The 228738-nt window shown below is 59.5% G+C and carries 209 protein-coding genes, 7 tRNA genes, 3 pseudogenes and 1 other annotated feature (2 of these 220 running past the window's edge); of the genes and pseudogenes, 110 read left to right on the top strand and 109 right to left on the bottom strand.

Annotated features, from left to right (window positions below):
• From ACR3XE_RS11620 to ACR3XE_RS11610, 3 genes are all read left to right on the top strand, one after another.
• Nucleotides 1-702, top strand: the 3' portion of a protein-coding gene (locus tag ACR3XE_RS11620; protein WP_473700033.1) for an efflux RND transporter periplasmic adaptor subunit. It extends 522 nt beyond the left edge of the window; only the last 702 of its 1224 coding nucleotides appear in the window; its start codon lies beyond the left edge, outside the window; its stop codon occupies nt 700-702.
• 34 nt (nt 703-736) lie between these two features.
• Entirely contained in the window at nt 737-4156 is a 3420-nt protein-coding gene (locus ACR3XE_RS11615) for an efflux RND transporter permease subunit (RefSeq protein ID WP_473700034.1), read from the top strand.
• Nucleotides 4157-4274: 118 nt separating this feature from the next.
• The gene (locus ACR3XE_RS11610) at nt 4275-5513 is read left to right on the top strand and encodes a DUF445 domain-containing protein (RefSeq protein ID WP_473700298.1); all 1239 of its coding nucleotides are present in this window, start codon (nt 4275-4277) and stop codon (nt 5511-5513) included.
• Nucleotides 5514-5624: 111 nt separating this feature from the next.
• Here ACR3XE_RS11610 and ACR3XE_RS11605 read toward each other — a convergent pair whose 3' ends face one another.
• Complete coding sequence (locus ACR3XE_RS11605; RefSeq protein ID WP_473700035.1) at nt 5625-6425, bottom strand: Rossmann-fold NAD(P)-binding domain-containing protein; 801 nt, start codon at nt 6423-6425, stop codon at nt 5625-5627.
• Between the two features lie 47 nt (nt 6426-6472).
• On the opposite strand from ACR3XE_RS11605, the gene pepN reads away from it, so the two are divergent.
• Nucleotides 6473-9067: an aminopeptidase N gene (pepN, locus tag ACR3XE_RS11600; protein ID WP_486185758.1), complete on the top strand. Its 2595-nt coding sequence runs from the start codon at nt 6473-6475 to the stop codon at nt 9065-9067.
• Between the two features lie 31 nt (nt 9068-9098).
• Here pepN and ACR3XE_RS11595 read toward each other — a convergent pair whose 3' ends face one another.
• The 4 genes from ACR3XE_RS11595 to ACR3XE_RS11580 are packed head-to-tail and all read right to left on the bottom strand — an operon-like array spanning nt 9099 to nt 12591.
• Complete coding sequence (locus ACR3XE_RS11595) at nt 9099-9701, bottom strand: ABC-type transport auxiliary lipoprotein family protein (protein WP_473700036.1); 603 nt, start codon at nt 9699-9701, stop codon at nt 9099-9101.
• 11 nt (nt 9702-9712) lie between these two features.
• Nucleotides 9713-10654 carry an MlaD family protein gene (locus tag ACR3XE_RS11590; RefSeq protein ID WP_473700037.1) on the bottom strand — a complete coding sequence of 314 codons (942 nt, stop codon included), beginning with the start codon at nt 10652-10654 and terminating at the stop codon, nt 9713-9715.
• Nucleotides 10655-10669: 15 nt separating this feature from the next.
• Nucleotides 10670-11485, bottom strand: coding sequence for an ABC transporter ATP-binding protein (locus ACR3XE_RS11585; protein ID WP_473700038.1), 816 nt, complete (start codon nt 11483-11485; stop codon nt 10670-10672).
• Nucleotides 11485-12591, bottom strand: coding sequence for an ABC transporter permease (locus ACR3XE_RS11580; RefSeq protein WP_473700039.1), 1107 nt, complete (start codon nt 12589-12591; stop codon nt 11485-11487). The genes ACR3XE_RS11585 and ACR3XE_RS11580 overlap by 1 nt, the downstream gene beginning before the upstream one ends.
• Before the next feature lie 110 nt (nt 12592-12701).
• Between ACR3XE_RS11580 and ACR3XE_RS11575 the strand changes: the two genes are divergently transcribed.
• The gene (locus ACR3XE_RS11575) at nt 12702-13418 is read left to right on the top strand and encodes an HAD family hydrolase (protein WP_473700040.1); all 717 of its coding nucleotides are present in this window, start codon (nt 12702-12704) and stop codon (nt 13416-13418) included.
• A gap of 33 nt (nt 13419-13451) precedes the next feature.
• Here ACR3XE_RS11575 and ACR3XE_RS11570 read toward each other — a convergent pair whose 3' ends face one another.
• From ACR3XE_RS11570 to lgt, 6 genes are read right to left on the bottom strand one after another with little or no spacing between them, the layout of a single operon-like run.
• Entirely contained in the window at nt 13452-14777 is a 1326-nt protein-coding gene (locus ACR3XE_RS11570) for a cystathionine gamma-synthase family protein (protein WP_473700041.1), read from the bottom strand.
• A gap of 60 nt (nt 14778-14837) precedes the next feature.
• Nucleotides 14838-16244 (bottom strand): SLC13 family permease, encoded by a 1407-nt coding sequence (locus tag ACR3XE_RS11565; protein WP_473700042.1) that lies wholly within the window; start codon nt 16242-16244, stop codon nt 14838-14840.
• The gene (gene pgeF, locus ACR3XE_RS11560; RefSeq protein WP_486185757.1) at nt 16241-17011 is read right to left on the bottom strand and encodes a peptidoglycan editing factor PgeF; all 771 of its coding nucleotides are present in this window, start codon (nt 17009-17011) and stop codon (nt 16241-16243) included. The genes ACR3XE_RS11565 and pgeF overlap by 4 nt, the downstream gene beginning before the upstream one ends.
• On the bottom strand, nt 17008-17526 hold the full coding sequence (locus tag ACR3XE_RS11555) for a GNAT family N-acetyltransferase (RefSeq protein WP_473700044.1): 519 nt from the start codon (nt 17524-17526) through the stop codon (nt 17008-17010). The genes pgeF and ACR3XE_RS11555 overlap by 4 nt, the downstream gene beginning before the upstream one ends.
• Nucleotides 17523-18593: a class I SAM-dependent methyltransferase gene (locus tag ACR3XE_RS11550; RefSeq protein ID WP_486185756.1), complete on the bottom strand. Its 1071-nt coding sequence runs from the start codon at nt 18591-18593 to the stop codon at nt 17523-17525. The genes ACR3XE_RS11555 and ACR3XE_RS11550 overlap by 4 nt, the downstream gene beginning before the upstream one ends.
• Nucleotides 18586-19461, bottom strand: a complete 876-nt coding sequence (gene lgt / locus ACR3XE_RS11545) for a prolipoprotein diacylglyceryl transferase (protein WP_473700046.1) — start codon at nt 19459-19461, stop codon at nt 18586-18588. Before lgt ends, ACR3XE_RS11550 begins: the two co-directional genes overlap by 8 nt.
• 76 nt (nt 19462-19537) lie before the next feature.
• Here lgt and ACR3XE_RS11540 point away from each other — a divergent pair, with 76 nt between their 5' ends.
• From ACR3XE_RS11540 to ACR3XE_RS11525, 4 genes are all read left to right on the top strand, one after another.
• Nucleotides 19538-21250, top strand: a complete 1713-nt coding sequence (locus ACR3XE_RS11540; protein ID WP_473700047.1) for a class I adenylate-forming enzyme family protein — start codon at nt 19538-19540, stop codon at nt 21248-21250.
• 110 nt (nt 21251-21360) lie between these two features.
• Entirely contained in the window at nt 21361-22185 is an 825-nt protein-coding gene (locus ACR3XE_RS11535; RefSeq protein ID WP_473700048.1) for a cytochrome b/b6 domain-containing protein, read from the top strand.
• Nucleotides 22182-22961, top strand: coding sequence for a molybdopterin-binding protein (locus tag ACR3XE_RS11530; protein ID WP_473700049.1), 780 nt, complete (start codon nt 22182-22184; stop codon nt 22959-22961). Before ACR3XE_RS11535 ends, ACR3XE_RS11530 begins: the two co-directional genes overlap by 4 nt.
• Nucleotides 22962-23001: 40 nt before the next feature.
• Nucleotides 23002-24240 (top strand): class I SAM-dependent methyltransferase, encoded by a 1239-nt coding sequence (locus ACR3XE_RS11525; RefSeq protein ID WP_473700050.1) that lies wholly within the window; start codon nt 23002-23004, stop codon nt 24238-24240.
• Here ACR3XE_RS11525 and ACR3XE_RS11520 read toward each other — a convergent pair.
• Complete coding sequence (locus ACR3XE_RS11520) at nt 24228-24671, bottom strand: DUF1801 domain-containing protein (RefSeq protein ID WP_473700051.1); 444 nt, start codon at nt 24669-24671, stop codon at nt 24228-24230. The two genes, ACR3XE_RS11525 and ACR3XE_RS11520, sit on opposite strands and share 13 nt — an antisense overlap.
• A gap of 115 nt (nt 24672-24786) precedes the next feature.
• Between ACR3XE_RS11520 and ACR3XE_RS11515 the strand changes: the two genes are divergently transcribed.
• The 5 genes from ACR3XE_RS11515 to trhO all read left to right on the top strand — a co-directional run bounded on the left by ACR3XE_RS11515 (nt 24787) and on the right by trhO (nt 30154).
• Nucleotides 24787-26064, top strand: coding sequence for an APC family permease (locus ACR3XE_RS11515; protein WP_486185755.1), 1278 nt, complete (start codon nt 24787-24789; stop codon nt 26062-26064).
• A 94-nt stretch (nt 26065-26158) separates the two neighbouring features.
• Nucleotides 26159-27376, top strand: coding sequence for an argininosuccinate synthase (locus ACR3XE_RS11510; protein ID WP_473700299.1), 1218 nt, complete (start codon nt 26159-26161; stop codon nt 27374-27376).
• Nucleotides 27377-27461: 85 nt separating this feature from the next.
• Entirely contained in the window at nt 27462-28472 is a 1011-nt protein-coding gene (locus ACR3XE_RS11505; RefSeq protein WP_473700052.1) for a threonine aldolase family protein, read from the top strand.
• Nucleotides 28469-29419 (top strand): DMT family transporter, encoded by a 951-nt coding sequence (locus ACR3XE_RS11500; RefSeq protein WP_473700053.1) that lies wholly within the window; start codon nt 28469-28471, stop codon nt 29417-29419. The genes ACR3XE_RS11505 and ACR3XE_RS11500 overlap by 4 nt, the downstream gene beginning before the upstream one ends.
• A gap of 3 nt (nt 29420-29422) precedes the next feature.
• Nucleotides 29423-30154, top strand: coding sequence for an oxygen-dependent tRNA uridine(34) hydroxylase TrhO (gene trhO, locus ACR3XE_RS11495; protein WP_473700054.1), 732 nt, complete (start codon nt 29423-29425; stop codon nt 30152-30154).
• On the opposite strand, the gene ACR3XE_RS11490 is transcribed toward trhO, so the two are convergent.
• Nucleotides 30151-30777 (bottom strand): class I SAM-dependent methyltransferase, encoded by a 627-nt coding sequence (locus ACR3XE_RS11490; RefSeq protein WP_486185754.1) that lies wholly within the window; start codon nt 30775-30777, stop codon nt 30151-30153. The two genes, trhO and ACR3XE_RS11490, sit on opposite strands and share 4 nt — an antisense overlap.
• A gap of 86 nt (nt 30778-30863) precedes the next feature.
• On the opposite strand from ACR3XE_RS11490, the gene trxB reads away from it, so the two are divergent.
• Nucleotides 30864-31829 carry a thioredoxin-disulfide reductase gene (gene trxB / locus ACR3XE_RS11485; protein WP_473700056.1) on the top strand — a complete coding sequence of 322 codons (966 nt, stop codon included), beginning with the start codon at nt 30864-30866 and terminating at the stop codon, nt 31827-31829.
• Between the two features lie 176 nt (nt 31830-32005).
• Here trxB and ACR3XE_RS11480 read toward each other — a convergent pair whose 3' ends face one another.
• The 4 genes from ACR3XE_RS11480 to ACR3XE_RS11465 are packed head-to-tail and all read right to left on the bottom strand — an operon-like array spanning nt 32006 to nt 34750.
• Nucleotides 32006-32818, bottom strand: a complete 813-nt coding sequence (locus ACR3XE_RS11480; RefSeq protein WP_473700057.1) for a hydrolase 1, exosortase A system-associated — start codon at nt 32816-32818, stop codon at nt 32006-32008.
• Entirely contained in the window at nt 32803-33483 is a 681-nt protein-coding gene (locus ACR3XE_RS11475) for an alpha/beta hydrolase family protein (protein WP_486185753.1), read from the bottom strand. Before ACR3XE_RS11475 ends, ACR3XE_RS11480 begins: the two co-directional genes overlap by 16 nt.
• 17 nt (nt 33484-33500) lie before the next feature.
• Entirely contained in the window at nt 33501-33770 is a 270-nt protein-coding gene (locus tag ACR3XE_RS11470) for a phosphopantetheine-binding protein (RefSeq protein ID WP_473700059.1), read from the bottom strand.
• Between the two features lie 2 nt (nt 33771-33772).
• Nucleotides 33773-34750: a GNAT family N-acetyltransferase gene (locus tag ACR3XE_RS11465; RefSeq protein ID WP_473700060.1), complete on the bottom strand. Its 978-nt coding sequence runs from the start codon at nt 34748-34750 to the stop codon at nt 33773-33775.
• 86 nt (nt 34751-34836) lie between these two features.
• Between ACR3XE_RS11465 and ACR3XE_RS11460 the strand changes: the two genes are divergently transcribed.
• The 12 genes from ACR3XE_RS11460 (at nt 34837) to ACR3XE_RS11405 (ending at nt 50762) form a co-directional block, all read left to right on the top strand.
• Nucleotides 34837-36372 carry an acyl-CoA ligase (AMP-forming), exosortase A system-associated gene (locus ACR3XE_RS11460; RefSeq protein ID WP_473700061.1) on the top strand — a complete coding sequence of 512 codons (1536 nt, stop codon included), beginning with the start codon at nt 34837-34839 and terminating at the stop codon, nt 36370-36372.
• The gene (locus tag ACR3XE_RS11455; protein ID WP_473700062.1) at nt 36369-37598 is read left to right on the top strand and encodes a pyridoxal-dependent decarboxylase, exosortase A system-associated; all 1230 of its coding nucleotides are present in this window, start codon (nt 36369-36371) and stop codon (nt 37596-37598) included. The genes ACR3XE_RS11460 and ACR3XE_RS11455 overlap by 4 nt, the downstream gene beginning before the upstream one ends.
• A gap of 240 nt (nt 37599-37838) precedes the next feature.
• On the top strand, nt 37839-38429 hold the full coding sequence (locus ACR3XE_RS11450) for an XrtA/PEP-CTERM system exopolysaccharide export protein (RefSeq protein WP_473700300.1): 591 nt from the start codon (nt 37839-37841) through the stop codon (nt 38427-38429).
• Between the two features lie 49 nt (nt 38430-38478).
• Entirely contained in the window at nt 38479-40023 is a 1545-nt protein-coding gene (locus tag ACR3XE_RS11445; RefSeq protein WP_473700063.1) for an XrtA system polysaccharide chain length determinant, read from the top strand.
• A gap of 11 nt (nt 40024-40034) precedes the next feature.
• Nucleotides 40035-41039, top strand: a complete 1005-nt coding sequence (locus ACR3XE_RS11440) for a P-loop NTPase family protein (protein ID WP_473700064.1) — start codon at nt 40035-40037, stop codon at nt 41037-41039.
• Nucleotides 41036-42772, top strand: coding sequence for a hypothetical protein (locus tag ACR3XE_RS11435; protein ID WP_473700065.1), 1737 nt, complete (start codon nt 41036-41038; stop codon nt 42770-42772). The genes ACR3XE_RS11440 and ACR3XE_RS11435 overlap by 4 nt, the downstream gene beginning before the upstream one ends.
• A 20-nt stretch (nt 42773-42792) precedes the next feature.
• Nucleotides 42793-44151: an XrtA/PEP-CTERM system-associated ATPase gene (locus tag ACR3XE_RS11430; RefSeq protein ID WP_473700066.1), complete on the top strand. Its 1359-nt coding sequence runs from the start codon at nt 42793-42795 to the stop codon at nt 44149-44151.
• Nucleotides 44152-44197: 46 nt separating this feature from the next.
• A complete protein-coding gene (locus tag ACR3XE_RS11425; protein WP_473700067.1) occupies nt 44198-45058 on the top strand; it encodes an XrtA system polysaccharide deacetylase in 861 nt (286 codons plus the stop codon).
• Nucleotides 45055-46131, top strand: coding sequence for a FemAB family XrtA/PEP-CTERM system-associated protein (locus tag ACR3XE_RS11420; RefSeq protein WP_473700068.1), 1077 nt, complete (start codon nt 45055-45057; stop codon nt 46129-46131). Before ACR3XE_RS11425 ends, ACR3XE_RS11420 begins: the two co-directional genes overlap by 4 nt.
• Nucleotides 46131-47342 (top strand): TIGR03087 family PEP-CTERM/XrtA system glycosyltransferase, encoded by a 1212-nt coding sequence (locus ACR3XE_RS11415; protein WP_473700069.1) that lies wholly within the window; start codon nt 46131-46133, stop codon nt 47340-47342. Before ACR3XE_RS11420 ends, ACR3XE_RS11415 begins: the two co-directional genes overlap by 1 nt.
• The gene (gene xrtA / locus ACR3XE_RS11410; protein WP_473700070.1) at nt 47339-48856 is read left to right on the top strand and encodes an exosortase A; all 1518 of its coding nucleotides are present in this window, start codon (nt 47339-47341) and stop codon (nt 48854-48856) included. Before ACR3XE_RS11415 ends, xrtA begins: the two co-directional genes overlap by 4 nt.
• Before the next feature lie 10 nt (nt 48857-48866).
• Nucleotides 48867-50762 carry an XrtA/PEP-CTERM system amidotransferase gene (locus tag ACR3XE_RS11405; RefSeq protein ID WP_473700071.1) on the top strand — a complete coding sequence of 632 codons (1896 nt, stop codon included), beginning with the start codon at nt 48867-48869 and terminating at the stop codon, nt 50760-50762.
• 14 nt (nt 50763-50776) lie between these two features.
• Here ACR3XE_RS11405 and ACR3XE_RS11400 read toward each other — a convergent pair whose 3' ends face one another.
• From ACR3XE_RS11400 to ACR3XE_RS11380, 5 genes are read right to left on the bottom strand one after another with little or no spacing between them, the layout of a single operon-like run.
• A complete protein-coding gene (locus ACR3XE_RS11400) occupies nt 50777-52003 on the bottom strand; it encodes a dihydroorotase (RefSeq protein ID WP_473700072.1) in 1227 nt (408 codons plus the stop codon).
• Complete coding sequence (locus tag ACR3XE_RS11395; protein WP_473700073.1) at nt 51994-52989, bottom strand: aspartate carbamoyltransferase catalytic subunit; 996 nt, start codon at nt 52987-52989, stop codon at nt 51994-51996. Before ACR3XE_RS11395 ends, ACR3XE_RS11400 begins: the two co-directional genes overlap by 10 nt.
• Before the next feature lie 13 nt (nt 52990-53002).
• Nucleotides 53003-53329 (bottom strand): DUF1294 domain-containing protein, encoded by a 327-nt coding sequence (locus tag ACR3XE_RS11390; RefSeq protein ID WP_473700074.1) that lies wholly within the window; start codon nt 53327-53329, stop codon nt 53003-53005.
• A complete protein-coding gene (ruvX, locus tag ACR3XE_RS11385) occupies nt 53326-53787 on the bottom strand; it encodes a Holliday junction resolvase RuvX (RefSeq protein ID WP_473700075.1) in 462 nt (153 codons plus the stop codon). Before ruvX ends, ACR3XE_RS11390 begins: the two co-directional genes overlap by 4 nt.
• Before the next feature lie 15 nt (nt 53788-53802).
• Nucleotides 53803-55014, bottom strand: coding sequence for a DUF3089 domain-containing protein (locus ACR3XE_RS11380; protein ID WP_473700076.1), 1212 nt, complete (start codon nt 55012-55014; stop codon nt 53803-53805).
• Nucleotides 55015-55202: 188 nt separating this feature from the next.
• Between ACR3XE_RS11380 and gatC the strand changes: the two genes are divergently transcribed.
• From gatC to gatB, 4 genes are all read left to right on the top strand, one after another.
• A complete protein-coding gene (gatC, locus tag ACR3XE_RS11375; RefSeq protein ID WP_473700077.1) occupies nt 55203-55505 on the top strand; it encodes an Asp-tRNA(Asn)/Glu-tRNA(Gln) amidotransferase subunit GatC in 303 nt (100 codons plus the stop codon).
• Nucleotides 55505-56986: an Asp-tRNA(Asn)/Glu-tRNA(Gln) amidotransferase subunit GatA gene (gatA, locus tag ACR3XE_RS11370; protein ID WP_473700301.1), complete on the top strand. Its 1482-nt coding sequence runs from the start codon at nt 55505-55507 to the stop codon at nt 56984-56986. The genes gatC and gatA overlap by 1 nt, the downstream gene beginning before the upstream one ends.
• The gene (locus tag ACR3XE_RS11365; protein WP_473700078.1) at nt 56983-57321 is read left to right on the top strand and encodes a hypothetical protein; all 339 of its coding nucleotides are present in this window, start codon (nt 56983-56985) and stop codon (nt 57319-57321) included. The genes gatA and ACR3XE_RS11365 overlap by 4 nt, the downstream gene beginning before the upstream one ends.
• Before the next feature lie 106 nt (nt 57322-57427).
• Nucleotides 57428-58906, top strand: coding sequence for an Asp-tRNA(Asn)/Glu-tRNA(Gln) amidotransferase subunit GatB (gene gatB, locus ACR3XE_RS11360; protein WP_486185752.1), 1479 nt, complete (start codon nt 57428-57430; stop codon nt 58904-58906).
• A 199-nt stretch (nt 58907-59105) separates the two neighbouring features.
• On the opposite strand, the gene ACR3XE_RS11355 is transcribed toward gatB, so the two are convergent.
• A complete protein-coding gene (locus tag ACR3XE_RS11355; protein WP_486185751.1) occupies nt 59106-60803 on the bottom strand; it encodes an amidohydrolase in 1698 nt (565 codons plus the stop codon).
• A gap of 58 nt (nt 60804-60861) precedes the next feature.
• Nucleotides 60862-61071, bottom strand: a complete 210-nt coding sequence (locus tag ACR3XE_RS11350) for a hypothetical protein (protein WP_473700080.1) — start codon at nt 61069-61071, stop codon at nt 60862-60864.
• A gap of 146 nt (nt 61072-61217) precedes the next feature.
• Here ACR3XE_RS11350 and ACR3XE_RS11345 point away from each other — a divergent pair.
• Nucleotides 61218-61302: transfer RNA gene (locus tag ACR3XE_RS11345), tRNA-Leu, on the top strand.
• A gap of 85 nt (nt 61303-61387) precedes the next feature.
• Nucleotides 61388-62944 (top strand): trigger factor, encoded by a 1557-nt coding sequence (gene tig, locus ACR3XE_RS11340; protein ID WP_473700081.1) that lies wholly within the window; start codon nt 61388-61390, stop codon nt 62942-62944.
• A gap of 75 nt (nt 62945-63019) precedes the next feature.
• Here tig and ACR3XE_RS11335 read toward each other — a convergent pair whose 3' ends face one another.
• On the bottom strand, nt 63020-63637 hold the full coding sequence (locus tag ACR3XE_RS11335) for a DNA-3-methyladenine glycosylase family protein (protein WP_473700082.1): 618 nt from the start codon (nt 63635-63637) through the stop codon (nt 63020-63022).
• A 112-nt stretch (nt 63638-63749) separates the two neighbouring features.
• Between ACR3XE_RS11335 and ACR3XE_RS11330 the strand changes: the two genes are divergently transcribed.
• The gene (locus ACR3XE_RS11330) at nt 63750-64067 is read left to right on the top strand and encodes a 2Fe-2S iron-sulfur cluster-binding protein (RefSeq protein WP_473700083.1); all 318 of its coding nucleotides are present in this window, start codon (nt 63750-63752) and stop codon (nt 64065-64067) included.
• A gap of 56 nt (nt 64068-64123) precedes the next feature.
• Here the strand turns inward: ACR3XE_RS11330 and ACR3XE_RS11325 are convergent, their stop codons facing one another.
• Both ACR3XE_RS11325 and rlmB read right to left on the bottom strand, forming a co-directional pair.
• Complete coding sequence (locus ACR3XE_RS11325; RefSeq protein WP_473700084.1) at nt 64124-64876, bottom strand: hypothetical protein; 753 nt, start codon at nt 64874-64876, stop codon at nt 64124-64126.
• Between the two features lie 30 nt (nt 64877-64906).
• Entirely contained in the window at nt 64907-65677 is a 771-nt protein-coding gene (rlmB, locus tag ACR3XE_RS11320; RefSeq protein ID WP_473700085.1) for a 23S rRNA (guanosine(2251)-2'-O)-methyltransferase RlmB, read from the bottom strand.
• Nucleotides 65678-65756: 79 nt separating this feature from the next.
• Between rlmB and ACR3XE_RS11315 the strand changes: the two genes are divergently transcribed.
• A tRNA-Tyr gene (locus ACR3XE_RS11315) sits at nt 65757-65842 on the top strand.
• Between the two features lie 200 nt (nt 65843-66042).
• Here ACR3XE_RS11315 and ACR3XE_RS11310 read toward each other — a convergent pair.
• Both ACR3XE_RS11310 and ACR3XE_RS11305 read right to left on the bottom strand, forming a co-directional pair.
• A complete protein-coding gene (locus ACR3XE_RS11310) occupies nt 66043-68019 on the bottom strand; it encodes a tetratricopeptide repeat-containing sulfotransferase family protein (RefSeq protein ID WP_486185750.1) in 1977 nt (658 codons plus the stop codon).
• Nucleotides 68020-68119: 100 nt separating this feature from the next.
• Nucleotides 68120-70774: a TonB-dependent receptor gene (locus tag ACR3XE_RS11305; protein WP_486185749.1), complete on the bottom strand. Its 2655-nt coding sequence runs from the start codon at nt 70772-70774 to the stop codon at nt 68120-68122.
• Between the two features lie 368 nt (nt 70775-71142).
• On the opposite strand from ACR3XE_RS11305, the gene ACR3XE_RS11300 reads away from it, so the two are divergent.
• Entirely contained in the window at nt 71143-72684 is a 1542-nt protein-coding gene (locus ACR3XE_RS11300) for a BCCT family transporter (RefSeq protein ID WP_473700088.1), read from the top strand.
• Nucleotides 72685-72859: 175 nt separating this feature from the next.
• On the opposite strand, the gene ACR3XE_RS11295 is transcribed toward ACR3XE_RS11300, so the two are convergent.
• The gene (locus ACR3XE_RS11295; RefSeq protein WP_473700089.1) at nt 72860-73591 is read right to left on the bottom strand and encodes a GGDEF domain-containing protein; all 732 of its coding nucleotides are present in this window, start codon (nt 73589-73591) and stop codon (nt 72860-72862) included.
• A gap of 284 nt (nt 73592-73875) precedes the next feature.
• A tRNA-Ser gene (locus ACR3XE_RS11290) sits at nt 73876-73966 on the bottom strand.
• 74 nt (nt 73967-74040) lie between these two features.
• Between ACR3XE_RS11290 and ACR3XE_RS11285 the strand changes: the two genes are divergently transcribed.
• Together ACR3XE_RS11285 and ACR3XE_RS11280 are read left to right on the top strand one after the other, a co-directional pair.
• The gene (locus ACR3XE_RS11285) at nt 74041-75024 is read left to right on the top strand and encodes a peptidylprolyl isomerase (protein WP_486185748.1); all 984 of its coding nucleotides are present in this window, start codon (nt 74041-74043) and stop codon (nt 75022-75024) included.
• Nucleotides 75017-75346, top strand: coding sequence for a DUF1905 domain-containing protein (locus ACR3XE_RS11280; protein ID WP_486185747.1), 330 nt, complete (start codon nt 75017-75019; stop codon nt 75344-75346). The genes ACR3XE_RS11285 and ACR3XE_RS11280 overlap by 8 nt, the downstream gene beginning before the upstream one ends.
• On the opposite strand, the gene ACR3XE_RS11275 is transcribed toward ACR3XE_RS11280, so the two are convergent.
• A complete protein-coding gene (locus tag ACR3XE_RS11275; RefSeq protein ID WP_473700092.1) occupies nt 75343-75477 on the bottom strand; it encodes a hypothetical protein in 135 nt (44 codons plus the stop codon). The genes ACR3XE_RS11280 and ACR3XE_RS11275 overlap by 4 nt on opposite strands.
• A gap of 116 nt (nt 75478-75593) precedes the next feature.
• Here ACR3XE_RS11275 and ACR3XE_RS11270 point away from each other — a divergent pair.
• Nucleotides 75594-75668, top strand: a tRNA-Thr gene (locus tag ACR3XE_RS11270).
• Between the two features lie 51 nt (nt 75669-75719).
• Here the strand turns inward: ACR3XE_RS11270 and ACR3XE_RS11265 are convergent.
• A complete protein-coding gene (locus ACR3XE_RS11265) occupies nt 75720-76034 on the bottom strand; it encodes an HPF/RaiA family ribosome-associated protein (protein WP_473700093.1) in 315 nt (104 codons plus the stop codon).
• 164 nt (nt 76035-76198) lie between these two features.
• On the bottom strand, nt 76199-77077 hold the full coding sequence (locus ACR3XE_RS11260; RefSeq protein ID WP_473700094.1) for a LysR substrate-binding domain-containing protein: 879 nt from the start codon (nt 77075-77077) through the stop codon (nt 76199-76201).
• Nucleotides 77078-77223: 146 nt separating this feature from the next.
• On the opposite strand from ACR3XE_RS11260, the gene ACR3XE_RS11255 reads away from it, so the two are divergent.
• Nucleotides 77224-79548, top strand: coding sequence for a CDC48 family AAA ATPase (locus ACR3XE_RS11255; protein WP_473700095.1), 2325 nt, complete (start codon nt 77224-77226; stop codon nt 79546-79548).
• Here the strand turns inward: ACR3XE_RS11255 and ACR3XE_RS11250 are convergent.
• Nucleotides 79545-80855 carry an MFS transporter gene (locus ACR3XE_RS11250; RefSeq protein ID WP_473700096.1) on the bottom strand — a complete coding sequence of 437 codons (1311 nt, stop codon included), beginning with the start codon at nt 80853-80855 and terminating at the stop codon, nt 79545-79547. The genes ACR3XE_RS11255 and ACR3XE_RS11250 overlap by 4 nt on opposite strands.
• A gap of 177 nt (nt 80856-81032) precedes the next feature.
• Between ACR3XE_RS11250 and ACR3XE_RS11245 the strand changes: the two genes are divergently transcribed.
• Entirely contained in the window at nt 81033-81671 is a 639-nt protein-coding gene (locus tag ACR3XE_RS11245) for a class I SAM-dependent methyltransferase (protein WP_473700097.1), read from the top strand.
• A gap of 12 nt (nt 81672-81683) precedes the next feature.
• On the opposite strand, the gene ACR3XE_RS11240 is transcribed toward ACR3XE_RS11245, so the two are convergent.
• Nucleotides 81684-82865 carry a phospholipase D-like domain-containing protein gene (locus ACR3XE_RS11240; RefSeq protein ID WP_486185746.1) on the bottom strand — a complete coding sequence of 394 codons (1182 nt, stop codon included), beginning with the start codon at nt 82863-82865 and terminating at the stop codon, nt 81684-81686.
• A gap of 141 nt (nt 82866-83006) precedes the next feature.
• Here ACR3XE_RS11240 and rpoZ point away from each other — a divergent pair, with 141 nt between their 5' ends.
• Nucleotides 83007-83351, top strand: a complete 345-nt coding sequence (gene rpoZ / locus ACR3XE_RS11235; RefSeq protein WP_473700100.1) for a DNA-directed RNA polymerase subunit omega — start codon at nt 83007-83009, stop codon at nt 83349-83351.
• Nucleotides 83352-83412: 61 nt separating this feature from the next.
• On the opposite strand, the gene ACR3XE_RS11230 is transcribed toward rpoZ, so the two are convergent.
• The 8 genes from ACR3XE_RS11230 to hslV all read right to left on the bottom strand — a co-directional run bounded on the left by ACR3XE_RS11230 (nt 83413) and on the right by hslV (nt 91533).
• Complete coding sequence (locus ACR3XE_RS11230; RefSeq protein WP_473700101.1) at nt 83413-84021, bottom strand: DUF3800 domain-containing protein; 609 nt, start codon at nt 84019-84021, stop codon at nt 83413-83415.
• A 28-nt stretch (nt 84022-84049) separates the two neighbouring features.
• Entirely contained in the window at nt 84050-84541 is a 492-nt protein-coding gene (locus ACR3XE_RS11225) for a hypothetical protein (RefSeq protein WP_473700102.1), read from the bottom strand.
• A 108-nt stretch (nt 84542-84649) separates the two neighbouring features.
• Nucleotides 84650-86596 (bottom strand): ATP-dependent zinc metalloprotease FtsH, encoded by a 1947-nt coding sequence (gene ftsH / locus ACR3XE_RS11220; protein ID WP_486185745.1) that lies wholly within the window; start codon nt 86594-86596, stop codon nt 84650-84652.
• An 82-nt stretch (nt 86597-86678) separates the two neighbouring features.
• Entirely contained in the window at nt 86679-87680 is a 1002-nt protein-coding gene (gene tilS / locus ACR3XE_RS11215) for a tRNA lysidine(34) synthetase TilS (protein ID WP_486185744.1), read from the bottom strand.
• On the bottom strand, nt 87634-88569 hold the full coding sequence (locus ACR3XE_RS11210) for a tetratricopeptide repeat protein (protein ID WP_473700105.1): 936 nt from the start codon (nt 88567-88569) through the stop codon (nt 87634-87636). The genes tilS and ACR3XE_RS11210 overlap by 47 nt, the downstream gene beginning before the upstream one ends.
• A gap of 103 nt (nt 88570-88672) precedes the next feature.
• A complete protein-coding gene (locus tag ACR3XE_RS11205) occupies nt 88673-89506 on the bottom strand; it encodes a helix-turn-helix domain-containing protein (protein WP_486185743.1) in 834 nt (277 codons plus the stop codon).
• A 153-nt stretch (nt 89507-89659) separates the two neighbouring features.
• A complete protein-coding gene (gene hslU, locus ACR3XE_RS11200; protein ID WP_486185742.1) occupies nt 89660-90961 on the bottom strand; it encodes an ATP-dependent protease ATPase subunit HslU in 1302 nt (433 codons plus the stop codon).
• A 5-nt stretch (nt 90962-90966) separates the two neighbouring features.
• Nucleotides 90967-91533 (bottom strand): ATP-dependent protease subunit HslV, encoded by a 567-nt coding sequence (hslV, locus tag ACR3XE_RS11195; protein ID WP_473700108.1) that lies wholly within the window; start codon nt 91531-91533, stop codon nt 90967-90969.
• Nucleotides 91534-91678: 145 nt separating this feature from the next.
• On the opposite strand from hslV, the gene ygfZ reads away from it, so the two are divergent.
• From ygfZ to ACR3XE_RS11180, 3 genes are read left to right on the top strand one after another with little or no spacing between them, the layout of a single operon-like run.
• Complete coding sequence (gene ygfZ, locus ACR3XE_RS11190; protein ID WP_486185741.1) at nt 91679-92407, top strand: CAF17-like 4Fe-4S cluster assembly/insertion protein YgfZ; 729 nt, start codon at nt 91679-91681, stop codon at nt 92405-92407.
• Nucleotides 92408-92441: 34 nt separating this feature from the next.
• A complete protein-coding gene (locus ACR3XE_RS11185) occupies nt 92442-93056 on the top strand; it encodes a hypothetical protein (RefSeq protein ID WP_473700109.1) in 615 nt (204 codons plus the stop codon).
• Nucleotides 93057-93091: 35 nt separating this feature from the next.
• A complete protein-coding gene (locus tag ACR3XE_RS11180) occupies nt 93092-93643 on the top strand; it encodes a retropepsin-like aspartic protease family protein (protein ID WP_473700110.1) in 552 nt (183 codons plus the stop codon).
• 50 nt (nt 93644-93693) lie between these two features.
• Here the strand turns inward: ACR3XE_RS11180 and ACR3XE_RS11175 are convergent, their stop codons facing one another.
• Nucleotides 93694-94995, bottom strand: a complete 1302-nt coding sequence (locus ACR3XE_RS11175; RefSeq protein ID WP_486185740.1) for an APC family permease — start codon at nt 94993-94995, stop codon at nt 93694-93696.
• A 217-nt stretch (nt 94996-95212) separates the two neighbouring features.
• Here ACR3XE_RS11175 and ACR3XE_RS11170 point away from each other — a divergent pair, with 217 nt between their 5' ends.
• Nucleotides 95213-95755: an amino acid permease gene (locus tag ACR3XE_RS11170; protein ID WP_473700113.1), complete on the top strand. Its 543-nt coding sequence runs from the start codon at nt 95213-95215 to the stop codon at nt 95753-95755.
• Nucleotides 95752-96423, top strand: a complete 672-nt coding sequence (locus ACR3XE_RS11165) for an MBL fold metallo-hydrolase (RefSeq protein ID WP_473700114.1) — start codon at nt 95752-95754, stop codon at nt 96421-96423. Before ACR3XE_RS11170 ends, ACR3XE_RS11165 begins: the two co-directional genes overlap by 4 nt.
• A 43-nt stretch (nt 96424-96466) precedes the next feature.
• On the opposite strand, the gene ACR3XE_RS11160 is transcribed toward ACR3XE_RS11165, so the two are convergent.
• Complete coding sequence (locus tag ACR3XE_RS11160; protein ID WP_473700115.1) at nt 96467-96904, bottom strand: MAPEG family protein; 438 nt, start codon at nt 96902-96904, stop codon at nt 96467-96469.
• 314 nt (nt 96905-97218) lie between these two features.
• Here ACR3XE_RS11160 and rpmF point away from each other — a divergent pair, with 314 nt between their 5' ends.
• From rpmF to ACR3XE_RS11135, 5 genes are all read left to right on the top strand, one after another.
• The gene (rpmF, locus tag ACR3XE_RS11155; RefSeq protein ID WP_473700116.1) at nt 97219-97398 is read left to right on the top strand and encodes a 50S ribosomal protein L32; all 180 of its coding nucleotides are present in this window, start codon (nt 97219-97221) and stop codon (nt 97396-97398) included.
• 22 nt (nt 97399-97420) lie between these two features.
• A complete protein-coding gene (plsX, locus tag ACR3XE_RS11150) occupies nt 97421-98455 on the top strand; it encodes a phosphate acyltransferase PlsX (protein WP_486185739.1) in 1035 nt (344 codons plus the stop codon).
• Complete coding sequence (locus ACR3XE_RS11145) at nt 98452-99414, top strand: beta-ketoacyl-ACP synthase III (RefSeq protein WP_473700117.1); 963 nt, start codon at nt 98452-98454, stop codon at nt 99412-99414. The genes plsX and ACR3XE_RS11145 overlap by 4 nt, the downstream gene beginning before the upstream one ends.
• 150 nt (nt 99415-99564) lie before the next feature.
• On the top strand, nt 99565-99855 hold the full coding sequence (locus ACR3XE_RS11140; RefSeq protein WP_473700118.1) for an integration host factor subunit alpha: 291 nt from the start codon (nt 99565-99567) through the stop codon (nt 99853-99855).
• An 18-nt stretch (nt 99856-99873) separates the two neighbouring features.
• Complete coding sequence (locus tag ACR3XE_RS11135; protein WP_473700119.1) at nt 99874-100293, top strand: MerR family transcriptional regulator; 420 nt, start codon at nt 99874-99876, stop codon at nt 100291-100293.
• A gap of 22 nt (nt 100294-100315) precedes the next feature.
• Here the strand turns inward: ACR3XE_RS11135 and ACR3XE_RS11130 are convergent, their stop codons facing one another.
• The 3 genes from ACR3XE_RS11130 to ACR3XE_RS11120 form a co-directional block, all read right to left on the bottom strand.
• Nucleotides 100316-100861: a SixA phosphatase family protein gene (locus ACR3XE_RS11130; RefSeq protein ID WP_473700120.1), complete on the bottom strand. Its 546-nt coding sequence runs from the start codon at nt 100859-100861 to the stop codon at nt 100316-100318.
• Nucleotides 100862-100945: 84 nt separating this feature from the next.
• Nucleotides 100946-103690: an ATP-dependent DNA helicase gene (locus ACR3XE_RS11125; RefSeq protein WP_486185738.1), complete on the bottom strand. Its 2745-nt coding sequence runs from the start codon at nt 103688-103690 to the stop codon at nt 100946-100948.
• 56 nt (nt 103691-103746) lie between these two features.
• On the bottom strand, nt 103747-104118 hold the full coding sequence (locus ACR3XE_RS11120) for a PilZ domain-containing protein (protein ID WP_473700121.1): 372 nt from the start codon (nt 104116-104118) through the stop codon (nt 103747-103749).
• A 105-nt stretch (nt 104119-104223) separates the two neighbouring features.
• Between ACR3XE_RS11120 and ACR3XE_RS11115 the strand changes: the two genes are divergently transcribed.
• From ACR3XE_RS11115 to ACR3XE_RS11095, 5 genes are all read left to right on the top strand, one after another.
• The gene (locus ACR3XE_RS11115) at nt 104224-105825 is read left to right on the top strand and encodes a lysine--tRNA ligase (protein WP_486185737.1); all 1602 of its coding nucleotides are present in this window, start codon (nt 104224-104226) and stop codon (nt 105823-105825) included.
• The gene (locus ACR3XE_RS11110) at nt 105822-106316 is read left to right on the top strand and encodes an asparaginase domain-containing protein (protein WP_473700122.1); all 495 of its coding nucleotides are present in this window, start codon (nt 105822-105824) and stop codon (nt 106314-106316) included. The genes ACR3XE_RS11115 and ACR3XE_RS11110 overlap by 4 nt, the downstream gene beginning before the upstream one ends.
• Nucleotides 106317-106443: 127 nt before the next feature.
• On the top strand, nt 106444-106728 hold the full coding sequence (gene bufA2 / locus ACR3XE_RS11105) for a BufA2 family periplasmic bufferin-type metallophore (RefSeq protein ID WP_473700302.1): 285 nt from the start codon (nt 106444-106446) through the stop codon (nt 106726-106728).
• Nucleotides 106729-106814: 86 nt separating this feature from the next.
• Nucleotides 106815-107678, top strand: coding sequence for an MNIO family bufferin maturase (bufB, locus tag ACR3XE_RS11100; RefSeq protein WP_473700123.1), 864 nt, complete (start codon nt 106815-106817; stop codon nt 107676-107678).
• Nucleotides 107671-108441 carry an HvfC/BufC family peptide modification chaperone gene (locus ACR3XE_RS11095; RefSeq protein ID WP_473700124.1) on the top strand — a complete coding sequence of 257 codons (771 nt, stop codon included), beginning with the start codon at nt 107671-107673 and terminating at the stop codon, nt 108439-108441. The genes bufB and ACR3XE_RS11095 overlap by 8 nt, the downstream gene beginning before the upstream one ends.
• Nucleotides 108442-108444: 3 nt before the next feature.
• Here the strand turns inward: ACR3XE_RS11095 and ACR3XE_RS11090 are convergent, their stop codons facing one another.
• Entirely contained in the window at nt 108445-109473 is a 1029-nt protein-coding gene (locus ACR3XE_RS11090; RefSeq protein WP_473700125.1) for a fatty acid desaturase family protein, read from the bottom strand.
• A gap of 175 nt (nt 109474-109648) precedes the next feature.
• On the opposite strand from ACR3XE_RS11090, the gene ACR3XE_RS11085 reads away from it, so the two are divergent.
• Entirely contained in the window at nt 109649-112270 is a 2622-nt protein-coding gene (locus ACR3XE_RS11085; protein WP_473700126.1) for an EAL domain-containing protein, read from the top strand.
• Between the two features lie 92 nt (nt 112271-112362).
• On the opposite strand, the gene ACR3XE_RS11080 is transcribed toward ACR3XE_RS11085, so the two are convergent.
• The 3 genes from ACR3XE_RS11080 to ACR3XE_RS11070 all read right to left on the bottom strand — a co-directional run bounded on the left by ACR3XE_RS11080 (nt 112363) and on the right by ACR3XE_RS11070 (nt 114775).
• Nucleotides 112363-113304, bottom strand: a complete 942-nt coding sequence (locus ACR3XE_RS11080) for an RcnB family protein (protein WP_473700127.1) — start codon at nt 113302-113304, stop codon at nt 112363-112365.
• Between the two features lie 128 nt (nt 113305-113432).
• Nucleotides 113433-113969, bottom strand: a complete 537-nt coding sequence (locus ACR3XE_RS11075) for a (2Fe-2S)-binding protein (RefSeq protein WP_473700128.1) — start codon at nt 113967-113969, stop codon at nt 113433-113435.
• A 41-nt stretch (nt 113970-114010) separates the two neighbouring features.
• The gene (locus ACR3XE_RS11070; RefSeq protein WP_473700129.1) at nt 114011-114775 is read right to left on the bottom strand and encodes a class II aldolase/adducin family protein; all 765 of its coding nucleotides are present in this window, start codon (nt 114773-114775) and stop codon (nt 114011-114013) included.
• Nucleotides 114776-115001: 226 nt separating this feature from the next.
• Here ACR3XE_RS11070 and rpsU point away from each other — a divergent pair, with 226 nt between their 5' ends.
• Both rpsU and ACR3XE_RS11060 read left to right on the top strand, forming a co-directional pair.
• Nucleotides 115002-115208 carry a 30S ribosomal protein S21 gene (gene rpsU / locus ACR3XE_RS11065; RefSeq protein WP_037510267.1) on the top strand — a complete coding sequence of 69 codons (207 nt, stop codon included), beginning with the start codon at nt 115002-115004 and terminating at the stop codon, nt 115206-115208.
• A gap of 191 nt (nt 115209-115399) precedes the next feature.
• Nucleotides 115400-115909 (top strand): FKBP-type peptidyl-prolyl cis-trans isomerase, encoded by a 510-nt coding sequence (locus ACR3XE_RS11060; RefSeq protein WP_473700130.1) that lies wholly within the window; start codon nt 115400-115402, stop codon nt 115907-115909.
• A 7-nt stretch (nt 115910-115916) separates the two neighbouring features.
• On the opposite strand, the gene ACR3XE_RS11055 is transcribed toward ACR3XE_RS11060, so the two are convergent.
• Genes ACR3XE_RS11055 through pyrE form a run of 5 tightly spaced genes read right to left on the bottom strand, consistent with a single transcriptional unit; the run spans nt 115917 to nt 119599 of the window.
• On the bottom strand, nt 115917-117002 hold the full coding sequence (locus tag ACR3XE_RS11055) for an AI-2E family transporter (RefSeq protein ID WP_473700131.1): 1086 nt from the start codon (nt 117000-117002) through the stop codon (nt 115917-115919).
• Between the two features lie 16 nt (nt 117003-117018).
• On the bottom strand, nt 117019-117867 hold the full coding sequence (gene lepB, locus ACR3XE_RS11050; RefSeq protein WP_486185736.1) for a signal peptidase I: 849 nt from the start codon (nt 117865-117867) through the stop codon (nt 117019-117021).
• A gap of 6 nt (nt 117868-117873) precedes the next feature.
• Complete coding sequence (gene acpS, locus ACR3XE_RS11045; RefSeq protein WP_473700132.1) at nt 117874-118275, bottom strand: holo-ACP synthase; 402 nt, start codon at nt 118273-118275, stop codon at nt 117874-117876.
• Nucleotides 118272-119015, bottom strand: a complete 744-nt coding sequence (locus tag ACR3XE_RS11040; protein ID WP_473700133.1) for a pyridoxine 5'-phosphate synthase — start codon at nt 119013-119015, stop codon at nt 118272-118274. The genes acpS and ACR3XE_RS11040 overlap by 4 nt, the downstream gene beginning before the upstream one ends.
• Nucleotides 119012-119599 (bottom strand): orotate phosphoribosyltransferase, encoded by a 588-nt coding sequence (gene pyrE / locus ACR3XE_RS11035; protein WP_473700134.1) that lies wholly within the window; start codon nt 119597-119599, stop codon nt 119012-119014. Before pyrE ends, ACR3XE_RS11040 begins: the two co-directional genes overlap by 4 nt.
• Before the next feature lie 229 nt (nt 119600-119828).
• On the opposite strand from pyrE, the gene coxB reads away from it, so the two are divergent.
• The 14 genes from coxB (at nt 119829) to ACR3XE_RS10965 (ending at nt 132879) form a co-directional block, all read left to right on the top strand.
• A complete protein-coding gene (coxB, locus tag ACR3XE_RS11030) occupies nt 119829-120881 on the top strand; it encodes a cytochrome c oxidase subunit II (RefSeq protein WP_473700135.1) in 1053 nt (350 codons plus the stop codon).
• A gap of 13 nt (nt 120882-120894) precedes the next feature.
• Nucleotides 120895-122559, top strand: coding sequence for a cytochrome c oxidase subunit I (gene ctaD, locus ACR3XE_RS11025; RefSeq protein WP_473700136.1), 1665 nt, complete (start codon nt 120895-120897; stop codon nt 122557-122559).
• Nucleotides 122560-122619: 60 nt separating this feature from the next.
• Entirely contained in the window at nt 122620-123531 is a 912-nt protein-coding gene (locus ACR3XE_RS11020; RefSeq protein WP_473700137.1) for a heme o synthase, read from the top strand.
• The gene (locus tag ACR3XE_RS11015; RefSeq protein ID WP_473700138.1) at nt 123528-123662 is read left to right on the top strand and encodes a hypothetical protein; all 135 of its coding nucleotides are present in this window, start codon (nt 123528-123530) and stop codon (nt 123660-123662) included. Before ACR3XE_RS11020 ends, ACR3XE_RS11015 begins: the two co-directional genes overlap by 4 nt.
• Nucleotides 123659-124207, top strand: coding sequence for a cytochrome c oxidase assembly protein (locus ACR3XE_RS11010; protein WP_473700139.1), 549 nt, complete (start codon nt 123659-123661; stop codon nt 124205-124207). The genes ACR3XE_RS11015 and ACR3XE_RS11010 overlap by 4 nt, the downstream gene beginning before the upstream one ends.
• Before the next feature lie 78 nt (nt 124208-124285).
• Nucleotides 124286-125161 carry a cytochrome c oxidase subunit 3 gene (locus ACR3XE_RS11005; protein WP_473700140.1) on the top strand — a complete coding sequence of 292 codons (876 nt, stop codon included), beginning with the start codon at nt 124286-124288 and terminating at the stop codon, nt 125159-125161.
• A 2-nt stretch (nt 125162-125163) separates the two neighbouring features.
• Nucleotides 125164-125559: a DUF983 domain-containing protein gene (locus ACR3XE_RS11000; RefSeq protein ID WP_486186025.1), complete on the top strand. Its 396-nt coding sequence runs from the start codon at nt 125164-125166 to the stop codon at nt 125557-125559.
• The gene (locus ACR3XE_RS10995; protein WP_473700142.1) at nt 125552-126193 is read left to right on the top strand and encodes an SURF1 family protein; all 642 of its coding nucleotides are present in this window, start codon (nt 125552-125554) and stop codon (nt 126191-126193) included. The genes ACR3XE_RS11000 and ACR3XE_RS10995 overlap by 8 nt, the downstream gene beginning before the upstream one ends.
• Before the next feature lie 27 nt (nt 126194-126220).
• Complete coding sequence (thrC, locus tag ACR3XE_RS10990) at nt 126221-127618, top strand: threonine synthase (RefSeq protein ID WP_473700143.1); 1398 nt, start codon at nt 126221-126223, stop codon at nt 127616-127618.
• A complete protein-coding gene (locus tag ACR3XE_RS10985; protein WP_486185735.1) occupies nt 127611-128501 on the top strand; it encodes a class I SAM-dependent methyltransferase in 891 nt (296 codons plus the stop codon). Before thrC ends, ACR3XE_RS10985 begins: the two co-directional genes overlap by 8 nt.
• A 168-nt stretch (nt 128502-128669) precedes the next feature.
• Nucleotides 128670-129566 (top strand): sulfate adenylyltransferase subunit CysD, encoded by an 897-nt coding sequence (gene cysD / locus ACR3XE_RS10980; RefSeq protein WP_486185734.1) that lies wholly within the window; start codon nt 128670-128672, stop codon nt 129564-129566.
• Nucleotides 129566-131494, top strand: a complete 1929-nt coding sequence (cysN, locus tag ACR3XE_RS10975) for a sulfate adenylyltransferase subunit CysN (RefSeq protein ID WP_486185733.1) — start codon at nt 129566-129568, stop codon at nt 131492-131494. Before cysD ends, cysN begins: the two co-directional genes overlap by 1 nt.
• Entirely contained in the window at nt 131482-132225 is a 744-nt protein-coding gene (locus ACR3XE_RS10970; protein ID WP_473700144.1) for a 3'(2'),5'-bisphosphate nucleotidase CysQ, read from the top strand. Before cysN ends, ACR3XE_RS10970 begins: the two co-directional genes overlap by 13 nt.
• A 135-nt stretch (nt 132226-132360) precedes the next feature.
• A complete protein-coding gene (locus tag ACR3XE_RS10965) occupies nt 132361-132879 on the top strand; it encodes a DUF305 domain-containing protein (protein WP_473700145.1) in 519 nt (172 codons plus the stop codon).
• 17 nt (nt 132880-132896) lie between these two features.
• Here ACR3XE_RS10965 and ACR3XE_RS10960 read toward each other — a convergent pair whose 3' ends face one another.
• Genes ACR3XE_RS10960 through ACR3XE_RS10940 form a run of 5 tightly spaced genes read right to left on the bottom strand, consistent with a single transcriptional unit; the run spans nt 132897 to nt 136961 of the window.
• Entirely contained in the window at nt 132897-133883 is a 987-nt protein-coding gene (locus ACR3XE_RS10960; RefSeq protein ID WP_473700146.1) for a copper resistance protein B, read from the bottom strand.
• Nucleotides 133880-135649, bottom strand: coding sequence for a copper resistance system multicopper oxidase (locus tag ACR3XE_RS10955; protein ID WP_486185732.1), 1770 nt, complete (start codon nt 135647-135649; stop codon nt 133880-133882). Before ACR3XE_RS10955 ends, ACR3XE_RS10960 begins: the two co-directional genes overlap by 4 nt.
• Nucleotides 135650-135679: 30 nt before the next feature.
• Nucleotides 135680-136249: an RNA polymerase sigma factor gene (locus ACR3XE_RS10950; protein ID WP_473700148.1), complete on the bottom strand. Its 570-nt coding sequence runs from the start codon at nt 136247-136249 to the stop codon at nt 135680-135682.
• Nucleotides 136246-136686 carry a Spy/CpxP family protein refolding chaperone gene (locus tag ACR3XE_RS10945; protein WP_473700149.1) on the bottom strand — a complete coding sequence of 147 codons (441 nt, stop codon included), beginning with the start codon at nt 136684-136686 and terminating at the stop codon, nt 136246-136248. The genes ACR3XE_RS10950 and ACR3XE_RS10945 overlap by 4 nt, the downstream gene beginning before the upstream one ends.
• Nucleotides 136683-136961 carry a hypothetical protein gene (locus ACR3XE_RS10940; RefSeq protein WP_473700150.1) on the bottom strand — a complete coding sequence of 93 codons (279 nt, stop codon included), beginning with the start codon at nt 136959-136961 and terminating at the stop codon, nt 136683-136685. Before ACR3XE_RS10940 ends, ACR3XE_RS10945 begins: the two co-directional genes overlap by 4 nt.
• Before the next feature lie 140 nt (nt 136962-137101).
• Here ACR3XE_RS10940 and ACR3XE_RS10935 point away from each other — a divergent pair, with 140 nt between their 5' ends.
• From ACR3XE_RS10935 to cueR, 4 genes are all read left to right on the top strand, one after another.
• Entirely contained in the window at nt 137102-137482 is a 381-nt protein-coding gene (locus ACR3XE_RS10935) for a copper resistance protein CopC (protein ID WP_473700151.1), read from the top strand.
• A gap of 107 nt (nt 137483-137589) precedes the next feature.
• Complete coding sequence (locus ACR3XE_RS10930; protein WP_473700152.1) at nt 137590-138333, top strand: DUF2231 domain-containing protein; 744 nt, start codon at nt 137590-137592, stop codon at nt 138331-138333.
• Between the two features lie 124 nt (nt 138334-138457).
• Nucleotides 138458-140806, top strand: a complete 2349-nt coding sequence (locus ACR3XE_RS10925; protein WP_486185731.1) for a heavy metal translocating P-type ATPase — start codon at nt 138458-138460, stop codon at nt 140804-140806.
• Nucleotides 140803-141195 carry a Cu(I)-responsive transcriptional regulator gene (gene cueR / locus ACR3XE_RS10920; protein ID WP_473700153.1) on the top strand — a complete coding sequence of 131 codons (393 nt, stop codon included), beginning with the start codon at nt 140803-140805 and terminating at the stop codon, nt 141193-141195. Before ACR3XE_RS10925 ends, cueR begins: the two co-directional genes overlap by 4 nt.
• 125 nt (nt 141196-141320) lie before the next feature.
• Here the strand turns inward: cueR and ACR3XE_RS10915 are convergent, their stop codons facing one another.
• From ACR3XE_RS10915 to ACR3XE_RS10850, 14 genes are all read right to left on the bottom strand, one after another.
• Complete coding sequence (locus tag ACR3XE_RS10915) at nt 141321-142727, bottom strand: efflux transporter outer membrane subunit (RefSeq protein ID WP_486185730.1); 1407 nt, start codon at nt 142725-142727, stop codon at nt 141321-141323.
• On the bottom strand, nt 142724-145915 hold the full coding sequence (locus tag ACR3XE_RS10910; protein ID WP_473700155.1) for an efflux RND transporter permease subunit: 3192 nt from the start codon (nt 145913-145915) through the stop codon (nt 142724-142726). Before ACR3XE_RS10910 ends, ACR3XE_RS10915 begins: the two co-directional genes overlap by 4 nt.
• Before the next feature lie 6 nt (nt 145916-145921).
• Nucleotides 145922-147064, bottom strand: a complete 1143-nt coding sequence (locus ACR3XE_RS10905; protein WP_486186024.1) for an efflux RND transporter periplasmic adaptor subunit — start codon at nt 147062-147064, stop codon at nt 145922-145924.
• 424 nt (nt 147065-147488) lie between these two features.
• Entirely contained in the window at nt 147489-148397 is a 909-nt protein-coding gene (locus ACR3XE_RS10900) for a sugar kinase (protein WP_473700157.1), read from the bottom strand.
• Nucleotides 148398-148408: 11 nt separating this feature from the next.
• Complete coding sequence (locus ACR3XE_RS10895; protein ID WP_473700158.1) at nt 148409-149164, bottom strand: SDR family NAD(P)-dependent oxidoreductase; 756 nt, start codon at nt 149162-149164, stop codon at nt 148409-148411.
• 34 nt (nt 149165-149198) lie between these two features.
• Nucleotides 149199-150476, bottom strand: a complete 1278-nt coding sequence (locus ACR3XE_RS10890) for an MFS transporter (RefSeq protein WP_473700159.1) — start codon at nt 150474-150476, stop codon at nt 149199-149201.
• A complete protein-coding gene (locus ACR3XE_RS10885) occupies nt 150473-150838 on the bottom strand; it encodes a cupin domain-containing protein (protein ID WP_473700160.1) in 366 nt (121 codons plus the stop codon). Before ACR3XE_RS10885 ends, ACR3XE_RS10890 begins: the two co-directional genes overlap by 4 nt.
• Nucleotides 150835-152964, bottom strand: coding sequence for a heparinase II/III domain-containing protein (locus tag ACR3XE_RS10880; protein WP_486185729.1), 2130 nt, complete (start codon nt 152962-152964; stop codon nt 150835-150837). Before ACR3XE_RS10880 ends, ACR3XE_RS10885 begins: the two co-directional genes overlap by 4 nt.
• A 47-nt stretch (nt 152965-153011) precedes the next feature.
• Entirely contained in the window at nt 153012-155162 is a 2151-nt protein-coding gene (locus ACR3XE_RS10875; RefSeq protein ID WP_486185728.1) for a polysaccharide lyase 6 family protein, read from the bottom strand.
• A 120-nt stretch (nt 155163-155282) separates the two neighbouring features.
• Nucleotides 155283-156029, bottom strand: coding sequence for a FadR/GntR family transcriptional regulator (locus ACR3XE_RS10870; protein WP_473700164.1), 747 nt, complete (start codon nt 156027-156029; stop codon nt 155283-155285).
• Between the two features lie 154 nt (nt 156030-156183).
• Nucleotides 156184-159186: a TonB-dependent receptor gene (locus ACR3XE_RS10865; protein ID WP_486185727.1), complete on the bottom strand. Its 3003-nt coding sequence runs from the start codon at nt 159184-159186 to the stop codon at nt 156184-156186.
• A gap of 846 nt (nt 159187-160032) precedes the next feature.
• On the bottom strand, nt 160033-161196 hold the full coding sequence (locus tag ACR3XE_RS10860; protein ID WP_473700166.1) for an acetyl-CoA C-acetyltransferase: 1164 nt from the start codon (nt 161194-161196) through the stop codon (nt 160033-160035).
• Between the two features lie 17 nt (nt 161197-161213).
• On the bottom strand, nt 161214-162419 hold the full coding sequence (locus ACR3XE_RS10855; RefSeq protein WP_473700167.1) for an acyl-CoA dehydrogenase family protein: 1206 nt from the start codon (nt 162417-162419) through the stop codon (nt 161214-161216).
• On the bottom strand, nt 162416-163510 hold the full coding sequence (locus ACR3XE_RS10850) for an acyl-CoA dehydrogenase family protein (RefSeq protein ID WP_473700168.1): 1095 nt from the start codon (nt 163508-163510) through the stop codon (nt 162416-162418). The genes ACR3XE_RS10855 and ACR3XE_RS10850 overlap by 4 nt, the downstream gene beginning before the upstream one ends.
• 60 nt (nt 163511-163570) lie before the next feature.
• Between ACR3XE_RS10850 and ACR3XE_RS10845 the strand changes: the two genes are divergently transcribed.
• From ACR3XE_RS10845 to ACR3XE_RS10835, 3 genes are read left to right on the top strand one after another with little or no spacing between them, the layout of a single operon-like run.
• Complete coding sequence (locus tag ACR3XE_RS10845; protein WP_473700169.1) at nt 163571-163762, top strand: hypothetical protein; 192 nt, start codon at nt 163571-163573, stop codon at nt 163760-163762.
• Nucleotides 163759-164985: an alpha/beta fold hydrolase gene (locus ACR3XE_RS10840; protein ID WP_473700170.1), complete on the top strand. Its 1227-nt coding sequence runs from the start codon at nt 163759-163761 to the stop codon at nt 164983-164985. The genes ACR3XE_RS10845 and ACR3XE_RS10840 overlap by 4 nt, the downstream gene beginning before the upstream one ends.
• A gap of 60 nt (nt 164986-165045) precedes the next feature.
• Nucleotides 165046-165321, top strand: coding sequence for an AMP-binding enzyme (locus ACR3XE_RS10835; RefSeq protein WP_473700171.1), 276 nt, complete (start codon nt 165046-165048; stop codon nt 165319-165321).
• Between the two features lie 243 nt (nt 165322-165564).
• Here the strand turns inward: ACR3XE_RS10835 and ACR3XE_RS10830 are convergent.
• The 6 genes from ACR3XE_RS10830 to ACR3XE_RS10805 all read right to left on the bottom strand — a co-directional run bounded on the left by ACR3XE_RS10830 (nt 165565) and on the right by ACR3XE_RS10805 (nt 171253).
• Nucleotides 165565-165640 (bottom strand) — tRNA-Lys (locus ACR3XE_RS10830).
• Nucleotides 165641-165754: 114 nt separating this feature from the next.
• Nucleotides 165755-166861, bottom strand: coding sequence for a rod shape-determining protein RodA (gene rodA / locus ACR3XE_RS10825; RefSeq protein WP_473700172.1), 1107 nt, complete (start codon nt 166859-166861; stop codon nt 165755-165757).
• Complete coding sequence (gene mrdA, locus ACR3XE_RS10820; protein ID WP_473700173.1) at nt 166858-168771, bottom strand: penicillin-binding protein 2; 1914 nt, start codon at nt 168769-168771, stop codon at nt 166858-166860. The genes rodA and mrdA overlap by 4 nt, the downstream gene beginning before the upstream one ends.
• 7 nt (nt 168772-168778) lie before the next feature.
• Complete coding sequence (locus tag ACR3XE_RS10815; protein WP_473700174.1) at nt 168779-169303, bottom strand: rod shape-determining protein MreD; 525 nt, start codon at nt 169301-169303, stop codon at nt 168779-168781.
• Nucleotides 169300-170187 (bottom strand): rod shape-determining protein MreC, encoded by an 888-nt coding sequence (gene mreC, locus ACR3XE_RS10810; protein WP_473700175.1) that lies wholly within the window; start codon nt 170185-170187, stop codon nt 169300-169302. The genes ACR3XE_RS10815 and mreC overlap by 4 nt, the downstream gene beginning before the upstream one ends.
• A gap of 19 nt (nt 170188-170206) precedes the next feature.
• On the bottom strand, nt 170207-171253 hold the full coding sequence (locus ACR3XE_RS10805; RefSeq protein WP_486185726.1) for a rod shape-determining protein: 1047 nt from the start codon (nt 171251-171253) through the stop codon (nt 170207-170209).
• 195 nt (nt 171254-171448) lie between these two features.
• Between ACR3XE_RS10805 and mutL the strand changes: the two genes are divergently transcribed.
• Nucleotides 171449-173242, top strand: coding sequence for a DNA mismatch repair endonuclease MutL (gene mutL / locus ACR3XE_RS10800; RefSeq protein ID WP_473700177.1), 1794 nt, complete (start codon nt 171449-171451; stop codon nt 173240-173242).
• A gap of 194 nt (nt 173243-173436) precedes the next feature.
• On the opposite strand, the gene ACR3XE_RS10795 is transcribed toward mutL, so the two are convergent.
• The 8 genes from ACR3XE_RS10795 to ACR3XE_RS10760 form a co-directional block, all read right to left on the bottom strand.
• Nucleotides 173437-173892: a MaoC family dehydratase gene (locus ACR3XE_RS10795; RefSeq protein WP_473700178.1), complete on the bottom strand. Its 456-nt coding sequence runs from the start codon at nt 173890-173892 to the stop codon at nt 173437-173439.
• Nucleotides 173893-173902: 10 nt separating this feature from the next.
• Complete coding sequence (locus ACR3XE_RS10790; RefSeq protein WP_473700179.1) at nt 173903-175465, bottom strand: alkaline phosphatase D family protein; 1563 nt, start codon at nt 175463-175465, stop codon at nt 173903-173905.
• Between the two features lie 103 nt (nt 175466-175568).
• On the bottom strand, nt 175569-176666 hold the full coding sequence (gene ychF / locus ACR3XE_RS10785) for a redox-regulated ATPase YchF (RefSeq protein ID WP_473700180.1): 1098 nt from the start codon (nt 176664-176666) through the stop codon (nt 175569-175571).
• 19 nt (nt 176667-176685) lie between these two features.
• Nucleotides 176686-177255 (bottom strand): aminoacyl-tRNA hydrolase, encoded by a 570-nt coding sequence (pth, locus tag ACR3XE_RS10780; RefSeq protein WP_473700303.1) that lies wholly within the window; start codon nt 177253-177255, stop codon nt 176686-176688.
• 145 nt (nt 177256-177400) lie between these two features.
• Entirely contained in the window at nt 177401-178066 is a 666-nt protein-coding gene (locus ACR3XE_RS10775) for a 50S ribosomal protein L25/general stress protein Ctc (RefSeq protein WP_473700304.1), read from the bottom strand.
• Between the two features lie 109 nt (nt 178067-178175).
• On the bottom strand, nt 178176-179033 hold the full coding sequence (locus tag ACR3XE_RS10770) for a TraB/GumN family protein (RefSeq protein WP_473700181.1): 858 nt from the start codon (nt 179031-179033) through the stop codon (nt 178176-178178).
• A 41-nt stretch (nt 179034-179074) separates the two neighbouring features.
• Nucleotides 179075-180010 (bottom strand): TraB/GumN family protein, encoded by a 936-nt coding sequence (locus ACR3XE_RS10765; protein WP_486185725.1) that lies wholly within the window; start codon nt 180008-180010, stop codon nt 179075-179077.
• Nucleotides 180011-180022: 12 nt separating this feature from the next.
• Nucleotides 180023-180241 (bottom strand): hypothetical protein, encoded by a 219-nt coding sequence (locus ACR3XE_RS10760; protein WP_473700182.1) that lies wholly within the window; start codon nt 180239-180241, stop codon nt 180023-180025.
• Nucleotides 180242-180310: 69 nt separating this feature from the next.
• On the opposite strand from ACR3XE_RS10760, the gene ACR3XE_RS10755 reads away from it, so the two are divergent.
• The 8 genes from ACR3XE_RS10755 to ACR3XE_RS10720 all read left to right on the top strand — a co-directional run bounded on the left by ACR3XE_RS10755 (nt 180311) and on the right by ACR3XE_RS10720 (nt 190008).
• Nucleotides 180311-181192, top strand: coding sequence for a glycine--tRNA ligase subunit alpha (locus tag ACR3XE_RS10755; protein ID WP_473700305.1), 882 nt, complete (start codon nt 180311-180313; stop codon nt 181190-181192).
• Nucleotides 181189-183507: a glycine--tRNA ligase subunit beta gene (gene glyS / locus ACR3XE_RS10750; RefSeq protein WP_486185724.1), complete on the top strand. Its 2319-nt coding sequence runs from the start codon at nt 181189-181191 to the stop codon at nt 183505-183507. Before ACR3XE_RS10755 ends, glyS begins: the two co-directional genes overlap by 4 nt.
• Before the next feature lie 119 nt (nt 183508-183626).
• Nucleotides 183627-184007 carry a hypothetical protein gene (locus ACR3XE_RS10745; protein ID WP_486185723.1) on the top strand — a complete coding sequence of 127 codons (381 nt, stop codon included), beginning with the start codon at nt 183627-183629 and terminating at the stop codon, nt 184005-184007.
• 86 nt (nt 184008-184093) lie between these two features.
• Nucleotides 184094-186757, top strand: a complete 2664-nt coding sequence (gene ppdK / locus ACR3XE_RS10740) for a pyruvate, phosphate dikinase (RefSeq protein ID WP_473700185.1) — start codon at nt 184094-184096, stop codon at nt 186755-186757.
• A 55-nt stretch (nt 186758-186812) separates the two neighbouring features.
• Nucleotides 186813-186889, top strand: a tRNA-Arg gene (locus ACR3XE_RS10735).
• Nucleotides 186890-187290: 401 nt separating this feature from the next.
• On the top strand, nt 187291-187434 hold the full coding sequence (locus tag ACR3XE_RS10730) for a benenodin family lasso peptide (RefSeq protein WP_473700186.1): 144 nt from the start codon (nt 187291-187293) through the stop codon (nt 187432-187434).
• A 205-nt stretch (nt 187435-187639) separates the two neighbouring features.
• Nucleotides 187640-188278 (top strand): lasso peptide biosynthesis B2 protein, encoded by a 639-nt coding sequence (locus tag ACR3XE_RS10725; RefSeq protein ID WP_473700187.1) that lies wholly within the window; start codon nt 187640-187642, stop codon nt 188276-188278.
• A 122-nt stretch (nt 188279-188400) separates the two neighbouring features.
• On the top strand, nt 188401-190008 hold the full coding sequence (locus ACR3XE_RS10720; protein ID WP_486185722.1) for an asparagine synthase-related protein: 1608 nt from the start codon (nt 188401-188403) through the stop codon (nt 190006-190008).
• Here the strand turns inward: ACR3XE_RS10720 and ACR3XE_RS10715 are convergent.
• On the bottom strand, nt 190005-191009 hold the full coding sequence (locus tag ACR3XE_RS10715; protein WP_486186023.1) for a prolyl oligopeptidase family serine peptidase: 1005 nt from the start codon (nt 191007-191009) through the stop codon (nt 190005-190007). The two genes, ACR3XE_RS10720 and ACR3XE_RS10715, sit on opposite strands and share 4 nt — an antisense overlap.
• Nucleotides 191010-191206: 197 nt before the next feature.
• Between ACR3XE_RS10715 and ACR3XE_RS10710 the strand changes: the two genes are divergently transcribed.
• A protein-coding gene (locus ACR3XE_RS10710; RefSeq protein ID WP_473699677.1) for an IS3 family transposase occupies nt 191207-192435 on the top strand; the annotation gives its coding sequence in 2 pieces (ribosomal slippage) (nt 191207-191495 and nt 191495-192435; 1230 coding nt in all).
• Nucleotides 191488-191604: a sequence feature (AL1L pseudoknot), on the top strand. (Overlaps the previous gene by 117 nt.)
• A gap of 43 nt (nt 192436-192478) precedes the next feature.
• On the opposite strand, the pseudogene ACR3XE_RS10705 reads toward ACR3XE_RS10710, so the two are convergent.
• The 3 genes and pseudogenes from ACR3XE_RS10705 to ACR3XE_RS10695 form a co-directional block, all read right to left on the bottom strand.
• Nucleotides 192479-193190 (bottom strand): annotated as a pseudogene (locus ACR3XE_RS10705) (DDE-type integrase/transposase/recombinase); the annotation flags it as partial.
• Nucleotides 193187-193309 carry a hypothetical protein gene (locus ACR3XE_RS10700; protein WP_473700190.1) on the bottom strand — a complete coding sequence of 41 codons (123 nt, stop codon included), beginning with the start codon at nt 193307-193309 and terminating at the stop codon, nt 193187-193189. The pseudogene ACR3XE_RS10705 and the gene ACR3XE_RS10700, both read right to left, overlap by 4 nt.
• Before the next feature lie 183 nt (nt 193310-193492).
• The gene (locus tag ACR3XE_RS10695) at nt 193493-194305 is read right to left on the bottom strand and encodes an SDR family oxidoreductase (protein WP_473700191.1); all 813 of its coding nucleotides are present in this window, start codon (nt 194303-194305) and stop codon (nt 193493-193495) included.
• Between the two features lie 108 nt (nt 194306-194413).
• On the opposite strand from ACR3XE_RS10695, the gene ACR3XE_RS10690 reads away from it, so the two are divergent.
• Entirely contained in the window at nt 194414-195316 is a 903-nt protein-coding gene (locus tag ACR3XE_RS10690; protein ID WP_473700192.1) for a LysR family transcriptional regulator, read from the top strand.
• A gap of 14 nt (nt 195317-195330) precedes the next feature.
• On the opposite strand, the gene ACR3XE_RS10685 is transcribed toward ACR3XE_RS10690, so the two are convergent.
• Nucleotides 195331-196338, bottom strand: a complete 1008-nt coding sequence (locus ACR3XE_RS10685; protein ID WP_473700193.1) for a LysR family transcriptional regulator — start codon at nt 196336-196338, stop codon at nt 195331-195333.
• Nucleotides 196339-196487: 149 nt separating this feature from the next.
• Between ACR3XE_RS10685 and ACR3XE_RS10680 the strand changes: the two genes are divergently transcribed.
• From ACR3XE_RS10680 to ACR3XE_RS10645, 8 genes and pseudogenes are all read left to right on the top strand, one after another.
• Nucleotides 196488-198593: a hydantoinase/oxoprolinase family protein gene (locus ACR3XE_RS10680; protein WP_473700194.1), complete on the top strand. Its 2106-nt coding sequence runs from the start codon at nt 196488-196490 to the stop codon at nt 198591-198593.
• Nucleotides 198593-200803: a hydantoinase B/oxoprolinase family protein gene (locus tag ACR3XE_RS10675; RefSeq protein WP_486185721.1), complete on the top strand. Its 2211-nt coding sequence runs from the start codon at nt 198593-198595 to the stop codon at nt 200801-200803. The genes ACR3XE_RS10680 and ACR3XE_RS10675 overlap by 1 nt, the downstream gene beginning before the upstream one ends.
• Before the next feature lie 2 nt (nt 200804-200805).
• Complete coding sequence (locus ACR3XE_RS10670; RefSeq protein ID WP_473700196.1) at nt 200806-201552, top strand: SDR family NAD(P)-dependent oxidoreductase; 747 nt, start codon at nt 200806-200808, stop codon at nt 201550-201552.
• On the top strand, nt 201549-203045 hold the full coding sequence (locus ACR3XE_RS10665) for an aldehyde dehydrogenase family protein (protein ID WP_473700197.1): 1497 nt from the start codon (nt 201549-201551) through the stop codon (nt 203043-203045). The genes ACR3XE_RS10670 and ACR3XE_RS10665 overlap by 4 nt, the downstream gene beginning before the upstream one ends.
• A 90-nt stretch (nt 203046-203135) precedes the next feature.
• Nucleotides 203136-205601: a TonB-dependent receptor gene (locus ACR3XE_RS10660; RefSeq protein WP_486185720.1), complete on the top strand. Its 2466-nt coding sequence runs from the start codon at nt 203136-203138 to the stop codon at nt 205599-205601.
• 138 nt (nt 205602-205739) lie between these two features.
• Nucleotides 205740-206738, top strand: a complete 999-nt coding sequence (locus tag ACR3XE_RS10655) for an MBL fold metallo-hydrolase (RefSeq protein ID WP_486185719.1) — start codon at nt 205740-205742, stop codon at nt 206736-206738.
• A 19-nt stretch (nt 206739-206757) separates the two neighbouring features.
• Nucleotides 206758-207783 carry a Rieske 2Fe-2S domain-containing protein gene (locus ACR3XE_RS10650; RefSeq protein ID WP_473700200.1) on the top strand — a complete coding sequence of 342 codons (1026 nt, stop codon included), beginning with the start codon at nt 206758-206760 and terminating at the stop codon, nt 207781-207783.
• A 58-nt stretch (nt 207784-207841) separates the two neighbouring features.
• A pseudogene (locus ACR3XE_RS10645) lies at nt 207842-208428 on the top strand (transposase); the annotation flags it as partial.
• Here the strand turns inward: ACR3XE_RS10645 and ACR3XE_RS10640 are convergent.
• From ACR3XE_RS10640 to ACR3XE_RS10630, 3 genes and pseudogenes are all read right to left on the bottom strand, one after another.
• Nucleotides 208359-208628 (bottom strand): hypothetical protein, encoded by a 270-nt coding sequence (locus ACR3XE_RS10640; RefSeq protein ID WP_473700388.1) that lies wholly within the window; start codon nt 208626-208628, stop codon nt 208359-208361. The pseudogene ACR3XE_RS10645 and the gene ACR3XE_RS10640 sit on opposite strands and share 70 nt — an antisense overlap.
• A gap of 228 nt (nt 208629-208856) precedes the next feature.
• Nucleotides 208857-209095, bottom strand: a pseudogene (locus tag ACR3XE_RS10635) (transposase); the annotation flags it as partial.
• Nucleotides 209096-209226: 131 nt separating this feature from the next.
• A complete protein-coding gene (locus ACR3XE_RS10630; RefSeq protein ID WP_473700201.1) occupies nt 209227-210162 on the bottom strand; it encodes a LysR family transcriptional regulator in 936 nt (311 codons plus the stop codon).
• A gap of 95 nt (nt 210163-210257) precedes the next feature.
• Between ACR3XE_RS10630 and ACR3XE_RS10625 the strand changes: the two genes are divergently transcribed.
• The 5 genes from ACR3XE_RS10625 to hpaI are packed head-to-tail and all read left to right on the top strand — an operon-like array spanning nt 210258 to nt 214611.
• Nucleotides 210258-210818 (top strand): hypothetical protein, encoded by a 561-nt coding sequence (locus tag ACR3XE_RS10625; RefSeq protein WP_473700202.1) that lies wholly within the window; start codon nt 210258-210260, stop codon nt 210816-210818.
• Complete coding sequence (locus ACR3XE_RS10620; RefSeq protein WP_473700203.1) at nt 210815-211828, top strand: ornithine cyclodeaminase family protein; 1014 nt, start codon at nt 210815-210817, stop codon at nt 211826-211828. The genes ACR3XE_RS10625 and ACR3XE_RS10620 overlap by 4 nt, the downstream gene beginning before the upstream one ends.
• Nucleotides 211825-212919: a cupin domain-containing protein gene (locus ACR3XE_RS10615; protein ID WP_473700204.1), complete on the top strand. Its 1095-nt coding sequence runs from the start codon at nt 211825-211827 to the stop codon at nt 212917-212919. The genes ACR3XE_RS10620 and ACR3XE_RS10615 overlap by 4 nt, the downstream gene beginning before the upstream one ends.
• Nucleotides 212920-212923: 4 nt before the next feature.
• Nucleotides 212924-213772: an FAA hydrolase family protein gene (locus tag ACR3XE_RS10610; protein ID WP_473700205.1), complete on the top strand. Its 849-nt coding sequence runs from the start codon at nt 212924-212926 to the stop codon at nt 213770-213772.
• Complete coding sequence (gene hpaI / locus ACR3XE_RS10605) at nt 213769-214611, top strand: 4-hydroxy-2-oxoheptanedioate aldolase (protein ID WP_486185718.1); 843 nt, start codon at nt 213769-213771, stop codon at nt 214609-214611. The genes ACR3XE_RS10610 and hpaI overlap by 4 nt, the downstream gene beginning before the upstream one ends.
• 254 nt (nt 214612-214865) lie before the next feature.
• Here the strand turns inward: hpaI and ACR3XE_RS10600 are convergent, their stop codons facing one another.
• The gene (locus ACR3XE_RS10600; RefSeq protein ID WP_486185717.1) at nt 214866-216077 is read right to left on the bottom strand and encodes a tyrosine-type recombinase/integrase; all 1212 of its coding nucleotides are present in this window, start codon (nt 216075-216077) and stop codon (nt 214866-214868) included.
• A 112-nt stretch (nt 216078-216189) separates the two neighbouring features.
• Between ACR3XE_RS10600 and ACR3XE_RS10595 the strand changes: the two genes are divergently transcribed.
• From ACR3XE_RS10595 to ACR3XE_RS10580, 4 genes are all read left to right on the top strand, one after another.
• A tRNA-Arg gene (locus ACR3XE_RS10595) sits at nt 216190-216271 on the top strand.
• A 118-nt stretch (nt 216272-216389) separates the two neighbouring features.
• Nucleotides 216390-217130 carry a gamma-glutamyl-gamma-aminobutyrate hydrolase family protein gene (locus tag ACR3XE_RS10590; protein ID WP_486185716.1) on the top strand — a complete coding sequence of 247 codons (741 nt, stop codon included), beginning with the start codon at nt 216390-216392 and terminating at the stop codon, nt 217128-217130.
• Between the two features lie 76 nt (nt 217131-217206).
• Nucleotides 217207-218577 (top strand): aspartate aminotransferase family protein, encoded by a 1371-nt coding sequence (locus ACR3XE_RS10585; RefSeq protein ID WP_473700209.1) that lies wholly within the window; start codon nt 217207-217209, stop codon nt 218575-218577.
• Nucleotides 218578-218594: 17 nt separating this feature from the next.
• Nucleotides 218595-219536: a DUF808 domain-containing protein gene (locus tag ACR3XE_RS10580; RefSeq protein WP_473700210.1), complete on the top strand. Its 942-nt coding sequence runs from the start codon at nt 218595-218597 to the stop codon at nt 219534-219536.
• 84 nt (nt 219537-219620) lie between these two features.
• Here the strand turns inward: ACR3XE_RS10580 and ACR3XE_RS10575 are convergent, their stop codons facing one another.
• From ACR3XE_RS10575 to ACR3XE_RS10565, 3 genes are read right to left on the bottom strand one after another with little or no spacing between them, the layout of a single operon-like run.
• Complete coding sequence (locus ACR3XE_RS10575) at nt 219621-221027, bottom strand: glutamine synthetase family protein (RefSeq protein ID WP_473700211.1); 1407 nt, start codon at nt 221025-221027, stop codon at nt 219621-219623.
• Between the two features lie 13 nt (nt 221028-221040).
• The gene (locus ACR3XE_RS10570; RefSeq protein WP_473700212.1) at nt 221041-222300 is read right to left on the bottom strand and encodes an NAD(P)/FAD-dependent oxidoreductase; all 1260 of its coding nucleotides are present in this window, start codon (nt 222298-222300) and stop codon (nt 221041-221043) included.
• Nucleotides 222301-222313: 13 nt separating this feature from the next.
• Nucleotides 222314-223660, bottom strand: a complete 1347-nt coding sequence (locus ACR3XE_RS10565) for a glutamine synthetase family protein (RefSeq protein ID WP_473700213.1) — start codon at nt 223658-223660, stop codon at nt 222314-222316.
• A gap of 159 nt (nt 223661-223819) precedes the next feature.
• Between ACR3XE_RS10565 and aptA the strand changes: the two genes are divergently transcribed.
• Nucleotides 223820-225136 (top strand): omega-aminotransferase AptA, encoded by a 1317-nt coding sequence (gene aptA, locus ACR3XE_RS10560; protein WP_486185715.1) that lies wholly within the window; start codon nt 223820-223822, stop codon nt 225134-225136.
• On the opposite strand, the gene ACR3XE_RS10555 is transcribed toward aptA, so the two are convergent.
• The 6 genes from ACR3XE_RS10555 to ACR3XE_RS10530 form a co-directional block, all read right to left on the bottom strand.
• Complete coding sequence (locus ACR3XE_RS10555; RefSeq protein ID WP_473700215.1) at nt 225133-226125, bottom strand: HupE/UreJ family protein; 993 nt, start codon at nt 226123-226125, stop codon at nt 225133-225135. The genes aptA and ACR3XE_RS10555 overlap by 4 nt on opposite strands.
• Entirely contained in the window at nt 226125-226979 is an 855-nt protein-coding gene (locus ACR3XE_RS10550; protein ID WP_473700216.1) for a peptidyl-prolyl cis-trans isomerase, read from the bottom strand. Before ACR3XE_RS10550 ends, ACR3XE_RS10555 begins: the two co-directional genes overlap by 1 nt.
• Before the next feature lie 51 nt (nt 226980-227030).
• Entirely contained in the window at nt 227031-227300 is a 270-nt protein-coding gene (locus ACR3XE_RS10545; protein ID WP_473700217.1) for a hypothetical protein, read from the bottom strand.
• A 237-nt stretch (nt 227301-227537) separates the two neighbouring features.
• The gene (gene infA / locus ACR3XE_RS10540; protein ID WP_473700218.1) at nt 227538-227804 is read right to left on the bottom strand and encodes a translation initiation factor IF-1; all 267 of its coding nucleotides are present in this window, start codon (nt 227802-227804) and stop codon (nt 227538-227540) included.
• Between the two features lie 5 nt (nt 227805-227809).
• Entirely contained in the window at nt 227810-228016 is a 207-nt protein-coding gene (locus tag ACR3XE_RS10535) for a cold-shock protein (protein ID WP_473700219.1), read from the bottom strand.
• 168 nt (nt 228017-228184) lie between these two features.
• Nucleotides 228185-228738, bottom strand: partial view of an ATP-binding protein gene (locus ACR3XE_RS10530; RefSeq protein WP_473700220.1) — the 3' portion only. The gene runs 697 nt beyond the window's last position; 554 of the gene's 1251 nt are visible here — the last part of the coding sequence; its start codon lies beyond the right edge, outside the window; its stop codon occupies nt 228185-228187.

Genomic DNA, 228738 nt, shown 5'->3' with positions numbered 1-228738 from the left:
GTTTCGCGTGGCTTTATTTCAAAGGCGGACATGGACCGCAAACGCTCGACGCGTGATGCGGCCAATGCTCGCGTCCGCGTTGCGCAGGCCCAATATGCCGAGACGCAAGCGCGCAATGGTCGCTTGAATATCGTTGCTCCGGCGGCTGGCTTGGTGCTGACACGCCAGATCGAACCCGGTCAGGTGGTGAGCGCTGGTAGCGGCGTCTTGTTCCGTATGGCCCGGGGCGGCGAAATGGAAATGATGGCGCAAATGAGCGAAACTGATCTGCAGCGTCTTTCTGTCGGTACCAAGGCGACTGTCACGCCGGTCGGTTCCAACCTGAACATCGCGGGACAAGTCTGGCAGAAGTCGCCGGTCATCGACCCGCAGACGCGTCAGGGCAATGTCCGTATCGCCTTGCCCTATAGCGCTGCTCTGCGTCCGGGCGGATTTGCCGATGCAAAGCTTATTTCTGGGTCGGCAGATCTGCCGTTACTGCCGGAAAGCGCCGTTCTGAGCAACGCCGATGGCAATTATGTCTATGTTGTCGGCAAGGATAACAAAGTCGAACGGCGCAAGATCAAGGTTGGTTCGGTTAGCGACAATGGTGTTGCGATTGCCGATGGGCTGCAGGGAACCGAGCGCGTGGTCGTGCTGGCCGGTGCCTTCCTCAACCCCGGTGACACGGTCAAGCCGGTTCTTGAAAAGGCCGCGAACTAGTCCGGTGGATTGCTGCCAAGGAAGCTGTTGAGCCATGAATTTTCGTAATATCTCCGCCTGGTCCATCCGCAATCCGGTGCCGCCGATTGTGCTGTTCGTGCTGTTGCTGCTGGCGGGGCTTGTCAGTTTCAACCGCATGGATGTGAATGACAATCCGGATATTGTGTTTCCGGCCGTCCAGGTGATTGTGATCCAGCCGGGCGCGGCGCCGACGGAGCTGGAGACACAGGTCACGCAGCGTGTCGAGGCCGCCGTGCGGGCGGTCAATGGCGTCGAGGACATGTCCTCCTATGTCAGTGAAGGTAGCAGCCGGACATTCGTCCAGTTCGCCGTCGGGACGCCGATTGATCGTGCCTATAATGACGTCAATCAGGCGATTTCCCAGATTCGCGGCGAATTGCCCGATGGTATTTTGGAACCGCAGGTCAACCGCGTCGACATTGCCGGTGGCCCGATCACCTATTTCTCGGTCGAAGCCACCGACATGAGCCTGGAGCAGTTGTCATGGTTCGTCGACAATACGGTCGCCAAGGAATTGCTGTCGATCGAGGGCATGAGCCAGGTGCGCCGTTCGGGCGGCGTCGACCGCGAAATCCGCGTCATCCTCGATCCGGCGCGGATGCAAAGCTATGGTCTCACCGCCAGTCAGGTGAACCAGCAATTGCGGCAGGTGAATATCAATGCCGCGGGCGGGCGCACCGAAATTGCCGGATCGGAACAAGCGGTTCGCGTGCTCGGCAATGCCGGGTCAGCCTTTCAATTGGGTGAAACGCGCATTGCATTGGGCAATGGGCGCACGATCCGCCTCTCGGATGTCGCTTCTGTGTCCGACAGCTATGCCGAACAGCGCAATCTTGCCAAGATGAACGGCAAGCAGGTGCTGTCCTTCTCGATCGAAAAGGCCAAGGATGCGTCTGACGTGACTGTCCATGACGCTGCGGTCAAAAAGCTGGAAGAGATCAAGAAGAACAACCCCAAGGTCAATTTCCGGATCCTGTTCACGCGCACCATCTATACCAAAGAGCAGTATAAAAGCTCGATGGAAGCGATGATCGAGGGCGCGGTGTTGGCGGTTGTTGTGGTGTTCCTGTTCCTTCGCGATTGGCGTGCGACGCTGATTTCGGCACTGGCCATTCCGTTGTCGGCCATTCCCACTTTCTGGTTCATGGACCTGATGGGTTTTTCACTGAACAGCCTGTCATTGCTTGCGCTCAGCCTTGTCGCGGGGGTGCTGGTCGATGATGCCATCGTCGAGATTGAGAATATCGTCAGACATATGCGAATGGGCAAAACCGCCTATCAGGCGGCGATCGACGCGGCCGATGAAATCGGTCTGGCCGTTGTGGCGACCACCATGTCGATTGTCGCGGTGTTCCTGCCTGTCGCCCTGATGCCCGGTATTTCGGGTCAGTTCTTTATCCAGTTCGGCATGACCGTGGTCTTTGCGGTGCTGGTCAGTCTGGCGGTTGCGCGACTGATTACACCGATGATCGCGGCCTATTTCCTTGCCCCGCACGGGACTCAGGATCATGCCAGCGGGCCGTGGATCGACCGTTACGAACGTTTGCTTGCTTGGACGCTGGACCATGAAAAGGCGCAAAAGATTCGGGCGGGGTTCGAGGCCAGTGATACGCGATTGATCTATCTTGCCGGACCAGCCGTGGTGGCAGTGATCGCGGCGTTGGTGAGCGTGGCGATGCGGTGGTATCAGATTGGTGCGGGTAATGATGTGGCCAATACGGCGGTTTTCTACCTGCTCCAGATTCCGCTTTCGACCATCATCGTCTTTCTGGTCACATCCTTGTTGATGATTTTAATCGGCGCGGCGGTCAGCGTCTTTGCCCTGCGCGACAAAGCCTTTATCCAATGGACCAAATTCATGGTCCAGCGCGGCTATGCCCGCCTGTTCGACCATCGGTTCTGGATTGTGGGCATTGGCGCATTGGCCTTTGCGTCCAGTATCGTGCTGTTCGCGGTTTTGCCGCAGCAGTTCCAGCCGACAACCAACAGCGACTATAGCCAGATCAGCTATGAGCTGCCGCCGGGGTCGACCTTGGCGCAGAGCAGCAAAATCGCCGATCAGGTCACGACAATATTGGACAAGGAACCGGCGGTCGAGGCGGCCTTCGCCGATGTAAACGTTGGCAGCGGCAATATTTTCATCACGTTGAAAAAAGAGCGTCCGACGTCAAGCGTCGAATGGGAACGCAAGTTGCAGCCCGTCATGGCGGCAATTCCGGACGCGCGTGTCCGGTTCCAAAGCCAGTCGGGCGGATTTTCAGGTCGTGATATCACGCTGGTCATCGGCAGCGACGACCCTGTGAAGTTGCAAGCGCAGGCGCGCAAGATTGTCGCCGAAATGGGCAAGCTCAAGGAAATTCGTGCGCCGCGTATCGAAGGGGACACGCCGCGTCCGGAAATCATCATCAATCCGCGCATGGACCTTGCCGCTGATCTGGGCGTGACCACGGCCGCGCTGAGCCAGACCATTCGCATCGCGACCCTGGGTGATATCGATCAGAATGTGGCCAAATTCTCGCTGTCGGATCGTCAGATCCCGATCCGCGTGCTGCTTGCCGAGGATTCACGCCGCAGTTTGGCGACGCTGGAAAATCTGCCGGTGCCGACATCGCGCGGCACGACGGTGCCACTGAAATCGGTCGCCGAGATCGGATTTGGGGCGGGGCCGACCGAATTGCGCCGTTACAATCAGGTGCGCCGTATCGTCATTGGCGCCGACCTTGCGCCGGGACTGGTGACGGGCGACGCGCAGGCCAAGATCGACAGTTTGCCCTCCTATGCCAACATGCCGCAGGGCGTGCGCAAAATTGTTCAGGGCGACCAGAAATGGCAGGCGGAATTGATCCTGAATTTCATGGTGGCCGTGGTGTCGGGTTTGTTGCTCGTCTTTTCGACGCTGGTCCTGCTTTATCGCCGGTTCCTGTCGCCGCTGGTCAATATGCTGTCGCTGCTGCTGGCCCCATTGGGCGGCCTCATCGGTCTGGCCATTACGGGTATGGAAATCTCTATGCCGGTCTTTATCGGCTTGCTGATGCTGCTTGGCATTGTGGCGAAAAACTCGATCCTGCTGATCGATTTTGCAATCGAGGAAATGGATCACGGGATCGAAAAAGTCGCGGCGTTGATGGATGCCGGGCGCAAGCGTGCCCAGCCGATTGTTATGACGACAGTCGCCATGGTCGCGGGTATGGTCCCGACCGCGCTGTCGCTGTCGGGTGACGGCGCATGGCGCGCGCCGATGGGCGTGGTCGTGATCGGCGGCCTGATCCTGTCGACGCTGTTGACGCTGTTGATCGTGCCGGCTGGTTTCAGCCTTGCCGATAGCGCCGAAAAGCGGATGGGACGCTTCTTCTCGCGCAATCTGTTGACGTACAAGCCGGGGGATGATGGCAAGGCGGTGTCCGATACGGCGCCGCCGCACCCGGCCGAGTGACGCGGGCGCGGCCTTTTGCGCCGCGCCGGTTGCAACCACTGGCGCGCTGCGTCATTGGGATGGCATGACTGATCCGGCCACAAGAACCGTGGAACCCAACTTCACCCCCAGGCCCGGCATGGGGGTCAGATTGCCGACTGGCGGGCTGAATATCCGGCTGGTCGCAACCGGTCTGCTAATGGTGATGGCGGCGGTCTTTATCACGGCCAAAAGCTGGCAGGACGTTCACCCCGCCATCGGATTCATCCGCGCCTTTGCCGAGGCCGCTATGGTGGGCGGGCTCGCCGACTGGTTTGCGGTGACTGCGCTGTTCCGCCACCCGATGGGTATTCCCATCCCGCACACCGCTATCGTTCCGCGTAACAAGAATCGCATCGGCGACACGCTGGCGCGCTTTTTACTCAACAATTTTCTGCTGCCCCGACTGATCGCGCGCAAGATGCGCGATGTCGATGTGGCGGGTGTCGTCGGAAACTTCCTGTCGCAGCCTGCGGCGGGCGGCGGACGGTTGAAACTGGGCGCGTCGCGGATGATTGCCGACGCGCTTGGCGCGCTCGACCAGCAACGACTGGGCGGCATCGTCAAATCGGCCATTGCCGACCGGCTGCGCGAACTGGATGTCGCTTCTTTGCTGGGGCAGGCGCTCAACGCCGCACTGGCCGAGGGGCGGCACCAGCCGCTGCTCGACGCGATGGTCAAATGGGGGTCCAAGACGCTCGACCTCAACGCGCACCTGATTCACCAGATGGTGCACGATAACAGCAATACATTGGTGCGCCTGACCGGACTTGATGAGAGCATCGCCAACCGCATTGTAGCGGGGCTGGGTAAGCTGCTGAGCGACATGGCGGTCGAGGAAACCCATCCGATCCGTCTGCGCGTCGAAGAAGGGCTGGAGCGGATGGCGCTCGACCTGCAACATGACCCTGAAGTGCGGGCCAAAGTCGACAAGGTGCGCGATGAGCTGCTCGCCAATGCAGCAGTCAAGCGCTGGCTCGACGGATTGTGGGAACAGGGCCGCGGCGCGCTGCTTCGTGCCGCGCGCGACCCCGACACAGTATTGGCGGGGCGGATTGGCGAGTTGATCACCCAGTTCGGTACTATGTTGGGCGAGGATCAGGGGATCAAACACACACTCAACCGCTACGCTCGCCGCGCAGTGGTGGGCGCGGTCGACAGCTATGGCGAAACGGCGCTGAAGCTGGTGTCGGACACCATCCGCGGCTGGGACGCCAAAACAATCACCGACCGGCTGGAAAATGCGGTCGGCGACGATCTGCAATATATCCGTATCAACGGGACGCTGGTTGGCGGGTTGGTCGGGCTGTTGATCCACAGCATCGACGTGTTTCTCTAACCGAAACTATCGTCATTGCGAGGAGCCGAAGGTGACGCGGCAATCCAGAGCGGTGTAAGGCAACCCTAGATTGCTTCGTTTCGCTCGCAATGACGAATATTTAGGGCAGTGCTATCGGGAAACCGCGCAAGCGGCGAGCCCTTCTCGATAGGATGGATAGCGGGGTTGCCAGCCAAGCAGGCGCGTGGCCTTGCCATTCGCAACGCGGCGGTTCTCGGCATAAAAGGCGCGGGCGGCGGGGGAGAGTCCGGCTTCGTCGAGAGTCTGGAGCGGGGGCAGGGGGACGCCCAGCAGGGCGCAGCCATAGTCGACCAGCCGGTTCTGATGACAGGGAAAATTATCGGCGAGATTATAGACGTCGGGTGGCTCCGCAAAGGAGGCGATGATGCCGCTGGCGATATCGTCGACATGGACGCGGCTGAACAGCTGGTCGGGCAGGTCGATGCGGTGCGCGCGCTCCTGTGCAATGCGGTCGAGGATGCTGCGCCCGGGGCCGTAAATGCCGGGGAGGCGAAAGACGCTCACATCGCTGCGCAGCGCCTGCCACGCGCGGTCGGCGGCGATGCGGTCGGGGCGGCGGCCATTGAGGGCGGCGCTTTCATCGACCCATGCGCCGCCGCTATCGCCATAGACGCCGGTCGAGGACAGATAGCCGATCCAGCGGGCGGGGGCACAGGCGATGGCTTCGCCATAGCGGGTGAGCACGGCGTCTGCGCCGTCTGTGGGGGGCACCGATGACAGAATATGTGTGGCTGAGCGAACTTCAGCCAGCACCGCCGCTTCGTCGGCGAAGGCGATGCTGCCATCGCGTCCGTCGCGCGTGGTGCCGACGACATCCCAGCCACAGGCGTTCAGCCGGTCGGCGAGGTGGCTGGCAGTATAGCCCAGTCCGAAAATCAGTATCTTGCTCATGGGGTGCTTATTGCGCGATGTGCGGCAGAGGGCTAGGGCCATGCGCTATGAATGACGCCTCCTCATCACCCGTCCCTCCCGTCACCATCCAGCGCGGCGACTATCGCGCACCCGACTGGCAAGTGCCCGACATTGCGCTGGATTTTGCTCTCGGCATTGATGAAACGCATGTGTCGGCGCAGCTATCGGTCGTGCGGAGCGCCGATAAAGCGGCACCTTTGTTGCTGCACGGCGAGGGACTGACCGCCGAAGCGGTGCGCGTCGATGGCGAAAGCTGGAACGACTGGCACATGGACGGGGCGGACCTGATCGTCGATCTGGGTGGGCGAACCTCTGCTCGTGTCGAGGTTGAAACGCGGATCAACCCAAAGGCGAACACCCAGTTGATGGGGCTTTATGCCTCGAACAACATGTTGTGCACCCAGTGCGAGGCAGAGGGGTTTCGCCGGATCATGTTCCACCCCGACCGTCCCGATGTGCTGAGCCGTTATCGCGTCCGGATGACTGGCGATAAAAGGCTCTTTCCGATCCTGTTGTCGAACGGCAATTGCATCGACAAGGGTGACGGAGAGGGCGGCAGCCATTGGGCGTTGTGGGAAGACCCGTGGCCCAAGCCGAGTTATTTGTTCGCGATGGTGGCGGGCGATCTGGTCGTCAATCGCGACCATTTCACGACGATGAGCGGACGCAAAGTCGAACTGGGCATCTGGGTGCGCGAGGGCGACCTCGACCGCACGAGCCACGCGATGAAGGCGCTCAAAGATTCGATGGCGTGGGACGAGCGCGTCTATGGCCGCGAATATGATCTCGATCTGTTCAACATCGTCGCGGTGAGCGATTTCAACATGGGGGCTATGGAGAATAAGGGCCTCAACATATTCAACACCCGTTACATATTGGCCGATTCCGACACCGCGACCGACCAGGATTATGATGGTGTTGAAGGTGTTGTTGCGCATGAATATTTCCACAATTGGTCGGGCAACCGCATCACCTGTCGCGACTGGTTCCAATTGTCGCTGAAAGAGGGATTCACGGTTTTTCGCGACCAGAGCTTTTCGGCCGATATGGGGTCGCCGGCTGTCAAACGGATCGAGGACGTCCGCGTGCTGCGCGCCGCCCAATTCCCTGAAGATGCCGGGCCGCTGGCGCATCCGATCCGCCCCGACAGCTATCAGGAAATCAGCAATTTTTACACCGCCACCGTCTATAACAAGGGTGCCGAAATCATCCGGATGATGGCGACGTTGCTGGGGCCGAAACGCTTTCGGCAGGGCACCGACCTTTATTTCGACCGCCACGATGGCGAGGCCGCGACCTGCGAGGATTTCGTCCGCGCGATTGAGCAAGGCGGCGATATCGACCTGACGCAATTCCGACGCTGGTACGAGCAGGCGGGCACGCCGCGATTGGCATTGTCGGTCGATGAGCAGGGCGGCGAATGGACGTTGCAGATCAACCAGATCGTGCCGCCGACACCGGGGCAGCCGGATAAGCAACCGATGGCGATGCCGCTGCGGATTGCCGCCTTTGACCGCGAGGGGAAGGGCGGCGGTCTGGCCGATACGATGCTGATCGTTGATGCTGCGCAGCAGAGTGTCGCGCTGGGTGCCTTTGCAACACGACCCGCGCTGTCGGTCAATCGCGGCTTTTCGGCGCCGGTCATCGTCGAGTTTCAGCGCGCACCGGGCGAACTGGCGTGGCTCGCCGCGCATGACGACGACCCCTTTGCGCGTTATGAGGCATTGCAACAGTTGATGCTCGATACGCTGGTGGCGAATGTCGCGGGGAAGGATGGCGACCCGCAAGCTGTCGTCGACGCGGTTCAGAAGACGCTGGACGGAGCGGCGGACGACGCGGCCTTTGTGGCCGAGGCGATCTTGCTGCCTAGTGAATCCTTTGTCGGCGACCAGATGGTTATCGTCGATCCCGACGCCATCCGCCGCGCACGCAGCTGCCTTCAGGGGGGTATCGGCAAAGCGTTGGATGGCGCGTTTCGTAATCTGTTGGCCAAGGCGGCACCGGTCGCGACCGACTTGTCGGCGGAGGCCAAAGGGCAGCGGCGTCTACGCGGGGTGGCCTTATCCTATCTGGCGGCGTCTGGGGCGTCCGACATTGCCGCGCTGGCGTTCGGCATATTCTCCGACGCCGATGGCATGACCGAGCGGCAGGCTGCGCTGGCGACGCTGGCGCATGGCGACAGCGACGAACGGGTCGCCGCGCTCGACATTTTCTATCAGCGCTATCGCGACAATTCGCTGGTGCTCGACAAATGGTTTCAGGTTCAGGCCTGGTCCTTGCGCGATGACACAGTTGCGGCGGTGGCAGAGCTGGCGCAGCACCCCGACTTCTCGCTGTCCAACCCCAATCGGGTGCGCTCGCTCTATGGCGCTTTTTCGGCCAATCAGGCGGCGTTCCACCAAAAGGATGGCGCAGGATATGCGCTGGTCGCCGACCTGATCATCGCGCTCGACGCCAAGAACCCGCAGACGGCGGCCCGCCTGATTCCGCCGTTCGGGCGCTGGAAGCGTTTTGATGACGGGCGAGCGACGCACATGAAGGCGGCGCTGGAGCGGATATTGGCGCAACCGGGCCTGTCGCGCGATTCGACCGAACAGGCGTCGAAGAGTTTGCTGGGGTAGCGTTTGCTTCCCGCAAGCGGGAGGAGAAGCGTTATTGTCCCAGCCACTCCGCAATTTCGTTCGCCACCTTGTTGGCAGCGCGGGTTAGGGCGGCACCTACGGGTTTGGCCTCGACCGGACCGCCGATGGGTTCGCGGGCTTCGAAGCGGCGCTGGGTGACCGATTTGCCCGCCGAGGACACGAGGATCGCCTGATACACGACGACCGCTTCGTTGGTGCGCGCATCGACGCCGAATTCGACAAGCTGGCTTGCAAGCTGTTCGCCCGGCGCGGTGAGATATTGGCCTTCGTCGAGCACCAGCCGGTTGGTTTTGGCCGCCACGGTTTCGGAGATCAGCCGCTGCATCAACCGCGCCGGCGCCTCGACCCATTGCGCGTCTTTGACATAGCTGATGCTGTCATTGTCCTGTTGCACGGGGATGCGGACGGTGCGCAGCTTTTGCGGTGCGGTGGGGACGAGGACCGTCAGCGTTTCGCCTTCGCTGGCGGTGCGGGCTGGGCCGGCGGCAGGGACAGCGTCGGCGTCGAGAGTGAGGAGGAAGGGCGGAACTTTGCCGCCGCCAAGGCTAACGCAGGCCGATAGCGTCAGCGCGGCGGCGGTCAGCAACAGGGGCGTGCGGGTGCGGCAGATCATGGGCGTCATCCTCATGGTTTATAGTCGGGGAGCTTGCTGCCGCCGATCACGGCACCCGCGCCTTGCTGGTCCAGCTTGTCGGTCAAGCTCGATAGGGTGGTTGAGGTCCGGCGCAGATCACGGATCAACGCATTGGCCTCTGGTATTGTTGTTTCGCTGAAAGTTTTGAGGCCGGGTCTGGCATCGGCAATCGCGCTGTTCAACGTATCCATCGATTCACTTGCGCTGCGCAGGGTTTTGCGCAGATCGGTCATTGCGGGGTCGACATTACGGTCGATGGTGCCCTGCGCCGATGCGGCGAGATTGCCGATCTGTTCAGCAGCCACACCGGTTTGCTGAATCGCGACGCGGGTGTCGTTGAGCGCTTTTTCGATCGCGGGACCATTGCGCGCGAGGATGGCGGTGCTTTGCTCGACATTTTTCAGGATGGCCGCAAAGCTCGCCTGATTTTTGTCATCGGCCAGTTCGGCCAGCCTTTCGGTGAGGGTAGAGAGGCGTTGGAGCAACTGCGGGGCGGTGTTGAGCAGTTCGCCCAGCCCGCCGATCCGGTTGGGAATGACGGGGCGGCCCGCTGGTCCCTTGTCGGTAATTGGCGGCGCACCTTTGACCGCGCCATCGAGCGCGATTTGCGATACCCCGGTGAAGCCGACGCCTTCGAGCGCGGCGGTGGTGCCCTGAAGAACCGGCACATCCTCGTTCACTTCGATGCGGACCAGCACGAATTGCGGATCATCTTTCCACAATTCGATCTTGCGGACCTGACCGACCGGGACGCCCGAAAATTGCACCTGTGCGCCCTTGTTCAACCCATCGACCGATTGTTTGAAAAAGATGTCATATTCGCGCTTGTCGCCGCCGCTGTCATTGGCCAGCCAGACCACAAACACCGCCAAGGCGACCGTCAGCAGCATGACAAAGCCACCCACCAGCACATTGTTTGATCGCGTTTCCATCAGTTCATCCTAACGTCATGCTGTGGCGGCGTGGGCATCATGCGCCCCGGCGGCGGCGCGTCCGCGCGGGCCGTTGAAATAATCCTGTATCCACGGATGCTCGGTAGCAAGCAATTCGGCGATTGTCCCGACCGCAATCACCCGTTTCTCCGCGATGACCGCGACTCGGTCACACGTCGCATGGAGCGAATCGAGGTCGTGGGTAATCAGAAAGACGGTGAGACCCATCGTGTCGGCGAGTTCGCGGATTAGCTCGTCAAACTTGGCCGCGCCAATCGGGTCCAAGCCCGCCGTCGGCTCGTCGAGAAAGAGTAGCGCGGGATCGAGCGCGAGCGCGCGGGCAAGGCCGGCGCGTTTGACCATGCCGCCCGACAGTTCCGCCGGAAATTTGGGACCAGCGTCGGGGGGCAGGCCGACCATCGCAACCTTGTAGGCCGCGATTTCGTCGAGCAGTTGCTGATCGATTTTGGGGTAAAATTCGCGGAGCGGCACCTGAATATTCTCGGCCACTGTCAGGGTCGAAAACAGCGCGCCACCCTGAAACATCACACCCCAACGTCGCCGCAAATCGCGCGATTCCTCTGCATCGGCGATGGTGTCGAGCGTCTTGCCATAGACTTCGATTTCGCCTGCCGTCGGGGTCTGCAGCCCGATAATCGAGCGCATCAGCACCGATTTTCCGGTGCCCGACCCGCCGACCACGCCCAAAATTTCCCCCGACCGGACATCGAGGTCAAGGCCATCATGAATGACAGCGTCGCCAAATTGATTGCGAAGCTCGCGAATATGGATCGCGGTCTTAAACTGTTCGGGGCGGATCATTTCATCCATCAGTTCCAACCCAGCGAGGAAAAGAACACCGCAAACATGGCGTCGAGGACGATAACAAGGAATATGGCCGCGACCACGGCGGAGGTCGTGCGCTTGCCGACTTCCTCGGCATTTTGGCGCACCTGCATTCCTTCGTAACAACCGGTAACGCCGATCAATATGCCGAACACCGGCGCCTTGATGATCATGATCCAGAAATCGGTCATGGGGATGATTTCACGCAGCCTCTGAATATAGGTGAGCGGTGGAATTTCGAGTCCGATCCAGCAATAAATGCCGCCGCCAATGATAGCGCAAATGCTGGCATAGAAGCCGAGCAGTGGCATCATCAGCGTCGATGCGGCGACACGTGGCAGGACGATGGCCTCCATCGGTGACACGCCAATCGTGCGCATCGCATCAACCTCTTCGGTCAGCTTCATCGTGCCGATTTGCGCGGCAAAGGCAGAGCCCGACCGGCCCGCGACCATGATTGCGGTCATCAACAGGCCAAGCTCGCGGATCGATGCGCGTCCGACAAGGTTGATGGTAAAGACTTCCAACCCGAACTGCTGCAACTGCACTGCGCCCTGCTGCGCCATGACAATGCCGATGAGAAAGGTCATCAGCCCTATGATGGGGAGGGAATCGACGCCCACCGATTGAAAGCGGTGGACCACCGAATGCCATCGCAAGCGCCGCCGCGCCCGCAACTGGGTGGCCAGCGCAATAATCATGGCGCCGAAAAAGCCGATGATCCCGATGAATTCATGCCAGACCGCCATGCTGGCGGTGCCGATTTGGCCACAGATGCGATCGAACACCGATTTTTGGCCGACTCGAATCTGGTACTCGCTTTGATCCTCAGCCAACGCGTCGAGAAGCCGCTGGGCGTCAGGACTGGCCCCGACCACTTTCGCGCCCTGTTCGCGCACGGTGCGGGTGATGATCCATGCGCCAACGGTGTCGATGCGCTCAATCGCCGACAGGTCGAGTGTCGTAATCGGGCTGACCTCTTCTAGCCGTTGCGGCAGATCGCCGAGCCGCGCCAGCGTCAACCGGCCGGAGAAGCGGACATCTGCGCCATCGGCGCCGTCGCTATGTTCGAAATCTGCCCAAGCCACCATCGCGCGCGACTTTGTATTATTTGCCTAAATACGGCAAGCGAATCCATGGCTGCGCGGCAAAGAGGCGGCTTTGCCTTGGCCGCGGACTGGCGGGCGGGTATGGGCAGGGCATGGACGCTTCATCCTCTCCGCATATTAGTCCGCCTGCGCATCGGGTGGCGATGTATGACATGGACCGCACGATCACTCGCGCGGGGACCTACAGCGGGTTTCTGATGCACGTCGTGCGCCGCCGCCAGCAATGGCGGATTTTGCTGCTGCCGCTGGTGGCGCTCGCCGGGCTGGTTTATTGGCTGCGGCTGATCGACCGGTCGCGGCTGAAGGCGATTAATTTGCGCCTGCTGGTCGGGCGGAGCTTTCGCCGTGACGAGATTGCGCCGCTGGCTGAAAGCTATGCCGATCAGGTTGTTGCGCGCGGGCTGCATCCCGCCGCGCTGGCGCAGATCAAGGAGGACCGGGCGGCGGGTTATCGCCTGATCCTCGCGACCGCCTCTTTTCACCTTTATGTCGATGCGATTGCGCGGAGGTTGGGGATGGATGATGTGCTCGCCACCCGCCTCGACGAGAGTGACGGTACCGACCATATTCACGCGCGGCTAAGCGGGGACAATTGTTATGGTGAGGCCAAATTCGCACGCATTTCGGACTGGATGACGTCCAACGCGATCACCCGCGACGACGCGCATATCCGTGCCTATTCGGACCATGTGTCCGACGGGCCGATGCTGAGTTTTGCCGATGAAGCCGTGGCGACGACGCCATCGCGCAAGCTGCGCCTGCTGGCCCCGAAAATGGGCTGGCGGGTGGTGGATTGGCGAGCGAAGTGAATCCCCCTCCCGCTTGCGGGAGGGGGATCCAAATTACACCGCGTCCAATGCCTGTGCGAAGTCGGCGATCAGGTCGTCGGCATTTTCAATGCCGATCGATACGCGCACCAGATTGTCGGTGATACCGAGCGCTTTTTTGCGGTCGTCAGCGACCGACAAATGGGTCATCGCGGCAGGGTGGCTGGCGAGCGTTTCGGTGCCGCCGAGGCTGACCGCCAGCTTGGCGATCTTGAGCGCGTCGAGAAAACGGAAGCTTTCGGCTTCGCCGCCCTTGATGAAGAGCGAGAAAGTCGACCCGGCCCCCGTGCAGTGGCGGTCAAAAATATCCTTTTGCGCGCCGGGTTTCAAAAAGCCGAGATAGCCCAGCCCGTCGACCTTGGGATGATCGCGCAGGAAAGCGCAGACTTTTTCGGCATTTTCGCCCGCGCGGCTCATCCGCAATTCGACGGTTTCGAGGCTACGCAGCAGCATCCATGCCGTGTGGGGGTCGCAGATGGTGCCGATGGTGTTGCGCATCATGCGGATGGGGGCGAGCCAATGCTTGGAGCCCAAGACGCCGCCCGCGACCAGATCGCTGTGGCCGCCGGCATATTTGGTCAGGCTGTAGAGCACGACATCGGCTCCGTGGGCGAGTGGTTTCGACCAGAGCGGGCCGAGGAAGGTATTGTCGATGGCGATGGGCGGGCGCGCATCTTCGGCGAAGGCGGTATTGACGGCGGCGCGCATCGCCTGAACATCGACGAGCGCGTTGGTGGGGTTGGCGGGGCTTTCGAGATAGACCATCGCGACCTTGCCGCCCTTTTCGTCGGCTATGGCTTTAGCGCGGGCCAGAATTGCGTCCATTTCTTCACGCGAAGCTTCGGCGGGGAAGTCGACATAGGAGGCACCAAAGCGCGACAGGATGCGCGCAATCAGCGTTTCGGTGGCGGCGTAAAGCGGGCCAGAATGGACGATGACATCATTCATGCTGACATGCGCCAGAAGCAGGGTGGCGATGGCCGACATGCCGCTGGAGAATACCAGCGCATCTTCGGCGGCTTCCCATACGCCAAGCCGCGCTTCCAATATTTCCTGATTCGGGCCGTTGAAACGCGAATAGACAAGGCCGTCGGCTCCGCCCGGACGCTTGCCGGTGATGCCTTCGAAATGATGCTTGCCCGCCGCCGCGCTTTCAAATGCAAAGGTCGAGGTGAGGAAGATCGGCGGCTTGAGCGAGCCTTCGGACAGCATCGGATCAAAGCCATAACCCATCATCAGCGTCGAGGGTGACAGGTCATGATCGCCAATCCGGGTGACGTCAGCCTTTGGCTTGCGGCGCGGGCTGGTTCCGGTGAGGTCGCTGTTGTCGATCGAGGTCATTGCGTATTCCTTGCGAGATGAGATAGTTTCAGTCGCAACTAGCGGCGTTTTGACCCTACGTCACCCCATCATTGCGATGAGCCAGATGGTGCCGATGAGGATCGGGACACCCAATATGTCGAGTGCGAGGCCCGCGGTCAGCATACGCGGCAGAGCAATATGATCGGTCGCCCAGGCGATGGCATTGGGTCCGGTTCCCGACGGCAACATAAAGCCCCAGCTTGCCGCCATCGCAACCGGCAGGGCGAGCAAGATGGGGTCGGCACCGGTCGCGGCAATCAGCGCCGCGAGTACCGGCATGATGCCGCTGGCGGTTGCGACATTGCTGGCAAATTCGGTGATGACGATGGTCAGCGCGACGATGATCATGGCGAGCGCGATGGTCGGGATGCTGCCCAGCGGAGCCAGAACACTACCCAGCCATGCGGCAAGACCGCTATCGGTAATCGAGGCTGCGAGTGCGAGGCCGCCGCCGAACAGCATGATGACGCCCCAAGGGGCGCGATTGGCTTCGTGCCAGTTGAGCAACGGGCGACCGGTGCCGTCGGGGAGGACAAAGAGCAACAGGCTGGCTGCGACCGCAATCGTGCCATCGGTGAGCGCGCCATCGGGAACATAGGGTTCAAGCAGGGGCTGCGCCATCCACGCCGTGACGACCAATATAACAATAGGGACAACGCGGCGTTCGGCCGTCGACCAAATCGCCTGATGCCCGAGCTCCTTTGCCGCCGCGACGCCGTCAAACGGGTGTGCGTTCAGTCTTTGCACGCGCGACAAGATGACCATGGCTATGGGGATCGAGATGATGACGACGGGGATGCCGAACATCGCCCAGTCGAGAAATCCGATGTGCAGGCCGAGCGATCGTTCGATCAGGCCAGCGGCGATGGCGTTGGTCGGGCTGCCCACCAATGTGCCGAGGCCGCCGAGAGACGCGGCAAAGGCGATGCCCATCATCACCGCACCCGCAAAGCCGCGCGTCTCGCCTTCGCCAACCCCGCCAGCACGCAGGATGGCGAGGGCGATTGGCACCATGATGAGCGTGGTCGAGGTGTTGGATATGAGCATCGACAAGAGCGCGGTCGCGGTCATGAAGGCGAACAACAGGCCTGTCGGGGTCGGCGATGCACGCTTGAGCAACGCGAGCGCCAGCCGCCGGTGCAGACCCACACGCTCGATTGCTAGCGCGATAAAGGCACCGCCGAGGATCAGGAACAGGATCGGCGAATAATATTCGCTGGCGATGGCATTGGCGTTCATCACCCCGAACATCGGAACGGTGAGAAAGGGCAGAAGGGCGGTGACGGTCAGCGGCATCGCCTCTGTCATCCACCAGATCGCCATGAGCATGGTCAGCGCGGCGACGCGCCATGCGGTCAGTTCCATGCCCGACGGGGCGGGGAGGAAAAGCATCAGCGTAAAGACGGCAAGCCCGCCGAACAGGCCGAACATTCGCGTTGTCGTCATACGGGGCTCACTCCGATTACCGATATTTGCCGACCATAGCCGTCTTCATCACGATGACAGGCGCGGCGATAGCTGAAATATTCCGTTTCCTCGGCATAGGTGTCCTGCCCGGTAATTGCGACACTGGTCACGCCAGCGGCGGCGAGGCGGGCGGCGACATAGGCCGCGATGTCGAACTGCGCGTGGCCGGGGCGTCCGGCGGCAAAGAAATGCTCATTGGCGGGATCGTCGCTGGCGAAACGCTGAACAAAGCTGTCATCGACTTCATAGGAGGCGCGGCCGATGCACGGGCCAACCGCTGCGACGATGTGGTCGCGGCGGGCGCCGAGCACTTCCATCGCGTCGAGGGTTGAGTCGGTGACACCCGCCAGCGCGCCTTTCCATCCGGCATGGGCGGCACCGACGACGCCCGCCTGATGGTCGGAAAACAGCACGGGGACGCAATCGGCGGTGAGGATGCCGAGAAGGAGGCCGGGGGTGCGAGTGACCATCGCGTCGGCTTCGGGTCGGTCGGCGGCTTCGGCGCAGTCGGTCAGGGTGATGCAGCGGTTGCCATGCACCTGATAGAGCCCCGCAAGGTCCGCGCCTGTAGCGATGGTGGCGGTAACGGTGGCGCGGTTGGCGGCGATCAGCGCGGGATCATCGCCCGACCCCAGCCCGCAGTTGAGCGAAGCGAGGTCGCCGGTCGAAACACCGCCCCTGCGTCCGAAAAAACCGTGCGGGACGGGGTGCAGATTTTGCGCGGTGATAAAGAGGGGAGGCGTCATAAATCGAGCCGCCAGATGCGGTCTTCGTCGATATGGTTGCCGACGCGAAACGGATTGCGACCGATATCAGTAAAGCCATAGCGGCGGTAAAAGGCCTGCGCGCGCGGGTTCTCGCTGAACACCGAGAGATAAAGGATTTTCGCGCGGCTTCGCGCTTCGGCGATACCCCAATCCATCAGCGCGGCGGCGACGCCGGTGCCCTTGGCGGCGCTGGTGACATAAAGCTGGTGCAGTTCGATCGCATTCTCTGCGGTGTGGCCTTCTGGCAGATCGAAATCGATCGGCCCCAGTTTGATATAGCCGATGATAGCACCGTCGGGATCGCGGTTCAGGGCAAATGACCAGCCGGGGTCTGCAAGTTGTGTTGCCAGCCGTTTGGGCGGATTCCAGCCGTCGAGGAAGATCGCGAGGTCGCCGGGCGCATAGATATGGCCGAATGTTTCGGTGAAAGCATGGTTGGCAAAGCGCGACAGCTCTGACGCCGCTTCGGGGCCGGGGTGTTCAATCTGGGTCATGCGGGCACGCTCTCTCCGAAAAAACCCTCGGGTATCGGCCAGTCGGGGGCGTGAATGGCGAGGACACGGAACAGATCGCCCATGCCATCTGGTGTGACAAGCCGGTCGCGCTGGCCAGTCAATTCTGCGGCGCGGGTGGGGCTTGCAGTGGCAAGGGCGGCGCAGCGGGCGTCTATGCCGAGACGATAGAGCCAGTCGCCTTGCCGCGCCGGACCGATGGCGCGAATGTCGGCGGCGTGCGCGGCGGTTGCGAGCGCGGTGAAATCGACATGGGCAGTTAGGTCGGCATCGCCGGGGTGGGCGAAGGGGTCGGTATAGCCGTGCGCCTTTACCGCCTGAAACGTATCGCCCGGGACGGGACCGATATAGCCATAGTCGATGACCAGCATCGCGCCATTCTGCCGCGCGATGCGGTCGGCGCAGGCGGCCATGACCGCGGCTGACGCGGGGGCGGTTTCGATGACGGTGCCGAGGGGTTGCCGCCTCAGCCGTTCGGGTATGGCATTATCACTCGCCGCCGGTCCGGCCATGGCGACCAATCGATCCTCCTCGCATCCCACCATAAGTTCGCGCCAACCGTCGTCGGCGGCCACATATTGATGGATGGGCAGGGCGTCGAAAAATTCATTGGCGATGATGATAAGTGGTTTGTCATCGGGCAAGCCGCGGGTGTCGAGATGATGGATGGCGGTGGGGTGGCGCTCTGTCTGCGCGGCGCTGAGGACCGGGCTGGTTTCGACCAGATGGATATCGACAGGCGTGCAGCCGAAGCTTGCCATGGTGCGCAGCGCATCGGCGGCGAGGGTGCCGCGACCGGGGCCGAGTTCGACATAGTCAAAGGCGGGACGGTTCGCGCGCATCCACAAATCGGCGATCCAGATGCCAACCATCTCTCCGAACATCTGGCTGATCTCGGGGGCGGTGGTAAAATCGCCCGCGACGCCCAAGGGATCGCGGGTGGCGTAATAATGGCCGTTGGCGGCGGCCATATAATCGGCAATCGTTATGGGGCCGCCCGCCTCTATCTGCTTGAGCAGCAGTGCCAGAAGGGGCGCTCCATCAGGCAACGCTATCCGATCCTGCTATTGGTTCGATGCGTTGACGACGACCCTTTGCTGTGGCGACCAGCCAGATCCCGCCCAGCAGCATCGGGATGGTTAGCGTTTGGCCCATGGTGAGTCCCCATGACAAAGTGCCCAATTGAACATCGGGTTCGCGGGCGAATTCGACGAGAAAGCGACTGATGCCATAAACAATGGCGGCAGCGCCGAACAACAGGCCGGGTTTGTAGCGCGCCTGGGTGCGCCAGAAGAGGAAGGCAAGAATCGCCATCATTACCAAGCCTTCGAGTCCTGCCTCGTAAAGCTGGCTCGGGTGGCGCGGGTCCATCGTGCCGCTTTCGGGGAAAATGATCGCCCATGGCACAGTCGTCGCACGACCCCACAGCTCTCCGTTGACGAAATTGGCGAGGCGGCCAAGGAACAGGCCAAAGGGAATGACGCAGGCGATATAATCGCAGAAACGCAGGAAACTCAGCTTTTCCTTGCGGGTCACATAATAGATGGCGGTGAGCACACCCAGCACCCCGCCGTGGAGCGACATGCCGCCGTCCCACAGCTTGAAGATGGTGACAGGATTGTGCCAATAGGCATCCAGATTATAGAAAAGCACATATCCAAGCCGCCCGCCGAGAATGATGCCGAGCATGGCATAGAAAATCATGTCATCGGCATGACGCCGCGCCATCGGCGCGCCGGGTTGGGCAATGAGTTTGAGCAAATACCAATAGCCGAGAAATATGCCGGAGAGATAGGCGAGCGCATACCAGCGGATCGGCCAGCCAAAGACCGAAAAGGCAATTTCGGAGTTCTGACCCATCAGGTCATTGAAGTTCACATATTGCGTTGCATCGGCTAGTAGCGCAAAAAACGTCATAAAGTCTTGGACCTTCCCCAGGAGAGGGCTTCCCCATAAGGGGTAAGTGCTACGAGACCAAGAGGAGAGATAGCCCATGCCATCCGCGCTCGATTTGCGCCTAGACGCTGCGTATCAACTGATTACGGGTCCAGGTGGCCCCATTGAAGTCGGCAGCATCGACCGCTTTGGTCTGTCATTACCCATCATCAGCAACGCCCCCACGAATCTGGCGGACTATGTCGGCCATTTTTGTATGCAACATGGCGATGCGACCTTTTTGGTCGAGGGTGACGAAAGGCTGTCCTTTGCCGAAGTCTATGCCGCCGCCCGTAAGGTCGCGGCGGGATTGATCGCCGGCCATGGTGTCCAGCGCGGCGATCGTGTCGCGATTGCCATGCGTAACGCCAATGCCTGGTGCGTTACCTATTTGGGTGTTTTGATTGCGGGTGGCTGTGCGACCTTGCTAAACGGCTGGTGGAACGGTGCCGAGTTGGCCGACGGGATTACCGATACCGAAACGTCGCTTGTGATTGCCGATCCGCAGCGTGCCGACCGACTTGCCGAGCCGGGCTTAAGCTACGGTGCGAAAGTCATCACGCTGGATATCAGCCTGCCGATCAATCAGGCGATTGCCCCGATTACGGACGCGGGCGGCAGTGCGGAAACAGAATTGCCGGTGCTGACCGGCGATGATCTGGCGACCATCTTGTTCACATCGGGTTCGACCGGCCAGTCAAAGGGGGCCTTTTCACGGCATCAGGCGGTGGTGCAGGCGACGTTCAACTATCTGACCCAGACGATGGGGATGGTCCATTTGCTGACCGAAGACGGTGAGATGTCGGACATTCAACCTGCGACTTTGGTTTGCACCCCGCTGTTCCATGTGACCGCCGAGATTCCCGTGTTCATGCAGAGCATCGCGCTGGGCCGAAAATTGGTGTTGATGCCGAAATGGAACGCTGAAGAGGCGATGCGCTTGATCGAAAAAGAGCAGGTCAATTATTTCGTCGGCGTTCCGCTGATGAGTTATGAGATCATGGTCCATCCGAACCGCAAAAATTACGACATTTCGGTTTGCAAAAGCTTTGCCGCAGGCGGCGCTCCGCGCCCGCCCGAACATGTCAAACGCCTTGCCGAAGAAATGGGCGGAGGAAAGCCGTTGTTGGGCTATGGCCTGACCGAAACCAATGCGGTGGGTTGCGGCAACCTCAACGAGAATTATCTGGCCAAACCGCTGTCGACCGGACCGGCATCCAAGCCGCTCGTCGATCTGGCCATATTGGACGACAATGGCGAACCGGTGCCACAGGGCGGGGTTGGCGAAGTCTGTATGCGGTCAGTGTGTAATTTCGAAGGCTATTGGGGGCGCCCTGACGCTACTCGTGAAGCCTATTTCGACAATGGCTATTTCCGCAGCGGTGACTTGGGCTATCTCGATGAGGACGGATATTTGTTCATCGTCGACCGCAAGAAGGACATCATCATTCGCGGCGGTGAGAATATCAGCTGTCCCGAAGTTGAAGCCGCGATTTACGAGCATCCCGATGCCAATGAATGTGCGGTGTTCGGACTGCCCGATGACCGGCTGGGCGAAGTTGTTGGTGCGGTGATCTGGATGAAGGCGGATAGCACAGCGGATGTCGATGCGCTGTGCGCGTTCCTGCGCGAGCGGCTGGCGGCCTATAAGGTGCCGGCGCAAATCTGGTTGTCGGCCGATGCCCTGCCCAAATTGGGTAGCGAAAAGATCGACAAGGTGAGTTTGCGGAAAGAATATCGCAAAATTTTCGCGAGCGAAGCCATAGTGTAACCAGACTGCAGGGAAGAGCGAACTCCTATCATGGCCCAAGCGGACGGTTCACTCTCCCCCCTGTTGACTGTTCGCCCTTGCCGCAGGACCCCATCCCCCCTGCGGAGCCGGTGCGCGTTTATCGTCACCGGCTGCCTACCCGTATCTGGCATTGGACCAATGCCGTCACCCTGTTGATTCTGCTGATGAGCGGGTTGATGATCTTCAACGCGCATCCCCGACTTTACTGGGGCGAGTCTGGCGCAAATTTTGACCCTGCATGGCTGGCAATCGGGTCTACACGCGACAGCGGATATTTGCGCGTCGGGACGTTGAAAATCGACACGACGGGCGTGCTGGGACGCTGGACCAACAGCGAGGGCGTCGAAAAAAGCTGGGCCTTTCCCGGCTGGGCGACGATTCCGACCAGTTACAGCCTTGCCGATGGACGCCGCTGGCATTTGACCTTTGCCTGGGTGCTGGTGATTACGCTGACGCTTTATATGCTGTGGACGGCCTTTGGCGGCCATTTGCGGCGAGACCTGCACGTCCGGCGGGGCGAATGGTCGCCCAAGCATATCTGGCACGACATCAAGGATCATGCTCGGTTGCGCTTTCCAACCGGCGAGGCGGCGGCGCATTATAATATCCTGCAAAAGCTCTCTTATATCGGCGTGATATTCCTGCTGCTGCCGTTGATGATCCTGACCGGGCTGACCATGTCGCCGGGGATCAATGCGTCGGCGCCATGGCTGCTCGACCTGTTTGGTGGGCGTCAGTCAGCGCGCTCGCTCCATTTTATCGCGGCCTGGTTGCTCGTCGGCTTTTTCCTTGTCCATATCGCGATGGTGTTGCTGGCGGGGCCGATCAACGAAGTGCGCTCAATGCTGACCGGCTGGTTCAAATTGCCGCCCGACAAGCCCGCGACCGAAACCCAAGCGGAGGAAGCGGCATGAGCGACCTGATCGTCCCGCGCCGTACCTTGCTCACCCGTGCTGGCGGGCTGATTGCGGCGGCGGGTGCTTTTCCGCTGTTGTCGGGCTGTGACGCGATCAATGAATCGCCGACAGTGCGCAAGATCTTGTCGATGGGCGAGGTGATGCACCAGCATAGTCAGCGGTTGCTGACCGATCGCAATGCGCTCGCCCGCGAATATAGCCGCGCTGACCTGTCCCCCGTTTTTCGTCCCAATGGAACCCGCATGCCGCCGGGTGCCGACTATGCCGCGCATGTTGCGAGCGGATTTTCTGATTGGCGCGTCACCGTGTCGGGGCTGGTTGGCAAACCGCTGTCCTTATCGCTTGCCGATATTCGCGCGATGACGCAACGGACCCAGATTACCCGTCATGACTGCGTTGAAGGCTGGAGCGCCATCGGGCAATGGACGGGGGTGCAACTGCGGCGCGTGCTGGAACTGGCAGGGCTGAAGGACAGCGCGCGCTATATTGTGTTCCGCTGCGCTGACCGGATAGGCGACGCCTATTATTATGAAAGCCACGACCTGATCGACGCGCTCCACCCGCAGACGATATTGGCGTGGGCGCTCAACGATGCGGTGCTGCCCATCGCCAATGGCGCGCCGCTGCGGCTGCGTGTCGAGCGGCAATTGGGGTACAAACATGCCAAATATGTTCAGGGTATCGAGGCTGTGGCCACTCTGGACGGATTGGGTTCAGGAAAAGGTGGCTATTGGGAAGATCGGGTGGGTTATGAATGGTATGCCGGCATCTGAACTCATGTAACCAAATTCCTTTTCCGAGCGTTATGGCCGAATGAGTATCTTACGCCCTTTTCTATCGCGCGTCGTCCGGCAAGGACGGCTGACCCTGTTGCTGCCCGATGGCGGGCGTGAGGTTTATGGCGCAGTCGCCGACGGCTTTCCCGACGTCACCATCCGCTTTACCGACGGTGCCGCGATGCGGCGCATCCTGCTCGACCCGCGCATAGGCGCTGGCGAGATGTTTATGGACGGGCGGCTGGTGATCGAGGACGGCGACATCATGCAATTGATTAGCCTGTTGCGGAGGAATGCGCCGTGGGAACGCGGCGGGACGCTGCGGCAAAAGACAATGCTTGGTAACCTGATAGCGCAGGTCAAGACGCGGTTGAACTCGATCAACGACCGCCGTCAATCCAAAGCCAATGTCGCGCATCATTATGACATCGGGAATGATCTCTACCGCCTCTTTCTGGATGCGGACATGCAATATAGCTGCGGCTATTGGCCGCGACCCGACATGACGCTGGAGGCGGCGCAAGCCGCCAAAAAGGCGCATATCGCCGCCAAACTGGCGCTTCGTCCGGGACAGAGAGTGCTCGATATCGGATGCGGCTGGGGCGGCATGGCGATCACATTGGCCAAGCTGTGCGATGTTGAGGTTTTGGGTATCACCTTGTCAGAGGAACAGCTGGCGCTGGCGAAGCAACGCGCCCACGAGGCGGGTGTCGCGGATCGAGTGAGCTTTGAACTGATCGATTATCGCGATCTTGCCCGTCGCGCGCCCGGACGTTTCGACCGTATCGTTTCCGTCGGAATGTTCGAACATGTCGGGGCGGCCAATTTCGAAACCTTTTTTCGCGCCTGCACCAATTTGATGACCGATGACGGGGTGATGCTGGTCCACACCATCGGGCGTTTTGGCAAGCCGGGTGCGACTGATGCCTTTACCCGCAAATATATTTTCCCCGGAGGCTATATTCCGGCGCTCAGCGAGACGGTTGCGGCGAGCGAAAAGAGCCGGTTGATCGTGACCGATGTGGAAACATGGCGGCTGCATTATGCCCTGACGCTGCGCGAATGGTATAAACGGACCGTCGCGCATGAGGCGGAGATTGTGGCGATGATGGACGCGCGCTTCTTCCGCATGTGGACATTTTATCTGGCTGGCGCGACGTCGGCTTTTGAAAATGGCGGGATGGGCAATTACCAGATCCAGTTCGCGCGTAATCGCCGTGCCCTGCCGCTGGCGCGTGATTATATGGCTGCGGACGAAGGGCGCTATTCGGGATAAAGCCGCGCCATCGCGTCCCAGCTGTCGCGGATCATTTCCTCCAGCACTGCCATATCGACCTGTTCGAGGCGATTGATGTACAGGCAGCTTTTGCCGCGTTTCCATTTGCCGAGACGTGTGAGCTGATCGGCCTGCTTAGCGCTGGTTTCGGTGTCGCAATATCCGCCCATCAAATAGATGGAGAGGTTCGCCTTGCGCGGGCTGAACCCCGTGCGCAGAAAATCACCTTCGCGCCCGCTGTCATATTTATAATGATAGCGGCCAAAGCCGATAATCGACGGCCCCCACATTTTGGGTGGCTCGCCGGTAATGCGGGTGAAAAGATCGACGAGGGTGCGCGCGTCCGCCTGTTTGCTTGCGGGTTCGACGGACGCAAGGAAATGACCAACCAGCGCGTCGGTTTCGACCGTTTTATTCGCCGCTTCGCTCATGCGCATGATCCCTTATGGAACAAGAGTTCAGTGGGAACTGTTCATCCTAAGTAACGCGTGCAAAAAGGCAATGCTGAGCATCCTGAATCAACGCACTGTGACCAAAAGGAGCCCTATGAAAAATCAGGATCATGAATCGCTGTCGATTGGCGCGGCCTGGGCGATGGCGGTGGGTGGGATGATCGGGGGCGGAATATTCTCTGTTCTTGGCGTTGTCATTGAACAGGCGGGGCGGCTCGCTTGGTTGAGCTTTGTCATCGGCGGGCTGATTGCGCTGGCAACGGGGTGGAGTTACAGCCGTTTGACCGTGCGCGGCGGACGCAGCGGCGGTGTCTATCATTTTCTGCGCAGTATCGACCAGCATGGCCCAGCCGCGGCTATCGCTTGGGTTTTGATCCTCGGTTATGTTCTGACTGTATCGGTTTATGCCCATACTTTTGGTGCTTATGTCGCGCATAGTTTTGGCGCGCCGACGATTGTCAGTCATTTGTTGGCGATTGCGGCGATTGTCTTTGTCACCGGCATCAACCTGCTGGGGGTCGGAGAGAGCGCGCTGACCGAGAAAATATTGGTTGGCGGCAAGTTGTTGGTTCTCGGCGCATTGGCTGTCGCGGGGATGTGGCAGTGGGCGCCTGAGCAATTGTCACCTGCCAGCGAAACCGTCGGAATTGGCGGAGCGATCGTCGGCGCGGCTCTGGTGTTTGTGGCCTATGAGGGTTTTCAACTGCTCGCCTATGACTATGAAGTGATGGAGCGCGCCGAACGCAGCCTTCCCATCGCCATGATGTCGGCGATTGCTGCCGTTATCGTTATTTATGTTTGCGTTGCGTTGGGTGCGGCGATGCTGGTCGGGGCCGACCGCATCATTGCCGACAAGGAAGTGGCGCTGGCGGCGGCGGGGAGCGCGGCTTTTGGTAAGCCCGGCCTGATCGTTGTGACGATTGCCGCCGCTTTCTCGACAGGTTCGGCGATTTTGGCGACGGTGTTCGGCACCGCGCGGCTGGCACAGCGGGTGCAAAGCGAGGGTGATTTGCCCAAAGTCTTTGGCCATACCAACAGCGAAGGCACGCCGGTTGGCGCGACCTTGCTGATCGCGGGTGCGGCGATGATGCTGGTGTGGATTGGCAGTCTGGGTGAACTGATCGAGGGCGCTAGCTTGGTGTTCCTGTTGACCTTTGCCGTGGTCAATTTCCTCGGCTGGCACGGCAAGGCGGTTCATCCGTTGATCGGCGCGGGCGGATTTGCTGGTGGTCTGGTGGCAGCAGCCTTGCTGAGCCATCGCCTGTTTCAGCAATCACCAGCCGAACTGGCGCTGATTATCGTGCTGTTGGCGCTGGCGATCGGTTTTGGTCTTTGGCGCGCGCGCGACAAGGGGGCTGCGGACGCAGGTTGAGCGGAATCGCGCATTTTGGCGCTCTACCCTTGTGGGCGCGGGGCCACCCTGTTACGCGCCGCGCCGATTGCCTTTGCCCTTGGGAGCCTTTGTCATGTCCGATTCTATCAAGCGCGTCGTTCTGGCCTATTCGGGAGGGCTGGATACCAGCGTCATCCTGAAATGGTTGCAGGTGACCTATGGCTGCGAAGTCGTGACCTTTACTGCCGATCTGGGACAGGGCGACGAGTTGGAACCGGCACGCGAAAAGGCCGTTCTGATGGGTGTAAAGCCCGAGCATATTTATATCGATGATCTGCGCGAGGAATTTGTCCGCGACTTCGTCTTTCCGATGATGCGTGCCAATGCCCGCTATGAAGGTGATTATCTGCTCGGCACCAGCATCGCGCGGCCGTTGATTTCCAAGCGTCTGGTCGAAATCGCCAAGGAAACGGGTGCAGATGCGGTGGCGCATGGCGCGACCGGCAAGGGCAATGATCAGGTGCGGTTCGAACTCAGCGCCTATGCGCTCAACCCCGATATCAAGGTGATCGCGCCGTGGCGCGACTGGGATTTGACCAGCCGCACCGCGCTGATCGCATGGGCCGAGGAGCATCAGATTCCGGTGCCCAAGGACAAGCGCGGCGAATCGCCGTTCAGCACCGACGCCAACATGCTCCACACGTCGAGCGAGGGCAAAGTTCTCGAAGATCCGTGGGAAGAAACGCCCGATTATGTCTATTCGCGCACCGTAAACCCCGAGGATGCGCCGGATAGCCCCGAATATATCACCATCGATTTTGAACGCGGTGACGGCGTGGCGCTGAACGGCGAAGCCATGTCGCCGGCGACTTTGCTGGAGGCCCTCAACGAGCTCGGTCGCAAACATGGCATCGGTCGTCTCGATCTGGTCGAGAACCGCTTCGTCGGGATGAAATCGCGCGGCATGTATGAAACGCCAGGCGGCGAAATCTATGCCCGCGCGCATCGCGGGATCGAACAAATCACCCTCGATCGCGGTGCGGCGCATCTTAAAGACGAATTGATGCCCAAATATGCTGAGCTGATTTACAACGGGTTCTGGTTCAGCCCCGAGCGCGAGATGTTGCAGGCGGCGATTGACCATAGTCAGGAAAAGGTCAGCGGGACGGTCCGGCTGAAGCTGTACAAAGGCAATGCCGATGTCGTCGGGCGCAAGTCGCCCAACAGCTTGTACAGCGAACGGCATGTGACGTTCGAGGATGACGCCGGTGCCTATGACCAAAAGGATGCGGCGGGCTTTATCAAGCTCAACGCCTTGCGGCTGAAGCTGCTGGCCAAGCGCGACCGCTGAACGCCGGAGGCCGGAACTGTGTCTATTCGCAAACTGGCATCCAAGTAACGTTGCATTTGCCCGTTGGCGCGGGCATTTGCAGCCTATGTCCACTCAGCGATTTTTCTCCGACAATGCCGCCGCCGTCCATCCCAAGCTTATGGAGGCTTTGGCGGCTGCGAATCATGTCGATACGGCCTATGATGGTGACGCGTTGAGCCAGTCGCTCGATGCAGCCTTTTCTGATCTGTTCGAAACGCCTTGTGAGGCGCTTTGGATCGGGACGGGAACCGCCGCCAACAGCATCGCGCTCGCCCATTTCGCGCGGCCTTGGCAAGGCGTGCTGTGTCACGAGGAAGCGCATATCGAAGTCGACGAGTGTGGCGCGCCCGGCTTTTATAGCGGCGGAGCCAAGCTGATGTTGTTGCCCGGTGCAGGCGCAAAGATGGACGTCGCGACGCTGGAGACGCGGCTCGCGTCGATTCGTAACGATGTGCATCAGATACAGCCCGCCGCGATCAGCATCACCAATGCGTCCGAATATGGATTGGCATGGACACCGGACGAGGTGCGCGCAGTGGGCGCCATCGCAAAGACCCATGGGTTGAAGCTGCATATGGACGGTGCGCGTTTTGCCAATGCTGTCGCGCATGTCGGCTGTGCGCCCGCCGATGTGACATGGCGCGCGGGCGTTGATGCGCTGTCGTTTGGCTTTACCAAAAATGGCGCGATGATGGCCGAGGCTTTGGTCTTTTTTGACGGCAGCGGCGGGGCTGGCGTGCGTGAGCTTAAAAAACGCGGTGGCCATTTGCTGAGTAAGGGGCGTTTTGTCGCGGCGCAGATATTGGCGATGCTCGACAATGATCTGTGGCTGGCCAATGCGCGCGCTGCCAATGCAGGCGCAGCGGCGCTGGCGGCGGCTTGTGGCGAGCGGTTGATGCATCCGGTTCAGGCGAATGAGTTGTTCGTGCGGCTGAGCAAAGAGGAAGCGGCCAGTCTGCGCGCGGGCGGGTTTGATTTTTACGACTGGGGTGACGACGCGGCGCGGCTGGTCGTCAGTTGGGATCAGGATGCAGCGGCGGTGGCTCCGCTTGCCAAGGCGATTGCGGCGCTGTGAGCGACCAACCCAGCCTCCTTTCCCCACGGATCTTTTTTCCTTTTCTGCTTGTGACGCTGATCTGGGGGTCGACCTGGATTGTCATCACGGGGCAACTTGGAGTGGTCCCACCGAGTTGGTCGGTGACATATCGTTTCGCCGTCGCAGCGTCGGCCATGTTCCTTTACGCGATATGGCGGGGCGAGAATCTGCGGCTTAGCGGAATGGGCTGGGGCTTTGCAGCCTTGCTGGGGATCGCGCAATTTGCGCTCAATTTCAATTTTGTCTATCGCGCCGAGCAGCACATCACATCGGGTCTGGTGGCAGTGTTGTTCGCGCTGCTGATCGTGCCCAATACGTTGATGGGGCGGGTCTTTCTCAAGACGCCGCTCGAAGGGCGTTTTCTGGCCGGAGCGGCGATCGCGATTGGCGGGGTCGGCCTGATGATATTGCACGAATATCGCGAGGCGGCATTAGGACCGGCGGCGGTGCTCGCCGGAATCGGATTTACGCTTGCAGGCGTATTGAGCGCCTCGGTCGCCAATGTGATGCAAGGCACCCAGATTGCACGGGCACAATCGATGGTGGTGATGATCGCTTGGGCGATGCTGTTCGGTGCAGCCTTCGATGCGAGCTTTGCGTGGGTAACGACTGGGCCGCCAACGATCGAGACCACATGGCCTTATCTGGGCGGAGTGCTGTATCTGGGTGTGATTGCCAGCGCGGTGACATTTCCGCTCTATTTCAACATCATCCGTCAAGTGGGGCCGGGGCAGGCCGCTTGGTCAAGTGTGCTGATTCCGATCATCGCGATGGGATTCTCGACGTTGATCGAAGGGTATCGTTGGGCGCCACTGTCGATAGCGGGCGGCGCGGTTGCATTGATCGGGCTGGTGATTGCAGTTGCCAAGCGCCCGAAGCGTCCGACCGTCACCGGCAATATGGTCGCGGTCGCCGTCGAGGAATAACGCATGTTCCACGTCGCCGCTTTGTATCAATTTGCGCCCTTCGACGCCTCGGATGCGCTGCGCGAACCGCTGTTGGCCGTGTGCGTGGCCCAGGACGTCAAGGGCACGCTTCTGCTGGCGCCCGAGGGTATCAATGGCACGATTGCGGGAAGCGAAGCGGGGGTTGCGGCGGTGCTGGAGCATATCCGTTCGCTGCCCGGCTGCGCCGACCTTGACGTCAAAATGTCGAGCGCAAGCGCACCGCCGTTCCAGCGGATGAAGGTGCGGCTGAAAAAGGAAATCGTCACACTGAAGCAACCCGGCATCGACCCGGCGCGCGACGTCGGCCGCTATGTCGGACCCCATGAATGGAATGCGCTGGTCGACGATCCCGACACGGTCGTTATCGACACGCGCAACGCCTATGAGGTCGAATATGGCAGCTTTGACGGGGCGGTGAACCCCGAAACCCGCAGCTTTGGCGAATTTCCAGACTGGTGGCGCGCCAATGCCGACCGTTTTGCGGGGAAGCGCATCGCGATGTTCTGTACCGGCGGCATCAGGTGCGAGAAATCAACGGCCTTTTTGCGGGCCGAGGGGGTCGAGGATGTCGCGCATCTGAAGGGCGGCATATTGGCCTATCTGGAACAGATTCCCGAGGCCGATAGCCGCTGGCACGGCAGCTGCTTTGTCTTTGATGAGCGGGTGAGCGTCGGGCACGGGTTGGTCGAAGTGGGCGAGGCAGAGGATTTCTAAGCCGTCACCCGCGCGGTCCCATATTCAATCCAGCCAAAGGGGCGGGGGGTTTTGGGGATATAATGTGCGTCCTGCCGGTCGACGGCAAAGCCTGCGCTGGCATAGGCGCTGCTGATCGGGCGGGTCAGGTGGCAGTTGCCGCCGATCCGTTTCCACACCGGCTCAATTCGCCGCTGCCATTTGGCGACGCCTGCGTCGGGCGCGGCCCCATGTTCGAGGAACAGCGCGGTGCCGCCGGGTTTCAGGACGCGGCGGATTTCGGACAGGACCGCCGCCTGTTCCTGCACCGAGCAGAGGGTGAAGGTGGTCACAACCGTGTCAAACTGCGCGTCGTCAAAGGGCATAGCCTCTCCGATGCCGCCACGAATATCGGCGGTCATCCCATGCGCCTGTGCCGACGCGCGGCTCATTTCCAATAATTCGGGCGAGGGGTCGAGGCCGGCAAAGCTGTTGATCCGTGCTGGATCATAAAATTCCATGTTGATGCCGCCGCCGCAGCCCAGTTCAAGCACATGACCCGATGCCTGCGGCACGACTTTGCTGCGCGCCTTCATAATCTGTCCCTGCGAACAGGCACATTTGATGAGGCGCGGGACGGCATGTCGTTCCCACCAGTTGGCCATGACTCTCTCCCCTTGGATTGCAGCCTGACCCTTGCTAGCGCGGTTGGCAACACCCATTTAGCTCGTTCGCTTCACGAAAGATTGTTATGCCCACCACTCATTACACCAAAATGCTCATTCTGGGGTCCGGTCCCGCTGGTCTGTCGGCGGCCATTTATGCGGCACGCGCGGGGATGTTGCCCATTGTTGTGCAGGGGCTGCAACCCGGCGGCCAGCTGACCATCACCACCGATGTCGAAAACTACCCCGGCTTTGCCGAGGTCGTTCAGGGACCGTGGTTGATGGAGCAGATGACGGCGCAGGCGACGCATGTCGGCACGACGATGATCTGGGACACGATTGTCGATGTCGACCTGACCGAGCGACCGTTTCGCATCACCGGCGATGGCGGCGATGTCTATGTCGCCGAAACATTGGTCATCGCGACGGGCGCGCAGGCGAAATGGCTGGGCGTAGCGGGCGAACAAGAACTGGGCGGCAAAGGCGTGTCGGCCTGTGCGACGTGTGACGGATTTTTCTATCGCGGCAAAAAGGTCGTCGTAATTGGCGGGGGCAATACGGCGGTCGAAGAAGCGCTGTATCTGACCAACCATAGCGACGATGTGACGCTGATCCACCGCCGCGACAGCCTGCGTGCCGAAAAGATTTTGCAGGACCGGCTGTTCGCCAATCCCAAAATTACGCTGCTTTGGAACAAGCAGGTCGAGCGCTTTGTCGGCGGCGAGGGAACGGCGGGGCTGGTCGGGGTCGACCTGATCGATACCGTAACCGGCGAAGCCAGCCATGAACCGACCGACGGTGGCTTTGTCGCCATCGGTCACAGCCCCGCGACCGAATTGTTCGTTGGTAAGCTGCCGCTCGACGATGACGGCTATTTGCAGATCACGCCGGGCACGTCGCTGACGTCGGTTCCGGGCGTGTTTGCGGCGGGCGATGTGTCCGACAAAATATACCGCCAAGCGGTGACGGCGGCGGGCATGGGCTGCATGGCGGCGCTGGATGCCGAACGATTCCTGGCCGAGGCCGAGTATCGCGAAAGCGTGATGGCTTAAGCGGGGACTGAGGCTTTTTGGTATTTCACGCGGAGACACGGAGGCGCGGAGAAAATGGGCGTGCACGACGGTTCAGGATTGCACGATGAGTCCCTCTTGATCTGATAGTCATGGAATAATTGAGCGGCTTTGCCTCTCCTTATTTCTACTCCGCGTCTCCGTGTGAATCCTCTTTATTAAAGCGCGGCGGCGATCTGCTCCGCCAGCCAATCGGCGTCTTCGCCAGCGAAGCTGTGTGAAGGACTGTCGAGACGGTGGATCGAATGGCGGTCGCGTAGCGCAGCCCATGTGGGGCTGTCCCAGTGTTCGGCAAAAGCCATGGCGGTTCTGTCGCCGCTCGCCAGCAATATGGTCGCGGGGCAGGGCAGCGCGGCGAAGGCTGCGTGGAGTCGCGCGGCGAGGCTGTCGTCGGCGGGTGGCGGTTTCTTTTTGCCGAGCGCAGATAGCCCGCGCGCGAGTTTGCCCAGATCAACCTCACCCTTGATCAACCGCAGCAGACTTTTAGGGTCCTTGAGCCGCGTCCAATAGCGTGCACGGATCGCCGAGGCGGGGGGCAGGCTTGGTTCATCGCCATCGGTATCATCGGATACATCGTCATAAACCCAAGGATTGGCGAGGATAAGTCCGTTGAGATCGAGCGGTTGGTGGAGCAACAGCGCCGAAGCGGCATCGCAATTGCCAAAGGCGATCAACCGTTTGAGCTGCGGGCAAGCCGCGCGAAAGGCCATGATGGCTGCCAAAACATCCTCGCGGCTGCCGGTATAGCCAGAGTTCGCACCGTCGCTGTCGCCGATACCGCGCCTGTCGAACCGAAAGACGGGGTGGCCGGCCTTGGAGATGCGTTCGGCTAGCATAGCCATGCCGCGATGCGCGCCGCTGCGGATTTCGTTGCCGCCCGATACGATGAGCAGGCCGGTGGTGCCGGGCGCTTCGTCGAGCGTGGCAGCGAGGGCCGCGGCGTTGCAGGGTAAGGTCAGATGGCGCCGCATGACTGGCTCCATTCGATAATGTCGGCGGCGATGGCATCGGCCATGGCGCGGTCTTCGCCGGGTTCGGCGCGCAGCCATAGCGGGGTGCCGGAGATGTGGTCCTTGCCGCTGTTCAACGAAACGCTGCGCAAAGGTGCCACGGCTGCTGCATCGGCTTCACCAAGCTGTGTAACCATCGCCGGAGATAGCGGATTACCTGCGAGCAGGAGCGGGGCGTCGATGGCAGATTTCTTCAGGCTGTCGATGCTCGATTCCATTCCCGATTCGCGATCCGATGCGACGCGGGCGCGCAATAGGGTGCGAAGCAGCGATGCGCCGCTGACGGGGGCCAGACGCCAGAAAGCGGCCGCATTGACCCAATCGTCGATCAAACATCCACCGCGCACCGAGGCCACAAGAACAGGGGTCGGTAACGCCGCCGCGCAATCGGCAAGCGCGCTGCGCCATTGATCAAGATCGACCGATTCGAGCGGAACCAGACTCTCGTTCTGGCCGGGAAGATCGGGGAGGACAGCGGAAAAGCCTTGATCCGCCAGCGCACGCATCGCCAGCACCAGCGTGCGGCGGGTGCGGTTGGCCTCTTCAAACAGCGGCGGGACAATCAGGATGGTGGCGCGCGCGGGGCTGGCGTCTTTGGGATCGACCCGAAAAAGTTGCTCGCCCATGCGGTGTCAGCCCGGTGTCAGTCGGTCACTTTGCGAAGCGAAAATGCCAGCAAATTTCCATAGGTTTCAAAGATCTCGCCGTCGATCTCGTCGTCATCTATGATGATACCCAGCCGGTCTTCCATTTCGGTGAGAACGGTGGCGACTGCCATCGAGTCAAATTCGGGCAAGGCACCGAACAGGCCGCTGTCTTCGGTCAAGGCGGCGGCGCGGTCTTCGCCCAAGCCCAAAATGTCGGCCAGCAGCGCGCGCAATGCCGCATCGACGCTGAGTTTCTCGTTGCTCACCCTTATTCCCCGTCAGAAACTGGCCGGCGCAGGTGCCGGACATAGGCCTTACATGCCGGACCCCATGCCGCGATGCGCGCCGGATTGAAAGCCTCTAGTCGCCAAAGCGGATCATGACGATTCATCCAGTCGCGTTTATAGCGATCATTTCCGGTCCCGAAATCAACGCGCTGGACGCCATCTTCTACAATAGCATGGCGGAACAGCGCGGCGGATAACAGCGTGCCGGGTGAGGCTTTGAGGCTGTCCTCGACATGCGCAAGCTTGTGGATGAAGGCGGTGCCGTCCTCGACCGTCCAGAACTGCGCCGCCACGGGAGCGCCCGCAATCCGCGCGAGACCCAAGCGTAGGCGTCCGGCCGCACCCTCGGCCTCGGCAAAGGCGCGCAGAAGTGTGGGGTTGCCCTCTTCGGGTTTCCAGCTCGCGCCGTAAATTTCCTCATAGGCGTCCCATGTGGCGGCGTCGAAGCTGGTCAGTAATTCGATGTCGACGACGCCCTTTTTTGCTTTGCGAGCCACGGTGTTGCGCAGCGCGCCAGGGCGGCTGGCCCACCATTGATCATGGTCCATATCGCCAAGGTCAAGCCAGTGACGGTCGCCCTCCGGCGTCGCAATGACCCACCAGCCCGCGTCGCGCAGGGCGCGCATCAGCTCTGTTTTCGACCCGTCATGGTCGGGGACGGGATATAGCGTCAGCCGCGCCGCCTGTCCGCGCAACTGGCGCGCGAGATCATTGAGCGCTGCCTCGCGGTCTGTGGCCGAGGGGGTCTTGTCGTAAAGCGGACGGATCGAGAAGCTGTACCAGTTGGTCAGGCCCTGAAGAGTGTCGGCGTCCGTTTGCACCAGCGGCAGCCATGCGCTGGCCTCGCCCGCCGTTCCTGATGCGTTGATGCGTTTCTGTCCGGCAAAGACATGCGCGTAAAGAAGGTCGAACCATGAAGCGCGGTCGAAAGGCGAAGCGGGACCCGCGGCGCTGGCCATTGTGGGCAGCGCGTTGCTATCATTAGCGTGATGTTCACCGTTCCCTTGCATAGACAGGCCCTCTATCACCGGACTCCTAACAGCCTATGACCAAAGACCTAATCCCTGCGTCGCGACCGATCGACCATCTTGCCTTGTGCGGCGAGACGGACGCACCTGCGTTGTTGATCGGCGACAAGGTGATGAGTTTTGGAGAACTGGATGCCGGAGTCGGCCGACTGGCGGCTTGGTTGCTGGAGCAGGTGGTAACGTCCGGAGAGCGAGTCGCATGCTGGAGCGCCAAGACGCGATGCGCGTGCCTGATGCCGCTGGCGGCGGCGCGTGCGGGGCTGATCCATGTGCCGGTCAATCCGTTGCTGAAAGGCGCACAGGTCGCGCATATATTGACCGATAGCGGTGCCAAGCTTTTGCTGACCAATGGCGCGCGGGCGGCGATGCTGGTCGATGAATTTTCCGGTGACGCCACGGTGGTTGATCTGGCTGAGGCCGAGGCGGTGATCGATGGTGACGGCGTCCAGTTGCCGCCGTCCAAGGCACAGCCTGATGATCTGGCCGCGATCCTATATACCAGCGGATCGACGGGAAGACCCAAGGGCGTGATGCTGAGCCATGCCAATTTGTGGCTGGGGGCCGAAAGCGTCGCCACATATTTGAAATTGCAGGTGGATGACCGCGTGTTGGCCGTATTGCCGCTGAGTTTCGATTATGGCCAGAACCAGCTGTTGTCGACCTGGTACGCGGGTGCCGCGGTGGCGCCGGTCGATTATCTGACCACGCGTGATGTCATCAAAGCCGTCGCGCGCCATCGTGCGACGACGATTGCGGGGGTGCCGCCTTTGTGGGTGCAGCTGGTCGAGAGCCAATGGCCGCCCGAAACGGCGATCTTGCTCAAGCGGCTAACGAACAGCGGCGGGGCGTTGACGCCCGCGCTGATTGACCAGCTGAGCGCGACATTCCCGGCGGCTGCGGCGGTGCCGATGTATGGGCTGACCGAGGCGTTTCGCTCGACCTATCTCGATCCCGCTTTAGTCGCGGCGCACCCGACGTCTATGGGCCGCGCCATCCCGCACGCCGAGATTTTGGTGTGCCGTCCTGACGGCACAATCTGCGACGATGACGAACCGGGCGAGTTGGTCCATTGCGGGCCGCTGGTCGCGCAGGGCTATTGGCAGGATGCCGAGCGCACTGCACAACGCTTCAAACCAGCTCCCGCCGCCTCGCAAATGGGGGGCATGGCGGTGTGGTCGGGCGATACGGTTCGCCGCGATGCGCAAGGTCTGCTCTATTTTGTCGGGCGCGACGACGCGATGATCAAGACAGCGGGCAATCGCGTCAGCCCGAGCGAGATTGAGGATGCGGCGATTGCTTCAGGACTGGTCAGCGAAGCGGTGGCGTTCGGGATAGCCGATGCGCGGCTGGGCGCGGCGATAATCTTGATCGTGCGCGGTAATGATGGGGAAGAACATCGCGAAGCACTGGCGGCCAATTTGCTCAAATCGCTGCCCAATTTCATGCAGCCGCGCACCATAGACTGGCGCGACAACCTGCCGCGTAATCCCAATGGCAAGCTCGATCGTGTGGCGATTGCGGCGGGCTGGGACGAGCGTGAGGAGGCCGCATGAAACCACATGGTCCTATTCCGCCCGGCTATAGCGCCGATGCCGACGCTATGTTGCTGATTGGTGGTCAGCGCGCCGATGCGCTGGCCGAGCAAGCCTCTGACACGCCGCTATTCATCTATGATCGTGCGCAATTAATCGCGCGGGTGGCCGAATGGCGCGCCGCGATGCCCGACACAGTCGAGCTTCATTATGCGATGAAAGCCAACCCCTTCGCGCCCTTGCTGGCGGTGATGGCCGAGCATGTCGACGGGCTGGATGTCGCATCGGGCGGCGAACTGGCGCAGGCATTGGCGAGCGGCATGAAAGCGCAGCACATCAGCTTTGCCGGTCCCGGAAAGCGCGAGCGCGAACTGGAGGCGGCGATCCGCGCGGGGGTAACGATCAATCTGGAATCGGCGGGCGAGGCCGATCGTGCTGTCGGGATAGGCAAGCGGCTGGACATCACCCCACGGCTGGCCGTGCGCGTCAACCCCAGCTTTGATCTCAAAGGCTCGGGGATGAAGATGGGCGGCGGGGCCAAGCCCTTTGGCGTCGATGCCGATGCGGTTCCGGCGTTGGTCCGGGATTTGCTGGCGGCCGGAGCAGACTGGCAGGGTTTTCACATTTTCGCCGGATCGCAGGCGCTGAGTGCCGAAGCGATTGGAGACACGCAGCGTCAGACGGTGGCGCTGGCGGGCGAGCTGGCAAAGGACATAGGCGCAACACCGCCCATGGTTAATTTGGGCGGCGGAATCGGCGTGCCCTATTTTCCGGGGGACTGCGCTGTCGATGTGGCCGCCGTGGGGGCAGAGTTGGCCGACACATTGGCTGGGCGTGCGGCGATGCTCAAAAACAGTGCGTTTGCGATGGAATTGGGGCGCTGGCTGGTGGCCGAGGCGGGGGTCTATCTGACCCGTATCGTCGATCGCAAGACCAGCCATGGTGAGACTTTCCTCGTCACCGATGGCGGCTTGCATCACCAACTGGCGGCGAGCGGCAATTTCGGCACGGTCATTCGGCGTAACTATCCCATTGCAGTTGCGAATAATTTTGGCGGCGCGGCGAGTGAGCAGGTGTCGGTGGTCGGCTGTCTGTGCACCCCGCTCGACCGGCTGGGTGATCAGGTGGAATTGCCTCATGCCGATGTCGGCGACCTGATCGCGATATTCCAGGCCGGTGCCTATGGCGCGACAGCCAGTCCGGCGAGTTTTTTGGGGCAGGGGCCGGCGCAAGAAATGCTCGTCTGACTCGTCCGGCGCACCTGTGTCAATAAGGCACAAATATCGCCCTAAGGTGCGGCAACGGGCTCAATACTAACCCTATCTTCACCCTTTTCGGTCATCGCTGAGCCTGACGTAGTGGCTAAGCGGCGCGCACATCGTGTCGTGGCGGCCAGTCGACGTACGAAAGGTTGAATTGATATGGCTGCTTCCCCCCTGCTTCGCGCTGCCCGAGCCGCCCTTGTCTGCGGCATTGCGAGCTTTGCCATGACCGGTTGTGTCGGCGGTGCCAGCAAAGGCCCACAGCTTCCCAGCGCCAATTTCGTGTCGAATCAGGAAGGGCCTGGCGAAGAATATGTCATTGGCCCGCTTGATGAATTGACGATCTTTGTATGGCGCAACCCCGATCTGGGCGGAAAAATTCAGGTGCGCCCCGATGGCCGCATCACCATGCCGCTGATTACCGACATGCCCGCCGTGGGCAAAACCGCGACGATGTTGCAACAGGATATCAAGCTGGCGCTTGGCCAATATGTGAATGACCCCATCGTCAGCGTCATCGTCACCAGCTTTAACAGCACTTTCTCCCAGCAAATCCGCGTTGTCGGAGCGACCGAAAAGCCTGCGTCGATCCCCTATCGCGCCAATATGACTGTGCTCGATGCGATGATCGCGGTCGGCGGATTGTCCGAATATGCCGCCGGCAACAAAGCGCGGCTCGTCCGCTATGAAAAGGGCACCGGCAAGCAACATGAATATGCATTGCGGCTCAACGATCTGATCAAGCGCGGCGACATTCAGGCCAACGTCCGCCTGCAACCCGGCGATGTGATCATCATCCCCGAAAGCATGTTCTGATCGTCACCGACCCGCCCCTTTTGCTCTTGCCGAGGACTAACCCCATCTCATGAACGGCCTTTACGACGAATTTCGGGTAGCATTGCACAGCGTGTGGACACGCCGTTGGATCGTGCTGGCGGTGGCCTGGGGTATCTGCATCCTTGGCTGGCTTGCGATTGCGTCGATCCCCAACCGCTATGATTCGCGGGCACGGCTGTTGGTCGATATTAACGAGATTCTGCCCGATACCGCTCAAACGAGCCCCTATTCAAACCGTCAGCGCATCGATCAGATCCGCGAAACGCTGACGAGCGCGCGCAATCTGGAAAAAGTTGCCGTTACCACTGGATTGGTGCCTGCCGGCGCAAGTGACCGCGACAAGGCAAGCGCCGTAGCGATGCTGCAAAAGAACATCAAAGTCGTGCCGCAGCAGGATAATATTTTTGAACTGACGTCGAGCATCGGAGTTAGCAGCCTGTCCGATGCCGAAAATGCGCGGCTGGCGAGCGGCGTTGTCGACAGCCTGATTACGGTTTTTCGTGATGAGCAACTACGCGGCGGTCGTTTGAACGCCCGCGAAGGGTTGAAATTCCTCGATTCCCAGTTGGCCGATCGTCAAAAGGCGCTGAGCGAAGTCGAAGCGCGGCGCACCGCCTTTGAAGCGCAGAATATCGGCTTGATTGGTGGACCGAATGGTTCGCCGGGACAGCGGATCGAGCGTGCGCGCACCGAATTAAGCGGGATCGAAACCCAGCTTGCCGCCGCACAAGGGGCACTGGCAGCGGCCAATGGCCAGCTGGCATCGACTCCGCCAAGCATCGCTACACCCGGCCTGAGTGCCACGGGCGGCGGTGTCGCGCGGCAGCAACTGGCCGGCGCAAGCAACGAGTTGACGGCGATGCGCGCGCGCGGGCTCACCGATGCGCACCCCGATGTTGTTGCGCTCAAGAACCAGATCGCGTCGTTGAAGGCGCAGGCTGCGCGTGAAGGAAATAGCGGCGGCGCCGGAACGACCCAGAATCCCGCCTATGCAACGCTGAGTGCCATGCGCGCCGAGCGTCAGGCGACGGTTAGCGCCCTGACTGCGCGCAAGGCGCAGTTGCAGGCCGAAATCAACGACATCACCGCCAAACAGATTCAGGAACCTGGTGTTGCTGCCGAATATGACCGCATCACCGGCCAATATACGGCGCTGAAAACGCAATATGACAAGATGCTCGCCCAGCGTGAGCAGATACGCCTGCGCGGTCAGATGGAAACCGAAACCGACGCGATCAAGATCGACCTCATCGACCCGCCGACCAAGCCTACCAGCCCGTCAGCGCCCAATCGTCCGCTATTCCTGACCATCGTGCTGCTCGCAGGTATCGGAGGCGGCATTGGTGCCGCCTTTGGTCTGGCGCAAGTGCGCGTCAGCTATGCCACCGCGCAGCGACTGGAGCGCGCCAGCGGCCTGCCGGTTATCGGGTCGATCACCGAAGTTGTGACGCCGGCACGGCATGTCGAGCGGCGCAAGAAACTCGTCTGGCTTGCCAGTGGGGGCGGTGCTCTCGTCGGTCTCTACGCGCTGCTTTTGGTCGCCGAATTTGTCCAGCGCGGCATGGTCGCCTGAGGGGATAAGATATGAACCAACATCGCCCCGTCAAGCGTCCTTCGCTCCTCGAACGCGCCGCCGATATGTTCGGTGTCGATCCGGTCGCCAATGCGCCGACCATTGATGTGTCGAACCTACCGCCCGAGCCTGAGCGCAAAACCAAGGTCAAGAAATCGGCCAAGGCTGTTCCAGAAGCCGTCGTGGAAACGGTTGAAGATGCCGTTGAGGCAGCGCCGACGGTAAAGCCTTCGTCCAGCAAGGCGCTTACCAAGGCCGCTCCGGCGATTGTGCCGTCGCGGCAGGGCAAGATTGACCGAGAACGCCTGTCCGAACTGGGCATGGTTGTTCCCGGCGCACCGGTCACCGGAATCGCCGAGGAATATCGCATCGTCAAACGCGAGATTATCCGCAACTTTTCGGGTGCGGGCAATCGCACCGTGGTGCCTCGCGGCAACCGCCTGCTGATTGGGTCCGCCAATCCGGGCGAGGGCAAAACATTTTCCGCAGTCAATCTGGCACTGAGTCTCGCCGTCGAGGCCGATTATGATGTGCTGCTCGTCGATGCCGATATTGCCAAGCCGAGCGTGCTGAGCACGCTGGGGCTGAAAAATGGTCCGGGCCTCATGGATGCGCTCGCCGATCCGCATCTGCCTCTGGGCGATTGTATGATTCAGACCGATATAGCGGGTCTGAAGGTGATGCCGGCGGGCACGCAGCATCTGCACGATACCGAATTGCTGGCCTCTGCCCGCACCGAAACCTTGCTCGCCCAGTTGGAGCAAGGCGCGCCGGGCCGCATCCTCATTCTCGATTCGCCGCCGGTTCTTGCAGCATCACCCGCCGCCGTTCTCGCGGGCCATGTCGGTCAGCTGATCATGGTCGTGCGCGCCGACGAAACGATGGAGTCCGCGCTTCGCGACGCCATCGGGTTGATGGGCGCTTGCCCACATATCCAGTTGCTTTTGAACGGGGTCAAATATTCGCCGGGCGGTCGCCGCTTTGGCACTTATTATGGACAAGGAGGCGACGCATGACGCCCAATCCTGCATCCCAATTTACGCGTCCTGCGGTTATGTTCGCCGCGCTCTTGCTGGCAGGAACGACCACCCATGCGCACGCCCAGATTTTGGGTGGCGACAGCGTGTCGGGCGGCGGTGGCAGTGCATCGACGCGCTCCGCGAACAATGACCAAGGTCGCAGCGAACGGCGCGCCGAGCACCGCAATGAACGCCAGCAGCGGCGTCAGGCCAAAGTCACACCCTATCTGGAGGTCGGACAGATTTTGACGGCCGATCTTAAAAATGGCGGCGATGTGGTGACCTATTCCTCGGCAGCGGTCGGGGTGGATGCCAATGTTGTAACCCGCAACGCCGAACTTGCCGCCTCTGTGCGCTATGAGCATCGCTTTGGTGAATCGGGCGGTCTGGGCGATCAGGATATTATCAGCGGTGTTGCACGGGGACGGGTGCAGGCTGGCCGTGGCTTGAGCCTTGAGGCCGGTGCGCTTGCCAGTCGCACGCGCGCCGACGGACAGGGCGCGGCAAATGGTCTGACCATCGGCGATGCGACCAATGTTGCCAATGTCTATTCGATATATGCCGGCCCAACGCTGACGCAGCGGATTGGCGGGCTTGATGTCGGAGCAGGCTATCGCTTTGGATATAACAAAGTCGATATCGAAACCCCCGCGATCGTCGCACCGGGTGCCGTCGGGCAGGGCGTTTTCGATAGCTCGACCAACCATGTCGCCTGGGCGAGCGTGGGGCAGCGGCCCGGCGATCTGCCCTTTGGTTGGCAGGTTTCGGGCGGCTATGAGCGCGAAGATACGAGTGCGCTCGACCAGCGTTATGAAGGCAAATTTGCCCGCGCCGATGTGACGGTGCCGGTGGGCCATAGTCTCGCGCTGCTCGGCGGCGTCGGCTATGAGAAAATTCAGCTCAGTCAGCGTGATGTGATTGTTGATGCCGGAGGCGTTCCGGTGCGCGATGCCAATGGGCGTTTCGTCACCGACAACAGCAGCCCGCGCCAGTTGGCTTTTGATACCGACGGATTGATCTGGGATGCGGGCGTGATGTGGCAACCCAGCCGCCGTACCTCGCTGACCGCGAAGGTTGGACGCCGCTATGGCGACACCATCTATACCGGATCGTTCAGCTATCGTCCCGATCACGCGACAATGGTTCAAGTTGGCGTCTATGACGGAATATCCAGTTTCGGCAGACAGTTATCGAGCGGACTTGCCGCGCTGCCGACCCAATTTGACGCTACCCGCAATCCGCTCGACGGCGATATCAACGGCTGTGTCTTTGGTCAGGATGGAGGCGGTTGCCTCAATCCCGCGTTGGCCAGCGCTACCAGCGCGCAATTCCGCAGTCGCGGCGTGCAGGCGATTTACTCGTCGCGTTTTGGCAGCTGGCACTATGGCGTCGGCCTTGGCTATGACCAACGCCGCCTGCTCGCACCAGGCCTTTCGGCTTTGGCAGGTCTTAACGGCATAACCGACGAGAATTATTATCTCTTCGTGTCGGCCGCACGTCAGCTTGATCAGGATTCGGATCTTAGCCTGTCGGGCTATGTCAATTATTTCGACAATGGATCGCCGGGTGCGGCCAATGTCCAGTCGGCGGGCGCAACGGCGGCCTATTCGCGCCGTTTCTGGCGCAGCCTGACCGGAACGGCAGCCGCGAGTATCAACAGTTTCGACCAGGACGGATTCAATAGCCAGCTGATCGGATCGGCGATCGTTGGCTTGCGCTATTCCTTCTGACCCCAAAAGGGAATTTGACAATGTATGATCAATTTTATGGCTTAACCGGACGCCCTTTCCAGCTGACGCCGGATCCATTTTTCTATTTTGAAAGCGGGACGCACCGTAAAGCGATGTCCTATCTGGGTTATGGTCTGGCGCAGGGTGAAGGCTTCATCGTCATCACCGGCGACATCGGTGCGGGCAAAACGACTTTGGTCGGCCATTTGATGAACACCATCGACCCCAATCGCCTGACCGCGGTCAAGCTGGTGTCGACGCAGGTTGAGGGCGATGATCTGCTACGGCTGGTCGCCGAACAGTTTCAGCTGGAATGGGATGGGCTCAGCAAGGCCGAATTGCTGCGCGTGATTGAACAATATCTGCGCGAACAGGCGCGTGCCGGACGCCGGACGTTGCTGATTGTCGACGAGGGGCAGAATTTGTCGATCTCGGCACTCGAAGAGCTCCGGATGTTGTCGAATTTTCAGCTTGGCGGTCACTCGCTGTTGCAGATTTTCCTGCTTGGCCAGCCCGAGTTTCGCCAGACCTTGTTTCAATCCCCGACGCTGGAGCAACTGCGCCAACGCGTGATTGCAACCCACCATCTGGAACCGATGGAGCCCGAAGAAATCGAGCCCTATATCGAGCATCGGCTGGGCAAGGTCGGCTGGGACGGCAATCCCAGCTTTAGTCCCGACGCCATTGAAGAGATTTTCGATCATTGCGAGGGCGTGCCGCGCAAGCTGAACGTGCTGGTCAGCCGTCTGTTGCTGTTCGGTGCAGTCGAGCAACTCAGCCGGATTACTGGTCATCATGTGCGCGCCGTTGTCGAAGAGGCCGCCGCTGATCGCGGCGAGGATAGCGTGACCTCTGCGACATCGGCTGACGAAACGGGGCTTGAAACTGCGCCTGCAGTGGCTGACGCGGCGCCACCCGCCGCCGAAGCCGTCATTGCACCGCCGGCTCCCGCGCCGAGCCCCTTCGTCGAGGCCCGTTCGCTGGTTGCCGAGCAGATGCAGGCGGATGATGTTGCTGGTATTGCAGTTTCGTCGGGACCGCTGGTTGCCGACGTTGCGCCGACAGCCTTGCCAGTTGAGACCGCGGATGTCGAAATTCATGCAGATAATGCTCATGAAAGTGATGCGCCGCCCTTTGGTTCGCCAACGCCTGTTGCCGAGGCGGACGTCGCGGGCGATGATGCGCCGGCAGTGGTTGCCGACGCGGACCAGCCAACAGCACATGACGAGCATTTGATCGGGTTGGAACGCCAGATTGCCGGACTGGAGGCACGGGTTGCCGAACAGGATGCCGCGCTGCGCCGGGTGCTTGATTTGTTGATCGATTGGGTCGAACGCGATCCGGTAAATGCTCCGTCAGCACAGAATTGGGCGGCCTGACGGCCAATGGCCTGCGCCGAAACCGCGATGATGAAGGTGAAGACCCATGCAGAACGGCCTGTCGGTCGATGTCGAGGATTGGTTTCAGGTCGGCGCCTTTGAGCGCACGATCAGCCGCGACGACTGGCCGAGCCTTGAATGCCGCGTCGAGGCCAATTGTGATGCGGTTTTGCAGATTTTTGCCGACGCGGGGGTCAAGGGCACGTTCTTCACGCTGGGTTGGGTTGCAGAACGCTATCCAGAGCTGATCCGCCGCATCGTCGCGGCAGGCCATGAACTGGCGAGCCATGGCTATGATCATCAGCGGGTGTTTGCGATGACCGCCGATCAATTTGCCGCCGACCTCAAAAAAACACGCGCGATTCTGGAAGATTTGGGCGGCGTGGCGGTGCGCGGCTATCGCGCGCCCAGTTTCTCGATCGACCAGCGCACGCCATGGGCGCACCCGATTTTGGCCGAACAGGGCTATGCCTATTCGAGCAGCGTCGCGCCGGTGGCGCATGATCATTATGGCTGGCCAGCAAGCCCGCGCCATGCGTGGCGGCCGGTGGCCGACAGCGATCTGGTCGAATGGCCGGTAACGACGGCGCGCTTTGCCGGACGAACGCTGGCGGCAGGGGGCGGCGGCTTTATGCGAATGCTGCCTTACGGCTTCACGCGCTGGGCGGTGGCGCGGATGAATGACGAAGGCCATCCGGCGATCCTCTATTTCCACCCATGGGAGATTGACCCCGGCCAGCCGCGGGTTGCCAATGCACCGCTCCGGTCAAAAATACGCCATTACAGTGGCTTGTCGCGCATGGCTGACAAGTTGCAGCATCTGTTGTTGGATTTTGACTGGACGCGAGCAGACGAATTGGTGCCCGCGCAACAACAGCGCGCGACCGATTGGGTGCAGGCGGCATGAATGCGCCATCATCCTTGAAAGTTGCGGCCCCGATACGCCTGAATGTTACGCCGGTTAGCGATACGGCGGAGTGGGATGTCTATGTCGCGGGCCATGCTGACGCGACACCCTTTCACAGCCGCGCCTGGTGCGAAGCGATTACGCGCGCGACGGGGCATGACGTGCGTGTTTTGGGTGCGCGAGATGGCGGCGGACGCTTGATCGGTTTGTTGCCGATTCATCATATCCGGTCGCGCCTGTTCGGTAACGCGCTGGTGTCGAGTGGCTTTGCGGTCGGCGGCGGCTTGCTTGCCGATAGCGACGAGGCGGCGATAGCGCTTGCGGACGCGGCGGCAGCTTTGGCGGATGAACTGGCGGTGCCGTCAATCGAGCTGCGAGGTGGCGGTGTGCCTACAGCGTCTGGTTGGGTCCGTGAGGAAGGCACTTATGCCGGATTCACGCGCGACCTTTCCGCTGATGACGATGCCGAACTGCTCGCCATTCCGCGCAAGCAACGCGCCGAGGTTCGCAAGGCTTTAGCCAGCGACCTGACCGTGACGACCGGCACGGGGGCGGATGAACGCGTCGACCATTATCATGTCTATGCGACCAGCGTCCGTAACCTTGGCACACCGGTATTCCCCAAGGCGCTGTTTGCCGCCGTTCTCGACGCTTTTGGAGAGGATGCCGACATTTTGACGGTGCGGCAGGGCGGCCGTGCGGTGGCGAGCGTTCTCAGCCTGTATTGGCGCGGAACGGTGATGCCCTATTGGGGCGGCGGGCTGACCGAGGCGCGCGCGCTGCGCGCCAATGAGCTGATGTATTTCGCCCTGATGCGCCATGCCCGTGCGCGCGGATGCACGCGGTTTGATTTTGGGCGGTCAAAGCTGGGCACAGGTCCGCACAGCTATAAGAAGAATTGGGGCTTTGAGCCGCAGCCGCTCGTCTATGCGCGCTGGCTCGCACCGGGAGAGGTGCCGCGTGATACCAATCCGACCAGCGCCAAATATCGGTTGCAGGTCGACATGTGGAAAAAGCTGCCGCTCTGGATCGCCAATCGTATCGGGCCGCCAATCGCGCGCGGGCTCGGTTGATGCCCGACATATTGTTTCTGGCGCACCGTGCGCCCTGGCCGCCCGATCGTGGCGATCGTATCCGCAGCTGGCATATGGTCGAGGCGCTGGCGAAGCTGGGTGATGTCCATGTAGCAGCCTTGGCCGATAATGCCGCCGATGAGCGTGAGGCGCGAGGCAAGCTGGAACCATTGTGCAAGACATTGCTGATCGAACGGCGACGCAAGGTGCGACCGATTGCGGTTGCGCAAGCAATGCTGCGCGATGAGGCGATGTCGCCTTGGCTGTTCCATAGCGCGAAAATCACACGGCACGTCGAGCAGTTGGTCCGTGACGGTGCGATCAGCCATATCGTCGCTTTTTCGGGCCAGATGGGACAATATTTGCCTGATAAGGCGGACTTTGACGGCCCCGTCATCATGGATTTTGTCGACGTCGATTCGGCCAAATTTGCCACTTACGCCGACCAGACGAAAGGCTGGCCGATGAGGTGGGTTTATGCGCGTGAAGCGCGGTTGCTGGCGCAGTTTGAATGCCGGATCGCGGCGCGCGCCGACGCCAGCCTGTTGGTGAGCGAGGCCGAGGCCATGTTGTTCCGCCGCCAGTGCAGGCAGGGTAACGGGCGGGTCGAGGTGCTGGAAAATGGCATCAATACCGATAAATTCGACCCCGCGACCGATTTTGCGCCGGTCGGGCAGGGAGGTGGCCCGTTGATGGTGATGACCGGGCAGATGGATTATCAGCCCAATGTCGAGGCTGTGGGCTGGTTCGCGCGCGATATATTGCCGCTGATCCGCAAGCAGCATCCGCAAGCGCGCTTTGCGATTGTCGGGCGTGCGCCGACGCATGAGGTGCGTGCGCTGGCCAATTTGCCGGGTGTGATGGTGACGGGCGAGGTGCCCGATATTCGTCCGTGGCTGGCGGCGGGGGATGTTGTTGTTGCGCCGCTGCTGTTGGCGCGCGGGATTCAGAATAAATTACTCGAAGCGCTGGCGATGGCGCGACCGGTAGTGGCGAGTGCGCCCGCTGCTGAAGGTATTGACGCAACGCATGGCGAGCATCTGCTTGTTGCTGATCGTGCTGAAGACATGGCAGCCGCCGTCGTGCGGTTGCTGGACGATGATGACGCGGCGGCGGCCATGGGACGCGCGGCGCGGCAGCGGATGCTCGACCGTTATGGATGGGATGCGCGATTGGCACCGCTCGCTGCGCTGCTGGGGCTGGCAACATGATGACAGCCCTGCAAAGCTGGGCGCGCCCGCGCCAATGGACGAAATGGCAGGCGCATCTTGCAGGGTTAGGCCTGTTGTGCCTTGCGATATTCACGCTGTTCTTCGGTGACTTTGCCGACATGATTGATATCTGGTGGAACAGTTCAACCTATAATCACTGCCTGTTGATGGTGCCGATGATCGGCTGGCTGATTAGCCTTCGCCTGCCGCAACTGCGGACGCTGAGCCCGACGGCATGGTGGCCCGGCGTCGCGGCGCTGGCGGGGGGTGGAATGGTCTGGCTGGTCGGCGATGCAGCGGGGGTGGCACTGTTCCGTCAGCTTGGCGTTATCCTGATGCTGCAAGCATCGGTACCGGCTTTGTTGGGGCCGCATACCGCGCGCGCGCTGTTGTTCCCGCTGGCTTATGCGTTACTGCTCATCCCCTTTGGCGAAGAGCTGGTGCCCTTGTTGCAGACGGTGACGGCAAAGCTCAGCATGGTGTTGCTCGGCGTGTCGGGGATTCCCGCCCATATCGAGGGCGTTTTTATCACCACACCGGGTGGTTTTTTCGAGGTGGCGGAGGCCTGTTCGGGGGTCAAATTCCTGATCGCCATGCTCGCTTACTCGGTGTTTGCGGCGCATTTATGCTTCCGGAGCTGGACGCGGCGGATTGTCTTCGTCGCGTTGGCGCTCGTCGCGACCGTGATCGCCAATGCGTTGCGCGCCTATGCGACCATAGCGGTGGCGCAGTGGCGCGGCGTCGATTCGGCGTCGGGGTTTGATCATGTCTTTTATGGCTGGATATTCTTTGGGCTGGTGCTGCTGGCGGTGATGCTGGTCGCAAAGCGCTGGTTCGACCGTCCGGCCAATGATGCCGCCGTTGATGTCAGCGGGTTGGCGGCTCCGGTACGGCACATCGCGTCCTGGCCGTTGGCTGCTGCTGCTGGTCTTGCGATCATGTTGGCCTATTCTGTGTGGAGTCATGCAGCGGGTGCGCGGGCAGGGGCTTTACCCGCCAGCCTTACGCTGACCGCACCGAGCGGATGGCAGGCGGCTGATGCTCCTGTGCTGGCATGGCAACCGCGCTTTGACGGGGCGGATCATATGATGGTGCGCCACTTTTCCAATGACCAAGGTCAGCGCGTCGATGTTGGCGTGGCCGCTTATGCGCGACAGGATGAAGGACGCGAGGTTGTGGGTTTTGGTCAGGGGGCGGTCGATCCTGACAGCAAATGGACATGGAGCGCCGCTTTGCCGTCCATCGCCGGTGGCAAGGCCGACCGGCTGTTCCACCCCGGTCCCGTGATGCGCGATGCCGCCATCTGGTATTGGGTCGATGGTCAAATCACAGGCAATCCGCGCACCGCCAAGCTGTTGGGTCTGAAAGCGCGATTGTTGGGCGGCGATCCGCGCGCGTTGGCGCTGGTGGTATCGAGCGAAACCGATGCGGGCGGGCGCGATGCCGTGGCGGCTTTTGTGGCAGATGCGGGCGGAGCAAAAGCTTTGGCTGACCAGTCGCTGAAATTGCGATAGGGACCGCGCCATGTGCGGTATCGCGGGTATCTTTCATCTGGAAACGGCCAAGCCCGTCGATCCCGCGCGGTTGCGCGCCATGCTCGACCCGATGCAGCATCGCGGGCCTGACGGCACCGGCATCTGGACCGCACCCGGCGTCGGGCTGGGCCATTTGCGGCTGTCGATCATTGACATCGAAGGCAGCCCGCAGCCGATGGCGAGCGACGACGGAGACGTCACGCTCAGCTATAACGGCGAAATTTACAATTTCCGCGAGCTGCGCACCGAATTGGAGGAGCGCGGCCATCGCTTTCGCACCAACGGCGATACCGAGGTCATTATCGCCGCATGGCGGGAATGGGGCGTCAATTGCCTGTCGCGTCTCAACGGCATGTTCGCCTTTGCCTTGCACGACCGCCAGCGTGGCTGCCTGTTCCTCGCGCGCGACCGGCTGGGCGTCAAACCGCTGCATTTTGCGCGGCTGTCCGATGGTTCGCTGGCATTTGCGTCCGAGTTGAAAGGGCTGCTGCGCCATCCTTTATTGCGCCAAGACGCCAATCTGACCGCGATCGAGGATTATTTTGCCCTCGGCTATGTCCCCGATGATACGTGCATCATCGCCGGAGTGGGCAAGCTGGCGGCTGGGCATTTCCTGCTGCTGGAGCGTGGCAAAGGCTTGGCAGCGCCGCGATGCTGGTGGCGGCCCGATTTCTCGCAGCGGATCCGCGCCAGCGAGGGAGAGGCCGCCGAGCATCTGACCCATCTCATGCGGCAGGCGGTGACCGATCGTATGGTCGCCGATGTGCCGCTGGGCGCCTTTCTGTCCGGCGGGGTCGATAGCAGCAGCGTCGTGGCGCTGATGGCCGAGGCGAGCCGCAAGGCTGTGCAGACCTGCACCATCGGTTTTGACGAAGCTTCGCTCGACGAGACCGCTTATGCGCAAGCGATGGCCGAGCGATTTGCGACAGATCACCGGACGCGCATCGTCGCCGCCGATGATTTTGCGCTGGTTGATAGGATCGCCGACCAGTTTGACGAGCCCTTTGCCGACGCCAGCGCCTTGCCGACTTTCCGCGTTTGTGAACTGGCGCGCGAGAATGTGACCGTCGCGCTGTCGGGGGATGGTGCGGACGAGGCTTTTGCCGGTTATCGTCGGCTGGTGTTTCAGCATCAGGAAGAGCGGATACGGTCAAAGATTCCTGCGGTTTTGCGCCGCAATGTGCTGGGTCCGCTGGCGAATGTCTGGCCGCAAATGGACTGGGCGCCACGCCCCTTGCGTGCCCGCGCGACGCTGTCCAGCCTGTCGAAAAGCGGTGCCGAAGGCTATGCCGAGGCGGTGAGCGTCACCGGTCCCGATCAGCGTGCGCGCTTGTTCAATGATGCGGCCAAAAATACGCTGGGCGATCATGTCCCCGAGGCGCGTTATTTAAAGGCGATGGCGGATGCGCCGGCGCGCGAGCCGCTCGACTGCGCGCAATATGCCGACCTGATGATCTGGCTGCCCGGCGATATACTGACCAAAACCGACCGGATGAGTATGGCGGTGAGCCTGGAGGCGCGCGAGCCGTTGCTCGATTATCGGCTGGTCGAATTTGCCGCGAGCCTGCCCGCGTCGATGCGGGTCAAGGGCAGCACCGGCAAAGCGATCCTGAAAAAGGCGATGGAGCCTTATCTGCCGCAGGACATATTATACCGTCCGAAAATGGGGTTTGTGACGCCGGTAACGCAATGGTTTCGTGGGCCATTGGGCGAGGCGGCGCGGGGGCTGGCGCGGTCATCGACGCTGGCGCGCAGCGGCTGGTTCGACATGGCCGAACTGGAACGGATTGTCGCCGCGCATCAAAGCGGACGCCGCGATCATGGCCGCCTGATCTGGCAGTTTTTCATGCTCGAGAAATCACTGGCGAAATTGTTCGGGATTTAGGGTCCGGCGCGGCGTTATCGGATGCGCTGTCCGCCTTTCCACATAGCGGTCGCACGGCCCTGAACGGGCATGCCGTCGAAGGGCGTATTTCCTGCCCATGCGGCCATTTTCTTGGCATCGACCTGCCACGGCGTGTCGGGATGAACCTGAATGAGGTCCGCTTCTGCTCCAACGCGCAGGCTGCCCGCGTCGACGCCGAGCAGACGGGCAGGAGTGGCGGCGAGAAGCGCGAAGAGACGTCCGGCTGACAATTTTTCGTCACGCACCAGAGACAGCCCCAGCGCAAGCAGGGTTTCGGCCCCCGCCATGCCGGGCTGGGCCTCGGCAAAGGGCAGACGTTTGTCTTCGGGGCCGCGCGGATCATGGCCAGATGCCAGAACGTCAATCGTGCCATCGGCGATGGCGGCAAGGCAGGCTTGCCGGTCATCCTCTGACCGCAGCGGCGGCGACAGGCGGGCGAAGGTGCGGAAATCGCCAATCGCTAGGTCGGACAGGAACAGATGGGCAGGGGTGATACCACACGTCACCGGCAGACCCTGTTTCTTGGCCGCACGGATGAGGTCAAAACCGCGCGCGGTCGTGACCTGACGGAAATGGATCGGCGCGCCAGTTTCCTCGACCAGCATCAGGTCGCGGGCAATCGCCATCGCTTCTGCAATGGCAGGGGCGGAGGATAGGCCGAGGCGCGTGGCCATTTCGCCATCGGTGGCGACGGCCCCTGCGGCCAGCCCCTCATCCTCGGCATGGGTGATGACGGTCTGCCCCAGCGAAGCGGCATAGGAAAGGACGCGGCGCATCACACCGGCGTCGGCAATCCGGGTGCGACCGGTGGCGACGGCGCGGGCGCCCGCGCCCTGCATCAGCCCGATTTCGGCCAGTTCGCGCCCTTCCAGCCCGCGCGTTGCGGCGGCGATGGGATGCACCCACAGGTCGGGCTTTCCACCCTTTGCCGCGCGCTCGACCAATCCGGCATCGTCGAGCGGACGGCTGCCATCGGGCATCAGCGCGGCGCGGGTGATGCCGCCAAAGTGAAAGGCCGGTTTGTCGGTCGCGAACACGCCCAGGTCGATGATTCCGGGGGCCAGCCATTGCCCCATGGCATCATGTGTTTCGGCTTCGGTGGGGACTTCGGTTGAGTCAATCGCGGCAATGCGACCATCGACGATGAGCAGACTTCCGGCGCGGGGGGTGTCGCCGTCGACCAGCAGTGCGCCGGTGATGTGGAGTGGCTTCAGTTCCATCCCGACACTCCGCGCGTCCGCCGCGTCAATATGTCGAGGCAGGCCATACGCACCGCGACACCCATTTCGACCTGTTCGGTGATGGTGGAGCGAAGCGGGTCATCGGCGATGCTGCTGTCGATTTCGACTCCGCGGTTCATCGGACCGGGGTGCATGACAATGGCGTCGGGGTGCGCGCGTTCCAGCCGCTGCGGCGTCAGGCCGTAAAGCGCATGATATTCGCGCGGGCTGGGCAGATAGGCTCCATCCATGCGTTCATTTTGAAGCCGCAGCATCATCACGACATCGGCACCGTCGAGCCCGGCGTCCATGTCAGTAAAGCAGGTGACGTGCATCCTGTCCATTGCCGCCGGGGTCAGCGTCGGCGGCGCGACGACGCGCACTTCGGCGCCCAGCGCGGTGAGGGCGAGGATGTTCGAACGGGCAACGCGGCTGTGCAGGACATCGCCGCAGATCGCGACCACCAGTCCTTCGATCTTGCCTTTGCGGCGGCGGATGGTCAGCGCGTCGAGCAGCGCCTGTGTCGGATGTTCGTGCCGCCCGTCACCGGCGTTGAGCACGGGGCAGTCAACCTTGTCGGCGATGAGCTGCACCGCGCCCGACGCATTGTGGCGGATGACGATTGCATCGGCGCGCATCGCGTTCAGCGTCATCGCGGTGTCGATCAGCGTCTCGCCCTTTTTCACGCTCGATTGCGCGGCGTGCATGTTGACGACATCGGCACCGAGGCGTTTTCCGGCGATCTCGAATGACAATAGCGTGCGCGTTGAATTTTCGAAAAAGGCGTTGATGATGGTGAGACCGGCGAGCGCGTTGCCATGTTTGGCGGCACCGCTGCGGTTGACCTCGACCCATTGTTCGGCGGCGTCGAGAAGGTAGCAAATCTCCCACGGCAACAGGTTGGCAATGCCGGTCAGATGCTGATGCGGAAACGCATCGCCGCCGGGCGGATAATCGCTGGCGGGTCGGGATGTTGAAGCTGTCATTAAAGTGAGGCCATTAGGGGGAATTGATGATGAGGGCAAGCCATGGTTTCAGGTGGGCAAGCCATGTATCGAGGATACCGACCGCCCATAGAGCCAGCAGGATAATCTCCACTATCAAGTAAAAGATCATTGTCGCCGCAAAGGGTTGTTTGCGCGTTTTGTGCCGGACCAGTCTTGATGCGGCAAAACATCCCAACGCGCCGCCGAAGAAGGCCCAACCCAGCAGCGTGTTTTCGGGAATCCGGCGCATGCCCGCTTCGGCGCGATGCTTGTCGATCACCATCAGGGTGAAGGCGATGGCATTGGCCGCGATCAACCAATAGAGGATATAGAGCGTCACGCCCGCACCATCGCGTCGATTGCCCCCTGCAGGATAAACGCCGCCGCCGCGCTGTCGACGCGCGCAGCGCGTTTGGCGCGGCTGACATCGGCGGCGATCATGGCGCGTTCGACGGCGGCGGTTGACCAGCGTTCGTCCCACAGCAGGACCGGCAGGCCCAACGGCACCAGATTGCGCGCAAAGGCGCGGGTGCTTTGGGTACGCGGGCTGTCGCTGCCGTCCATGTTGAGCGGCAAGCCAACGACCAGTCCGACCGCGGTCTGCGCCTCGATAAATGCGCGAAGCAAATCCAAGTCAGCTGTGAATTTGGTGCGCGCGATCGTCTTGTCGGGAGTCGCAAAGCTCCACCCCGCATCGCAAATGGCGACTCCGATTGTCTTGGTACCGACATCAAGCCCGGCAATCCGCCCGCCCTCGGATAGCATCGTCGCGAAGTCGAGGGCGGATTCAGTGATCATGCTCTACCTTCGCCCCTATTTCGCTTCAAATGTGGCCAATCGGCGCAGCGCATCGGCGCGGACATTGGCCCAGAAGAGTGTGATGTCATAGACATGATAATTATTGCCCGGCAATACATAGCCGGACACGACATATTGGCTGACATCGCTGGCATTTCCGATCATCAACAGGCCGCGACCATCGTCGCAGCGTGCGCCGACTTTAGCGGCGATGAGTTCGCCTTTTGTAAAGCCCTGATTGGGTTTGAGCGTCCCCAGATTGGCGTCGGCATCGGCGGTGGTGTCGGGGGTGCCGGTGAGCGGGTTGGTGCACAGCATCCGTGTGCCGCGCCGCGGGCTGCCGTCATTGCCGATGGTGCCGTCATAGGCATTGAGGACCATCGACGGATCGGCGGGTTCGGCAAAGCTGAGCCATGACAGGATGCAATGGTCCTGATCGGGGGTCTGGCACGCGGGCATACCGAGCGCCGCCATGTCGGTATCGAGCGAAATGGGCCAGCCGATGACATAAGCGGCGACGATACGCTTGGCGAGCGGAGTGCCGGCGATCTTGTTCTTGAGCAAGGTGGTCAGGTGCAGAGCGCCCTGACTATGGCCGACAAGGATGATCGGTTTATTCTGGGGCTGCGCGGCAACAAAGGCATCAAAGGCCTGTGCGACGTCCTGATAGGCGGCGTCGATGGCCTTGCCCGCCGTCACGCGGTCGCTGGCGAGGAAGGCTCCCAAAGTGGCCTGGCGATAGCGCGGCGCCCAAACCTCTCCGGCATCGCCAAAGGCGCTGGCCATTCCGCGCACAAACAGCGTGGCGCGATGATTGGCGTCGCGGTCGTCGAGCGGTGCGTTCCAGCTTTCGCGGCTATAATAGCTGGTCGGATGGATGAAAAAGATGGCGGCGTCCCCCTTGGGCGAACCGTCCGCAGGCGGAACCGTGCCGCCGCCCGCCACAAAGGCATCGCCCGCCTGCGCCTCTGCGCTGTCGGGTGATAGGGGGGCGGAAGTGACAGGCGTGGGGCGCCATGCCGACAGGTCTGGCTCGATGCCCGGACGCGCAATCCACCGGGCGAGGTCGTCATAGGCATTGGGCGCCGGCGCGCTTTGCGGTTTGAAATCGGCGCTGGGGACAAAGGCAACGCGCCCGAACCAGCCCGGATTAAGCTGATAGGCAACGCCGCCCGCCAGAATGAGCAGGATGATCGCGGCAATCAGGTATAGAAATTTGCGGGCCAATTTGGGCTCCATAGCCAAGGGGAGGGGACGCGCGCAGCTTTTGGCGCGCCTTTGCCCGCGAAACAAGCGTCCAATCGATGGTGGGCCGCTTGGCTGCGATGAAGAAAGGCACTACCTCATGGTGTCGAGCGTCTTGAAGCCTATGGGGCAGGGTGCTAGCGGCGCGGCTTGATGAAGACAGGATGGTCATGACAATCGATCAGACAAGAGTGAAGAAAATTGCGTCGCTGGCGCGTATCGCGATCAGCGATGCCGAAGCCGCGGCGTTGGAACCCGAACTCAACAATATTTTGGGTTGGGTCGAACAATTGGGCGAGGTCGATGTGACCGGCGTCGAGCCGATGACAGCGGTTATCCCCAACCTGTTGCGCCTGCGCGACGATGTGGTTGATGCCGACCCGTTGACCGGTGGCGGTCGCCGCGACGATGTGTTGGCCAATGCGCCGGCTGCGCAACATGGATTTTTCGGTGTTCCGAAGGTGATCGAATGATGACTGATCTGACCAACCTGACCGTCGCGGCTATCCGCGATGGCGTGCGCGATGGCGATTTTTCCGCCGTCGAGGTCGCCGAAGCGTTCAACGCCAATGTCGCAGCGGCAAAGACGCTCAATGCCTTTATCGTCGAAACGCCCGAAATGGCGCTTGATGCGGCGAAAAAGGCCGATGCAGACCGCGCAGCCGGAACGCTGAAACCGTTATCGGGCGTGCCGATTGGCATGAAAGACCTGTTCTGCACCAACGGTGTCCAAACCACCGCCGCCAGCCATATATTGGAAGGCTTTGTCCCGCGTTATGAATCGACCGTGTCGGCCAAATTGTGGGATGCGGGCGCCGGGATGCTCGGCAAGCTCAACATGGACCAGTTCGCGATGGGATCGTCGAACGAGACCAGCTATTTCGGCAATGTGATTTCGCCGTGGCGGCGTCAGGATGGCGGAAACGCCGCGCTGGCCCCCGGTGGATCGTCGGGGGGCAGCGCTTCGGCGGTCGCGGCGCGGCTATGTCCGGCGGCGACGGGGACCGACACGGGCGGCTCAATCCGCCAGCCCGCCGCATTCGTGGGTATTTCGGGTATCAAGCCGACCTATGGTCGCTGTTCGCGCTGGGGCGTGGTGGCGTTTGCCAGCAGCCTCGACCAGGCGGGGCCGATGGCGCGCGACGTGCGGGACTGTGCGATCATGCTGAATGTCATGGCGGGCTTTGACGCCAAGGACGCGACCAGTCTGGACGTTGCCGTTCCCGATTGGGAAGCCGCTTTGTCGGGTGATATGAAGGGGAAACGAGTCGGTGTTCCCAAAGAATATCGTCTCGACGGCATCGACCCCGACATTGCCGCGATGTGGGACGCCGGAATCGCGATGCTGAAGGATGCAGGGGCAACTGTTGTCGATATCAGCCTGCCGCACACCAAATATGCGCTGCCCGCTTATTATATCATCGCGCCCGCCGAAGCCTCGTCGAACCTCGCGCGCTATGACGGCGTGCGGTACGGATTGCGCGACCTGCCCGAAGGGGCGGGATTGCAGGATATGTATGCCGCGACCCGCGCCGAAGGCTTTGGCGATGAGGTCAAGCGCCGCATCATGATCGGCACTTATGTGCTGTCGGCGGGCTTTTACGATGCTTATTACACGCAGGCGCAAAAGGTGCGGACGCTGATTTCGCGAGATTTCGATGCGGCGTTCACGCAGTGCGACGTGATTTTGGCGCCGACTGCGCCGAGCGCCGCGTTCGGATTGGGTGAAAAGAGCGACGATCCGCTGGCGATGTATCTGAACGATGTGTTCGCGGTCCCCGCGAGTTTGGCGGGACTTCCTGCCATGTCGGTTCCTGCGGCGCTCAATCGCGAAGGATTGCCGCTGGGTCTGCAGATCATCGGCAAGGCGTTTGATGAGCAGGGCGTGCTCAATGCGGGGCTGGCGATCGAGGAACGCGCGGGGTTTGCGGCGCGGGCGGAGAAGTGGTGGTGATGGGGTTATCGTCGGCGCAGGAATGGATCGCGTGGGGTGGCATTGTTGTGCCGCTTATCGCGCTGGCCTATTCGGCGGTGACGTATAGCCTGGCAAAACGCCGCGAAGTGCAACATCAGGAATATCAACGATTTTTCTCGATTACCGATCATCTTGGTCAGCCGGGCGGCAGCATCGCTTCCAAAATGGCTGCTGCCTTTGAATTGAGAAAATATCCGCAATATGCCGAAGTCGTCGTCAACATCTGCGAGAAGGCCGAGATTGAGGGGCCGGCCACGGAAATGCTCAAAGAAGAAATGATGGCGACTGCCGAATATTTGAAGTCGAAACACTAGGCCGCCGTGCCCCTGCGAAAGCAGGGGGGCCATCTTCGGGTGGTGCTAGGTTGAATCAGCGGTGATGGGTCCCTGCCTTCGCAGGGACACACTAAGGAAATAGACGATGTCTGACTATCGAGTGCAGGGCGAAACGGGTGAATGGGAGGTTGTGATCGGCCTGGAGGTTCACGCCCAGATCACCACCAATGCCAAGCTGTTTTCGGGCGCCGCGACGGCGTTCGGGGCGGAACCCAATACACAAGTATCGCTGGTCGATGCGGCGATGCCGGGGATGCTGCCGGTTCCGAACCGCGAGTGCGTTCGGCAGGCGGTGCGTACCGGCATGGCAATCGAGGCGCAGATCAACACATATTCGCGGTTCGACCGCAAAAATTATTTCTATGCCGATCTGCCGCAAGGATACCAGATTTCACAGCTTTATCATCCGATTGTTGGCGAAGGTTCGCTGACTATCGAGGCGGATGAGAAGGCAGGAATCCCTGAACCCAAGGTCATCGGGGTCGAGCGTATCCATATCGAGCAGGATGCGGGAAAATTGATGCACGACCAGCATCCGACCATGTCTTACGTCGATTTGAACCGCTGCGGCGTCGCGTTGATGGAGATTGTGTCGAAGGCCGACATGCGCTCTCCCGCCGAAGCTGGGGCCTATGTGCGCAAGTTGCGCGCGATTCTGCGCTATGTCGGGTCGTGTGACGGCAATATGGAAGAAGGCTCGATGCGCGCCGACGTCAATGTCAGCGTGCGCAAACCCGGCGACGAACTGGGCACGCGGACCGAGACCAAAAATGTGAACTCGGTGCGCTTTGTCATGGCGGTGATCGAAGGCGAGGCCAAGCGTCAGGTCGAACTGATCGAAAGCGGCGGCACGGTGGTGCAGGAAACGCGGCTTTACGATCCCGACCGCGGCGAAACACGGTCGATGCGGTCCAAGGAAGACGCGCATGATTATCGCTATTTCCCCGACCCCGACCTGTTGCCGCTCATCCTCGAAGAGGATTTTCTGGCCGAGTGCCGCGAATCTTTGCCCGAACTGCCCGATGCGAAGCGCGACCGCTATATGGGCGAGGGGATCAGCGCGTATAACGCCGATGTTCTGACCGCCGAGGTAGAGGCAGCGCGTTGGTTCGACACGTTGATCGATCTGGGCCGCGCTGCAGGCGTCAAGCCCGCTGCCGCCGCAAATTGGGTGACGAGCGAATTGTTCGGCGCGCTCAATCGCATGGGCCGCGACATCAGCGATTCGCCGGTGAGTCCCGAGGCTGCAGCCGAATTGCTTGGCCTTATCGCCGACGGCACGATTTCGGGCACCATCGCCAAGCCGGTGTTTGAAAAGATGCTGGAGACGGGCGACGGAGCGGCTGTCATCGTCGAGCGCGAGGGTCTTAAACAAACGAGCGACACCGGTGTCATCGACGCGGTAATCGCCAAAATCCTGACCGACAACGCCGATAAGGTCGCGCAGTATAAGGGCGGCAAGGAAGCCCTGTTCGGTTTCTTCGTCGGTCAGACGATGAAAGCGATGCAGGGCAAGGCCAACCCTCAGGTGGTGAACGAATTGTTGAAGAAGGCGCTGGGATAAGGTGCGGCGGTGAGCGCGACCTTGACCTTGATCAATAGACATTCGTCATTGCGAGCGAAGCGCGGCAATCCATCACCTGACCCTACGGCTCGCTGCACCATCGCTTGGATATGATGGATCAGAAGATGGATTCCTGCCTTCGCGGGAATGACGAAGTTTTTTATCAATAATTTAAGCCTGAATCCCGACGTTCGAAAATTCAGCTCCCTCGCTTCCATACGGTTTCGCCTTCTTTCACCGTTTCCAGCACTTTAATGGCGCGAATATCGTCGACCGGCGTGGTCAGCGGATTTTTGTCGAGGATGACAAAATCGGCGAGCAGGCCGACCTTGATGCGGCCCTTGCGGTTTTCTTCAAAGATTTGCCACGCGGGGCCGGTGGTGAGCGCCTGCAACGCGCTATAGGCGTCGAGTCGCTGATCGGCGCCGATGACGACCCCCGCCTTGGACATACGCGCCATTGACGTCCAGAGCTGAAGGCGCGTGTCGAGCGGCGTGACCGGATGGTCGCTGTGGTTTGAAATGATCAGGCCCGCATCCTTTGCCGCGCGCATCGGGCTGATGAAATCGACGACCTCCTTGCTGAAATTCGTGAGGTGGGTGTCGCCCCAAAAATAGGTGTGGTTGGTGAAAAAGGCCGGGCCGACGCCGATGCGGACATAGGCGGGAATCTGGTCGGGACGCATGAATTGTGAATGGATGACGATCGGGCGGCGGTCGTCGGCGGCTTTGATGCCCAGCGTGTCAAAGACGCGGATGGCCATGTCGATGGCCGCATCGCCATTGGCGTGGACGAAAATTTGCCAGCCGCGATCATAGACTTGTTTGGCTTTGCTCTGAAATTCAGCCTCGTCCATCGTTGGCTGAGCAAACCAGGGATGGACACCTTCGGGGCTGCCCAAGGCATAGGCGCGGGTGGAAAAGGCGGTGCGGGCCTGCGGGGAGCCGTCGATGACGAATTTCACCCCCTGCAACTTCACATGGCCGTGATATTCCCCGAACTTGATGTCGGGATCGGTGAGCAACGTGTCGAGCCCGGTATAGAAGGGCAGGATGGCGAGATCGATCTTGAGTTTGGTGCGCGCCGAATTGCTGGTCAGAAAGGCCAGATCGGGAAGCTGCGTTGCGCCTTCTTGCGCATGGGTGAAGCCTTCACGAAAATAATGGTCTTGCGCGATTTCTAACGCTGCGAGCCTTTGCTCCTCGGTGGGCTGCGGCAGATGCGGCAGCATCAGATAGGAGGCTTTTTCAAAGAGCAGACCGGTCAGGCGGCCCTTGGCATCATGCGGCATGATGCCGCCCGGCGGAACCGGCGTGCTATCGTCAATTCCCGCCGCTTTCATGGCCACGCTGTTGGCGACGATGCCGTGCAAAGAGACATGGAGCAACAGCACCTTGTGATCGGGCAGAACCGCATCAATCTCGTCGCGTGTGATGTGGCGGTGTTCGGCAAGCTTGTCCTGATCATATCGCCAGGCGATGACCCATTGGCCTACCGGAATGGCATGGGCGGCGACATAAGTGCTGAGCGCATTGGTCAAGCGGGCGATGTCGGTCACGGGCGGCAGCGCAGGATCGGTGAGGTCGAGCCCGCTAGCCGCTTGCATGGCGAGTGCGAAATGCGAATGGGCATCGATAAATCCGGGAAGCATCGTGGCACCATGGAGGTCATGGAGCTGCGCATCAGGCCCAGCACTATTTTTGGCCTCAGCCGCCGTGCCGGAGAAGGCGATTTTGCCGTCGCGCACCACGACCGCCTCGACCGTCTGCGGTGTTTCGCCGTCCATCGTGATGATCGTGCCGCCGCTATAAAGAGCGGTCGGCGCATCGCCGATGGCGGCAGCTGGCGTTGATGAAAGCGCCAGCAAAAGGCTCAGCATCCAGGTCCAAGGTCGCATTTTTTCTCCCTTGCGCGATTGTTGCGTCAAGGGAGGTGGCGGTCAAGCGCCGGTCGCGCTAAATCTCGCGTTGCGGCAGTTGGGGCGGCTGTGACGGAATTTCGCTGGGTCCGCGTCCGGGGTGGTCTTCGTCCCCTCCGGGGCTGCCGGGCACTTCAAGCGGCTGACTTGCGGGATCCTCGGTCGGGCTGGGGGTGATCGGATGTTCAGGCGGCGCGGCGGGTTCGATGTGATCAGGCTTTGGGTTCGGGTTGGCGCTCTGGTTCATTGTGGGTCTCCTTGTTTGTCCAACGTGTGGCGCGGCTGGGCGTTCCGCCTCTTGCCCTTGTTCGCCTGTCTGCTATAGCGCCGCGCGGCCCGCACGGGCGTGCGCGGTCTCCGCGCCTGCCTAAGTGCAACCGGCTGACAGCTCCTGCGGGCGTGGCGGAATTGGTAGACGCGCTGGTTTTAGGTACCAGTATCGCAAGATGTGGGGGTTCGAGTCCCTTCGCCCGCACCAGTTTGTGGACGATGGGTTTTACCATCTCCACCGAACTGGCCGGACCTGTCGACCCAGGATTTTGAGTAAGGATAGAAGCAAGGCAATGAAGACCGTCGAAACGCTGAACGAAGGCCTGAAGCGCGAATACCGCCTCACCATCACCGCCAAGGATATTGATGCGCGCATCGATGACGAGGTGAAAACCCTTGCCCCGACCGTGCGTATGCCCGGTTTTCGGCCCGGCAAGGTTCCGCCAAACCTGATCCGCAAGATGCACGGCCCCGCTTTGTCGGCTGATGCGCTGAACAAGGCGATCAATGACAGCGTCAATGCGCTGATGACCAAGGAAAAGTTGCGCCCCGCGCTACAGCCTGCGGTCACGCTGGCCGATGATTATGAAAGCGGCAAGGACGCCGATGTGTCGGTAGCGCTGGAAGTGCTGCCCGAAATCGAGGCGCCGTCGATTGACGCGATCAAACTCGAGCGGCTGACGGTTCCGGTCGAAGACAAGGCTGTCATGGCCAAGATCGAAGAATTTTCTGCGCAGATGAAGCGTTTTGAAACGGCGCCCAAGACCAAGAAAGCGGCAACTGGCGATCAGCTGATCATCGATTTCGCTGGCTCGGTCGATGGTGTGGCCTTTGACGGCGGCACCGGCGAAGATATGGCAGTCGAAATCGGCTCGGGTCAGTTGATCCCGGGTTTCGAAGACCAGTTGATCGGCGCGAAAGTCGGCGATGCCAAGACGGTGAAGGTGACCTTCCCCGACGATTATCCCGTCGACGACCTGAAAGCCGCCAAAGCCGAATTCGCCGTGACGGTGAAGGAAGTAAAGGTTGCGGCCGATACCAAGATTGACGATGAATTCGCCAAATCACTGGGTCTTGAAAGCCTCGACAAGCTGAAAGAACTGATGAAGGATCAGGTCGAGCAAGAGCATAACGGCCTGACGCGCACGCATATGAAGCGCAAGCTGCTTGACCAGCTCGCCGCCAATCATGACTTTGACGTGCCGCCGACGATGGTCGAGGCCGAGTTCAACCAGATCTGGCAGCAGCTGGAACAGGAAGCGGCGCAGGAATCCGATCCCGAAGCCGCCAAGGCCGAGATGGAAGCCGACCGCGACGATTATCATGACATCGCGGTTCGTCGCGTTCGTCTGGGCCTGTTACTGTCCGAAATCGGTCAGGCGCATGGCGTTCAGGTCAGCAACCAGGAAATGCAGCGCCTTGTAGCGCAAGCTGCGCAGCAATATCGGCCTGAGGATCGTGATCGTTTCATTGAGTATGTCCAACAGGACCCGCTCGCCGCCGCTCAGCTGCGCGCGCCGCTTTATGAAGACAAGGTTGTCGATTTTCTGTTCGACAAGGCCGAAGTGACCGACCGCGAAGTCACGCGCGCCGAAATCGAAGCCGAAATCGAAGCCGAAGACGACCATGTCCACGGCCCCGATTGCGGCCACGACCATGGCGACAAGCCGGCGAAGAAAAAAGCTGCGGCGAAAAAGCCTGCTGCCAAAGCGGCTGCTAAACCTGCCAAGGCTGAAGCAGCACCGGCCAAAAAGGCTGCGGCGAAGAAGTCCGCTGCAAAGGCCGAGGCCAAGCCTGCCAAGAAGGCCGCCGCTAAGCCCGCCGCCAAAAAGGCTGCTACCAAGAAATAACGTTGATCCATCGATGCACTAAAAAGGGCCGGGCAGATATTATCTGTCCGGCCCTCTTTGCGTCGGGGACTAAGCCTAAATCACGTCCATATTGTAACAGTGCCAACTGAAGATGGCGGCGGCACCGCGATGCGGGCGCCATTTTTCGGCGAGAAGGCGTATTTCCTTCTCTTTGGGGCGTTCGGGCAGGTCCATGATCCGTCCTACCGCTTCCTGCACCGCCAAGTCGCCTGCAGGCCAAATATCGGGGCGACCTTCGGCAAACAGCAAATAAATCTCTGCCGACCAGCGTCCGATGCCTTTGACCTTGGTCAGCAGCGCTATCGCTTCTTCATCATCGGCGGGTAGGGCATCGAATTGCAGATCGCCATCGAGCACGAGCTGCGCGAGGCTTTTGGCATAGCCCTGTTTTTGCCCAGAAAGGCCGCAGGCGCGCAGCGCGTCAAATTCTGCGGTCGCGATCACCGTCGCGGGACATCCCTCGCCAAAACCGGCCTCCAGCTTGTTCCAGATCGACGTGGCGGCGGCGACACTGACCTGCTGCCCGACAATGGTCCTCAACAATGTGGTGTAGCCGGTCGGACGGATGCGCGTTTCGGGATAGCCTGCGTGGCCAAGAGCGCGCGCAAATCCCGGTTCGATAGCGGCAAGCGCATCTATACCCGCGTTTAAATCTTCTTGGCGCAGGCCCATGCTCTATTCCCCTTTTGTTCCGCCTTGGCACGCTAGCAGCGCTTGATTTGCAAAGCAACGCGGGACATAGGGTCCGCGACGCCCCGTTCATGGGCAAAGGATGAGGACAAGCATGGCCAAGCTGATTGTTGTGACGCGCGACGGAACCGAGCATGAGATTGAGGGCGATACCAGCCTGACGGTGATGGAAAACATCCGCGACGCCGGCTTTGACGAGCTGTTGGCTTTGTGCGGCGGCTGTTGTTCGTGCGCGACCTGTCACGTCCATGTCGACGCCGCATTTGGCAGCAAGCTGGAAGCGATGGGCGAGGATGAGAATGACCTGCTCGATTCGACCAGCGACCGCGACGATGGTTCGCGCTTGTCGTGCCAAATCCAGTTCAGCGATGCGTTGGACGGGTTGAAGGTTCGGATTGCCGAAGAAGACTGACCCTTAGGTCGCTTGACTGGCGGGGTCTGACCTCCGCCAGATTCGGCGCAAACCCCTTATTTTGCCATTCGCAACACGGCCATCGGCGCATCGGCTGTGGTCGGGGTGATGTTCCAGACGAAAACCCGCCTGCCATCCGGGCCTTTGCGACCACCTTCTTCGTTATTCTGACTGATGATTTCGGCGTCGGTGGTCAGGGTGAAGCTGCCGTCAATCTTGTCATTGCTCTGGCCCATTCCCGACATATCGTTGCGCGATCCCGATTTGGAAAAGGCCGGGGCCTTGACCCGCACCGTCCCGTTGGCGCGTATTTCGACGACGACAAAGGGAAAGATAATCTCGCCATCAAGATTATAGGGAAAGACAAAGCTGTGATCGAGCGTACCGGTGAGGCTGTAGTCGATGAAGAAGGTGTCATTGCCGCGATATTCGACTTTGCGATAGCCCGCTTCTTTCGACAAGGTCACGGCGAGCGCCTTTTTCTGCTCCTCGGTCATGCCTTTTGATTCGTCGCTTTTGCTGTCCTGTTTCCACTCGTCGGCTTCTTCCGTCTGCCACAGGGCGACCGCCGGGTCCGCCGTCATCGCGTCATCATCACCGTCGCTGTCGTCGCTCTTGTCCTTGATCTTCAGCATATCGCTCATGCCGCCGGCGGGATTGATCGTGTGGACCTCACCGACATAGGTGAAGGTGAAGCTGCGGTCGGCGCCGATGTCGAGCGTCGAGGTGAATTTGCCCGGCTCCAGCAAACAGCCAGTGAGCAGGAAGGGGGCAGCGATTACAGCAATGATTTTTGTCCACATGGTCATGCCTTATTCCCCGTTCGTCAAAAGCTGGTTTCAGTCTTTGGTTACCGTGGCCACGGCATAAAGTGCAACAGCGGCCGCATTGGAAATGTTCAGGCTTTCCATCTGCGGCGAAATTGGCAGGCGCGCCAATTGATCGCAATGCTCCATGACATTTTGCCGCATCCCGTCGCCCTCTGATCCCAGGACGAGCGCGACGCGGCTGCCGTCGAGTGTCTCTGACAGGGTAGTTTCGGTGTTGCCGGTCAGGCCGATGCGCCAAAATTGCGCCTCGGCAATTTCCTCCAGCGCGCGCGCCAGATTGACGACGCGGACCCATGGCACCATCTCCAGCGCGCCCGAGGCCGAACGCGCGATGACGCCGCTCTCTGGCGGGCTGTGACGATCTTGCGTGATGATGCCCGCAGCGTTGAAGGCCGCCGATGACCGGAGCACCGCGCCGATATTGTGCGGATCGGTGACCTGATCGAGTACGACGATGGGTCGACGCCGGTCGTTATCAAGCTCATCCTGCAACAAATCGGTAAGCCAGATATCCTCGAGCGGGTCGACCTCGATCACCAGCCCCTGATGCGGCGCATCGCGCGGGACGAGCCGCGCAAGGTCCGTGACTTCGGCATAGGCGATGGGGATGACGGGCGGAAGGTCGAGCGCAGCAAGCGCTTCGCGCGTCCCCCATATTTTCTTGATGCGCCGATCAGGGTTGGCGAGCGCGGCCAAAACGGCGTGACGACCCCAGAAGCGGGGCGCTTGCCCACGGGAACTTTGCCCCGCAGGGCGGCGATGACGGGAATATTGACGCATAATGGGGCTGCTTTTCCACGACTGGCATTGACAGGCAAGCACCGTTTCGCCATTGGACCGCTTCCCGAACGGACCCCATGGACAGGTGGCCGAGTGGTTAAAGGCAGCAGACTGTAAATCTGCCCGGTTTTCCGTACGCTGGTTCGAATCCAGCCCTGTCCACCAGGGGGTTCTCTCCATATATTTGTGAGCATCCCGGAAATTCCAGCAATACTGCGGAGTTGGGGTGATTTGCGTCCTGGCGCATCTATGCCACCCCCCCCCATCGACCCATTTTATGCGTGGGATAAAATGTGGGAGAATTGGTGGATGGGAATTCTGAATGCTGTGATTGTGAAGGCTGACTCCCTTCAGCCCTTTGTCATTTATGATTCCATGATGTCTGCCAGTTCGTCGCGCATCGGACCAAGCCACTGCTCATAGGGAGCCCAGGCTTTCACCCCTTCGTGCGAAATTGGACGGCGGACCTGTTCGGAACTGGCGGTGCGAACCGCCCTTTGCGTCTTGTGGAAGGACAGGCACCTTGAATCAAATTCCAGACCGACGAAATCGAGCATGTGGCGCACTTGCCCTTCCAGATCGTCCAGAATATCCTCGTGCTGCACACGCAGAACCTTGCCCGGCAAGACGCGATCCCAATGGTCCATCAGTCTGACATAATCGGCATAATAGCGGCCGATCTCTGTTTGCCCGTAGGTAAATTCCTGTCCTTCGGCAAAGAGTTGCTTGAAACCGGAGAAACAGCAATCCATCGGCGCGCGGCGCGCATCGATGATCTTGGCATTCGGCAGAATCAGGTGGATGAGGCCGATATGCCGGAAATTATTGGGCATTTTGTCGATAAAATAGGGAGCGTCCGCGCGATGAATGCGCGTGCTCTCGATATAACCCTCCCCCATATGGACCAGCTGCTCGGCGGTCAGGTCGTGCAAAACCTCTGGATAGAGTGACGCCCCGGCGCGGCGGCCTCGGAGGCGATGGGCGATCGCCAGCATGTCGGGAAGCTCCAGTGTGCCGTCGATCATCGGATGCGAGGCGAGAATTTGTTCAAGCAGGGTCGATCCCGCACGCGGCAGTCCGACGATGAAGATCGGGTCGGGGGCCGGATGACCTGCCCCCCCTTGTTTCGAAAACAGTTCTGGCGGGCAATGAACGGCTTGCGCGGAAAGCTCGGCGCTCATGCGGTCGGCATCATAGCGAGCCTGACGACGCTTGAGTGCGTTGCCTTCGTCATAATGGCGAAAAGCATCTGCATGTTCACCCGCATCCTCGCACGCCTTGGCCATCGCAAAGCTCAGATGCACCCGGTCCATGAAAGCAAGTTCGGGACGGTCGAGTTGGTGGCGCATCGCCGCGCGATCGCTGTCGCTAAACTGCCAGGTCTTGAGGTTGGCGAGCGCATACCAGGCATCGCCATGATCCGGTTTCGCGGCAATCGCGGCACGATAGGACGCGACGGCGTCATCCTGCGCGCCCGTGGTTTTGCGGGCATGACCGCGGCTGGTCAGCGTTGCGGGATCGTCCGGAAGCTTTTCGAGCACGGCATCGAACAGGGTAAAGGCGCGCGCATAGTCACCCGTTTGCATCGCTTCGATGGCCAGATGCGAGGCGAATACCGGGTTGCCCGGCTCGCGTGTGTGGAGCGCCTCGGTCTCTTTCAGTGCCAGCGCGAATTTCTGTCGCTTTCGCAGCACCTGAATATAGTCGAGCCGCAACTGAATATTGTCCGGTTCAAACGTCACGGCGCTTTCGAGCAGGAATTCGGCATCGTCGAGCACGCCCATGCGGCTGCCGATGTCCGCAAGCAGGCGCATCCCTTCGACATCGCGCGGATGCTGGCGCAGATAGGCGCGGCATATCTCTTCGGCGCGCAACAGGCGGCCTTCGTGAAGATGGTTCGCCACCGCCAGCAATTCGCGCGGTAAGGTGGTGACGCGCTCGGCCTGAACGCGGGCCGCCTCTGCTTCACCAGAGCGTCCCGACAGGGCAAATAGCTCTGTCTGAGCGCGCCAGCTCGCTTCTAGCACCGGATTATATCGCACGGCGCGGGCATAGGCCGCCAAAGCCTCTTCAACATTTCCCTGCGCACGCGCAAGATGACCGCGTTCCTGCCAGCCACGCCCATATTCGGGTGTTACCACCGACAAGCTGTGTAGGTAGGCAGCGGCTTCGTCAAACTGCTTCAGATAGCGACAGGCAACGGCAGCGAGATAGAGTGCGTCGGCATTGTCGCTGTCCTGCGACAAGATGGTGCAGGCACCGTCCAAGGCGTCTGCAAACTTGCCGTCGCGCAAGGCGGCTTGCGCTGCGGTAAGCGTATCGGTGGGGGATGCCTCGGCCATTATGATGCTTCCTTGCCGTAAAACAGAGGCGGCAGGCAAGGCCATGACGCCCTGCCTGCCGCTTACCGCTTGTCTCATCGGTGGAACGAAAGCTGCTGGCTTAGTAGTGCCAGCCGAACCGCACACCGACCGTCAGCGGACGATTGGTAGTGATGCGGGCGCGATCATAGACAAAATTACCTGCGATCTGAGCGCGCGTGTCGGTCAGATTCTCGCCATAGACCTCAAAGCTCCACTGGTCCTTCTCGACGCCGGCAGACAGCGCAAAGGTTGTGTAAGCCTTTAGCTTGAGCCGGTTGATGTCGATAATGTCCGTGAATTTCGAGGACGAATGTACGACCTGCGGCATGATATGCGCAACAAGGCCGGAATCACCCAGGTCCCACTCGTACCGAACCCGCATATTGCCCTGAAACTTGGGCGCATAGGCAAGGTCCGCCCCTTTGGTCACGTCGTTGGTCGGGGTAAGAACCTTGGTGATTTTGGTATCGAGTATCGAAAAGGCACCCGCAATGGTCAGCCCCGGTGCGGCATATGGAGCATAGGTGAGATCACCTTCGAGACCATAGATACGCGCATCAGCCGCATTGTCCGAGAAGAACAGATTGGTGATGCTGGTATCAAAGATCGTCGTCTGCAGATTTGAAATATCGACATAGTAAGCGCTGCCGTTCAGCCGTAGCTGGCGGTTGAACAGCTCGGTTTTCCAGCCGAATTCATAGTTTTTCACCTCATCGGTATCGAGCGCGAAGGGCACTGTGAACGTGCCCGCCGGGTTCACTGCACCACCGGGCCGGTTCAGCAGACCGGGCCGGAAGCCTTCGGAGTAGGTGGCGTAGAACATGACATCTTCGGCCGGCGTCAGGGTGATGGTGCCCTTGACGATCGCGCCCTTGGTTTTGGCCTTATCCGGCGCGGAGAGCGCGTTGAAAACCTGTGTCGCTTGGCCCTGGCTCAGGCCCGCCGCCATGATATCCGTGATCGAATCGCCCTGATTGAAGGTTTGGCGCAAGGCATCGTTACAGCTACCGATGAAGGTATATTGGCCGTCGCCGTCATAAAGGTCGGAGATATTGGTGCCAAAGGCGTTTTCATCGACACCGCTGGAGTTACAGAATGAACTGTTGGCCGTCCCTTGCAGATCGACCTTCACGTCATAATAGCGGGCTCCGAGCGTCACGGTGAGCAGGTCGGGCACGACGTCGAACGACGCTTCTCCGAACAGGCCGAACTGTTTGTCGGAGCGTTCCACGTCATTCCGGAAGATACCGCCGGCAGGGAAAGGGCCGGGGTCGCTCTGATACACACCGGGGAATGGAAAGTTCGGAGGGAATGACCCACCGAACAGATCAATGGACGTGCTGCCCGGATAGATGAAGTCGTTGCGCTCTTTCAGTGTCAGCTTGGAATAAAAACCACCGGCAGTCACGCGCCAGCGATTCTCTTCGGGCGTGTTAAACCGCAGTTCCTGGGTAAACTGCTTGGTTTTGCCCGTTGAGGTGACATAGAGGTTCGGCGCCTGACATGTGCCCGAGGGTGCGGCCGCACCGGGATAGGACACAGAGCCGTCACAGATATAATAGGGCAGATACTGACCGACAAACAGATAGTCGGTATAGTCGACCTTCTGGTCGGTTTCACGCTCGGTGTAGGCACCGGTATAAACCATGTCGAGCGCACCAAGACGTCCCTCGACGGTCCACGACGTATTCGAAAAATCATCCTCTAAACGATCATCTTCAAAGCGCTGGATCGACAAATCGTCGAGTCCAAGATCCGGGTCTGCAAAGAAGACACCGTCCGATTCCACACTCTGACGAGCATGCGCGACGGTGAGTTTCCAGTCGGGCGTGATTTGCCACAACGCACTGACCCGGAAACCCGCATATTGGGTGTCGTTAAAGTCCTTCTGGACGAGGCCGCTGTTGTTGGCGTTGATGAAATTGACGTTCGACAGGTCTGCCCCGGCCTGAAAGCCCGCACGACCCGGGCTCACCGGCACGCCATTGTCTCGAATGGTTCCCGCCGGACGGAATCGCGCGCTTTCCGCTGCGGAACGGGTTCCCTGCACATTGTCGATATAGCCGCCCTGATCGTCGAGATAGACCACGCCGCGCAGCGCCAGCGTGTCGGTGACCGGCACGTTGAGCATGATCTCGCCCTTATAGCTCGACTCACCCTTTTTGGTGAAGGAAACGCCGCCCTTGGCATAGGCATCAAAGCCACTGAGGCTTGGTTTGTTGGTAATCAAACGCACCACGCCGGCCTGAGAGCTGGCGCCGAACAGTGTGCCTTGTGGCCCCGCCAGCACTTCGATGCGTTCAAGGTCAGCCGCATAAACGTCAAGGTTACGGCCCGGTTGCGACAGGGGCTGATCGTCCAGATACATGGCGACGTTGGGGGCTAGGCCCGCAACCCCAGCCGTTGTCAGATTCGGCGTCGTCGAGGCGAGCCCCCGGATATAAATTGTGCTCTGTCCCGGACCGCTGCCTCCAGCTGTCACATTGGGCAGCTGCTCAAGATAATCGCCAAAGGTATCGACGCCCAGATTGTCGAGCTCGTCCGCGCCGAGTGCGCTGACCGAAACCGGTACGTCCTGCAGGCTCGCGCTGCGCTTGGTCGCGGTGACCACGATAGCCTTCACACCACCTTCGCGTTGGGCAGCAGCCGTAGCCCCTTGCGCCAGAACCGGTGTGGGTGCGGCAATAGCAATTGCCAGCGCGCCAATGGACGCGCCGCTGCAACGCTTCAACATATTAATTCCCCTGTTGTTTCTCTCTAGATGTCGGCGGATGGCGCCAGAGCGCCCCAAGGCGCAGCCAGAAAGCCAAGGCGCCAGAAAGCCGAAGGAGAAATTGTGCTAACAAAAGCTCCTGCACAGGCCCCTAATCAATGACACAGGCCATGGCAAACCAATATTTTCCAAATTGACGGCCACAAATATGAATCGTTGCATAATGACAACACTAATCATATGGGCATGATTGTCACGGAACAGACCGGAACAGGGTCGGTTTCAGATAGTTTACCGCAAAGGTTAGTTACTTACGTTATTCTATTACTATTTGTATATACAGAATGATTTTAAGTAATAGGTCTAAATAGTCTGGGAGTTCTAACGAGGTGGCAAGTCAACTAGGCGACGAAACTAGCTCCATCGTCGATTTCAAGCCTACCGTATTCTTTGGTGCGATCGGCGCGATCGGGCTGTTGATTGCCTTTGCCTTGTTCGACACCAGCGTTGCAGCCGAACGTTTCGCGGCGATTCAGGCGTGGGCAACCCACAGTTTCGGGTGGCTGCTGGTCGCAACGGTCAATATCATGCTGGTTGCCTGCGGGTATCTGGCGTTCACCAAATTGGGCAATGTCCGGCTCGGTGGGCCTGATGCGAAGCCCAAATATAGTTCGCTCAGCTGGTTTTCGATGCTGTTCAGTGCCGGCATGGGGATCGGCTTGCTCTTCTATGGTGTGGCCGAGCCGGTGATGCATTTCGCAAACCCGCCGATCTCCTCCTTTTCGGACCCCGGCGCGACACTGCCACGGGGACTGGCGCGTAACGCACAGCATGCCATGGGGCTGACCTTTCTGCACTGGGGGCTTCACGCCTGGGCGATCTATGCGATCATTGGTCTCGGTCTGGCCTATGTTGCCTATAACAAGAACCTGACTTTGAGCATCGGCGCCTTCCTGCGCGCGGCTTTTCCGCGCATTCCAACTATCGTTGTCGATCTGGTGGACGTGCTGGCGATCACCGCCACGGTGTGCGGTGTCGCCGCCTCGCTCGGCTTCGGAGCGTCGCAGATAAACGCCGGTCTCGCTTTGCTGGCGGGGGTTCCCGACAATGGCTTCGTCAAGGCAATCCTGATTGTTATCATTACCGGCATGGCGACAATTTCGGTCGCGCTCGGTCTCGACGTCGGTATCAAGCGCTTGTCCGAAGCGAATATGGTGTTGGCACTTGGTCTGGCCTTCTTTGTTTTTGTGGCCGGTCCGACGGTGTTCCTGCTCGACAGCTATATCCAGAACATCGGCTACTATGTGCAACGCTTCGTCTATTTCTCGACCTGGACGGAAAGCTATACCACCGAGGACTGGCAGAGCAGCTGGACGCTGTTCTATTATGCCTGGTGGATCAGCTGGTCGCCCTTTGTCGGCATTTTCATCGCCCGCATTTCCTATGGCCGCACCATTCGCGGCTTTATTGGCGGCGTCTTGCTGGTGCCCACCCTGTTCACTTTCGCGTGGATGACAATTTTTGGCGACAGCGCGCTACATATAGAGCTGTTCGGTGCTGGTGGCTTGTCGCAGGCTGTGGCCGCCTCGATGCCCGACGCTCTGTTCGCCTTCCTCCAACATTATCCGTTTAGCGAGTTTGTTTCTGGCCTTGCCATCGTCGTCGTCGCGACTTTCTTCGTCACTTCGGCTGATTCGGGCGCGCTGGTGACGGCGATGATAGCCTCCGGCGGCAACCACGAAGCGCGCTTCGTCCCGCGCGTAACCTGGGCCATCGCAATCGGCCTTTTGGCCGGTGCGCTGCTCTATGCCGGTGGGATCGGTGCCTTGCAGACAGCAGCCATTGTCACCGGATTACCCTTCGCTATCGTCCTGCTTGCCATATGCTACGGGCTCATCCGATTGCTGCATGAATCTGCAAGTCAGACCTAATGTTCAGGGCCAGCATTGCCCGTCACTTGTTGGGTGACCAAAGCCATCTTTATCCGTCTGCGTCGAGAAGCTGACAGAAGGCAGATGGTCCGGCAAGACGATCATGATCGGTGCGACCTATCTCAAAGCGCACTGCACGGCTTCCAGTCTAGGCGTAAATCAACGGGGCTAAGCCTTAGGCTGCCAGAGTTGACGCGATAGAGAAGGCGTTACGGCCATCGTCCTTGGCGCTATAGAGTTGTTTGTCGGCGCGTTGCAGGATCGGACCGATATTCTCGCTGCGGCTGCCGATAGCGACGCCGATGCTGAGGGTCAGGGCAATGGCCGTATCCTTATAGATGCACGGTGTTTGCTCGACCGTATGGCGAAGCGATTCGGCAAGGCTGCGGGCATCGGCCAAGCTGATCCAGTCGGTCAAGATCGCAAATTCTTCGCCGCCAAGGCGCGCGATTACCGCTCCTTCGGGGCTCAACTGCGTCAATAATTGAGCGATATGTCGGATCGCTTCATCGCCAGCATCATGGCCCAAACTGTCATTCACCAGCTTAAAATGGTCAATATCGGCCAGCAGGAGCACGACCGGTTGCGCCATCGCCGCTTCGTCCTGTGGTTTCAACATTTTTGCCGCTTCGGTTCGAAAGGCGCGGCGATTTAACAGACCGGTCATTTCGTCATGCTCGGCCAGCCATTCGACTTTTTGGTGCAACAAATAATATCGGTAATTGAGCCGCCCCACCAGAAATGAGACGGGAGGTGAAATCAGCATTGGAATGAAAAGCGCCGCATGGACGGATCGGCGATAAAGATCAGGCGGCAGGTCCGTGCTGATCCACGCGACAACCGACGCCGATGCGGCCATTGCGAAGAGCATGATGATCACACCTCGGGCGACGAGATTGAAGATCATTTTATTGCGCCCAACGAGCATAAGTACAGGTCCCCACTATTACCTGTCGATGTGTTGCATAAAATAGTTATCAATTGTCTTAAATCATGCTGAATCCATCCGAAACTCGGTTGTCTTCAATACTCTTCCGGATACCTTCTGCCCTCATAAGACCATCATCTCGGCAAGGACGAAACAGATATTATTCTGACGAAAGTATAGTTGCGATGCTATCCGTCAATGGGGCTTTGCAGAGGTCCACGCCCGTGACATGTTCTCACTTGGGAGTGTTAGCCGATAGTGGCTGGCGGAGCGGGTGGGATTCGAACCCACGATAGGCTTTTGACCTATACTCACTTTCCAGGCGAGCGCCTTCGACCACTCGGCCACCGCTCCGCATGCACTGGAACGCGCGCCCTAGTCGCTCATCGGGGCTTTCGCAAGTCGCTTGGGCATGGCAGACAAGCAAGATGAAACATATGCTTCTTGCTGCCGCCGCAGTGCTTTCGCTTTCCGTTCCCGTTCAGGCCGAGGATCCGGCACCTGCGCCATCGCCGGGCGAGATTGTCGATGCCGCCAAGGCGAGCGAATGGATCGCCATTGCGCCGTCCGATCTGCTCGTCATGGACCTGGCCCCCGATGCCAAGGGCAAGGCCCGCCGCGTTGTCATCCAGTTGATGCCACCGCCGTTCAGCCAAGGCTGGATCGGCAATATCCGCAAGCTCGCCGCCGCGCATTGGTGGGACGGCACCAGCATCAATCGTGTGCAGGACAATTATGTGGTGCAGTGGGGCGATGCCAACGGTGAGGACGAAGCGAAGGCTAAGGCACTGCCAGAGGGTTTGGCGGTGGTGCCGGAGAGTGAATACACATCGCCAGCAAATGAAATCGAATCCTTGGTCATGGCCGCTGCGGAGCACGATACGATTGGCAGCCCTGCGCCGCAGCATCCTTTCTCCGTGAATGACGCCTATTCTGATTTCGTGGCACCTTGGCATGGGTGGTCAATTGCTTCCGACATGAGCCGGATGTGGCCCGTCCACTGCTATGGCATGGTTGGCGTTGGTCGCAATTATTCACCCGACACCGGCACCGGAGCCGAGCTTTACACCGTTATCGGTCATGCCCCGCGCCATCTCGACCGTAACATCGCACTGGTCGGACGGGTGATCAGCGGGATCGAGACTATGTCGAGCCTGCCGCGCGGGACCGGCCCGCTGGGCTTTTATGAGGATGAAGCGGAGCGGGTGCCGATCATGTCGGTCCGGCTTGCGAGCGAGATGCCCGCCGCCGATCAACCGCATTACGAATATCTCTCCACCGAAGGGGAGGCTTTCGCCAAATATGCCGACGCTCGTGCGAACCGGCGTGATCCTTTCTTCATAAAGCCGGCGGGCGGGACGGATATTTGCAACATTCCGGTGCCGGTGCGTGCGGTGAAGGCGGATGAATGAGCCGGACCTGGAGGGCTTCACGGCCACAGCCACGCTCTGGCGCTGGACATCCGACAAAGGCCCCGCGAGCTGGCATTTCCTGACCATCGAGGGCGATGTGGCCGACAAAATACGAATCGCGGCGATGTCGGGACAGTGGCTTAACGGACTGCGCGGCTTTGGCTCGGCCAAGGTGCGCGTGACAATAGGCGACACAAGCTGGGACACGTCGGTTTTTCCGCATAAAGAAAGCGGCGGCTGGTTGCTTCCGGTCAAGGCAGCGGTGCGCAAGGCAGAAGGACTAGGTGAGGGCGATCGCGTCTCTATTTGCGTCGTGCTCTAATCCTTCGCCTCTCCATCCTTCGCCTTGCCTTCGCGCGCCTGCGCCTTGCGTTTGCGCAAATTGGTCCGCAGGGCTTCGGCGAGGCGGCGCTCTTTTTCGCTATCGGCTTTGGGGGGCGGTTGCTGGCTCATTTGCGCGGCCATGCAACCGCCAGGCATCATTCGTCAAGCCTCGTGCCTTGACAGGCGAAAGGCGCCAAGCCATAGGCCGCGCCTGCCCACCGCCATGCGGTGTCGGCAATCCGGTTGCTGCTGTAGCTCAGTGGTAGAGCGCGTCATTGGTAATGACGAGGTCGACAGTTCAATCCTGTCCAGCAGCACCATTTATTTCATCTGAGTGACGATCAAGATTCTGCGCGAGGCGCGCAAAAGCGTTAGCGCCGCGCCAGCTTGCCGAATTCACTGTCCAGCAACGCACGGATTTTCTTGGCTCCACCGCGCAAAGCGGCTTCCACATTCGCATCGAAATGGGTGACGGATTGCGGCTGCATCCCTTCAGGGCGCGCCTCGATGGTGCAGCGAATATCATCAGCCCCACCTTTTGAAGCGTTGACGTCGGCAAGATGCACCTCAATTCTTGTGAGGCGACTTGTCAGGTGTCCCAGCGAGGACGTGACCATGTTTTCGGCGATTTCGGCCAGGCGATCATCGCCCTGGATATTCGCATCCGTATTGAGTTGAAACTGCACGTCGACCCCTTTTCATATTTGAAAGATGTGTATGGAGAAGATGAAGATGCGTGACGGAGTGCAAGTTTAAAAACACGGTCAGCATGACGTAATCTCTCGATATCAGACATCGCATTTGTAAGCCACCATCTATGCCGGTGGCATGGGAATGGGCACTTTGTCCGCTAGATTTTTGCGTCGAGCAGCCAATCGTGGAACAGCTTTACCGAGGGCTGGCGCAGGGCGCGTGGGCGGCATACAAACCAATAGCTGTACGGGCTGTCGACATCGAAATCGAACAGACGAATCAGCCGTGAATCGTGCGCGTCATCGAAATGATGGCCGTGCATGAAGGCGACACCGATGCCTTGCGCGGCGGCCTCTAGCATCAAAGGCCCCGAATCGAAGAAATCGATCCCCGCGGGTTCAAGATAGGGCATTCCGACTGCCTTTTTCCATTCGGTAAAGGTGTCCGGCATTTCGCGGTGAAGCAGTATCGTCAGACTCTGCAATTGTTCAGGGACGCTGATCTTGCGGTCGCCTTCGGTCAGCGTTTCCGCCGCGATCGGAAACACTTTGTCCCGGTCCAGTCGGGCCGCATAAAGCGTCGGGTCGATGGTGCGGGCAAGAGCAATCGCGGCGTCAATGCCTTCGCTCAGGCGCGATTCGCCATGCGACAGCGTGTCGATGTCGATGTGAAGTTCAGGATGGGCGCGCCGCAGGTCGGGAAGTCGCGGAAACAGGCGCTGCTGGGCGAACAGCGGCAGCACGTTGAGATGGAGGCGAAGCGACGCCTGCGGACTTCCGATGCCTAGTATCACGCCGCGTAAGTCTTCGAGCACCGGTGCTAGCTGCGCCTGTAAAGTCCGACCCGCTTCGGTGAGCCGAAGCCCGTGGTGATGACGGTCAAACAAGGGACGACCGACCGCATGTTCGAGGGTCTGGATCCGGCGCGAAAGGGCAGGCATCGACAAACCCAGCTCATTCGCTGCGGCTTTTACGGTGCCATGGCGCGCAACCTCCAAAAAGGCTTCCATGCTGCTGAGGGGCGGGAGTCTGGGCATAGGATTCTCTTTGATGATGATGGCACGTTGGTACTCATCATGCCAGAAACTTGTGCGGTGCAGCATCAATCTCTTGGCGCCGAGGGGTCGAAAAGACACAACATGCCCCCTATCTTCAACATTCTGACCGCTACAGGAGAAATGCATTGGCCGACGCATCGGGTAAAGACAGCAAAGTCAAACTGCAGGTCGCCAATGCGCGCGCCGAGGAAAGTGGCGGCGGCATTGCGCGTATTCCGCGGTCGATGATGGCCGAACTGGGCGTGACCGAGGGCGATGTTGTCCAGATTACCGGCAAACGCCTGACCGCTTCGCGCGTCATGGCCCCCTATACCGAGGATGAAGGGATAGAGATTGTTCGGCTCGACGGGCTCCAGCGTGCCAATGCGGGGGCCGGGGCGGGCGATATGGTCGAAATCAGTAAGGTTGAAACACGCGCAGCGACGCGCGTCGTCTTTGCTCCCGCGCAACAAAATTTGCGTCTGCAAGGGTCGGCGCTGGCGCTCAAGCGCAGCTTTGCCGGTCGGCCGTTGGTCGCGGGCGATACCGTGTCGACGACCGGACAACAAAAGCTGCCGACGGGTGATATGCCGCCGCAACTGCGCCAGATGCTCAATGCCCCCGCCTATGCGCTCGCCGAAGTGCGACTGTCGGTGGTCTCGGCCACGCCCAAAGGTGTGGTGTTCATCGACGAAAATACCGAAGTCGAACTTTTGCCCGAATATCAAGAAGCGCAGGAAGCTCGCCGCGCCGATGTGACCTATGATGATCTGGGCGGGCTTGGCGAAACGATCGACCAGTTGCGCGAGATGGTCGAACTGCCGCTGCGCTATCCCGAATTGTTCCAGCGGTTGGGCGTCGATCCGCCGCGCGGGGTTTTGCTGCATGGTCCGCCAGGAACCGGCAAGACCCGGCTGGCGCGCGCGGTTGCGAATGAGAGCGAAGCCAATTTTTTCCTGATCAACGGCCCCGAAATTATGGGGTCGGCCTATGGTGAATCCGAAAAACGGTTGCGCGAAGTGTTCGAGGCCGCGGCCAAGGCTGCACCGTCGATATTGTTCATCGACGAGATTGATTCGATCGCGCCCAAACGCGAACAGGTGACCGGCGAGGCCGAAAAGCGACTGGTCGCGCAATTGCTGACATTGATGGACGGACTGGAACCGCGCACCAATCTGGTCGTGATCGCGGCAACCAACCGCCCCGATGCGGTTGATGAAGCGTTGCGGCGTCCGGGCCGCTTTGACCGCGAAATCATCATCGGCGTTCCCGACGAAGGGGGACGGCGCGAGATTTTGGGTATTCACACGCGCGGTATGCCGTTGGCGCCCGATGTCGATCTGTCCGAACTGGCGCGCACCACCTTTGGTTTTGTGGGCGCCGATGTTGCCGCGCTGACCCGCGAGGCGGCGATTGAGGCGGTGCGGCGTATCATGCCCAAGCTCAACCTGTCCGAGGGTACGATTCCACCTGAAGTGCTCGAAGATTTGCGCGTCACGCGCGACGATTTCACCAATGCGCTCAAACGCGTCCAGCCGTCGGCGATGCGCGAGGTTATGGTGCAAGCGCCAAAGATCCGCTGGACCGATATTGGCGGGCTCGATGATGCGCGCGAGAAATTGATCGAAGGCATCGAATTGCCGCTCAAGCAGCCCGAAGCCTTTCGTCGTCTGGGTATCCGCCCGGCCAAGGGCTTCTTGCTCTATGGCCCGCCCGGAACCGGAAAAACCTTGCTGGCAAAGGCGGCGGCGCGCGAATCCGATGCCAATTTCATTGCGATCAAATCATCCGATCTTTTGTCGAAATGGTATGGCGAAAGCGAACAACAGATCGCCAAGCTGTTTGCGCGCGCCCGCGCGGTTGCGCCCACCATTGTCTTTATCGACGAAATCGACAGCCTGGTTCCGGCACGCGGCAGTGCGGGCGGCGGTGAGCCACAGGTGACCGAGCGCGTCGTCAATACGATTCTCGCCGAAATGGACGGGCTTGATGACATGCAGTCCGTCGTCGTGATCGGCGCGACCAATCGTCCCAACCTGATCGATCCGGCTTTGCTGCGGCCCGGTCGGCTCGATGAGTTGATCTATGTCGCGGTTCCCGGCAAGAGCGGACGCCTGAAGATTTTGGAAATCCATACAGCCAAAATGCCTCTGGCTGACGATGTTGATTTGGCTGCGCTGGCCGGGCTAGCGGAGCGCTTTACAGGTGCCGATCTGGAAGATCTGGTGCGCCGCGCTGGGCTTGTGGCGCTCAAACGCTCAATTGACAGCGATACGGTCACGCAAGCGGATTTTGACGAAGCGTTCAAGGATTCGCGTGCTTCTGTCACCGAAGCGATGGAACGCGACTATGAGAAGCTGCGTGGCGAGATCAAGAAGAATGTCATGAGCGTCAATCCGATCGGCTTTTTCGCGCCGGGTATGCTCAAGCCCGTTCATGAGACCAAGCATGGTGACGAGGAAAGGGATTAGGCGGCGCGCGCCTCGACGGCTTTGAGCGCCGACCAGCCCCAGAGAAGCAGGGCGGCGCAAAAGCTTGCCATCAGGCCATAAGCCACCATCGGGTGCCAATTATAGAGCAGCACCCCGATGGCTGGCGAGACGATATAGGCCGATCCGTTGATCGACGCTGTCATGCCGGCGACGCTCCCCTGATCGCGTCGTGGCACAGATAGCGATGCGCCCGACGTAAAACCGGGGCGGAACAAACCGAAGCCGAGCGACGCCAATGCGAAGCCGAAGACAATGCCATGGAGATCTTGCGATAGGCCGGTGATAATCGCACCCATCCCTCCCAACGCCGCGCCCCACAGGACGGCGGCGCGGGCCGAGGGGTTGAGGAGTGGGATGAGTCCCCACTGCGATAGCAAGGTCGCAAAGGCACCGGCCATTAGGACTACGCCGGTCATCGCGGCGGCTTCGTCCGGATTTAGTCGTAAATTCAACCGGTCGAGAATCAGAAATCCGATGACGCCCAGCATCATCGCCTGCGCCTGTCCCCCGAACAGACCCGCGACCAGCCATGGCCGGACCCGCTGATCGCGCCAGGCGAGCTCTTTGGCGAATAAATCGCTGTCTTCCTCCTCCTCTTCTTCGTCGTCGCGCGCAGCATCGGGCGATCCGGCTGAGGTCGGATAGGAGGCGATATTGCCGCGCGCAGCGAATTTGGGGACGTCATTGGGCAGACGCCAACGCAGCAGGACGAGAAGAATGATGCCGATCAGTGCAAACATGATCATCGGGCCGGCGAGCCCCAGAAAGGGCAGGATGAAGACTGGCGCGATGGCCGGACCGATCACTGTTCCCAATCCGAACGAGGATGCAATCATCGACAGGGCCTGCGTTCGTTCGGCGGGTTCGGTCCGCGACGCGACATAGGCTTGCACCGCTGGCGGCGATGCCGACCCGAGTCCGCCATAAAGGCTACGAAACATCGCGAAGATAACGAAGGTCAGTCCGGCGCCCAGCCAGCCGTTGAGCCCGCCCCATAGCGTGATTCCGCATAGCGCCATCGACGCAGCGAACCCCGCAACGCCCAGCGCCATCAGGGCTTTGCGCCCGCGTTTGTCCGATTGCCGCGCCCAATGCGGGGCGGTCAGCACCCACAATAGCGCCGACCAGCTAAAGGCTAGGCTGACCCACACATCGGGTATTTTCAGCTTGGCACCAATCGCGGGCAGAATAGATTGCATCGCGGTGTTGCCCGCCGCCGCGATGAGCATGATTGCGAACAGCAAGGCCATGCGATCATTGGGAATCGAGCGGGGTAGGGAAGCCATGGCGGTCGCAACTGCCTTTTATCGAAAGCGCGCGGAAATGCGTCCCATGTCCCTACACACGCGCGGCCAACTGTCTAGTATTGTCCCGAAATTCGGGCCGGATAGGCGCACTCTTTCCTTGCGCCAAGGCTATATCTTTGGCACCGCACGGGCAAGTTTAACGGACCGAAGGCTGACATGAACAATCCGCGGGTGCAGGCCCAGACAGCAAGAACGCCCTTCTCTCGACGAATTCGTGATCGACTACAGCGATTTTTCGGACCGTGGGGCATTTTCCTCAAGGGCTTTATCAAACATCCCGTGATGGTCGGTTCGATCATTCCGTCATCGCCGACGCTTATCCAGCATATGCTCCGCCCGGTGAACTGGCAGGAAACAAAATTATTCGTCGAATATGGCCCCGGCGTCGGAACATTTTGTCGGCCGGTGCTCGAAAAACTGAAAGGCGATGCGACGCTGATCGTCATCGACACCAATCCCGATTTCATCGACTATCTGCGCGCCCAAATCCGCGACAGCCGCTTTATCGCGGTTCTGGGGTCGGCCGCCGATGTCGAGGATATTATCTCCGAGCATGGCTTTGCCGAAGCCGATTATGTCCTCTCGGGCTTGCCATTTTCGACACTGCCGAGCGGAGTCGGCCCCGCCATTGCCGCCGCGACCCATCGCATTTTGCGGCCCGGCGGCGCATTTCTTGTCTATCAGTTCCGCGCCAAGGCACGCGATTTCCTCGCAACCCATTTTGCGCGCATTGACGGTGCCTTTGAATGGGTCAACGTCCCGCCCTGCTTCCTGTTCTGGGGCTGGAAAGAATGATCCAGCGCCTCACTACTGGTCGCCGTTGGGCATTTCCCCCAAGCCAAAGTTGAGCCGCCGCGAGACGGTATAGTCGGCCAAACCAACCACAAACCATGACAGGGTCCAGCGCAATCGTGTTAGCCAGCTTGTGCTGCGTTTATGGCTTTCGCGTGTGATCAGCGCGCAATCGCCTTGTTGCCGGTCGAGGAAGTCGCGCATCTGATTGGCGAAGTCAGCATCGACGATCCGCAGACTCAACTCGACGTTCAGGAACAGACTGCGCATGTCGAAATTGGTCGAACCGAGATAGACGATATCGTCAATAACGATGAGCTTCATATGCAGGCGGCTCGGTTGATATTCCCAGATCGCGGCGCCCTTGCGCAACAAATAGCCATAAAGAAGCCGAGAGGCGCCGACGGTCGCGGCATTGTCCGATTTGGCTGCCATGACAAGCCGCACCGTGCCAGTGCGGGCAATCTTGCCGATACGCCTCAGCATACCTTGTGCAGGTGAGAAATAGGCCATCGCCATATCAAGACGCTTTGCCCCGATGAAATCGCGGCGCACTGTTCGTGCCCAGGGCGACAGGCGCTGGGTCGGACCGCCGACGAGCCAGGAAAATGGCCCTTCAACCACGGGCCACTGACGGATCAGGCGCCGCAGCACGAGCAGTTTTCCGTCATTATGGACGGTATAGTCATGAATCTCTTCAAACCATGCGACCAGTTTGTCGACCGATGCACCGCTGATCACAACGCCGAGGTCAAACCAGATATCGGGGCCGGGCGCGGACAAATATCCGTTGTTGATGTTAAATCCGCCCATCATCACATCCTGCTGGTCGGTGATAATCATTTTTTGATGGTTGCGAATCAGATAGCTTGATCGCCAGCGGCGCGAGAAGAAGGTGATTTGCCCACCCGCCGCGTGCAACGGCGTGAAGAAGCTATCAGGCGTTTCGGATGAACCGAAACTGTCGATGACGGCACGGACGCGCACGCCGCGTTCTGCTGCGCGTATCAAGGCGGCAAGCGCCATTTGTCCGGCACTGTCATCAGAGAACATGTAAAAGATAAGGTCGATGCTGTGCTCTGCCCCATCAATCAGCCGCACAAGCCGGGTCAATCGATCTCGCCCGTCTGGAAGGACCTCCAACCTGTGCCCAGCCACGTCGGCGATCAATCGCTCGGTTTCCCTGTCAGTCGTCATAACAGGCTCATAGGCGGTTGCGATATTGGGGAGCAAGAGGAGGGGGCTTGCATTGACAGGAGCGGGGCCTGCTGCTAGCGCGCAGCGCTTGCTGTCTTGTCTCAAAGGACGGACACCTCTTCCGCTATTCAAGGAATTATCATGGCCCGCGTTACCGTCGAGGATTGCGTCGACAAAGTTCCCAACCGTTTTGACCTTGTGCTGTTCTCGGCACATCGCGCGCGCGAAATTTCGGGCGGCTCGGAACTCACCATTGATCGTGACCGTGACAAGAATCCGGTCGTTGCCCTGCGTGAAATCGCCGAACAGACCGTGAAACCAAAGGATCTGAAGGGTTCGCTTGTCGTTTCGCTGCAAAAAGTGGTCATCGATGATGATGATACGCCCGATGAGATCAGCTCGATCAGCCGTTCGGCCGAGGCGCTGCGTCTGACCGCCGCTGCCCCGCCGCGCAGCCCGGCGAGCAGCAACACCGAATTCGATTAACTCGTCTCACGATCAACAACATCAGGGGCTGCAGGAAACTGCGGCCCCTTTTGTATTGGCGCTAGGCGGGAAGCTGGTCCAGGTCGACGGTGCGGATTGCCTTGCTGTCGATAAAGGGCGCCAATATCCGAGCGATACGCGGCGCGCGCGCCGATTGGGTCGCGATATTATACAGGCTGTTGGCGATGACATCGGCGATCTGGACGCCTTCGCTGCGACTGCTGTCGGCGAGCGATGCCTTCCCCCAGCCGCCAAGACCCGCCTGAATGTCAGCGCGGACCCGCGCCAATATCGCCGGATCATAGCGGCCATCGTCAATAACAACATCGGTGCAGACACCACCAGTCTCGGGCAGCCAGCTGCTCACCGCGAGATCGAGAAGGGCGGCATAGACGTTCAAGTCGGTTGCCACTTTGCCCTTGGTATCGGCGCGCAGTTTTGCACTATTTGCGACGGCAACCCAAGCGCGCCCTCCGGCTCGGTCGAATAGCTCCAGCAAAAAGGCACGCTCGACAAGGCTGATCCGGCTGCCCTTAAGCTCTCCACGCAGACGGGTGACCGAGCGAAAGCGATCATGGATGGCATGTGCAGTTTCAGGCGACATCAGCACAGCGGAAAATGTCATCGCGCCCGCGTTCAACCCGCCCGATTCGTCGCAGTAAATCGTCATCCGAGGAGTGCAGAGAGATGCAAGAGGTTCAGCGCACGATACCTAGAAATGTTACGGCCTTGCTTGCACCGGCGGGCAAGGGGGCTGCGAGGACCCATTGCAGGTGGGTCACATCATCACTTGTCGCGGCGCGTGGGTTAGTGCCCTCGACCGGGACCATCAGCGATTCAAGGAGGCCATAATTTTTGCCGCCATCGACTGACACCGAAAAGCCGTCTGTATCTGCGGTCGATTCAAATCGAATTTCGGCGGGCAGGGGATCAACAATTTTCAACCCCATGGCGGGGGCGTCCGTCTTGTTGACCAATTGCAGGGTGAAACGAATGCGATCGCCGGGAACGACAATCTTGGTCGGGCCATAGCTAGTTGTCTCTGTGCCGTCCGCGTTTGTGATGGATTTCTGCACCTCCATCTTGGAGGCGAATTCAACGCTTTGCATCGCATGAGCCGGTGCGGCGATGGAGATGGCCACGCCCAGTCCCAAGGCCCATTTCTGAAAGCTGAAGAGTAAACGCATCATCGGCTGCTCCTGTCTGGCGACATTTGCTTTGATAGGCAGTTTGCGATTAAAATCCAGCCGCCTTGTCTGCCAATGCAACCAGCCGTTCGCCTGCGTGAGAGTGCGCGATCAGGCCCCTTGCGGGTTGGGACCACCAAAGGGGCGCGGTTTGCGCTTGATCGGGGGCAGCGAGCCTGCATGGCCTTGCGCTGGCATACCGGGTTTGCCCTGATCATCTTCACGGCCAATGGCCTCGCCCTTGATCGCGCGTTTGGATTCTTCGCCAGACAGCGTTTCATATTCCAGCAGCGCGCCTGCGAGCAGATGGAGCTCGTCGAGATTGTCGGTGAGCACCTTACGCGCTTCGGCTTCGCCTTCCTCGACAATCCGGCGGACCTCTTCGTCGATCATCCGCGCCGTGTCTGCCGAAACGCTTTGCGAGCGTGCGACGCTATGGCCGAGGAACACTTCTTCTTGATTGTCACGATAGCGTAGCCAGCCGAGCTTTTCGGACATGCCATATTCCATCACCATGGCGCGCGCCATATCGGTGGCTTGCTGGATATCGTTCGACGCGCCGGTGTTGAGCTCGTCCTCGCCAAAGATCAGCTGTTCGGCGATACGGCCACCAAAGCAGAGCGCCAGACGCGCCTTCATCTGCTTCATATTGGTCGAATAGCGATCCCGCTCGGGCAGGTTCCATGTCACGCCTAGCGCACGGCCGCGCGGGATGATGGTGACTTTGTGCAGCGGATCATTGCCTTCGACATGAAGAGAGACCAGCGCGTGTCCCGCTTCATGATAGGCGGTGGCGCGCTTTTCGTCCTCGGTCATGACCATCGAGCGCCGTTCGGAGCCCATCATGACCTTGTCCTTGGCCTCTTCAAACTCGTTGCTCGCGATCAGTCTTTTGCCGCGCTTGGCGGCCAGAAGCGCGGCTTCATTGGCAAGGTTGGCAAGGTCGGCACCCGAAAAGCCCGGTGTTCCGCGCGCGACGCGGCGCAGGTCCACGTCGGGAGCGAGCGGCTTTTTGCGCGTATGCACTTCGAGGATTTTCTGGCGTCCATCGATGTCGGGACGCGGCACCACGACCTGTCGGTCGAAACGACCGGGGCGCAGCAAGGCAGGGTCAAGAACATCGGGACGGTTGGTCGCAGCAACGATGATGATGCCTTCATTGGCCTCGAACCCGTCCATTTCGACCAGCAACTGGTTGAGCGTCTGTTCGCGTTCGTCATTGCCATTACCGAGGCCAGCACCGCGATGGCGACCGACCGCGTCGATTTCGTCGATAAAGACGATGCAGGGTGCGTTGCGCTTGGCCTGTTCGAACATGTCGCGCACGCGGCTGGCGCCGACGCCGACGAACATTTCGACAAAATCTGACCCTGAAATGGTGAAGAAGGGCACGCCCGCTTCACCGGCAATGGCGCGCGCGAGCAAGGTTTTGCCGGTACCCGGCGAACCTACGAGCAGAGCGCCCTTGGGAATCTGCCCGCCCAGTTTAGAAAATTTGGTCGGGTCTTTCAGAAATTCGACGATTTCTTCCAACTCTTCGCGGGCTTCATCGATCCCAGCGACATCATCGAATGTGACGCGGCCCTGCTTCTCGGTGAGCATCTTGGCCCGCGATTTGCCAAAACCCATCGCACCGCCGCCGCCATTATTCTTCTGAACCTGTCGGAAGACGAAAAAGGCGATGCCGAGGATCAGAATGAAAGGTAGCGACTGGACGAGCATATACATCCAGAAATTGGGTGTTTCAGTCGGTTTTCCGTCATATTTGACGTTATTGTCATTGAGCAGTTTGAGCAGTTCAGGATCGCGAACAAGATTGGTGGAAAAACGGTCGCCGTTGGACAGCGTCCCCGTGATCTTGTCATCGGACATGACAACGTCCTTGACGCTGCCTTCCTCGACCTTGGACCGGAATTCGGAATAGGCGAAAGTGTCGCCCGCCGGCTTTGCTGCGCCGCCAAACATCGAGGCGACAATCAACATGGCGAGAATGATCCCGCTCCAGATCATCAGGCTTTTCATCCAGGGATTGGCCTGTGGTTCCTTGTCGTCCTGCATTCTGCGTCTTTCCCAAACATGCGGCCAGTTTTGGCCCAATGCTGATAAGATAGGGTGTTTCGATTAATTGACAATGACCAGTTCAGCCGCGGCGATGCCCTTTTCGGTCGGGCGCGCGGATAATCCGCCAAAGCGGGGGCGTGACGCCTGACACCGGAACGATGCGCCAATCGCCGATCATCGTGGCTTTGCCGCGTGCCATTTCGGTCAGGAGACGTGTCATAGCGTCGCCGCGCACAGGCAAGTCGGGATCACGTGTCGTGAGCCGTATCGCCACAATCCGCCGTTGGATTTCAACAGGGGAGCCGTCAATCCGCAGCACTTCGGGGTCCTCATGGTCGGGCCATGTGGCGATGATATAGCGCGCCGCCCAATCGAGCGCCTGATCGGCGTCGTCCAAAGCGCTGGCGCTGGCCGATGCCGCCTTCGGGTCGAGCCAATCCACGTTCGCCAAGGCTTTACGCATCCGCACCCGATCAAATCGTTCGTCGTTATTGGACGGGTCGAGGCAATAGGGCAGGTCATGTTCGACGCAAAGCGACAGCAATTCGGCATGAGAGCAACCCAAAAGCGGGCGCAAAATGATGCCGTTACTCCTTCGAATCCCGGCCAGTCCACCCACGCCGCTGCTGCGGTTGAGTCGCATGAGAAGTGTTTCCAACTGATCGTCGGCGTGATGCGCGGTCAGCAACCAGTCGAGCTTTGTCGTCGTCAGCCAATCGGAAAGCAGTGCGTAGCGTGCATCGCGGGCTGCGGCCTGAAGCGACCCGGTGATCGCGGTTCGGGGCGTGAGGATGCGATGATCGATGCCCTGATCTGCACAATAGGTCGCGACCATTGCAGCCTCATCGGCGGCTTCTGGCCGCAGGCGATGGTCTATGGTGGCCGCAAAGCAGCGGTCCCCGAACAGGGTATGCGCGAGCCATAATAGCGCCATGCTGTCGGGACCCCCCGATACAGCAATGCCAAATCGGTCATTCCCTGCTGCGTTCGGGCCAGCAACCGCCGTCAAATCGGCGGCAAAGCGCTGGATGGGGTCAGCAGCCAGCTTTGGCTTTGGCCGCGGCGGCGTCATCCCGGACATCCTTTGGTGCCTTGTCGCCATAGACCTCTTCGAGCTCGCGAAACGCTTTGCAGGCATCGGCTTTGCGTCCCAATTTATTGAGTGCGACACCCATGTACATGAGGCTATGCGGCGCGCGGGCGCCGCTCGGGCGATCCTTGTAATTATTGTAGAAAGCGACAGCCGCGAGACTCGGCTTGCCTTCGTCGAGATAGGCGCGGCCCAGCAAATTCTGGGCATAGCTTGCGAAATTATTGCTGGGCCAACGCGCCACTACCGTTTTGAGCTGCGCTTCGGCTTCGGGGTAGAGCTTGGCGTCCCACAGGCGATAGCCATAGGTATAGGCGTCATCGACCTCATTTCCCGTCGCCGGAATTTCGACCTTTTTGACCAAGGCCAAGCGTTCGTCGGATGGAGCTGAAGCTGGTGATACAGCAGCCGCACTTTTCTTGGCTGGTGCTGGCGTTGCCTTGCCATTGGTGCCTGACGGTTCGCTAGACGCGCTGCTCGCGGGCGTGACGGCGGGCGGCTCGACGACCGTCCGCTTGTCCATTTCGGCCTTATAGGTGGTGAATTGCTTTTCCAGTTCGCGCAATTTGTAGCTGTTCTGTTCGGTTTGACCGGTCAGCGTGCGTAATTGCGATTCCAGCGCATCAACGCGGGCTGTCAAATCGGTAATCGGCGCATTGGCCTTGGCCCGTTCACCCGCAATCTGGTCCGGTGCAATCTCGCCTTCAAAGAAGGTCGGGCTGCCGCCGGGAAAGACTGTTCTTTGAACCGCGTGCATCTCTTTTTCCAGGCGTTCGACGCGCTTGGTGACAGTCGCATCCTGTGCAAAGGCAGAGACGGGCAGGGCAATCGCTACCGCCGCCGCCATGGCTCCGGAACAATAGATATGACGCTTTAACATAGGCTGATGAGCCCCCCACTGGTTAACAACTAAAACTGCATAACGCCTTGGCGGCGCGCATGGCAATTCCATTCACCGCACCCACAGGTGCAGACGCCTGTTTTTACCGCGGCGTTCCGGCATCCGTTGCGCTGCCGCCGCTCCGGCCTAATAAGTCGGCCGGCTTGAGCGAAATATTCTTGATCAGCGTATCCGCCGGACCAATCGACCCGACATCGCGCCCGCCAACCGTCACTTTCAGCGCCTGAGGTATGCTGGTGCGAAGTTTGAATTGCTCAATATAAGCGGGCGGCACTTCATAGGTTTCGCCCGGGTCAAGCGTGCGCCAATTTTCGGTTTTTCCCGTCGCGTCGTCAAATCCGATCCACACTTCGGAAACTGCGGTCAGCACCACGGGGGCGTCATTGGCAACCTGCGCTCCTTTGGTCTTGGGGGCTTCAATCTTGGTTATCGCAGCTGGCGGCGCTTCGGAGGCATTGGCGTCCCGATTCTGGGCGGCAATCAAGGCTTCGTCTGGTTCGACCGACAGGAATTTCCAAACGCCATAGGCCGATGCCAGCAGCGCCGCGATAACGACCAGCGTCCACGCCAATGTCGCGGTCGGCAGGCGCGCAGGGTCGGTTGGTTCATAGGCTTCATAGGGGGGCCGCGCTGTATAGGCGTCCTCTTCCAGTTCGCGGCGGACCAGAGCCGCAATTTCGGCTTCGGGCAAACCGACCGCGCGGGCATAAGCGCGGGCAAAGCCGGTAACATAGGTCCGGCCCGGCAACGCTTCGAAATCGGTTTTCTCAATGGCTTCCAGATGGCGTAGTGTGACGCGTGTTCTGGAAGCGACATCGGTCAGCGACAGGCCAGCGGCTTCGCGGGCCAATCGCAATTTGTCGCCCGACCGTGTAATGTTCAATTCACCTTGTGGATCGTCGCCCGTTTCGGCCATTCCTGTCTCCGTGCCGACTGTTTGCAACCCGTTCAGCCGTGCCGCCCTTCCTTCGCACCGACCCCCAGCCTGTGTCAAATGAACTTAGCGCCATGAATGGTTGAAAAGAGGTTGAAACAAGCCTGTTGGAATAGCCGCTAACAACGCGGCGGATTAGAGCACATATTTGCTGAGATCCGTGTCTCCGACGACGTCGGCGAGTTGGCTGTCGACATAGGCTGCGTCGATCTCCAGCGACGTCCCCGCCATATCCTCGGCGCCAAAGCTGACCTCCTCGACCAAACGCTCCATCATAGTCTGCAATCGGCGGGCTCCAATATTCTCGACCTGCTCGTTCACCTGTGCGGCAAGCGCCGCGATGCGCGCGATGGCATCGGCGGTGAAGTTGATTGTCACGTCCTCGGTGGCGATGAGCGCGCAATATTGTTCGGGCAGGCCAGCCTTGGTCTCAGACAGGATGCGAACAAAATCCTGTTCGGTAAGCGCGGCGAGTTCGACCCGGATCGGCAGGCGCCCCTGAAGTTCGGGCAACAGATCGCTCGGTTTGGCGACATGAAAAGCGCCCGACGCGATGAACAACACATGGTCGGTTTTCATCGGGCCATATTTGGTCGCAACGGTGGTGCCTTCGATGAGCGGTAGGAGGTCGCGTTGCACGCCCTCTCGGCTGACCGAACCGCCTCGCACATCGCTCACCGCAATTTTGTCGATTTCGTCGAGGAACACGATGCCGTTCGCTTCGGCATCGGCGAGCGCGATGCGCGCGACATCATCTTGATCGAGCCTTTTGTCCTGCTCTTCCTCAATCAATCGCACTGCGGCCTCGGAGACTTTCAGCCTGCGGCGCTTTTTTGGTGCGCCTCCCATTGCCTTGCCCAGCATATCGGACAGGTTGATCATCCCCATCTGGCCCGGCTGACCGGGCAGTTCGAACGGCATATTTGGGGCGTCACTGACTTCGACCTCAACTTCGCTGTCGTCCAGATGCCCTTCGCGGATACGCTGGCGGAAACTTTCGCGTGTCGCTTCGCTCGACCCTTTTCCGGTCAGCGCATCAAGCAGCCGCTCCATCGCGGCTTCTTCGGCGGCGGCACGAACCGTTTCGCGGCGGCGCTCGCTTTCGAGGCGCACAGCTTCTTCGACCAAATCGCGGGCGATTTGTTCGACGTCGCGGCCGACATAGCCGACCTCGGTGAATTTGGTCGCCTCGATCTTGATGAAGGGTGCATCGGCAAGCTTGGCCAAGCGGCGCGAAATCTCTGTCTTGCCGCAGCCCGTGGGGCCTATCATCAATATATTCTTGGGCGTCACTTCATCGCGCAGATCGGGCGACAATTTCTGGCGGCGCCAGCGATTGCGCATTGCGACAGCGACGGCGCGCTTGGCGGCGTCCTGGCCGATGATATGCGTGTCGAGCGCGGCGACAATCGCCTTGGGGGTGAGAGCATCATTCATGGGAGTTAAGCCTGGGTTTCGATGATTTCAGATGTGAACTGGTCGTTGGTATAAACGCAGATACGCGCCGCGACCTGCATCGCTTTCTTCACCAAAACCTCGGCATCCTTTTCATATTCGGCGAGCGCAGTCGCGGCGGAGAGGGCGAAATTGCCGCCCGATCCGATCGCTGCGATACCGCCTTCAGGCTCGAGTACATCGCCGTTGCCAGTGATAACCAACGTCACATCCTTATCCGCGACGATCATCATCGCTTCCAGGTTGCGCAGATATTTGTCGGTGCGCCAGTCCTTCGCGAGTTCAACTGCGGCGCGCAGCAACTGACCATTGTGCCGTTCGAGCTTGGCCTCCAGCCGTTCAAACAGGGTGAAGGCGTCGGCGGTCGCGCCGGCGAAGCCGCCGATCACGCTGCCATCGTGGAGGCGGCGGACCTTGCGGGCGTTGGGTTTCATCACCGTTTGGCCCATTGAGACCTGGCCGTCGCCGATGACGACGACCTTGTCAGCAGCCCGGGCGGACAGGATGGTGGTTCCGTGCCAAGGCGCGGCACGGGGCGCAGATTGTTCGCTCATGGCGGCGATATGGGTGATGGCTCCGGCCGCCGCAAGGGCCGTGACGCGTGCCAGCGGCAGAACTCCTGCAATCCGCCTTGGGGCTTTCAGACAATTTTGACGTTTCGAAGGTGGATTTAGTCGATGCCGACCCTAAATTGATAATATGAGCAATACCACCCTGATCGACCGCGCCCTGATCCGCCTGTCCGGCGACGATGTGCGGGGTTTCCTACAAGGATTAGTCACCAATGATGTGGCGGGCGCGCTGCCAGTGTGGGCGGCGCTGCTGACCGCACAGGGAAAGACGCTGTTCGATTTCCTGATTTGGGACGATGGCGACGATGTGTTGATTGATTGCGAGCGCGATGCGGCGGGGGATCTGGCCAAGCGGCTGACCCTCTATCGCTTGCGCCGCGCCATCTCCATCGAGCGCGAGCCCGACCTGTGCGTCCATTGGGCCGCAGAGTGCGAGGAAGGCCTGGCCGATCCGCGCCTGCCCGCACTGGGCAAACGCTGGCTCGCTCCGGCGAGCGAGGGGGAGGGCGTCGATGCCGCATGGCGTGCGCACCGGCTGGCGCTGGGCGTCACCGAAGGCCGCGCCGAACTGGGCAGCGACAAGACGCTGTGGCTCGAATGCAATGCCGCCGAACTCAATGGCGTCAGCTTTGGCAAAGGCTGTTACATAGGTCAGGAAAACACCGCGCGGATGAACTGGCGGCAAAAGGTCAACCGGCGGTTGGTCGTGGTGCCGCTGGCCGTGGCCGATGAAAGGCGGCAGATGATTGCCTACACAGAACTGGGCCTGTCAGTCGAGCATCGGCGGGTGGAAAATATCGACGCGGTTATCGCGCCGCAATGGATGCAGGCGGCGCTGGTGCCGGCCGGTTCATGATGGGTGCAGCCAACCCTGCTAGACTGACGGAGACATGCGCGTTCTGTTTGCCCTGACGGCGTTTGGCGCCGCCCTCGCTGTGATCCCTGTCACGGCGCAAGAAATGGTGGCAACATCGCCCGCTAACCTGCTGACAGAAAGCCCGTCCGAAGAAACTCGCCCGCCCGCAAAGCTGTCGCCGCTGGCGACGGATTCGCCGTGGCGCGCGCGGTTCGAGGCAGTGGCCGACGCGCTGCTCCCCGCGCTGCAATCGCGCGACGCCAGCCGGTGGCAGCCGATGCTTGGCGGACAGTGGCAAAGCGACACGGACCAACAGGCGGTAGCGGCGTTTCTCGCTGAGGAAAACGGAGCCTTTGCACCCCTTATTGCCGCCAGCAGCCCTGTAAACCTCCGGATTTTGGGCTGGAGCGTGCCGTCCGGTTATTCGGCGGCGGACCGCGCGGAAATACAGGCGCGGCCAGAGGCGGAGGCGCTTCTCTGCTGGTCGGCACAGGCGCTGGACGATGCGCAATGGCCGCAAACTGCGGATGATGCCGACAATGCCGCCGGACGCCCCTATGCCTGCGCGCGCGTCACTTATTCGTTGCGTGACGGAGCGTCGGTGTGGCGCGGCTTTATCGAAACACCGGCGCCGCCATCGGCGCATTAACCAGTCGCCAACCATAGTCTGCGACACTGGCCGCCATGCTGGAACGCGTTATCTGGTTGGCCGCAGGGGTCGCGGTGGTATCGGTCGGTGTGGCGGGGATCGCCAGCCGCACGACCCGCCCTGCTGTGTCCGCCGATTCCACCCCCCATGTCGAGGCCGTCTCCGATAGGTGGGCAGAGCGCGGCAAGGCCATGACACCCGACACCGAATTCTCGAACAATAGTGGCGAGGTGCGGATTGGCCGTGCGGGCGATTCGCATTTCTATGCCGATGCCGATGTCGATGGCAGGCGGTTGCGGATGATGGTCGACAGCGGCGCGTCCATCGTCGCGCTGACCCGCCGCGATGCCGAGTCGATCGGGATCAATGTCAACGCGCTGACGATAATGGGCGGCGCCACCACCGCAGGCGGCGTCGTGCCGATGCGCCCAGTCATGCTCGACAGCATCGACGTCGACGGGGTCGAAGTCCGCCACGTCCAGGCGGCGGTTATCGACGCCGATATTCCGGCATCGCTGTTGGGTCAGAGCTTCCTGTCGAAACTGAACGCGGTCACGGTCGAAGGCGACACGATGACGATGCGATGAGCTGCGCTGGGTCTTCAAATTCCACTAGGTAATCAAAAGGTCCTTGCGGGTCAGCTTGGCGCGTCAACCGGCTCTTCCGTAGAGCGTTTGACCATCGACAATCCGTAAAAGACGGTTCCGATAGCGATCATGCCGGCCACCGAATACACCGCCGTCGCCGGTGCCTGAAGCGACATCCAGATGGTCATCGCGGTGGCAATCGGCAAGATCAGAAGCCAACTCCCCCCCATCGAGTCTCTCAATCCCCGGAAATTTTTGTGCCAAAAGAGAATGATGGAAACCAGTATCAGCACATAAACCATTTGTTCGACAGCGACCAGCAGGACCGCAAGCGTCGCAAAAGTACCGGAAACCGCAATTGCCATGACGATGGCCGCGAAGAATAATATCGCATAATCGGGCGTCAGAAAACGGTTCGAAACATGGGTGAACATGCGCGGCAAAAGCCGTCTTTCGCCCATACCGTACAGGACGCGCGGATAGGCTACAAAACCGCTGAGCAGATTGGTGGCGATCGAGAACACCGCGGCAATGCTGATCATCACGGCCCCCCAGTCGCCCAGAAGTTTCTGCGCCGCCGCGGCCAAAGGTGTGTCGGCGCTGCCTGCCTCCGGACCGATGGCAATATAGGCCCATTGGATCAGCGCATAGAATATCGCCACGCCGAACAAGGTCATAAAAATCGACCGAGACAAGGTTTTGCGGGGATCCTTTGTTTCCCCCGCAGCGACAATGGACGTCGAGAAACCGGAAAAGGAAAAGGCGATTAACAAGGCGACCGATTCCAGACCGGAAAAGCTCGGCAATTCTATGTTGGAAGGTATGCCGTTGGTGCCGATGCCCAACAGGCACAGCAGGACAAGCGGAGCGAGTTTGATAATCGTACCGACCCAGACCCCGCCAATCGAACGTTTTGTGCCGACAATACTGATTATCGTCATGATCGCGATCAACGCGACAATCGTGACCGGGCGCGCAACAGGCCCGCCGAATATCGGAAACAGCGCTGCGAGATAAGAAACCAGAACATGGAAATTGGCGGCCCGGCCCGTTGTGCTGGCGCAAATGACGAACCAGCCGACTTGAAACCCGGCATATTCCCCCAAAGCTGCCTCGACATAGAGCTGCTCGCCGCCCGACCGTTCGAACAATGTGGACAGCTTGGCACTGACAGCTGCCAGACAGGCGGTTGGAATGACGAAAAGCAGGAAAGCAAAAGGCGCAAAAGTACCTAATCCGGCATAAAGCAGGGCAGGCAGCGCAAAGATACCCGCGCCTATCATGCCATTGAGATTGAGAAGGCTTGCCCCAGCAATGCCGACCACGCGTGGCGGTATAATTCTGTCGGTCATATTAGTCCCCCGCTACGGGCTAACCGAAGTTGATTTGCCCTGTAAAGAAAAATGAGAGCGTAGCCCTGAGCTATAGCGCGCTATTTCTTTGGGGCTTGAAGCAGTCTTTTAATCCATGCCCCTGTGGTGGTTCGCCATGCGCTGTACTAAAGCGCCTTCTTGCGCCCCCCCCCGAACTCCCGTGCAGAAGGTGTCGGGGCATTCGGGGGGAGGCAATATGGCGGAATCACAGGCGTTGCCGCGCACAGTGGGGTTTTGGGGCACAGCCCTGTTCCAGGTAAACGGCATGATTGGCGCGAACATTTTTGCCCTGTCGGCGATCATGGTCACAGCGGTCGGCAATTTTGCACCGTGGGTGATGCTGTTTGGTGCCGTCTTGATCCTGCCGCTGGTCTTTGTATTCGCCGCACTTGCGACCCGATTTGACCGAAACGGTGGTCCGGTCCTCTATGTCCATGCGGCGTTCGGTTCGTTTCTGGGCTTTCAATCGGGATGGACGCGTTACGCTTCCGGTGTCGTGGCGGTGGCGGCCAACACCCAAGTGGCCGTCGCTCCTGTGGGTGGCCAGTCATGCCAGCATGGAAGCTGTTCAGATGCAGGGCCTGATCCTGATTGTGGGAACGGGTTTCTATTTCATCGCCGCGCGGCGCAAGCCGTTAGTGACCGCCGCGCTGACCTAATCCGAAGGTCCGCAACGGGGGCTGGCCCTTGGGTGCAGGCTTGCCAAACGGGTGAGCCTTGCCCACATGTCTGGCCATGAATGCTCCCACGCCCCCTCTCAAGGCCGCCGTTATTCCGGTCACCTCCTTTCAACAAAATTGCACGCTTTTGTGGTGCACCGTAACCAACAAGGCCGCCTTTATCGATCCGGGCGGCGACCTCGACAAGTTGAAACATGCGCTGAAGCAAACCGGCGTCGAGCTGGAAAAAATCCTCGTGACTCATGGCCATATGGACCATTGCGGACAAGCCGGCGTGCTCGCGAAAGAGATGGGGCTCAAGATTGAGGGGCCGCACGAGGATGACCGCTTCTGGATCGAGCGGCTGGACGAGGATGGCGCGCGCTTTGGCATGTCGGGCGAGGTGTTTGAACCCGACCGCTGGCTGGTCGACGGCGACACGGTGACGGTCGGCAATCTGACCCTCGATGTCATCCATTGCCCCGGGCACACGCCGGGGCATGTGGTGTTTCATCACGCTCCGTCAAAGCTGGCGATCGTCGGTGATGTGATTTTTCAGGGATCGATCGGGCGAACCGATTTTCCGCGCGGCAATCATCAGCAATTGCTCGATTCGATAACCAAGAAGCTGTGGCCGCTGGGCGATGATACGATTTTCCTGCCCGGCCATGGCTCGCACAGCAATTTTGCCACCGAACGGCGCACCAACCCCTATGTCAGCGATTCGGCTATGGCGCAGAGTAGCTGACCCCTCCCGCACGGACGGCAGGAGGGAGGCAGGCGGATACAGCTTATTGCGGCGCGGTGGTGACGGTATCGACCTCGGTCAGCGTCACGCCGGTTGGCGTTAGCCACAGGAGGGCCAGCGCCGCTATTGCAAGACCAAGCAGCGTCAGCATGGTGACAATCGTGCCGGCAAAGCGCTCTTTCATCGCGCCATCCATGCCAAAAGCATGGGCAACGCGGCCGACCAGATAGATGCCGCCGGCAGCCCACAGCCAGATTGTCGATCCAGATGCGAGTTCGACCAGAACGATCAGGATCAGCACAAAGGGTGTGTTCTCGATATAATTGGCCTGCGCGCGCATACGGCGGATCACCGCTTCATTGCCGCCATCGCCGACAAAGACTTTTTCCTTGGTCCGCACCCGCCCGACACGCACGCCCAGCCAAATGTTGAGAAGCGCCGCAGCAGCGGCCATGGTCAGGCTGATTGGTAACAAGATCATTTTATGTCCCCCTTGGTGCCGGGCATGTCTGGTGCCGCAGCATGGTCGTGTGTGCCAGCAGGACGGGGACAGGGCAAGCCGCCGCTTTGTCCTAAGCTCAGGGCTTGCCTTTATGGCCGAAAAGTCTATAGCCGCGCCCAATCCGGCACCCGACGCCAAATTGGCGTTGCGGCACCCTTCGGCAGAAGAATTTCTTGTCATCATTGGACAGGAACGGGCTTCGGCACGTTGGGCGGGCCAGTCACTTTCGGAAACGAAGGCGACAAAACCGGGTTCGCCGAATTGTATCAAACATTTGAAATGCAGGAATAATCATGGCCGTCCCCAAGCGAAAAACCTCGCCCTCGAAGCGCGGAATGCGTCGCAGCCACGACAGTTTGAAGGTTGCAGCCTTTCAGGAATGCCCCAACTGCGGCGAACTGAAACGCCCCCACAATCTGTGCAATGCCTGTGGTCATTATAATGGCCGCGAAGTGGTTTCGGACGGCATTTAATCATTAGCCGGAGGGCCAAAGCATGGGGCTGACACCGCGAATCGCGATTGATGCGATGGGCGGTGACGTCGGCGTGCGCGTGATGATCGCGGGCGCAGCCATGGCGCGGCACCAGCATGATGGCCTTCGGTTCCTGTTGGTCGGCGACGAAACGCGAATCAAAACCGCGCTCGACAACCACCCCAATTTGCGCGCCGCATCGGACATCATCCACACCGATGGCGTTGTTTCCGGCGAAGACAAGCCCAGTCAGGCGCTGCGCAAGGCACGGAATAGTTCAATGGGGCTGGCGATTGACGCGGTGAAACGCGGCGATGCTGGCGGCGCCCTGTCGGCGGGCAATACCGGCGCACTGATGGCGATGGCCAAGGTTGCCCTGCGTACCATGCCGGGGATCGACCGGCCCGCGCTGGCCGCTTTGCTGCCGAGTTTTGGCGACAATGACGTGGTCATGCTCGATCTGGGCGCCAACACCGAATGCAGCACCAAGAATTTGGTTCAGTTTGCTGTCATGGGGGCCGCCTATGCGCGCACGGCCATGGGACTTGAAAAGCCGCGCGTTGCGCTGCTCAATATCGGCACCGAAGAATTAAAAGGCACCAACCAAATTCGCGAAGCGGCAGCTCAGTTGCGTGCGGCTACCGGCATTCCGTTGGAATTTTGTGGTTTTATCGAGGGCGACAAATTGTCGCGTGGCGATGTTGATGTTGTCGTCCATGACGGTTTTTCGGGCAATATTGCGCTCAAGACAATCGAAGGCACGGCGCGCTTTGTCACCGATTTGTTGCGACGGGCCTTTACCAGTTCGGTGCGGTCAAAAATCGGCTTTCTGATTTCGCGCCCCGCCACCGAATTGTTGCGCCATCACCTTGATCCCAACAACCATAATGGCGCAGTGTTCTTGGGGCTGAACGGCGTTGTGCTGAAAAGCCATGGCAGCGCCGACGCCAAAGGCGTCGCCAATGCGGTTCATGTTTGCGCCGAGCTGGTGGAAAAGGATATAACCCGCCAAGTGACCGATGATCTGGCCAATTTTAACCGCGGTGTTACCGCATGACGCGCCGCGCCATATTGGCGGGAACCGGATCGGCGCTGCCGCGCACCCGGATTTCGAACGCCGAATTGGCGGAGCGTGTCGATACGTCCGACGAATGGATCGTCGAACGCACCGGTATCCGCTTTCGCTATATTGCCGAGCCTGACGAAACGACCGCGACTTTGGGCGCTGCAGCGGCCGAGAAGGCGTTGGAGGCGGCGGGACTGACCGCTGATGATATCGGCCTGATCATCGTCGCCACCGCGACCCCCGACAATACATTCCCGGCCAGCGCGACCAAGGTGCAGGCGCTGATCGGCGCACCCGATTGCATCGCCTTTGACGTGGCCGCCGTCTGTTCGGGCTTTCTCTATGCGCTGTCGGTTGCCAATTCGATGCTGCTGACCGGCGCGGCGAAACATGCGCTGGTCATCGGGTCCGAAACCTTCAGCCGCATCCTCGACTGGGAGGATCGCACGACCTGTGTGTTGTTTGGCGATGGCGCAGGTGCGGTGGTTATGTCGGTCGAGGAAAATAGCGAGCGCGGAATTTTGGCGACGCGGCTGCACGCCGATGGCCGTCATTCCGATATGCTCTATGTCGATGGTGGACCTTCGACCACGGGCACCGTCGGAAAAGTGCGGATGCAGGGTCGTGAAGTGTTCCGTCATGCCGTCACCAATTTGGCGGGCGTATTGGGCGAAGTGCTGGAAGATGTCGGCCTTTCGGCGTCGGATGTCGATTGGGTCGTGCCGCATCAGGCCAACCGCCGAATTATCGATGCGACCGCCAAGAAACTGAAGCTCGATCCGGCGCGGGTAATCCTGACCGTTGATCAACATGCCAACACTTCGGCTGCGTCGGTGCCACTGGCGCTCGACTTGGCGGTTCGCGATGGGCGGATCAAGCCCGGCGACCTGTGCATTTTAGAAGCCATGGGCGGCGGATTCACATGGGGTGCGGCGGTCCTGCGGGTCTGATTGAGCTTTTTGTGGGTTCGCTAGGCCCAATTTGCCTTTTGGCATGGTTTTTCTTGCAACATTTGTTACAGTTTAGCTGGGACTCGTTTTGGTCGAGCTGGCTGGTGCCAGCAGGGGATCGACCTTTTTGATGGGGGGAAGGGAATTTCCATGGCGACAGGAACACTGACACGTGCCGATATAGCCGCAAAGATCAACCACCAGATTGGGTTGTCGCGCAACGAATCGGCCCAAATTGTCGAATCGATATTGGCTCATATGAGCAACGCGCTGACCGGCGGTCAGAATGTGAAAATTTCAGGTTTTGGCACTTTTGTCCTGCGCGACAAGGGACAGCGCATCGGACGCAATCCGAAAACCGGCGTTGAAGTGCCGATTTTGCCGCGCCGCGTCATGACCTTTCGCGCCAGCCAGACCATGCGCGAACGCGTTGCAGGCTAATGCCACAGGACCGGACTGATGTTTGATGACAACGGCCCGGATGAAGGCGACAAAGCCGCTGGCGCGATGCTGTCGATTGGTGAATTGGCCAATCGCATCGGGGTGCCGACGCATGTGCTGCGCTATTGGGAAACGCGATTTCCCGAATTAAAGCCACTGCAACGCTCGGGCCGTCGTCGCTATTATCGCGCTGCGGATGTCGCTTTGGCCGAGCGGATTCACGGGCTGCTGCACGTCGATGGCTTTACGGTCGAGGGCGCGCGCAAGGCCTTGTCCGAGCAGGAGTCGTCACCACGCGAAACGCGCCCGTCGCTGAGCCGTGAACAATTGGACGCAGGCGATCGCGCGCCAACCCCTGCGTCAAGGCAAGGGCCGAGTGTTCCGGTGCAACAATTGATTGATTTGCGCCAACGTCTGTCAGCGGCGCTGGAGTCATAGGGTCTGACCCTAGGGTTCGGGTTTAGTCCATCTTTGGTGACAGCGACGGATCGAGGTCGCGCGGGCGGATGAACATCGACAATTTGCCGGTGCCGCTGTCTATGGCGTGCCAATCATCGATAGCGATGTCGAGCCGTGCCATGGCCGATGTCGGCAGCTTTTCCTCGACCTGAGAGCGTAGCGCATCATCGGCGGCTTCGGGTGCCAGCATTAATATCAGATCCTCAAGGCCCGGATTGTGACCGCTGATCAACAGGTTCTGTGCATCACGCCCGGTTTCGCGGATGACTTCAAATAATGTTGCCGCCGACGCCAGATAGATGCGCCGGTCCCAATGCGGTTCCAGATCGGCAAGCCCCGCCGCGGGCTGAAAAATGTCGAGTGTGTCGGTGACGCGCACCGCTGGAGAGGCGACGATCCGGTCGACCGACAAAGCCTCTCGCTTGAAATATTGGCCGATGAGTTCGGCACCGCGCCGGCCGCGTTCGTTGATCGGGCGGTCGAAATCGCGCTCGACCGGTGCGTCCCACCCCGATTTGGCGTGGCGCAATATCGTCAAAGTTTTCAAGCCCGCTCCCCAATCATGCGCCGATGAGACCCCGGCTCGCGCCTTGTGCCGCAAACTGATGCGTGAGGAAAGGTGGCAATGCGCTCAATTCCGGTTGCTGGCATGATTATCGGAAGCGGTGCGTGCTGTTGTATCCCTTTTCCGATTGGCCTCGCTGACCCGCGCCACGACTTCGTCGAGCGGTAGCCGCCGAACGGGTGTGGCGGCGGGAAAGGCCGACAACAGACGCGAAGGCACAGAGGGTGACAGCAGGACAAACTGGCCAAAATCATCGGCGCGGCGGATTAGGCGGCCAAAGGCCTGACCGATGCGGGCGCGGATGACCATGTCGTCATAATGGCTGCCGCCCAGTGCCGCGCGCCGCGCTGCGTGTAGGATGGTCGGACGCGGCCAAGGCACGCCTTCCATAATAACCTGTCGCAGCGAATCGCCAGGGACATCCACGCCGTCACGTAAGGCATCGGTGCCGAGCAGCGAGGCGTGGGGATCGGCGCGAAAAATATCGACCAACGTGCCGGTGTCGAGGGGGTCTACATGCTGGGCAAAAAGCGGGAGGCCCGCGCGCGCCAGCCGGTCGGCGATGCGTGCATGGACGATGCGCAAGCGGCGGATCGCGCTGAACAAGCCCAGAGCACCGCCGCCCGACGCCTCGATCAGACGGCTATAGGCACCCGCCAGCGCAGACATATCGCCACGCGCAATGTCGGTGACAATCAACACTTCGGATTGCTGTTCATAGTCAAACGGGCTGTCGACCGCGAAATGCTGGACCCCGCCGTCGAGGTGGCGGGCGCCGGTGCGGACATCGGCATCGGCCCAGTCATCGCCGCCGCGTAAGGTCGCGGAGGTTATCAGCACGCCATGTGCGGGACGGTACACAATCTCTGCCATCGGACGCGTTGGGTCGAGCCAATGGCGATGCAGGCCGCAATCATATTCGCGCCCGTCGAAGCGGTCGACCGCCAGCCAGTCGACGAAATCGGGATTGACGGGACCGCCGACCCGACCGAGCAGACCAAGCCATGCCGATAGCGTGTCGCAGCGGGCGGTGAGGCTGTGCCGCGCGCCGTCGATACGCGCGCGGGATTGGGCGTCGAGCCAGTCGGGCGGATCATCGAACAGCGTCTCCAGCCGTTTGCCAAGTTGAATCAGCGGACGCAGGAGCGCTTCAATGGCATCAACGGCATTGGCGGCCGCACTGACGAGCGCGGCGTCGGGTTCGGCAAGCTCGGTTTCGAGGCCATAGCCGCTGTCGGCTCCCTTTTCCTGCACAGTACGGGCATAAACCATCGCACGTGCGGCCGAGAGCAACTGTTCGATAGCACCCCACGGGTCATTGTCGCCAATGCGCGTGAGCCATCCGTCGCCGGGTAGCTCAGCAGCGGCGTTGATTGCGGCCTGAATCGCTTTGTCGCCCGCCTCGTCATAGCTGGCGACATCGGCCAGCCGCGCCGCCAGTCCGCGCCGCCGTCCGCGTGATTTGCCCTCTGGCCCCAAGACCCAGCGGCGGATTTCGACCGCTTCCTGACCGGTGAGTGCGGCAGCGAACATTGAATCGGCGGCGTCCCACAGATGATGGCCTTCGTCGAAAATCAGCCGCGTGGCGGCCGCGCCGCCATCGCGAGGGCGCGCGGCCTGCACCATCGTCAGCGCATGGTTGGCGATGATGATATCGGCCTGTCCCGCCGCGCGCGTCGATCGTTCGATGAAGCATTTGCGGAAATGCGGGCAGCCGGCATATATGCACTCGCCGCGCCGGTCGGTGAGCGCGGTTGATCCGTTGCGGCGGAATAGGGCGGGCAGCCAGCCGGGCAGGTCGCCGCCGACCATGTCGCCATCGCGGGTATAGGCGGCCCAGCGCGCCACCAATTGCGCCAAGATCGCGGCGCGCCCGCTGAACCCGCCCTGCAACGCATCCTCCAGATTGAGGAGGCAGAGGTAATTTTCACGGCCCTTGCGCACCACCACCTTTTCGCGGTGGGTGGCGGGGTCGGGATAAAGCCGTTCGGTTTCGCGCGCGAGTTGGCGTTGCAGTGCCTTGGTAAAGGTGGAGATACAGATCGCGCCGCCTGACGCGTCAATCCAGCTTTTGCCGGGGGCCAGATAGCCGAGCGTTTTTCCGATTCCGGTTCCGGCCTCGGCGACCAGAAAATGTGGGTTATCGCGACGTTCGCGCGGGGCAAAGACCGCCGCCGAAGCCTGCGCATAGGATCGCTGTCCGGCGCGGCGCTCTGCCCCGTCACCGGTCAGCCCGTCGAGCATCGCATCGACCGCACTTTCGTTGAGGGTCAGCGTGCGCGGTTGCGGACGCGGGGCGCTATCCTCCCATTCGGGCAATTTGGAAAAGAGCCAGCGTTCCTCGCCTTCCGGGGCGCTCAGTTGTGGCTTCACGAGGGGCACCCATGGCCAGCGATGCCGCGTCAGCGCTTCTATGCTGTGCCACGCGCCTTCGCGTTCGGGCCAGCGCTGATCGTCGAGGCTGGCGAGCATCTTCGCGGCGACGACCCGCAGAAAGCCGGCAAGATCGGCTTCGTCTGCCGGAGCCTGCAAGTCGAGCGCGGCGGCGAGGCCAGAGGCGGTGGGGACGGCAAAGCGGGCGGGAAACAGAAAAGCGAAAAGCTCGAGCAGGTCGAGCCCCGACAATTCTCCATAACCGAGCCGGTCGCCGGTCAGCGTTGCATTGAGCAGGATGTGCGGGGTTGCTGCGACGGCAGCAATGGCCTCTCCGCGCCCGACACGGCGCGGCGGCAGCGCGCTATCGCTGATCCAGATGCCGACATGGCTGGCATATAGCGCGGGCAGGGGCAGGGAGGGGGGGGCATTGTCCACCCAACCGAGCTAAGGACAAAGCGCGAACACAGCAAGCGCTGCGTGCATTTTTCGGCTCAGGAAAGCCCGCGTTTGCCGAAACTGCTGGGATGCGCGCTCAGGAATATTTCGGATGGGTCAGGTGCATGGGTGATTCCGCGCGCGCGTTCGAGCGCGTCGTGCAGCGGCCCAGCCACGATTTCATAAGGGAAACGCACGCCCATCCGGTCGATTTCGGACCACATGACGATGCCATACACGACCTGCTCGCGATAATGAATCTCGCAGCGGCTGCGTTCGGGAAGGCTGACACCCACGATCTGGGCGCCATTTTCCGACAGGTCGCAAATCTGGCCGTCGGCGCTTTCCAGAACGCCGGACACGCGAACGTCGATCGCAACCGAATTGCGCTGAAACCGCCGAGGGATGTGAGTGATACTGTCAGTCATGAGGGTCTTCATTGCAGAAGATGGTAAATTTTCCGGTAAGATTTGCGCGTCGCGTGAAATTTTCCGCCTTTGGTTCGCTGCCCGATACAGCTAAGGGCGTGACCTATGTCCAACATGCACCTTGATCCGCGTTATTGCGCTGCCGCCCCCACGTCCAAAGCCTGGCCGTTCGAGGAAGCGCGTAGGCTAGTCAAACGCTATCCCGATGGCAAGCCGGACGGCGCGCCAATGCTGTTCGAAACCGGCTATGGTCCGTCGGGCCTGCCGCATATCGGCACGTTCAACGAAGTGCTGCGCACGACGATGGTGCGGCGCGCCTATGAATGCCTGACTGGCGGCGCGCCGACCCGGCTGGTGGCGTTTTCGGACGATATGGACGGGCTACGCAAAGTGCCCGACAATATCCCCAACGCCGATATGCTGGCGGCCAACCTGGGCAAGCCGCTGACCGAGATTCCCGATCCGTTCGGGAAGTTTGAAAGTTTTGCGCACTATAACAATGCGATGCTGCGCGACTTTCTCGATCGTTTTGGCTTTGACTATGAATTTGTGAGCTCGACCGAGCGTTACAAGAGCGGTGCGTTTGACGATGCGTTGAAGAATGTCCTCGTCCATTATCAGGATATCATGGACATCATGCTGCCGACGTTGCGCGCGGAGCGTGCCGCGACCTATTCGCCGGTGCTGCCGGTCAGTCCGACCTCGGGAATTGTTCTGCAGGTACCCGTCACTGTTGTCGATGCGGCGGCCGGACTGGTGTCCTTTGAGGATGAAGGCCAGACGATCACGCACAATATCCTGTCGGGCGGGGCCAAGCTGCAGTGGAAGGTCGACTGGGCGATGCGTTGGGTCGCGTTGGGCGTCGATTATGAAATGTATGGCAAGGATCTGACCGACAGCGGCGTGCAGTCGGGACGAATTGCCAAGGCGCTGGGGGGGCGCAAGCCCGAGGGGCTGATCTATGAAATGTTCCTCGACGAGCGCGGCGAGAAGATTTCCAAGTCGAAGGGCAATGGCCTTAGCCTCGACCAATGGCTCGATTATGGCAGCGAGGAGAGCCTCGCTTTTTATGCATATCGCGAGCCCAAGGCGGCGAAGCAGTTACACATCGGCGTCATCCCCAAGGCGGTCGACGAATATCTGCAAATGCGCGGCAATTATCCGGCGCAGGAAGCCGACAAGCAACTCGGCAATCCGGTTCATCATGTGCATGTCTCGCGCGGCGAAGCGGTTCCCGATACAATATTGCCGGTGACCTATGGGCTGTTGCTCAACCTCGTCGGGGTGATGGGCGCCGATGCGTCGAAGGATCAGATTTGGGCCTATCTGGGTAATTATGTCGCGGGCGCGAATGCGGCGGCTTATCCTGAACTTGATGGGCTGATCGACAATGCGATGGCCTATACACGCGATTTCGTCGCGCCGACGCTCAAGCGCCGCAAGCCACAGGGTGGCGAGGTCGCGGCGCTGCAAAAGCTCGACGCTGAGCTGGCGGCGCTGGCCGACGATGCGGCGGCTGATGAGATCCAGAATATTGTTTATGCGATTGGCAAAGACGAGGCCTATCGCTTTGAAAAGCTGCGTGATTGGTTTCAGGCGCTGTATGAAACGCTGCTCGGATCGAGCGCCGGTCCGCGCATGGGCAGCTTCATCGCGCTGTTCGGTATCGCCAACACGCGACGCCTGATTGCCGAGGCGCTGGCGTGACCCAACCCATCGCCATTTTTACTACCGGCGGGACGATCGACAAAGTCTATTTCGACGCGCTCAGTGAATTTCAGATCGGCCCGACCGCGCTGCCTGATATGCTGCGCGAGAATAATGTTCATGTGCCGCACAGTGTGACGCAGTTGATGCGCAAAGATAGTCTGGAGCTGGACGATAGCGACCGTGCGGCGATCCGCGCCGCCGTTGAAGCGAGCGAGGCGACGCGCATATTGGTCACGCATGGCACCGACACGATGGTCGTCACCGGCCGGATGCTTGCGGGGATCGCCGGCAAGACCATCGTGATGACGGGGGCGATGCAGCCCGCGTCGGTTCGCGCCAGCGATGCCGAATTCAACGTCGGCTTTGCGCTCGCCGCTGTGCAGACGCTGCCGCCCGGCGTCTATATTGCGATGAACGGCATGATCTTCGACCCGCAGACGACCGAGAAGGATCGCGCGGCTGGTCGGTTTTGCGCGACTAGGTCCTGAGCCGACAGGAAAAAATTTCAGATTTTTTGCCGCGCCGGGTGTAACCTCACGCTATCCGTAACGAATAACAGATGGGTGGGGCGACATTCAGCCGCTTCGCTGGTTACGAACGAAGAGGATCGAAATGATGACGAACAATAAATTGGCTGGTGTGATTGCCGCCGCAGCGACTGCCATTGCGCTTTCGGGTGCTGCGATTGCCGCCGACCCTCCGAAGGGTGCTACCGGCGCTGCTATCGGCGCGAGCGACACCGTTCACTGCTATGGCGTCAACAGCTGCAAAGGCACCGCCGATTGCAAGACTGCTGCGAATGCCTGCAAAGGTCAGAATGAATGCAAGGGCCAAGGCTTCAAAGGCATTGCGGCTTCGAAATGCCTGACCGACGGCGGCGTGATCGGCGACATCGGCTGATCACATAAATACTGACAGAATTTGGGCGCTGCCGCGCATAATCCCGCGCGGTGGCCCCATCTGTTTCGTCTCGCAGGATAGGAAATATGCCGACCGACGCCAAGCTGACAAGCGCCTCACCGGGCTTTGGGCTTGGGCTGAGACCGCCGCATTATCCTGATTTCCTGGAAAGTCCCCAGCCGCTTGAATGGCTGGAAATCATCTCAGAAAATTTCATGGTGCCCGGCGGTAAGCCGATGACTATGCTCGATAGCATTCGCGCCGATTATCCGATGGTCATGCACGGCGTGTCGCTGTCGATCGGATCGACCGACCCGCTGGATCGCGCTTATCTGGCGGACCTCAAGGCGCTGGCCGAGCGGGTCGAGCCGCTGTGGATTTCGGACCATTTGTGCTGGACTGGGGTCAATGCCCATAACAGCCATGACCTGCTGCCTTTGCCCTATGACGCGCCCGCACTGGCGCAGGTGGTCGACAATATCGGGCGGGTGCAGGATTTTCTGGGGCGCCGGATCCTGATTGAAAACCCGTCGAGCTATGTCACCTTTCGCGCATCGGACCGCAGCGAATGGGATTTTCTGGCCGAAATGGCGGAGCGTGCCGACTGTCTGTTGCTGCTCGACATCAACAATATCTATGTCAGCGCGCGCAATCACGGATTTGAACCGCTCGACTATCTGAAGGCTTTGCCGGAGCACCGCATCCAGCAAATCCACCTCGCCGGGCATAGCGACATGGGCGATTATGTCATCGATACGCATGATGCCGCCGTGTGTGAAGCGGTGTGGGATCTCTATGCCGCAGCTTGCGCGCGCTTTGGTCCCATCGCGACGATGATCGAACGCGACGACGAGATTCCCGACCTTCCTGTCCTGTTGAACGAGGTTGATCGCGCCCGGACGATTTCGGCGGACGCAGAAGCGTCGGCATTGGCGATGTCCGATGGATAAGGCGCTGGTCGCAACTCAAGAGCGGTTCTTTGCCTATTTGCTCGACCAGTCGGAGGATGCGGTTGATCTGATCGTCGATGATGCGCAGGTCGGGGCGCGGCGGCGCATGGATATTTATCGCAACGCCTATCATGTCAGCCTGAAGGCGGTGCTCGCCGATCATTACGAGCGGCTCCATGCCTATTTGGGTGACGAGCAGTTTGACAATGTCGCGGCGGGTTTCGTCGCGTCTTATCCTTCAAAGCTGAGGAATTTGCGCTATTATGGCGCGGAGTTTGCGGATTTTCTGGGCGCGCATTTCCCCGACGACGGCGAACTGGCCGAGTTGGCAACTCTCGACTGGAATCTGTGCCATGCTTTTGATGCAGCGGATCGGGCGCCGCTCTCGGCGGCGATGATTGCCGAGATGGGCGCGGAGTGGATTGAGCGCGACCTGACGCTCCACCCCTCCGTGCATGTGCAATCGACCCGCCACAATGTCGTGGCGATTTGGACCGCGCTCGAACAGGAAGAGACGCCGCCACCTGCCGAGCGATTGGCGAAGCCGGTGCCGTTGATCGTGTGGCGCCATGAGGGGCAGCCGAAGTTCCGCAGCCTGCTTGGCGATGAGGCTGACGCGCTGACCCTATTGGCCGACGGGTGCAGCTTTGCCGCGCTGAGTGGGCGGCTGGTTGAGACGCTGGATGAAGAGGCGGCGTTGCAGGCGCTCGGCGGCTGGCTGGGACGATGGATTGCCGATGGCGTGTTGGTCGTTACGGATTAGAGGCTAGAGGCTAGAGGTTAGCTTCATCACCGCCCAATAATTGGGCGCAATCGTCATCTTTTGATGCGCGTCGGCGCGGCCCAGCATCGCGTGAACAGCGGGCAGGCGATAGCAGGGCACGCCCATGAACAGATGATGTTCGCTGTGATAATTGACCCAATAGGGCGCGACGGTGGCGCGGGCGATCCATCCGGCATGGGTGGTGCGGGCATGGGTGAAAGGGTCCTGGCTGCCCGTTGCGGTGCAGGCATGTTCGGCGATGTTGCGGATGCGAAGATAGAGCGGAAAGGTCGTCGCCAGCGCGACGAACCAGATCAGGAATGGTGTCCAGCCGTACAGCGTCAGTGACATGGCAAGCAACAGGGCCTGAAGCAGAAGGAAACGACCGACCGACTGTGCGACAACAATCGCTGAGGCCATATCACTGTTTGGCGCTGTGATGCCGTCGCCCTTTTGCGGATTGAAGGTCGTGCCAGCGCGCGTGTCCGCTTTTGCAGGCTGCGTCGTGTCACCGCGAAGCATTGCGCTAACACCTTTGAGCGCAAAGCCGAATTGCGCCGCTCGTTGCTTGAAAAATGTCTGCGCGCTCAAATCGCGGAAAACCTTGCGCGCAAGGCTGGCGCGACTGGTGGGAAAAGGCGCCGACAGCGATAGGTCGGGGTCTTCGTCCTGCTGGGTGAACCTATGATGCTGCAGATGATAGGTGCGATAGGCGATCAGGTCTGTTCCGACCGCCGCCCCGGTCAGCCATTGGCCGAGAAAATTATTGGTGGCGCGTTTGGGGTGGAGCAGGCCGTGGGCCGCGTCGTGCATCAATATGGCCAACCCCAACTGACGCCCGCCGACGAGTATCACGGCGAGCAGCCATGCCAGCGGATGCGCGGTCCATGTGGCCAGCGCAATCACCGCAAAACTGATCAGCCAGGCATGGCTGACCAGCCACAGGCCGCGCCATGGTGACACGCGCGTGACTGCTTTCCACGCATCGGTGGAAAAAAAGGCCTTGGGTGGCAAGAGGCGGACGGCGGGCATGGATCTATCTTATACCAAATCGGCCTATTTCAAAATGATACAGTGCGTATTTATTCCCATTGGAATCATAAGGATTTGGCAACCACCATCTGACAAAGCGCTAATCGGAACACCAAGACCATTAATTTCACAAAGGCCTCAGGGTTTGCGATCGACATTTCAAAGACCACCGACCATGGCTTTGCGCAGCGAAGGAAGCGGCTATTTTTCGGCCGATCTGATGATGCGCGTCGGGCGCGTTGTTCAATTGTGGCCCTTTGTCATTGCCAGCCGCATATTGGCTTTGTGTTTCCTGCTGTTTTCACCGGTCGAGCATGACTTTGTAAGCCATTCGTCGCTGTGGTTGCCCTTTGCCTTCGGATTCTTTTGCGACGTGGTATTGTTGGTCGCGCTGCGCCGAGCGCGCCGTCGCAGGGTGCAATCGCTAAGCGATCTCAAAATTCGATTCGGCGCGTCGATGATGTTGATTGCGACCGGGACATTTTTTGTTACCTGGTCAACCTTTGCCGCCACATCTCAGATCGACGGTCGCTTGTTATTCGACGCCTTTGCGGCGGTTCGATTTGGCACCATATTGGTGGCCGCTGCGGCAGTGACGATGTCGCGGCCCGGCTTTTTTGTTCTGGCCGCTGCGACGACAGCAGGAGGGGCGGTAGGAATTGCGTCCATACCTTTTGCCTTTACAGCTCTAGCCTTTGTCATCCTGATGCTGGTGATGGTGCGCGATGACCTGCACCATCGCCGGGCGCAGATATTGGCCAATCAGTCACGGATTAGCGATCAGCAACGGGCCATGAATCTGGTTCGCGATTTTGAAACGACGGGGCAGGGGTGGTTCTGGGAAACCGACCGTCATGGTCAACTCGTTTATATTTCGCCGACTGTAGCATCAAAGCTGGGTGTCGACGCACGGCGCCTGATCGGGCATCCGTTCACCGACATCATCCGAAAGCGGTCCGGCACCGATGACCGCGAACAGAGGACATTGGGTTTCAGCCTGTCGTCGCGGACGCCGTTCAAGGAATTGACCGTTCAGGCGGCGGTTCGCACCGAAGAACGGTGGTGGTCGATTTCGGGGAGTCCGATCAGCAATGAACTGGGTAATTTTCAAGGCTTTCGCGGCAGCGGAACCGACCTGACCGAACAGAAAAAATCCGAGGCGGAGATTAACCAACTGGCGCGCTATGACACGTTGACCGGACTCGCCAACCGTCTGCACATTACGGATTTTCTTGAACGCGCCTTGCGCAATCATCAAGGCCAGCCGCAGCCTTGCGCGATGATGCTGCTCGACCTCGACCGTTTCAAGGCGGTCAATGATACGCTGGGGCATCCGGTGGGCGATCAGTTGCTGCAGCAGGTGGCGCGGCGGATCACCCGCATTGTCGGAGAACATGGTGAGGTTGGCCGACTGGGCGGCGATGAGTTTCAGGTCGTGTTGCCGAAAATCGTTCAGGGCGAGCGACTGACAGCAATGGCGGACAATATTATCGTCAGCCTTGCCAAACCCTTTGCCATCGAAGGCGAGCAAGTGCGCGTGGGGTCGTCAATCGGGATCGCCGTATCTGACGGAGCGGGCGTGCCGTCGGCAGCGCTCGTCCGCAACGCCGACCTTGCGCTTTATGCGGCGAAGGATGCGGGACGCGGGGTGTATCGTTTCTATGTCGATGCCATGCATAATCAGGCGAGCGAGCGTAAAGCGATTGAGGACAAGCTGCGCGATGCGTTGGGAAACAAAGAATTTCAGCTTTTGTATCAACCCATCGTCGATCTAAAGAGCGAACGAGTGACGGGATTTGAAGCCCTGATCCGATGGCACCATCCGACCGACGGTTTGATTAGCCCCGAAAAATTCATCCCGATTGCCGAAGAGGCCAATCTGATTGTTCCGATTGGCGAGTGGATTATCCGCACCGCCTGTCATTCGATCGCGCGGTTGGGTTCCAACTATCGGATCGCTGTCAACGTATCGCCGCGACAGTTCGCCAATGAGGCGCTGCCAGCCACCATCGTCAGTGCTGTCGCGGCGGCCGGAATCCGCCCAGAGCAGCTGGAACTGGAAATCACAGAGGGTATATTCCTCGACGAAAGCCCCGAGAATCTGGAGATGTTTCAAAAGCTGAAACGTACCGGCGTGCGCCTGGCGCTCGATGATTTTGGTACCGGATATTCGGCGCTTGGTTATTTGAAAAAGGCGCCGTTCGACAAGATCAAGATTGACCAGAGCTTTGTGCGTGGTGCCGCCGATAGTGCGAGCATGAATGCGGCGATTATTTCATCGATTGTCGGGCTGGCTTCGGCGCTCAAGATGGAAACCACGGCAGAGGGCGTCGAAACGCATGACGAGCTGGACCTGATCCGCGGGCTCGGGTGCAGCCATGTCCAAGGTTATATTTACGGAAAACCGATGTTGCTTGGAGAGGCCATCGACTTGCTGCTGCGCGATAATGGCCGCGTGGTGGCCGAGGGTTTTCAATGCGCTCGCGAAAACCGGCGGCGGATATTTCGAACGATTTTCGTCGAGAGTGGCGGCTTTCGCTATGAAGCGATTGTCCGCAACATATCACCCGGTGGAGCGCGCCTCGATGGACTGTGGAATGTTCCCGATGGCACGCAATTCACGCTGGAATTTGGCGGGGGCGTGGTTTTGAAGGCCGCCGCATGTTGGTCGATTGAAAATCGCATGGGCGTCAAATTTGACGAACGGGTCGAAATTGAATCGCTGATTGGTGCAACCGCACCCGCGACGACGGCCTTGGCAATGCCCAGACAGAAATTGGTCGGGCGCGCTGCCTAGATCAGGCCTGCGCCGCTTTGCTAAGCAGGCGCGAAAAAGCGGGACCGGTTACCACCAGCCCCGCTCATCTTGCTTCTGGAAAGCGAAAGGTCTTACCAGAAGAAGTCGTAGATGACGTCGACGACTTGACCATTATGGATGTTCACCAACAAGGCGTCGTCATAATAGCGGATCCAACGATACGGGTCATAGGCATCGGGCAGGCGATACTGCCACGGATCATTGATCCAGTACCGTGAGCTGTAATAATTCGGCCACAGGTTAAATCCGATGCTGAACCGCGTGTAGTTATAGCCACGATAGGGCGAATAATAGCGGCCTAGCCGATAATGGCTGCGGTTGTGTTTGCGATAATCGCGCCAGTTATAGCGGCGGTCATTACGCCAGCGCTTGTTCCACGACCGGCTGTTGCTATTGCCCCGATATTGGCGGTCTATGCGACCGTCGCGATTGCGGTCATAGCGGCGATCCAGCCGTCCATTACCGTTGCGATCATAGCGGCGGTCGATACGGCCATCGCGGTTGCGATCATAGCGACGATCGATGCGACCGTCGCGATTGCGGTCTAGGCTTCGGTTGGTGCGCTGGTTCCGGTCGCGGATCTGGCCGGCACGGCGGCTGTCATTGGCGCGGCTCCGCCGTTGATCTGTGCGGGCATGGTTGCGGCGCTGTTGATTGGTGCGAATATCACCACCACCGCGAGATTGGCTGCGCGTAACGGGTGCGCGTCGCGCTGTCGGGCGCTGGGCCTGTTGGCGTGGTGTCTGACGGCGGGCTTCGCTTTGCTGCACGCGAGCTTCCCCGCGCCGTTGGGCACGCCTCTCGCCGCGTTGCTCCGTGCGGACTTCGCTACGGCGCTGGCTGCGCGTTTCGCCGCGCTGTTCGCGACGTTCGCCGCCGTTCCGTGAACGGTGCTGTCCACGATCCCCGCGCTGGGCGAGTTCGATGGCTTGGCCGTTCGGCTTGGCAGCTGCAGGCTGGATCGGGGTTAGCATCGTCGCGGCGACCAGCAATCCTCCAAATAAATATCTCATGACGACGGTCTCCCATTCTTGTCCCATTGCTGGGAAGCCAGCCGGGATGATGAAATGAGTGATACCCCCGACCAGATGAGTTGGGCCTGAACCGTAATGTTGTCTTTCGTTCAGGTTTAGGCTGCGCGCTATTTCGGAGTCAGGGCCGGAACAGATTTGGCGGCATCCGCAGGACGAATGCCGGGAGGTGGAGCGGCGGCGATACGCTCTTCGCCGCGCAACACTTGCCCGGCCAGCTTGATCGCGGCCTTGATACGCGGATAGGTGCCGCAGCGACAGATATTGGTCATCGCCGCGTCAATTTCGGCACTGTTGGGGTTGCTGTTGCCGCGTAGCAAAGTGGCCGCCGCCATAATCATACCCGACTGGCAAAATCCGCATTGTGGAACTTGCTCGGCCACCCATGCTTGTTGCACCGGATGGCTGCGGTCGCGCGATAGCCCTTCAATCGTCGTGACAAAACGGCCTTCACATTCGGCAATCGTCACCAGGCAACTTCGGATGGCTTCGCCGTCGATGTCGACCGTGCAGGCTCCGCACTCGCCCGTCCCGCAACCATATTTGGTGCCGGTGAGGTTTGACGCGTCGCGCAACGCCCATAGCAGGGGCGTTTCGGGATCCATTCGATATTCGATGGGCCGCTCGTTGACAGAGAATTTGGTCATGCAGGGTTTCTATGCAAAGCGGGCAGGGAACGCGGTCTGGCTCAGTCGCGCCAGCTGCTGTCGATCTTGTCGACCTTGCGCACCATCGCATCAAATTCGGCTTTGCCCGACTGGCCGGGGATTTGTGCCATATAAAGGTCGCGCTGATGAACCTTGATGACATCTTCGTCGATGAGGATCGGCTTGCCCATGCTCATCGTCGCGAGCTGGATTTCACAGGCGCGTTGCAGCGCCCAATATTTGATAAAGGCATCGCTCAGCGACTTGCCCATCACAACGGGGCCATGATTTTTGAGCATCAAGATGCGTTTGTCGCCAAGGCTTTTGACCAGCCGCTCGCCCTCTTCCTCGCGGACCGTAATCCCTTCAAAGTCATGATAGCCCAACTGGCCCATGAAGTTGCAGGCATAGAAATTGGTCGGTTGCAGCCCGCCCTCAAGCCCGCACACCGCCATCGTCGCGGTGGTGTGGGTGTGGATGATGGCGTGCGCGTCGGGCAAGACGCGGTGGAACAGGCTGTGCTGGACAAAACCTGCCTTGTTGACGTGCCAAGGATTATCCTCGTCGAGTTTATTGCCGTCGATGTCGATCTTGATCAGGCTGGATGCGGTCACTTCGCTGAAGTGCATGCCATAGGGGTTGATCAGGAAGGCGCCTTCCTGATCCTCCAGCTTGACCGTGATGTGGTTAAAGATCATCTCGTCCCAGCCCATCATGGCAAAGATGCGATAGCAGGCGGCAAGTTCCTGCCGCGCGGTCCATTCGGCTTCGCTATATTTGCTGTTCCGCTTTAACTGGGTAGCCATGGCACCATCTCTCCGATCTTGCGTCTTGATATACAACCTATGCCACAGGGGTCGGCAGCAACACAATCCCGGCTTGCAATTGTAGACGAATCCCTTTAGTGGCTGTCCATCGGGACGTCGCGAGTTCGCGGCGCTCTTTTTATTGCCCAGATATCGGCGATTTGTGGCCAACCGGATGAATCCGGCGGCTCTGGATCGTTTGACTGAAACGGAGACGACACGGCATATGCAAATTATCGTTCGCGACAATAATGTCGACCAGGCCCTTCGCGCGCTCAAGAAGAAGTTGCAGCGTGAGGGCGTGTATCGCGAAATGAAGCTGCGCCGTCACTACGAGAAGCCCAGCGAAAAGCGCGCGCGTGAGCACGCTGCTGCTGTCCGCCGCGCCCGCAAGATGGAGCGCAAGCGGATGGAGCGCGACGGCATTAAATAGCCGCTGTTTCCGTACGGAAATGCGAAAAGGGCGCTGCGAGCAATCGCGGCGCCTTTTTTCATGTCTGAAGCAAATGGGCAGGAGGTGTGACGCTGCGCTCGACAGAATAGCTCTGGACCGCCGCAAGTCGCACAGCCTATAGGCGGCCCATGCAACATCCCGGGCAACCGGGCAGGGAAGGATTTGCGATCATGAGTGTAACCACTGTTCCATTGCGTCCGGTCAACAAAAGCGGGCTTTGGGCAATCTGGATTGGCGTGCTGGTGCTGGTCGCCGCCGCGGTCTTTTTCGCTTTCTCGCAAACGCCCCGCATCGGCTTTACCGTGGTCAAGGAAGGCGCCGGAGCCAGCCCGACGATGGCCGATGTTGTGCTCGTGAAATATGAAGGCAAGCTCGACGACGGGACCGTATTCGACTCGAATGAACAGGCCCCCATGGCGGTGTCGCAGGTCGTTCCCGGTTTTTCAAAGGCACTGGTGCGGATGAAAAAGGGTGGCGAATATGACATCACCATCCCGCCGAAGCTGGGTTATGGTTCCAAGGCAAGCGGCCCGATTCCTGCCAACAGCACCTTGCACTTTTCTGTCACGCTGATCGATTTCCGTTCCGAAGCCGAAGTGCGGGCGATGCAGCAGATGATGCAGCAACAGCAGCAGATGCAACAGCCGGGCGCAGCGCCGGGCGGAATGCCGCCACAGTAAAGCGTGTTCAGGCGGCCGTCTCAGCCGCTCCTTTTCGTTCCGGGCCGGGCCGCGCGTTGCGTTCGGCCTCGCGCTCAAGGGCGACTTTGATCATCGCGACAATCGGATCGGCGAGCGCCAGTCCGAACAGGCCCAGCAAGGTGCCGAGCAGGATTTGCGCGCCAAGCACAAGAGCGGGGGCAAGGTCGACCGTCCGCTTTGCGACCATCGGTACGATCAGATAGCCATCGACCGTCTGAACCACGAAATAGACGCATAGGGCATAAAGCCCGGTATCGACGCCCGCCGAAAAGCCGACGAGGACGAGGAGTGCCCCTGATACGATCGCGCCGATATTGGGAATGAAAGCGAGCAAACCGGTGAGGAGGCCGAGCAGGGCCGCCATCGGCACGCCCCCGAGCGCCAGCAAAACCCAGGTGCCAACGCCTTCGACAACCATGCCGAGCAGGCGACCCGCCATCAGGCGGCGTAGCGTCCAGCCCATTTTTTCCATAGTACCGTAAAAATCATCTCGCGCGCTGACGGGCAGCATCCACGCAACGCCGCGTTCATAAAGGCGGGGTTCTATGGCAATGAAAATACCGAGGACGACGATCATCACCAGACTGGTGAGCCCGCCAACGACGGTGCCAACGGCGGCGGTAACGCGTCCGACCGTCCCGGCCAGATTTTCCGAGATGGATTGGGCGTCTAGTTTCAACTCGCCCATCCCGTGCGAGCCGGCCCAGACAGCAGCGCGATTAATCTGATCGATCAGGATTTGTTGCAAGTTCGCGGCCTGATTGGCGAGTTGCGACCCCGCGAACAAAAAGGTCCAGATCATGAAGGCGAGCAGCGAGGTGCAGACGATCCCCAGCCGCCAGCTGCGTCCAATGGGCAGCACGCGGCCCAACAACCGCGTCCCGCCGTCGAGCACTGAGGCAACAACGATGCCGGCGAAGATCAACAGGATCGGCTGAATCAGGACGATCGCTACGCCGATTAGCAAAGCAAGCCCCAGCCACACACTGGCCTTGAGCAATTCGGCACGGACGAGCTGGCTGCTGATCTCTGTTGGACCAGGGGCTTGGGGACTGTCCTTCATTTTGGGCATCCTCTTGTTCGCCATATTATTTGTTCACCGGCTGCGGCGTATGGGCAGGGCGCAGACTGGTTCCTGCGCGGCCCGAGCGCAAGGCGGTGAACCAGCTGATCGGATTATACCATTCGGCCGTGCCATCGGTGGAAAAGCTGATCATTTCGGCGCGGCCCGAAATCTCTTCAAAGGATACTGGACCACCCAGTCCGTTCAGTTCAGTCGGAACACGGCTGTCGGCACTGCCGTCGCGGTTATCACCCATCAGGAACACATGGTCGGCGGGAACCGTAATTGGTCCATAATTGTCATTGGGATAGCCGGGGCCAAGGTCGATCGTATCAAAGGTCGCGCCGCCGGGAAGCGTTTCGCGGACAATCGGGACATCTATTACAGGTTTGCCGCTGGCATCGGGATGCACCGAAGCGGTGAACAGGCTGGCCTTGTCGGGCAAATTGGCGTCGACGGGGATGGTCAGCATCGGCTGCGCTTCGCGTTTGATCGGCTGACCGTTGATGATGAGCGCACCAGCTTTGACTTCGATTGTATCGCCCGGAAGGCCGATAACACGCTTGATATAATCCTGCCGCGTGACCGGATGTTCGAGCACAACAATGTCACCGCGTTCGGGCAGCTTTCCCCACAATCGATCGGCAAATTTGGGCGCAAGGTGGAAACTTATCGAGGCATAAGACCAACCATAAGGATATTTACTGACCACCAGCCGATCCCCGTTGCGCAGCACCGGCATCATTGATTCAGACGGGATATAAAAAGGTTTGGCCACAAAGCTGTGGATGCCGAGGACGAGGAGCAGGATCACCGCGATATCGCGAAACAATTTACCCCAGCCGCCGTCGCCCTTTTGCTTGTCGCGGGCCATATATATTCAGTCCTTCAAGGCTTCGATGATGACAAAGGCCTGCGCCCAGGGATGGTCGTCGGTCAGGGTCAGATGGATATGCGGCTGATAGCCGGGAGGTGTCAGTTCGGCGAGCCGCTCCGCCGCTCCGCCAGTCAGCGCCAGTGTCGGCGCACCCGACGGCGCGTTAACGACGCCGATGTCCTTCATAAACACGCCGCGCTTGAACCCGGTGCCGACGGCTTTGGAAAACGCCTCTTTGGCGGCAAAGCGTTTGGCGTAAGTCCCCGCGCAGGTGAAGGGACGGCGCGCTGCTTTGGCGCGCTCCACCTCGGTAAAGACGCGATTTTCGAAACGCTCGCCAAAGCGGTCGAGCGATCCCTGGATACGTTCTATATTACACAGGTCAGAACCAAGGCCGATAATCATAAAGCGCCTCGTGCCTCGTCCATCAGCGTCCGCATCCGGCGAATCGCCTCTTCCAACCCGGTAAAGATCGCTTCGCCGACCAGATAATGGCCGATATTAAGTTCGGCGAGCTGGGGGATGGCGGCGACGGGGATGACATTGTCAAAGGTCAGGCCGTGGCCGGCGTGCGGCTCGATACCGTTTTTCCACGCCAGCGCGGCGGCGTCGGCGAGGCGGCGTAGCTCTGCGGCACGTTCTTCACCCGTGACATGGGCATAGCGGCCAGTGTGAAATTCGACGACTGGCGCCCTAAGCTGCATCGCCGCCTCTATCTGGCGCGCGTCGGGTTCGATGAACAGGCTGACGCGGATGCCTGCATCATTCAGGCGCGCGACGATGGGGGCGAGCTGGTTGTGCTTGCCCGCCGCGTCGAGCCCGCCCTCGGTGGTGCGCTCCTCGCGCTTTTCGGGAACGATGCACGCGGCGTGCGGCTGGTGGCGCAGTGCGATCGCCAGCATGTCATCGGTCGCCGCCATTTCTAGGTTTAGCGGCAAGTCGGTCGCGGCCTGAATTCGGGCCAGATCATCGTCGCGGATATGGCGGCGGTCCTCGCGCAGATGCGCGGTGATGCCGTCGCCGCCGACCGCCGCGACGATTTCGGCGGCGCGAACCGGATCGGGATGGTCGCCACCGCGCGCGTTACGGATAGTCGCGACATGGTCAATGTTGACGCCGAGCCGCAGGCGCGATGGCCCCGTCAAGCCGTGACACTCCGGCTGCCGGGCTTGATGGCGGGGGTTTTGGCGAGGGCAGGGGGCAGTTCGTCGGACGCATAGGTCGGGAAGCTGATTTCGACGAGCGGGTAAAAGGGAACGCCCAGATCGACACTGCCGCCCGAACGGTCGACCAGTGAAGCCTCGGCAATCACATCGCCGCCTTCGGCGTGCACGGCCGCGATGGCTTCGCGCGAAGAGAGGCCGGTGGTCACGACATCCTCGACCATCAAGATTTTGGCGCCCGGTGCGATGGCAAAGCCGCGGCGAAGTTCAAACGTGCCGGTGGGACGCTCGACGAACATCGCGGGTTTGCCCAGCGCGCGGCCCATTTCATGACCGATAATGACGCCGCCCATCGCTGGCGACATGACAATATCAATCGACTGGCGAAGGTCCCGCGGCAGCTTTGCGGCAAGTGTCGAAGCAAGCCGTCCAGCGCGTTCGCTGTCCATCAGGACGCGCGCGCATTGCAGATAATATTCGCTGTGCCGGCCCGACGAAAGCAGGAAATGCCCTTGCAGCAATGCGTCGGCAGCGCGGAATTCGGCTAATATCTCGTCTTCGGTCATAGGGGAGTTGCACTTTTGTTTTGGGCCAGCTTCCGCAATGTGAAGTGTCAGGCGGTGTTGAAATCGTCGAATTGAAAATAGTTTTAGAGATGCTTGAGGCAAGCGGCAAGCGGGTCTATAGCGCCCGCAACATTCCACCCTTGCTCGGTGAATCTGGGGACTTACCGGAACAGTGGCAAGGGCGGAGTGAAACAAAATTGAAGATCAGGCAACGGGCGGCACTATCCATATGAACAGCTTGAAAACCCTTGTAATTGCGGCGGTTTTGTCGCTCGGCGTCGTTGGCGCCGGTCATGCGCAGGACGCGGCACCAGTCGCGGCAACGGCCCCCGAGGCCATGCCCTCGGCGACTCCGGCAGCACCAGCCACTGATTCCGCGTCAACCGACGCGGTGCCAGCGGGCGATGCGACTTATGTCCCGATGAAGCCCACCGCGGGCATCGGTCAGCCGACGGCTGGCGGCTATGATTTCCAGCCGCAGGTGACGCCGCTTGGCGAGCAGGCCGAATGGTTCAACCACAAAATGCTGCTCCCGATCATTACGGTCATCTCGCTGTTTGTGCTGGGACTTTTGTTCTGGGTGGTGTTCCGCTATCGCGCATCGGCCAACCCGGTGCCGTCGAAAACGACGCATAATACCTTTATTGAAATCATCTGGACGGCCATTCCGGTGCTGATTCTGGCGGTTATTTCCGTTCCGTCGATCCGGTTGCTGGCAGCTCAATATGCGCCGCCGTCGAAAGATGCACTGACGATCAAGGTCACGGGTTACCAATGGTATTGGGGTTATGCCTATCCTGACCAAGGCATCGACGAATATGTGTCCAACATGCTGGACGACAAGGCTGCTGCAGCCGCTGGTGAGCCGCGTCATCTGGGCGTGGATAACCGCATGGTTGTTCCCGTCGGACGGCAGGTAAAGCTTTTGATTACCGGATCGGACGTTATTCACAGCTTTGCGGTTCCGGCCCTGTGGACCAAGATGGACGCGGTTCCCGGTCGCTCGAATGAAACGACTTTCACGGTGGACAAGCCCGGCGTCTATTACGGACAATGTTCTGAGCTTTGCGGTGTTGGCCACGGTTTCATGCCGATCGCGGTCGAGGCTCTACCCGAAGACAAGTGGGAAGCCTGGGTCCGCTTCAAGGGCGGCAACCCTGCCGGCGTTGCCGACAGCAAGCCAGAGGCCGCGGATGCCATTTCGGCTCCCATTCCGGCTGAAAAAACGACAACTGAAACGCCCGCAGCTGCTCCGGCCGCTGCACCGGCGGCTAGCAACTGAGGGTTTTTGATCGATGACTGACATCGCTTCCACCGCTTCTGGCCATGATCATGCGCATGATGACCATGGTGACACGCCGGGCTTTTTCGTCCGTTGGTTCATGTCGACGAACCACAAGGACATCGGCACCCTCTATCTGATCTTCGCGATCTGTGCAGGCATCATCGGCGGAGGTATTTCCGGCCTGATGCGGCTTGAGCTGGCCGAACCCGGTATTCAATATCTGACCGGTTGGGCGCAGATTCTCGACCCTTCCGCCGGGGTGACCCAAGGCCACCATCTGTGGAACGTGCTGATTACCGCGCACGGACTGATCATGATCTTTTTTATGGTGATGCCGGCGATGATCGGCGGTTTTGGTAACTGGTTTGTGCCGTTGATGATCGGCGCGCCCGACATGGCGTTTCCGCGCATGAACAATGTCAGTTTCTGGCTGGTCGTTGTGGCGTTTATCATGTTGATCGGTTCGGCCTTTGTCCCCGGTGGCAGTGGCCTAGGGGCCGGCACAGGGTGGACAATTTATGCGCCACTTTCGACCAGCGGCTCTCCGGGGCCGGCGGTCGATATGGCCATTTTCTCTATGCACCTTGCCGGTGCGTCGTCGATTTTGGGCGCGATCAACTTTATCACCACCATCTTTAACATGCGCGCACCGGGCATGACGCTGCACAAGATGCCGCTGTTTGTCTGGTCGATCCTGGTTACGGCATTCTTGCTGCTCTTGGCTCTGCCGGTGCTGGCTGCAGCGATTACGATGCTGCTGACCGACCGCAACTTTGGCACGACCTTCTATGACGCGGCAGGCGGCGGCGATCCGGTGCTCTACCAGCATCTGTTCTGGTTCTTTGGCCATCCCGAAGTCTACATCATGATCCTGCCGGGCTTTGGCATGGTCAGCCAGGTCATCTCGACCTTCAGCAAAAAGCCGGTGTTCGGCTATCTGGGCATGGCCTATGCCATGGTCGCGATTGGCGTTGTTGGCTTCATCGTGTGGGCGCACCACATGTTCACGGTCGGCATGAACGTAAACCTGAAAATGTATTTCACCGCCGCGACGATGGTGATCGCCGTTCCCACGGGGATTAAGATTTTCAGCTGGATTGCCACCATGTGGGGTGGTTCGATCAGCTTCAAGACGCCTATGCTGTGGGCGATCGGGTTCATCTTCATGTTCACGGTCGGCGGGGTTACGGGTGTTGTGCTGGCCAATGGCGGCATCGACACTATCTACCACGACACCTATTATGTTGTGGCCCACTTCCACTATGTGTTGTCGCTCGGCGCGGTCTTCTCGCTGTTCGCCGGTTTCTATTACTGGTTCCCGAAAATGTCGGGCCGGATGTACAATGAGGTGCTGGGGCAGATCCATTTCTGGCTGTTCTTCATCGGCGTGAACGTCCTGTTCTTCCCGATGCACTTCTTGGGTAACAACGGTATGCCGCGTCGTATTCCTGATTATCCGGAAGCCTTTACCTATTGGAACCATATCGCATCGACCTATGGTTATACGATCATGGGAGTTGGCACTTTGTTCTTCTTTGCCAACATTTTGTGGTCGTTGTTTGCGGGCAAGAAAGCCGCTGACAATCCTTGGGGCGAAGGCGCAACGACGCTGGAATGGACACTGTCCAGCCCGCCGCCGTATCACCAGTTCAACGAACTGCCCCATATTGCCTGATTGCATTCCTCCCCTGTCGTTGAACGATGGGGGAGCATTGCCCTACGGGCGGGAGTTATCATGGCTAGCAGCCTGACCCATGGCAAATTGGCGTTACCCGCCGACTGGCGCGACCTGTTCGCGCTGACCAAGCCGCGCGTCATGTCGCTGGTCGTGTTCACCGCGCTATGCGGTTTGCTCGCTGCACCGGGGCATGTTCATCCGGTGCTGGGCTTTTCGTCGATATTGGCGATTGCGCTGGGGGCAGGGGCCTCGGGTGCGCTCAACCAATGGTATGAGGCTGGGCTGGATTCCAAGATGAAGCGGACGGCGGGGCGCCCGCTGCCTGCTGGTCGACTCGATCCGCAGACCGCCTTGCAGTTTGGCATCGGGCTTGCCGCCTTTTCGGTTTTCCTGATGCTGTTCGCCGCCAATTGGCAGGCGGCTTTGCTGCTGACCGCGTCGATCTTGTTTTATGTGTTCATCTACACTATCTGGCTCAAGCCGCGGACACCACAGAATATCGTCATCGGCGGTGCTGCAGGCGCTTTTCCGCCGCTGATCGGATGGGTGGCCGTGACCGGAACCTTGGCGCCTCTGCCTTTGATGCTGTTCCTGCTGATATTCCTGTGGACGCCGCCGCATTTCTGGGCGCTCGCCTTGTTTATGAAGTCGGATTATGCGGCCGCGGGCATCCCCATGATGCCGGTGGTTGCGGGCGAAAAATCGACGCGTCGGCAGATATTTTTCTATGCGTTGATCATGGCGGTCGCCGCGATTGCGCCGTGGCCGCTGGAAATGACCGGCGCGATTTATGGCGTGACGGCAACGGTCATGTCGCTGCTATTTGTGATCCTCTCGACACAGGTTGGTACGCGCGCCAGCGGCAAAGATGATGCGATGCGTCCCGAAAAGCGGCTGTTCGCTTTCTCGATCGCTTATCTGTTTTTACTGTTCGGCGCGGTCGTTGTCGATCATTGGTGCCTGATATGAACGAGCCCTTTGACGAAGAGGAATATCGTCGCCGCCAGCGTAGCCGCGCCAATATGATGGGGCTGATGCTCGTCGGACTGTGCTTCTTGTTCTTTTTCATCACGCTCGCGCGGATGGTGCTTCCGTCATGACGCCCAATGTGAAAACCGCCTCCTCCATGGGACTCGTCGCGGCAGCTATGGTTGGCCTCGGCTTTGCGTCGGTACCGCTCTATAATATGTTTTGCCGCGTCACTGGCTTTAACGGCACCACGCAACGCTATGATCCTGTCGCTGCTGCCGCCGACCCGGTTGTCCTCGACGATTCGGTTTCGATTCGCTTTGACGCCAATGTGTCGCCGAACATGCCGTGGAAATTTCGCCCCGAACATCCGCGCGATACGGTGAGTATCGGCGCGCGCGATATGGCGATTTTCATTGCCCAAAATGATTCGCCCCACGATGTGACCGGCACCGCGACTTTCAATGTCACGCCGACCCAGGCGGGAAAATATTTCACCAAGATCCAATGTTTCTGCTTCACGCAGCAAACATTGAAGGCTGGCGAGCGGATTCGCATGCCCGTGTTGTTCTTTGTCGATCCCAAGATCAAGGATGACCCGGACACGCGAGACATTCAGGAAATCACGCTCAGCTATACCTTCTACCCGGTGGACGAGTCGAAAAAGGCGAGCTAAGGCCGCGAACAAGAATCTGACCGACGGGTGCGATGATGGGGAATCATCGGGCCGGGTTATCAAAACGGGAAACACGCCATGTCCGGTGCAAAACATCATGACTACCACCTAGTTAATCCCAGCGTCTGGCCACTGATTGGCTCCTTCGCTGCGCTGACGATGTTCTTCGGCGGCGTCATGGAAATGCATACCGATTATTTCGGGAACGCCGGAATATGGGTGCTCGGGCTGGGTGTTGCTGGTGTTATCGGTACCTTCTTCAGCTGGTGGGCTGACGTCATCAACGAAGCGCATAGCGGTGATCATACGCCGGTCGTGCAGCTCCACCTGCGCTATGGGATGATCCTGTTTATTGCGTCGGAAGTGATGTTCTTTGTCGGCTGGTTCTGGGCATGGTTCGATTACTCGCTGTTTCCTGTGCCGGTTGAATATGCAGAAGGCGCCGTGACCAGCCTGTTTGGCCAGACGGGGGCATCGGCGCTGTTGCAATGGCCACCCAAAGGCATCGAAGTCATCGACGGCTTTTCGCTCCCCTTGCTCAACACGATGATTTTGCTCTGTTCGGGCACCACCGTGACCTGGGCGCATCATTCGCTGATCCACGGCGACCGCGAGGGACTGAAAAAGGGGCTGTGGCTGACGATCATCCTCGGCATGGTCTTCACCTCGATCCAAGCCTTTGAATATGCCCATGCGCCATTTGATTTTGGCGGCATCAATTACAGTTCGGCCTTCTTCATGGCGACGGGTTTCCACGGATTTCACGTGCTGGTCGGAACCGTCTTCCTGATCGTCTGTCTGGTCCGCACCTATAAAGGCCATTTTACACCGACACAGCATTTCGGTTTTGAAGCGGCGGCCTGGTATTGGCACTTTGTCGATGTCGTGTGGCTGTTCCTGTTCATCATCGTTTATATCTGGGGTGGCTGGGGCGCGCCGGTTCACGGCGGTTGACGCTGAGCCAAGAACCCGACCAAAAAGGGGGGCAGCCGCCAATCGGGCGTGCTGCCCTTTTTGGTCTGTGCCCCGAATGCGGTGCGCCGGGACTGTTTGACGGACCGATCAGCTTTGCCACGCGCTGCCGCACCTGCGGGCTGGATTTCAGCCGCTATAATGTCGGTGACGGCCCCGCCGCCTTTTTGACCCTGATTATCGGCGCGCTGATCGTTGTATCGGCGCTGGTCGTTGATGCGATGTTCAGGCCGCCGCTGTGGCTCCACATTATATTGTGGGTGCCCTTGACCGCTGGAACGGTGATCTTTGGCTTGCGTCTCGCAAAGGCTGCGTTGATTGCGGCCGAGCACCAACGGCAGGCAGCCGAAGGACGACAGATCGAAAAAGACGATGACTGACACACCAAAACCACTCCGCCGCATTCCGATAGTTTCGACACTGATTGTCGTGCTGGCCGCGGCGATCATGGTTGCGCTGGGTGTGTGGCAGTTGCAGCGCAAAGGTGAGAAGGAAGCGCTGATTGCGCTGCTCGACGCCAATGCCGCCAACCCCGCGCTGGTCACATTTCCCGAATTGCCGCCTGTGCCCGACGCCATGCTGTTTCGCAAAAGCAGCGTCGTCTGTCTGGAGCCGGTGCGCTGGGATTCGCGGGGCGGGGCGGATCGCGACGGAAAGGTCGGTTATCGTCTGGTTGCCGACTGCCGCACCGGCGCCGAAGGACCGGGCGTCTTGGTCGATATGGGAGTCAGTGATGGCTATGCGCCGCCCGTCTGGTCAGGCGGCAAGGTGACGGGGATGATCGTTCCCGGCCCGAATCAGCCCAGTATCATTGCGCGGCTGACCGGACGCGCGGTGCCAGCGCGCGCGATGTTGCTGTCCGATGAGCCCGCGCCGGGGCTGCGCGCCAGTGCCGCACCGACGCCGGAGGATATTCCGAACAATCATCTGGCCTATGCCGTGCAATGGTTCTTGTTCGCGGGCATCGCGCTGGTCATTTACGCGCTAGCGATCCGCCGCCGCTTGCAGGGCTGACCGCGTGCCGCTAGGCGCATCCCCATTATGAAATATGTCAGCACGCGCGGCACGGCGCCGACCCTCGACTTTCGTTCAGCGACCCTCGCCGGTCTTGCGTCCGACGGGGGGCTGTATGTGCCCGCCGAATGGCCGCGCCTTTCCCAAGATGATATTCGCGGGCTGGCGGGGCTGGACTATGTCGAAACCGCGGTGCGCATCATGGCGCCCTTTGTCGAAGGCAGCCTGACCCGCGATGAACTGCGCGGGCTCTGCAAGGCGGCGTATGGCAATTTCGCACATGATGCGGTGACGCCGCTGGTACAGCTTGATCATCGCCATTGGCTGCTCGAGCTGTTTCACGGGCCGACGCTGGCGTTCAAGGATGTGGCGTTGCAGCTGCTCGGGCAATTGTTCGAAAAATTTCTGGCGGGTGGTGGCACGGAATTGACCATTGTTGGCGCGACGTCGGGTGATACCGGCTCGGCGGCGATTGAGGCGGTGGCGGGGCGCGACCATATCCGCATCTTCATGCTTCATCCCGAAGGTCGGGTCAGCGATGTCCAGCGCCGTCAGATGACGACCATATTGGCGCCCAATGTGCATAATATCGCGATCGACGGCAGCTTTGACGACGCACAGGCGATGGTGAAGCGGTTGTTCGGCGACAGCGAAGCACGTGACGCGCTGACCCTGTCGGCGGTGAACAGCATCAACTGGGCGCGATTAATGGCGCAGGTCGTCTATTATTTCTATGCCGCCGTCCGCCTCGGCGGACCCGACAGGCCAATCGCGTTCAGCGTGCCGACGGGCAATTTCGGCGATGTGTTTGCGGGTTATGTCGCGGCTCAAATGGGACTGCCGATTGCGCGGCTGGTGGTCGCCACCAACGTCAACGACATCCTGCACCGCGCGCTGACCAGCGGCGATTATAGCGCGGGAACGGTGACCCCAACCGCGACGCCGAGCATGGATATTCAGGTCAGCAGCAATTTCGAGCGGCTGTTGTTCGACATGTCGGGCCGCGACGGCGCGGCGATTACCGGCATGATGGACGATTTTGACCGTCAGCGCGCGATGACGATTCCCGCCGACATGTTGGCCAGTACGCAGGATCTGTTCAGCAGTGCGCGCATCGATGCCGATGGCATGACGCTGGCGCTGCGTTGGGCGCAGGAACATGCGGGGCATTTTATCGATCCTCACAGCGCCATCGGGCTGGCTGCGGCGCGCGAACTGGATATGGATGCTGACATTCCCGTCGTCACCCTTGCCACCGCGCATCCCGCCAAATTTCGCGATGCGGTCGAGCGCGCCACCGGTGTGCGCCCGCCCTTGCCGACACGGCTGGGCAATTTGTTCGAGCGCGAGGAACGGTTCGAGCATCTGCCCGGTGATTATGACACGGTAAAAGCGCATATATTGGCGACGTCGCGCCGTGGCTGAACTGCTTCCGCTGCAAACGCTGGTTGGTGAACCATGGGCGGACTATGGGCTGGTCGACAGCGGTGGCGGGCGCAAATTGGAGCGTTACGGCGACTATCGTTTCATTCGCCCGGAACCACAGGCGATGTGGGAGCCTGCTTTGTCGGCCGCCGACTGGGACAAGGCCGATGGCGAGTTCATGCCGGCATCGGACGAGGATGGCGGGGGGCGTTGGTATTATAATCGCCCCGTTCCCGCCGAAGGCTGGCCACTGGCTTGGCGCGAGACGCAATTTACCGCGCAATGCACCCCCTTTCGCCACTTGGGATTTTTTCCCGACATGGCGCCGGTGTGGGACTGGCTGCGCGAGCGGGTGGCGGACAAGCCTGATCCCGCTTTTTTGAACCTTTTTGGCTATACCGGCGTCGGCAGTCAGGCCTTGGCCTCGGTTGGCGCGTCGGTGACGCATGTCGATGCGTCGAAGAAATCGGTGACGCAGGCGCGCGACAATGCGGCGCTGGCGGGACTGGCAGATCGTCCGATCCGGTGGATCACCGATGATGCGAGCAAATTCACCGCGCGCGAGGTCCGGCGCGAGAAACGCTATGACGCCATCTTGCTCGATCCGCCGAAATTCGGGCGCGGCCCGACGGGCGAACGCTGGCAGTTGGAGGAGGGGCTGGCCCCTCTGCTTGCCGATTGCCGTCGCTTGCTCGATGCGGACAGCCGCGCGCTTTTTCTGACCGTCTATGCGGTGCGCATGTCGGCGCTGGCGATTGGCGAATTGCTCAACCAGTTGTTTGCCGATCTGCCCGGCACGGTGGAATGCGGCGAGCTGGCGGTGCGCGAAGAAGCACGCGGGCTGTTGCTGCCGACCGCTATCTTTGCTCGCTGGAGCCGTTGAGGCGATTGCACCGACCCAGATCGGACTTGTCCTGCGACAGGGCAGGCCGTAGCTTTTGTCGATGATTGCCAAAGATTTTCTAGCTTTCGCCGCCTCGCATTCTGCCTACATGAAGGCTATGCCATGGCCTGCGGCGTCCGCAGGCTGGCAAGATTGCGAGAAGTTTTCATGTCCCTGACTCATTTGCAGCGCCTCGAGGCGGAGAGCATCCACATCATGCGAGAGGTGGTCGCCGAGGCGGGCAAGCCGGTGATGCTGTATAGCGTGGGCAAAGATTCGGCGGTGATGCTGCATCTGGCCAAAAAAGCCTTCTACCCTTCGCCGCCGCCCTTTCCCTTGCTACACGTCGACACGACCTGGAAATTCAAGGCAATGTACGAACTGCGCGAAAAGGCGGCGCGCGATGCGGGCATGGAGTTGCTCGTCCATCAAAATCCCGAAGCGTTGGAAAAGGGCATCAACCCCTTTGATCATGGCGCGCTGCACACCGACATGTGGAAGACCGAAGGGTTGAAGCAGGCGCTCAACCTGCATGGTTTTGATGTCGCGTTTGGCGGAGCGCGGCGTGACGAGGAAAAAAGTCGCGCGAAAGAGCGCATCTTTTCTTTTCGTACCGCCAGCCATGGATGGGACCCCAAGAGCCAGCGGCCCGAACTGTGGAAGCTCTATAATGCCCGCAAGGCGAAGGGCGAGAGCATCCGCGTTTTTCCGCTGTCGAACTGGACCGAGCTCGACATTTGGCAATATATCCATTTGGAAAATATCGAAATTGTCCCGCTTTATTATGCAGCCAAGCGCCCGACGGTGGAGCGCGACGGCCTGTTGCTGATGGTCGATGACGACCGGTTCCGGCTGGAGACCGACGAGGTGCCCGAAATGCGCTCGATCCGGTTTCGGACACTGGGCTGTTATCCGCTGACCGGCGCGGTCGAAAGCGAGGCGGCGACGCTGCCCGAGATTATTCAGGAGATGCTGCTGACCACCACGTCGGAACGGCAGGGGCGGGCCATCGACCATGATCAGGCCGCCAGCATGGAGAAAAAGAAGCAGGAGGGCTACTTCTGATGAGCGGCACCGACATTTATCAAACCGATGCGCTCATCGCCGAAGACATCGACGCCTATCTGGACGCGCACCAGCATAAGACGATGCTGCGTTTCATCACCTGCGGATCGGTCGATGACGGCAAATCGACGCTGATCGGACGGCTGCTTTATGATAGCAAGATGATCTTTGAGGATCAGCTGACCGCGCTGGAGGCCGATTCAAAATCGGTGGGCACACAGGGGCAGGAGATTGATTTTGCCCTGCTCGTCGATGGGCTTGCCGCCGAACGCGAACAGGGGATTACGATCGACGTCGCCTATCGCTTTTTCGCGACCGAGAAACGCAAATTCATCGTCGCCGATACGCCGGGGCACGAACAATATACGCGCAACATGGTCACCGGCGCGTCGACCGCCGATCTGGCGGTGATATTGGTCGATGCGCGCAAGGGCGTTCTGACCCAGACGCGCCGCCACAGCTATCTCGCCCATTTGCTGGGCATTAAAAACCTGGTGTTGGCGGTCAACAAGATGGACCTTGTCGACTATAGTCAGCAGGTTTTTGACGACATTGTTGCCGACTATGCCGGTTTTGCCAAAAGCATCGGGATTGACGCCTTTGTCGCGATGCCGATTTCGGGCTTCAAGGGTGATAATATCACTGCACCGTCGGCGAATACACCCTGGTATGACGGTCCGCCGCTGGTCGAGCATCTGGAATCGGTTGAGCTTCGCGTTGATGAGCGTGCCGAGGGGCTGTTTCGCCTTCCGGTGCAATGGGTCAACCGCCCCAACCTCGATTTTCGGGGTTTTTCAGGCCAGATTGCCAGCGGCAAGGTGCGCGTTGGCGATGCGGTGCGGGTGCTGCCGTCGGGGCGCATGTCGACCGTCAGCCGCATCGTTACCATGCCGGGCGAAACGGCCAGTGGTGACCTTGACGAGGCGGTTGCCGGCCAGTCGATCACTTTGTGCCTCGCTGACGAGATCGACTGCTCGCGCGGCGATGTCATCTGCACCAGCGACGCACCGGCCGAAATCGCCGACCAGTTTGAAGCGACGATCGTGTGGATGGCCGATCAGGACATGCTGGCCGGGCGCGGTTACTGGTTGAAATTGGGCGCCCATACTGTGAGTGTGACGCTGCAGGCACCCAAATACCGCGTCGATGTCAACACGATGGATCAGCTTGCGGCCAAAACGCTGGAACTCAACGATATCGGCGTCTGCACACTGGCGACCGACAAGCGGATCATCTTTGAACCCTATGACACCAACCATGATCTGGGCGGCTTTATCCTGATCGACAAGCTGACCAACGCGACGGTTGCGGGGGGGATGTTGCATTTTGCCCTTCGTCGCAGTCAGAATGTCCATTGGCAGGACACCGATGTGGACCGCGATGCCCATGCGAAGCTGAAGAATCAGAAGCCGTTGCTGCTGTGGTTCACGGGCCTGTCGGGATCGGGCAAATCGACGATCGCCAATGAGGTCGAGAAGCGTTTGCATGTCATGAACCGCCACACCTTTCTGCTCGATGGCGACAATGTGCGGCACGGGCTGAACAAGGATTTGGGCTTTACCGATGCCGATCGGGTGGAGAATATCCGCCGCATCGGCGAGGTTGCCAAGTTGATGACCGACGCGGGGTTGATTGTGCTCACCGCCTTCATCTCGCCCTTCCGCGCCGAACGGAAAATGGTGCGCGATATGTTGCCCGACGGCGAATTTGTCGAAATCTTTGTCGACACGCCGCTGGAGGTTGCCGAGGCACGCGACGTCAAGGGCCTGTATAAAAAGGCACGCGCCGGACAATTGGCCAATTTCACCGGAATCGACAGCCCCTATGAGGTTCCGCAAGCTCCCGAAATCCGCGTCAACACGACCGAGATGACCCCGCAAGAGGCGGCGCGTCATATCGTCGACTGGATCTATAAATGGAACGATTGAGGGATGCCGAGCTGGCGGCACAACTGGCCGAAGTGGCCGGGCGGTTGCTACTGGATGTGCGCGGGTCGGGTCTGATCGACGGCAAGGCATTGGGCAAGGCTGGCGATCAGGTCGCGAACCAGTTTTTGATCCATGCGCTGCGCCAGTGTCGGCCCGACGACGGCCTGTTGTCTGAAGAAAGCAAGGATACCGAGGAACGGCTGGAGAAAAGCCGTGTTTGGATTATCGACCCTGTCGACGGGACGCGCGAATATGGCGAAGCGCGCGCCGACTGGGCTGTGCATGTTGGCCTCGCGGTCGATGGTGTGGCCAAGGTGGGCGCGGTGGCCCTGCCGGGGCAGGGGGTCGTGCTGCGATCAGACGCGCCGCCAGTCGTGCCGCCACCGCCCGCCAAATTGCGGATGCTGGTCAGCCGCACCCGACCGGCCAGCGAAGCCGTAGCCGTTGCTGAATCGCTTAACGCCGACCTGATCCCCATGGGCAGTGCTGGCGCCAAGGCAATGGCGGTGGTGACTGGCGAAGCGGACATTTACCTGCACAGCGGCGGGCAGTATGAGTGGGACAATTGCGCGCCGGTGGCGATTGCCGCTGCGGCTGGCCTGCATTGTTCGCGCATCGACGGCAGCCCGCTGCGCTATAATCAGGCGGATGTCTATCTGCCTGATCTGCTGATCTGCCGCGCCAGCCTTGCCGAACAGGTGTTGGCACTCGTCGCCGAAATGGCGGGCTGAAATCGGTCAGGTCGGTCGCGCTGATAGCTAAAACCAACGACAATCAGGAACCGAACCGCGGTTTGCCGCATTGTTTAGAGCATAGCCACCAGATGCAACCCGCAGCGGTTGCACTTTGCGAAGGGAGCTCAAACAATGAATTTCGGCACCAAGATGGGCGAACCGAGTTACGCGCTCTTCACTGCGATGATTGCGACCTCGACAATCGTCATGTTCGGCCTGATGTATCTCAACAGCTATGCGCTCGACCATGTTTTTTACAGCCAGACGCGGACGTGGATGGCGATTTATATGGGCGCGACCATGGCGATCATCATGCTGGGTTTCATGTGGTCTATGTATAAGGACCGCCGGAAAAATCTGGTGATCATAGGTGCCAGCATATTGGTTTTTGCGGTTTCGTTATGGCTGGTCCGCAGTCAGGAAACCGTGGACGATATATCCTATATGAAGGCGATGATTCCGCACCATTCGATTGCGATTATGACCAGTGAACGCGCCAAAATCCGCGACCCGCGCGTCCGCAAACTGGCCGACGGGATTATCGAGGCGCAGGTGCGCGAAATTGGCGAGATGAAGGCGTTGATTGCCGATCTTGAGCAGCATCCGACGCCTGACGCTGCGCCGCTACTTCCCGACTATCGGGAAAAGTGAGACGCAGGCGCGCCGCTTCAGAACCAGAAACGGATTCCGGCGACGAAATTGATAACATCGGGGTCTTCGCCGATCAGCCGCGCATAACGCGCCGTGTCTCCCGACTTTTTGGACCATTCGACGCCGATATAGGGCGCGAATTCCTTTTGAAATTCGTAGCGCAGGCGTGCGCCGATCTCGAACGCGGACAGGCCTGAACCGACTCCAATTGACGGCATATTCTGTGCGGCCAGATTAAATTCGGCGCGCGGCTGGAAGATCAGTTTCTGGGTGATGCGTTCGTCATAGCTACCCTCGATCCGAGCGCGGACATCGCCCTTGTCGGACAGGAACAACTGGCTGGTCAGGTGGAACCAATAAGGGGCGACGCCCTCTACTCCGACGACGGCATAGGTCCGCGACGGGTTGGGCGCGATGTCATGGCGGACGCCGACATGGGCGTTCCAGAAGGGCGAAATGGCGCGCGAATAGAGCGCCTGTAGTTCGACATCCTCTATTGTCTCGCCAAAAACGCCTTCGCCTTCGCCTTTGATTTGCAGCCGGTTGATGTCGCCGCCGAACCAGGCCTCGCCTTCCCAACGATAGCCGTCACGCCCTTTGCGGGCTTGATATTCGGCAAGGTCGATCAAAATCATGCTGCTTTGGATGGCTCCATTTTCCTTGCCCAGCGCCTTGCGTGCCTCGGCCATTGTGGCGGGATCAAACACCGCATCGGCAGCGTGATCGGTTGGCGGGGCCGGAGCGGGCGCATTTCCGATTTCGCTGTCCGTTGTGGGCATGTCCGCCATATCGGACATGGCCGACATATCATGTCCGCTATGATCGACTGGCGCAGGCGCTTCGACGGTTGGCGTCATGTCATGGCCGGCATGGGGGTCGGCCTTGTCTTCGTCGTCGGGTGCGGGCTTGTCCGGCATATTCATGCCCGGCATCGTCGTTTGTGCCAACAGCGGGGCGGGCAGGGCGAAAAGGGCCATGGCGGCGGGCGCGAGCAACTTGTTCATGCCTCGGCTCCTTCTTTGCGGACCGTGACAACGCGAAACATTCCCGAGTGCATGTGCAGCAGCATGTGACAATGGAAAGCCCAGTCTCCGGGGCCATCGGCGGTGAGGTCGAACGTCACCTTGCTGCCGGGCAGCACATTGACGGTATGTTTCATCGGATGATGGCCGGGATTGCCCGTTACCACTTCAAAGAAATGGCCGTGCAGATGGATCGGATGCGGCATCATCGTGTCGTTGATCAGGTTGACGCGCACGCGCTCCATAAAGCGGAAGGGGATGGGATCGGCGTGGTCGCTGAATTTCACCCCGTCAAAGGACCACATATAGCGTTCCATATTGGCGGTCAGATGGATGTCGAGCTCGCGCGACGGCGTGCGCGGATCGGGGTTGGGGTCGAGCGATTTTAGGTCGTGATAGGTGAGGACGCGGTGGTCGACGGTATCTAGTCCCGTCGGACGTTCACCCGTCCGGTCCATCGGCATCGGTGACAGGGTGGCGACGCCGGGGCCTAGCGGGATTTGCGGAGCCACGCTGGGGTCGCGCATTTTCATGGCGCCATGGTCCATCGCGGCGCCTCCGCCAGACATGTCGTGGCCCATGGCCGCATGGTCCATCGCCCCCATCCCCATGTCTTTCATGGTGAGGAGGGGGCGTTCGCGCAGCGCCGGGATCGCGGCCACCATGCCCATGCGCGGGGCCAGCGTTGCGCGCACCTGACCCGACCGGTCGATGGCTTCGGCGATAAAGCCATAGGCGCGGTCGTCCTTGGGCTCGACAATGACATCATAGGTTTCGGCGATGCCGATCTGGAATTCATCGGTGTCGACCGGCTGAACATTCTGGCCATCGGCCTGAACCACGGTCATCGGCAGGTCGGGCAACCGGACATTGAAATTGGTCATGGCCGAGGCGTTGATGATGCGCAGCCGCACCCGCTCTCCGGGCGCGAACAACGCGGTCCAGTTGGCCAGACTGTCCTGACCATTGATCAGATAATGATAGGTCGCGCCGGTGACGTCCGAAATGTCGGTGGGGTCCATTAGCATTTTGGCCCATTTGCGGCGTTCGGCGGCCGATTGGTCCTTGCCCGCCATCAGGCCGGCCAGCGTCTGTTTCTGCCTATTGAAATAACCGCCTTCGGCCTTCAGTTTTTTGAGCAGCGTGTGCGGGTGCAAAAAGCTCCAGTCAGACAGGACGATGACATGTTCACGGTCATAGGCGACCGGATCGGGACCGGCGGGGTCAATGACAATCGCGCCATAGACGCCGACCGCTTCCTGCATACCCGAATGGCTATGGTACCAATAGGTGCCCGACTGGCGCACCGGAAATTCATAGTGAAATGTCTCGCCGGGCTTGATTCCTGGAAAGCTGATCCCGGGAACGCCGTCCATCTGAAACGGCAGCAACAGCCCGTGCCAATGGATGGAACTGTCCTCATCCAGCGTGTTGGTGACGGCGAGCCGGACATTCTGGCCTTCTCGCAAACGAATGAGCGGGCCGGGGATGGTGCCGTTGATGCCGATGGCATGGCCTTGCCGGCCATCGACGCCGAGCATGGTGTGGCCAATCGACAGGGCAATATCCTCGCCCGAGACGGTAGCCATGGGGCCGGCGAGTCCGGTTGAGCCGCTCTTTGCCCAAGCGGGTAGCGCGGCGGCCAGGGCGATGCCGCCGCCAGTGAGTCCGGCCGATCGGAGCAAGGTGCGGCGGTCGAGGGGGGGAGGGGCATCAAGGTCATTCTCGCAACAGAGGAGGGGCTTCATCGTCTGTTACGCAGCCCAATGACCAGCCCCTCAAATTGATGGGGCCAATAACTGTTTGAGTTTGGATCGCGCGCGATACAGCCTTGTTTCGACCGTTTTCTCGCTAACACCCAATATCTCTGCCGTCTCGCTTTGTCCAAGACCGCTTACCGTGCGGAGGAGCAGGGTTTCGCGCAGCCGCGTCGGCAGGTGGGTGATCGCGTTCGACACGCGCGCCAGATCAGCGCGGTCGGCGGTTTGGGTGTCGGGCAAGGCCGCGGGGTCGGCGACAGAAACGCCGTCGTCGAGCGGAGCGGCGCGGGTGAAGAAGGACCGGACCGCGCGCCGCCGCGCCCTGTCGCGACATTTGTTGAGCGCGATGCGGCGCAACCACGCGATAAAGGGGCGTTCGGGATCATAGCGGCCCAGCGCCGCAAAGGCGGAGATAAACACCTCTTGCGTCACATCGAGCGCCTCGGTCGGGTCGCCAATGGAGGCGCGCACCAACCGGAATATCGGATCGCGGTGGCGCGCCATCAGGTCGCGATAGGCCTGTTGTCGCCCCGCGAGTGCCAGCGCCGCCAGTTCTCCGTCGCTGCTATCCTCTAGTCCCGCAATCACTGCGGCTCGGCGGTCAGCGCCTTGACCACGGTCCGGTCGAACATCGCCGCCTGTTTGGGGGTCAGGACGGTTCGCATCGCAAACAGATGCTCCAGCGTTTCCTTTTGCATGTCGCCCATGACCGCGTGGGTGTGGTCGATCGCGGCGGTTACTTTCGGGCCATAGCCATGTTCGGCCTCAATCGCTTCGGCGAGGCGGGCGTTGGCCGCGCGCATTTCCAGATCCAGCGCCTTACGCCGGACCGCAAGTTGCCTTTCGATGACATCGATTTTGGCCTGCTGCGCAGTGCTGAGGTTCAACTGTTTGTGCAGGACCGCGTGAATTTCGCTTTCGCTGGGGCGGGCGGGTTCAACCAGATGACGTCCGGCAAGCACACCGCCAAGCGCTGCGCCAAAGGCGACGAGCGCCAGCACGAGCAACCAGACCGGCCTGCTCATGGGCGGATGTCCAGCAAGGTGGAGGGGGCGAGCGCGCTCGACGAGGTGAAGGGAGACATTTCCTGAGCAAATGCGGGTGCGGGGCCGGACAGGCTGCCGCCGATGATGCCGACGCCGAGCGCCAGCGTTGCGGCAATGCCCATGAGGCGCGGGGCCAAGGCCGTCTCGCGCTGACGCTTTGCAAGCCCCTCAAACACGGCGTCATCGATTGCGGTTAATTCGGCCGGAACTGGCGCGCTTCCCATTTTTGTCAGCAAATTGTCGAGGTCGGTCACGGCGCGATACTCCTTTGGTGTCAGCCAATATACGCGTTGGACGGGCAAAGCCCTCAACAAAAATATGGCGCCCGCCTTTTGAGGGGTGAGCGCACACTCTGCGTAATGCCCATTGAAACCCCTATGATCCGGAGACATTCATGCGACATATTGCCATTCTTCCCCTGGCCGCTGCGGCGATGATCCTGACGCCATCGCTGGCATCGGCGCATCCCCGACTTGTGGCCTCGACCCCTGCGGCCGACGCGACGGTTAAAAATGCCAAGCAAATTGATCTGATGTTCAATGAGGAATTGCTGGCAGCAAACACACGGATCGAACTTGTGATGACATCTATGCCCGGCATGGCCCATCATGCCGCGATGAAAATGCCGATTGCCGTGATGATGGGCAAGGACGGCAAGTCCGTAAAAGTCATGCCCAAAAAGGCGCTGGCCGCTGGCGGATATGAATTGCGCTGGTTGGCCACCGGGGACGACAAAGAGGTCAAGACCGGTAAGTTTGCTTTTCAGGTCAAATAGTTGCGGTGCGACAGCCGCTACTCCGGATGCAGTTTCCCCTGCTTGCATCCGGAGACCAATATGGATCTGCATTTGCTTTGGGGGCGTAAGGGGAGGGAGTTTCCACAATGATAAGCTCGAAATTTCGCGCAATGGCTTTTGGCGTTGTGCTTTTGCTGGGTTCGCTTGGCGGGGGCGCGCTTGCGCATGATGACCCGCGTGAAATGGGCGCAGGTCCGGGCATGGCGGCTGAGAGCCACCATGATGAGGATGCTGTGATGGCGAATGATCCGGCGATGCAGGAACTTGCCAAAGACGGCACGATGCCAATGATGGCCGATGGGTCGATGCCCGAAATGCCCACCTCCGATGCGATGGCGGATATGGGCCATGGCGACATGGATCACGACCATGACGCCGACAATAGCGACAAAACTTTCGGCCAGCGGCTGTTTATCTGGCTGGGTAAATTTCATGTCCTGATCGTTCATTTTCCCATCGCCCTGATCATCAGCGCGTTTGCGGTCGAGGTGTTTGGCCTCGCCGGACGCCCGCATTGGCGATCCGCCGCACGGATCATGCTGGGTCTGGGGGCTGCTGGCGCGGTCGTTGCCGCAATGCTTGGCTGGTTCGCCGGTGGATTTTATCTGACTGACCGCAATGTCATCCTGACCATTCACCGTTACCTTGGAACGACAATCGCCATTGTCGCGGTCCTTTTGGCCTGGGTCGGGATACGGCGTTATCATCCCGACAGAAGCCGTGAACGGCGCTTCGCGATCATGCTGGGGCTGCTGTCACTGGCGATCATGGTGCAAGGATTTCTGGGCGGCACTTTCATGCACGGCGGGCTGCATCATATGAACTTTTGACGCCCGGCACGTGTTGGTTGGTTGGAGCAGGAGCGCATTATGCGCCCCTTTCGTGCGATGACATTTCACGCTTGACCCTAACATGATGTAAGGCTTCATAAGCCGTGCGACACAGGAGAATGTTATGACCGAGTCGCAGCATCATGACCACAACCACTGCCAACATAAGGCCGAGGAATCCGGCAGTAAGGTGGTCGATCCCGTTTGCGGAATGAGTGTTGATCCGGCGACGACGGACCATAAGGCCGCGCATGACGGAAAAGACTTCTTCTTTTGCAGCGCAGGCTGCCAGACCAAGTTCAAAAACAATCCCGACCGCTATCTGAGCGATGCGCCGCATGATGCGGAGCCGGTGCCAGAGGGCGCGATCTGGACTTGCCCCATGCACCCCGAAATTCAGCAGGAGGGGCCGGGAAGTTGCCCGATCTGCGGCATGGCGCTTGAACCCATGACGCCGTCACTGGACGATGGTCCCAGCCCCGAATTTGCCGATATGAAGCGGCGCTTCCTTGTCGGGCTTGTGCTCGCCTTGCCGGTGGTCGTGCTCGAAATGGGCGGGCATATTTTCGGGCTGACACAGCTTATCGGGCAACAGACGTCGAACTGGGCGCAAATGCTGCTCGCGACGCCGGTTGTGCTGTGGTCGGGCTGGCCCTTTTTCGAGCGGGGCTGGGCCTCGATCAAGAGCCGCAATCTCAACATGTTCACGCTGATTGCCATCGGGACCGGCGTGGCGTGGATTTATAGTGTCGTTGCGACGCTCGCCCCTGAGATTTTCCCTGACGCCTTTCGTACCGTGCATGGCGCAGTGCCCGCCTATTTTGAGGCGGCATCGGTGATTATCGTGCTGGTGCTTGTGGGCCAATTGCTCGAATTGCGGGCGCGCGAAACGACGAGTGGATCGCTGCGCGCGCTGCTCGACCTGTCGCCCAAAATGGCGCGCCGCGTTCTGGCCGACGGCAGCGACGAGGAGGTGGCGCTGGAAGAGGTCGCGTTGGGCGATCGCCTGCGTGTTCGTCCGGGCGAGAAAGTGCCGGTCGATGGTCAGGTTGTGGAGGGACGCGGGACGGTCGATGAATCGATGGTCACCGGCGAATCGATGCCTGTAACCAAGGAAAAGGGTGCGGCGCTGATCGGCGGCACGATCAACCAAACCGGCGCGTTGGTGATGGAGGCCGAAAAAATCGGCCGCGACACCATGCTCGCCCGTATCGTGCAAATGGTCGCCGACGCCCAGCGCAGCCGCGCACCAATTCAGCGTCTCGCCGATGTTGTGGCATCCTGGTTCGTGCCGACGGTCATATTGGTTGCGGTTTTCGCCTTTGTCGCTTGGTCGTTCTTCGGCCCCAGTCCGGCAATGGGTTATGGCCTGATTGCGGCGGTTTCGGTGCTGATCATCGCGTGCCCCTGTGCGTTGGGGTTGGCGACGCCGGTGTCGATCATGGTCGGTGTCGGTCGCGGCGCGCAGGCCGGAATCCTGATTAAAAATGCCGAAGCGCTGGAACGGATGGAAAAGGTCGACACGCTGGTCGTCGACAAGACCGGCACGCTGACCGAAGGCAAGCCATCGGTTGTTGCGGTTGAGACGGTCGACGGGTTCGACACGGACGATCTGCTGCAACTGGCGGCCAGTCTGGAACGTACCAGCGATCACCCGCTGGCCCATGCCGTTGTCGCCGCCGCCCAGGCGAAAGACTTGACGCTCAGCGAGCCCGAGGATGTTGACCAGCCGGTCGGGAAAGGCATCACAGGCACGGTCAATGACCGCCGTCTAGTGGCAGGCAACAAGCGCTTTCTGGAAGACATGGACATTGCGACCGCCGCCTTGTCCGAACGCGCCGACAAGATGCGGGGCGAAGGGGCCACCGCTATCTTGCTGGCTGTCGATGGAAAGGTGGCAGGCGCCATTGGCATTGCCGATCCCGTCAAGACGACGACCAAAGAGGCGCTGAAAGGCCTTGCCGACGCCGGTATAAGGGTCATCATGATTACCGGCGACAATCGCGTCACCGCCGAAGCGATTGGCAAACAGTTGGGGATCAGCGAGATTGAGGCTGATGTTCTGCCCGATCAGAAGAGCGAGATCGTCAATCGCCTGCGCTCGCAAGGACGGGTTGTCGCAATGGCGGGTGACGGGGTGAATGACGCCCCGGCGCTGGCGGCGGCCGATGTCGGGATTGCGATGGGGTCGGGCACCGATGTTGCCATCGAGAGCGCGGGCATCACTTTGTTGAAGGGTGATCTGACCGGCATTGTCCGGGCGCATAATCTGAGCCGACGCACGATGACCAATATCCGCCAGAATCTGTTCTTTGCCTTTGCCTATAATGTCGCAGGCATTCCGATCGCTGCCGGGGTTCTATACCCCGTTTTCGGTATGTTATTGTCGCCGATCATTGCCGCCGCCGCCATGTCCTTTTCGTCGGTCAGCGTAATCGGCAATGCGCTACGGCTGCGAAAGCTGTCGATATGAATATCGGACAGGTTTCCAAGACGACCGGCGTGTCGCAGCGGATGATTCGTTACTATGAGGAAATCGGGCTGATGCCGCAGCCTTTTCGCCGCGACAATGGCTATCGTGACTATCCGGCGAAGGCCGTCGGTCGGTTGCGTTTTGTCGCCAATGCCCGCGATTTGGGATTCTCGGTCGAGGAAATCGGCGCGCTGCTCAATCTATGGGACGACAGCACTCGAGCGAGCCGCGAGGTCAAAGCCATCGCCCGCGAGCATGTCGATGATCTGGCGCGCAAGGTGGCGGCGCTGGAGGCGATGCGGCGGACGTTACTGGATCTGGTCGAAAGCTGCGATGGCGACGCACGCGCCGACTGCCCGATCTTGGACGGTTTGGCGGCCAAGCCATAGGGACAGCACGCGCTGATGCCTGCTTCTTTGTATTTGTTATCCGAAAGGGGCCTGACCGCGACGGGCACAGGTCACGCAATTTCGCCTCGCGCATCAGATTGGCCCAGCAATGGTTCCAATCGGGGTCAATTTTGGGTTGCGCCCGCTGCACTGTCGCCGCCTAGCGTGCGGAATAGTGCGATGCGTGTCTGGACGAGCAACAATTGGGTCGCGATTTCGCTTCGCCGCGCCGTAAAGAGGCTGCGCTGCGCGTCGAGGCTGGAAAGGAAGCTGTCAACTCCGCCGCGATAGCGCGCGTCGCTGAGCATCGCGGTATCGGCTGCCGCTTTGCTGTTTGCCGCGGCGGCGCGGCTTCGTTCGGCGACCGTGCCTTGCACCGCCAGCGCGTCGGCTACTTCGCGAAATGCCGTCTGGATGGCCCCTTCATAGCGGGCGAGTGCGGCATCGCGCTGTGCTTCGGTCACCGCAACGCCGGCACGACGACCGCCGAAATCGAAGATGCTGGCACTGGCATCGCCGCTTGCCGACCAGTTGAACGAACCACCGTCGAACAGGCCGGACAACGCATCGCTGGCAAAGCCAGCCAGCCCCGTGAGGGAAATGGTCGGGAACAGTCGAGCGCGCGCGACGCCAATATCGGCATTGGCGGCGCGCAGTCGATATTCGGCATCGATGACATCGGGGCGACGCAGCAAGATATCGGAGCTAACTCCGGCAGGCGGTGTTGCAACAGCCGCCGTCACGTCCGCCAGGCTGGCGGGCAACTGCGCCCGGTCGAGATCGCCGCCAACGAGCAGCCGAATGAGGTTTTCGTCGAGGGCGAGCGCACTCGTTTGCTGCGCGATGCTATCCTCAGCGGTCGCCAAAATTTGCTCGGCCTGACGAAGGTCGGTGCGCGGCGCGACGCCGCCATCAAGCCGCGCGCGCGTCAGCCGGACATTCTCACGCGCATTTGTCGCAGTATCCCGTGCGATCGTCAGCAAATCTTGGTCGGCGCCATAGGCGGCCCAGGCGTTGGCGAGATCGGAGATCAGCGCGAGCCGCACGGTGCGTGCGGCAAATTCGGTCGAGAGCGCGATGTTGCGGTCCGAAGCCGCCGCATTGGCAAGCCTCCCGAACAGGTCGAGTTCAAAGGCAGTGATGTCGCCGCGCAGCTGGAAATCGCTGCTGCCGCTGCCAGTGCCGGTTCCTCTATTGTCAGAATAGCCCGCGCTGGCGCTGATGCCGAACCCGGGAAATTGTCCCGCGCGGCTGACACCTGCCTGCGCGCGCGCGGCGGCGACATTGGCATAGGCGACACGCAAGTCGCGGTTGTTCGCTAGCGCCTGCTCGACAAGGGATTGCAACCGCGTATCGGTAAAAATCTGGCGGTAAGAGAGTATCGAAAGAGCTGCCTCGCTTTGCAGCAGATAGGCGTCTCCAACCGGCCAGCTTTGCGGAACCGGGGGCGCAGGCAGCACCGTCTTGGGCGCTAGCGAGCAGCCTGCCAGCAACAAGGGCGCACCGATCAGGGCCAGAACATTGCGTTTCATGTCGCGTCCTCCTGCCCGTCACCATGCTTGCCAAATCGTTGACGCAGCGCCGCGATCCCATCGCGTACCCCGCGGCGTACAAGCACGAAAAAGAGCGGGATGAAGAAGATGGCGAGGAAAGCAGCGGTCAGCATCCCGCCGATCACCGAGGTGCCGATCGCGACCCGGCTATTCGCGCCCGCGCCGGTCGCGACGGCGAGCGGAAGGACACCAAAAATGAAAGCGAAGCTGGTCATCAAGATCGGGCGCAAACGGATGCGCGCCGCAGCAATCGCGGCATCAATCACGCGCTTGCCCTTTCTCTCTTCTTGCTCGGCGAACTCGATCATCAGGATCGCATTTTTTGCGGCGAGCCCCATCGTCGTCAAAAGACCGATCTGTAGATAAACGTCATTCTCTAGTCCGCGCAGTGTCACAGCAAACACCGCGCCGACCAGACCGAGCGGGATGACCAGCAACACCGCGAGCGGGATGGACCAGCTTTCATAAAGCGCCGCGAGACAAAGGAAGACGACGAGCAACGAGATTACATAGAGCAATGGCGCTTGCCCCGACGACAGGCGCTCCTGATAGGAGGCGCCGGACCATGCAACGCTGGTGCCCGGGATTTGGGCGGCCATCGCTTCCATTTCGTCCATCGCCTCTCCCGAACTGGTGCCCGGGGTGGGCTGGCCAGAGATTTCAAAGGCTGGCACCCCCTCAAAGCGCGAGGTGCTGCTCGGTGTCGTTGCCCAGCTTGTGCGGGCGAAAGCGGAAAAAGGCGACATTTCGCCATTGCTCGACCGGACATACCATTGGCCAAGATCTTCGGGTTTGGATCGATAGGGCGCATCGCCCTGAACATAGACGCGTTTGACGCGGCCCTTGTCGATGAAATCATTGACATATCGACCGCCCCAAGCGGTCGCCAGGGTCGAATTTACGTTGCTATTGTTGATGCCATAGGCGGCCAGTCGCTGGGTATCGATGTCGATTTTCAGCGTTGCGACATCGGGCAAGTCGCTAAGGCGCACTGACGTGAGCTTGGGGTTGGCATTGGCCATGGCGAGCAGCCGGTCGCGGGCGGCGACAAAATCCTCGCGGCTCATGCCCGAACGGTTTTGCAATTCCATGGTAAAGCCCGAACTATCACCCAGTCCGCGTACAGCACCCGGGACAAGCGCGAATATTTGGGCATCGCGCAACCCAGAGAGGGCCTTGCGCAAGCGCGCGGCGATGGCATCGGCGGTATTTTCCGGTCCCGGTCGTTTGTCCCAATGGACAAGGTTGATATAGCCTTGGCCTGTATTCTGGCCTGACGCACCGCCACCGCCGCCGCCAGCTATTATGAACAATGTTTGCACATTCGCCTTTTCCTGGGTCAGCAGATATTTCTCGATTTTGTCGCGCACTTCCAGCGTGCGCGCCTGGGTTGCGCCCGCCGGAAGGCGGAACTGGACGGCAACGAGGCCTTGGTCCTCGCGCGGCAGAAACCCTCCCGGCAAACGCAGAAACAGGACAGCGAGCCCAGCGAAGATGACGGCGTAGATGCCAAGAAAGAGCCATTTACGGTCGACTACTTTTGTCACCGTGCCGACATAGTGCTGGATGACAGCGTCGAAGCGCGTGTTGAAACCATCCCGCGCCCGCATCATCACGGCATAGAAACGCGGAAACCGATGGTTTCGCTCGCCATCTTCCTTCGTCTTGGGCTTAAGCAGAGTCGAGGTCAGCGCCGGGCTGAGGATCAGCGCGACCAGCACCGACAGCATCATCGCCGAAATCATGGTGACAGAGAATTGGCGATAAATGACGCCGGTCGAACCGCCAAAAAAGGCCATCGGCAGGAACACCGCCGACAGAACCAGCGCGATAGCGATCAACGCGACCTGCAATTCCTTCATCGACTGAATCGTCGCCTCGCGCGCCGTCATGCCCGGATTTTCTTCCATCAATCGCTCGACATTTTCCACCACCACAATGGCGTCGTCGACGAGCAAACCGATGGCGAGCGTTAAACCGAATAGAGTCAGCGTGTTGATGGTGAAGCCAGCGATGTAAAAGATCGCAAAGGTGCCAAGCAGGACAACCGGCACCGCGATTGCGGGTATGATCACCGCGCGCCAGCTTTGCAGAAAAACGAACATGACAAGGACGACCAGGACAATCGCCTCAAGCAGTGATTTCTGCACCTCACTGACCGACAATTTGATAAAGGCGCTGGAGTCATTGGCATAGGCAAAGGCCAGCCCGTCAGGGAAGTCGGCGGATAGCTCCCCCATACGCTGTTTAACAAGCTCGGCGGTTTTCAGCGCGTCGGCACCGGGGGACAGCGAAATCGCCATGCCTGACCCTGGATGGCCATTGACGCGAACGATCGCGGTGTAATTTTCGGCACCGATTTCAACCCGTGCAACATCCTTGATCCGCACTGACGATCCGTCGGGCAGGGTCTTGAGAACTATATTCTCGAACTGGTCCACAGTTTGCAGCCGCGACTGTGCCGTAATGGTGGCGTTGAGCATCTGGTCTTTCGGCGCGGGCAGCCCACCAACATCACCCGCCGCGATTTCGCTGTTTTGGGCAGTAATCGCCGAGATCACATCTCCGGGCATCAGCGATACAGCGGCAAGCCGTTGCGGATTGAGCCAGATACGCATGGCATGGGGTGACCCAAAGACACGGACGTCGCCGACTCCCGCAACCCGCGACAGCGGGTCCTGAATGTTGGACGCCAGAAAGTCGGATATGTCTTGGTTCGATCGCGTGTCAGTCGTGTCATAGACGCCCACAAGCAGCAATGTGTCCGAATTTGACTTGGTGACGCGTATGCCCTGGCTCTGCACCTGCTGCGGCAAGCGTGAGATGGCGGACTGGATCTTGTTCTGGACCTGAACCTGCGCGATGTCCGGATCAGTCCCCTTAGCGAAGATGGCGGTGATACTCGCCTGGCCGCGCGAGCTGGACTGCGAGCTGAAATAGAGCAGACCCTCAATCCCGGTCAGCTGTTGCTCGAGCACCTGGGTGACGCTGTTCTCGATCGTTTCGGCCGAAGCGCCAGGATAGTTGACGCGGATATTGACCTGGGTCGGAGCGATGTCGGGATATTGCTCGATCGGCAGCGAAAAGATCGCTCCCAGGCCGCCCAACATGACGATGATCGCCAGCACCCAGGCAAAGATTGGTCGGTTGATGAAGAGACGTGACATCGAGGTCTATTGGCCCTTCGCCGCAGCCTTGCCGGATGGTCCGCCCGTTGGTGCCCCCACCCGCTGTTCGCTGTTCGCAGGTACGGCGCGGATCGCCGCACCTTGTTTTAAATTGCCAACGCCTTGGGTGATGACGCGTTCGCCCGCTTTCAGTCCGGCTGTGATGACCCAATTGGTCCCGATTGTCCGGTCAGCGGTAATCTTGCGCCGGACAGCTTTATCATCCTTGCCGGCCAGATAGACAAAGGCCGAGCCGTCGAAATCGCGCTGAACCGCCGCTTGCGGGACCAATATCGCTGCCGGGTTCACCGCCTGGTCAAACACGGCGGTTACGAACATGCCGGGCAGCAGCAGGCGTTTGGGATTGGGGAAGCGCGCGCGCAATGTCACCGTCCCGGTCGCTTCGTTGACGGTCGTTTCTGAAAATTGGACGGTGCCGGTCAACCCATAGGTGCTGCCGTCCTCCAGCTGCAGACGCACCGATGTGCTGCCCGCGCCGACACCGCCACTCTCAATCGACTGGCGCAACGTGGTGAGTGCGGCGCTTGATTGCTGCATGTCGACATACATCGGGTCGGTTTGCTGAATCAGCGCCAGCGGCGCCGACTGGCTCGCGCTGACGAGGGCGCCAGGCGTCACCAGCGAGCGACCGATGCGCCCGCTGATCGGCGCGGTCATCGTCGTGTAGCGCAGGTTGATGCGTGCGGTTTCAAGCGCCGCCTTGTTTTGCGCGACGGTCGCACGGGCGACGCGCGCTTGCGCCAGGGCGTCGGTATAATCCTGTTCGGCTATGGCCTGCATCTTGGCCAGCGGTTCAAAGCGCAGCGCCCTTTCCTCCGCCGCCTGGGCGCTGGCGCGGGCGCTCGCGAGGTTCGCCGAGGCCTGATCAACGGCCGCGCGGTAAAGACTCGGATCGATCTGGTACAAGGGCTGACCGGCGCGGACAAAACCGCCCTCTGTGAACAGCCGACGGCGAATCAGACCGTTCACCTGCGGCCGCACCTCACTGGTTTTAAAAGCGACGGTTCGCCCTCCCAGTTCGGTAGTTACCGGCACGGACTCCTTATTGACGACAACAAAGCCGACCTCCGGTGCGCCGCGTCCGCGCGCGTTTTTATCATCTTGATTTGCGCACGCACTCAGCGACATTGCCAAAGCGCATAAGGCTCCGGCCAACCACAACATCCTCTTGTTCTGCATTGTCAATCTGTCTCGGTTCGGACCGCCGGGAGCAGCGGAATTGGCGCCATTCAGCCGATAGAACCGTCACATGCAAGCCCAATGACGTCTTTGCGACAAACTGCGACAATTTTTGAGTGAGAAAACAGAAGCATTAAGGCCATTTTGAGACGCAGCGACAGCAGCCATTGCGAACCGATTTCCTCACTGACCAAGCTGACTTGTGCATCTTTTCTGTCGCATGGCTTTGTTGTTCAATTGTAATTGTCAGATTCATTGTGTGAACCTAGCGTAGTGCGCGGCAGTTAAAAGCCGCGATATCCCCGTGACCGGCGACATCCAGTTCTATGATTACTGGACATGCTCAAAGCGGACTTGGAAATCGGTTTGGTCGCTAGCTTGCCCTGGTTTCGGCGCGTGGCGGGATTGCGCCGGTGTGGCCTATAACCCATCGCGCCAATTCTTGCCCCGCATGGGAAGCCGCTTGCGCCGATTCTCCGGTCATGCGTTTCGATAGATAGCCTGCGTTAAAAGCATCTCCCGCGCCGCTCGTGTCGACCGGCGTAACGCGTTCAGCCTTTGCATGAAATGACGCCTGATCCGTTGCCGCGAAAAAGCAACCCTGCTCGCCGGCCTTTACACAAACTTCCACGCAGCCGCTTTGCAACCAGCGCGCGGCTATGTCGGTTTCCATCATGGGCTGAGCATGTAGCTGCATTTCGTCGACATTGGTCGGGAGGCCAATCGTCGCGCAAGCCATGGCACGATTGGACAGCGTTTGTGCTTCGGCCAGATTGTCGAACAGGTTCCTTCGGAAATTGCTGTCATAGGCAACACGCCCTCCGGCCTTCTTCACTTTCGCTGCGAGGCTCAGAAGCTGATCGCGACCGTCGGGTGGCAGGATGGCAAGCGAAATCAGGCTGAAATAGACAAGGTCGACCGATTGCGCCGCCATGACGACTTCGGCCATACCCAGCAGGGAGAACATCTCGCGCGCCGCACTGCGCTCACGCCAATATAGGAAGCTGCGCTCGCCCGCTGTGTCGACATGGATGGCATAGATGCCGGGGCTACGGCTCGGGTGGCGCAGCACATGGCGCGTATCGATGCCTTCCTCCGCCCAACTGGCAACCAGCGCGTCGCTGATCGGATCATCCCCCACGGCGGTGACATAAGCGACATCATGCCCCCGCCGCGCCAGATGGATGGCGGTGTTGAGCGTATCGCCGCCATAGCGCAGCCCGTCCGCAGCACCGCCGCTGTGATATTCGAGCATCGCCTCGCCAAAGATGAAAATCGTCATGGGCGTTACGTTCAGGAAAAGAAGGTGCCGCCGTTGATGTCGATGTTGGTGCCGGTCAGGAAGCTGGCATCATCCGACGCCAGATAGGCAACCGCGCCCGCCACTTCGTCCGACTGGCCCTGCCGCCGCAACGGGGTACCGGCGGCAACCGATTCGCGCACGGCATCCTTGGTGAAAATATCGTGGAAGCTGGTGGCAATCATGCCGGGGCACAGCGAGTTGACGCGGATGCCCTGCGGTCCCAATTCCTTGGCCATCGATCGGGTAAAGGTCATCACCGCACCCTTTGCCGTGGCATAGGCCGCCGCACCCGGTCCGCCGCCATCGCGACCAGCCTGCGACGCCAGATTGATGATCGCGCTGCCTTTTGACATGAAAGGAACCGCCGCCTTGGTCGCGAGGAAAGTCGAGGCGACATTGAGTTGCAGGACCTGATTGAGGAAGTCGAGGTCCATGTCGGCAAGCGGTTTGCGTGCGACCATGCCGCCGGTGACGTTGACAAGAATGTCGATGCTATCGCCAAAGGCTGCCCGCGTTTCGGCGATCAGGCGGTCGGCGTCGGCGGCTTGTGTCAGGTCGGCCTTGACGAGGATGGCCTTGCCACCCGCTGCGGTAATCGCGGCCAAAGTGGCTTCGCCGTCCGCCTGATTGTTGCAGTAATTGACTACCACACTGGCGCCCTCGGCTGCCAAGCGTTCGGAAATCGCGCGGCCGATGTCGCGGCTGCCGCCGGTTACGATTGCCACCTTATTTGCCAGTTTCGTCATATTATGTTCCGTCCGTTCTAAAAAAGATTGAAAATCAAGTGTGGAGGGGGTCGAGAGACCTTATTTTGGGGCAAAGAATGAATACCGAAAGCACGGTGCAAATGGCCAGCGCGGCACCGACGGCGAAGGCCGGCGCATAGCTATTGACCGTGATGAGCGGGATCAGGAAATTCATCCCGACGACCGCCAATTTGGCCGCGGTTCCGGAAAAGCCTGCCAAAGTCGCGACCGAACTGCCGCTGTAAAAATCGCTCGGCAGCGTTTGGATGTTGCCGACGGCGGTTTGAAAGCCAAACAAGATGGCCGCCATCAGCAAAACCGCGACCAGTGGCGTTGCTGCTTTCATGGTCAGCAGCAGCGAAACCAGCATGATGGCACCGCCAAGGGCTATCACGGTCTTGCGCGTCCGGTTGACGCTCCATCCTACTTTGATCCGGTTCTGCGCCAGCAACCCGCCGAACCAGGCTCCGAACATGGCGCCGACATAGGGCACCCATGCATAAAGGCCGATTTCTGCGACTCCAAAGCCATAGGTTTCGGACAGATAAAGCGGCAACCAACCGACAAAGAGCCACCAGATCGGGTCGAGGAAGAACGACGCCATGATGACGCCCCAGCTTTCCTTGCGCGAAAGGATTTCCTTGGACGACGGCGCATAGGTGGCGACTTCGTTGGTCACGATGTCGCGCTGCCCTGTCAGAATATACTCGCGCTCTTCTGCACTGATCCACGGATGCGCGTCAGGGCCTGATTTATAGATGATCAGCCAGGGCACGAGCCATAGAAAGCCCAGCGCGCCGATTGTTATGAAGGTCGCTTGCCACGTTCCCAGAAACACGAACAGATAGGCGACGGCGGGGGCGGAAATGATGCCGCCGACGGCCGCACCGGAATTGAATATGCCCTGTGCCAGCGCGCGTTCGGTAATCGGGAACCATTCGGCATTGGCCTTGGTCGCGCCGGGCCAGTTTCCCGCCTCAGCAACCCCCAAAATCCCGCGATAGATAGAGAAAGAAGCAATGCCCCCGGCAACCGCATGGAGCATGGTTGCCCCGGACCACGCCACAATCGAAAGCACGAAACCCAGGCGGGTGCCGATCCAGTCGAAAATCTTGCCGAACAAGGATTGCCCGAACGCATAGGCAAAGGTGAAGACGTTGAGAATGATCGCATAATCGAGTTTGGTCATCCCCAGATCTTTGGAAATCTCGGGCCACAGCAGGCCGAGCGCGCCTCTATCGATATAATTGATAACCGTCGCTAATGCGACGAGTGCCACAATGCCCCACCGCAATCCCTTGATCGTCATCATGCCTCTCCCGGGCTGAGAAAGTCCGCGCGCATCGGACTGAAATTATCGATCACACTGCCTGCTTCGATGCAGGTCATTCCATGATCCGTTTCGGGCGCAATATAGATGCAGTCGCCGGGGCCGATGTCCCATCCGGCGTCACCGACGCGGTAATGGAAGCGGCCGGTTTCGACATAAGTTGTCTGAGCGTGCGGGTGGCGATGCACGGTGCCGATGGCGCCGCTGTCGAACCAGATGCGACACGTCATAATCTTTTCACCAAAGCCCAGAATCTGGCGACGGATACCGCCCCCCAGATCTTCGACTTCGATGTCGTTGGCGCGTGCGCAGACGCCTGATGTCTGTGGCTCGCCGATGCTCATTTGCTGCGTTCCGGCAAAAGGATGCGCGCAGCAGGTCCGCGCCATTCGATCCGTTCGCCGCCGATGGTCAGGCTATGCAGCTTTGCCGGATCGCGGTCATAGGAGACCGCCACTACAATACGTGCGCCAGCCAGCGTTTCGAGGAGTAGCCCGTCAACGTCATCGCCGCTCGCCGACTGAATCGAGCGGATATGGCTGTCGCTAGCGATCGTTTGCTCGGCGGCACCGTCATAGCGGCCATGCCCTTCGAGCACACCGGCAAAGAGCGCATTGGTCGCGCCATCGACGCGCTCGATCAGCATCGGTTCGCGGCGCAGATTGAAATGGGGATCATTGGCGCCGATTTGGCCAAGGATCAGCTTTGATCCGGCAACGGGAACCCAGCGCCATGTATAAAAGCGGTCACCCGTCATCCACGTCAGGAAAGAGGTCGCCGCGTCGGTTGTTCCTTCGGCGTCGACCCAGATATGTTGATAGCCATCACTCTTTCCGAGAACGGGCCGATCGGTGACATGCGAAGTCAAATCGCCGCCGAGGCGAATGATGTGGCCGTTGTAATGGAGTGGCAGGTCATAGCGATGCGGGGCATCGGAACGAACGCGCAACAGATCGACCGCCACAGGCTTGTCCAGTCCGGGAACGGCAACCAGCGCCAGGCTGCGCGTCATCGACACGCCGGGATAGGCGCTGTCGATCCGTGCGGTGCTGATCGAGAAATCCTTGTCCGCCGCGAAATGCAATTGTTGGGGGGCGAATTTCTGCGCCAGTTTGGCATTGCCGCCAAAATGGCTGTGCTCGTCAACGACCAGCACATTATGCGCGACGCTTTGCTTCGCCCAGCTTGTGTTTTCGGGCAGATAGCGGCCGCCTTGCTTGGCCTCGATATTCAGGAAGCGCGCGGCGCCATAATCGGTGACGATTTCGTCTCCGCCATCATAAAATTGCCAGTTCAACTTGTCGAAATGGCCATGGCCCATGCCCTGCGAGCTATTTTTTGCGATCAAGGCCTGACCGGTTTCGCTGTCGCCATTGCGTAGCACGGCGACCGCACCCTGCTCACCCTTGGGTCCGTCGCTCAGCAGCAAGGAATGATAGGGAAAGGGTTTGGCCAGACCCGCCGCAAGATCGCGTGCCACGGCGCGTCCCTGTTCCGACAGCGCGACCCGCCCCTGATAGGCGGCAATCGACAGCAGTGCCGGTTCGTGGCTCTGCGCATATCCAATCGCCACGCCCTGATAAAGCTCTTCGGTGTTGAGGCTTTTGTCCTTGATCGCATCGTTGAACGGGAAGAAGCGACCGGCATAGGTGAGTTGGATCGCCGTATTCAGCGCCTTGAGCAAAATCCCGTCGCGCCGCTGGAAGATATGTTGCGACGGGTCGTGTTGCGCAATCGAGTTGGCAAAAACGACAAAGGGCTGGAGCGCATAGCGCTGATAATAGGGGCCTTCGGCATAATAGCCGTCGGGTGAGAACAGCTCATCCATCTGGCGCAGGAAACCCGCTTTGCCGTCCTTTTTTGATCCTAACAGCGCCTTTTGCACCAGATCATCGTCGCCAAGCACATAGCCCGTCATACCGACCCCGGCGGTCGCCCATGTCGCGTGATTATGGATGCGGTCAAAGGTTTTGACCGAATCGACCGCCATGAAATGCGCGTAATTGCGGAACAGGTCGTTGTCGATATGCGCGCGGTCTTTGGCACTCAGGGTGTCGCGAATGTCTTCATAGCCTTGTATCGCATTGACCAGCCACACCGCATCGTTGAGATTCTGCCAGAACAGCTTGCCCGGCTGTTGGCTGGGGTCCGACGCCGGGTGCAAACCGAGTGTGGGGTAAAGATCGGCATAAGCGAGCAGCATGTCGCGCACATAGGCAGCATAGGTCTGATCGCCGGTCAGTTTATACAGCTGGCCCGCCGCCAAAATGGCGCGGTAATTGCGCTTATGCTGTTCATGGGTATAGCCGCCGCCCGGATCCTTGGGCGTCGGGACGACCACCCCTTCCTTCATCATCGCAGCGACGAAGCTTTTGGCGCGTGTCACCTCTGCATCGAACAGCGGTGCCGGTTGGGCAACGGCAGCAGCGTCGGCTGGCTGCGCCGTAACAGCGCCTACGGGTGCCGTCATGGACAAGGCCAGCAGGGGCAGCGCCCATGCCATATTATACCGCCGCGTCATTGGACCGCACCATCGATGCTGTTGCGCGCCATGATGACTTGCGGCGTGCCGGTGGTTTTGGTGACGGCGATGGGACCGCTATGTTGAAACTGATTATCGGTGATCGCGATTTGCTGAACCCCGACCAGCGCCAGAACGGGCGCCTTCTTGTCGCCGCTGTTGCTCACCTTGTTCTTTTCAAAGCGGAAGTGCGGGCCAAAAGTGCTTTCGTCGCTGCCGCCACGATAAAGGTTGGCAATGCCGCCTTTCACCCCGTCAAAACTTGATCCTTCAATGTCCAGATATTCGGCATTATACCGACCGAAATCATCGACCTCGCTGTTGGCGGCGACGACCATGCCCGAAATATCGCTAAAGCGGCTGTCCTTGATGTGTATCCTGTCGGCCATGGCCCCCTTGCCGATGGCGATGACGTCGAACGCCTTGTTCACCGTCAGACCGGCGATATCGACATCATCAAGTTCGAGCGTAAAATTGGCCGGCATAGGCTCGGCAGCGGTGCGGATGACCGCATTGCCAACAGCATCGGGCGCGTCGCTGCTGCGAATATCGACATGGGCCAGCCGCAAGTCGCCGCCGTTGGCGATTTCGAACAGCGGCGCGCGGCTGAAATCGATGGTCGCGCGCCCGCCAGGGGTGGATTCGATGCACAGACTCTTCGCAATTTCCAGTGTCCGGTCGATGGTATAGCGCCCCGGTGCGAGTGACAGACAGCTGCCACTCGGCGCGCTGGCCAGTGCTGTCGCCAGATTGTCATCACCGGGTGCAACGGCGACCGGCGCGCCGGTTCCGAACAGCGCAGAGGGCAGGGGCTTTGTGTACCATTTGGCACCGACGCTATCGAGCGTCGGAACCACCAGGTCGCGTGGTGCGCCGACTTTACTGTCATCCTCAGGATAGAGCAGGCCGTTGGCGGCGCGCGTCAGGGTGAGGGGTTTTGCGGCGATGCCGGATTGCGGCGAGGCGTCGCCGACCATGACGTTACCGCTAAATTTGATGCCCGAGACATCGTCCAGCATGAGCAGGGACTTTGCACCGTTGGCCAATTGCAACAAATTGTCGTTAAATTGACTGTTGATCGGCGGTGCCGAGCGTTCCTTGTCCGCACCGGCGGCAAGGGTAATGCGATCGCTGTCGACAATGCTGTTATGCGAAATCAGCGCATTATCGACCTGGACATAGCGGTTGATCGGCGAGTTGGGGACGCCGTTCATCACGGTCAGGGCGCTGGCAAAGCCGGTGCCGCGCAGTCCTTCCATATAATTATCACGGACAATCTGATCGCGGTTGATAACCCGGACGCCGCCGCTGTGGTCTTTGCCATGTCCAAGGAAGATATTGCGTTCGACCAGATTGCCATTGCCGTGCCGCAACACCACCGAGCCGCGCGATTCAAGGAACAGGTTCCTGCGCACGACATTGGCACCTGACTTGATCGAGACGATTTCGACCTCGCCGTCGCAGCGATCAAAGACATTGTCCTCCACCACAGTCTGACTGTCGTGCATCGAATAGGCGCTGGTGCCGATGCGGATCGTTTCGCCGCCGTTTGACCCGAGCACAGGACGCGGTCCGAAATAATTATGGTCGATGCGGTGATGGTTGGCGCGGCTGCCGTCGCTATCGAGCCGCACGGCGAGGGTGACGCCCTGATTGGTTTTGCCGACCAGATTGTTGTGGTCGAAACGGTTCCGCTTGCCATAAAGCCCGACCCAATAATCCGACTGAAAGCGATCGGGCTGGCTGAAATGATCGATCACCACCTCTGTCACGCGCGAATCTGTGGCTAGATCATCCTTGTTGCGGCGAAAGCTGATGACTTCGCTGGTCGGCGAATAGCCGTCGCGGAACACCAATCCGGTCACGAGCATGTGGCTGCCACCGATTTTCAGATTGGACTTGCCGGTCAGGATCACCTTGCCGGCGGTTTCGGAAATTAAGGTAATCGGCTTGCCAGCCTGTCCCTTGCCCGAAAAGACGATTTGAAAGTCGCGCCATTCGCCATTGGCCAGGATGATGACGTCGCCTGCCTGAACCTGTTTCGCAGCAGCGCGGTAGGCTGTCTGGTCGGACACCAGATAATTTTTGGCAGCGGCGGGCACCGTGCCAAGAGCCAATACAACAGCAAATGTGCAAAGCCTGATCATGTGGCCGTCCCTCATCCCATTCTTATTTTGTGGGTTGAGGGCTATCAGCGCAATTGAGCTATGTCAAACCAATTTCATAAAATGGTCCGAAAAAATGGATTACCAATTGGTATGCACAAGCTAGTCAGCAGGTTGCGCCGGTGACAGAAAGCGCTCGCGGCTCTTGCTGGCATGTGCACGCACCTCTTCGAGCGCCTGCTTTTCGGTCGCATCGAGCATGGCGGCAATCAGGCGATGGAAATGTTGGCGCATCGCCATTCGGGCCTTCGCCGGATCGCGCGCGCGCAACGCGTCCAAAATGTCCATATGTTCCTGCACCCGATAATCCGAATCGAGCGCGCAGACCGCCTCATAGGGCACACGTACGGCGGGCAGTTCATTGCGCATCCGCCACAAGGTCTTGATCGTGTACAACATCGCCTTGTTGCCCGATTGTTCGGCAATCGTCTGATGGAATTGTTCATCGGCGTCGATCGCCTCGGGCGAGTCATGCGGACCCGACATGGCATCGACCAATGTGTCGAGCCGTTCGATCGCCTCTTCCGAAATATGCTCGGCAGCAAGCGCCGCCGCCTCGGATTCGATCAGCGCCCGCGCCTCGGTCAACTCAAAAGCGCTGACGTCGGGCAACCGCGCCGCATCGGCAGGTTGTTCCTCGCACACATAGACACCGGAACCGGTCTTGATTTCGATCCGCCCTATGGCCTGCAGGGCAATCTCTGCCTCGCGGATCGTGACGCGGCTGACCTCGAATCGTTCGGCCAGTTCGCGCTCGCCCGGCAAGCGGACCCCCGGAGGGAATACGCCGCTATCGATCAGCTGCGCAATTTGTTGAGCCACGCCATGGAACAGTCGTTTTTCGCTCATCCTACCCTCAAACTCTATGGTTACCACGACCGGCCAGCAATATGCTTATGCCAAAGTTTCGTGGAGTTGGAACACCGTTACCGGAAATTGGTCTACCACCTCAAGCTCTTTGCGGACCCGGCCAGCCGCCCCCGTTGGAACGGCTGGCCGATTGTTAGAATTTTACGCTCACGCCAGCGACAAGTCGCCGATCCGGAAGCCCTTGGAAACACAGCAGCGCTCCATCATTCACGCAATATTGGGAAATTTTCGACTTCGTGAGGTTCACGCCTTCGATGCTGATATTGATATTGTCGGTCAGGTCATAGGCTATGCTGCCGTTCAGCTGTCCACGCGCCGCCGTCACAACCGGGAAGCCCAGCGTGCTGCCTAAAGACGCCCCACCTGCCGTATCATTTGTGCGGAATGCACTGCGCCACGTGTAACGCGCCCGAGCCGACAGGCCGTATTTTTCATAGAACAGCGTGACGTTGTACGCGGTTTTCGAGAAATCAAGCAGGCCCTGAACCGCCGTGACCGGTCCGGTGATGCCGCCGCTGGAATTGAAGATTGCCGTTGCACGGCTGTCAGCATCGGATGTGTTCGTGGCTTGGCCCCCTCCGAATTTTTGGAGGGTGAGGTTGGCCGCGAGACCAAAGCCGGATGCGAATCCGATCTTGTCTTCAAAGGAAGACAGATCAGCCTGGAAGGCAATTTCAACGCCTGTTTGCGTCGTTACGGCAGAATCGTTGATCGTTGTCGTAATGGGAACGCACAGCCCGGTGCCAGCGTTGGCGGGTGCGACAAAGACATTGCGATCAGCGATCGGGTTATAGATGCCGCCACCTTCGCAAGGCGCCGTGAAATCCTTAAAACCATTTGCATCCACTGCGGGCGCGAATTCCTGCGTTACAAACAGATTTGTGCGCCTTTTGTGGAAAAAGCCGACGCTTAGCACCGACGACCGCGCAAAATACCAGCTGAGCGAAGCATCATAGGCCGTTACTTTTTCCGGAGCCAAGCTCGGGTTGCCAACTGTAACTGCCGTGTTCGGGCCAGTGGTAAAGCGGACCGAGGTTTTCAGATTGTCAAAATTAGGCCGGTTGATATCCTTACCAAAGCTTGCACGAGCAACGATATTATCGGTCAGATTGGCCGCCAGGTTAAGCCGTGGCAACAGCTCATGATATTTCCCGGGGGTGTTGACCTGTGTAATCGCACCGCCAGCGCCAATGTTGTTACCAAGCGAGTTCACGCGCGTATCGACATAACGCAGGCCGGCATTCCCGCTGAAAATGCCCGCATCAAAATTGAGCTGTCCGTAGAAGGCATGGGTGTTTTCGGTGATTTTATAGAATGATGCCGGGTTGAATGTGGCGTCCGCCAACACGCGCCCGCCTGGTTCACCCGCTAGGGCCGCTTGCAATGTGGACAGCGTCCCAGCCCGGTCGGAAAAGGCAAGATTCGGGTCGACGATCAGAAAATCGCCGAAAAAGAGTGACCGTCCATCGGCACGACCAAAAATGGAGGGGCCGGGGACCAGAAGCTGCGAAAACTCCGTTCCGTTTGGACTATCGGTCATCGCAGACAAACCTATGCTCGAGCTAAACTCGTTAAACTCGGTTGACGTCTTGTTATAGCGATATCCCCAATTGAACGACCTGAGGAATCCCGTCAAATCTTCGAGATCAAGCGTGAAGTCCATTCGGCCCGTGGTTTCGACATTCCTTGTCGTATTGTCACCCACTGTCACCGCGTCCAATACGACATTGCTGGGATCGAGCAATTGAGCAACGGTTGGCGCAAATGGCGACGACGTATCGATACCGAATGCCAGCGACCCGCCGGTCAGATCATAGGCGAACGGGGTGCCGTTTTCATTCGCGGTGCCGGTAAGCGGCGAATTCGGATTTATGAAGTTCAGCGTTGTGCTGAGATCGGGGCTGCGCGTGCTCGCAAGCGAGCGAGACGCTTCAACCCGCGCTTTAAAGCGGCCACTTTCCCATTCTGTGCCGAACCGAAGCAGGTTACTTTCGGTCAGACGTGCGCCGACATCGCTCGAGAAACGCAGGTTCGGTTTGTTCGCAACAGTCGGCTGTAGCGTTCCGGTTTCTGCCGCCTGGATACTGCCCAGATCGACGCCATCGAGCGATCCGAAGTCGACCGTTTCAAACGTGTCGGGAACATTGGTCGTCCGAACAGAGCTCACACCCGAGCCCTGTATTCTCGTGCTCGCCTGGCGGCGCGTTTGCTTGTTATAGAAGCCATCGAAATAGAATTTCAGATTATCGGTTGGGGCATATTCCACCGTACCGGCCAAGTTGATGGTCTTGTATTTGAAATCTTCCAGTTCTTGATTCAGGAACTGAATGCCAAGATAATCGAAAGCCGGCCCAGCAGCGCCCGTGGCCGTGACGCCGGTTCCTTGGGCGGTCAGGGTGTCCCGATCGACACGAGGACGGAATGACAGCGCGTCTTGCTGGGTATAGCTTCCGCTGAGCACGACGCCGATTTCACCGTCGCCGATAGCCCATCTGTTACCAAAACTGGCGGAAAGACGGGGGTTAATGCTCTTTGAGAGCTCTGAATATTCGCCTTGGGCGCGCAGTGCGATCAAGGGATCGCGCAAATCGAGCGGACGGATCGTGCGCAGGTTGATGGTGCCGCCAACGGAACCCTCGGTCGTCATGGCGGTCGGCGCCTTCGTGACTTCAACCGCTGCGATAATCGCGGCGTTTACGTCTTCAAAGTTGATACCGCCGCGGCCTGAACCCGAACCCACAGTGCCGACGCCGTTGATCTCGGTCCGGTTATCGTTCGAACCGCGGATTTGAACCCCGGTACCGATACCGGCGTCTCTGGTAATCTGGATGCCGGGGATGTTTTCAAGGACTTCGGCGAGGTTTTGATCGGGCAGCTTGCCGATATCTTCGGCCTGAATGACTTCGACGAGACTGTCTGCATTACGCTTCTGGTTCAGCGCGCTATCCAGCGAGGCCCTGATCCCGGTAACAATGATCACGTCACCATCGTCTTGGCCTGCGTCCGCATCTTGCGCCATCGCGGGCGTGGCAATCATTGCCATTGCCGTGCCGGCCAAAAATATGGCTGACAAACGCTTGTTCGCGCCTGCTCCGTTTTCGTTTGCTCTCACCCGCTTCATCGAATCATCTCCCATATGGACTTTAATATTTGACGGGAATCTGAATTGGTTTGAGGCGTATGTCAACCGTATTTGCATACCTATAGATATACCTGTATAGAATTATTGGTAAGCCAATAAACTATGCCAGTATAAGAGAGACATAGTTTTGGTATTAGCGTTCCCAAAATCATATCGTCTCGGCACCATCTCTCCTTGACATCAGAGCATAAACAAATTGCGCGGGCTGAGCAGCCGGCTTTGCAAGTAACCCTCATCTCCGCCACGCGCGGCGCCTGACCATGGATCAGGTCATCGGACGTTTGCATGGTGCCACGCATGAGCTCTGGCGATTGTGCATCGCCACCAGCGGCTTTGAACCGGTCGTTTGCCGCATGATGAATAAAGCAGTCACTATTAGGCCGCTTTCCTTATTTTGGCGTTGCCGTCTGAAAGGTCTGCCGAAAGCCTCGCAACGAAAGACGAAAATGCAGCCGCCGGCATGTTGCACCAGACGTTGCCCTGAACAGGCGGACGTTCACTGAGATAGTCGATTTTGCGGTAAGTCATTGAAATTATGCTGGACGCACTAGGGTTCGAACCTAGGATCCGCTGATTAACAGTTCGTTTTATTTTCAATAACTTGGATTCACTCACTGCATTCGGATGTTAAGTAGGGACAGGGTTTAACACCGAATAACAGCACGAAAATGGTCACAGTTTTTTGGCGTCCGTGCAAGGGCTTCAGAAGGGTTTTTGATGGCTTATCGCTGCGGTGTTGAACCCTTCTCCTGATGATCGGTCAGCTGATCGCCAACGAACTCGAGCATTGCTCGAGATCGCTGGCGATTACTGGTCTGCGATAATTGTTGTTGTCGGGCGTCAGTCCAGCCGTTCGATGATGATGGCGGGGGCCATGCCGCCGATCGGATGACCGAGCGCCATCGCGCCGCCGTTGACGTTGACCTTGTCGCGGGGCAGGTCGAGGTCGCGGATGAATTTCTCGGCGACCACGGCAAAGGCTTCATTGATTTCCCACAGATCAATGTCGTCCTTGGTCAGACCCGCCTTCTCAAGCACTTTCTTGGCAGCGGGGACCGGCGCGTTGAGCATTAGCGTCGGGCAATCGCCGACATTGGCATAGGCGACAATCCGCGCGCGGGGTTTGAGACCCGCCTTGTCGGCATACTCCTTGGACGTGATGAGCAGCGCCGCGGCCCCATCGACGACGCCCGAGCTGTTGCCTGCATGATGGACGCCTTCCCACTCAAGGCCGGGGTAGGCGCGCTGGATCTGCTTGCCAAAGGTGACGCCGCCGCCAAGGTCAAAATCCTTCATCGCGCCAAAGCTGGCTTTGAGGCCTGCCAGTCCTTCGGCTGTGGTTTGCGGGCGCGGGAATTCTTCATGGTCGAGCGCGATGCTGCCGTCTTCATTATAGACCGGCACCACGGATTTATCGAAGCGGCCTTCCTTGATGGCGACGGCGGCGCGCTGCTGGCTGACGAGGGCGAGGGCGTCGACCGCCTCGCGGTCAATGCCTTCCCTTGCAGCAATGGCGTCACCGCAGACGCCCTGATGCGATTGCGGATGGATTGCGTCGAGCGCGGCATTGCCCGACCCCATCATGCGCGGCGGCTGCCCCGCATTGGCGCGCTCGGCGGCTAGCTGAGAGGTATAGCTCATCATTTCGGTGCCGCCGGCGATGACGCAATCTTCCATGCCGCTCATCACCGTCGCAGCGGCAAAGTTGACCGAGCTGATCCCGCCGCCACAAAAGCGGTCGAGCGTCGTTCCCGACGCCTTGGTGTCATAGCCCGCCGCAAGCGCGGCCATGCGGCTGAGGTCGCCGCCTTGCTTGCCTTCTTGCGTTGACGTCGACCAGATGATGTCGTCGACTTCGGACGTGTTCAGATTGTTACGGTCCTTCAGTGCCTTCAGCACCGTCGAGGCCAGATGCTGCGGATGAAGGTGCGACAGCGCGCCCTTGCCGGGCTTGCCAATCCCGCGCGGCGTGCGGACGGCGTCGATGATATAAGCGTCGGTCATGATGGGGTTCCTTGTGGTCAGGCGGGGATTTGATTGAAGGGGACGCCCTTGTCGGGGCGGTGGTCCTGCGGAAGGCCGAGGATCTTTTCGGCGATGGTGTTGAGCAGCATTTCGTCGGCGCCGCCCGCAATGCGGCCCGTGGGGGCGTTGATCCAGCTGTTGGTCCAATTGTCCTTCACCGAGGCATGTTGGTCATAGGCAAAGCCGTCGCTGCCCTGAAGGTCGATGGCGAGTTCGGACAATTTCTGGCGTGAGCGCACAGCGACAAGCTTGTTGAGCGAGCCTTCGGGGCCGGGCGTCATGCCCGCCTGCATCATCAACATCGCGCGCGCGGTAATGGCGTTCAGGCCCGACCGCATGGCATAGTTGCGGGCAATCTGTTGCCGGATGCGGCCATCCTCAATCGCTGGCCGACCGTTGAGCGTGGTCGTTTTGGCCAGCTCGACGAACAGGTCGAGGTGCGGCCCAAAACCTGCGCTGTCAGTCGCGACATAGCGTTCGATCATCAGCGTCGCCATCGCCACGGCAAAGCCGCCGCCGACGGGTGACATGCGGTGGTCGTCGGTGACTTTGACATCGTCGAAGAAGACTTCATTGACGTGGCTGTCGCCGCCCGCGAGCTTGATCGGGCGGACGGTGACGCCGGGCGCTTTCATATCGACCCAGAAATAGGTGAGGCCCTTGTGCTTGGGGACAGTGGGGTCGGTACGCACGACAATCACGCCATAATCGCAATATTGCGCCCAGCTGGTCCAGACTTTCTGACCGTTGATCTTCCAGCCATTGCCATCGGGCTCGGCCTTGGTCCGCAGCCCTGCAAGGTCCGAACCGCCCGCGGGTTCGGAGAAAAGCTGGCACCAGATTTCTTCGCCTTGCAGCGCTTTCAAAACCCGCTCTTTGGCGAAATCCTTGTCGCTGCCGAACTGCATCAAAATCGGGACCGGCATCCCAAGCGAGATTCCGAAATAGAAATTTGGGAAGCCGTGCGTCATTTCTTCGGTTTCAAAAGCGACCTTTTCGCTGTGAGTCAGGCCTTGGCCGCCAAATTCGACCGGCCAGTTGATGCCGGCAAAACCCGCGTCAAACTTGGCCTTTTGATAGCGGCGACCGAGCGCCAGATCCTCTTCGACCGACAGGCCTTTGCGCGCCGCTTTGCCAAAGGTCGGAGCCACGCTTTCCAGCCATTTGGCAGCGTGAGCGCGATAGGTTTCGAGGCCGGTCATGCGGCTTCTCCCGTCAGTTGATCAACCAATATATCTTCCCAGAACAGCCCGTTACCCTGTTCGATGGCCAGACTGCGGGCGCGGCGCATATGAAGATGTAACCCTGCTTCCCATGTTACGCCGATACCGCCGTGAATCTGGATGCAGTCGCGGGCCGCCGTGTCATAGGCCTCGGTCGCCGACAGGCGCGCAGCGGCGGCGGCGATGACAAAGTCGGACTGTCCTCCGGGCGATGCGGCATGGATGCAGTTCGCACGCGCCAGTTCGACCAGCGCGTAAAGCTCGGCAATGCGATGCTTGACCGATTGGAACGCGCCGATCACCTGGCCAAAGGCGCGACGGGTAATCGCATAGTCGCGTGCGATTTCCATCAACGCCTCTGCGCCGCCCGCCTGTTCGTGCGCGGTGATGACGGCCTGCAACGCCAGAATATGCAGCGCCGCATCGCGTGCCTCGTGTCCGCTGACAAGCTGTTCAGCCGGTGCGGCAGTGAAGGTCAGATCGGCGATGCAGCGGCTGTTGTCAAAGCTGTCGACGGCGGTGCGCTCGACATCGGCAAGGTCGACCACAGCGAGCAGGGGGCCATCGGGACCGCTGGTCAGCACGATCGCGACGTTGGCGGCAAGACCTGCGGTGACGCCACTCTGTGTGCCGTCGATCCGGTCGCTGGCGAAGCGCGTAATGGGCGCACGGGACAGGGCGTCGGGACCTGCAGTGATGGCGACCGCACCGATTGTCTTTCCGCTGGCGAGACCCGGCAGCCATCGCGTTTTTTGTGAGTCGGTTCCGTAGAGCGCAATGGCTTGTGACGCGCCAAAGCTGGAGGTCAGGAAAGGCGCGCCGCTAAGCGTCCGCCCCGCCTGATGCGCGATGAGGCCTAGCTCGACAAGGCCAAGGCCCAGCCCGCCATATTCCTCGGGCAGAGCCAGGGCAGTCCAGCCTTGCTCTTTCGCTATGGTCCAGAATCCCGCATGATATTGGCCGGTCGTTTCGAGCAGAGGCAACAGCGCGTCCTTCTCCATCCGCGCTTCTAATATACGCCGCGATTCAGTCGCAATCGCCTGTTGGCCTTCATCATATACAATCGACATATGCGCTTGTTTCCTTGCCCTGAATTTTCTGGTTACAGCCTCTGGCGGACCGCAAATTTCTTGACCTTGTCGGCTATCAAAGCGGTGAAGGTCAATGACATGGGCGTCGATTGCCTTTCGGGGATGTCAAAAGGACGCCGCGACGAGTTCCAACTTTTGCCGCAAGCCAGTTTGTGCAATGCGGTGATCGACGACGCTACGGATAGGGCGCGACTGTATCTTGGCGGCGCGTGGGAGTATGAGCAGGCATGACAATCGTTCAATATCGCGGCTTTGCAGGCGTCCGGTTAGAGGCAGAAGTGATCGGGGCCGATAATGATCCTGCGGTGCTAATGCTTCACGGCGCGGGGCAGACGCGCAGCATTTGGGGTGGCACGGCGGATGCCTTGGAAAAGGCGGGGCGGCGCGTCATCAGTCTTGATCTGCGCGGCCATGGCGGCAGCGAGTGGCCAGAGGATGGCCGCTATGATTTCGAAGCCATGGTGGAGGATTTGCGCGCCGTGCTGGCGCAGATGGGGACGCGTCCGGTCGTGGTGGCGTCGACACTGGGCGGTTGGATCGCCAGCGCTGCGCTTGAACGCGATGCCGCTGTGCTCGCCTCGGGGCTAGTGCTCGTCGATCTGCCGGTCAATGTCGATCCGCAAGTATCGCAAAAGATCGGCGAGCGGCTACGCGAAGCGGCTACGCTTGCGCCAGGTCAGGCGCGATGGGACGTTCGGCTGTTTGACGCTTTCGATACCGGCGCGATGACCGAGAGGCTTTCCAACGTCGCCGCCAATATCGCGCTGCCAACGCTTTATGTGCGCGGCGCGATAAGCCAGCTGGTTTCACAGGCCGATGCCACCGCTTTTGTCGAACAATTACCCGATGGCGAAATTGTCGAGGTCGAGGATACCGCGCTGGTGGTGACCGAAGCCCGCATCGACGCGCTCGGGGCGCACCTGATCGACTTCCTCGAACGCCGCGCGCCGCGCGGCTCCCCGGAGTTTCGTGCGGGGTCCGATGCGCGAACCTTTCGCGATGCGCTCGGTTGCTTTGCGACCGGCGTAACGATTGTGACCGCCATGGGGGCCGACGGAAAGCCGATCGGGCTGACCGCGAACAGCTTTACGTCAGTGTCGCTCGACCCGCCGTTGCTGCTGGTTTGCATAGCCAATAATTCGGGCAGCGCGGCCTGTTTGCGCGAAGCCGAACGCTTCGCCGTCAATGTGCTTCAGATCGGGCAACAACCCGCCTCCAACCGCTTCGCCGGTAAAGGCGAAGATCGCTTTGCCGCAACCCCGTGGGAGGTTGGCGAATTTGGCACACCAGTGCTGACCGGATCGCTCAGCAGCTTTGAATGTGCGAGCGATGCCGTGCACGACGGCGGCGACCATTTCATCCTCGTCGGTCGTGTCCTCAAAGCCATATTCGAACCGCGCCGCGACCCGCTGCTCTATTTTCGCGGGAAATATCGGAAACTGCATTTTGCTTGACGGTCAATAAGTCAAGTTTGGCACGGATTTGGTCTCTGCCTCAGCGACCGCAAAAGTTTCATGATCATCGCCGGCGGGGTCAATATCTATCCTCAGAAAACCGAAAACTTGCTGATTACGCACCCGCCTGTGGCTGACGCCGCCGTAATTGTAGTGCCAAACGCTGCCTTTGGCGAAGAGGTGAAGGCAGCGGTCCAGCCTCTCGATCCGCAAGATGCGACGCCCGAGTTTGCAGAGGTGTTGATGGCCTTTTGCCTGAAAAGCCCCAGCCCGCTGAAATGCACGCGATCCGTTGATTTAGGCCCCGCTCTGCCGCGTCTGGATACAAACGGCTGATCTGTGATCGCTATTGGAACGGCGTGGAAACCAGTTGAGGGCTAGAGTCGTCGCCTGACTTTGCTCTCCGCTTTGGGATGGCTTCAGGCGTAACCAGCTATGCGCATATGTCGGTCAAGCACCTCTAGCCCTATGCAGACCAGCTGATTTTTCCGGACACAAAAATGGTCACAGTGAGAGTCAATCACGGCTCAGGCTTGTGGCTGGTACCGATCTAAGTATTTGATTTTATGAGTAAGAATATGGTGGACGCACTAGGGCTCGAACCTAGGACCCGCTGATTAAGAGTCAGCTGCTCTACCAACTGAGCTATGCGTCCATTTGCCTGATTGCGGCGCGCTGGGCGGGGTGGGGTTATCCATTTTCCTGCGAAGCGAGCGGCCCGCTATCATGGGAAAAGAGCGATGGCAATGGGGGGCGGTTCTTTTTCCGGTCATGCAAAGCGTCGTCTGCCCTTTTTGCTGTCATTTTCGATCGCCAATATGATGCCGATGCATGTCATGATTGTCAGCATTGACGATCCGCCATAAGAAAAAAGCGGCAGGGGGATGCCAACCACTGGGGCCAGCCCCATCACCATCATCAGATTGATCGCGAGGTAGAAAAAGATCGTCATGGTCAGTCCGGCGGCCGTCAATTGCCCAAATCGCGTTCGTGCCGTCAACGCGACCCGCGTCGACCAGCGGAGCAGCAGGAAAAAGCCGATCAGCAGGATAAGGCCGCCGATCAGCCCCCATTCTTCGGCCATCGTGGCAAAGATAAAGTCGGTGTGACCTTCGGGCAGGTAGTCGAGATGGCTTTGCGAGCCGTTGAGGAAGCCTTTGCCGAAAATGCCGCCTGATCCGATTGCGATCTTTGACTGGCTGATATGATAGCCCGCGCCAAGCGGATCGCTTTCGGGATCCATGAAGATCAGGATGCGTTTTTGCTGATAATCATGGAGCATTGAGAAGACGACGGGGAGGGCCGCCGCCCCGGCTAGGGCCGCGCTGCCGAACCACCATAGCGGCAGTCCCGACAGAAACATGACGACAACCGCGCTCGCCGTAATCGCCAAGGCTGTGCCTAGATCAGGTTGGAGCATCACCAGCGCTGCCGGCACGCCTATGACCACTAGTGCGGGCCACAAGGCCGAGAAACTGCGCGTCAGGGTCGGTGGTACCTGCGCATAAAAGCGCGCGAGTGCGACGACGATGGCAACCTTCATCAGCTCCGACGGCTGCAACGTCATAAAACCGAGATTGAGCCAGCGCTGGCTGCCGCCTCCAATGCCGCCGATCAGTTCGACAAGTATCAACAGCGCGACAAGACCGAGATAGGCAGGCCAGGCCAATTGTTCGAAGAGGCGCAGCGGTAAGCGCGCAATAACGAGGGCGAGGATCAGAAAGGCGATAAAGCGCACGCCTTGCTGCATAGCCCAGGGTGACAGGCTGCCACCGGCGGCTGAATAGAGAACGAGTAAGCTAAAGCCGACGATTGCGGACAAAAGCAGAATGAGGCGCCACGGGAAGCGCGCGACGGCGGCGGGAACCGGGATCATATCGACACGTCCGGATCGGGATCAGCCGACTTTGGCGATTTCCATGCGGCAAAGTCGCGCGCCATGCGCTCCTGAATTGTGCCGCCCCATCCGGCCTCAAAACCTTCGAGTGCCGTCATGGCTTTTTCGCGGTCGAATAAATAGGTCATCACATCGCGCGCAACCGGATAGGCGGCACCCGATCCGCCACCATGCTCGATCACGACGGCAGCGGCATAGCGGGGCGCGTCAAAGGGCGCGAAACAGATAAACAGGCCGTGATCGCGATATTTCCAGAGCCCGCCTTTGCCGCGCCCTTTGTCGAGGCTGACCACCTGCGCGGTGCCTGTCTTGCCGGCCATTTTTACATCATCGATGGGCAGGCGCGCGCGGCCAGCGGTGCCCGCGCCGTTGACAACCTCGTTCATCGCATTGCGAACGATGCTGATATGCTCGTCCGAAAAGCCGAGGCTTGGGATCAGGGGACGTTTAGCGTCGCGGGTCAGATGCGGCATCAACGCATTGCCGGTCGCCAGTCGCGACGCCATTACGGCGAGCTGGGTCGGGTTGGCGAGCATATAGCCCTGACCGATAGTGGAATTGACCGTGTCGGCGACCGTCCAGGGCCGCCCATATTTCTTTTCTTTCCAGGCGGGGCTGGGGACCGTGCCATAGCTTTGGCTGGGAAAGGGCAGGGGGAAGGTCTGACCCATGCCCAGTCGTTTGCCCATCGCGGCGATGACATCCATCCCCATCTGCTGTGCGAAATGATAGAAATAGACATCGCAGCTTTGGTAAATGCCCTTGGCCATCGCGACCCGGCCATGCCCGCGTCTTTGCCAGCAGTGGAATATGCGGTTGCCGACGCGCAACCCGCCGTTGCAGGTTGTGGCGGCTTCGGGGTCCAGCCCTGCTTCCAGAAAGCTCATCGCCACCATCGGCTTGACGGTCGACCCCGGTGGATACAGCCCGCTCAATGTCTTGTTACGCAGCGGAACATGGTCGTTCTGGCTGAGCCATTTATATTCAGAAACGCCAATCCCTCGGGAAAAACTGTTGGGATCGAAGCTTGGCATAGAGGCCATCGCCAGCACATCGCCGGTTAGGCAATCGAGGACGACGACCGATCCCGATTCGGGGCCAAGCCGACGCGCGGCGTAATCCTGCAAATCGGCATCGATGGTGAGGTGGACAGTCTGCCCTTGAACATCCGGCCGCACCGCCAGGTCGCGAACAACCTTGCCGCGTGCCGTGACTTCGACCCGCTTGGCACCGGGTTTGCCGCGCAGCACCGGTTCGAAATATTTCTCCAGTGCCTGTTTGCCGATCTTGAAACCGGGGGTGATGTAGATCGGGTCTTTGGCTTCTTCATATTCCTCGGCATTGGGGGAGCCGACATAGCCGATCAAATGACCGACAGCGGCGCCGGTCGGGTAATTGCGGGCAAAGGAGCGCGCCGGAGCAACACCCGAAAGGTCGGGAAGTCGGACGAGAACCGAGGCATATTGCGACTCGTCGATATCCTCTACGACCGCGACGGGTTGATAACCCGACGCCGCTTTCAGGTCGCGGCGGATGCGCTGCATCGTGTCGCCGTCCAGTTGCAACAAGGTTTCTAGCTGGTCGAGGACATTGTCCTTGTCGTGCAGGCGGTCGGGAATGAGGTCGATGCGCAAACTGACGCGATTATTGGCCATGGCCTTGCCATTCCGGTCGACAATCCAGCCGCGCCGGGGCGGAAGCAGCGTCAGGTTGACGCGATTGCTTTCGGACAAGAGGACATAGCGATCATTGTCGATGATGGAGATATAGGCCATGCGCGCCGCGAGCGCAGTGCCGAGAGCAACCTGAGCCCCACCGACGAGCATGGCACGGCGGGTGAAGGTTATTCCTCTCCAGGCTTCGGTAATCGGCGGTTTGCGGCGGGCCATGGGACGTCTATCGACGTTTCAGGCGGAACTTGTCAAACCTGCCCGTCAAACGCAGGAACAGGGGCACGAGCAAGGCAGCCAAGATGATCTGAGGAAGCACGAGGCCCAATAGGCGGCCTGTCGGTGCGTGCGGGTGTACAATCCACGCACCCAGAAACTGAATGATCGCGACAAGCGCCGCGGTAATCGCCCAGTCATGGGCAAAACCGCGCCAATATATCCGCTGCGAGAAATATTGGATGGCGATGCAAGCGAGCGTCCACAGGCCTATGGCACAGCCGATGGGCTGGCCGCTGAACATATCATCCCATAGTCCGAGCGGTAACCCGATCCACACCGGCCACATTTCGGCGCGGAGCATCTGCCAGCACAGGAACATGATCAGTCCGAGCGGCGGCAGCATCGGTGAATTGGCAATCAGGGGCAGCATTAACGGCAGCGCCGACGCGAACATGACGGTCGCGATCGGCACCAGCTGCATACGCAGCCTTGATGCGGGTTCGCCAAGCCGGGGACCGGTGCGGGTATTCATGGCGCGGGAGGCGTCGGGGACGCAGCGACATTATCCGGGCTGCGCGCCGTATAGGGGCGCAGCACGGCGACGGCGTCGACCTTTGCCGGATCGGCGAGGGGCCTTGCCAGCGCGCCGTCATTCTCTCGGCGGATGACGATGGCGACGGGGATGTTGGGCGGATAAAGCCCGCCGGTTCCCGACGTGACCATGATGTCGCCGGGTTTGAAAGGATTGTTGGCGATATTCAGCGTCTTGATGTCCAGATCGCCATTGCCGCGCCCCGCCGCCAAGGCTGGCAGGCCATCGCGGGCGCGCCGGACGGGCACGATATTATCGACATCGGTTAGCAACAGCACCTGTGCAACCGAGGGGCCGGCAGCGAGAACGCGTCCGATCAGCCCATCGGCACCGCGCACCGGCTGTCCCGAACTGACGCCGCGATTGCGACCGATGCTGAGCAGCGCAACGCGGCGGCTGCTGGTTGAGGTGGACGTCAGCAAATAACCGTTGGCGAGGGCATTGCGTTCATTTTCCTGAAGTTTGAGCAGCGCCTTAAGCTGGCGGTTTTCCTCTTGCAGCGCGCTGGTTGCCACCAGTTTGCGCCGCGTTTCTGTCAGTTGTTGGCGCAGGCGCCGGTTTTGCGATCCTGCCGCGACATAGGCGGACACACTATCATCGATCCCGGACAGCGATCCGGTTGCCGATCGGGTCACGCGGGCAACGGGCGCCGCGGTCTCTTGGGCCGCGATCCGCAACTGGGCAAAGCCGACCGGGTCTGCGAACGACAAAATGGCAAGCAAAAGCCCAGCCAGCGCGCCTGTCACCGCAATGACATAGGCGACGAACAGGCTGTACTGGGCCTTTCGGGATTGCCCCGGTCGTCTGTTTGCCGGGCGAACCATCGAACCGCTTCGTCTCCGATTAGGCCTGCAGCAAAACGCCGCGGAAGGCCGGATCTTCCATCGCCCGACCGGTGCCGATCGCGACGCAGGTTAGCGGGTCATCCGCCACGGTTACAGGCAGACCCGTGGCATCGCGCAGCATGTCATCCAGTTCGGAGATCAGCGCTCCGCCGCCGGTCAGAACAATACCCTGGTCGACAATGTCAGCGGCGAGTTCGGGGGCGGTATTTTCGAGTGCGATCCGTACACCCTCGATAATCGTGCCAATGGGTTCGGACAGCGCTTCGGAAATCTGGGTCTGATTGATCGAGATTTCCTTGGGGACGCCGTTGACGAGGTCGCGGCCCTTAATATGTATTGTCAGGCCGGTGCCATCGGCAGGCGCGCGCGCAATGCCAAAGTCTTTCTTGATCCGTTCTGCCGTAGATTCGCCTATCAGCAAATTATGGTGGCGGCGGACATAGGACACAATGGCTTCGTCCATCTTGTCACCGCCTGCGCGGACCGACGTCGTATAGGCGAGCCCGCGAAGCGAGAAAATCGCGACTTCGGTCGTGCCGCCGCCAATATCGACGACCATCGAACCGATGGGCTCGGTCACCGGCATGTCGGCGCCAATAGCAGCGGCCATCGGTTCCTCAATCAGCCAGACTTCGCTGGCTCCTGCGTTGGAGGCGGCGTCGCGGATGGCGCGGCGTTCGACGCTGGTCGATCCCGATGGGACGCAGATGACGATTTCGGGGCTGCGAAAGGCGTTGGGCTTTCCGCCATGCACCTTGGTGATGAAGTGCTTGATCATCTGTTCGGCGACATCAATGTCGGCGATAACACCATCACGCAGCGGGCGGATGGCTTCGATGCTGTCGGGGGTCTTGCCCATCATCAGCTTGGCATCGTCACCAACCGCTTTGACACGCTTGATACCATTTATTGTTTCGACCGCGACGACCGAAGGCTCGTTGAGCACAATGCCCTTGCCGCGGACGTAAACAACCGTATTGGCCGTACCAAGATCGATCGCCATATCTTGCGAATTAAAATTGAACAGGCGGGAAAAGAAGGACATCGATGCTTATTCCTGTTTTTAGTTGGCGTGACGGCCCATCGGGCACCTTCCCACCGTCATTGAACCTGCAGACCCGACCGTCAACACTGATTGATTGTGAAAGCTCAAAAGTCAGTCTTGGGAGCCGTTCGAAAAAAGCGATCGATCTGGGCGGGTGGGTCGCGATTTGCGCCCGACTGCGCTAGGAGGGCATCTATGTCAATACGCCGCCTGCCGGAAAAGCTCGTAAATCGGATTGCTGCCGGTGAAGTGGTCGAAAGACCAGCCGCTGCGCTCAAGGAATTGGTCGAAAATGCCCTCGACGCGGGTGCAACGCGCATCGTGGTGCGAATCGGTGACGGCGGTATCTCGCATATCGATGTCGAAGATGACGGCAGCGGAATGACCGCGGCTGACATGGCGCTGGCGCTCGAACGCCATGCGACGTCCAAATTGCCCGATGAGGCGATCGAGTCGGTGACAACATTGGGCTTTCGCGGAGAGGCGCTGCCCTCGATTGCGAGTGTCGCGCGATTGACTCTCGAAAGCCGCATAGCAAGCGGCGACGGCTGGCGGCGCGTCGTCGACAATGGTCAGCTGGAAAGCGAAGGCCCCGCCGCGCTAAGCAAGGGCACGCGGGTGACCGTCGATGATCTGTTCGCGCGTATCCCCGCCCGCCGCAAATTTTTGCGCAGCCCGCGCAGCGAATATGCGGCGTGTCAGGACGTTGTGAAGCGGCTCGCCATGGCGCGTCCCGATGTCGGCTTTGCGATGGAGCATGACGGCCGCCGCGTATTGGACGTGCAGGGCGGGCAGGATCGGCTGGCGCGTGTCGCGGCGCTCACCCATCGCGATCTGGCCGCGAACAGCATCGGCATCGATATCGACCGCGAGGATGTGCATTTGGGCGGGGTCATCAGCTTGCCGACCTACAATCGCGGCATTGCCGATCATCAATATCTGTTCGTCAATGGGCGACCGGTGAAGGACCGGCTGCTCGTCGGCGCGTTGCGCGGAGCCTATGCCGATTTACTGGCGCGTGACCGGCATCCGGTGGTGGCGCTGTTCCTCGACCTGCCGGGCGAACAGGTCGATGTGAATGTCCACCCCGCCAAAACCGAAGTGCGCTTTCGCGATCCGCAGATGATTCGCGGGATGATTGTCGGCGGACTGCGCCGCGCCCTCGACGATCATGGTTTTCGCAGCGTCCAGCGCCCTGCAGCGGCGGCGCTGGCGGCGTGGCAGCAGGAACCGGGACCAGCGCCGGCGGCGACGTTGTTCGGTGCGAGCCCTGCCATGCCAGAGCCGTATGTGGCTCAATTGCATGACCGGGCGATGCCCTTTGCCCCGTCGCCTGATGCGCCTACGTCTGATGCGCTTCCGATGGGCCGCGCCGAAGTCGCCGTGGCGCCGCCACCCGACAGTGCGGCGCACCCGCTGGGAATCGCGCGCGGGCAGATATCCAAAACCTATATCGTGGCCGAGGCCGAGGATGGTCTGGTCATCGTTGACCAGCACGCTGCGCACGAACGGCTGGTGCTCGAACAATTGCGGCGCGGCATGACGGGGCAGGCGGTGCCGTCGCAGGGGTTGCTGTTGCCCGAAGTCGTCGAGCTGGACGAAGTGGCGTGCGACCGGCTGGAGGCGGCGTCGGGCGATCTAGCGACCTTGGGCGTCGAGCTGGAGCGTTTCGGTCCAGGGGCGGTGATGGTGCGTGCGACTCCGGCGATGCTGGGCGCGATTGATTGCAGCAGGCTGATCACCGACATTGCCGATGATCTGGCGGGTTATGACGCTGCGCTGGGCTTGAATGAACGTATCGAACTGGTCGCCGCTACCATGGCGTGCCACGGGTCGGTGCGCGCCGGACGAACGCTCAACGTCGCCGAAATGAACGCGCTGCTCCGCACGATGGAAGTCACCCCGCACAGCGGCCAATGCAACCACGGCCGCCCGACTTGGGTCAAGCTGGCGATGGGGGATGTGGAGAAGTTGTTCGGGCGGAAGTGAGGGCGGGATTTGCAAATGGCGCGGTGATGTCCGCTAACGACCGGTGCAGACATGCGACACCTCTCTAAATCGTACCCTGAACTCGTTTCAGGGTCCATGGCCTAAGGTCGAAGCATCAGGCCATGGACCCTGAAGCAAGTTCAGCATGACGGATTATAAACGTCCGGTAGCCGGCCAAAAAACTGACCATCTGTTCACAGCACTGAGTCACCTCTCACCCGGATCAGTCCCACGCTGACCATCGTCATCACCGGCACATCGTCCTGATTGAGCACCGTCAGCCTTGATTTGAAGCTGCCCATTTCGGGTTTGCTTTGCGACTGGCGCTTTTCCAATACCTCGGTTTCGCAGCGTAGCGTGTCGCCGGGATAGACGGGTTTGAGCCAGTGGAGCTCGTCCATGCCGGGTGAGCCAAGCCCCGCTTGTTGATGCACCTTCATATTGTCGACGATCATCCGCATCGCCATGCTGCCGGTGTGCCAGCCACTGGCCGACAGGCGTCCAAAATAGGTTTCCGCTGCCGCTTCATCACTGAGGTGAAAGGGCTGCGGATCATATTTTTCTGCAAAGTCGATCACTTCTTCGCGGGTGACGAGTTTGTTGCCGAAACTTTGTTTGGACCCGACTTCGATATCTTCAAAATAGAGCATATCTGTCCTGTCAGGCCATTGTCACGCCGGCCTCGCCGCGCGCGACGACGCCGGTGGCGCGCTTGCTGAGGGTGTTGGTGGGGGTCGTGACCTTGTCGACGACCATGAAGTTCGTTTGCCACGCCTCGCGGTTGACGTCGCACACCATATAGCCGCGCTGGTCATTGGCGAATTTGAGTTCGGGGTTGATCGCCAGCCATTCGTCGGTGCCGCGGCGCTTGTCGCTGCCGTCACCGCCAGAACTAATTGAGGTGCCGACAAATTCGGCGCCGACGACCTTGTCCTTCAGCACCAGATCGCCGCAGAAATTCTGATGCTCGTCACCCGTTAGCACGACGACATTGTCGAGACCGGCCATGCGCGACAGCATCCGTTCGCGCGGTGCTTCATATCCGGCCCAGCTGTCGAGATTCAAAATTTTCTTGGGTTCATCGGGGCTCCGCCGCCGGTCGAGCGACATCATGGTCACTTGCTGTGCCAGCGTGTTCCACGTCGCGCCGCCCTTTGCCAGATCGCGTGCCAGCCATTCCTCCTGTGCGCGGCCCAGCACTTGTGCATCCTTGGCAAAGACGCCGGGGCAGGCGGGTTTGAAACCGTCTTCGCAGGGCTGGTCGCTGCGATATTGGCGGGTGTCGAGCAATTGCATCGCCATCAGGTCGCCATAGCGAAGTTCGCGGTTGAGCGCGACCATGCCGCCACGTGGGATCATCGCGCGGCGCACCGGCATATGTTCATACCAGGCCTGCATCGCGGCTTGTTTGCGGAGCATGAAGACTTCGGGCGGTGCGGCGTCGGGATCATTGCCGTCCTCCATGCGCCAATTATCGACATCGGACACCCAGTCGTTGCGGATTTCATGGTCGTCAAAGCTGGAAAGGAAGGCATGGGCCGAACGCGCGGCCTGCAAATCGACGTCCCCTAGTTGCTGGCTATAGGCGATGCGAAAATCATCGAGGTCGATCAGGTTGCGAAAGGCGTTCTTGCGCACCGGGCGGCTCGGCAGGCCGTCGCTGTAGAGATAATCATAGCTATATTCATAAATGAAGTCGCCATAGTGATAGACGAAGGCCAGATCTTCGCGGGCAAGGTGGCGATAGGCGCCGAAAAAGCCCGCTTCAAAATGCTGGCACCCACAAACCCCGAATTTCAGCGCATCAACGCTGGCGCCCACGGCGGGGAGAGTGCGGGCACGGCCGCGCAGGCTGCGGTCGCCGCCAACGGTGAAGCGGTAATAATAGACGCGGTCGGGGAGCAGTCCCGCGACCTCGACATGGACGCTGTGACCAAGTTCGGGGCGCGCGAGCTCGGTGCCCTTGGCGACAATTTTGTCAAAGCGGCTATCGCTCGCCACTTCCCAGTCGACCGCCATCGGATAGAGCGGCATACCGCCATGCGGTGCCAGCGGATCGGGCGCGAGCCGCGTCCAGATGACAAAGCCATCGGCGCTCGGATCGCCAGCCGTGACGCCAAGGCTGAATGGATAGTCGCGAAACAGGCTTTGCGCGCGCACCAAGCCGGGTGCGGCCAATCCGGTTACCGTGGCAGCAGCAAGAAAATGGCGACGATTGAACATGGTGTGGCTCCAAAGGACGAACGACTCGACCGCCCCTCGATAGACCAGTGTGCTGTTACTTCAATGACCTATGCCCGGTTGGACGGTCATTGCTCGCGCGACCCTAGCTATGCAGGAAGTGCATCACGTCGCCATCATGGACGACATAGGATTTGCCCTCGGCGCGTAGCTTTCCGGCTTCGCGCGCGCGCGCTTCGCCGCCCAGCACGACATAATCGTCATAGGCGATGGTTTCGGCGCGGATGAAACCTTTCTGGAAATCGCTGTGGATCTCGCCCGCCGCTTCGGGAGCGGTGGCGCCGGTAGGGACGGTCCATGCCCGCGCTTCCTGCGGCCCGACGGTGAAAAAGGTGATGAGGTGCAGCAGTTCGTAACCGGCGCGGATGACGCGAGCGAGGCCGGTTTCGTGCAGGCCCATTTCCTCGAGGAATTCCAGCCGGTCGGCCATGTCCATCGTCACCAGCTCGCTTTCGATTGCGGCGGAAACGACAACCGCCTGCGCGCCTTCGGCAGCGGCGCGGGCAAAGACTGTTTCGGAGAACGCATTGCCGTTGGCTGCGCTGGCTTCATCGACATTGCACACATAGAGGACGGGTTTGGAGGTTAGGAGTTGCGCGGTCCGAAGCACGCGTTCTTCTTCTTCGTCCTTGGGCTGGGTCAGTCGGGCCGGCTTGCCTTCGCGGAGCAGGTCGAGCGTCTGACCGAGGACGCTGGCGGCGATTTTCGCTTCCTTGTCGCCCTGTGCGGCCTTTTTGATGAAAGCGGGGACGCGCTTTTCGAGGCTTTCGAGGTCGGATAGCAGCAATTCGGTTTCGACCGTTTCGGCGTCGGCGACAGGGTCGACCTTATTCTCGACATGCTGGATGTCGTCATCTTCGAAACAACGCAGCACATGGACGATAGCGTCGACCTCGCGGATATTGCCAAGGAACTGGTTTCCCAGTCCTTCGCCCTTTGACGCGCCGCGAACCAGACCCGCAATGTCGACAAAGGCCAGCTGGGTCGCGATGATTTTCTTGCTGCTCGCGATAGCCGAGAGTTTTTCTAGCCGCGCATCGGGGACCGCGACATTGCCGATATTGGGTTCGATGGTGCAAAAAGGATAATTGGCCGCCTGCGCCGCCGCCGTTTCGGTCAGCGCATTGAACAATGTGGACTTGCCTACATTAGGCAGTCCGACGATACCGCATTTGAAACCCATTATCTGTCCTTAATCTTGCTTAGTCTTGCAGTCGCAAAGCGAGGTCGTTCACGAAACGCACATCGTCACCATCGGCCAACCATGGCACTTCGGCAGCGATGGCACCGAGTAGGTCGATGAGCGGTTCGACTTCGCTCTTGTGATAATTGCCCAGAACATGACCCGTCACCCGATGCTTTTCGCCCGGGTGGCCGATGCCGATGCGCACGCGGCGGAAATCTTCGCCGATATGCTGGATGATGCTGCGGATGCCATTGTGGCCCGCCGCGCCGCCGCCTTGCTTGACCTTTACCCGCATCGGCAACAGGTCGAGTTCGTCGTAAAAGACGGTCACGTCCTGCGATGTCAATTTGTAGAAATCGAGCGCGGCGCGCACGCTGCGGCCGCTTTCGTTCATGAAGGTGCCGGGTTTGAGCAGCAGGATGCGTTGATTGCCGATCCGGCCATCCTGAATCCAGCCCTGAAATTTCTTGGCTGGTGCGGGGAAGCCGTGGACATCGGCGATGACATCCGCGGCCATGAAACCGACATTGTGACGGTGGAGCGCATATTGCGGTCCGGGATTACCGAGGCCGACCCATAATTGCATGAATTTCATCCCTCCACTTTAGGGGAGGGGCAGCGAGACTTACCAGCTTGCTGGTTAGTCGCAGCGGGGTGGGGCCATCGGCCTAGCTCCACCTCGCAACCCCCACCCCAACCCCTCCCCTGAAGGGGAGGGGTTAGAGTCGGCATTATTCGGCGTCGTCGCCCGTGGCGGCTTCGCCTTCGGTTTCGCCTTCAGTTTCGGCGTCTTCGTCTTCAGCTTCGGTGTCGCCTTCGCTCGACTTCATCGCCGACGGTGCAACGATGGTCGCGATGGTGAAGTCGCGATCAGTGATCGCGCTCTCGCTGCCATCGGGCAAGATGATGCTGCTGATGTGGATCGAATCGCCAACGTCATAGCCGGTGACATCAATCTGGATGTCGTCAGGCAATTTGTCGGCGTCGCAGATGAGTTCCAGCTCGTGGCGCACGACGTTCAGAACGCCGCCGCGTTTCAGGCCAGGTGCCAGTTCTTCGTTGAAGAAGTGGACGGGAACCGAAACGGCAACCTTGGCGTCCTTGGAAATGCGCAGGAAGTCGGCGTGGAGCGGACGATCCTTGACGGGGTGGAAAGACACATCCTTGGGCAGGGTGCGCACTTTTTTGCCGCCAACGTCGATCATCACAACCGAGTTCATGAAATGACCCGTCATCAACTGCTTCATCAGCAGCTTTTCTTCGACGTGGATCATCAAGGGTTCTTCTTTGCCGCCATAGACTACGGCGGGGACGCGGCCATTACGACGCAACTCACGTGAGGCTCCCTTGCCTCCCCGTTCACGCGTCTCGGCCGACAGCACCAGCTGGTCGCTCATCATTTTTCTCCGAGTATAGATTTCACAGTCCGCCACGCCTCCAGGGATGACCATAACGGAAGCCGCGGCGCTTAGCGGGGAAGGCGGGCAAATGCAAGGGGTCGGGCGTCTATTGCACCCGTCGCACCGCGATGCCGCGCTTGGCCAGTCGTTCGGGAAGGCCGTCTGGCCCCGCCAGATGACCCGCTCCGACGGCTAGGAACACTGTTCCCGGCTTGTCCAGCCGTTTGATCGCCCAATTGGTCCAGCGAATGTTGCGGTTGGTATAGATGCTTTGCATGGCGATGGGGCTGTTGTCTGAATCCTCGAGGATAAGGGCGTGGATCTGGTCGACATTGCCCGTCGACCACGCATCGACCAACCTGTGGACCTCGTTGACGGCGTCGTCCGATTTTCGGATCGTTTCGGTCAGCATGTCATGTTGCACGCGGGCGGGCAGGCTGTCGAACAGCATCAACTGGCCCTGGGCGGTTTCCAGCCCCTTGATTGGTTTGCCATCGGCCTGAAAGCGGCTGATCAGTCCCATTTCGACACCCGCAGAACCCGTCAGACCGGCGCGGGTCGCCGTATAGGAGCCCATCGCCAAGGTGATCGCCCAATCGTCGAGTTTGTCGCCATCAAAGCCGTTCAGTCCGCTCTTGCTGGTCAGGTGGCGATATTTGGCGAACAGGTCCGGTGACAAGCGATCGCGCATAGCTAGCGGGTGGTCGCGTGCCGCGAGCTTCTTCATCACCGCGGGCGCGGCACTGACTTGGGCGGGTGAGAGTTCCAGAACCAGCGTGTCGGCCGCCGCGATGGCTTTGCCCACCGCGCCATCGTCCCAATCCGTCCGCGCGGGCAGGGCGTGCATCGTGCCAAGCATATAGAGGGTGGTGTCGCCGTCGCTGGCGACCCACATCGCCGGGCTGGCCTTGTGTATCTCGCCGCTGTCGCACGACGTCAGCAGGCATAGCAAAAGGGCCGCCACAAAAGGGCGACCCTTTCGCAAGGAAGGAGTAATGGTCGCGATCAATAGGCGACCCGCGTTGCCGTCAGGCCGCGCTCTTTCAGATAATCCTGCACGCTATGCGGGCCGGCCAGATGGCCAGCGCCAACCGCGACGAACACGGTCCCCGGTTTTGCCATTCGTGCCTGAAGCTTTTCGGCCCAGCGGGCATTGCGGTTGTACAGCAATATTTGGCGCAGTTCGGGGGGGTCATCCATCGATTCATTGAGCAGCGCGGCCAGTTCATCGGTTTTACCTTGGCCCCAATATGTGACCATTTTGTCGAGCATCGGACCGATAGTGTCGATTTCCTTGACCGTATCGTTCAAGAAAGCGACCTGCGATTTTTCGGGCAGGGAATCGAAATAGCCGAGCTGTTCCTCTATGGTTTCAAGGCCGGAAACCGGCTTTTTTTTCTCTTTTGCATGGTTTGTAAGCTGACTCTCGGCGCCTTGTTCCGGATCATATCCCAATTTGGTCAGCGGCAGCACGGACAGGGTAATCGCCGCGAACCAGGGTTCAAAAGCATCAAATTGACCCGGCGGCAGGCCAAGGTTCGTCATTGCGGCCTGATAGGCCTTTAACTGATCGGCGGTCAGCAGGCTGGGCAGCTTCTTGCCATTCTGGTCGATCGCCAGCGGAAGCATGATGCTGGACACTTTGCTCTTATCCTCTGGCATCGCAACCTCCAGCATCAGCTGGTCGGAGCTGTCGAACGCGGTTTTCACTGCTTCGTCGAACCATGTCAGGCCGGGTTTCAGCACATGGACAGTACCGAACAAATAGATGGTCGTGTCGTCATCCTTGACCACCCACAGCGCCGGGTCGGCATCGGTCGTCGCAGAGGCATGTGCGGGTTCGGCGGCGCGCGATGCGGGTGAGCCAATGGGCAACACGGTGCATTGCGCGAGGGGGATAATCGCACAGGTCAGGGCAAGTTTCTTAAGCCATTTTTTCACAGGGAGAGCCTTTCAAACTGGATGATCGGAATAGGACAGTGAGGCGAAAAAGGGGAGGGCAAATTTGGAATAACAGAATTTGGCGCCGATATGCCCGAATCCCAGCATATCCTTTTCCATAAACTGACCTTTCGTTGCCGTGTCAGCACGATAGCGGCGGCCATTTTCCGAAGGCATGCAACTGCGGTCAGCCTTGACCCGCGCGGCGTGCTGCGCCAAGGCGGCGGCCAATTGTTGCACCTGCGAAGGAACGCGGCCGTGGCCGACTCTGACCGACCTGAACCCTTGAGCTTTCAGGACATGATCCTGACGCTTCATGCCTATTGGAGCGCACGTGGTTGCGCGATTTTACAACCTTATGACATGCGCGTCGGCGCTGGCACGTTCCATCCCGCCACGACGTTGCGCAGTCTGGGGCCGGAACCGTGGAATGTCGCCTATGTCCAACCGAGCCGCCGCCCGACCGATGGCCGCTATGGTGAAAATCCCAACCGCTTGCAGCATTATTACCAGTATCAGGTAATCATGAAGCCGTCGCCCGCCGACCTGCAGGACCAATATCTGGGCAGTCTGGCCGCGATCGGAATCGACCCGCTGCTCCACGACATCCGATTTGTCGAGGATGATTGGGAATCGCCGACGCTGGGCGCGTGGGGGCTGGGCTGGGAAGTCTGGTGCGACGGGATGGAAGTCACCCAGTTCACTTATTTTCAGCAAATGGGCGGATTTGACTGCAAGCCCGTCGCGGGCGAGCTGACCTATGGGCTCGAACGGCTGGCGATGTATATTCAGGGCGTCGACAATGTGTATGATCTGCGCTTTTCCGACGCGGTCGGCGATATTGCGGCGGTCAGCTATGGCGATGTGTTTCTGGAGAATGAAAAGCAGTTTTCGAAATGGAATTTCGAGGTCGCCGATACGGACAGCCTGTTCGCGGGGTTCAAGGCCGCCGAGGCCGAATGCCAGCGCGCCATCGACGCCGCTGTTCCACTGGCGGCCTATGACCAAGCGATTGAGGCCAGTCATTTGTTCAACCTGTTGCAAGCGCGCGGCGTGATCAGCGTGCAGGAACGCGCCAATTACATGGGCCGCGTCCGCGATTTGGCGAAGGGCAGCTGTAAGGCGTGGATCGACAGCCAGTCGGATGCTTGGACCGCGAAATTTCCGGAGTGGGTGCTGTGACCGATTTCCTTCTTGAGCTGCGCAGCGAGGAAATTCCGGCGCGGATGCAGGCGGCGGCGCGGGCGGAACTGGAAAAGCTGTTTCGCGCCGAGATGACGGCTGCGGGCATTGCATGTGAGGCGGTGCATGTCTGGTCGACGCCGCGCCGGTTGGCGTTGATTGCCAGCGGTCTACCCGAAGCCACCGAAGCGGTGAGCGAGGAGCGCAAAGGCCCGCGCGCTGACGCGCCCGACAAGGCGCTCGAAGGATTTTTGCGGTCGACGGGGCTAACCCGCGATCAATTGGTGACCCGCGACGTCAAGGGATCGCCTACGCTGTTTGCTGTGATCGAAAAGCCGGGTCGCGCCACCGCCGAGCTACTCGCAGAGGCTGTTCCCGCCATGGTCCGCGCATTCAGCTGGCCCAAATCGATGCGCTGGGGCGCTGCAAGCCATAGCAGCGAAAGCCTGCGCTGGGTGCGTCCGCTGTCGGGCATCGTAGCGCTGTTTGGTGAGACATTAGTGCCGTGCGAAGTTGATGGCGTCGTCAGCGGCGTTGCCACCCGCGGCCACCGGTTCCACTGCCCCGGCGAGATCACCATCGGCAGCGCTGCCGACTATGCCGAGAAACTGCGCGCCTGCCACGTCATCGTCGACCAAGAGGAACGCGCGGAGTTGATCCGCTACGGCGCTGCCAAGGCGGCGGCGGATGCCGGACTGACGCTGGTTGCGGACGAGGGGCTGGTGGTGGAAAATGCGGGGCTGACCGAATGGCCGGTGCCGCTGCTCGGACGCTTTAGCGAGGACTTCCTCGCGGTTCCGCCCGAGGTCATTCAGTTGACCGCGCGGGTGAACCAGAAATATTTTGTTGTGCATGATGCCGAGAGGAAACTCGCCAACGCCTTTGTCTGTACCGCCAATGTAGCGGCGCATGATGGGGGTGCGGCGATTGTCGCGGGCAATGAAAAAGTGTTGGCGGCGCGGCTGTCCGATGCGCGATTCTTTTGGGATCAGGACCAGAAAAAGACGCTGGCGCAACATGCCGAAAAGCTGGCGAGCATCACTTTTCACGAGAAGCTGGGGACGGTGGCCGATAAGGTGGAGCGGGTCGCGAAACTGGCGCGCTGGCTGGTCGAGGAGGGGATTGTCACCGATTCCCCCCTCTCCTTCAGGGGAGGGGCCGGGGGTGGGGGCTCTCGTCCTGAAGCCGCGCAGACCGATGACCCCCACCCCAACCCCTCCCCTGAAGGGGAGGGGCTTTCGCTTGCCGATCAGGCCGAGCTGGCGGCGCGTTTGTGCAAGGCCGATCTCGTCACTGAAATGGTTGGCGAATTTCCCGAATTGCAGGGGCTGATGGGCGGCTATTACGCCCGCGCCGAAGGCTTGCCCGACGCCGTCGCCGACGCGATTCGCGACCATTACAAGCCAGTCGGGCAGGGCGATGATGTTCCGACGGCGCCAGTGACGGTGGCTGTGGCGTTGGCGGATAAGTTGGATACGCTTTTCGGATTTTTTGCAATTGATGAGAAGCCGACGGGCTCCAAAGACCCGTTTGCTTTGCGTCGTGCCGGATTGGCGATCATTGCAATATTGATCGCCAACAACTTACGCTTTGATGCTCGGTTTGTTTTCACAGAGATTGCAGCAGTTTTCATCCGACGTCTCGATCAAAGTCATACCTCGAAGCTGGGCGCAATGCTCGAAAGTGCCAAAGAGGCCATAGTTTCTCGCGAAAATATGGCTGACATCATGGTTGCTGCTGCCCGCGAGGTTTGGAAATCGTATGAACAGGTTAGCGAGGAACAAATCAAACGTTCGCGTTACCTCGCTGCTGAAATCTATTTGTTCTTGTTTGAACGCCTCAAGTTCCAGCAACGCGAAGCCGGTGTTCGCCATGACCTGATCGACGCGGTGTTCGCTCTTGGCGGCGAAGATGATCTGGTTCGCTTGCTGGCGCGGGTAAAGGCGCTTCAATCCTTCATGGCGACCGACGACGGCACCAACCTGCTCGCGGGCTATAAACGCGCGTCGAATATATTGAAGCAGGCGGGTGAGGTGAGCGGCACGGCTGTAGCTGCGGCGCCAACCGAGGCCGACGCGGCGCTCCTTGCCGCGCTCGATGCCGCCGAACCTGCTGCCGCGACCGCTGTCGCCGAGGAGCGCTTCACCGACGCCATGGCGGCGCTGGCCAGCCTTCGCGCGCCGATTGATGCCTTTTTCGACGGGGTGATGGTCAATGATCCCGACGAAGATATCCGCGCTTTTCGTCTTGGGCTGCTCGCGCGCTTCCGTGACGCGGTGCACAGCGTCGCCGATTTCTCGCGCATAGAGGGATAGCGCCAGCAAGCGTCAAAAAGGGGAGGAACGGCACGATGGACCAAAGCCAGATGATCTGGATCTTCGCACTGGGATTCCCGGTTTTTACAATCGCGATGTTGCTTTTGGCGATGCGTGTCATGGCGGGGCTCGGCTGGTCGAAATTCCAGACTGATTTTGCTTGGGACCGCCCGATCCCGTCCGATGCGCGACATTTTTCCTGGGCGACGATGACGATCGGTCGTTTTCCCGGCGGCTCCAGCTATCGCAACGCGATGAATGTCTGGATCGATCAGCGCGGTATATATCTGCGACCGATCTTCCTTTTTAAGCTGTTCCACCCGTCATTGCATATCGGCTGGGATGCGATCGCGTCGGTTGAGGCTCGCAAGATAATGTTGCTGGAGGTCGGCCAAATTCACTTTCGCCACGACCTGCCAATGCTAAACTTTCGTGGCCGGGCCGGGCGGGCGATCATCGAAGCCTGGCAAGCGCGTGGCGGAGACAACAGCCAAAGCTGACATTGCCAAAGCAATTCTGAATCGACCGAAGCAATATTCGGCCCTATCCAGCCGCAACCTCCTCCCCGGGGCGACAGGAGCAAGACATGACGACGAATTTGGTGCATCTTTTCGGTGGCGACGCCACGACGAGCGAGCGGTCGAAGAATCTGCTCGGCGGCAAGGGCGCGAACCTGGCTGAAATGGCGTCGATTGGTCTGCCGGTTCCTCCGGGATTTACGATCACGACCGAGGTTTGCACTGCTTATTATGCTGGCGGCGAGCAATTCCCGACCGAATTGGGCGAACAGGTTGCGGCGGGCATCGCGCATGTCGAGGCGATTACCGGCAAGCAATTTGGCGATGCCGCCGACCCGTTGCTGGTTTCGGTGCGGTCGGGGGCACGGGTGTCGATGCCGGGGATGATGGATACGGTGCTGAATCTTGGCCTGAACGATGCGACCGTGGTGGGGCTGGCCGAGGCCTCGGGCGATGCGCGGTTCGCGTGGGACAGCTATCGTCGTTTCATTCAAATGTATGCCGATGTGGTGATGGGGCTGGACCATGGGGCGTTTGAAGAAGCGCTGGAAATCACCAAGGAAGACAAGGGCTTTTATCTCGATACTGAGTTATCATCTGAAGACTTGCAGGCGCTGGTGGGACAGTTTCAGGCCATCGTGCGCGAAGAATCGGGACGTGATTTTCCGCAAGATCCGCAGGACCAGTTATGGGGCGCGGTCGAGGCGGTCTTTACCAGTTGGGAAAGCGACCGCGCGAAAGTCTATCGCCGTCTGAATTCGATCCCCGGCGAATGGGGCACCGCGGTCAATGTGCAAGCCATGGTATTCGGCAATATGGGCGATACATCGGCCACCGGCGTTGCCTTTACCCGCGATCCGGCGACCGGCGCGCACGCTTGGTATGGCGAATGGCTGATCAACGCGCAGGGCGAGGATGTCGTCGCGGGTATCCGCACCCCGCAATATCTGACCAAAGCTGCACGCGAAACGGCAGGGGCAAAGCCGCTTTCGATGGAAGAGGCGATGCCCGATACCTTTGCCGAGCTGGGGCAGGTGTTCGACCGGCTTGAGGGCCATTACCGCGACATGCAGGACATTGAATTCACAGTCGAGCGCGGCAAATTGTGGATGCTGCAAACACGGTCTGGCAAGCGTACCGCCAAGGCCGCATTGAAAATTGCGGTCGATATGGTCGGTGAAAAGCTGATCAGCGAAGAGGAAGCGGTTGGCCGCGTCGACCCCGGCGCGCTCGACCAGCTGCTCCACCCGACGCTCGACCCCGACGCGGTGCGCGATGTGCTGACCAAGGGGCTGCCCGCCAGCCCCGGCGCGGCGTCGGGTCAGATCATGTTTGACGCCGACAGCGCCGAGCGTGCGGCGGCGATGGGCGAGGCGGTGATCCTTGTTCGCGTTGAAACCAGTCCAGAAGACATCCACGGGATGCACGCGGCCAAGGGCATATTGACCGCGCGCGGCGGCATGACGTCACACGCCGCCGTCGTGGCGCGCGGCATGGGGCGCCCTTGCGTCTCGGGCGCGGGCAGTATCGCCATCGACGGCGCAGCGCGGGTGTTGCGTGTCGACGGGCGCGAATTTCGCGAGGGTGAGATTATCACGCTCGACGGATCGACCGGCGAAGTGATGGCGGGCGAGGTTCCGACCTTGTTGCCCGAACTGGTCGGCGATTTCGGGACGTTGATGGTCTGGGCGGATCGGGTGCGCCGCATGAAGGTGCGCGCCAACGCCGAAACGCCCCAAGACGCACAAGTCGCGCGCGATTTCGGCGCCGAAGGCATCGGGCTGTGCCGTACCGAGCATATGTTCTTTGACGCCGCGCGGATTACTGCGGTGCGCCAGATGATCCTTGCCGACAGCGAAGAGGACCGCCGCACCGCGCTTGCCAAATTGCTGCCCGAACAGCGCGCAGATTTCGCGGGAATTTTCGAGGTGATGACGGGGCTGCCCGTTACCATCCGCCTGCTCGATCCACCGCTGCACGAATTTTTGCCGACGCGTGAAGAGGATTTCGCCGAGGTTGCCGAAGCGGCAGGCGTGGGCATCGAGAAGCTGAAATCGCGCGCCAATGAACTGCACGAGTTCAACCCGATGCTGGGGCATCGCGGCTGTCGTCTGGGGGTCAGCTATCCCGAGATTTACGAGATGCAGGCACGGGCGATTTTCGAAGCGGCGTGCGATGTTGCGGCGGCTTCGGGTGAGGCCCCGATTCCCGAAGTGATGATACCTCTTGTCGCCACCCGCCGCGAATTTGACCTGATGAAGGCGATTGTCGACGCAGCGGCCAAGGCTGTGTTTGCCGAAAAGGGTCGCGAGGTTCCCTATCTGGTCGGCACGATGATCGAATTGCCGCGCGCCGCGCTGATGGCCGGAGAGATCGCCAAGACGGCCGAGTTCTTCAGCTTTGGTACCAACGACCTGACGCAGACGACAATCGGTATCAGCCGCGACGATGCCGGACGGTTCCTGACCCAATATGTCGACAAGGGCATTTTCGTCACCGACCCCTTTGTCAGCCTGGATGTCGAAGGCGTGGGGCAGTTGATCGAAATCGCTGCCGACCGGGGTCGTGCGACGCGGCCTGACGTTAAAATGGGCATTTGCGGCGAGCATGGCGGTGATGCGCCAAGCATCCAGTTCTGCGAGTCCGTTGGCCTCGATTATGTCAGCGCGTCGCCCTATCGCGTGCCAATTGCACGATTGGCAGCGGCGCAGGCGGCCTTGAAAGCAAAATAGCGACTAAAGGGGGTTGCGCGGTTTCGCGCAGCCCCTTAAAGGCGCTGCACACTACGCACCCGTAGCTCAGCTGGATAGAGCACCAGACTACGAATCTGGGGGTCGGGCGTTCGAATCGCTCCGGGTGCACCATTTTTCTGCGGTTTTTCGGAAATTTGGACTAATTGGATTTATTCCAGCAATCACCCAGCAATCACCATAACGACGTTCAATCCTTTCAATCTCTGGCTCGCTGTAGAGATCGATGGGTGCATATCTGGGGCCAACTCTGCTTGCCCATCAGGAATATATTGTCAGACTTGATGGGCGGCATTTTAATAATGATGCCAGACCGGGCTCTGTCACGTATGTCCAGGCGTAAGCTAAAGGTGCCAGTGCGCGCTCCCAACGCGTGTTTTCCAATGCTCGGTCATTTTTTAAATACAGATTGTCGTTTCCGATTATAATTTGATTATAAAATGGAATGGAAAATCTCGAAGGCATAACTTTCCTAAGCGACTCACATTGGTCGTATTTGTTGGAAAGGAAATGTCATGAAAATCGATGAATATTTCGATGATGATGTGATCGATCTCGGCGCCGCCGCGATTGAGACACGGGGTATCGGCAGTGTCGGTCCCGAAGATGTCCAGACTAGGCAACGCTATCTATTCGGAGGCATCCAAGCCGACGATTGACGAAGCGAGGGGCGTGCAACTCAATTGAGCTGCACGTCCTTGTCCCATCCTGTCTTCTTTCTCCCCCAATAGATTCCCGCTCGCGTCAAATCGACCCGCATGTCGGCATCAATTTTAGCATTTATTTCTGAGCCTTGAGCCGGCGCAATGAAGCAAGCGGCTGACTGGCACTCTATCACACCACAGCAAAATTCGTTGGACGATTATGCAGCTCAATATCCGACCAGATCTCTGCTACCGCCAGATTGGAGACGATTATGTGTTCCTCGATTTATCGTGCGATCGATATTTTTTAGTGAGAGGTCGGGGTGCCGGGTGCTTGGATCGCTTTTTCGGCGCGTGTGCTCAAGCTGCGGATTGCGAGTGGCTCGCCGCGCATAGACTGATTGCCGTTGGCGAACCTGCTTCGTTGAATGCATGCGCCGAGATTGCCTCCGCGCAATCAAGCCTTGTCGACACACCGCTTCCGCATGCTCCGCTGCTCTTGACAGCGGCCAGCCTCCTTGCCCAGTCACGCGCACGTCGAGAGATCGCCGGTCGCCGTCTAGCCGCCATCTTTGGCGATCTTGAACATGCGCAGTTCGGACCATTAAGTGATACGGTCAACTTGTCGCTTCTCGCCGCCGCTTTTCAGCGCTCGCGCCGCTTCGCAACATCGATAGATCAATGTCTTGTCCGCGGTCTTGCGATGAAGCGCTTGCTTATCCGCCAACGCTGCGCTTCGCGATTGGTCATCGGTGTTGCCATGCCATTTTCGGCGCACTGCTGGGTGCAGGTGGACGATGTGGTCCTCACTGACCCGCTTGATATCATTCTTCCTTTCGCACCCTTATTCGCCATATGATGTCTGGGGGCTATCGCATCCAACTTCCGCTAAGCGATGATGCGGTAATCAAATCACAGTGGCCACTGAGTGGACGGCTCATTTTTGACCATCCGGCGATCCGGGTGTGGACTGATGAGCCCGTGATTTCGCTAGGACCTGACGGCTGCATTATCGGTCATCTTTTTGTCCGCGGCCCGCCGAGTAGGCGGGTCAGCCGTCTCGATAACGAAGCGCTTGAAAGTCTGCGGGAGAGCGATGGCCGATCGCTGCTTACCGACTATTGGGGCGGTTATCTGATGATCCGAATCGACGCGACCGGAAAGGTGAGCATATTGCGCGATCCATCGGGTACGCTCCCTTGTTATTTGAAGCGCGAGGCGGGCTGCGTATCGCTATCAGACGATATCACCAAACTCGCATCACCCGGTATGACAAGCGTCAATTATGAGGAGGTGGCGCTTCTGCTGGGCAGCATGGACGCCATAGGGCGGTCGACCTGCATCACGGGAGTCGATGAATTGATCGCCGGTGAATGTCTGTCGGTCGATCACGGCTCCATTGCGATTGAAACATGGTGGTCACCTTGGGATTATGTGCGACCGCTGTCGGGACTTAGCAATGCACAAGCTGCCACACAGTTGCGCGACGTTGTGCTTGATGCCGTCGGCGCCTGGGCCAGTTGTTTCGAGAATATTCTGCTTGGCGTGTCGGGCGGACTCGATTCTTCGATCGTAGCAGCTGCTGTGCATCGCCGAACATCGCATTTGTCCTGCCTCACGCTCGTTGGGCCCGATGCCGAAGGCGATGAGCGTCGCTATGCCCGTTCGTTGACGAAAGCGCTGGACCTACCGCTTCGCGAAAATCGCTACGAGCTGGACGATATCGAGATCGGTCGGGCCGTAGCGCCGCATCACCCCTTGCCCAATGCTGCCTATTTCAAGCAGGCGATCGAGGCGATCCACAATCATTTGCAACAGGACAGGCAGATCGATGCGCATTTTTCGGGCAATGGCGGCGACGGTATTTTTTGCAGCATGCGGAGCGCATTGCCCTTTCTTGATCATTTTCTCGTCGAGGGGCCGCGACCGGCGCTTGCACGCACTTTACGCAATCTCTCCGATCTGACCGGATCCGATGCTGCGACAGTGCTGCGACATGCGTGGAACAAATATCGTCGTCTCGACCGGAAACATAAAGTTCGGTACGACTTTTACGGCCTTTCGGCTGCTGCTGCCGCCCGAATTCGCTCAGCCGATAGACTCCATCCCTGGCTCTCAGCACCTGATGATAGTCTTCCCGGTAAGGCGACGCACATTGCCTTTCTGATGCGATCGCACCGCAGCCTCGAATTATATCCGCGCGCAACGCACCCACCCCATATCGCGCCGTTGTTGGCTCAGCCTATTGTCGAACTCTGCCTTTCGATCCCGACATGGATGTGGATCGAAGGTGGCGCCAATCGGGCCATTGCGCGCACCGCGTTCCAAGATTTGCTGCCCGAGACAATTTTGCGCCGTGCCCATAAGGGTGGCCCCGGTGGATTCAGTCTTTCTATATATCAGCGACACTCGGGTGCGCTCCGCGATATGCTGCGTGGAGGACGCTTAGCCTCCGCAGGAATAGTCGACCCCGCGATATTGGATGAAGATGAGGATCCAAGCTGGCATGGCACCGATCGCGTGCAGCGGCTCCTCATATTCGCTGCCGCCGAGAGCTGGGCACGCTGGTGGAGTGAGACCTCAAACTAGGGTTCCAGCTTCGATGTGGAAGATTGACAAGGCCGTTTTGGATCGGATGCCATTTTGTCCCATAGGTCGAGCCGTTCAGGGAATGGGGCATCGGCATCGCGTCGCCCCAAAAGCCAATAGTCGAACCAGGCAAGATTCTCCCGCATCGCGAGGAGCCTGTTTGATGGAATATGAAAGGCGTGCGTCTCGTCTGACGCGGCACTTTCGCCGGGGTAATAGCTGATTTGCGTCGGAACATTATGGTCTCGCAACGCCTGGTAGACGTCGAGTGCGCCGGGAAGCGGTAGCGCCATCTGCTGGAGCAGCGGCGTACAGGCCTTGCCAGCGTTGAGCGAGGGAGAAAATCGGCGATAATGAACGATATTTTCCCCGAACGGGGATCCTCCGAAGATCACATCGTCGGAGGAATGTGACACGGGATAAGAAAATGGCTCGAGAAAGCTGCCGTCACCGCCTGAAGCTGCGCGGAAAAGTTTTGAGTGCGTCAGGGTGACATTGACCATTTGCGAGCCGCGACTGAATCCCGCAATGCCCACATGCTCAGGATCGACGAGCCCTTCGGTTGCCATTTCCTTCACGGCATCCTCGAAGCTATAAACGCCATTCACCCAGCCGAGACGCTGCATTTCTTCGGGCCCCGGTGGTCCGCTACCGCGAAGCCAGGCCTGGAATACGGCCCAGAGTTCGGAATTTTGCCGCGGTCCTGGATCATTGATCGCCAACACGACATAGCCTCGCTCAGCGAAAAGCTGCACCGGATAATTCCACTGAAATCCAATGTTGGCAAATCGTTCATCGGCATCGCTGCCGTGGGTGATAATGATTGTAGGATAGCGGCGACCCGCGACATAACCGCGTGGGAAGATGACAAAGCCTGTCGCGGTGTAGCCGAGCCTGTTCACCCAGGTTCGCGGGCGGATTATGAGCGGTGCAATCTCCTCATGGGAAGGCGACACTGGTGCGATTCGTTCCACATGATTTCGCTTCAGATCGACCCGCACCAACTCGGGAGGTCGCGCCATCCCTTCGCGCACGCATATCCCCATCGCGAGCTTGGCGCCGAAATCACAGCGTGTCAGGCTATCCTCACTCTTGATCGAGCGTACGCGTCCGTCCTCGATCAACGCGAGCCCATAATGCGGGTTTGAACCGCCCCGGGATTGTCGGAGGCTCCAACTCTTGAGTAGATGGAGTCCTTATGAGCAAGACAACGAACAAGTTTTCACCGGAAGTCCGCGCCCGTGCGGTGCGGTTGATATTGGATCACGAAGGCGATTATCCGTCCCGCTGGTCAGCGGTGGTGTCGGTTGCGGACAAGATCGGCTGCGCGCCGCAGACGCTTCACGAGTGGGTGAAGAAGGCGGAGGTCGATAGCGGTAAGCGCGCTGGCGTGCCAAGTGATACGGCCGACAAGCTGAAGGCGCTGGAACGCGAGGTCCGCGAGCTGCGTCAGGCCAACGAGATTCTTCGCAAGGCATCAGCATATTTTGCGCAGGCGGAGCTCGACCGCCCGTTCAAGCGATGATCGCGTTTATCGATGATAACCGCGAGCTTCATGGGGTCGAGCCGATCTGCAAGGTCTTGCCGATCGCCCCTTCCACTTACCGCAAACATGTCGCGCAGCGGCGGGATCCATTGCGCCTGTCGGCGCGGGCGAGACGCGACCTGGCGCTCAAGCCCGAGATCGCGCGCGTGTTCGCCGAGAACTTCGCTGTTTACGGCGTGCGCAAGGTCTGGCGGCAGATGAGGCGTGAAGGGTTCACCATAGCTCGCTGCACCGTTGAACGGCTGATGCGCGATATGGGTTTGCACGGGGTGATCCGTGGCAAGCCCGTCGGCACCACGATCAGCGATAAAGCTGCGCCCTGTCCGCTGGATCGCGTCAACCGGCAGTTCCATGCCCCGGCGCCGAACAGGCTGTGGGTCTCGGACTTTACCTACGTCTCGACCTGGAGCGGGTTCGTCTATGTCGCATTCGTGATCGACGTCTATGCCCGCTACATCGTAGGCTGGCGCGTCAGCCGGACAGCACATACCAGCTTTGTGCTCGATGCCCTGGAGCAAGCTTTGCACGACCGCCGACCGGTCCATCGTGGCGGACTGGTTCATCACAGCGACCGCGGATCCCAATATGTATCTATAAAGTATACTGAACGCCTCGCAGAAGCCGGCATCGAGCCGTCGGTCGGCAGCGTCGGCGACAGCTATGACAACGCTTTAGCGGAGACGATCAATGGCCTTTACAAGGCCGAAGTGATCCACCGCCGCGGACCATGGCGTTCCTTCGAGGCCGTCGAGTTCGCCACACTGGAATGGGTCGATTGGTTCAACCATCGGCGTTTGCTGGAGCCAATCGGCAACATCCCGCCCGCCGAAGCCGAACAACAATACTATGCCATGCTGGACGACACCGCCATGGCAGCATAACTTATACCAAATGGCCTCCGGCAATCCCGGGGCGGTTCAGATTGAAGATATAGAAGTTCTCCCATTCGGCGAGCTTGGCCTCGAGATCGACGTCGCCTTTGTATGACAAGAGCTGATATAACTCCTGCTGGTCTGAACGATGTGACCGCTCGACCTTACCGTTCAGTTGCGGGGTTCCGCGTTTGATATAGGCATGGCGGATGCCCTGATTCTCGACGTGCCAGTGGAATTTGGCTTGGAACTCATGACCATTATCGGTTCTGATTTCCTTGATGCGGAATGGGAACTTTTCGATGATGTGATCGACGAAGTCGATCGCGTTGGCTTATGTGTGCTTATCGTAGACCTTGAGCGCTCTGACGAGGGTAGCATCGTCGATTGCGGTATATTGGAAGCGCCGGATCTTCTCGCCGTGATTACCGATGAAGGTCAGGAACTTGACGTCCATCTGGATGTGATGACCAGGAACCTGTTTGTTGTAGCGCTAGGTGTGGACTTTGCGCATCCGGGTTCCGCGCGGTAGCCGGCCGACGCCGTTGCGGCGCAGAATGCGTGTTACGCCAGCGTCGGAGATTTTGACGTCGTGATAGCGCGCCAGGTACCAGACGATCCTGATTGAACCGAGGTGGTATTTGCTTCGCAGGTAGAGGACCTTCTCGACGATCTCGGGCGGCGTCTGGTTGGCGGGGTTCTTCGGAAAGGGCCTTTCGTTGAACAGCCCGGCTTCGCCGCGCTGCTCGAAGTTGGCTTTTCAGCGATAGAAACTTGATCGACCCGCGTCGAAGTATCGGCAGGTTCTGGCCACATGGCCAGTCTTCTCAGCATGGCGCAGCACCTTGAGCTTGCGCTGAATGTCGCGGTCTTCCTTGGTCATAGGGTCCATCCTTCTTACTGCCTGTCGGCAGTATGAAAGATGTCCCGCGAGTCCGTACAGTCCTACACGACTAATATTTGTTAGCCATCGAAATCTCCCGATTTGATAAGTGGTTTCTGACCAAGCGGGGCTGAAGTTGCAACTGGCGTGGCCGGGAATGGAGAATCCCGGCCACGCTCTTGGTCATTTCGTTGTGTAGCCGCCATTGACGAGGACGGTTTGCCCCGTCATCCACCAGCCGTCCGAGACGAGGAAACGGATAAAGGGAACGATGTCCTCGATATCTGTCAGCCCCGTCTTCGAGAATTTCGACAGGGCTGCGGCAGTCTTGTGATAGGCAACTGCCTCCTCGCCTTCCGCCGGGTAGAAGAAAGGTGTGTCCATCGGCCCTGGGCCAATCGCTGTCACCGAGATTCCTCGATCGCCGAATTCCTTGGAAGCCGCGCGGGTGAAATGCTCGACCGGAGCCTTGGTACCCGCATAGGCGGCGTAAAATGGCGTATAGGCTCCCAATAACGACGTCACGAGCGTGCAGATTTTGCCATTGTCGTTGAGTTGCTTGCCCGCCTCCTTGAGAAAGAAGAAGGCGGATTTCGAGTTCACGGCCGTCATTTCATCATATTCGGCTTCGCTAATCTCGGTGAAAGGCTTTTTTAGTACTTTGCCGACCGTGTTGATCGCAATGTCTGGCTTGCCTACGGCCGCAATCGTATCGGCAAATAATTTTTCGATCGCTCCGGCCGTCGTAAGATCGCCCTGAAGCGCGACGCCTTGTGCACCGGCAGCTTTGATAGCGGCCAATGTTTCATCCGCACTTTGCTTTGTTGCCGCTGTGTTATAATGGATGGCGACGGCCTTGGCGCCTTGCTCGGCCAAGTCGCGTGCCAACAACCCTCCCAGATTCTTGGCCCCTCCAGCGATGAGAACGGTTTTTCCCTTAATGCTGTGATCGGTCACGGTTTCATCTCCTTCATCATGTATCGCGAGTTCTGCCATATGCAGTCTCGTCTGACAGAAGGGAGATAGTATGTTTATGACCACGTGATAAAGATGGCAATTCTGATATCATATGTCAGAAATAACGAACAATGGAGGGAGCCTCGATTGGACAGAATCGATCTTTTTCGTGTCTTTACCCGCGTCGTCGAATGCGCAAGTTTTACGGGCGCGGCCAATATGATGGGTCTTCCGCGATCATCTGTGTCTGCAGCGGTGCAATCTCTGGAAGGTCGTGTTGGTACTCGATTACTCCATCGCACTACGCGAAGGGTAACCCCCACCCATGATGGCACGGCGTTCTATGAGCGGTGTCTGCGTCTCATCGCAGATGTCGAGGAAGCGGAAAACCTGTTTCAGCAGACGTCCGTTGGACCCAATGGTATACTTCGAATTGATGTGCCGGGGCGAATAGGTCGGCTGATCGTCGCTCCGGCGCTACCCGATTTTTTTGAACGCTATCCTGACATTCATATCAATCTTGGTGTCACCGACCGGGCGGTCAATCTTGTCGGTGAAAGCGTCGATTGTGCGTTGCGCGTTGGTTCGTTGGACGACTCAGGCCTTATCGCGCGCGGCATTGGCGATATTTCTTTCATTAACGTGGCCAGCCCGACTTATCTGGCAGTTCATGGCCTGCCGACAACGATTGAAGATCTTGAAGATCATCTCGCGATCCATTTTGCATCGCCATCTAGTGGCCGGGTCGAGGATTGGGAATGGCTTGAGAATGGTGAGACGCGGACGATCACCATGCGTGGGCGTGTGACAGTCAACAGCGCCGAGGCGCAGATTGCATGTTGTCTGGCCGGGCTCGGTTTGATTCAGATTCCTGCTTACGATGTTAAGGTCCATCTCGAAGCAGGCGAACTGGTAGAAGTGATGCAGGAGTATCGTGCTGCCCCGATGCCAATGACATTGCTCTATCCACATCGTCAACATCTCTCACGCAGGCTTCAAGTATTCGCAGACTGGTTGGACACACTTTTGAAGCGTCATGTTTTGGGCTGAGTTAAAAGCCTAGGTCAGAGTATAAAATCGCGTGGTCGCGATGCGACGATGTGGTCGAGGAGCCGCATTTGTAACCGCGAAAGCATCTTTCGGCGCCTCTGAACCAGAAACACCGGGAGATGGAAATTTTTGAGGTCCGGGGTGTCGACACGTCGAAGTAGTCCCGCCGTGAAATCATCCTGCACAGTGCTGATCGGCAGAAAACTGACGCCGACACCTGCACGCACGGCGCGTTTCAATGCTTCAGGATGGCCAAGCTCCAAGATAATGTTGCGGTGCGTGATGCCGTTAACACGCAGCATTTCATCCTCTAGGCCACGGGTCACCAAGCCTTGGGGGGGCGTCACATAGTCGAGTTCTGCGAGCAGGATATTGTCGACCACTGGAGCGACCCGCTTGTCATCCACGGAAGCACAGAGAGCCAATGGCTCGTCCCACAGTTGCTTGACGGTGAGATCCTCGACATCCTGTGATGGGTCGAGAATGATAATGGCAAAATCGCAGGCGCCGGACCTCACCGAGTCCAGCGCAATGCGCGGATTGGATATCTGTAAAACAACATGGGCGCCCGGCGTTTGCTTAGAAAAGGCGATGACGATATCGGTCAATATATAGGATCCTGCCGCCATGGTTGATGCGATCACTGCGCTGCCTGCTGCGCCGTCGCTTAATCCTCCAAGCTCGCGTTCCACTTCGAAACTTCGCGCTAACATTTCGCCGGCCCAGCGATAGACCCGCTCTCCGGCTTCGGTCAGTACCAGGCTGCGGCCGCTGCGCCGCAACAGAACGGTGCCAAGCTTGTCTTCCAGGCTACGCAGATGCGCGGTGACGGCGGGTTGCGCGACACTCATCCATTCGGCCGCACGGGTCACGCTGCCCAACTCCACGACGCTGCAGAATATCTGCAGCTTCCGCAAGGTGATCTGGCCTGACTTCAGGCGATGGCCTATGACTGACCCGGAGCTCTCCCCGGAAACTTGGCTTTCGTTCATAACGATAACATACCCCTTTGCTCGTTCCATAAGCAATATCTTATGAATTAATGCAAACTCGATATTGGTCGTTGTCGCGCCATTCCGGCATCAAAAGGGGACAGACACAGGCTTAGACTGTGCAGGATGAGCATTGAAGCCCCATTTCGGTTTCGGCTTATTGGAGAGGTAAATCGCTAATGTATTTAGGTGTCGATATCGGCGGAACCTTCACGGACCTCGTCCTTTTGGACGAAGAAGGTAGGGTCACCCTAACCAAGGCTCTCAGTACGCCAGGTGAACTGCAGAACGGAGTGTTTGATGCCATTGGTCGCGCTGCGAAATTGCGAGGGATTTCGGCGGACGAACTGATCCGTAAAGTCAGTGCATTCGGCCACGGCACTACCCAGGCGACCAATGCCCTGATCGAGCGCGACGGTGCGCGTACCGGGCTTATTACAACACGCGGGTTCGGTGACACTCTGCTGTTGCAGCGGCTGATGGGTTTTACTGCCGGTGTGCCGGTCGACAGGCTCGGCTGGTACAGTCAGCGGCGATACCCCGATCCCATTGTGCCGCGCACTTTGATCCGCGAGCTCGCTGAGCGCGTTGATCAGGCAGGCACGATCCTATTGCCGCTCGACGAAGCAGAAGTGCGCGCTGCCGTCCGCGAATTTATCTCAGAAGGGGTGCAAACTGTCGCCGTCTGCCTGCTCTGGGCCTTTCGACAGCCGGCCCACGAACAGCGTATCGGTGAAATCATCGCCGAGATGATGCCGGATGCCTATGTCAGCCTATCGTCTGAAGTGGCCCCGACCATCGGTGAATATGAACGGATGGCGACGACAGCTCTCAATTCCTATCTGGCGCCCAAGGTGGTGTCCTACCTCGAGCAGATCGAAGGTCTGTTGCAGGGCAGGGGCTTCAAAGGGGCTTTTTCGGTACTCAATAGCGCGGGCGGCGTGATGCCCGTCGCAGAAGCTGCTGAGCGCCCGGTCGTGCTGGTCACCAGCGGGCCCACCGGCGGCGTCATGGGGTCATTGCAGCTTGCCGACGAGTTGGGTTTCCCCAATGTCATCACCACCGACATGGGCGGTACCAGTTTCGACGTCGGCCTGATTGTCGATGGAAAACCGATGCTGTCGACTAGGCATGAAGCGGGTGGTTATCATATCAGTACGCCAATGGTAGAAATTCGCGCCATTGGCGCGGGTGGAGGCTCAGTCGCTCATATAGAGGGCGGCCTATTGCGCGTCGGGCCTGAAAGTGCTGGCGCACGGCCGGGGCCGGCCTGTTATGGTCGGGGTGGTACGCGACCAACGGTGACCGATGCCGACGTGGTGCTCGGAATCATCGATCCCGATGGGTTCCTTGGCGGGCAAATGAAGCTCGATCGCGAAGCCGCTTATGAAGCGATTCGCATTCATATTGCAGAACCGCTCGGTATCGCAGTAGAAGAAGGTGCTGCCGGCATTCGCCGTATTGTCGATGCCCATATGGCCGACACGTTGCGTGAAGTGACCATCGGACGCGGCCATGATCCGCGCGATTTTGTTCTGTTTGCTTATGGTGGCGCGGGGCCTGTGCATTGTGCAGGCTTTGGCGCCGAACTCGGGGTCGCACGGATCGTCGTCCCCTTCACGAGCATGGCGCATTCGGCCTATGGCGCGTTGGTCTCCGACCTCAAACATTCGGCCGAGCGGTCGCTGTTGATGAACGGTGGAGGTGGTGGACTACCGCTACACCAGGGCTTGGACGCCGATGAGATGGAAGCGGGTTTCGTCCGGTTAGAAGAAGCGAGCCGCGCAGCAATGAAGCGGGCAGGGATTCCCGAGGCGGATGTCGAGGTGGTCCGCACAGTGAGTATGCGCTATCGCCGCCAGACAAACGATCTGGCTATCGAGTTAACCCCAGGCAAGGTGAGCACAGCGGCTTTGGTGGCGCTCGTTGCGCATTTCGAAACAACCTACGAGAGCATATTCGGTCCCGGGTCGGGCTTTGCGCAGGCCGGGATCGAAGTGACCAATCTGCGTGTCGAGGCGATCGGGCGTACCCGGCGCCCTGCTATTCGTCATGCCAGCGCAACGGCGAAGCCAGTGACGCGTAGTCGTCCAATTTTTGAACCGACGCTCAATCGATGGGCCGATGCAGCTATCTATGACTGGCACAGCATTCCTGTCGGGTTCCAGATAACGGGCCCCGCCATCGTAGAGCATAGCGAGACATCCTTGTTCATTGCGGCCGGGCAGATCGCCCATCTGGATCAAGCGAGCAACATCATCATCGAAACCCAAGGAGCGGAATAATGGCGAGCCCGAACAAGCTGGGCGCTTCAGAGAAGTCCTCGGCCTCGACCGATCCTGGCGCGATCGATACCATCACCTTTGAGGTTGTCCGCAACAAGTTGCAGGCGATCACTGAGGAACAGGCGACGACCCTGAAATGTGCCTCGGGTTCGCCTGTCGTGACCGAGGCAACCGATTTCAACAACGGCCTGTATCTGGCGGATGGCTCGATCGTCACTATGGGTCCGCAGGTGCTGTTTCACACCGGTACCATGTCAAGCGTGATCCGGTCGATCATCCGGGACTTTTCCGATAATCCCGGCATCTGCCCGGGTGACATGTTCATCCTGAATGACCCCTATCGCGGGGCAATCCACCAGCCTGACGTCTCCATCGTGGCACCGGTTTTCGTCGAAGGACGCCATGTTGCCTGGGCAGGGTCTTGTGCGCATCAGCTCGACATGGGCGGCATGAACTTTGGAAGCTGGGGCATCGGCGCGACCACAATACATCAAGAAGCCATGCTGCTCCCCGGTATCAAGCTGGTCGAGGGCGGGGTCCTTCGCGAAGATTTGTGGCAAATGATCATGGGCATGACCCGGCTTCCTGACATGCTGGGTCTGGACCTCAAGGCCATGATCGCTGCCAATAATGTCGCCACGCGACGCTTGTCGGAGCTGATGGCTCGATACAATACGGCAACGGTCGAGGCGATCATGCGCAAGGAAATTGACGCGTCCGAGCGGCAGTTACGCGAAACGCTGCTGACGCTGCCAGACGGGGTGTTTCGAGCGCGCGACTATCTGGAACATGACGGGCACAGCAATGTCCTTTATGAAATCTGCGTGACGGTCGAGAAAAAAGGCGACACATTAAGCTTTGATTTCACAGGCACATCGCCGCAGGCGCCCGGCTTCATCAACTGCACCATGTCCGGACTGCGCGGTGCCGTATTGACCGGTTTGCTGCCGATCTTAGCGCCCAAAATCCGCTGGAACGAGGGCGTGATGCGTCCTGTGACCATCGATGCGCCAGAAGGGTCGATTTGCAACGCGACATTCCCGGCGCCGACATCAGCCGGGACGGTGTCGGCGGCCTGGGTCGTCCAGAATGTAGCGGTTGCAGCGCTATCGCGTCTTGTCTCCTGTTCAAGCGATACCGTCGGTGAAGGCCAGGGCGTGACCAAGGGGCATATGACGGTGCTGACTTTGGCTGGTGAGGACCGCGACGGATCTCCATTTGGCACCTTCTTGCTCGATTTAACAGCGGGTGGCGGTGGCGCGTTCATAGATCATGACGGGTTGGACGGATCGGGCGACTATGTCGTGCCGCGTCCCGCAATCGCCAATGTCGAGGCGAATGAGGCATCGGGCCCGATGTTATACCTGTTTCGCGAGTTCCAGCCAGACAGCGGCGGGCCCGGACGTATGCGCGGCGGTGTCGGTTCCGTCTTGGCGGTGACGCCGCACGATGTCGACGGCCTCGCTGCGATGATGTTGGGGCACGGCATAGAAGTCCCCAATTCAGTTGGTCAATTTGGTGGGTTGCCCGGATCATGCGGACGCAATTTTTTGCGCCGCGGCCTCGGGGACTTGCAAAGCATGGTCGCTTCCGCCCCTGGTCTGGAGAAACTCGAAGCGCAAGGCATAGAGGATCTGGGTGCCAAGCCCGGTCATCTGACGATCAATAGCGGCGACGTGATCGGTTACAGCTTTCAGGGCGGAGGGGGCTATGGCGATCCCATTCGTCGTGATCCGGCCCGTGTATCGGATGATTGCCGCAGGAAGCTTGTGAGTGTCGAGGCGGCAGCGCGCGATTATGGCGTTATCATCGTCGATGGCTCGGTTGATGAGGCCGCTACCTTAGCGAGACGGCTGGCAATCCGCACAGACAGATTGGGACGTGCGCCTACGATGGACATGCCGGACGAGGATGCGGCCAGCCTGATTCCCGACCTGCATGTCGAGGCCGGACGTTTCCGTAGTATCGCGGGTCATGATCTGGGGCCGGCGACGGACGACTGGAAGTTGCAGGCGCATGTGCGCATCGTTGCGGCCGGTGCCTTTGGCCCGCTCATCCGTCTGCATGAGGATCTGGAAATCCGTGAGCATATCTGCCCAGCCAGCGGCGCTCTGCTGGAGGTTGAAGTTGTGCGTAAAGATCAGCCCTCGCTCGCCACTATGCAGTTGTCGGCACAGTCGCACGGCGCGACCGAATCCGGAGTAGAATGATCATGAACCAAAAGGTCATAGTAACGGGCGGCGGACAGGGAATTGGCCGTCGACTTGCGCTTACCATCGCCGAACGGGGTACAGACGTTTGTATCGTTGATACCAATACGGCCAAGGCTGAAGCAGTCGCGAAGGAAATTATAGCGAACGGCGGACAGGCAATCTTCGCTACCTGCGATGTCACAAATGCGGAGCAATGCGCCATGGCGGTCGCCGCGACTGCCGACGCCTTTGGCGGTGTGACAGGTCTTGTGAACAATGCAGCGATCTTCTCGACTTTGTCCATGCGCCCCTTTTGGGAAATCCCTGAAGAAGAATGGGATGCGGTCATGGCTGTTAATCTGAAAGGCGTGTGGCAGATGGCCCGGGCGGCGCTGCCGAGGTTACGCGAGGCCGAGCGCGCGAGCATAGTCAATATGTCGTCTAGCACCGTGATGATGGGAAGGCAGAATTACGCTCATTATGTCGGCTCCAAGGCCGGCGTTATTGGGCTGAGCCGCGCCATGGCGCGTGAATTGGGAATATTCGGTATCCGCGTGAATGCCCTAACGCCCGGTCCGATTCTTACAGAAGTGCCGCGCGAGTCCGTTACGGCTCAGCAGCGCGAACAACTGGTCGCAGCGCAAAGCCTCAAACGGGTGGGCACGCCCGAAGACATCGCATCCGTTGTCGCGTTCCTCCTCCATGATGATAGCCAGTTCATGACCGGTCAGACGGTCAATGTAGATGGCGGGATGATGCACATATGACCCTGGTAAACACGAGAACACGCGATCAGATGACGCAGGATACCGGCTATGTCACGACGCTTGACCATATGCTGATCGGCGGTGAGCTGGTTGCGTCAGAAAGCGGTGTTTATGATGATTCCATCAATCCCGCGAACGAACAAGTCATCGGTCGCACACCGGCTGCCACGCGTGGCGATGTCGATCGCGCCGTCTCAGCTGCGGAGGCAGCCTGGCCGGCTTGGTCTCGCCTCACTCCGTTAGAACGAGGTAGAGCGATGCGCGCATTTGGCGATGCGATTGCGGCACGCGCCGACGAAATTCTGAGGGTCGAGGTGGCCGATACCGGCAACACCATAACGCCCATGCGCGGGGATGTCGGTGTCGCCATCGATAGCCTGGAATATTATGCTGGCATTGCTCATGAACTCAAGGGAGAGACGATCCCGGCCACGTCTGAAAATCTGCATATTACCGTGCGCGAGCCCTATGGGGTTGTGGTCCGGATCGTCCCGTTCAATCATCCGCTGATGTTCGCAGTTGCGCGAACAGCTGCTGCGTTGGCGGCGGGAAATGCGGTCATCGTAAAGCCACCCGAAACCAGCCCCCTGTCAGCTATGATTTTGGCCGAGATCGCGCAGCAGACATTGCCTCCTGGCGTGTTCAACATATTGACGGGCGCAGGCCGGATCGTGGGAGATGCCCTGGTGCGGCATTCCGGCGTCAAGCGCATTGCCTTTATCGGGTCAGTTCCCACCGGCCAGGCCATACAACGTGCAGCAGCGGAGAGCGGGGTTAAGCATGTGACCCTCGAACTCGGCGGCAAAAACCCCATGATTGTCTTTGCTGACAATGATCCCGACGAAATTGCTAAGGCAGCAATGGCCGGCATGAATTTCTCGTGGCAGGGACAGTCTTGTGGATCAACCAGCCGGTTATTGGTGCATGACGATTTGTATGACGCAGTCGTATCGCGCGTCGCGACGCTCGTTGATGGTCTCCGGCTAGGCGATCCACAAGATCCCGAAACCGGGATGGGGCCGCTCAATTCCAAGGTGCAATATGACAAGGCGTTGGGCTTCATTGCCGACGCCAATAGAGAAGGTGCCCGATTGGTGGCCGGTGGAGAGCGACCGCAGGGCCCTGAATTCGTAAGCGGCTTCTGGTTGCGACCTACAGTCTTTGCCGACGTCACACCCACTATGCGGCTGTGGCGCGAGGAGGTCTTCGGGCCGATTCTGTCTATCAGCCGCTGGAGCTCGGTGGACGAAGTCGCGGATCTCGCGGACAGCACTGAATTTGGCCTGACTGCTGCAATCTGGACCCGCGATATCAAGGCAGCGATCACAATGGCCCGACGGGTTCGTGCCGGCCATGTTTGGATCAATGGATGCAGCCGACATTTCCTAGGCGTTCCATTTGGCGGAATGAAGAATAGCGGCGTTGGTCGTGAAGAAGGTGTCGATGAACTTTTAAGTTATACGGAACTTAAGGTAGTCAACATCATGTTGTGAGAAAATATATTCATAGCAAAGCTCAAATATATCTAAAATTATAAGTTATCATGGACTTATTGTAATAATAATAATTGGATGGAGGGATAGATGAAACCTTTTTTATTGACCGGTGTATCGGGAGTGGCAGCTTTGATGCTGGCCAGCGGCGCGCATGCGCAATCGACGACAGACAATCTGGTGCCATCGAGCGAGGAAAGTGGTGTGGCGCCGTCATCTCAGCAATCGAGCAGCCCCGCCTCCGATGGTGACATTGTCGTAACCGCGCAGCGGCGCGCTCAGTCGGTACAGGATATCGGCATCGCAATATCTGCCTATAGTGCGGATACGCTCATCACCAGAGGCATTTCAAACAGCGCCGAACTTGGGCGTATCACGCCAGGCGTGTTTGTCTCCGGTAGTGCAGGGGGGCAGAGCAGTCAGTTTAGTATTCGCGGGGTGACGCAAAGCGACTTCAATGACGCCATCGAGGCTCCTGTCGCGGTCTATTCCGACGAAACCTACATCCCGTCCCAGCAGGGGCAAACGCTTGCCGCTTATGATCTGGAGCGTGTCGAAATTCTCAAAGGCCCGCAAGGCACCCTGTTCGGACGAAATGCAACTGGCGGCTTGGTGCAATTTGTCGTGAAAAAGCCGACCGACGATTTCACGGCAGATCTTAATTTGGATTATGGCCGCTTCAACATGGTCAAGATCGAAGGCGGAGTTGGTGGACCCATTGCCGAAGGCGTTTCATTCCGCTTGTCAGGTTTGTTCCGGCGTCATGACAATATCTTCGAAAACAGGGCGCCGACCGGAGGTCTTGCGGCCGGTTCGCCCACAAGCGCGTCCGGAAATCTTAGCCCCTGCTGCCATGATTTGTGGAACGACAACTCGCTGGCGTTTCGCGGGCAATTGCAAATCGAGCCTAGCAGCCGATTGAAAATCAGGTTTAGCGCCAGCTATGCCCGCCAGAAGACAAATGGCGCGCCGGTTGTCGAACGACCGACGATTGCAACGATCGACGCTCAAGGGCGTGTTATCCAGACAGATTTTGCTTCGCCGACGGAAACAAGGGTCGCGATAAATCCTGATGGCAGCAATGTCGGCAACAGCATGCCGGGGGCGTTTCTATTTGCGCCCGCATCTGGAATCCGCGCGCCGGGCTCTGACTTTTTTGGCTATGATGGCCGCAAAATAACCGGTCTGGCAACGTCGCTCGACTTCACAGGCGCCGACATCAACAGCTTCTCAGATTATGACGCAGCCATGCATGTCGATTATGATCTGGGAGGCGGTGTCACATTGGCATCGATTACGGATTATAAGCTCAACAAGAAGCAGCTGTTTGTCGATCTCGAAGCGTCACCTGTTAATGTCGGTGCCTTCCAGACGCGCGCGCGCAACGAGAGCATTGCGCAGGAGTTGCGGCTGAGTGGAAGTAGCGACGACTTCCGATGGACAACCGGGGCCTATTTTCTCGACATTGACGCGACATCGACGCGAGGACTTGGGGGGCCATCAGGCTCTTTCCTCGCCGCCCGTTTTGGTCTTGACGGGCCTGGCGTTGACATTTCCAACAATCTTCAACTGAAGACGCAATCCTATTCGATCTTTGCCCAGGTTGAATATGATCTCGCACCGCGATTGACCTTAATTCTGGGCGCGCGCGGGATTCGCGAGAAGCAAACTTATCACTTCCGTTCTATTGCAGCGCAGAATGACGACAACTTCCATGTGGACGGTGCAACGGAGCTCTTCACGCTGCAGCCTCCTTTCGACGACAAGCGCACGATGAAGATGTGGGCTGGCAAGGCGCAGATCGAATTTCGACCGACCAGATCGATGCTTCTCTATCTCGGCATCAACCGGGGGGTGAAGGCAGGAAGCTATAATGCCCTCATTTTGCCGCCCGTCCTTCCGACGGACCAGATCCCCTATAAGCCGGAAGAATTGGTCACCATCGAGGGCGGCTTCAAGGTGACGACCCTCAATCGCGGGCTGACCATAAATGGTTCAGTTTTCTACTATGATTACCATAACTATCAGGCGTTTACATTTGTCAGCGCTGGCGGTTTTGTTCAGAATAAGAAGGCGAAAAACTACGGCGTAGATCTGGAAATCACCGCTAGGCCCACAGATACGCTTACCGCGACCATTGGTGCCTCGCTGATGCATGCCAAAGTCAAGGATATCGAGATCGCACCTGGCCTGTTTCGTGATGTTCGGCCCGCCTATGCTCCAAACCAGCAAGTCAGTGCCAGTCTCGAATATAGGCCGCAATGGGATGTCATGGGCGGGCGTTTGCAATTTGGTGTAGACGGCACCTACACTTCAAATTTCTATAACAATATTCGTAACTTCAATTCAAACAAAGTAGATAGCTATCTGCTTGCGAACGGCAATATAAGCTGGAGCGATGCCGATGATCGCTGGCGTGTCTCGGGCCGTATCGCGAACATCTTTGACAAGCGCTATTTTGGGATTGGCTTCGATCAAACAGCGCTTACCGGAGGAACGCAGATGCAGCTCGGCTCTCCCCGTTGGTGGACATTGTCCGTCGGTTACAAATATTGACGAACTGTCCGGACGGAAGGCTTCATTTGGAAGTCTCAATCGCCTGAAAACAAATGTTGGAAACATGATCCGATCGATCCGGGTGTCATTCCAAAGGTTGAGCGCAGACATGTCCCTTGCAATCTGGAGTAGAAATTTATGATTTGGCGTCGATACGCAATTATTCCAATTTTGCTCCTGATTGCGGGCATGCTGCCTGGTTCTGTCGCAGCGCAACCAGAAACGGCCAATGGTGATGCCGTTACGCGTACGAAAATCATTATTTTGGGGACCGCGGGCGGACCCATAGCGCGAAAAACTCGCTCACAACCCGCTAATCTTTTGGTCGTCGACGGGCAGCCTTACTTGATAGATATGGGCGCTAATGTGACCGGACAGATTGTCAGGGCAGGGTATCGTCCGGCTGAGATCAATACTGCGTTTATTACCCATCTGCATTTTGATCACACGTCCGGCATCGCGCCGTTCATGGCCTTTGACTCGATCAATCGGCGTCGTTCAACAGTGACGATTTTGGGACCTACCGGTACAAAGGATATCTTGCGCGGCGCTCTAGCTTATCTTGAGCGACCCGAGCGAACGCTTGCGCCTTCTCTCCCGCAATACCCCCCTTTGTCTTCCTTGTTTGTGGCACGCGAGATTAACAACCAAGGACCAACAGAGGTCTATCGCGACGATCATCTTCGCGTTTTGGCTGTTGAGAATACACATTATATTACTTTGACTGCGAAGGAGCGAGCGAAGATTGCGACACGGTCTTACTCATATAGGTTTGAGACCCCTGACCGCGTCGTGGTCTTTACCGGTGACACTGGTCCAAGTGCGGCTCTTGAGGCGCTGGCTCGCGGTGCAGATGTGCTTGTTAGCGAGGTGATCGATATTGCTGCGATTAACAAGCAAGTGAAAGTGTGGGGGGACGAAATCAACACCGATCTAAGCCCGCTGGCTAAACATATGGAATTGGAACATCTGTCGCCGGAAGAGGTGGGAGATATCGCCACTCGTGCGGGCGTCAAAAAAGTCATTTTGACACATTTTGTCGGTCCAGAAGGGCCGGATATGTCCTTTTATCTGGATGGGGTAAAGAGCCGATATAGCGGCCCTGTCATTGCAGCAAATGACCTTGAGCAGTTCTAATCATCTTAGGAGCTGAACGATGAGGCAATATCCCAAAAATGCTTGGTACATGGCGGCATGGGCAAGCGAGCTTGGGGAGTCGATGCTGACCCGGCGTCTCCTAAACACGCCCGTGTTGCTCTATCGAACATCGGATGGCGAGGTGGTGGCGATGCGTGATCGTTGCCCGCACCGTTTCGCTCCGCTGTCGCGTGGCAAAAGGGTTGGTGACGGTGTCCAATGTGGATATCACGGGTTGATTTTTGATCGTTCAGGACAGTGTGTCGATGGCTTTTTTCCGCGCACCGCGTCGAGTGCGATTAAGGCCCAGGCTTATCCGGTAATTGAGCAAGACACGATAATCTGGTTTTGGCCGGGCGATCCCGAGCATGCCGATCCGGCACTTGTTCCGCGATTCACATATCTCTCCAATCCCGAATTCAAGACGGTTGACGGGCTATCACAGGTAAAAGCCTATTATGAGCTGATAACCGATAATCTTATGGACCTGTCGCATGTCGAATTTCTGCATCCTGCCTTTGGCGGCGTATTGCGCAATGGAAAGCATAGTGTCCGTCAGGAAGGCAGATCGATTCATTCCGACTGGTGGGCGCCCGACGTTCCACCTACAGCCGCGATTCAATTGTGGTGGCCGGAAAATACGGGCCGCGTCGACCATTGGCTGGACATACGCTGGGATGCGCCCGCGTCCATGCTCTTGCATGTCGGTGCCACTCATCCCGGTCAGTCTCGCGAAAACGGACTTTACCAACCCTCCGTCCATATTCTGACACCTAAGTCAGACGACAGCACCCATTATTTCTGGAACGCAGGCATGCCGAAAGATAACCATCTCGACATGCAGGAGATCAGCAGGTTGTTTGCAGCCGCGTTCGACGAAGAGGATGCGCCCATGATCGAAGCGGTCCACAGAGAAATGGGTGACATAGATTTGTTCGACTTGGAACCGCTTCTGCTACGCATCGATGCCGGCGCCGTTCTGGTGCGCCGCTTCCTCCAGAAGATGATTGTAGCGGAAGAAAATCTTGCAAAGGCCGTGACATGACCCCCTGATTTTCCTCCAAGTTCGATTAGAGTCCGGCCCTGATAGAAGGACGGACGAGATGAAGAGAACAAGGTTTAGCGAAGAGCAGATCATTGGCGTGTTGAAGGAGTCCGAGGCGGGCGTGAAGACCGCTGACCTTGTTCGTCGGCACGGCGTGTCGGAAGCGACGATCTACAACTGGAAGGCCAAGTATGGCGGGCTGGAGGTGTCCGAGGCCCGACGGCTGAGGGAGCTTGAGGGCGAGAACGCTAAGCTCAAGCGGCTGCTGGCCGATACGATGCTGGACAATGTTGCGTTGAAGGATCGTCTGGCAAAAAAGTTCTAACGCCCGCCGCTATGAGGGAAGCTGTAGCTCATCTCCAGGCCTGCCACGGGATGAGCGTACGGCGGGCGTGCCGTGTCATCGATGCCGATCGCACGAGTGTGCGATACCGTTCCACGCGGGACGATGATGCCGAGCTCAGAGAGAAGCTACGCGAACTGGCCAACCAGCGTCGCCGGTTTGGCTATCGCCGTCTGCACATCCTGCTCCGCCAGGAGGGCGTGATGATCAACCGCAAGAAGACCCAGCGCATTTATCGTGAGGAAGGCTTGGCAGTCAGGCGGCGGCGCAGCCGCAGGAGGGCCGTGGGGACCAGAGCACCTGCTCCGGCGCTTGCCCTGTCGAAGAACCAGCGTGACATGGCGTGCAGGTCGCCGGTAAACGTACCAAATTCCCGCACCGGATTATCATCGGCATTCGGATTTATGGCCGCCATATGCATGGTGGAACCGATATCGATTGCGGCGGCACCAGAGTTGACCATGGAAAACGCATCTACGCTGCCAGATTTTGCTCGTGTCATTCCACTTCCTCCTTCAGCATAGGAGGGTATGGGCAATGCTAATCGTCATCTTCCTAACCGGGATCGCCGCACTGCGACGTCACCACTCTCAAGTGCGCATATGCCCACAGGCCACGTTTTTTAACGGGGTATCACACCACCAATAAGCCATCGGCCGCGACCCTCCATGGCGCCTTCATACCACAACCCGTTTCTACCGCGCACAGGCGGGCTATGCCGGAGATGGTTTTTTAGGATATCCCTCTCCTCCTTGAGGATCCGGTTCTCCAGGCGAAGCCGTTCATTCTCGCGGGCCAAATCTGCTTGGCTAGCGCAGCCGCTAAATCAGCTGGCCGATACTGCGACACCCACTTGCCCAACGTCGACAGGCCGACACCCAGATCAGACGCCACACGTCGCCGCGACAATCCACTGGTCAGAGCAATCCGCACAGCCTCGCGTTTGTACTCTTCTGTATGCTTCTTCATCTCGTCGGTCTCCTTGATCGAGTGTTAAACTCTCAAGTGACCAGCGCAAAACCGTTACAAGTCCATATATCATGATCGAAACACTGGGGTTGCTACTTGCAGCCTTGCACTGTGATGACGAATATGGGTGGCTAAGGCCGCGGTGCGAGTTGGGACTTAATCTTGTCTTCGGCGATGAGCGATCGGACAAAGGAGACAAATTCTTCGGTGACCGGCGACGCGAAGTCGTGCCGCCACGCCAATCCGAAAGACACTCTTGTCAGCTGAGACGGGATATTTTTTCCATCGAGCGGGCGAAAGGATACGCCGCGCATCCGCAGCCGTTCTGCTGAAGCAGGGACGATCGCTACGCCACGACCGCATGCGACGATTCCAACCACAGCTTCAGTCGACGGAGCCTGGTGAAGGATCTGGGGCTCGAACTGGGCAAATCGGCACAAGGCATGGAGGTCGGCCTGAAAATTGAAGCCGCGTCGCGACTCATAGGCGACAAAGGGTGACGCAGCGAGGTCATGTATCGCGATGGCGCCCGACGTCGCGAGCAGCCCATGGTCCGCTGGCAGCGCGACGGCTAGCGGCTCTTGATAGACGGGTTCGGTTTCAACCAGTTCGTCGAGCACTGGAAGGCGAACCAGTCCGACATCAATACGCGACTCGCGCAACGCCTCAATCTGTTCGAGCACCGACATGGCGCGAAAGACCAGTTGCACATCCGGAGCTTCTTCAGTGAAACCACGAATGAGTTCGGGCCAGAAGGAATAAACTGTCGACCCGCCAAATCCGAGGGTCAAGGTGCCGCGCAATCCGCGTGCCACCTTTCGGGCCCGCTCAGACGCTTCATCCAGCAACGTGGAGATACGTGCAGCATCTTTTGCAAGACTCGCGCCCGCGGCAGTCAACCGGACATGATGGGTGTCCCGGACGAACAGCTTTACCTCGAGTTCTTCTTCAAGCTGTCGAATGGCGCGGCTTAGCGGCGGCTGCGACACATGGCAGCGCGCAGCCGCCCTGGTGAAGCTTAGTTCGTCGGCGAGAGCCAAGAAATACCGTAATTGCCGCATATCCATGGTTATGCGCCTAAGCTATCACAAATTAGAAAACAATATATTTCCACTATAAGGAACGATCAGGCAATGCTGGTTCCGAAAGCAAGGAGACATCAATGCCGGATCAGATCCGTCGATTGGAATTTGACGAGCTCGCACCAGCAGCGCAGGCTGTCCTTGGCGCACGGGTTGAACGGCTGGGCTATCTGGGAGAGTTTTTCCGGTGCACGGGACACCAACCCGAGATACTGGTTCCCTTCATGCAAATGACCGAGGCGCTCAAAAAGGCGTTGCCCGACCGCCTGACTGAGATTGGCGCGCTCACCATCGCTGTGATGACGGGAAATGATTATGAACGTCATCAACATGAGCGCCTTTCGACAAAGTTGGGACTGGGTTTCGAATGGGTAGCGGCGGTCGAACGGCTGCAGCCCGAGAAATGTAGCGAACTGACCGAAGCCGAACGGACGGTTCAAAGATTCATCATCTCGGCAATCGATGGCCAGGGAATGGCAATGGCCCCTGAGTTTGCAGGACTTGTCGACCAGATCGGTTCTGACCAGGCCCTTGCGATCCTGTTTCTCATAGGTCGGTATTTTACACATGCTCTCATCGTGAACACGCTGGAACTCGCGCCCCCGGTACCGTCCATTTTTTCGAATGGGGATCGGGCATGACTGACGCTTTATGGATTACCGAGCGCGAAGTTGTGTCCCTCATGTCGCTGCCTCAGGCGATAGAGTCATTGCGCGAGGGGCTTCGCGAAGAAGCAGCAGGCAACGCCTTCAACATGGTCAAAACCCATGTCATGTGGGCGGGCCATTCAACATTGCATGCCATCGGTGCCATCTTTGAAGGCGCAGGCGTGGCCGGAACAAAGACCTGGGCCCATACGGACGGAGGGGCCATGCCGCTGCTCGTGATGATCGACAGCAATAACGGCTCAATTCTTGCTGTGATCGAGGCATTCGCGCTGGGCCAGATGCGGACAGGCGGGATGAGCGGACTGGCTACAGACCTGATGGCGAAACCGGAGGCGCGCCGGATGGCGATGATTGGTTCGGGCAAGCAAAGCATCACGCAAATTGCTGCGGTAGCAGCCGTTCGCTCGCTGGACCGGATCGCTGTGTGGAGCCCCACCGCGTCCAAGCGTGAACAACTTGCAGTGAAATCTGAAGAAGCGCTGGGAGTGGAATCCATCGCAGCCTCGTCGCTCGAAGAGGCGCTCGACGGCGCTGAAGTTGTCACGCTGGCAACGCGTGCAACCAAGGCCTTCCTATTCTCATCGATGCTACCGCGCGGTGTTCATGTTAATGCAGTTGGCGCGATTACGCCGGAACGAGCTGAATTCGAGCCGCAACTGCTTAACCGCGCTGACGCCGTCGCGGCGGACAATGTTGCGCAGACCCGCAAGCTTTCGCGCGAATTCATGGACGCCTATGGCGCAGACGACAAAGCATGGGAATCGGTCCAGCCGCTTAGCGCACTAGTGGCCGCGCAAAGCCATCGAGCGCCTAACGCCGACCTTTCGTTGTTCAAAGCAATGGGAATGGGCATTTCCGACCTTTCGCTAGGCCGTACCATTTTGAACGCTGCTCGGGCACAAGGCCTTGGTCGGCCCATCGAACGTCCAACACGCGTTTCACCCCGACTCATCCATAACCAGCCACAAGGAATCGCGCTATGAGTGACAGTATATTTGTCGATGGTAGCGGCTCGCTGCCGAACCGTGAAACACCTTGGGATCCGATCGTAATTCCCAAGGCCGAAATTGATCGCGAGATCGAGCGTCTTGCGGCCATGCCACGTCCCGTCAATGGTCGTCGCCGCTCCTATTTCGTTCATCCCATGAACAAAAAATCGCGCGGTCTCGCACCCGGCATTGAAGTTGCGCTCGATGTCCTTCTGCCGGGCGAAGAAACCACAACATTTCGTCAGAATTCCGCACAAGTGAACTTCGTCATTCGCGGAGTAGGCGAAAGCGAAATTGGCAGCGTGAGGCGCCCTACTGGTCTTCATGATGTTTGGAATACGCCTTCGATGCGCATTTACCGCCACCGGAACACAGGCGATGACCTTTATGTCCGGCTGACCTATTCCAATGGCGCGCTGCTTGATATGATGAATATTCATGTTGTCGAAGAAAGTCCGCAGCCGCTTTTGCGCGTGGTCGACGAAGCACCGACAGAGAATCAGAGTGACGGCAGCAAAACCAACCCGTTCGGAACCTTTGCGCTGAACGATGAAGGGGCGTGGATGATGCCTTATGAGCGGCTCATCAACCCGCCTTCGGTGCAAAGTCCAGCGCTATACTGGCCTTGGGAACAGGTGAAGGAGCATCTCGACAAGCTCGAAGCCCTCGGCAAGGATTATGTCGGTCGCCGACTTTATCTGCTCTATAATCCGATGACGGGCCGTACAAACGGCACGACGCCGAACTTTTTTGCGACAATGACCCTGCGACCGCCCAAGATCGTCGACCGTCCTCACCGTCATTCGTCCGCGGCGGTGAACTATTATTTCTCGGGTTCTGGCAGATCGACTGTTGAAGGCAAGACATATGAGTGGGAAGCAGGCGACCTCATGCTTTCGGCTCCCGGATGGGCTGTGCACAACCATGCGTCATATGACGAACCCGTCTATGAGCTTACAATCCAGGATCAACCGCTCAATATAGCGATGGAATCGCTTCTCTGGCAGGAAAACCTGAAGGAGCCGCCCGCGTTACTCGGTGCGGAAGAGGGCTTTGCAACCAATCGGTCCGCCGCGGGAAGCTGACGCCATGGTTGTCCCCGCAAAGGATGCAGAATTGGCGCGCGGCGTCACCCTCGCTGATGATGTCGTGACGGCGACGGCGCTCGCTCTGGATCATGCCGAACGCGATGGCGTCCAGATTCCACTGTTGAGTGAAGATCATCGTCATATGACGCTGGATGACGCCTATGCCGTTCAGAGCGAGTGGGTTCGGCTAAAACAGCGTCGCGGGGATAATATTATCGGTTGGAAAATCGGACTGACATCCAAAGCCATGCAATCGGCCTTGTCGATCGACATCCCCGACTCTGGGGTTTTGTTCGAAAGCATGAAGTTTGAAAATGGGAGTCGCATTCCTCCCAGCCGTTTCATTCAGCCCCGTATTGAAGCCGAAATCGCCTTTGTGATGAAGAAATCGCTAGTCGGTAGCGGGCACTCGACCGATGCGATCCTCGATGCGACGGACTATATCGCACCAGCACTCGAAATCCTTGATTGTCGTGTAACAAGAAAGGATCCGCGTACCGGACAGTTGCGCCGCGTCTTTGACACAATTGCCGACAATGCTGCCAACGGCGGTATCGTACTTGGTGATCCTGTCCGCGATTTCAGGACTCGCGATCTTCGGTGGATAGGTGCGATCGTTTCGAGAAATGGTGAGGTGGAAGAGACCGGGCTAGGGGCAGGGGTACTTGACGATCCTTTGGTGTCAGTTTCATGGCTTGCCAATCGCCTCGCTGCCTATGGCGGCAAGATTGAGGAGGGGCAGATCATTCTCTCCGGTTCATTCATCAGGCCGATCGAAGCGCCGCCCGGCAGCCAGATTGTTGGAGATTTCGGGGCCTTTGGCCGGGTTGCATGCGAGTTTACCGCATGAACAGGACCCCCGCCTCCAAAGTGGCGTTGTCGGCAAGCCTCGGCGTGAACAGATTTAAAGAAGCTCTTGCGGCGGGCCATCGTCAGATCGGCTTTTGGCAAGCCCTAGCATCGCCATACTCGGCCGAAATCTGCGCTGGTGCCGGATTCGACTGGCTGTTGATCGATGCGGAGCATGCTCCGAATGACATCCCGCTGATTTTGAGCCAGTTGCAAGCGATGGCCGCTTATCCGGCAGAAGCTGTGGTCCGTCCACAAATCGGTGACTCTGTCATTATCAAACAGTTGCTCGACCTCGGCGCGCGAACTTTATTGGTCCCCATGGTGGAAAGCGCAGATCAAGCCGCTGCGTTAGTGCGTGCGACCCGCTATCCGCCACATGGCATTCGCGGCGTCGGTTCAGCTATCGGACGCGCCAGCCGCTGGAACCGTAGTCCATCCTACTTGCAGCAAGCGGAAAACGAAATTTGCCTGCTTTTACAAATCGAGTCTGTAGCGGGCCTTGCGGCCTTAGAGGAGATCGCAAGGGTGCCAGGTGTCGATGGTGTATTTCTTGGCCCGTCTGACCTTGCAGCAGCGCTCGGTCATCTTGGCAATCCTGGCCATGAGGATGTACAAGTGGCGATCGAAAAGGGTATCGCAGCAATCCTTGCGGCGGGGCAGGCGGCTGGAATTCTGATGGCGGATAACAAGCTTGCACATCATTATCTCGAACTCGGAGCGACTTTCGTCGCCGTTGGCACCGATATAAGTCTTCTGGCACGCGGCGCTGAGGCGCTGGCTGCGACATTCAAACCACAGCCGGGCTCCGCGACATCAGTGGAAAAAAATGTCTACTGACCGGTTCTAGGCTCCATTGGATGTTGGTTCGCGACGTTGATATCCGTTGTTTCAGTGGAATAGCCTGCGATCAGATGCAGCGTCATCTTAAAGCTAAGCTCCGCTGCCGATTTGTCTCTCAGGCGGAATGTTTGCAAGCCGATAACTGCGTGGCTTCCTCTTGAACATCGCATTTCGCTATAGGTCGTATGTTGCATTGCCGGATACTGCGACTTCAGAACGTATCTAAGTGGGCAAAAATGGAGGAGAGAGTTCTAGGCAGAAGCCGTTGTAACTGCGACGTGGGCACCCCATTCTGCCAAAGCCTCTCGTTTCTCGGCAGCAAATTCATAGCGTTGATAAACTGCCGCCACGCCGCCCTTTCTTCGATTCTGTACCGCCTCGATCCAATCGCCAGGAACGCGGAGCCGCTGCATGCCTGTTGCTACCGTGCGCCGCAAATCATGGTACCGCCATGGTGCGACAGACGGTGCATCATCTTCAACGATGTCCAAAACTTCGGCGTCCAACATCTTCTTTGCTTTGGAAAAACCGGAAACGCGTGAATTGCCGCCATCGGTTGTCAAAACATAGCCCTTGCGGGGCCATTTCTTACCACCAGCAAGCCTATCCAGCTCTGATATTATTTGAAAAGACAGCGGAATAAGATGTTCTCGCTTATTCTTCGACCGTTCGCCTGGCAAAATCCATTCGGCACATTCGCGATCGAGTTCGCGCCAGTCGAGCGCAGCGACTTCATCGCGTCGCTGCCCCGTCAGAATAAACAGGCGAACCAACGCACCATATATCGGGCCCAGTCCTTCACTTGCCGTCCAAACAAGTTTGAGTTCGCTATCGTTCAATACGCGATCGCGACTGGCGACCATGGGTGGCGCCTCATATCCGTCGAGGGGATTGCTAACAATGTCGCCACGACCCTTCGCCCAGCGAAGTACGCGAAGCAGCACAGCATAGGTGTTGCGCTTAAGGGCTGGACCACCCTCAAGATCGTCGATGAGGGCGATTATCTCCTGGCCGGTTAGCGAGGGAAGGGGGCGTTTGCCCAGTTTTGGTCGAAGATGCAGCCTGAGCGTCGTTTTTACAAAATCGGCTGACCTAGACCAACGTTTCGGTATCTCTATGGCCTCAAAACGGTCGGCGACGGAATTGAAGGACAGATCTGTAAGCTCCCGCTGTCTTTTTCGTCTTTGCTCTGACGGATCCATGCCTTGCGCGACTTGCATAAGCAATCGACGGGCTTCTTGCTCTGCACTCGCCGGCGTCCAGGGGGATCCATGGCGTCCAATAGTATAGCGCTTGGTCGGACTGCCACGACCTCCGAGCCGATATTGCAGAAGATAAACACGCTTTCCCGAAGGAGTGATTTTCACTCCGAAGCCCTTGCAATTGGTGTCCCACAAAAAATCGTCACGTGAACCCGCTTGAAGCGCATCAACCGATCTTTTCGTGATTTTTCTCGTCGCCATTGGGGTCTTATAGCAATCACATAGCAATCACCGCAACGGAATTCATCGGCTATTGCCGGTTATATTTGGCATAAGCTACGATAGGCAAGTCATGGAAAATAGGTACTATAGCGCAAAACAGAGTAAGGCCGAAAACACCTCTGACCAGACTACGAATCTGGGGGCCGGGCGTTCGAATCGCTCCGGGTGCACCATTTCCCCATTTGATGATCCTGACCGTGGCGCTCAGCGCCGCGCGGCGGCGATTTTGCTGGCGTCGGCGGGGCAAAGTCGGCAGCAAAGGGCGTCCTTTCAGTTGGAGAGCCATCCCCCATGTCCGCACGCCCCGTTCTTGGCATCATCGCCTGCAATCGCAGCATTGGCACCGAGGTCGCGCAGGTGGTCATCAACCGCTATGCGACGGCGGCGATGCGCCATGCTGATTGCGCGGTGCTGATCATTCCGTCGCTGCCCGACCTGATGCGCGCAAGCGAGGTCGTGGACCGGCTCGACGGGGTGCTGCTGACCGGCACGCCATCGAATGTCGAACCATCGCGTTATGGCGATGCTGACGCAGGCGAGGGGCCTTTTGACCCAGCCCGCGACCGGATGATGCTCGACCTCGTTGATTCGGTCATTGCGGCGCAGCGACCCTTGTTCGGGATTTGCCGGGGGTTTCAGGAGATTAATGTCGCACTGGGCGGGACGTTGCGACGCGACACAAGCGCCAGCACAGCGTCGCTGGCACATCATGCGCCCGATGGTGGCTCGTTCGATGCGATGTTCGACCATCGCCATGCCGTCGATCTGGTCGAGGGAGGCTTGCTCCAGACCGCCTATGCGCGTCCGGCCTTAGAGGTGAATTCGGTTCATTTTCAGGGCGTCGGCGCTCTTGCCGAAGCACTGACCGTCGAAGCGCGTGCGCCCGATGGATTGGTCGAGGCGTATAGCGCGCGGCCCAATGGTGCGCCTTTGCTCGCGGTGCAGTGGCACCCCGAATGGGGGACAGATGACAACGCCGACAGCCAGATTTATTTCCGCCTGCTGGGAAAGGCGTTAAGAGGGGCTCTGTAAACCGGCGTATCGCTCGCTTTGCTGACCCCGACCCCTAACTCCTCCCGCCTGCAGGAGGGGAATTTGAAAGAATCCCATGCCCCGCAACCATGACATCGCCGAGCTGCGCCGCCTCGACGTCGCGCATCATTTGCCGGCACAGGCCGACTGGGCCGAAATCGAAGCGATGGGCGGCAGTCGCATCATCACCCATGCCGAGGGCTGTACGATCACCGACGGCAATGGAAACCGCATATTGGACGGCATGGCAGGTCTGTGGTGCGTCAATGTCGGTTATGGCCGCGAAGAACTGGTCGAGGTCGCCGCAACACAGATGCGCGAGCTGCCTTTTTATAACAGCTTTTTCAAAACCGCGACGCCGCCGACGGTGACGCTGGCGGCCAAGATCGCCAGCCTGACTAACAACCGGCTGCCGCATGTCTTTTTCAACACATCGGGCAGCGAGGCCAATGACACGGTCTTTCGCATGGTGCGCCATTATTGGAAGCTGAAGGGCGAACCCAAGCGCACCGTCTTTATCAGTCGCTGGAACGCCTATCATGGGTCGACCGTCGCGGGCGTATCGCTGGGCGGGATGAAGGCGATGCACGCGCAGGGCGATCTGCCGATCCCCGGCGTCGAGCATGTCCGTCAGCCCTATGCCTATGGCGAAGGCGCGGGGATGAGCGAGGAAGAGTTCTCCTCTGCTTGTGCGCAGGCGATCGAGGACAAAATCCTGGAAGTCGGTCCCGAAAGTGTCGCGGCCTTTATTGGCGAGCCGGTGCAGGGTGCGGGCGGGGTCATCATTCCGCCCAAGGGCTATTGGCAAAAGGTCGAAGCAATTGCCCGCAAATATGGCCTGCTGCTGGTCGCCGACGAGGTGATTTGCGGATTCGGTCGTACCGGCCAGATGTGGGGACATGAGACGCTGGGCTTCACCCCCGATATTATCGCAATGGCTAAGGGTTTATCGTCGGGATATTTGCCGATTTCGGCAACGGCGGTGTCGGCGGCGGTTGTCGAGGTGCTCAAGACCGGCGGCGACTTCATCCATGGCTATACCTATTCGGGGCATCCGGTGTCGGCGGCGGTCGCGCTCAAGAATATCGAGATTATCGAGACTGAAGGACTGATCGAGCGAACGGGTAAGATCACAGGGCCGTATTTGGCCAAGGCACTCGCGACGCTGAACGATCATCCATTGGTTGGCGAAACCCGGTCCATTGGCCTGTTGGGCGCGGTCGAAATTGTCGCCGACAAGCAAACCCGCGCGCGATTTGGCGGGGCCGAAGGGACGGCAGGACCATTGGCGCGCGAGGCGTGCATCGCCAACGGCCTGATGGTCCGCGCGATCCGCGACAGCATCGTCATGTGCCCGCCGCTGGTCATCACCACCGAGCAGATTGATGAGATGGTTGCGATCATACGCACGTCGCTCGATGCCATCACGCCCCAACTTTGCGCGTAGTAGCAGGATAAAGAGCCATGCCATCCGGCCTATTTGCCTTGCTCGACGATGTCGCCACGATTGCCAAAGTGGCGGCGGCCAGCCTTGATGATATTGGGGCTGCGGCGTCCAAGGCCGGGGTCAAGGCGGCGGGCGTCGTGGTTGATGATACGGCTGTGACGCCGCGCTATCTGACCGGTTTTACCCCCGACCGCGAATTGCCCGTTATCTGGCGCATCACCAAAGGATCGCTGCGTAACAAACTTATGTTCATTCTGCCTGTGGCGCTGTTGCTGTCGGCCATCGCGTCGTGGGCAATTACGCCGATCCTGATGCTCGGTGGTACCTATCTTTGTTACGAAGGCGCAGAAAAGGTCTGGCATTCGCTGAGCACCAGTGACCATGACCTTGCAGCGGAAGTGGCGGTCGTGGCCGACAAGAATCACGAAGAGGCGATGGTCGCAGGGGCCGTTCGCACCGACTTCATTCTTTCGGCCGAGATCATGGTGATTGCCTTGTTCGAGGTTATGGATCAGCCGCTGGGCCTGCGCGCCGCAACGCTGGCGTTGGTTGCAGTGGCCATTACGATTGCCGTTTATGGCGTCGTCGGGCTGATCGTGAAGATGGACGACATCGGACTTCATATGTCGAAGGGCGGCGCGCGGGCTGGCCGCGCCATTGGTCGCGGGTTGGTGAAGGTGATGCCAAAACTGCTCGCGGCGCTGGCGCTGGTCGGGACAGCGGCCATGCTGTGGGTTGGTGGGCAGATCATCCTGCACGGGCTCGACGAATTCCATATCGGAAACTTGGGACATGGGCTGGAGAATCTCGCGCACGGGCTCGTCGGTGGCTGGCCGGCGGCGGGACTGTGGGAGTGGCTGATCTCTGCGGCCGGCGCGGGGGTGTTTGGCCTGATTATTGGCGGCGTGGTTGTGGCGGCTATGGCCTTGTTGCCGAAGCGGCAAGCGGCGGCGCATTAGAGCACCTCGCGATCCCTCTGAACCGTTCGTGTCTCGACTTCGCTCGACACGAACGGAATATGGTTCAGCACTAGGCACGGCGCATTATGCGTTGCGCAGATACCAGTCATAATCAATGGTCGGGACATGGCTGAAATAGCGGTCTTGCTCGACGCGTTTGACGATGGTGAACATGTCGACAAAACGGGCACCCAGATAGTCGCGCATCAATGCAGAGTCATGGAATCGGTCGACCGCGGCGAACCAGTTTGATGGTGGCCAAAATTTCTTAAAAGCATCGTCGCCCGATGCGTCGCGGTCATAGCCATTGCCGACGACGGCTTCGCCCGGATCGCGCTTGCTGATGATCCCGTCGTGCATCGCTGCCAGCACTGCGGCAGCGGCGAGGTAAGGGTTGGCGTCGGCCCCGCAGGCGCGATGCTCGACATGGCGGCTGGCGGGCTGCCCCGCCGGTATGCGAAAGGAAACGGTGCGGTTGTTGACGCCCCAGGTCGGCGCGACGGGAGCATAGCTGTTCGCTTTGAACCGGCGATAGCTGTTGGCGTGGGGGGCAAAGATCGCGAAAGCATCGCCGATACTGCCGATCATGCCGCCAATCGCATGGCCCAGCGCGGGCGTTCCTTCGGGCGCGTCGCTGGCGAAAATATTCGCGCCCTTGTCGTCGTTCATCGACACATGGATGTGCATCCCGCTGCCCGCCTGATCGGCAAAGGGTTTGGCCATGAAGGTCGCTTCCAGTCCGTGCTGCTGAGCCACCGCCTTGACGAGGCGTTTGTACATGATGGCATCATCGCAGGCGCGCAGCGCGTCGGGCTTGTGGCGCAGGGTCAGTTCAAACTGGCCGGGGGCGAATTCGGAAATCGCCGATTCCAGTGGCAAATCCTGGGCATCGGTGGCGGCGTACAGCGCGTCGAAGAAAGGGCGGAAGTCTTCCAGCTCGCGCAGGCCATAGACTTCGATATTGTCCGATAGGTTGCGATTATAACCGGGGCGGGCGGGACGGATCGACCCATCGCGCGCGCGGCGTGGATCGACGAGGTAAAATTCCAATTCGATGGCGAGCACAGGGGTCAACCCGTCGGCGGCAAAACGGTCGAGAATGCCGCCGAGTACATGGCGCGAATCAAGGTCGTGAGGGGTGCCGTCGAGTTCGTAAAAGCTCACGAGGAACTGTGCGGCATGATCGCCGCCCCACGGCGTGCGCACCAGCGTTCCGGGGATGGGTTTCATCGACCGGTCAGCATCGCCATCTTCCCAGACAAGGCCGGTTTCGATGGTATCCTGACCGGTGATGTCGACGACGGTGATTGATCCGGGGAACATGCGCCCCGATTCATAGACCGCCAGCACCTCATGCGCTCGCAACCGCTTGCCGCGCGGGACGCCGCCCATATCGGTGTAGATCATTTCGATCGAATCGACGTCGGGATTGGCCGCAAAAAAGGCTTCGGCTTCGGATCGCGGCGCTATTTGTGCCGATGCTTTGGCCATGCGAAAAAACTCCTCAACCCAAACGGTCGCGCAGCGCATACCAGAGCAGCCCCAGCGTAGCGAGGGGGCGGCGCAGCAAGCGGCCGGCGGGGAAGGGGCGCGAGGGCAGGCTGGCGAGAACGTCGAGCCGTTCGGCGGTACCGGACAAGGCTTCGGCAATCACCTCGCCTGCCAATGTTGTCGTCATGGCGCCATGGCCCGAAAATCCGTGCGCGTAGAAAATATTCCCGTCGCGCCCGATATGCGGCAGCCGGTTCATCGTCACCGCCACCGCACCGCCCCAGCCATAGTCGATGGTAACGCCAGCCAGTTGCGGAAAAACCTGCTCGATATAGGGGCGAACGAAGCCAGCAATGTCGGTGGGCGGCGTCTGCGAATAGCGCTCACCGCCGCCAAATATAAGGCGCTTGTCGGCGGACAGGCGGAAATAGTTGAGGACGAAGCGGCTGTCGGCGACCGCAGCGTCGCTGGGCAAGAGGGAGTCAGCATCGGGCAGCGGCGCAGTGGCGACATTATAATTCATGATCGTAACCGTGTAGCGACCACGATTGCGGTCGATGTCGTCCATCCAACTGTCAGTAGCGTTGATGATATAGCGGGCCTTCACGGCACCCTTGCCCATATGCAGCGTCATGGTGTCGGCGGATAGCGTTGCGCGCGCGCCTTCCCAGATTTGCACCCCAGCGGCTTGCGCCGCCTTGGCAAGTCCAATGGCATAGTTGAGCGGATGGAAATGACCGCCTTGCGGGTCGTGGATGCCGCCATGATAGATGCCGCTGCCGATATGCGCGGCGAGATCGGCCTTGGCGATGACGTTTGTGTCATAGCCATAGTGGGTGTCGAGAAATTCGGCCTCGCGCCGCAAATCGTCGAAATCGGCTGGCGACCAGGCAGCCTCCAGATGGCCCGCCTTCAGATCACATGCGATGCCATGTTGCGCGATACGTCGCTGCACAGGGTTGTCGCGCCAGCACAGATCGAACAGCGCCTGCGCGCGCTCCAGACCAAAGGCGCGTTCCAATTCGGACATTGACCAACGCAGGCCGGGGATGAGTTGCCCGCCATTGCGCCCCGACGCGCCAAACCCGACATGTTTGGCCTCGACCAATATGACCGAAAATCCGCGTTCGGCACAGGCAATCGCGGCGGACAGACCGGTATAGCCGCCTCCGATCACCGCGACATCGCACTGATGCTGGCCCTCGGGCGCGCTTTTCGGCGTCCATGGGATCGCCGACGCCGCATAATAGCTGTTCGCCAGCGGGTCGGTCATGCGCCTCCGCCGATCAAACGCGCGTCAACAAATGTTCGCGCTCCCAACTCGACACCACCGACTGATAATTGAACAGCTCATAATCCTTCACAGCATAGAAGATTTCAAAGAAATCATCGCCGAGCAAGTTGCGGACTTTCTTGCACGAACTGAAACGATCGAGCGCCGCCTCGAGCGTGCGGGGCAGGGTGCGGGCGCGATTATAGGCGCTGCCATCGATGGCTTTTTTGGGGACCATCCGATCGACCATGCCGATATAGCCGCAAATCAGCGAGGCGCTGATTGCCAAATAGGGATTGCTGTCCGCGCCTGGCAGACGGTTTTCGACGCGGCGATTGGCTTTGTCGGCGATGGGCACGCGAAATCCGCACGAGCGGTTATCCGCGCCCCACTGGACATTGATCGGGGCCGAACTGTCGGGGCGCATCCGGCGGAAGCTGTTGACATTGGGCGCCCACATCGGCGCGATCTGCGGCATATAGCGCACCAGTCCGGCAATAAAGCTGCGGAACATCGCGCTGTCGCGGCCATTCTGGGTCGAAAACAGGTTGCGGCCGGTTTCGGCGTCAACCACCGACTGATGGATGTGCATGGCGCTGCCCGGTTGGCCTGCCATCGGATTGGCCATGAAGGTCGCAAAGACGCCGTGCTTTTTGGCCACGCTGCGCACCACGCGCTTGAACAGGAAAACTGAGTCGGCAAGTTTCAGCGGGTCGCCGTGGATGAAATTGACCTCCAGTTGCGCGGCACCCATTTCGTGGATCATCGTGTCGATATCGAGCCCCATCAACTCGCAATCGTCATAGATATGGTCGATGATATCTTCATATTCGTTCATCGCCTCCAACCCATAGGGCTGGCTCGCCGCCTCGCTGCGGCCCGACTGGCCGACGGGCGGGGTCAGCGGGAAATCGGGGTCGACATTGGGCGACACAAGATAGAATTCGACTTCCGGCGCGATGATCGGGGTCCAGCCCTTGTCGGCATAAAGCGATAGGACTTTCTTGAGGATGGATCGCGGTGCCACCTCTACTGCGCTGCCGTCGCCATTATAGGCGTCGGCGATGACAAAGGCGGTCGGCGATTTGAATCCAGGGGCAAGGCAAATGGTCTCGGTGTCGGCGATCAGGATTTTGTCGGGGTCTTTGTCCCAGATATCGTCGATATCCTCGGGATAATGGCCGTCGATTGTGCAGATGAAGACACTGCCAGGAATTCGCAGCGATTTATCGTTCACCGATGTCAGGAATTTCTTGGCGGGCAACACCTTGCCGCGCTGAACGCCATTGATGTCGGGAACGATGCATTCGACCTCGTCGATGCCGTTTTCGGTAATCCATTGGTCCAGATTGATTGACATGCACCCTCTATCGAACTGGAAAGCCAGCCCATCTTGTTTGTCCCTTCCTACGGCGAAGCGCCGTATTGCGCCAGTGGGGCAATGATCTGGCAAATTGGCCATTGTCATCGATAGCGCCGACTGCCTATCTGATCGGGAAATTGAAACGGAGATGTGGATATGAAGGGCGAAAATGATCCGCTCGCGGCGTTCTGGATGCCCTTTACGGCCAACCGCGCGTACAAAGCGAACCCCCGTCAGATCGTCGGGGCGAGCGGCATGTATTACCGCGACAGCAATGGCGGCGAGATTCTTGACGGGACGGCAGGGCTTTGGTGCTGCAACGCCGGTCATTGCCGCCCAGAAATCGCCGCAGCGATCAGCCGTACTGCATCCGAGCTCGACTTTGCGCCGACATTTCAGTTGGGGCACCCGCTGCCGTTTGAACTGGCGAGCCGTGTCGCCGACCTTATGCCCGAGGGGCTGGACCGCATATTCTTTACCAATAGTGGCTCCGAATCGGTTGATACGGCACTGAAAATTGCCATCGCGACGCAACGCGCGAAGGGGCAGGGGACACGTACCCGGTTGATCGGACGCGAGCGCGGCTATCATGGTGTGGGCTTTGGCGGGATCAGTGTAGGCGGGATCGTTACCAATCGCCGCACGTTCGGTGGAGGATTGCCGGGCGCTGACCATCTGCAACACACCCACAATTTGGAACATAACGCCTTTTCAAAGGGCTTTCCGAAATGGGGGGCGCATCTGGCGGACGAACTGGAGCGGCTGGTTGCCCTGCACGGTGCCGACACTATCGCGGCCGTCATCGTCGAACCAATGGCTGGCTCGACCGGCGTCCTCATCCCGCCCGTCGGTTATTTGCAGCGGCTGCGCGATATATGCGATCGCCACGGAATCATCCTGATATTTGACGAAGTCATTACCGCGTTCGGCCGCGTCGGCGGCGCGACAGCGGCGGGGGCGTGGGGCGTAACGCCCGACATCATCACCATGGCCAAGGGGCTGACCAACGCGTCGGTCCCGATGGGCGCGGTCGCGGTGCGACGCGAGCTGCACGATGCGGTGATCAACAATGTCGAAGGCGGGATCGAGCTGTTCCATGGCTATACCTATTCTGGCCACCCGCTAGCCAGTGCGGCGGGACTCGCAACGCTCGACCTTTATGCGCGTGACGGCCTGTTTGAACGCGCGGCGGGGCTGGCGACCTATTGGGAAGAGGCTGCGTACAGCCTGAAAGGGCGGCGGCATGTTATTGACATTCGAACCATTGGCCTTGTCGCCGGTATCGAATTGGAACCGCGCGCGGGTGCAGCAGGAAAGCGCGCGACCGAGCTGTTCCATGCCTGCTTTGACGCCGGGTTGCTGGTGCGTTCCACCGGTGACATCATCGCTCTGTCACCGCCACTGATCGTTGAGAAGGCGCAGATTGACGAGATGTTTGGCAAGCTGGACGACCTGATCCACACGATTGATTAGTTGAGCAGCACCCGCTCGAACAGCCACATGCTGGCAATCGCGCCGATGCCATAGGTGGTCGCCACCGTCGCAGGCCGCAAAAGCGCGGGGGTGAGTCGCCGGATCAGCGTGATGACGAGCAAGGTCGCGACGACGATGACCAACTGGCCCGCCTCGACCCCCAGATTGAAGGTCAAGAGGGCGGTCGGCACGTCGCTTTCGGGCAAGCCGATCTCTTTGAGCGCTCCTGCAAAACCGAAACCGTGCAGCAGGCCAAAGATGAACGCCACCACCCATGGCAAGCGCTCGCTAAGGCGTGGTTTGTCGGATCGCTGTTTGATGATCTCCACTGCCAGAAACATGATCGACAGGGCGATCAACGCCTCGACTGGTGCTTGCGGCAGGCCGAGCAGGCCCAGCGTGGTTCCGATGAGGGTGATGCTGTGCGCGACCGTGAACGCCGTAGCGGCTTTGGCAATGGTCCAGAACCGCCCGAGCAATAGCACCAGAGAGACGACAAACAACAGATGGTCGTAACCAAATAATATATGTTCGATCCCGATGACGAAATAGGTGCGCGCGACCTGCCAAGCGCCGACTTTGGCGAGGATAGTGATGGTGGGATGGTCAGCGGTCAGACGAAAGGTCTGGACGGGCCGTCCGCTCGGCGCGATACGCACCAGCACATCAGTTTGCGCCGTAATCATTGCAGTCAGTCCGAGCGTCTTGCCCGCGACCGTGCCGTTACAATCGACATCGGCTGTGGCCATCACCGACGCGCCGTCGCGCGAGCGGGCATAGGGCGCGGCCAGCTTGCAGCCAGCGGGAAGGATCGGCTGGGTATCGGGGGTGATGCCGCCGCGCATCGGCGCTTTCCAGATGAGGTGCCATGTCGTCGGGCCAGCCTGGGTAAACTCCAGATAGCCGGGACGAAGCTCATCAGCATGGGCGGTGGCGGGGAGCAGAAACAGCCCCAGCATCAGCGCCAAAGCCAACCGGATCTTGTGCATCACGGCTTTGCAATCCGGATCGTGTAAGCATCGAGCAACGCCTGATAGGCGCGATCTTCGCGTTGTTTTTCGGTGGCCGCGCGCCAGTCGTTTTCGACCTGTTGCTGCACGTCGGACAGCTGGGCAGGCTTGCCTTCCACACGATTGAGTATCCGGACCAGATGCGCGCCAAAGCCGGAGTCGAACGGGCCTGACCACTCGCCGTTGGGCATGGTCATGAGCGTTTTGGCAAAACCATCACCGAATATTTTGGCAATCGCGCCAGCATCGGCCTTTTCCATCGACTTGGGCAGCGAAATCCGCTCACCCAGCTTTTGCCAATCTGCCCCCGCTTTCAGCTGGTTGCGTACCGATTTGGCGCGTGAGGCGATGGCCGCTTGGTCGGCTTCACCCAAATATATCTGGTCGAAACTGATTTGTGCGCCAATCGCATAGTCCTTGCGGTGGTCATCGAGCCATTTTTGCAGGGTCGCATCGGTCGGATTGGCGTTTTCTATCGCCGCGCGGGCCAGAAATTCCATCTTGTTGCTCAAGCGGCGGCGGATGACGATATCATCGCGGTCCAGACCCAGTCGTATCGCCTCCCGGGTATAGATTTCTTCCTTGATATAATCGCGGATCAAGCTGTCGATTTCTTGCGGCGTTGGCGGACGGTGCCAGGTTTGGTTCCATTGCGCAGCCAACAGGCTGACCTTCGCCTCATCGATTGTGATGGTGCGGCTCGCCGGGTCGACGGCATTGCCGCGCCACCCGAAAAACAGGAATAAGGCTAATCCGGCAATCAGGAAGTGGGTGAGCGGTTCGCGCAGAGCGGCCTTCATCCAGCCGCGGATGCGATGCGTGGGCGATGTCATGCCACCGCGCTAGTCCGGTACGGCGGCGGTTTCAAGCACCGCCGTAAGGACTTATTCGGCTGTTGCCGGCTCGGCTTCTTCGGTGTGCGCTGCTTCTTCAGCGAGCGCTGCTTCATCGGAGGCCTTTTGCGCTTGAGCCGCTGCGGCAGCCGCAGCTTGCTTGGCGCGACTGGCCTCCGACAGGATCAGCCGTTCGGCCATGGCGCGCCATGCCAGCTCGGCACGCTGATTGCGCTCACGCACCTGAACCAGCGGACTGGCGGCGGCATCGGCGGCGCATTTATCTGCTTGGGTCAGATAAAAATCGCTGGTGGCTGACATGGCAAAACTCCTGTTGGTGAAATGGACGGGGGAGGCGAGGCTAGGTTAGTCGACCATGTCGGCGATCAGGCGCCTCAACTCGCGGCGGGACAAATTGGGGGACCGTCGTGCCGCTTTCTTTGCGACAGGCGTCCCATTGCTTGGGGAAAAATGTCCGAAAACTTGTTTGTGAAATTCATTCAGTTGTAATGTCATTATATCTCGTAATTATTTCTATTTTTATGGTTTTATTGGGTGTTAACGGCGTTTGCCGCCGCCCCTTGGCCCACCGCCGCCCGCGCCAGGCGTGCGTTCGCGATAGACGATGCGACCTTTGGTCAGGTCATAGGGGGTCATTTCGACTTTCACGGCATCGCCCACGACCGAACGAATGCGAAAACGACGCATACGACCGGCGGTATAGGCGATGATCCGATGATCATTCTCCAAGACGACGCCAAAGCGACCGTCCGGGAGAATTTCGTCGATCAGGCCGTCGAGGGTCAGTAATTCCTCTTTGGCCATATCTGTTAAGCGGCTGACAGATTGACAGCAGCCGTCTTGCCACGATTGTCGGTTTCCAGCTCATATTCTACGCGCTGGTCCTTGTTCAGCGTGGCCATGCCGCTGCGTTCTACTGCGGTGATGTGGACGAAATTGTCGCCCGAACCATCCTCGTTGGCGATGAAGCCATAGCCTTTGTCAGAATTGAAAAATTTTACGGTGCCGATGGGCATGGGGTCGTTCCTTTCACGGAATCGGAGTTGCCACAGACACATGCCTGCGGCGCCAGGTAGCGTGAGGAAGGAAGTCCGGCCGAAAGGCAAAAATTTCCGTCGTAGGCGACGTTAGCTCGGTAGAGATGGGCGCAAAAGCCGAAAATGTCAAGGGGAAGCCCCGAATCGCTAGGGGGATGGCGGGTCTGAAAGCCGCGGAAAACTCACCGAAACCGTCGTTCCGCGCCCAACTTCGCTGGCAATATCGAGCTGCCCCTGATGCCGTTCGCTAATGTGTTTGACGATTGCCAGACCAAGCCCAGTTCCACCAACAGAGCGGCTGCGCGCCGCATCGACACGATAAAATCTTTCGGTCAGGCGTGGCAGATGATCGGCAGCGATGCCGTCGCCGACATCGCTGACCACCAGTTCGACGCGGCCGTCGCGGGGAGTGAGACGGACGGTGACGGGGGTTCCCGTCTTTCCATATTTCATCGCGTTGGTGATGATATTGTGCGTGAGCTGGGCCAATTGGGCGGGATCGCCCAAAATCTGATGCGGTCCGCCCGTCATTTTTAGCACAATATCCTTGCCCCGAATTTGGTCAGTGTCGCGCAATTGGGCGATAGTTTGTTCCACAATGGCGGACAGGTCGGTAGGGGTGGTGGGGCGACGGAACCGGTCGGTCTCGACGCGTGATACAGACAAAAGATCGCTTACCAACTGCTGCATCCGTCGCGCTT

Source organism: Sphingopyxis sp. 10G20-10 (genome assembly GCF_057365075.1).
Note: the sequence above shows the minus strand (reverse complement) of the source record. Positions and strands in the feature narration are given on the sequence as shown.

Excerpts from the sequence above, each read along its gene's own strand:
- ACR3XE_RS11615 (WP_473700034.1), top strand. The coding sequence starts at position 737 with ATGAATTTTCGTAATATCTCCGCCTGGTCCATCCGCAATCCGGTGCCG.
- ACR3XE_RS11610 (WP_473700298.1), top strand. The coding sequence starts at position 4,275 with ATGGGGGTCAGATTGCCGACTGGCGGGCTGAATATCCGGCTGGTCGCA.
- ACR3XE_RS11605 (WP_473700035.1), bottom strand. The coding sequence starts at position 6,425 with ATGAGCAAGATACTGATTTTCGGACTGGGCTATACTGCCAGCCACCTC.
- pepN (WP_486185758.1), top strand. The coding sequence starts at position 6,473 with ATGAATGACGCCTCCTCATCACCCGTCCCTCCCGTCACCATCCAGCGC.
- ACR3XE_RS11595 (WP_473700036.1), bottom strand. The coding sequence starts at position 9,701 with ATGATCTGCCGCACCCGCACGCCCCTGTTGCTGACCGCCGCCGCGCTG.
- ACR3XE_RS11590 (WP_473700037.1), bottom strand. The coding sequence starts at position 10,654 with ATGGAAACGCGATCAAACAATGTGCTGGTGGGTGGCTTTGTCATGCTG.
- ACR3XE_RS11585 (WP_473700038.1), bottom strand. The coding sequence starts at position 11,485 with ATGGATGAAATGATCCGCCCCGAACAGTTTAAGACCGCGATCCATATT.
- ACR3XE_RS11580 (WP_473700039.1), bottom strand. The coding sequence starts at position 12,591 with ATGGTGGCTTGGGCAGATTTCGAACATAGCGACGGCGCCGATGGCGCA.
- ACR3XE_RS11575 (WP_473700040.1), top strand. The coding sequence starts at position 12,702 with ATGGACGCTTCATCCTCTCCGCATATTAGTCCGCCTGCGCATCGGGTG.
- ACR3XE_RS11570 (WP_473700041.1), bottom strand. The coding sequence starts at position 14,777 with ATGACCTCGATCGACAACAGCGACCTCACCGGAACCAGCCCGCGCCGC.
- ACR3XE_RS11565 (WP_473700042.1), bottom strand. The coding sequence starts at position 16,244 with ATGACGACAACGCGAATGTTCGGCCTGTTCGGCGGGCTTGCCGTCTTT.
- pgeF (WP_486185757.1), bottom strand. The coding sequence starts at position 17,011 with ATGACGCCTCCCCTCTTTATCACCGCGCAAAATCTGCACCCCGTCCCG.
- ACR3XE_RS11555 (WP_473700044.1), bottom strand. The coding sequence starts at position 17,526 with ATGACCCAGATTGAACACCCCGGCCCCGAAGCGGCGTCAGAGCTGTCG.
- lgt (WP_473700046.1), bottom strand. The coding sequence starts at position 19,461 with ATGACGTTTTTTGCGCTACTAGCCGATGCAACGCAATATGTGAACTTC.
- ACR3XE_RS11540 (WP_473700047.1), top strand. The coding sequence starts at position 19,538 with ATGCCATCCGCGCTCGATTTGCGCCTAGACGCTGCGTATCAACTGATT.
- ACR3XE_RS11530 (WP_473700049.1), top strand. The coding sequence starts at position 22,182 with ATGAGCGACCTGATCGTCCCGCGCCGTACCTTGCTCACCCGTGCTGGC.
- ACR3XE_RS11525 (WP_473700050.1), top strand. The coding sequence starts at position 23,002 with ATGAGTATCTTACGCCCTTTTCTATCGCGCGTCGTCCGGCAAGGACGG.
- ACR3XE_RS11520 (WP_473700051.1), bottom strand. The coding sequence starts at position 24,671 with ATGAGCGAAGCGGCGAATAAAACGGTCGAAACCGACGCGCTGGTTGGT.
- ACR3XE_RS11515 (WP_486185755.1), top strand. The coding sequence starts at position 24,787 with ATGAAAAATCAGGATCATGAATCGCTGTCGATTGGCGCGGCCTGGGCG.
- ACR3XE_RS11510 (WP_473700299.1), top strand. The coding sequence starts at position 26,159 with ATGTCCGATTCTATCAAGCGCGTCGTTCTGGCCTATTCGGGAGGGCTG.
- ACR3XE_RS11505 (WP_473700052.1), top strand. The coding sequence starts at position 27,462 with ATGTCCACTCAGCGATTTTTCTCCGACAATGCCGCCGCCGTCCATCCC.
- trhO (WP_473700054.1), top strand. The coding sequence starts at position 29,423 with ATGTTCCACGTCGCCGCTTTGTATCAATTTGCGCCCTTCGACGCCTCG.
- ACR3XE_RS11490 (WP_486185754.1), bottom strand. The coding sequence starts at position 30,777 with ATGGCCAACTGGTGGGAACGACATGCCGTCCCGCGCCTCATCAAATGT.
- trxB (WP_473700056.1), top strand. The coding sequence starts at position 30,864 with ATGCCCACCACTCATTACACCAAAATGCTCATTCTGGGGTCCGGTCCC.
- ACR3XE_RS11480 (WP_473700057.1), bottom strand. The coding sequence starts at position 32,818 with ATGCGGCGCCATCTGACCTTACCCTGCAACGCCGCGGCCCTCGCTGCC.
- ACR3XE_RS11475 (WP_486185753.1), bottom strand. The coding sequence starts at position 33,483 with ATGGGCGAGCAACTTTTTCGGGTCGATCCCAAAGACGCCAGCCCCGCG.
- ACR3XE_RS11465 (WP_473700060.1), bottom strand. The coding sequence starts at position 34,750 with ATGGCCAGCGCCGCGGGTCCCGCTTCGCCTTTCGACCGCGCTTCATGG.
- ACR3XE_RS11460 (WP_473700061.1), top strand. The coding sequence starts at position 34,837 with ATGACCAAAGACCTAATCCCTGCGTCGCGACCGATCGACCATCTTGCC.
- ACR3XE_RS11455 (WP_473700062.1), top strand. The coding sequence starts at position 36,369 with ATGAAACCACATGGTCCTATTCCGCCCGGCTATAGCGCCGATGCCGAC.
- ACR3XE_RS11450 (WP_473700300.1), top strand. The coding sequence starts at position 37,839 with ATGACCGGTTGTGTCGGCGGTGCCAGCAAAGGCCCACAGCTTCCCAGC.
- ACR3XE_RS11445 (WP_473700063.1), top strand. The coding sequence starts at position 38,479 with ATGAACGGCCTTTACGACGAATTTCGGGTAGCATTGCACAGCGTGTGG.
- ACR3XE_RS11440 (WP_473700064.1), top strand. The coding sequence starts at position 40,035 with ATGAACCAACATCGCCCCGTCAAGCGTCCTTCGCTCCTCGAACGCGCC.
- ACR3XE_RS11435 (WP_473700065.1), top strand. The coding sequence starts at position 41,036 with ATGACGCCCAATCCTGCATCCCAATTTACGCGTCCTGCGGTTATGTTC.
- ACR3XE_RS11430 (WP_473700066.1), top strand. The coding sequence starts at position 42,793 with ATGTATGATCAATTTTATGGCTTAACCGGACGCCCTTTCCAGCTGACG.
- ACR3XE_RS11425 (WP_473700067.1), top strand. The coding sequence starts at position 44,198 with ATGCAGAACGGCCTGTCGGTCGATGTCGAGGATTGGTTTCAGGTCGGC.
- ACR3XE_RS11420 (WP_473700068.1), top strand. The coding sequence starts at position 45,055 with ATGAATGCGCCATCATCCTTGAAAGTTGCGGCCCCGATACGCCTGAAT.
- ACR3XE_RS11415 (WP_473700069.1), top strand. The coding sequence starts at position 46,131 with ATGCCCGACATATTGTTTCTGGCGCACCGTGCGCCCTGGCCGCCCGAT.
- xrtA (WP_473700070.1), top strand. The coding sequence starts at position 47,339 with ATGATGACAGCCCTGCAAAGCTGGGCGCGCCCGCGCCAATGGACGAAA.
- ACR3XE_RS11405 (WP_473700071.1), top strand. The coding sequence starts at position 48,867 with ATGTGCGGTATCGCGGGTATCTTTCATCTGGAAACGGCCAAGCCCGTC.
- ACR3XE_RS11400 (WP_473700072.1), bottom strand. The coding sequence starts at position 52,003 with ATGGAACTGAAGCCACTCCACATCACCGGCGCACTGCTGGTCGACGGC.
- ACR3XE_RS11395 (WP_473700073.1), bottom strand. The coding sequence starts at position 52,989 with ATGACAGCTTCAACATCCCGACCCGCCAGCGATTATCCGCCCGGCGGC.
- ruvX (WP_473700075.1), bottom strand. The coding sequence starts at position 53,787 with ATGATCACTGAATCCGCCCTCGACTTCGCGACGATGCTATCCGAGGGC.
- gatC (WP_473700077.1), top strand. The coding sequence starts at position 55,203 with ATGACAATCGATCAGACAAGAGTGAAGAAAATTGCGTCGCTGGCGCGT.
- gatA (WP_473700301.1), top strand. The coding sequence starts at position 55,505 with ATGACTGATCTGACCAACCTGACCGTCGCGGCTATCCGCGATGGCGTG.
- gatB (WP_486185752.1), top strand. The coding sequence starts at position 57,428 with ATGTCTGACTATCGAGTGCAGGGCGAAACGGGTGAATGGGAGGTTGTG.
- ACR3XE_RS11355 (WP_486185751.1), bottom strand. The coding sequence starts at position 60,803 with ATGCGACCTTGGACCTGGATGCTGAGCCTTTTGCTGGCGCTTTCATCA.
- ACR3XE_RS11350 (WP_473700080.1), bottom strand. The coding sequence starts at position 61,071 with ATGAACCAGAGCGCCAACCCGAACCCAAAGCCTGATCACATCGAACCC.
- tig (WP_473700081.1), top strand. The coding sequence starts at position 61,388 with ATGAAGACCGTCGAAACGCTGAACGAAGGCCTGAAGCGCGAATACCGC.
- ACR3XE_RS11335 (WP_473700082.1), bottom strand. The coding sequence starts at position 63,637 with ATGGGCCTGCGCCAAGAAGATTTAAACGCGGGTATAGATGCGCTTGCC.
- ACR3XE_RS11330 (WP_473700083.1), top strand. The coding sequence starts at position 63,750 with ATGGCCAAGCTGATTGTTGTGACGCGCGACGGAACCGAGCATGAGATT.
- ACR3XE_RS11325 (WP_473700084.1), bottom strand. The coding sequence starts at position 64,876 with ATGACCATGTGGACAAAAATCATTGCTGTAATCGCTGCCCCCTTCCTG.
- rlmB (WP_473700085.1), bottom strand. The coding sequence starts at position 65,677 with ATGCGTCAATATTCCCGTCATCGCCGCCCTGCGGGGCAAAGTTCCCGT.
- ACR3XE_RS11310 (WP_486185750.1), bottom strand. The coding sequence starts at position 68,019 with ATGGCCGAGGCATCCCCCACCGATACGCTTACCGCAGCGCAAGCCGCC.
- ACR3XE_RS11305 (WP_486185749.1), bottom strand. The coding sequence starts at position 70,774 with ATGTTGAAGCGTTGCAGCGGCGCGTCCATTGGCGCGCTGGCAATTGCT.
- ACR3XE_RS11295 (WP_473700089.1), bottom strand. The coding sequence starts at position 73,591 with ATGATCTTCAATCTCGTCGCCCGAGGTGTGATCATCATGCTCTTCGCA.
- ACR3XE_RS11285 (WP_486185748.1), top strand. The coding sequence starts at position 74,041 with ATGAAACATATGCTTCTTGCTGCCGCCGCAGTGCTTTCGCTTTCCGTT.
- ACR3XE_RS11280 (WP_486185747.1), top strand. The coding sequence starts at position 75,017 with ATGAATGAGCCGGACCTGGAGGGCTTCACGGCCACAGCCACGCTCTGG.
- ACR3XE_RS11275 (WP_473700092.1), bottom strand. The coding sequence starts at position 75,477 with ATGAGCCAGCAACCGCCCCCCAAAGCCGATAGCGAAAAAGAGCGCCGC.
- ACR3XE_RS11260 (WP_473700094.1), bottom strand. The coding sequence starts at position 77,077 with ATGCCCAGACTCCCGCCCCTCAGCAGCATGGAAGCCTTTTTGGAGGTT.
- ACR3XE_RS11250 (WP_473700096.1), bottom strand. The coding sequence starts at position 80,855 with ATGGCTTCCCTACCCCGCTCGATTCCCAATGATCGCATGGCCTTGCTG.
- ACR3XE_RS11245 (WP_473700097.1), top strand. The coding sequence starts at position 81,033 with ATGAACAATCCGCGGGTGCAGGCCCAGACAGCAAGAACGCCCTTCTCT.
- ACR3XE_RS11240 (WP_486185746.1), bottom strand. The coding sequence starts at position 82,865 with ATGACGACTGACAGGGAAACCGAGCGATTGATCGCCGACGTGGCTGGG.
- rpoZ (WP_473700100.1), top strand. The coding sequence starts at position 83,007 with ATGGCCCGCGTTACCGTCGAGGATTGCGTCGACAAAGTTCCCAACCGT.
- ACR3XE_RS11230 (WP_473700101.1), bottom strand. The coding sequence starts at position 84,021 with ATGACGATTTACTGCGACGAATCGGGCGGGTTGAACGCGGGCGCGATG.
- ACR3XE_RS11225 (WP_473700102.1), bottom strand. The coding sequence starts at position 84,541 with ATGATGCGTTTACTCTTCAGCTTTCAGAAATGGGCCTTGGGACTGGGC.
- ftsH (WP_486185745.1), bottom strand. The coding sequence starts at position 86,596 with ATGCAGGACGACAAGGAACCACAGGCCAATCCCTGGATGAAAAGCCTG.
- tilS (WP_486185744.1), bottom strand. The coding sequence starts at position 87,680 with ATGTCCGGGATGACGCCGCCGCGGCCAAAGCCAAAGCTGGCTGCTGAC.
- ACR3XE_RS11210 (WP_473700105.1), bottom strand. The coding sequence starts at position 88,569 with ATGTTAAAGCGTCATATCTATTGTTCCGGAGCCATGGCGGCGGCGGTA.
- ACR3XE_RS11205 (WP_486185743.1), bottom strand. The coding sequence starts at position 89,506 with ATGGCCGAAACGGGCGACGATCCACAAGGTGAATTGAACATTACACGG.
- hslU (WP_486185742.1), bottom strand. The coding sequence starts at position 90,961 with ATGAATGATGCTCTCACCCCCAAGGCGATTGTCGCCGCGCTCGACACG.
- hslV (WP_473700108.1), bottom strand. The coding sequence starts at position 91,533 with ATGAGCGAACAATCTGCGCCCCGTGCCGCGCCTTGGCACGGAACCACC.
- ygfZ (WP_486185741.1), top strand. The coding sequence starts at position 91,679 with ATGAGCAATACCACCCTGATCGACCGCGCCCTGATCCGCCTGTCCGGC.
- ACR3XE_RS11185 (WP_473700109.1), top strand. The coding sequence starts at position 92,442 with ATGCGCGTTCTGTTTGCCCTGACGGCGTTTGGCGCCGCCCTCGCTGTG.
- ACR3XE_RS11180 (WP_473700110.1), top strand. The coding sequence starts at position 93,092 with ATGCTGGAACGCGTTATCTGGTTGGCCGCAGGGGTCGCGGTGGTATCG.
- ACR3XE_RS11175 (WP_486185740.1), bottom strand. The coding sequence starts at position 94,995 with ATGACCGACAGAATTATACCGCCACGCGTGGTCGGCATTGCTGGGGCA.
- ACR3XE_RS11170 (WP_473700113.1), top strand. The coding sequence starts at position 95,213 with ATGGCGGAATCACAGGCGTTGCCGCGCACAGTGGGGTTTTGGGGCACA.
- ACR3XE_RS11165 (WP_473700114.1), top strand. The coding sequence starts at position 95,752 with ATGAATGCTCCCACGCCCCCTCTCAAGGCCGCCGTTATTCCGGTCACC.
- ACR3XE_RS11160 (WP_473700115.1), bottom strand. The coding sequence starts at position 96,904 with ATGATCTTGTTACCAATCAGCCTGACCATGGCCGCTGCTGCGGCGCTT.
- rpmF (WP_473700116.1), top strand. The coding sequence starts at position 97,219 with ATGGCCGTCCCCAAGCGAAAAACCTCGCCCTCGAAGCGCGGAATGCGT.
- plsX (WP_486185739.1), top strand. The coding sequence starts at position 97,421 with ATGGGGCTGACACCGCGAATCGCGATTGATGCGATGGGCGGTGACGTC.
- ACR3XE_RS11145 (WP_473700117.1), top strand. The coding sequence starts at position 98,452 with ATGACGCGCCGCGCCATATTGGCGGGAACCGGATCGGCGCTGCCGCGC.
- ACR3XE_RS11140 (WP_473700118.1), top strand. The coding sequence starts at position 99,565 with ATGGCGACAGGAACACTGACACGTGCCGATATAGCCGCAAAGATCAAC.
- ACR3XE_RS11135 (WP_473700119.1), top strand. The coding sequence starts at position 99,874 with ATGTTTGATGACAACGGCCCGGATGAAGGCGACAAAGCCGCTGGCGCG.
- ACR3XE_RS11120 (WP_473700121.1), bottom strand. The coding sequence starts at position 104,118 with ATGACTGACAGTATCACTCACATCCCTCGGCGGTTTCAGCGCAATTCG.
- ACR3XE_RS11115 (WP_486185737.1), top strand. The coding sequence starts at position 104,224 with ATGTCCAACATGCACCTTGATCCGCGTTATTGCGCTGCCGCCCCCACG.
- bufA2 (WP_473700302.1), top strand. The coding sequence starts at position 106,444 with ATGACGAACAATAAATTGGCTGGTGTGATTGCCGCCGCAGCGACTGCC.
- bufB (WP_473700123.1), top strand. The coding sequence starts at position 106,815 with ATGCCGACCGACGCCAAGCTGACAAGCGCCTCACCGGGCTTTGGGCTT.
- ACR3XE_RS11095 (WP_473700124.1), top strand. The coding sequence starts at position 107,671 with ATGGATAAGGCGCTGGTCGCAACTCAAGAGCGGTTCTTTGCCTATTTG.
- ACR3XE_RS11090 (WP_473700125.1), bottom strand. The coding sequence starts at position 109,473 with ATGCCCGCCGTCCGCCTCTTGCCACCCAAGGCCTTTTTTTCCACCGAT.
- ACR3XE_RS11085 (WP_473700126.1), top strand. The coding sequence starts at position 109,649 with ATGGCTTTGCGCAGCGAAGGAAGCGGCTATTTTTCGGCCGATCTGATG.
- ACR3XE_RS11080 (WP_473700127.1), bottom strand. The coding sequence starts at position 113,304 with ATGAGATATTTATTTGGAGGATTGCTGGTCGCCGCGACGATGCTAACC.
- ACR3XE_RS11075 (WP_473700128.1), bottom strand. The coding sequence starts at position 113,969 with ATGACCAAATTCTCTGTCAACGAGCGGCCCATCGAATATCGAATGGAT.
- ACR3XE_RS11070 (WP_473700129.1), bottom strand. The coding sequence starts at position 114,775 with ATGGCTACCCAGTTAAAGCGGAACAGCAAATATAGCGAAGCCGAATGG.
- rpsU (WP_037510267.1), top strand. The coding sequence starts at position 115,002 with ATGCAAATTATCGTTCGCGACAATAATGTCGACCAGGCCCTTCGCGCG.
- ACR3XE_RS11060 (WP_473700130.1), top strand. The coding sequence starts at position 115,400 with ATGAGTGTAACCACTGTTCCATTGCGTCCGGTCAACAAAAGCGGGCTT.
- ACR3XE_RS11055 (WP_473700131.1), bottom strand. The coding sequence starts at position 117,002 with ATGCCCAAAATGAAGGACAGTCCCCAAGCCCCTGGTCCAACAGAGATC.
- lepB (WP_486185736.1), bottom strand. The coding sequence starts at position 117,867 with ATGGCCCGCGACAAGCAAAAGGGCGACGGCGGCTGGGGTAAATTGTTT.
- acpS (WP_473700132.1), bottom strand. The coding sequence starts at position 118,275 with ATGATTATCGGCCTTGGTTCTGACCTGTGTAATATAGAACGTATCCAG.
- pyrE (WP_473700134.1), bottom strand. The coding sequence starts at position 119,599 with ATGACCGAAGACGAGATATTAGCCGAATTCCGCGCTGCCGACGCATTG.
- coxB (WP_473700135.1), top strand. The coding sequence starts at position 119,829 with ATGAACAGCTTGAAAACCCTTGTAATTGCGGCGGTTTTGTCGCTCGGC.
- ctaD (WP_473700136.1), top strand. The coding sequence starts at position 120,895 with ATGACTGACATCGCTTCCACCGCTTCTGGCCATGATCATGCGCATGAT.
- ACR3XE_RS11020 (WP_473700137.1), top strand. The coding sequence starts at position 122,620 with ATGGCTAGCAGCCTGACCCATGGCAAATTGGCGTTACCCGCCGACTGG.
- ACR3XE_RS11015 (WP_473700138.1), top strand. The coding sequence starts at position 123,528 with ATGAACGAGCCCTTTGACGAAGAGGAATATCGTCGCCGCCAGCGTAGC.
- ACR3XE_RS11010 (WP_473700139.1), top strand. The coding sequence starts at position 123,659 with ATGACGCCCAATGTGAAAACCGCCTCCTCCATGGGACTCGTCGCGGCA.
- ACR3XE_RS11005 (WP_473700140.1), top strand. The coding sequence starts at position 124,286 with ATGTCCGGTGCAAAACATCATGACTACCACCTAGTTAATCCCAGCGTC.
- ACR3XE_RS10995 (WP_473700142.1), top strand. The coding sequence starts at position 125,552 with ATGACTGACACACCAAAACCACTCCGCCGCATTCCGATAGTTTCGACA.
- thrC (WP_473700143.1), top strand. The coding sequence starts at position 126,221 with ATGAAATATGTCAGCACGCGCGGCACGGCGCCGACCCTCGACTTTCGT.
- cysD (WP_486185734.1), top strand. The coding sequence starts at position 128,670 with ATGTCCCTGACTCATTTGCAGCGCCTCGAGGCGGAGAGCATCCACATC.
- cysN (WP_486185733.1), top strand. The coding sequence starts at position 129,566 with ATGAGCGGCACCGACATTTATCAAACCGATGCGCTCATCGCCGAAGAC.
- ACR3XE_RS10970 (WP_473700144.1), top strand. The coding sequence starts at position 131,482 with ATGGAACGATTGAGGGATGCCGAGCTGGCGGCACAACTGGCCGAAGTG.
- ACR3XE_RS10965 (WP_473700145.1), top strand. The coding sequence starts at position 132,361 with ATGAATTTCGGCACCAAGATGGGCGAACCGAGTTACGCGCTCTTCACT.
- ACR3XE_RS10960 (WP_473700146.1), bottom strand. The coding sequence starts at position 133,883 with ATGAACAAGTTGCTCGCGCCCGCCGCCATGGCCCTTTTCGCCCTGCCC.
- ACR3XE_RS10955 (WP_486185732.1), bottom strand. The coding sequence starts at position 135,649 with ATGAAGCCCCTCCTCTGTTGCGAGAATGACCTTGATGCCCCTCCCCCC.
- ACR3XE_RS10945 (WP_473700149.1), bottom strand. The coding sequence starts at position 136,686 with ATGAGCAGGCCGGTCTGGTTGCTCGTGCTGGCGCTCGTCGCCTTTGGC.
- ACR3XE_RS10935 (WP_473700151.1), top strand. The coding sequence starts at position 137,102 with ATGCGACATATTGCCATTCTTCCCCTGGCCGCTGCGGCGATGATCCTG.
- ACR3XE_RS10930 (WP_473700152.1), top strand. The coding sequence starts at position 137,590 with ATGATAAGCTCGAAATTTCGCGCAATGGCTTTTGGCGTTGTGCTTTTG.
- ACR3XE_RS10925 (WP_486185731.1), top strand. The coding sequence starts at position 138,458 with ATGACCGAGTCGCAGCATCATGACCACAACCACTGCCAACATAAGGCC.
- cueR (WP_473700153.1), top strand. The coding sequence starts at position 140,803 with ATGAATATCGGACAGGTTTCCAAGACGACCGGCGTGTCGCAGCGGATG.
- ACR3XE_RS10915 (WP_486185730.1), bottom strand. The coding sequence starts at position 142,727 with ATGAAACGCAATGTTCTGGCCCTGATCGGTGCGCCCTTGTTGCTGGCA.
- ACR3XE_RS10910 (WP_473700155.1), bottom strand. The coding sequence starts at position 145,915 with ATGTCACGTCTCTTCATCAACCGACCAATCTTTGCCTGGGTGCTGGCG.
- ACR3XE_RS10905 (WP_486186024.1), bottom strand. The coding sequence starts at position 147,064 with ATGTCGCTGAGTGCGTGCGCAAATCAAGATGATAAAAACGCGCGCGGA.
- ACR3XE_RS10900 (WP_473700157.1), bottom strand. The coding sequence starts at position 148,397 with ATGACGATTTTCATCTTTGGCGAGGCGATGCTCGAATATCACAGCGGC.
- ACR3XE_RS10895 (WP_473700158.1), bottom strand. The coding sequence starts at position 149,164 with ATGACGAAACTGGCAAATAAGGTGGCAATCGTAACCGGCGGCAGCCGC.
- ACR3XE_RS10890 (WP_473700159.1), bottom strand. The coding sequence starts at position 150,476 with ATGATGACGATCAAGGGATTGCGGTGGGGCATTGTGGCACTCGTCGCA.
- ACR3XE_RS10885 (WP_473700160.1), bottom strand. The coding sequence starts at position 150,838 with ATGAGCATCGGCGAGCCACAGACATCAGGCGTCTGCGCACGCGCCAAC.
- ACR3XE_RS10880 (WP_486185729.1), bottom strand. The coding sequence starts at position 152,964 with ATGACGGCACCCGTAGGCGCTGTTACGGCGCAGCCAGCCGACGCTGCT.
- ACR3XE_RS10875 (WP_486185728.1), bottom strand. The coding sequence starts at position 155,162 with ATGATCAGGCTTTGCACATTTGCTGTTGTATTGGCTCTTGGCACGGTG.
- ACR3XE_RS10870 (WP_473700164.1), bottom strand. The coding sequence starts at position 156,029 with ATGAGCGAAAAACGACTGTTCCATGGCGTGGCTCAACAAATTGCGCAG.
- ACR3XE_RS10865 (WP_486185727.1), bottom strand. The coding sequence starts at position 159,186 with ATGGGAGATGATTCGATGAAGCGGGTGAGAGCAAACGAAAACGGAGCA.
- ACR3XE_RS10860 (WP_473700166.1), bottom strand. The coding sequence starts at position 161,196 with ATGACCGACGCTTATATCATCGACGCCGTCCGCACGCCGCGCGGGATT.
- ACR3XE_RS10855 (WP_473700167.1), bottom strand. The coding sequence starts at position 162,419 with ATGACCGGCCTCGAAACCTATCGCGCTCACGCTGCCAAATGGCTGGAA.
- ACR3XE_RS10850 (WP_473700168.1), bottom strand. The coding sequence starts at position 163,510 with ATGTCGATTGTATATGATGAAGGCCAACAGGCGATTGCGACTGAATCG.
- ACR3XE_RS10840 (WP_473700170.1), top strand. The coding sequence starts at position 163,759 with ATGACAATCGTTCAATATCGCGGCTTTGCAGGCGTCCGGTTAGAGGCA.
- ACR3XE_RS10835 (WP_473700171.1), top strand. The coding sequence starts at position 165,046 with ATGATCATCGCCGGCGGGGTCAATATCTATCCTCAGAAAACCGAAAAC.
- rodA (WP_473700172.1), bottom strand. The coding sequence starts at position 166,861 with ATGATCCCGGTTCCCGCCGCCGTCGCGCGCTTCCCGTGGCGCCTCATT.
- mrdA (WP_473700173.1), bottom strand. The coding sequence starts at position 168,771 with ATGGCCCGCCGCAAACCGCCGATTACCGAAGCCTGGAGAGGAATAACC.
- ACR3XE_RS10815 (WP_473700174.1), bottom strand. The coding sequence starts at position 169,303 with ATGAATACCCGCACCGGTCCCCGGCTTGGCGAACCCGCATCAAGGCTG.
- mreC (WP_473700175.1), bottom strand. The coding sequence starts at position 170,187 with ATGGTTCGCCCGGCAAACAGACGACCGGGGCAATCCCGAAAGGCCCAG.
- ACR3XE_RS10805 (WP_486185726.1), bottom strand. The coding sequence starts at position 171,253 with ATGTCCTTCTTTTCCCGCCTGTTCAATTTTAATTCGCAAGATATGGCG.
- mutL (WP_473700177.1), top strand. The coding sequence starts at position 171,449 with ATGTCAATACGCCGCCTGCCGGAAAAGCTCGTAAATCGGATTGCTGCC.
- ACR3XE_RS10795 (WP_473700178.1), bottom strand. The coding sequence starts at position 173,892 with ATGCTCTATTTTGAAGATATCGAAGTCGGGTCCAAACAAAGTTTCGGC.
- ACR3XE_RS10790 (WP_473700179.1), bottom strand. The coding sequence starts at position 175,465 with ATGTTCAATCGTCGCCATTTTCTTGCTGCTGCCACGGTAACCGGATTG.
- ychF (WP_473700180.1), bottom strand. The coding sequence starts at position 176,666 with ATGGGTTTCAAATGCGGTATCGTCGGACTGCCTAATGTAGGCAAGTCC.
- pth (WP_473700303.1), bottom strand. The coding sequence starts at position 177,255 with ATGCAATTATGGGTCGGCCTCGGTAATCCCGGACCGCAATATGCGCTC.
- ACR3XE_RS10775 (WP_473700304.1), bottom strand. The coding sequence starts at position 178,066 with ATGAGCGACCAGCTGGTGCTGTCGGCCGAGACGCGTGAACGGGGAGGC.
- ACR3XE_RS10755 (WP_473700305.1), top strand. The coding sequence starts at position 180,311 with ATGATCCTGACGCTTCATGCCTATTGGAGCGCACGTGGTTGCGCGATT.
- ACR3XE_RS10745 (WP_486185723.1), top strand. The coding sequence starts at position 183,627 with ATGGCGGGGCTCGGCTGGTCGAAATTCCAGACTGATTTTGCTTGGGAC.
- ppdK (WP_473700185.1), top strand. The coding sequence starts at position 184,094 with ATGACGACGAATTTGGTGCATCTTTTCGGTGGCGACGCCACGACGAGC.
- ACR3XE_RS10730 (WP_473700186.1), top strand. The coding sequence starts at position 187,291 with ATGAAAATCGATGAATATTTCGATGATGATGTGATCGATCTCGGCGCC.
- ACR3XE_RS10725 (WP_473700187.1), top strand. The coding sequence starts at position 187,640 with ATGCAGCTCAATATCCGACCAGATCTCTGCTACCGCCAGATTGGAGAC.
- ACR3XE_RS10700 (WP_473700190.1), bottom strand. The coding sequence starts at position 193,309 with ATGACCAAGGAAGACCGCGACATTCAGCGCAAGCTCAAGGTGCTGCGC.
- ACR3XE_RS10695 (WP_473700191.1), bottom strand. The coding sequence starts at position 194,305 with ATGGCAGAACTCGCGATACATGATGAAGGAGATGAAACCGTGACCGAT.
- ACR3XE_RS10685 (WP_473700193.1), bottom strand. The coding sequence starts at position 196,338 with ATGGAACGAGCAAAGGGGTATGTTATCGTTATGAACGAAAGCCAAGTT.
- ACR3XE_RS10680 (WP_473700194.1), top strand. The coding sequence starts at position 196,488 with ATGTATTTAGGTGTCGATATCGGCGGAACCTTCACGGACCTCGTCCTT.
- ACR3XE_RS10675 (WP_486185721.1), top strand. The coding sequence starts at position 198,593 with ATGGCGAGCCCGAACAAGCTGGGCGCTTCAGAGAAGTCCTCGGCCTCG.
- ACR3XE_RS10670 (WP_473700196.1), top strand. The coding sequence starts at position 200,806 with ATGAACCAAAAGGTCATAGTAACGGGCGGCGGACAGGGAATTGGCCGT.
- ACR3XE_RS10665 (WP_473700197.1), top strand. The coding sequence starts at position 201,549 with ATGACCCTGGTAAACACGAGAACACGCGATCAGATGACGCAGGATACC.
- ACR3XE_RS10660 (WP_486185720.1), top strand. The coding sequence starts at position 203,136 with ATGAAACCTTTTTTATTGACCGGTGTATCGGGAGTGGCAGCTTTGATG.
- ACR3XE_RS10655 (WP_486185719.1), top strand. The coding sequence starts at position 205,740 with ATGATTTGGCGTCGATACGCAATTATTCCAATTTTGCTCCTGATTGCG.
- ACR3XE_RS10650 (WP_473700200.1), top strand. The coding sequence starts at position 206,758 with ATGAGGCAATATCCCAAAAATGCTTGGTACATGGCGGCATGGGCAAGC.
- ACR3XE_RS10640 (WP_473700388.1), bottom strand. The coding sequence starts at position 208,628 with ATGACACGAGCAAAATCTGGCAGCGTAGATGCGTTTTCCATGGTCAAC.
- ACR3XE_RS10630 (WP_473700201.1), bottom strand. The coding sequence starts at position 210,162 with ATGGATATGCGGCAATTACGGTATTTCTTGGCTCTCGCCGACGAACTA.
- ACR3XE_RS10625 (WP_473700202.1), top strand. The coding sequence starts at position 210,258 with ATGCCGGATCAGATCCGTCGATTGGAATTTGACGAGCTCGCACCAGCA.
- ACR3XE_RS10620 (WP_473700203.1), top strand. The coding sequence starts at position 210,815 with ATGACTGACGCTTTATGGATTACCGAGCGCGAAGTTGTGTCCCTCATG.
- ACR3XE_RS10615 (WP_473700204.1), top strand. The coding sequence starts at position 211,825 with ATGAGTGACAGTATATTTGTCGATGGTAGCGGCTCGCTGCCGAACCGT.
- ACR3XE_RS10610 (WP_473700205.1), top strand. The coding sequence starts at position 212,924 with ATGGTTGTCCCCGCAAAGGATGCAGAATTGGCGCGCGGCGTCACCCTC.
- hpaI (WP_486185718.1), top strand. The coding sequence starts at position 213,769 with ATGAACAGGACCCCCGCCTCCAAAGTGGCGTTGTCGGCAAGCCTCGGC.
- ACR3XE_RS10600 (WP_486185717.1), bottom strand. The coding sequence starts at position 216,077 with ATGGCGACGAGAAAAATCACGAAAAGATCGGTTGATGCGCTTCAAGCG.
- ACR3XE_RS10590 (WP_486185716.1), top strand. The coding sequence starts at position 216,390 with ATGTCCGCACGCCCCGTTCTTGGCATCATCGCCTGCAATCGCAGCATT.
- ACR3XE_RS10585 (WP_473700209.1), top strand. The coding sequence starts at position 217,207 with ATGCCCCGCAACCATGACATCGCCGAGCTGCGCCGCCTCGACGTCGCG.
- ACR3XE_RS10580 (WP_473700210.1), top strand. The coding sequence starts at position 218,595 with ATGCCATCCGGCCTATTTGCCTTGCTCGACGATGTCGCCACGATTGCC.
- ACR3XE_RS10575 (WP_473700211.1), bottom strand. The coding sequence starts at position 221,027 with ATGGCCAAAGCATCGGCACAAATAGCGCCGCGATCCGAAGCCGAAGCC.
- ACR3XE_RS10570 (WP_473700212.1), bottom strand. The coding sequence starts at position 222,300 with ATGACCGACCCGCTGGCGAACAGCTATTATGCGGCGTCGGCGATCCCA.
- ACR3XE_RS10565 (WP_473700213.1), bottom strand. The coding sequence starts at position 223,660 with ATGTCAATCAATCTGGACCAATGGATTACCGAAAACGGCATCGACGAG.
- aptA (WP_486185715.1), top strand. The coding sequence starts at position 223,820 with ATGAAGGGCGAAAATGATCCGCTCGCGGCGTTCTGGATGCCCTTTACG.
- ACR3XE_RS10555 (WP_473700215.1), bottom strand. The coding sequence starts at position 226,125 with ATGCACAAGATCCGGTTGGCTTTGGCGCTGATGCTGGGGCTGTTTCTG.
- ACR3XE_RS10550 (WP_473700216.1), bottom strand. The coding sequence starts at position 226,979 with ATGACATCGCCCACGCATCGCATCCGCGGCTGGATGAAGGCCGCTCTG.
- ACR3XE_RS10545 (WP_473700217.1), bottom strand. The coding sequence starts at position 227,300 with ATGTCAGCCACCAGCGATTTTTATCTGACCCAAGCAGATAAATGCGCC.
- infA (WP_473700218.1), bottom strand. The coding sequence starts at position 227,804 with ATGGCCAAAGAGGAATTACTGACCCTCGACGGCCTGATCGACGAAATT.
- ACR3XE_RS10535 (WP_473700219.1), bottom strand. The coding sequence starts at position 228,016 with ATGCCCATCGGCACCGTAAAATTTTTCAATTCTGACAAAGGCTATGGC.